Source organism: Candidatus Accumulibacter similis (assembly GCA_013347225.1).
In the GTDB taxonomy this organism is placed as follows: Bacteria; Pseudomonadota; Gammaproteobacteria; order Burkholderiales; family Rhodocyclaceae; genus Accumulibacter; species Accumulibacter similis.
The window spans coordinates 4,368,369-4,599,054 of record CP054595.1 but is presented as its reverse complement, the minus strand read 5'-3'; the positions used below and the strand labels follow the sequence as shown (position 1 = coordinate 4,599,054).

Genomic DNA, 230,686 nt, shown 5'->3' with positions numbered 1-230,686 from the left:
GCTGCGCGAGATTGCGCTCGGCAAGGTCGGACTGGAAGTGCTCAACCGCGGCCAGGCCTGAGCGTTCGCGTACCGTTTGCGAGGCGCAGGCATGGACGCGGGTGGTCGCGGTGTAGGGACCGCGGTCGCGGCGGCTGCCCTCGATGCGACCCGGCCGCCGGCAGGGCCTGTTGCCGGCGACCCTGGCGGGCCGGACTACGTTGTCGGGCCGCAGGCGCCAGCGGCTGCCCTGGAGCACGTGGCGGATGGCACCGTTGATGCGCCTGCTGCGACGGTCAATGGGCAGGTTGCCGTAAGCGACACGGAGGCGGTGGTGCCGGCTGCACCGGCGACCGCAGCCGCTGCTGCCGAGGCGGAACCCGCACCGCCGGACCCCCCCGAGCCGATCCCCTGTGCCGAGGACGATCCCGCCTACCAGGTCTTCATCGACAGCCTGATGTACCTGCCGCCGGAAGAGGTCGAACTCGTCCGTGAGGCCTATCGCTTCAGCGAGGCGGCGCATCGGGGTCAGATGCGGCAGTCGGGCGAGCCCTACATCACCCACCCGCTGGCTGTTGCCGGCGAGATTGCCGAATGGCAGATGGACGTCGAGGGGGTGATCGCTGCGTTGCTGCACGACGTGATGGAGGACACGCCGGTCAGCAAGAGCACCATCGCCGAGCGCTTCGGCAAGCCGGTTGCCGATCTCGTCGATGGCCTGTCCAAGCTCGACAAGCTCGAGTTCCAGTCGGTCGAGGAAGCGCAGGCGGAGAACTTCCGCAAGATGCTGATGGCGATGGCGCGTGATCTGCGCGTGGTCCTGATCAAGCTCGCCGATCGCCACCACAATCTGCAGACCATGGCTGCCATGCGGCCGGAGAAGCGCCGCCGCATCGCCCGCGAGACGCTCGAGATTTACGCGCCGATCGCCAACAGGCTGGGTCTCAACAAGCTCTACCACGAGTTGCAGGATCTCTCCTTCGAACTCATCTTCCCGATGCGCGCCCGCGTTCTTGCGCGTGCACTGAAGGCAGCTCGCGGCAACCGGCGCGAACTCCTGTCGCGGATTCTCGACGGCATCAACCGCCGGCTGCAGGACGCGGGCATCGAGGCACGCACGTTCGGCCGCGAGAAGAGCCTGTACTCGATCTACCGCAAGATGCTCGAGAAGCGGCTCTCGTTCTCGCAGGTGCTCGACGTCTACGGCTTTCGTGTGCTGGTCGCCGACCAGACGACCTGCTATGTCGCGCTCGGGGTCCTGCACGGCCTGTACAAACCGGTGCCGGGGAAATTCAAGGACTACATCGCCATCCCGAAGCCGAACGGTTACCAGTCGTTGCACACGACACTGATCGGACCGCATGGCACGCCGTTCGAGTTGCAGATCCGCACCGAAGCGATGGACAACCTGGCGCAGGAAGGCATCGCGTCGCACTGGTTGTACAAGGACAGCGAGCACTTTGGCGCCGACCTGCAACAGAAGACTTCCACCTGGTTTCACTCGCTGCTCGACCTGCAGAGTGCGACCGACGAGTCGGGCGATTTCCTCGAGCATGTCAAGGTGGACCTCTTTCCGCACGAGATCTACGTCTTCACACCGAAGGGCAAGATCATCGCCCTGCCGCGCGGTGCGACGGCGGTCGACCTGGCGTACGCGGTGCACTCGGACATCGGCAACCACTGTGTCGCCGCCAACATAAATTTCCAGCCGATGCCGCTGGTCACCGAGTTGACCAACGGCGACCGCGTCGAGATCGTCACCGCGGCCGATGCGCACCCGAGCCTGGCATGGCTGACCACGGTCAAGACCGGTCGGGCGCGCAGCAAGATTCGCCATTACCTGAAGAGCGTCCAGCATGACGAGTCCACGCTGCTGGGCGAGAAGATGCTCGATCAGGAACTGCGGGCGCTCGGTGTGGCCGCTTCGGAATTGCCGGTTTCGAGCTGGAAGAACGTCCTGCGCGATTCCGGCAACAAGCTGATCAAGGAGGTCTATACCGACATCGGTCTGGGTTTTCGTCTCGCTGGCGTCGTTGCCCGCCGTCTGCTGGCAAGAGAGGATGCGTCGCAGGCGCAGTCTCAGGCCAGGGCGCCTGCTTCGCTGGTCATCCGCGGCAGCGAAGGAATGGCCGTGCAGTTTGCTCCCTGTTGTCAGCCAATACCAGGTGACCCGATCATCGGCTCGATCTGGAAGGGCAAGGGGCTGGTGATCCATACGCACGATTGTCAGGCGATTCGCAAGCTGCGCAGTGCCAAGCCGGCGAAGTGGATCAATGTCGAGTGGGAGCCGGAGCCGGGCAAGCTGTTCAGCGTGCGCCTGCGACTGACGGTGCAGAACACCGTTGGTGCCTTGGGGCGAATCGCCACCGAGATCTCGCAGTCGGGAACCAACATTGTCCATGTCAATATGGACGAGAAACATCCCGGCCTCTACACGACGATCAATTTCACCGTCCAGGTGGCCGGCCGCACCGCTCTGGCAAGGCTGATGCGCAGCCTTCGCCGCCTGCCGGAGGTGGTCCGCATTGCCCGTGAGCAGGGGCAGGCGACTTGAAGCCGCGCCCTGCGGGCCGCTGGTCCAGGCCTGAGCAGCGGCGCTTGCCCGCTTGAAGGTCCTCGTCCTCGGCGCCGGCGTCGTCGGCGTCTGCACTGCGTGGTATCTCGCGCGAGCAGGGCACGAGGTCTGCGTCCTCGATCGCCAGCCGGCGGCCGGGCTGGAAACCAGTTTCGCCAACGGCGGCCAGATCTCGGTGTCGCACGCCGAACCGTGGGCCAATCCGCACACCCCTCTGCGGGCACTTGCCTGGATGCGGCGGGAGGACTCGCCACTGCTGTTCCGGCCGCGCTGCGATGCGGCGCTGTTCGGCTGGGTGCTGCGTTTCCTGCGCGAGTGCACGCCCGGGCGGACGCGGGCCAACGTGCGCCAGATCGTCAATCTGGCCCTCTACAGCCGCCGCCAGCTGCAGGCGCTGCGCGCCGAAGTGCCGCTGGCCTACGATCAGCTCGAGCGCGGTATCCTGCACCTGTATACCGACCGCCGCGAATTCGCGGCAGCGCTCGGGGCCGCGGCGCTGATGCGCGAGTATGGCTGTGAGCGGCGGCCACTGAGCATGGACGAGTGCGTTGCCATCGAACCGGCGCTGGCGTCGGCACGCCCCCTGCTCGTCGGTGCCGACTACACGGCGGCCGACGAGTCGGGTGACGCGCACCGCTTCACACAGCAGCTGGCGCATCATTGCGCGGCGGCCGGCGTGGTCTTTCGCTACGGTGTCGCGGTTTCTGCGCTGCGCGCGGCCGGCGGCAGGGTGCAGGCGGTGCGTGCCGACGGCGAGTGGCACCAGGCTGATGCCTACGTGGCTGCGCTCGGCAGTCACACGCCGCTGTTGTTGCGGCCGCTGGGCCTGCGCCTGCCGGTATACCCGGCAAAGGGTTACTCGGCCACCGTGCCGCTGGCGGCGGACAGCGTCGCGCCGACCGTCAGCCTGATCGACGACGCGCACAAGATCGTCTTTTCCCGCCTTGGGCAGCGGCTGCGAATCGCCGGCACGGCCGAGTTCAATGGCTACGACACAGAACTCAACCCGGTGCGCTGCCACGCCCTGATGGCACGCGCAAGGCAGCTCTTTCCCGACCTGCGGCCGGCTGGCGAGACTGAGTTCTGGGCCGGACTGCGGCCGGCGACGCCGTCCAACGTGCCGCTTGTGGGTCGCTCACCGATCGCCAATCTGTATCTCAATACGGGGCACGGGACGCTCGGCTGGACGATGGCCTGCGGGTCAGGGGCCGCCCTCGCCGACATCATCAGCGGCCGCCCACCCGAGCCGCCGTTCCCGTTCCTCTGAACGCATGGAGACAGCATGAGCACCGTCAGCTACGAAGTCAGCGACCACGTCGCCATCCTCACCCTCAACCGGCCGCAAGCGCTCAATGCGCTCGACCTGGCGATGATCGAAGACCTGCGCGAGGCGACCGCGCGCGCCGCCTTCGCGCCCGAGGTGCGCGCCGTACTGCTGCGCGCCGCCGGCGATCACTTCATGGCCGGCGGTGACCTCAGGTGGTTCCGCGAGCAGGTGGCGCAGCCTGGCGAGCAGCGGCAGATGCGCTTCGAGCGGGTGATCGCTGACGTGCACTTCGCGATCCTCAACCTGAAGAGCATGCCGAAGCCGGTCGTCGCCGCCGTGCAGGGCGCGGTCGCCGGTTTCGGCATGTCGCTGATGATGGCCTGCGATCTCGTCGTGGCGGCGGAAGACGCCTATTTCACGCTCGCCTACAGCAACATCGCGCTCTCTCCCGATGGCGGCGCCACCTGGTCGCTGCCGCGGCAGGTGGGTCTCAAGCAGGCGATGGAGATTGCTCTCCTGGGCGAACGTTTCGACGCTGCGCGCGCGCGCGAACTCGGCCTGCTCAACCGGGTCGTGCCGCTGCCGCAGTTGCCGTCGGCGGCACTGGCGCTGGCGCAGCGGCTGGCGAGCGGACCGACCGGCGCCCTGGCACGCACCAAAGCGCTGCTCAACCAGTCGCTGGCCACATCGCTGGCAGCACAGTTGCAGGCCGAGCAGCAGGCTTTTGCCGCCTGTGCCGCCGAAGCGGACTTTGGCGAAGGACTGGCCGCCTTCTTTGACCGTCGGCCGGCCGCCTACGCCCTTTCGTAGCGGCCGGTGGTGCTGATCGACACCCACTGCCACCTCGCCGCCGGCGACTTCGCTGCCGATCGTGCGGCGGTGGCAGCGGCGGCGCGTGCCGCCGGGGTGAGGGCGATCGTCGTGCCGGCGGTGGACCTGGCAAGCCTTGCAGCCGTCAGCGAATGTTGCGCGGCCATTCCGGGTTGCGCTGCCGCTTACGGCATCCATCCGCTGTACGTGCCACAGGCGGCGGAAGGCGACCTGCGGCAGCTGCGCGAGTGGCTCGAGCAGACGGCGTCGGCGCCACGAGCGGTGGTCGCGCTGGGGGAGATCGGTCTCGACTTTCATGTCGCCGGTGCCGATGTCGAGCGTCAGGAGCGCTTCTTCGTCGAGCAGTTGCGGATGGCGCGCGACTTCGGCCTGCCGGTGCTGCTGCATGTCCGCCGCGCCGTCGATCGGGTGCTCAAGTACCTGCGGCGCGTACCCGTGGCCGGGGGCATCGCGCATGCCTTCAACGGCAGCCGGCAGCAGGCGGACGAGTTCATCGCGCTCGGATTCAGGCTCGGCTTCGGCGGGACGCTGAGCTGCGACCGCGCGCGACGCATCCGGCATCTGGCGGCGACGCTGCCGTTGTCGTCGATCGTGCTCGAGACCGATGCGCCGGACATGCCGCCAGCTTGGCTCGCGGGAGGACGCAATACGCCCGGCGAGCTGCCGCGGATCGCCGCCCTGCTCGCCGAACTGCGCGGCAGCGACGTCGACGAGCTGGCGCGGGTGACCAGCGGCAACGCGCGTGCCGTGCTGCCTCGGTTGCTTTCGGACGATTGATCGGGTAGGGTACGGCCTCACGGCGTCGGGCTGCTTACCGTGTGCCTGTCCGGGTTGCCGGGCAAGGAACGAACTGGTGGCACGGGCAGCATTCCGGGATCGGCACAGTGCTTGCCATGGCGGTGCCGGCGGCGGTCTTGACGATCTCGAGGGACTCCTCTGCGAGCGCAAACGTTGGCACTCTCCATCATGAAAAACAGCTTCGATCGACCAGCCGCCACGAGCGTGGCGCTGAAGAAGGTTCTGCCTGCGATCCCGCAATACCTGCAGGCCCACTACTGGTGGGCCTACGTCCATCCCCGCGCCGTCCATGTCTTCGAACGGCAGTGGCTGGTGAATCTGATTCTCTGGGGTAACTACAAGCGCCTGTGCAATGCGCTGCTGCAGGGGTACGGGCAGCATCTGCCCGGCCGCACGCTGCAGATCGCCTGTGCCTACGGCGATCTGACGCCGCGTCTGGCGGCATGCGTGGCGCCCGGCGGCATGCTCGAGATCGTCGATATCCTGCCGATCCAGCTCGAGAACCTGTCCGGCAAGCTGGCTGCCGCGGCACCGGTGCGCATGCATTGCATGGATTCGGCGGCGCTGGGCTTTGCCGACGGCAGCTTTGACCGCGCACTGCTGTTCTTTCTCCTGCACGAGCAACCGCAGGCCGTCCGCGAGAGGACCCTGGCCGAGGCGCTGCGGGTGGTTCGACCGGGTGGCACGCTGACCATCGTCGACTATGCGCCGCCGAGCCGCCTGAATCCGCTGCGCTATTTCTGGAAGCCGGTCCTCGATCGCCTCGAACCGTTCGCACGTGACCTCTTCAGCGAGGAGGTGGCCGCCTGGCTGCCGCGCGACGGCCGCTCGATCATGGTCAGCAAGCAACGTTTCTTTGGTGGCATGTACCAGATGTTGACGCTCCAGGTTGTCGCGGGTGCAAGCGAGTAGCGGGCAACCGGACGCGCAATCGACTGGCCGTGGCGCACTTAGTGCCGCCGCGGCTTTCCGCAGGATGATCGTCACCGGACTCGGTCCGGTGCGAGAAAGGATCAAGCATGGAGATATACAAGGCTGATGTGGTGATCGTGGGTGGCGGAGGGGCAGGCCTGCGGGCGGCGATCGCCGTTGCCGAGGCAGACCCCTCGCTGCGGATTGCGCTGGTGTCGAAGGTCTATCCGATGCGCAGTCACACCGTCGCTGCCGAAGGAGGTTCGGCGGGGGTGAAGCAGGCGAGCGACAGCCTCGAGTACCACTTCAACGATACCGTGCATGGCGGTGACTGGCTCTGCGAGCAGGATGTGGTGGAGTACTTCGTTGCGCATTGCACCGAGGAGTTGACGCAACTCGAGCACTGGGGTTGCCCGTGGAGCCGGACGCCGGACGGGCACGTGAACGTGCGTGCGTTCGGCGGCATGAAGATCGAGCGGACGTGGTTCGCGGCCGACAAGACCGGGTTTCACATGCTGCATACGCTGTTCCAGACCTCGATCAAGTATCCCTCGATCAAGCGTTTGGACGAACATTTCTGCGTTGACCTGATCGTTGAGGACGGGCGTGTCCAGGGGGTCGTCGCGATCGAGATCGCTTCCGGCGAATTCACGCTGGTCGAGGCGCGCTCGGTGGTGATTGCCACCGGTGGTGCCGGCCGGGTGTTCCGCGAGAATACCAATGGAGGCGTCGTCACCGGCGACGGCATGGCGCTGGCCTATCGGCACGGCGTACCGCTGCGCGACATGGAGTTCGTCCAGTACCATCCGACCTGCATGCCGGGAACCGGCCTGCTGTTCACCGAGGCCTGCCGCGGTGAAGGTGGCTTCCTGGTCAACAAGGACGGTTATCGCTATCTGCAGGACTATGGGCTGGGGCCGGCCGAGCCGACGCCACGCAACAAGGCGATGGAACTCGGACCGCGCGACCGACTGAGCCAGGCGTTCTGGTACGAGCAGCAGAAGGGCCGCACGATCGAGGGGCCGCACGGCTCGGTGGTACACCTCGACCTGCGCCACCTCGGCGAGCAAAAGCTGCGCGAACGGCTGCCACAGATCTACGAACTGGCAGAACAGTTCATGGGTGTCGACCCGGCGCATGCGCCGATCCCGGTGCGCCCGGCGGTGCACTACACGATGGGTGGCATCCTCGTCGACGGCCGCTGCGCGGCACCACTGCCCGGGCTTTTTGCCGCCGGCGAATGCTCCAGCGTCGGCATCCACGGCGCCAACCGGCTGGGTTCCAACTCGCTGTCGGAACTGCTCGTCTTCGGCAAGGTTGCCGGCGTCGAAGCCGCGCGCCATGCGCGTTCGGTACCGGCCGGCGATTCCGCCCGGCTGTTGAAGCAGGCGCAGGCGGTCGAACAGCGCGTCCAGGGTCTGAAGACGAAGAGCGGCGGCAGCGAGCGCATCGCCACGCTGCGCAAGGAAATGGCGCAGACGATGGAGGACGGCTGCGGCATCTACCGTCTCGCCGACACCATGGAGAAGACCTGCGACAAGCTGGAAGAACTCAAGGATCGCTTCCGCAACGTCAATCTCGAAGACAAGTCGAGCGTCTGGAATACCGAGTGGCTGCTCGCCATCGAACTCGAGTACCAGCTCGATGTCGCGCAGTCGATGGCCTGTTCGGCGATCAACCGGCGCGAGTCGCGTGGTGCCCACCAGCGCCTGGACGGTTTCGAGCAGCGTGACGATGTCAACTTCCTGGCGCACTCGCAGGCGCACTACGTTGCCGGCGGTCCGCCGCGGATCGACTACGGACCGGTCAGGATCACCAAGTCGCAGCCGGGAACGCGGGCTTATGGGGCCGCAGGAGAAAAGGCCGAGCAGGAAAGGAAGGCGTCCAATGTCTGAAATGCAGAAGACGATCGAGATCGAGGTCCTTCGCTACCACCCGGAAAAGGACAGGGAGCCGCACCGCCAGGTATTCGAGGTGCCGTTCACCGACGACATGTCGGTACTGCAGGGTGTGCAGTACATCAAGGATTACCTCGATGGCTCACTGAGCTTTCGCTGGTCGTGCCGGATGGCCATCTGCGGCAGTTGCGGCATGATGATCAACGGCATCCCGAGCCTGTCGTGCCAGACGTTCCTGCGCGACTACTACCCGGCACGGGTGCGCGTCGAGGCGCTCGCCCACTTCCCGATCGAGCGCGATCTGGTGATCAACATGGAAGGCTTCATCGAGAAACTCGAGAGCATCCAGCCGTACATCATCCCGAAGGAGGAACGCGCGCTGGCACAGGGCGAGTATCTGCAGACGCCCGAGCAGCTCAATGCCTATGAGCAGTTCAGTTCGTGCATCAACTGTCTGTTGTGCTATGCCGCGTGCCCGCAGTTCGGTCTCAACCCGAGCTTCATCGGACCGGCAGCGACGGCGCTGCTGCATCGCTACAACGTCGATTCACGCGATGGCGGCAAGGCGGAACGGATGGAACTGATCAATTCCGAGGAAGGCGTGTTCAACTGCACGGCCGTCGGTTACTGCTCGGAGGTCTGTCCGAAGCATGTAGACCCGGCGAACGCGGTAAACCAGAACAAGACCAACAGCGCAGCCGACTATTTCCTGCGCTTCCTCGCTCCGAAAGGAGGTGCCAAGTGAGCAAGCGTCGTCCCTATGTGCGCCCGATGGACGGATGGTGGCGCAAGAACCCGTTCTTCGTCGAGTACATGATCCACGAGGGTACCGCCCTGTTCGTCGCAGCCTACGCCGGCGTCCTGCTCACCGGACTGTTTCGCCTGTCGCAGGGCGAGGCCGCCTGGAATGCCTGGCTGGCGGCGCTGCAGAACCCCTGGTACATCGCTTTTCACCTGGCGGCGCTGGTGGCGCTGAGCTATCACACGTACACCTGGTTCAAGATCATGCCGCGCACGATGCCACCGTTGGTCGTCGGGGGCGAGCGCCTGCCGGGTTGGGTGATCACCGCCGGCGGGCTCGGCGCCGCGGCTGCCGCCTGTCTCGGTCTGCTCGCTCTGGTATGGGGGATGACACGATGAAAGCTCCGCTGAAACGTTCCAACGCACCGATCTTCTGGGCTCTCTTCGGCGCTGGCGGCATGCTCTCGGCGCTTCTCGGGCCGATGCTGGTGTTCATCACCGGACTCGCTCTGCCGCTCGGCCTGCTGCTGCCGGCCGACACCATGAGCTACCCGAAGATGCTCGCCTTCGCCCAGAACATCATCGGCAAGGGGTTCATCTTCGCAATCATCGCGCTCTTTCTGTGGCATGCGGCGCACCGCATCTTTCACAGCCTGCACGATATCGGCATTCACGCCGGTACGGGCGCGAAGCTGCTGTGTTATGGCAGCGCAATGCTGGGGACGCTGATCGCCGCCTACGCGCTGCTGGCCATCGGCTTCTAGCGGCGCCAGCGGTGGGTGAGAGGCCGGGCGCTGCGCCCGGCCTCTCACCCACCGCCTTCTTCTTCAGGCCATGCCGCTGAGTCTGGCCTTGCGCTCGCGCTCGATGCGCGTGATGTAACGCTGCAGCATGTTCATCCGCGCCCCCGTGAGGCCGAGGAATTCGCAGCCGACGCGGAAATAGCGGGCGCCGCCGCGGGTTGCTTCCTCCCCCTTGTTGCAGACCAGCAGGTTGGCGGTCAGCAGACCTTCGTCGGGCAGGCTGATCCTGCCGTCGTTGAGACGCTGGCCGCGCGGCAGCAGCGCGGCGAGGCCGGGTGCCGCCATCAGGCCGACACCGCCGCCGCTGATGTCGAGGATCGAGGTGTCCACCGGCAGGGCACTGCCGTCGGTGCGCCTGAGCGTCGCGACCAGGCGCACGGGCCGGGTCACCGGCGTCGTCAGGCGGAAATACTCGCGTCGCTGCAGTCGCAGCAACTGGTCGGGCAGCGCCGCCGTGAACGCCGGCAGACCACCGCTGCGCGTCTCCGACAGTCGTCCAAGGCGGAACTGGATCTTCACCTTGTCCAGCGTGCTGACGAGATGCAGTTGCTCGGCGAGCAGCGCCGCCTGGTTGATCGCTTCGTCGCGACCGTTGTCGATGACGATCCGGCCGGCACCCGCATCGACCTCGACGACCGATGTCAGGAAGAACGAGCGGCCCTGCTCGAAGTAGGCACTGACCAGCGCCCGACGTTGCACCAGACTGCGCAGGATGGCCAGGACCTCGACCTTCGACTGCAGGAGAAAGCGGGCGTGCTCCTCTGGCCGCTCGATCTCGAGGCGAACGGGCCGCTCATCGGTCAGCATCCGGGAATCGGTTTCTTCCATGGCCATTCCTGGGATCATCTGCAGCCGGCAGTTTAACGCAGAAAGGGCTGCCGAGCCGGATCAGGCGCCATCGCGCCCTCGCCTGCGCGTGCAGAGAGCGTTCGCGTCCGTGCCGCCGATCAGGGTGGGCCACCGCCTGCTGCCGGCAAGGCGCTGAACAAAGGTGCGGGCGACACGGCCTGGCCACTCTCGAGCTGATAGAGCCAAGCCAGCAACTCGGCGACTGCGACGTAGAGGTTTGGCGGGATATGCTGGTCGAGATCGACCTGCATCAGCAGCGACACCAGTTCCGCCGATTCATGCACATAGACGCCGTGCTCATGGGCGCGGGCGATGATCTGCTCGGCGACCAGGCCACGCCCCTTGGCGAGCAGTCGCGGTGCCGCATCGGCCTGGTGGTAGGCGAGAGCGACGGCGGTCTTGCGCGGATCATCGGCTGGCAGGGGCATGCGTGCTCGCTTTGGTCCTGTGCCTTGCGGCAGGCCGCGCCGATCCGGGCGAGGGCCGTCGGCGGCGTCGGCAGGAGCGCATGATCTTAGCCGTCGGCCGTCAGCAGCGCAAGCTTGCGCTTCCTTGCCTGGTGACGCAGGCAGCGACCTGGAGTGCTGGTTGCCGACAGGCCATCGGCTTCCCGCGGCGCGGCCGCACGGCGCGGAATGGCAGTGCCGCAGCGCAGCGACTGGGGCATAATGTTGGCCACGACCTGCCGCCCACCACCCCTGGATCCCAATGGAAGACAACCGGACCTTCCTCACCCGGCCGTATCTGCCCCCGCTGGAGGAGTTCCTGCCCTATCTGTCCGAGATCTGGGAAAGCCGTCAACTGACCAACGGCGGGCCGTTTCATCAGCAGTTCGAGGAGAAGCTCCGGGACCATCTCGGCGTCGGGCATGTCTCGCTGTTTGCCAATGGCACGCTGGCGCTGATGACGGCGTTGCAGGCGCTGCGCATCACCGGTGAAGTGATCACCACTCCGTACACCTTTGCCGCCACCACGCATGCGCTGCTGTGGAACGGCATCAAGCCGGTGTTCGTCGATATCCGGCGCGATACCTGCAACCTGGACGAGGAACTCGTCGAGGCGGCGATCACGCCGAGAACGACCGCCATCCTGCCGGTGCATTGTTATGGGCAGCCCTGCGCCGGCGGGCGCCTGCAGGAGATCGCCGATACCTATGGGCTGAAGCTGATCTACGATGCGGCGCACGCTTTCGGCGTCACCGTCGACGGGCGCTCTCTCCTGGCGCAGGGCGATCTGGCGATGCTGAGTTTCCACGCCACCAAGGTGTTCAACACGTTCGAAGGCGGCGCCATCGTCTGCCACGATCTGAAGCTCAAGCAGCGAATCGACTACCTGAAGAACTTCGGCTTTGCCGACGAAGTCACAGTCGTCGCGCCGGGAATCAATGGCAAGATGAACGAGTTCCAGGCGGCACTCGGATTGCTGCAACTCGAGCACGTGGATCAGGCGATCGCCGCGCGAATGGCCATCGACCGGCGCTATCGGCAGGCGCTGGCCGAGGTTTCCGGCATGGAGTGCCTGCCGGCCATCGATGGGGTGAGGCGCAACGGCGGCTACTTCCCGGTGCTGGTCGGTCCCGACTACCCGCTGTCGCGTGACCAGCTCTACGACCGGCTGCGGCAGTGGCAGATCCATGTGCGTCGTTACTTCTTCCCCTTGATCAGCGATCTGCCCATGTACCGCGGAATCGCCTCGGCGGCGCCGGCCAACCTGCCGGTTGCGACGAGCATCGCGCGGCAGATCCTGTGCCTGCCGATCTATCCCGATCTCGACCCGCCGACGGTCGACCGCATCATCGACATCATTTCCTCGCCGTAGTGAACAACGTTCCCAGGGACACGCATGACTGAACTCCTCGCGCTGATTGCGGCAGCGCTCAAGCTGCCGCCGGTCTCCATCGAACCGGGCACGTCGATGAAGAACACGCCGGCCTGGGATTCGCTGGCGCACATGGAGCTGATCATCGGCATCGAGGAGCGCTATCGGGTGGTTCTCGATGCCGACGAGATCGCCGACATGACTTCGGTTGCCAGCATCATCGGGCAACTCGCCAAGCGGGGCCTGGTCGACGATGCGGCTTGAGGGAGCGGTGGCGATCGTCACCGGGGCGGCGCAGAACATCGGCCGCGGCATTGCCATTGCCCTGGCCGGGGCCGGCTGCCGGGTGGCGGCAATCGACCTCGATCGCGAACGGCTCGAGACGCTGGTGGACGAGCGCATCGACGTCCTCGCCGGTGACGCTGCCGACCCCGAGCAGGCGGCGCGGATCGTCGACACCGTCAACGGCCAGCACGGACGGATCGACATCCTGGTCAACGCAGCCGGCTGGATCTGCAGTGCGCCACTGTACAACCTGCTCGATCGCGCCGCCGGGCGTCACGACATCGGCCTGTGGGAGAAGGCCCTGCGCATGAACCTGACGACGACGCTGGTGATGGGTTCCTGCGTCGCCGAAAAGATGCTGCGCCAGCGCACGCGCGGTGTGATCATCAACATCAGTTCGGTCGCCGCCCGCGGCAACGCTGGCCAGAGTGCGTACGCCGCTGCCAAGGCGGGCGTCAACGCGCTCGCCCTGTCGTGGGCAAAGGAGCTTGGCGGCCTGGGGATTCGCTCCCTGGCGATTGCGCCGGGTTTCATCGACACCTCCTCGACGCATGCCGCGATGAGCGAGGAACGCCTGCGCGAATGGGTTGGCAGGATCCCGTTGCGCCGGCTCGGAACAGCCGATCAAGTGGCGCAGACCGTGCTCTTCGCCGTCGCCAACGACTACCTGACGGGAACGGTGATCGAACTCGACGGTGGCCTGAAACTCTGAAGCCCGCTGCGCCTCAGTCTCCGGTCAGGCGCTGCTGCAGTTGCTTGCGGTCGAGCTTGCCGTTGGCGTTCTTCGGCAGCTCGGCCAGGACCTCGATCTGCGCCGGGATCATGTAGGCTGGCAGGCGGTCGCGCAGCGCCTGCCGCATGGTCGCCTCGTCGACCGGTGACTGGGAACTGACGAAAGCAGCGATTCGCCCGTGCTGCTGCCGCAGCCGGTGATAGACGCAGACCGCCTGGCGGATCTGCGGCAGCGACTCGAGGGCGGCCTCGATCTCCTCGAGCTCGATGCGATAGCCGAGGTGCTTGATCTGGTTGTCGCTGCGCCCGACGAACCAGAAGACGCCGTCCTCGTCCTGTCGCACCAGATCGCCGGTCCGGTAGAAGCGTTCCTCGAAGCCGCTATTGTGCGGATTGCCGGCGAAACGCTTCCGGCTGTGCTCGGCATTGTGGTAATAGCCCAACGCCAGCTGCGGGCCGAGCAGACACAGTTCGCCGACTTCGCCATCCGGCACCAGCCGCTGCTCCTCGTCGAGGACCAGCGCCGAAAAGTTGGGCGCCAGTCTGCCGAGCGGGGGCAGACCATGCAGCTGCGCGAAGTCGCCCTCCGACAGCGTGTACGCAGAGCAGATGCAGGTGCATTCGGTCGGCCCGTAGACATTGACCAGACGCGCTCGCGGGTGGAAGAGGTCGAACAGTCTCTTCAGCTCGGCTTTCGGGTAACCCTCGCCGCCAAAGACGAGGCAGCGCATCGCCGGCCAGGTGTCGGCCCCAAGTTGGCGCATGGTCATCAGATAGATCAGCAGCGACGGCACCGAGAACCACAGCGTGCAGCCGCGTTCGCCGACGTGCCGCACGAGGTCGGCCGGCGAGCCGACGATCTCACGTCCGAGCGGCGCCAGCGCCGCACCCGCGAACAGCGATGCGTAGAAGTCGAAGACGGAATTGTCGAAGTGCAGCGGATTCGCCCCGCTCAGCCGGTCGCCGGCGCCGATGCCGAATTCCGCGCGCGCCCAGTGGACGAAGTTGAGGACGCTGGCGTGGGCGATGGCAACGCCCTTGGGTGCTCCCGTGGAGCCGGAGGTGAACATCAGGTACGCCGGGTCGCTGCCGGTGACGAGGCCGGTTGCCGCCAAGCGCGCAGCGGATAGCCGATCGACGACGGCGGGCTCCGGGAGCAGCAGCAGCGGTACGCCTGCCGACTGGCAGCAGTGAAGAATCGCCTCGGGCAGCGGGTGATCGCTGACCGCCAGTCGCGGCTGGCAGGTGGCGAGAATCATCGCCAGGCGCTGTGGTGGATTCTGGTCGTCGAGGTTGACGTAGGCCGCGCCAATCTTGAGAGCGGCGAGCATCAGGGCGTGTCCCTCGACCGTCTTCGCGTTGAACAGCGCCAGGACATCGCGGCGGCCGAGTCCGAGCGAGCTGATCCAGTGCGCGAGCTGGTTCGTCAACCGGTCGAGATCCGCGAAGGAAACCGAGCGCCCTTCGGCGAGAATCAGCGCCGGTCTCTCGGGGTAGCTCTCGGCGACGCCCTCGAAGGCCAGGCCGAGGTTGTAGCGGTAGCGCACCGGCGGGGGTCAGCGCAGTCTCGACATGCGCAGGAAGCGCTCGCTGTCGAGGCGGAACAGTTCGGTATCCTTTTCGACCAGGACGCTCTTGTCGGCAACCGATTTCGTCAGCAGCGTGCGTGCACCGAGAATGCTGTCGGCGCCGACGACCACTTCGTTGCCGATGGTCGCGTTCAGTGCCACGAAGCAGCGATCGCCGATGACCGTGCTGCCGCCGATCGCCGTTCCGGCAGCGATCCAGCAGTGGTTGCCGACTTGCGCGTGGTGGCCGACGACGACGTTGCTCCAGAGCGCGACGTTGTCGCCGATTCGCGCACCTGCCTCGAGCGATACACCGTCGGCGACGAAACAGTTCTCGCCGACGACCGCGTCGGGTCCCGGCCACGAACGCGAACTGACGTAGCTGGCGAGGCGATAGCCCCTGCCTCTGGCCGCGAGAAACAGTCTTTCCCGCACACGATTGAGTTCATGGTAGCCGACGGCGATGTGCAGCTCGTGGTGTGCAGGAGGAAACAGACGCGTCGCTTCGTCGAAGGGGAGCAGTGGCAGGTTGCGGTACGATTCGCCGCAGGCAAAGGCCGGGTCGCAGGTATAGGCGACGATCTCGTAGTCGCTGTCGCGGTTGAAGTAATCCGACAGCACGTCGGCAATCTTCCCGGCACCAAAGAGCAGCAGTTTCTTCATCGTTTTTCCCTCCTGGTGCAGGCTCAGGCGAGAAGTTCCGCCCAGCCGAACCCCTCGCGGCCGAATTCGTTGCCGCAGTAGAGCATCAGCGTCCGGCCGTTGAGGTCGAAGACGTGTGGATAGCAGATCATCTGCGAGTCCCAGTCGGCAGCCGAGGGGGCGATTCCGGCTGCGTCATCGTCGCGCTGCCAGCGCAGCAGGTCGTCCGACACGGCATGACCGATGCGGTAGCCGCGCTCGGAGTTGCGGAAATCCACGCCATGCCGGTAGGAGAACAGCATCCGCTGGCGGCCTTGCCAGGCAAAGGTCGAGGCGCTGGTCTGGCACTCGAAGTCGACGCGTGCCGGGATGACGGGTTGCGCGTCGCGAGCCCAATGGACGCCGTCCGATGAACTGGCGTGCATGATCACATACACCGACTCCGGGTGCCCCGCCACCTGCAGCCACGTGGTCCCGGAGAGATACCACATGTGCCAGTCTTCCTCGCCAAGGCGGCGGACGATCGGGCAGGCCTGCAGGTACGGCTCATCCAGCGATGGGCCGACGATCGGCCCGCGGCCACGGCGGCTGAAGCTGCGGCCGCCATCGCGACTGACGGCCAGCCCGATGGCCCAGTCATAGGGAACGGCGACCCGGCGTGACCAGCCGCAGTAGTAGAGCCAGAACTCGTCGCCAACCGCAAGGACGGTTCCCGCCATGACGCCGAACTGGTCGAAACAGCCGGCTTCGCCCAGCTCGAGTACCGGTTCCGGCGAAACCTCCAGCACGGTCATCGGGTCGCTGCGGTCGAGATCCACAAAGCCGCTGTAGCTCAGGCACGAGCCGTCGGCTGCCCGCTGCGGTCGGCAACTGAAATAGACGCGCAGGCGGTCGGGCAGCAGCAGGGTGGTCGGCACCTGCGCGAACTCGTGCATCCAGGGCAGCCGGCCGGCAGGTCGAAACAGCATTCCCAGCTTGCGCCAGTGCAACATCTTGCGACACCTCCCGCTAGGGTTTGACGAAGTAGGCGTTGGGATAGATCGAGAAGGCAAACTTCTGCATTCTCGGCACGGGCTGGCCGATCTCGGCGAAGTAACCTTCGATTGCCTGGCCTTCACCCTCCCAGGGCGGCGAACCATAGGCATTGAAGGCGACGACGCCACCGCTGAGGACCAGCGGATAGAGGTGGCGCAGGCCGGCGAGTGTCGGCGCGAAGAGATTGACATCGAAGTAGAGGAGGCTCAGGCGCGTGCCGAGCGCATTGCGGGCGAACTCCTCGACGGTGGCGCAGATGTCGCCCTTGATCAGCTTGCAGCGCTCGACTCCGCGCAGGAAGTTGTCGTTGTTGTGCAGGGTGACCATCCGCTGCAGGTATTCCTCGCCTGGTTGCATGCTGCCGATCAGGCGGTCGACCCACGGTCGGCAGGCACCATCCTGCGGTGCGAACGACTCGTAGCCGGCACAGCTCTCGAAGCCATAGACCTTGCGCCCGCGATCACCCGGGTTGAAGGTCTCGAGGAGCTTGCTCCAGGTGAAGAAGCCGGCGCCGAGGTACACCCCGAGTTCGGCGATCGATCCAGGCATCTCGGCGATCAGCCTGAACAGTTCATAGTGGGCGAGCAGGCGCGCCATTTCCCGCCGGCGGATGAACGCGGGTGCGTGCAGCATGACCTCCTGCAGACTCAGGTTGGCGAGGCTGACGCATTGCTCCAGTTCCCGCCAGTGTTCGCGCTCGTACGCTTCGTAGCGCGCGCGGCAGTCCTCGTCGATTTCCGGTCGGGCGTTGATCGCCTTCACCACTCATCTTCCTTCCAGGTCACGCGCTGCCGCCCGCCGGACTGCCTCGTCCAGCCAGCGGTGCAGGCTCTTGCCACTGCGCGCGCAGGCGGCCTGCGCCATCGACTTCGCTTCCTCGGTGACGCCTTCCAGCAGGCCATGGTAGCGCGTGCGATGGGTGCCGCCACGGATACCCGGAATCTCGAAATCGAGGTCGGCGAAGGGCTCGCCCTCGCCGACGCGATACTCGATGACGTAGAAGACGCCGCCGATGATCCACTCGAGCTTCACTTCCCGGCACGAGACGGGCAGGTGTTGCAGCGGCAGTTCGTAGCGGTAGAGGGGATTCGAGTTCATCAGCACGCGGCCGAACTCACTGTTGCGCAGCCAGACGGGCATGCTCTCGTCGCCAGCAACGACCTTGCCGCCGACCTTGGTCACGCGGTTGACCTCGCTGAAGAAGGCGCCGATGTCCGAGAAGGTGTTCAGACCACCGAAATGGAAGACCGCGTCGAAAACGCCATCGGCAAACGGTAGATGGCAGGCGTTGCCGACGTGGAACTCGGTCGGCACCTGCTTTGTCGCCATCTTCGGAAAGCTGTGGCGGAGGATGGCGAGCGACAGATCCTGCAGGTAGAGACGGCCCTCTGCCCCGAGGCGGTCGGCGATCAGGACCGAGTCGCGGCCCGATCCGGCACCGAGTTCGAGGACCCGCTGCGTTGGCAGCAGTTCCAGTCGGTCGACCAGTCGGCTTCGCACACGCTGCTCGTCTTCGCGAAAGGTGTCGAAGGTCAGGTGCAGATTCTCGTCGTAGACGTCGGCATTGGCGTCGTACCAGAGCTTCGCCTCGAGATCGCTGGCGGCGAGCTGACGCGGAAAGACGAGATCGGGAATTCCGTCGGCGATCGGGAACTCGGCGCCGCAGGGACATGCCAGCAGCCCTTCGAGCACTTCCTCGCCCCGCTGTTGCACGATTCGCACTTGCATCCGTTGCTTGCAGGCGGGGCAGACATACACTTCAGCTTCGCCAAGCCTCATCAGACCATTCCTCCCTGGCTGGATTCGGCACCCAGCCTGATGAACATCGCCTTGCCGCAGACGAACGCGCGCTCGATCCGCTGGCGGCAGGTCTCGAGCAGTTCGTCACCGACACGCCGCGGACCGTCTCCATGCGCCCACTGGTAGTCGTCGAGGATCAGCCAGCCGCCCGGCAGCAGGCGGCTGAGCCAGAGTTTGCAGTCCTCTTTGACGGCGGCGTGATCATGGTTGCCGTCGACGTGCAGAATCGCGATACGGCGCGAAAAGGGCACGGCGACCGATACGCGCGTCGCGATCGGCAACCCGTCCGCGTAGATGGCGAATGCCTGGTCGGACGGCAGGCGCAGATGCGCATGATCGTCGCCCGACCAAGGCGCCAGGTTGACGAAGAAGGCTTCGGCAAGAACCTCGTAGTCCCACTCGTCGACCAGCCGGCCAATGTTCGCCGGCGAGTCATGATGGATGGCGTGCGCTGCCTGCCAGGGATCGACGGTCAGCAGCGGACCAATCTGGTAGCGCCGCGCGAGGTACAGCAGAACCAGAGCTGTCCGCCCCATCAGTGCGCCGATCTCGACCAGGTCGCCGGCTGGAGCACTGGCGGCGATGGCGATCATGGCTGCCAGCTTCTCGTCGCTCGATTCACCATGGACCAGCCCCGCCTGCCGCAGCAGGCCGGCGACTTCGATCTCGGGCAGGACCTCGGCACCGGCGGCGCAGGTCGACATCCAGGATCGCAGGCAGCGGGCTTGCGCCATCAGTTCGCGGTGCTGGTCGACCTGCCGGCGAATGGGTGAATCCCCGAGCAGTTCGACGCCCGGGCCATGCTCGGGAATCCAGGTCAGCAGATGACTGTAAACACTGGCCACCGGACAGAAGATGCGGCTGATCGAGTGCTTCTCGATCAGGGTGCGGAAGCCGCTGTCGAAGCCGGCTTCATGAATCATCGGCAGACGCAGCACCGTCTGGCCATCGAACCGGGTCGCATCGCCGGCGACCGAGGCGGCGAGGACCAACGGTTCGCCAACCAGCCGAGCTGCTCGCCAGTAGTCGGTCGCCAGTCGATTGACGGCCGGGAAGATCAGCGTTTTCGGTGAGGCGGCACGGGTGTTCATGATCGTTGGTCCGCGAGCGGCGTCTCGATGTCGCAACGCGCCAGTTCGGCACGCGTCGCCTGCCGCCCGAGATGCATCAGCAGGTCGATGATCGACAGCCAGGGGCTCCAGCCGCCGCCGATCTGCGGATAGGGTCGTTCGCGGGGAACGAGGAAACGCAGTTCCGTCCCGCTCTGTCGAAACAGCACGGGATCGTACAGCGCGCGGCCGCCCGGCAGGTTGAGGTACTCCGCCGCACCGGCGTTTGCGCACAGGGCAAGGATGCGCTCCTGGCCGCGGCTGCGACGCTCGGGGTCGATCGCCGACGACGTCAGCACCGGTGTGTCAATCTCGAGATGGGTGGCAACTGTGCTGATGCTCCGCAGCAGGAAGGGCAGCAACGGGCCGCGACCGTTGCTGACGATCGGTTCGAGGAAGGCCTGCGTTTCCTCGTAGAACGGGGCACGGCGATAGCTTTGTGCGAGAGTCGAGCGAAAGCGCTGCCACCAGCTCGGGTCGCTGGCCAGCTCGATCTCGTTGATCGGGCGGTTCTGCGAAGCCTGCCGCACGGGAAGGCTGAACCGATGTGGCGCGCCGGCGACGAGAATGCGGTTGCGGTTGATCCAGCCACGCCGGATGAAGGCGACATCATCGAGCACGATCATCCTGTCGACTGCGGCGATGAGTTGCCAGTAACCGATGTAGGGCATGAAGTAGGGCTGCATTATCGCCAGTCGCACGCGGCGCTTCTCCGTTGCACGGCCCTGGTGCCGTGTCTCATGGCGCAGCTCGAAGCGATGGGTCCTGTGCGTCGATCTCGAAGGAGCACGGCGCGAGCCCCTGGCACCAGCGTTGCCAGATGATCCGCAAGGCCCGTTCGAGGCCCGCTGCAACCAGCCCGGGGCGACCGAGCGCCGATTGCTGCAGGCGTTCGCGCAGTCCGGCACGGAGATCCGCCAGTTGGTCGAGGTTGGCAGCCAAGTGGCGACCGCGGGCGACGAATTCACCCGCGTCGCCGGCGATGAAGGCAGTCAGCCCGACATGTCCGAGAGTCGAGGCTGCCGCTCGTCCGGGAACCGTCGTGCCGGCGAGAGTCAGCGTCGGAACGCCCATCCAGCAGGCGTGCAGGGTGGTGGTGCCGCCGGTGTAGGGGAAGGTGTCGAGACAGATGTCCACCTGCTGATGCAGCGCGAGATAGCCAGGCATGTCACAACGTGGCTGAAAGATCAGTCGTTCGCGCGCGACACCATTCCCGGCAAACTCGTCTGCCAGACGCTCGGCGTTCCTGTCCGGCCGCATCGCGCCGAGCAGCATCTTGGCCTCGGGAACGGCGAGCAGCAGCCGGCTCCATAGGGCGACGACCTGCGGGCTGATCTTGGTGGGCCGATTGAAGCTGCCGAAGGTGAGGTGGCCGCGGGCCAGCGCGGGCGGCGGCGCGATGTCCGGTGCGCCGGCGAAGGGGAGAAAGGGCGCGCTGGCCGGCAGGCGGATGATTCGCTCGGTGAACTGGTCGTCGAACGCGCCGGCCGGCAGAAAGAAGCGGTCGGCGAGGAAATAGTCGATCGACTGCAGGCCGGTGGTCCCGGGGTAGCCGATCCAGCTCGCCTGAATCGGTGCTGGCTTGTGGGCGAAGGTGGGCAGGCGATTGTGCGCGGTGTGCCCGCTGAGGTCGATCAGGATGTCGATGCCGTCGGCACGAATCCGCTCCGCCAGTTCGGCGTCGCTCAGCTCGGTCACCTGTCGCCAGTGCGCGAAGCACTGCCGCAGCCGCTGCGTGACGTGGTCTTCCTGCGCATGATTGTAGTAGGCATGCAGCACCAGGCTCCGGTGGCCGGATAGCTCCACCAGCACCGGCTCGATGAAGCTGGCGACGGCGTGGTTGCGGAAATCGGCGGAGACCAGACCGATGTGCAGGCGGCGTTCGGGATCCCGCCGGTTGTCATGCGGCCGGCGGGTGTCGCGCAGGGGTGCCTCGATCATCGCGCCGAAGCGCCGGTGCTCGGCGAACAGTGTTGCGGCGTCGATGGCCTGATGGTGACTGAGAGTGTAGAGCAGGTTGCTGTGTGCCAGGAGGTAATCGGGCTTCAGCCGAATGGCTTGCCGCAGCGCTGCATCGGCTTCAGGGTAGCGTCCGAGTGCGGTCAGGACGACGCCCAGGTTGAGATGCGCATTCTCGAGATCTGCTGCGTGGGCGATTGCCGCGCGATAGCTCGCTTCGGCTTCGTCGAGTCGATCGGCCTGATTGAGCACGTTGCCCAGGTTGTAGTGCGCGATGGCGAAGTCCGGGCGGCAGGCGATGGCCCGCCGCAGGCCGGCTTCGGCCTCGTCGAGCCGATTCCGTGCGCGCAGCGACGCCGCGAGGACGACCATCGCCTCGGCGAAATCCGGCTGGCTGTCGATCGCCGATTGCCAGGCGCTTTCCGCTTCCGCCGTGCGCTTCTGCTCGTCGAGGTTGTTGCCCAGGTTATAGTGGGCGGCGGCTAGATCCGGCTTGTGCAACAGAGCCTGCCGCAGCGCGGCTTCACCCTCTGCCAGCCGGCCTAGGGCGGTCAGCACTTCGCCGAGGTTGCTGGACGCCTCGGGATAGTCCGGCCGCAGTGCCAGCGCGCGCCGGTAGCTGGTTTCCGCCTCCGGCAGACGGCCCTGCGCCTTGAGGCTGCGACCGAGGTTGTTGTGCGCGTCGGCAAGACTCGCCTGCAGCGCCAGTGCACGCTGGTACGCAGCCTCGGCCTCCGGCAGGCGGTCGAGTTCCATCAACGCATTGCCCAGATTGCAGTGCGCGAGCGCGAAGTCGGGTCGCAAGTCCGTTGCCCGTCGGTAGCTGGTGGCGGCATCCTCGTGCCGCCGCTGTGCCAGGAGGGTATTGCCGAGGTTGTAGTGTGCCTCGGCGAAATCGTCCCGGATGGCCAGCGCGCGGCGATGGCAGCCTTCAGCTTCAGCCAGCTGACCGAGAGCGGCGAGGACGAGGCCGAGATTGCTGAGGGCCTGCTCGTCGTCCGGCAGCAGTTCCACGGCGTGCCGCATCGCGCGCAATGCCGCACCATCGCGGCCCTGCGCCTTGAGCAGGGCGCCGAGGATCTTCCAGGCGCGGCCATCCTGCGGATGACGTTCCGTCAGACGGCGTGCGGCAACTTCGCCGGCCGCGTACTCGCCGCGCTGGTAGAGAGCGATTGCCGCATCGATCTCGGTCGCGCTCGACCGGTCTGTGGTGTCCGCTCGTGCTGCCGGTTGAGCGGCAGCGCGAGCGGCCGGCCGTTCGCTGCGTCCGTGCAGCGCCTTGTTCCCCTTGCCGCCCGCGGTCGACGCCGGCGCCAGCGCACGCCTGAGCCGCTCGACCTCGGTGCCATCAAGTCCATGCCGCTCACCGAGGGCAAGCACTTCGCGCGCCACGGCGGCTTGACCGCTGCGCAGCAGTGCATCGATGTAACCCAGCCAGTGATGCGGCGACTGCGGGTCTGCTTCCAGCGCGGCGATGAAGTGCGGCAACCCGGCGGATGGTTGCGCACGCTCGACCTCTAGGACGCCGAGACCGTGGTTGGCAGCAGCATGACCGGGCTGCGCTTGCAGAATGGCGCGGTAGAGCTCCTCGGCCGCACGCAGCTGGCCCGCCTGGTGACATTGGCGTGCCTTCGCGAGGGCCTGCGCCAGCGCCCCATCAAGCGCGGCGACTGGCGGCTCGCTGGCGGCGGGTGCCGTTGTGTCGAGGTCAGACGGCAGGCTGCGCATGCTCGCTGGTCACCGTCCGCTCGGCGAAGGAAACCGCGCTCAGGACGACTCCAGCCTGCTCCAGTTGTTGCCGGAGTACGGCCGACCCGTTGCGCAGGAGGGCGATTGCCGCCGGTTTCGCGGCAGTGACTGCAACGCTGAGTTGCTCGCCGACGAGAGACAGCCGGGCTTCCACTTCGCCCAGTTGAGGCAGGGTCAGCAGCAGGCGGGTCTGCCAGCGCGCGTCATCGTCGGCAGCGGCGGCAGCCGTTCGTTCGGGCGGGCTCTCGATCTCCCAGCGGATTTCCTGTCCGGGCCAGACCTGGCCCTGCCACGAATAGAGCTGCGTGGCGAAGGCTTCGAGTTGCTGCTGCACGATCGCCTGCGCCTGTGGCGCCACCGGTGAAGGCGGCGGCGAGGCCTGGTTGGTCGCGGCACTGCTGCCACCTTCGCGAGTCTGCGCCGGCGGCAGGGTGCCGGTGCCGATGCGCACGGCATCGTCGTGGCCGGATGCGCTCGGCGCGGCGGCTGCCGGCGCGGGCTGCAGCGGGCTCAATCTGCCCTGTGGCTCGGCGAGCAACTGCGCCTTCGTCTGGCGACCGTCGACCCATTGCGCCTGGTGCGCTTCGTAGAACATTCCGCTGCGGCTGATCGCCTGCTGCAGCAGCGGCAGCAGTTCGTTGCCCTGCCGCGGGGGGGTGGCGGCAAGCGGCTGGTTCTCGTTGAGCGACAGAGCCTGCGGCCCGGTCCTGCCGGAGCGGGCGCCATCGAGCAGCAGGCTGCCGATCAGTTGTCCGGTGCGACTCAGGCTGGTCGCGGCCGAGTCCGCATCGGCGGCGGTCGACTTGCCGCCGGCAACGACCGCCAGCGTCAGCCGGCCATCGCTCTCCGTCACTTCGAGTTCGATCGCGTCGCCGGTCTGGGCGGCAAAGGGCAACGCGAGCGTCACGCTGCGCTGGTCGATCACGGCTCGGTAACTGCCGTTGGGCAGCAGGGCCTGAATCTCGGCCAGCAGTCGCTGGCCGACGACCAGCCCGGCGAGGCGGTCGGTGATCTCCTGTGCCGGCGGCGTCGGCCGCAGCGCCAGGTCGGCTGTCGGCTGCAGGCGGTTGGCGAAATCAGTGCGAATCATCGATACCGCAAGTCATGGTTCGGCGCGGACGGGCACGACGGGTGCGACGACGTGTTCTTCACCCGGCGTCTGGTCTGTGCCAGGCGGCCGGCGCCGGGTCACCGCTCGCGCCGGTCGCCGATTGGCGCAGCACGACGCGCAGCTCGCACTGCCGGCGGGCGACCAGTGCGCGGACGTCGGCGTCCAATCGCTGGCACGTTTCGATGAGCGCGCGGGCTTCGTCCCGGGCAGGTGCCGCCAGCGTGCGGGCGAGGTCGGCTGGCACCTGCTCGACCAGCGTTCGCCGCTGCGCTTCGTTCTCCAGCAGCGATTCCCAGTCGCTGCTGCGGGCAGCGTCCAGCATCGCCTCCGAGAGCGAGCGCAGGCGTTCGAGGGCGCCCAGGGCAGGGTTCATGTGACCGATTGCTGCAGGCGCCCGGGAGCGATCTCGCGCCAGGCTCCGTGGATCTCTTCCAGCAGGCCCGCTACCTCTTCGAGTGCCGGCAGGTCATTGTCCAGGTTGGCGCGCAGCAGTCGCAGGACCAGATAGTCGTACAGGGCGTCCAGCCGCTGCGCGATCTCGCCCCCCTGTTCCAGGTCGAGGCTGAGCTTGAGGCCGTTGCCTATGATGTCGATGGCTCTGGAGATGGCTTCGCCCTTGGCGGCGATCTGTTGCTGCTGCATTGCGGCGCGCGCATTGCCGATTGCTGCCTGGGCACCGGCAAAGAGCAGCAGGATCAGGCGGTGCGGATCAGCCACCTCGATGGCGGCGTCCACGCCGACCTTGCGGTAGGCTGAAATCGCATTGCGGGCATTGGCGAACATTCAGGACCCCTGATTGTAGGTGGGCAGGTTGGCGAGTTGCTGCTGCAGGAAGCTGCTGGTCTTGGTCATTCCGGCCATCAGCGTGTCGAGTGCGGTGAACTGCCTGCGGTAGCGGGCTTCGATCTGCGTCAGGCGGGCCGAGATGATCTCCGACTGCTGCCCGAGACCCTTGATCGAAGTGCTCAGTCCGTCGCTGCGCGCGGCGATCAGGCCGCCGCTGCCGGTCAGTCCTTCGGTAGCAGTCCGGAAGGCCTTGCCATAGGCAGCGACGAGGTTGGCAACGCCGGTCAGGTCGTCGCCGATCGCCTTGTTCAGCTTCGTCGCGTCGACGTTCAGCTTGCCGTCCTTCTGCAATGTGACGCCGATTTCGGTCAGGCGTTGCAGGCTGGCGTTCGCCAGTTCCGTCGGCACATTGCCGAGTGCCGCACGGACGTTCTCCTGCGCCGTGCGCAGCGTGCCGTCGCCGTTGAGCGCGCCAGCCCGCTTGCTTGCCGCGTCGTAGCTGCCGAGGCTGCTGGCGGTCGTGTGGAACTCGTTGAAGGCCTTGACGAGCGCGTTGACGCCATTGTTCAGGCTGCTGGTGTCGCGGCTGATCGTCAGCGTCGTGCTGACTGAGGTCGCAGGCAGTTCGGGGCCCTTGAGCAGGTTGAGCGTCACGCCGTCGATCGCCGTCGTCACGGTGTTGCTGCTCGCTTCGACGGCGATGCCGTTGAGCTTGAAGGCGGAACCCTGCGCGGCCTGCGTCTGGGCGAAAGGATCGGTGGCCGGTACCGGCGTCGCGTTCGGGTCGTAGGCGAGGCCAGGAATCCCTGCCAGCGTGATGACCTGGTTGCTGCCCGCCGCATCGCTGGTCAACACCAGTTGCTTGCCGGCCGTGCCGTTGATCACCACTGCCGAAACGCCGGCACTGGCAGAATTGATGGCATCACGGACATTCTCCGGCGTGGCTCCGTTGGCGATCGCGATCGTCGTGCTCTTGTGTGGGCTGCTGCCGCCCGCGCTGTCGAGCGATATCGTCAGCGTGCCGCCGGTTGGCAGTGTCGTGCCGGCGCCGGAGAACGGACTGGCGGTCCCGGTCGCGCTGGCGATGACGTGCTGGCTGGCGAGGCGAGTCACCTCCAGCAGGTAGCTGCCGGCGACGGCGCCCGACGACGCGCTCGCCGACGCGATCGTCGCATCGCTGATCGCCGTCCGGAAGACCGAGAACTTCTGCAGCGCCGTCGAACCGGTCGCCGGGACGAGGTTGCCGGCCGCCGTCTGCAGCGCCGAGACGGCACTCTGCAGCGATCCGAGCGCCGAGATCTTGGCCTGGAAGCCCGCTTCCTTCTTTGCCAGTGCGGTCAGCGGTCGCTGCTCGAGCGCCATCAGCTGGCTGACGATGCTGTTTACATCAAGATTCGAGCCCAGGCCCGGTGATGAAATCGCCATCGGTTTCTCCCGTGCTGTTCAGTTCGCGTCCGGACCGCCGTGTTCAGGCCGATTGCTTGACGAAAAGCCCCTTGATGCTGTCGAGCGTCCTGGCGATGGCGATCATCTCGTCCGAAGGCATCTGTCGAATCACTTCCTTGGTGTTGCGGTCGATGATCTTCACCACCAGTTGTCCGGTGTCTTCGTTGACGCTGAACTCGATGTTGTTGTTGATCGGCTGCACGAAGCTGCGCACGCTCTCGGTTGCCGTCTCGAGCTGCTCGCGTGTCGTCGCCTGCAGTCTCTCCGCCGGCAACTGCGCGCGGTCGGCGGCGATGCCGTCGCGCTCGACGGTCCTCCTCATTTCACGCTCTGCCAGGTTGACCATCGGCTGAGCCTGGGTGGGCAGCGAAGCGCCGGTAGGCTGGATGCTCATCTTTCACTCCTTCGGCAAGTGACTTCGGGGGCGTCGTCGTGTCACCACGTCCACGCCCCCGATCTTACCCCCAATTGGTGGTGGATGTTTAGCCGCGCAGCAGGGAGAGAACGTTCTGCGGCAGGGCATTTGCCTGTGCCAGCATCGCTGTGCCGGCCTGCTGCAGGATCTGCGCCCGCGACAGGTTGGCGGTCTCGACCGCGAAGTCGGCGTCGAGAATCCGGCTGCGCGAGGCCGACAGGTTCTCGGATGTCGCGGCCAGATTGCTGACGACGCTGCTGAAGCGGTTCTGCACCGCACCCAGGTTCGCGCGGCTCGAGTTGATGTTGGCCAATGCCGAGTCGATCGTCGAAATCGCGTTCTGGGCGCCGCTGGCGGTGCGCAGATCAACGCTCGCGATGCCGGCGCCGAAGGTCGCCGTCGCCGCCGTGTAGCCGGCTGTCAGGTTCGTCGAGGCGATGTTGGCGCCACCGAGGTTGATGCCGGCGCTGCTCGTCGAGCTCAGCTTGATGCCGCCGTAGGTGTTGCTGACCGTAGCGGTGGCGAAGCCGAAGTTGGTCGTGTCCGCCGTACCTGCCGCCTCGACGGTGATCGTGCGCCCGTCGGCAGCCGTCATGCTGACCTTCATGCTGCTGCTGTCGAAGGTGGCGGTGACACCGGTCTGGTTCGACACGGCATTGATCGCGGCGACGACGTTGTTTCCCTGCGCAGTGAAGTCGCCCGACGTGCCGGCTGCAATGGCACCGAGCTTGACGCCGTTGATCCTGATGTAGTCTGTTCCGTCGCCGGCGATTGCGGCGTTGGCAGTGATCGCGCCACCCGAGACGGTGCTGGCCGTAGCGACCGCGGAAACCCCGGTCTGTCCGGTGACGGTATTGAAGGCGGCCGCCTTGGCGATCGCGCTGTCGGAACCGACCTTGGTCGTCGCGGCGGTCAGGCCGGTTTCGGTGTCAGTTGCGGTGCCCGCCAGTTCGATCTTGATGTCGCGGCCATTGATCGAAGCGAGGGTGAGCACGCCGGCACTGGCCGTGGCGATGACGCCGGTCGTTCCCGACTGGCCGTTGATTGCAGTTGCCACGGCGGCGGCCTGCGCGGTGGCATCCGCACCAGCCGTCACGGAACCGACCGAGACGCCGTTGACCTTGAGGTCGCCGTCGGCCAGACCGCCGGTGGCAGTGACCGTTGCGCCCGTGATGCTCACCGAGCTCGACACACCGTCGGTCAACGATGGACCGACGCCGTAGCCGTTGACCGTTATGCCGCCGGTCGAGATGGCACCATTGCTGACCGTCGCCGAGAGCGATGTGACATAGGAAGAGTTCGTGCCGACACCCAACGAATCCGCCTTGGCGCTGGCGATGGTGTTGATCGAGATCTGCTCGCCGGTGTTGGCGCCGATCTGGAAGGACTGCGAATTGAAGGTGCCGTCGAGCAGCTTGACACCGTTGAACGCGGTCTGGCTGGCGACCGTGTTGATCTGCTGCACGAGCTGATCGACTTCCTGTTGCAGTGCGGCCCGGTCGGTCGCGGTGTTGGTGGCGTTCGACGCCTGCACGGCCAGTTCGCGCATCCGCTGCAGCGACTCGGTGACGCTCTGCAGGCCACCTTCGGCCGTCTGCGCCAGTGAAATGCCGTCGTTGGCATTGCGCGATGCCTGGTTGAGGCCGTTGATCTGCGAGGTCATGCGGGCCGAGATGGCGAGGCCGGCGGCGTCGTCCTTGGCGCTGTTGATGCGCAGGCCCGACGACAGGCGCTGCAGCGAGCTGGCCAGCGAGTTCTGCGAACTGTTGAGGCTGCGTTGCGAGTTGAGCGACGCGACGTTGGTGTTGATGATTTGCGGCATTTTCCTTCTCCTATCGAGATCAGATTGACTTCGGTTTCCGGCGACCTCTGCGTCTCCCGGTCCATCCCTGGTAGCGACTTTTGCTCGCTGACACTTCCTGTAACGACCTGCCGCGAAGGAACTTTAGGGATTTTCCAGCAGCCGGGCGTATGAGTTTCCTAGCGGCACGGCCTGGCGGAAGTTGAGGGCCTTGGCCCCGTTCGGCGAAGAGGGTGGGTTGGTGCGGGGGCGCAGCAAGCTGGCGTGCCGATGCAGGGTGCGGCGGCGATGCGGCCCCGTCGTCCGTCCCCCGCCGGTCGGCGGGGTGGAGGGGATCTGCCGCCGGATCGGGTCTCGCCGGCATGCCGCGGATGTTCCGCGACATGCCGGCGACGCGCCCTGGCCGGACGCTGATCAGGCGATCAGCGCAAAATCGGCGTGACTGAGCTGTTGCGGATGCGCGTCAACCCCGATCACCGCGATGGCGACCGCGGCGCCGCTGCCGTTGCCGTCGGCGTCGTAGTAGAGGTCGCCGGTCGTCGTGTTGTAGATGAGACGGTCGCTCGCGTCGTGTGCCCGCGTGACGCCAGCACCCGACCAGAACTGCTCCGCGTTCAGTCCGCCCGGGGCTCCGCCGAGGGTGCGAAAGACCGCCAGGCTCAGCTCGATCGTGTCGCTGCCCGGCAGGAAGTCGGTCAGCAGATCGCGGTTGCTGGTCGCGCTGAGCGCCTGGTCGAGGACGAACCGGTCCGCGCCGGCGCCGCCGGTCAGGCTGTCGCTGCCGGCGCCGCCGAGCAGCCGGTCAGTACCGTCACCGCCGAGCAGCCGGTCGGCGCCGCCGCCGCCGCTGATCGTGTCGGCGTGGGCGGTGCCGGTGAGGATGTTGGCGCCCGCATTGCCCAGTATCGACAGTGCGTTGTCGACCGCTGCGGCATCGACGTTCAGCGCCACCGTGCCGCTGCTGCTGGCGATTTCGCCCAGCCCGCCGCCAATGACCACCCGCTCGATGCCGCGGTCACCGGCGAACAGCGTCAGCGTGCTGGCGGCGGTCGCAGCGAAACGGACTTCGTCGCTGCCGCTCGTACCGTTGTCGGCGATCTCCGCCGCCGGATGATCGCTCGCCGCAGTGATCAGATAGAGGTCCGATCCCTCGCCGCCGTCGAGCGCGTCCAGGCCTGCCTTGCCGTCGAGCAGGTTGTTGCCGGTGTTGCCGCGCAGCGTGTTGGCGAGGGCGTTGCCGGTGGCGCCGAACTGGCCGCTGCCGACGAGCACGAGGTTCTCGACGAAGTTGCCGAGCGTCCAGCTGACGCTGCTGCGAACGGTGTCGTTGCCGCCGCTGTCGACCGGGCTGCTGGCTGTCGCCGATTCGAAGACCTTGTCGGCGAGGTTGTCGACGACGTAGGTGTCATCACCGGCACCACCGAACATCGTGTCTGCGCCTAGGGAGCCATCCAGGAGATTGGCGCCGCCGTTGCCGGCCAGCATGTTGTTCAGCGCGTTGCCGGTGCCAGCGAGGTCGGCGTATCCGAGCAGCCTGAGGTTTTCGAGGTTGGCTCCCAGCGTGCAGGAGGAACTCGTTTCGATGGTGTCGATCTCGCTCGCCAGCGTCGACGTCTCGCTGACCGAATCGCTGGCATCGGCGACGTAGACGTCGTTGCCTGCACCGCCGATCAGGGTGTCGCTGCCGCCGCCGCCGATCAGCCGGTCGACGCCGGCGCCGCCGTCGATGTGGTCGCCGTAGTCGGTGCCGGTGAGGACGTTGGCGCCGGCGTTGCCGACGATCGACAGCGCATTGCCGACCAGTGACGCGTCGACGTTCAGAGCGCCGCTGCCGCTGCCGTTCGCGACCTCGCCGACGCCGCTGCCGATCACCACGCGCTCGATGCCGCTGTCGTCGGCAAACAGGGTCAGCGTGCCTGCCGTTGCCGCGAAACGGACTTCATCAATGCCGCTCGTGCCGCTGTCGGCGATCTCCGCAGCCGGGTGATCGCTCGCCGCGGTGATCAGATAGATGTCCGAGCCGTCGCCACCGGCGAGCACGTCGATGCCAGTTTTGCCGTCAAGGACGTTGCTGCCGGTGTTGCCGCGCAGTGTGTTGGCGAGTGCGTTGCCGGTGCCGCTGAGGTTGCCTTCGCCGCCGAGCAGGAGGTTCTCGACGAAGTTGCCGAGTGTCCAGCTGACGCTGCTTTCGACCGTGTCGCTGCCGCCGGCATCGACACGGCTGCTGGCGCTGGCGGTTTCGAAGACCATGTCGGCGGCGTTGTCGACGACGTAGGTGTCGTTGCCGGCGCCACCGAACATCGTGTCGGCGCCAGCGCCGCCATCGAGGCGGTTGGCGCCGCTGTTGCCCGTCAGCACGTTGTTCAGTTCGTTGCCGCTGGCGACCAGGTCGGTGCTGCCGAGGAGCGAGAGATTTTCGAGTTTGGCGGCGAGCGTCCAGCTGACGCTGCTGATAACCGCGTCGATCTCGCTCGTCAGAGTCGAGGTCTCGATGATCGTGTCGGCGGCGTGGTCGACGACGTAGGTGTCGCCGCCGCCACCGCCGGACAGCGTGTCGATCCCGGCGCCGCCGTCGAGCCGGTTGGCGAGTGCATTGCCGATCAGCACGTTGGCCAGGTCGTTGCCGATCAGGTTGTTGGCGAAGCTACCGACGACGCTGGCGTTGTCGACGTCGGCGCCGAGAACGAAGCTGGCGCCGTTGGTGTTGATCGCCACGCGGACGCTGTCCGTGCCCGCGTTGGCTGCCTCGGTGACGACGTCGCCGATGTGATCGACGAGATAGACATCGTCACCCTCGCCACCGACGAGCTGATCGGCACCGCCCTGGCCGTCGAGGGTGTCGTTGCCGGCGGCGCCCTCGAGCCGGTTGCCCTGGGCGTTGCCGCGGAGCAGGTTGGCGGCGCCGTTGCCGACGACGCTGAACGGCCCGTTGCCCCGCAGTTCGACGTTCTCGAAGTGGGCGAGCGCGCCGGTCAGGCTGATGGCTTGCGGCGCCGAGCTGGAGTAGACGATGCGCAAGCTGTCGTTGCCTTCGTCGGCACCCTCGCTGACGTTGGCCAGTTCGGCTGCGGCGTCGAGTACATAGGTGTCGTCGCCGGCGCCGCCGCTGCAGGTGTCGATGCCGGCCTGGCCATCGAGGACGTTGTTGCCGCCGTTGCCGCTGAGGCGGTTGCCCAGCGCGTTGCCGGTGGCGTTGGTGGCAGCCTCGCCGGTCAGCAGCAGTTCCTCGAGGTGGTTGCCCAGCACGAAGCTTGCCGACGAGTAGACCCGGTCACTGCCGCCGGTGGCGCTGCTCTCGCTGACCACGTCGCCGGCGTTGTCGACCACGTAGCTGTCGTTGCCGGCGCCGCCGTACATCAGGTCGGTACCGGCGCCGCCATCGAGGTGGTCGCTGCCGGCACCGCCGGAAAGGGTGTCGGCACCGCCGAGCCCGTAGAGTTCGTCGTTGCCCGGCGTTCCGGTGAGCTGGCTGCCGCTGTCGTCGCCGGTCAGCGTCTGGCCGGCGAAGGTCGCGGCCTGCAGCGTATAGCTGCCGGTGCCGCCGCGGGCGTCGCGGGCGAGCAGGTAGTAGGTACCGCTGCTGCTGACGGCATGGATGATCTGCGCGTTGCCGCTGCCGGCAGCGGCGTTGTCGTTGCTGGCGATCGCCGACGACAGGCTGGTCGTGGTGGTCGGGCCATGCAGCGACAGGTACGCGTCCACCGCCGATGCCGGAGCCTGGAGATCGAAGACGTAGGTCGTTCCGGCGCTGAGGCTGACGGCGAACAGGTCGCTGTCGGAGGTACGCTCGAGCCAGCCGGTCAGCGGGCCGCCGCCGACGGTTAAGGCGCCGGCAGTCGCAGGCGTGGCGCCGTAGTCGTCGCTGTTCGCCGCGTCGTCGTTGAGGATGATGCCGGTGGCGCTCGATGTTCTGAAACCGAGGCCCGAAGACAGGTTGGACAGGGTCACGACGAAGGATTCGTTGGCTTCGACCACGCGGTCGCCCTGCACCGTGACCGAGATCGTCTTCTCGGTCTCGCCGATCGCGAAGGTGATGCTGCCCGAGGTCGCGCCGGAGAAGTCGGTCGCCGGACTGACCGGCGCGGTGCCCGTGCCCTGCAGGTTCCAGTTGAGTGTCTGCACCGACGAACTGGCGGTGTTCAACTCCACCCTGTAGGTGAAGACCGTCGTGCCGCTGTGGCCTTCAAGCTGTTGGGCGATGTCGGCGCTGATCGATACGAGTGAGCGCAGCGAGCCGCCGCCGAGGAGTTCGCTGACCGACTTGCTGCCGTCGGCAAAGACGAAGATCTCCATCTCGCGAATCGTATCCGAGCCGCTGACAGTGCTGTAGAAGTTGAAGCCGACGTTCTCCGTATAGGTGTAAGTGTAGCTGCCATAGCTGCCGCCGAAGACGACGCTGTCGTTGCCGTCGCCGCCGTCGAGCAGGTCGTCGCCGAGGCTGGCGACCAGGATGTCGTCGCCGTCGCCGCCGAACAGGCTGTCATTGCCGGCGCCACCATCGAGGCGGTTGGGCAGCGCATTGCCGCTGATCTGGTCTGCCGCCGAACCACCGACTGCGTTCTCGATGGAGCACGAGTAGGCGATGGTGATGTTGTTGGTCATGCTGTTGCCGGAGGAGAACGAGCCAGGCGCCAGGTTGATGGTGCAGTTCGTGTCCCAGCCACTGAGGTTGAGCGTATCGACGCCACCGGCGTCGTAGATGGTCAGGATCGGATTTGCATTTACTGTGAAGTCGAAGATCGCCGCCATCGAGCCGCCGACGTTGCTGCCGAAGCCATAAACCGTGTCGCCGCTGCGGGTGGTCGGGTCGGCGCCGTAGATCGTCTGGATGGCGAGAACGTCGTTGAGCATCGGCGTCTGCGGTGAGTAGGTGCGGCCGTCGCGACCGACCCAGTCGGCCCAGGCGATCTGGCTGCTGCTGCCGCGGCCGGTGTTCGGGCCAAAGTACGACATCACCGAGTACACCTGGCTGTCCTGGAACGATGACGGTGTCCAGTTGCCGGTGCCGTTGTACTCTCCCATGTGGTCGAGGCCGAGGGCATGTCCGAGTTCGTGAACGTAGACCTGGAAGGAGTACTGGCCGACCTGCGGCGACATCAGATCGGCGTAGGCGCGGTTGAACCAGACGCTGCCGATCGACGGATAGTAGGCATGCGCGTAGCTGACGCCGGTACTCGAGGTGCCGATCTCGATGTTCGAGTTGCCGGCGGTGGTGCGTACGAGGTTGGGTGCGATGAGGTCGTCCCACGTCTGCAACGCCCGCTCGGCGGCTGCCTGCTGCGTCGCATTGAGGCCGACGAAACCGGGCAGCTCGTTGTTGCCACCGTACATGCCGGAGGCAGCCGTCGGAAAAGCGTAGCTGATGCTTGACCCGCTCCAGCTGTATCCGGAAATCAACTGGTCCAGGATCTGCTGCTGGGTCCACGATGCGAGTGCCATACAGACTCCTACTGCCGCGTGGACGCAAAGCTGGAGGAGGCACTCGATCAGCGCAAAGGGCGCGCGCGATTCGGGCAACCCGGCCACCCTTCCGAGCCGATGAGACAACTCTGGGTAGGGTCCGTGGCTTTGCGTCCGGAGGTTTCCCTCCGTTTGCCATTGACAGGGTGCATATGCCGAGCCAACCGGCCCGAACAGCACCCACCGAAAACGTGCTGACTCTAATCCAGTGACGGGAAAAAGTAAAGAGGAATCCGAAACGCATCACGACACATCCGTGTCCGATTTCACGTTTGCGCTCGCGGCAGCCGCGGTCGCCGGCCAACAGCGACAAGTATCGCCCTGGCGCTGCTTCGCTGCCCGCTTTGAGCAAACGCCGCAGGTCGCTATAATGTTTGGCGGCTTGGCGGGTATTCGGGCATCCTCTCCGTCGCGGCCGGCGACGTGCCGGTTCCTGCATGCCTTGCCGGTGTTCGAGACCCTTCCTGAATCGAGATGCGGATCCTTCTTTGCAATGATGACGGCTATTTCGCGCCAGGAATCGAACACTTGGCGCGCGCGCTGGCCGACGTCGCCGAGATTACCGTGGTCGCGCCCGAGCGTGATCGCAGCGGAGCGAGCAACTCGCTGACGCTCGATCGCCCACTCTCGCTGAAGCAGGCGGCGAACGGCTTCTACTACGTCAACGGGACGCCGACCGACTGTGTCCACCTGGCGGTCACCGGCATGCTCGAAAAGCTGCCGGACATGGTGATCTCGGGCATCAACATCGGTGCCAACATGGGCGACGACACCATCTATTCCGGCACTGTCGCCGCCGCCACCGAGGGCTTCCTGCTCGGCGTGCCGGCGCTGGCGGTTTCGCTGTGCAGCAAGGCCGGCGGTCATTTCGCCACTGCTGCCCGTGTCACGCGCGACCTGGTCCTGCTGCTGCAGCGGCAGCCGCTGAGTGTACCGGTCCTGCTCAACGTCAACGTTCCCGACGTCAGCCATGAAGAGCTGGCGGGCATCGTCGTCACCCGCCTCGGCAAGCGTCACAAGGCGGAGCCGGTGGTGCGGACGATCTCGCCGCGCAACGAGACGGTCTTCTGGGTCGGTGCTGCCGGCGAGGCGCAGGACGCCGGCGAGGGCACCGACTTCTTCGCGGTGCAGAACAACCAGGTTTCGCTGACGCCGTTGCAGATAGACCTTACCCATACGGCGCAGTTGTCGCTGGTACGCTCGTGGCTGGCGCAATGAGCGGTGCCGTTGCCGGTTTCGGAATGACCTCGCAGCGGACGCGAACCCGCATGATCGAGCGCCTGCGCGAACAGGGAATTGCCGATGAGGAGGTGCTGGCTGCGCTTGCCGCGGTGCCGCGTCATGTGTTCGTCGAGGAGGCCCTGGCGTCGCGCGCCTACGAGGACACGGCACTGCCGCTTGGCTTTTCGCAGACGATTTCGCAGCCCTATGTGGTGGCGCGGATGATCGAGGCGCTGCGTGCCGGTCGCGACGAACTCGGCAGGACGCTCGAGATCGGCGCCGGCTGCGGCTACCAGGCGGCGGTTCTGGCGCAACTGACCGACGAGGTCTATGCCGTCGAACGGATCGGGCCGTTGCTCGCCAAGGCGAGGGCCAACCTGCGGGCCGTCGGCAAGCCCGAGGTTCGCCTCAAGCATGCGGATGGGCAGCTCGGTCTGCCGGAGGCGGCGCCCTTCGATACCATCATCGTCGCGGCGGCGGCGGCGCGGGTGCCGCGTGCGCTGCTGCAGCAACTGGCCGAGAATGGCCGCCTCATCCTGCCGCTCGGCGCGGCCGCGCAGCAGCTCGTGCTGATCGAACGATGCCGCGAGGGGCTGGTCGAAAAGCGTCTCGATGCCGTACGTTTCGTTCCGCTCTTGTCGGGAGTCCAATGAAGGACCAGGCGCCTCTTGCAGCTCTTTCAGCTCATCGAACAGCTCTCCTGCTGACGTTCCTGCTCGTGCTGGCGGGCTGCGCCGGCAAGGGAGCGGCGCCGACCGAAGAAGTCGCCAGGGTGCCCGCGAAGCAGTCTGGACCGCTGGTGCCCGGCAGCAAGGACGGTTATGTCGTCAAGCGCGGCGACACACTGCACTCGATCGCCCTTGATCACGGACTCGACTACCGCGAACTGGCGGCGTGGAACAACATCGAGAATCCGAACCGGATCCTCGTCGGGCAGGTGTTGCGGGTGCGTGCTCCCGGCGCTGCTGCCGCCGCCGAGGGCGTCATCGTGCGGCCGATTGCCGCCGGCGCGGCGGTTGAGCAGCGGCCGCTGGCGGCAGCGGTGTCGCCGGCTGGCGAACAGCGTTCGCCGGCAGCAGCGGTCGACGCGCTCAAGCGTTCGCCCTTGGCGGGCAAGGAGCCCTACTCGGAGCAGGCTCTGGCGCGCGCGCAGGCGCAGGCGGCGGAGCCGGTGGCGGCGGTCGCGCCCGTTGCAGTGAAGCCGGAAGCGCGACCTGAAGCGAAGCCGGAGGTCAGACCCGAGGTGAAGGCCGACAGCGAGGCGCGCACCGGCGACGCCTCCGGCAACGACGATGTCAACTGGATGTGGCCGGCGAGCGGCAAGCTGATCGGCACTTTCAGCGACGGCGGCAACAAGGGAATCGACATCGCTGGCAAGGCGGGCGACAGTGTCGTCGCTGCCGGCAGTGGCAAGGTCGTGTACAGCGGCACGGGCTTGCGCGGTTACGGCAAACTGGTGATCGTCAAGCACAACAACACTTACCTGACGGCGTATGCGCACAACCAGAACGTGCTGGTGAAGGAAGGGCAGTCGGTTGGCAAGGGGCAGAAGATCGCCGAAATGGGCAACAGCGACGCCGATCAGGTCAAGCTGCACTTCGAAATCCGGCGCCAGGGCAAGCCGGTGGACCCGCTGAAGCTCCTGCCCGGGCGCTGAGGATGTCGGCCTCCTACGACCCCGAGTTCGACCCCTTTGCCGACGAGGTCGAGCAGGTCGATTGGGCTGCCGGCGAACCGGGGCCGGTGGCCGAAGTCGTTGATTCGCTGCCGTCACCCGAGGCTGAACTGCTCAACGATGTGACCCAGCATTACCTCAACGAGATCGGCGCCAAGCCGCTTTTCTCGCCGGCCGAAGAGGCCGCGTGGGCGCGCCGGGCGCGCGCCGGGGACTTCCTGGCGCGGCAGAAGATGATCGAGCACAACCTGCGGTTGGTGGTCAACATCGCCAAGCATTACCTGAACCGTGGCCTGCCGTTGCTGGACATGATCGAGGAGGGGAATCTCGGCCTGATTCACGCCATCGAGAAGTTCGATCCCGAGCGCGGCTTTCGTTTCTCGACCTACGCAACCTGGTGGATCAGGCAGGGCATCGAACGCGCGATCATGAACCAGTCGCGGACGATCCGGCTGCCGGTGCATGTGGTCAAGGAGATCAACCTCGTCCTGCGGGCGATTCGCCACCTCGAGGTCGCCAACGGTCGTGACCTCTGCATCGAGCAGATCGCCCACCTGATCGACCGCAGCGGCGACGAGGTACGGCGGGTGATGGCGCTGAACGAGCGGATCGCGTCACTCGATGCGCCGCTGCAGGTCGATCCCAGCCGAACGATCGGCGACGTGATTCCCGACGAGCAGTTGCTCGAACCCGACGAGCTGCTGCAATCGAACGAGATCGGCGATCTCCTGCGGCGCTGGCTGGCGCAGCTCGGCGACAAGCAGCAGGAGGTTCTGCAGCGTCGCTACGGACTCTCGGGAATCGAGCCGTGCACGCTCGAGGAGATCGCCCTCGACATGAACCTGACGCGCGAGCGGGTGCGCCAGATCCAGATCGAAGCGCTCGATCAGTTGCGACGCATCATCCGGCGCGGCGGTGGCACGGTCGACAACCTGCTCTGACGGACCAATGCGGCGACCCTTTGGCACCTGCCATCGCCATCACGGGCCGCGTGTCGCTGCCGGCCGGCCCGAGCGGGCGGGGTAGCTGGCGGCGTCGAGAAGGGAATTCCAGCTTGCCGCATCGAAACCGCGCAGGTACTGACGGCCGATGCTGACGCTGGGAAAGGCCGCTTCCCTGCCGAGCAGACGGGTGAGTTCGGCAAATTCCTCATCACTTCTGAGGATTTTCTCCGCAAACGGAACGCCACGTTGCTGGAGCAGTTGACGCGCTTCCTGGCAGGGTGTTCCACAGCGTTCGTCGGCATAGAGGACGACGGGGAACTTCTCGCTTGCCTGGCGCACGGCATAGGGCTGCGGGCGCTCGTCGGCACTGCTGCCGGTCGTCGTGTAGCGGCTGACGTTGCGGGCGCCCGGCGGTGGCGGCATGTCCGAGATCACCGTGCCGCCGGTATTCGGGTCTACCCAGCGGTAGGTGGTTTCGGCCGTGGCGCCATAGCTGGCCAGCAGCAGCCCGAGCAGGGCCGGGGCAAGCAGGATGCGGCTGCGGTCGCGGTTTCTCGATGTGCGCATGGGTGCAGCTCCTCGCTTGATCAGGCGGCCACCATTCCGCAGTGGCGCAGCAGTGCGTCGACCTGTGGCTCACGGCCACGGAACGCACGAAAGCTGTCCATTGCCGACCGGCTGCCGCCAACCGCCAGAATCTCTCGCAGGAAGCGGTGGCCGGTGCTGCGGTCGAAGGGGTCTCCCGCCTCTTCGAAAGCGCCGTAACAGTCGGCCGACAGGACTTCGGCCCATTTGTAGCTGTAGTAGCCGGCAGGGTAGCCGCCGGCGAAGATGTGCGAGAAGCTGTTCGGGAAGCGGTGCCAGGCGGGCGGCACGAGGACGGCGACTTCGCGTCGCACCTCGGCAAGCAAGTCGAGCGCGCTGCGCTTGCCGGCCGGATCGAAGTCGCTGTGCAGCAGCAGGTCGAAGAGCGAGAACTCCACCTGCCGCAGCATCTGCATGCCGCTCTGGAAATTCCTTGCCGCCAGCATCTTGTCGAAGAGCGCGCGTGGCAGGCTTTCGCCACTGTCGATGTGGGCGGTCATTCCCTGCAGGACGCTCCACTCCCAGCAGTAGTTTTCCATGAACTGCGACGGCAGCTCGACGGCGTCCCATTCGACGCCATGAATTCCCGCGACGCCCGGCTCATCGATCTGCGTCAACAGATGGTGCAGGCCATGACCGGTCTCGTGGAAGAGGGTGCTGACGTCGTCGTGGGTGAAGATTGCCGGTCGCGGCCGCCCGTCCTTCTCGCCGACCGGTCGCGAGAAGTTGCAGTTGAGGTAGGCGACCGGTTTCTGGATGTCGTCGCTGCCACCGGCTGGCGATTGCCGATGGATGCGGCGGCGGCTGATCGCTTCGTCCATCCAGGCGCCGCCGCGTTTCGTGTCGCGCGCGTAGAGATCGAGGTAGAACTGGCCGATGAGTTCGCCGGCCGGGTTCTCGATGCGGAAGAAGCGAACGTCCTCGTGCCAGACCGGTGCCTCGTCGGCCCGCAGGCGGACGTCGAACAGGGTCTCGATGACCGAGAAGAGGCCGGCAAGCACCTTGTCCTCGGTGAAGTACTGTCGCACCTCCTGCTCGGAGAAGGCATACCGCGCCTGCAACAGCTTTTCCGAGACATAGGCCACATCCCAGGCCTCCATCGTCGGCAGGCCGAGTTCGCGGCTGGCGAAGTCGCGCAGGTCGGCGACGTCCTTTTCGGCGAAAGGCCGCGCCCTGGTCGCCAGATCGCGCAGGAACGCGAGTACCTGTGCGACCGAATCCGCCATCTTGGGCACCAGCGAGACCTCGGCAAAGCTCTGGTAGCCCAGCAGTCGGGCCTGTTCCCGGCGCAGCTCGAGCAGCCGCAGGATCAGCGGCGTATTGTCGAGCTCGGCTGGACCAAACTCGGCGGCGCGCGTGGCGTACGCACGGTACATCGCGGCGCGCAGGCGCCGGCTGTCGGCGTACTGCATCACTGGCAAGTACGAGGGCATGTGCAGGCTGAACTTCCAGCCGCTTGTGCCATGGCGCCCGGCTGCCTCGCGGGCGGCCTCGCGGACGTCGTCCGGCAGGCCCGAGAGCTCGCTGGCGTCGGTCACCAGTTCGCTGAAGGCGTTGGTCGCGTCGAGCAGGTTCTCCGAGAAGCGGGCCGCGAGCTGTGCCAGTTCCTCGCTGATCTCCTGGAAGCGCGGTTTGCTCGCCGCCGGCAGCTCGGCTCCCGCCAGGCGAAAGTCGCGCACCTCGTGCTCGACGACCCGCTGCTGCGCTGGCGACAGGGTGGCGAATTCGCTGCCCTCGGCGATGGCCTTGTACTTGGCGAACAGTTGCAGGTTCTGGCCGACTTCGGCATAGAAGCGCGATACTTCGGGCAGCATCTGGTTGTAGGCTTCCCGCCATGCCGGTATGTCGTTGACCGAATGCACATGGCCGACGATCCCCCAGGCGCGCGACAGCTGCTCGAAACCATCGGTGAGCGGAGCGGCGAAATCCGCCCAGGTGGCCGCGACGGCGTCGGACGCGAGTCGTTCGATCAGGCTTCGGCAGCGGGCGAGCAACTCGCCGATGGCCGGTTGCACATGGTCCGGTGACAGCAGATCGAAACGCGGCAGTCCGGACAGATCAAGCAGCGGGTTGTCCTGCAGGCTGTGGTGGTTCATGGTGTTTCCAGGCGGGAAGAGGGATGGCGCCGAAGCTCGGCGCCAGTGAGCCGGTTGCCTATTCTACTCGGTCGCGATGGCCGTGCCACGTTGCGTGGCCGAACGGCGCCCCGTGACTGCGAGTCTGCGCACGCCTGTCTGTGCGATGGCATGGAAGTTGCTGTCGGTCGGATGTCTTCACTCAGGGGTAGCGGGAGATGTTTCAGAAAATCAGCAGGCGGTCCGAGGGATTCACACTCATCGAGTTGATGATCGTCCTCGCGATCATAGGCATCTTGGTCGCCATCGCAGTTCCCCGGTTCTCCGAGTTCGTCGCGAAAGGGGAGGACAAGGCGGCGCAGACCGATGCGCGCAATCTCCTGATGGCAGCCACGATCGCGAGTTCGGCGCAGTAGGATCGGGTCGCCGTCGCGCGGGTTTCCAGAGTCGGCTGGTCGTTCCGGCAGTGGCTGTGGCGGGCATTTGCCTGTGATCGAACAGGTGCCGCTCGCCGCGTGCGGTGCGCGGTGCCGACGGGCTCCCGCTCGTTCAGGTGCTGGGGACCGTCCAGGTACTTGTTGACCCGGCGGTATCGCCCGAGTCAGCAAGGCGCGCAAGTTCGGTAACGCATCGGGGATTCGGGTTTCCCCGGAATGTGCGTGCGCAGCGACAGCTGCGGTCGGACAGGAAGCGTCAAGCTGACGATTCTTGGCAGTGGGGTGACGCGGATGGGCCACCTGGGTCGACTCTTCGTGGACAGCACCTTGTTCCCGATGCCCTGTTCCGCTTCGTCCATCCGCGTCTTCAAGGATCTCGAACCGCTAGAGGAACGTCCGGCAGGTTCACCCGGGCGGGAAGAGAGGGCATTGTTGGCGCCGCCGGCCGGCACCAGTGAGGCTGTTGCCTATTCCACCAGGTCGCGATAGGCGTGCCACGTTGCGTGCCCGAGCAGGGGCATGAGGACGACGAGCCCGAAGAACAGGGTGAGAAAGCCAAGCGCGGTCAGGGTGACGACGATCACGCCCCAGACGATCATCGGCAGCAGGTTGGCGTCGACCGCGCGCAGACTGGCGCGGATGGCAGTGCCGACAGTCGCCGGCCGGTCGAGCAGCAGGGGGACCGAGACCACGGTCAGTGAAAACACCAGCAGCGCCTGTACTCCCCCGGCGAGAATCCAGATCAGCAGCAGGTCGCGGTGCTCGACCGAGAGATGGATCTCGGCCAGCAGTGCGAGCAGGTCGGGAACGATTCCGGGCGCCAGGAAAGCGAACAGGAAGCTGGAGATGCGCTCCCAGGCGAGGCCGCAGAATCCCAGCAGCAGTCCCAGCTTGGCGAGTTCGATGGCGTTGCGGCGGCCGCCAGCCAGCGAGCCGATGAAGGTCGATTTCTGGCCGCGTTCCCAGCGCCTACTGATTTCGTAGAGGCCACCGGCGAGCAAGGGCGCGACGAGGAAAAAGCCCGAGGTGGCGACGATGAAGATCTGTCCGTTGCGCCAGGCGAAGATGGTGATCAGGTCGCCCGCGATGGCGAACAGCAAGCCATAGGCGAGGCTGGCAATCGGGTTGGCGCACATATCCCGCCAGCCCGCGGCCAGCCAGGCGAACGGCCGGCCAATGCCGACGCTGCGTACCGTGGGCAATGAAGCCAGGCGGTTGTTTGGGCTTGTCTCCACACTCATGCGCACTCCTTGTGAGAGAGGGACGAAGACCGCTGCCATGCGCGTTGCGCCGGGCGGTCGATCAGTCGACGAACTTCTCGCCGGTCAGCCGTTCACAGGCCTCGACGTACCTGGCGCGCGTGCCGGCGAGCACAGCGGCCGGCAGTCGTGGTCCGGGCGCCCGCTTGTTCCAGGCGAGGGTCTCGAGGTAATCCCGCACGTACTGCTTGTCGAAGGACGGTGGGCTGACGCCCTCGCGGTAGGCGTCGGCTGGCCAGAAGCGTGACGAGTCGGGAGTCAGCGCCTCGTCGATCAGGTGCAGGACGCCGCTGGCGTCGAGTCCGAACTCGAACTTGGTATCGGCGATGATGATGCCGCGGGCGGCCGCATGCGTCGCGGCAGCGGTGTACAGCGCGATGGCTGCCGCGCGTGCCTGGCTGGCCACCTCCTCGCCGTTTCGCCCGCTGGCCGGCAGCAGGTCGGCGAGTGCGCGCGTGCATTCGGCAGCGGCACGTTCGAAGTCGATGTTCTCGTCGTGATCGCCGATCGCCGCCTTGGTCGCCGGCGTGAAGATCGGTTGCGGCAGGCGGCTGGCGAGCTGCAGTCCGGCGGGCAGGGCGATGCCGCAGACGGCGCCGGTCGCTTGGTAGTCCTGCCAGCCGGAGCCGATCAGGTAGCCCCGCACCACCGCCTCGATCGGCAGCGGCCGCAGGCGCCGGACGACCAGAGCGCGCTTCCGCACCTGCCAGCGCTCGTCGGCCGCGACGACCGATTCCGGGTCGATTCCGGTGAGCTGGTTGGGGATGATCGCCGCGAGGCGGTCGAACCAGAAGCGGGCGAGGCGCGTCAGCACGCGGCCCTTGTCGGGCACCGGGTCGGGGAGGATGACGTCGAAAGCCGACAGGCGGTCGCTGGTGACGACCAGCAGCCGGTCGCTGCCGACGGCGTAGATGTCGCGCACCTTGCCGCGGCCGAGCAGCGGCAGGCTGGTGATGCTCGATTCGAACAGGGCTGCGCTCACGTGCTTGTTCCGGGGGCTGCGATGGCGGGTGAAGGGGCTCGAGCCCGCGATTATAGGGCAGAACGCGGGCGGCCCGGCGGTCGCCACGGCGGTGCCGCAACGGTGCCGGCGCACGACAGCGGCGGCGGCGTCGATGCGTGCCGCTGCAGTGCAGCTCAAGGCGCGGCGTTTTCCCGCTGCTGCAGCCGCTTGCGCAGGCGGCGGATGCCGAGCATGGCGCAGGCCGCGATCAGCGGAATCGACGCGGCGGTGGCGAGTTCGGGCGAGATCTGCGGCAGCAGATGCGCGCCCCCCTTGGCGAGATAGTGCACCAGTTGCGAGGCATAGTAGGTGATGGCGACCACCGACAGTCCCTCGACGGTCTCCTGCAGCCGCAGTTGCAGGTGGGCGCGGCGGTTCATCTGCGTCAGCAGTTCCTGGTTCTGCCTTTCCACCTCGACGTCCACGCGCGTGCGCAACAACTGGCTGGTGCGTGCCAGGCGATCCGACAACTCGTCCTGGCGGCCGGCCATTGCCTTGCAGGTCTGCATGGCCGGCAGCAAGCGGCGCTGCATGATCTCATGGAAGGTCGGGCAGCCGCTGACGCGCGTCTCACGCAGTTCGCTGATGCGCTGCATCACCAGTTCGTGATAGGCGCGGGCGGCGGCGAAGCGGAAGTTGGTGCGCGCCAGCGAGTGCTCGACCTTTGCCGCGAGTCGCGTCAGCTCACCGAGAACCCTGCTTTCGTCGGCCGGCGAGCTGGCCTCGCCGATGTGGTCGACCATCGTCGCGAGTTCTTCTTCGGCGTCGTGCATCCAGCCACCGATCTCCCTGGCAACCGGCAGCGCCAGCAGCGCCAGCAGGCGATAGGTTTCGATTTCCAGCAGGCGCTGTACCGTGCGCCCTGCCTGTCGCGGGGTCAGCGAGCGGTCGAGGACGAGAAACCTGGTCGCTCCCTGGTCGAGCATGAAATCGGTGAACACCCAGGCGGCCTGGTCGGCAACCTGTGCCGCGACCATCTGCCGTCCGGTCGGCGACAGGTTGGCGGTGACCGATTGCGGCGAGACCTCGGCAGCCGCTCGCAGCTCGACATGGGTGGCGACGATCAGTTGCCCGGGTATTCCCTGCAGGCACTCGCGCGGCAGCAGGTCGAGCGCACTGGCGGTCGCAGCCGTCGCGCCGGCAGTGGTCGGCGAGCAGGACACCGTGTAGCTGGAGAATTCCGTGTGCCGTTCCCAGCGCAGGATGAAGCCGGCGCCGGCGAACAGGATCGCGTTCGCCGAGCCGCTCAGCCGGCTCAGTCCGGTGCGACCGGCAGCGTCGTCGAGGCGCCGGCTTTCACCTGCGAGCGCGGCGGCGTCGTGCGTGAACACGAGCCGCGAGACGAGTGCCGGCGCCACCAGCGGCGGCGCCGGTCGGGAATGGAACTCGTCGTTGAGCAACTGGCGCAGCGGGTGCTGCGCGTGATCGGCTGGCGGTTGCTCAGGCTGCGTCTGCATCGGTCGGGAGGCGCCGTGGTGCCCGCGCACCGCGGCGGCCGGAGCATCGATCAGACGACGGTCTGCCCGAGCTCACCGCTGCGGTAGCGTTCGGCCATCCGTTCAAGCGGGATTACCTTGATCCGGCTCGCCTGGCCGGCGGTGCCGAAGGCCTCGTAACGCGCGCGGCAGATCTTCTTCGCCGCCTCACGGGCCGGCTTGAGGTAGTCGCGCGGGTCGAACTTGGCTGGGTTCTCGGCGAAATAGCGGCGAATCGCGCCGGTCATCGCCAGGCGGATGTCGGTGTCGATGTTGACCTTGCGGACACCGTGCTTGATGCCGGTGACGATCTCTTCGACCGGCACGCCGTAGGTCTCCTTCATGTCGCCGCCGAACTCGCGAATCTCCTCGAGCAGTTCCTGTGGCACCGACGACGAGCCGTGCATCACCAGGTGGCAGTTCGGGATGCGCTGGTTGATCTCACGGATGCGGTCGATCGCCAGGATGTCGCCGGTCGGCTTCTTGGTGAACTTGTAGGCGCCGTGCGAGGTGCCGATGGCGATCGCCAGCGCGTCGCACTGCGTCTGCCTGACGAAATCGGCTGCCTGCTCGACGTCGGTCAGCAGTTGCTCGCGGGTCATGGTGCCTTCGGCACCGTGACCGTCCTCCTTGTCGCCGCGCATCGTTTCGAGCGAGCCGAGGACACCCAGTTCACCCTCGACCGAGACGCCGATGGCATGAGCGAACTCGACCACCTTGCTGGTGACCTCGACGTTGTACTCGTAGGAAGCCACGCTCTTGCCGTCGGCCATCAGCGAGCCGTCCATCATCACCGACGAGAAGCCGGAGCGGATGGCGGCCATGCAGACGGCGGGCGACTGGCCATGGTCCTGGTGCATGACGATCGGGATGTGCGGATAGGCTTCGAGTGCCGCCAGAATCTGGTGGCGGAGGAAGGGCTCTCCGGCATACTTGCGGGCACCGGCCGAGGCCTGCATGATCACCGGCGCGTCGACCTCGGCGGCGGCCTCCATGATGGCCCACACCTGCTCCATGTTGTTGACGTTGAAAGCGGGCAGACCATAGCCGTTCTCGGCGGCGTGGTCGAGCAATTGACGCATCGATACGATTGGCATGATTGGTTTCTCCAGTTGTTGCCCGCGGGGGCGGGCAGGGCAGGCAGCCCGAACGGCTTGCCGGGAAGGACGGTCCGACCGGAGTGTTCAGGATTCGTCGAAGCTTCGCTGCCCCCGTCAGACCTGGTAAGCCTGGCGATCGCCGACGCGGACGATCTTCAGCGTATTGGTACTGCCGCTGCTGCCCATCGGGTCGCCGGCAGTGAGGACGATGAAGTCTCCCTTTTCGACGATGCCGGCGTTGGTCAGCAGTTCTTCGGCGTCGTGCAGGAGTTCATCGCGGGTGGTCGGTCGCTGCGTCATGAACAGCGGATAGACGGCCCGGTAAAGGCACATCTTGGTCAGCGCCTCCGGGCGCGGGGTCAGCGCGTAGACCGGGACGCCACAGTTGAGGCGGCTCATCCAGAGCGCCGTCGCCCCGGATTCGGTTAGGGCAGCGATCGCCTTGACCTTGAGGTGGTGCGCCGTCCAGATCGCGGCCAGCGAAATGGTCTGGTCGATGCGCGTGAAGACCTGATTGAGGAAGGCGCTGTCGAGAGTGACCTCGGCCGATTTTTCCGCCGCCTGGCAGATCCTGGTCATCGCTTCGACGGTTTCGACCGGATACCTGCCGGAAGCCGTTTCGGCCGACAGCATCACGGCATCGGTGCCATCGAGGACGGCGTTGGCGACGTCCGAAACCTCGGCCCGCGTCGGCGTCGGCGAGAGGATCATCGACTCCATCATCTGCGTCGCGGTGATCGCCAGCTTGTTCTTCTCACGCGCCATCTGGATCATGCGTTTCTGCAGTGCCGGCACCGCCGCATCGCCCACCTCGACCGCCAGATCGCCGCGCGCCACCATGATGCCGTCCGACGAGGCGATGATCTCCTCGAGCGCCGCCACCGCCTCCACCCGCTCGATCTTGGCGATGGTCAGCGCCTGACCACCGGCGGCGTGGATCAACTGCTTGGCCATGTACATGTCGGCGGCACTCTTGGGGAACGAGACGGCGACAAAATCGACGCCGATGCTCGCCGCAGTGCGGATGTCGTCCATGTCCTTGGCGGTCAGCGCCGGTGCCGAAAGGCCGCCGCCCTGGCGGTTGATTCCCTTGTTGTTGGAGAGTTCGCCGCCGTGGCGGACGACGGTGAAGATCTCGCTGCCGACGACCCGTTCGACGTCGAGGACGATGCGTCCATCGTCGAGCAGGAGTACACTGCCGGCCGAGACGTCTCGCGTCAGGTCCTTGTAATCGAGCCCCACGCGTTCGCCATCGCCCAGCTCGCAGCGCGAGTCGAGGATGAAGCGCGCACCCTGTTCGAGCCAGATCTTCCCTTCGGCGAACTTGCCGACGCGGATTTTCGGCCCCTGCAGGTCGGCGAGAATACCCACCGGCCGCTGCACGCGGGCCGCCACTTCGCGCACCAATTGCGCGCGCGCGATGTGGTCGTCGGCCGAACCGTGCGAGAAGTTGAGGCGCACGACATCGACGCCGGCACGAATCATCCGTTCGAGGACTTCGCTGCTCGACGATGCCGGACCAAGGGTGGCGACGATCTTGGTATCTCGTGACATGTCTCTTCTGTTGTCTGTTGGTGTCGGTTGCAGCAAGCGGGGCGCCCGCGGGCGCCCCTTTTCACTCGATCAGCGAGTCATCACCCGGACCATTTCGAGCACCTTGCACGAGTAGCCCCACTCGTTGTCGTACCACGAGACGATCTTGACGAAAGTCCCGTCGAGCGCCATGCCCGCTTCGGCATCGAAGACCGAGGTGCAGCTCTCGCCGCGGAAGTCGGTCGCCACGACCTTCTCGTTGGTGTAGCCGAGAACGCCCTTCATCGGACCCTCGGAAGCGGCCTTCATGGCGGCGCAGATCTGCTCGTAGGTGGCCTCGTTGCTCAATTCGCAGGTCAGGTCAACAACCGACACGTCCGAGGTCGGCACGCGGAAAGCCATGCCGGTGAGCTTCTTGTTGAGCTCGGGGATGACCTTGCCGACTGCCTTGGCGGCACCGGTCGAGGACGGGATGATGTTCTCGAGAATGCCGCGGCCGCCGCGCCAGTCCTTGTTCGACGGACCATCGACGGTCTTCTGGGTGGCGGTGGCAGCATGGACGGTAGTCATCAGGCCGCGCTTGATGCCCCAGTTGTCGTTGAGGACCTTGGCCACCGGTGCCAGGCAGTTGGTGGTGCACGAAGCATTCGAGATGATCGTCTGGCCGGCGTAGGTCTTGTCGTTGACGCCGAACACGAACATCGGCGTGTCATCCTTGCTCGGGGCGCTCTGGATCACCTTCCTGGCGCCGGCGGCGATGTGCTTCTGGCAGGTGTCGAGGGTCAGGAAGAGGCCGGTCGATTCGACGACGACGTCGGCGCCGACTTCATCCCACTTCAGCTCGGCGGGATCCTTGACGGCGGTCAGGCGGATTCTCTTGCCATTGACCACCAGCGTGTTGCCGTCGACGGAAATGTCACCGTCGAAGCGGCGGTGGACCGAATCGTACTTCAGCATGTACGCCAGATAGTCTGGCTCGAGCAGGTCGTTGATGCCGACCACCTCGATGTCCGGGAAGTGCTTGACGGCAGCGCGAAAAACCATGCGGCCGATACGGCCAAAGCCATTGATGCCCACCTTGATAGTCATTGAAACGGTCTCCTTGGAAAAATTACAGCAGTGATTTCACGATCCTGACCACATTGGCCACGGTGAAACCGAAAGAGTCAAACAACTGGTCGGCGGGTGCCGACTCTCCAAATCGATCGATGCCGAGCACGGCACCGTCGAGTCCAACGTACTTGTACCAGAAGCTGCTCACCCCGGCCTCGATCGCCAGCCGCGGTATGGCGCGTGTCAGAACGGCGTCGCGATAGGCTGTCTCCTGGCGGTCGAAAGCCTCAACGCAGGGCATCGACACCACGCGTGCGGCGATACCGTCGGTCGCCAGCGCCTGCTGCGCATCGAGCGCCAGGCGAACCTCGGAGCCGGTGGCGATCAGGATGACCCGCGGCGCCGGGCGGTCCGCCAGCACGTAGCCGCCACGGCGGATCGCGGAAGCGGCGGCGGCGCTGCTGACGACAGGCAGATTCTGCCGCGAGAGGGCGAGAATCGTCGGCCCGTCGCGGCGCTCGATGCCGGCCACCCAGGCGATCGCGGTCTCAACGGCGTCGGCTGGCCGCCAGAGGTCGACGTTCGGGATCAAACGCAGGCAGGCGAGATGCTCGATCGGCTGGTGTGTCGGTCCATCCTCGCCGAGGCCGATCGAGTCATGCGTGTAGACCATGATCTGCCGCAGCCTCATCAGCGCCGCCATGCGGATGGCGCTGCGCGCGTAATCGGAGAACACCAGGAAGGTGGCGGTGTAGGGAATCAGGCCGCCGTGCAGCGCCAGGCCGTTGGCGATCGCCGTCATGGCGAACTCGCGCACGCCATAGTAGATGTAGTTGCCGCCCTGTTGGCGAGCGATTGCCTGCGCGCCCGGCCACCAGGTCAGGTTGGATCCGGTCAGGTCTGCCGAGCCACCCACCAGCTCCGGCAGTTGCGGCGCCAAGGCAGCGATTGCGTTCTGCGAGGCCTTGCGCGTGGCGACGCCCCCGGCACTGACGGCGCCGGCCAGGCAACCGGCAACGGTATCCTGCCAGCCGGTCGGCAGTTCGCCCTGCATGCGGCGGCTGAACTCGGCAGCCTGCTCGGGGAAGGCCGCGGCATAGGCGGCGAAGCGCGTCTGCCAGTTGCTGTGCAAGAAACCGCCGCGGACGCGGCCGTCCCACTGTTCATAGACCTCGACGGGAATGTCGAAAGGGGCGTGCGGCCAGTCGATGTGCGCGCGCGTCGCGGCCACTTCGGCGGCGCCGAGCGGCGCGCCGTGCGCGTCGTGGCTGCCCGCCTTGTTCGGTGCGCCAAAGCCGATCTGTGTCCGGCAGCAGATCAGCGTCGGCCGCTCGCCAGTGGTCCGTGCGGCGAGCAGCGCTTCGTCGATCGCCTGTGCGTCGTGGCCGTCGACGCCGGCGATCACCTGCCAGCCATAGGCTTCGAAGCGCTGCCGGGTATCGTCGGTGAACCAGCCCGCGACCTGACCGTCGATCGAGATGCCGTTGTCGTCGTAGATGGCCACCAGCTTGCCGAGTCCGAGGGTGCCGGCGAGCGAGCAGGCCTCGTGCGAGATTCCCTCCATCAGGCAGCCGTCGCCGACGAAGACGTAGGTCATGTGGTTGACGACCTCGTGTCCGGGCCGGTTGAATTCGGCGGCGAGCAACCGTTCCGCGATCGCCATGCCGACGGCGTTGGCGAGTCCCTGCCCGAGCGGGCCGGTGGTCGTTTCGACGCCGGCAGTGTGGCCGACCTCGGGGTGGCCCGGAGTCCGCGAGCGGAACTGGCGGAACTTCTTCAGGTCGTCGAGCGAGACGTCGTAGCCGCTGAGATGCAGCAGGGCGTAAAGCAGCATCGAGCCGTGTCCGTTCGAGAGGACGAAGCGGTCACGGTCGGGCCAGCCGGGATCGGCCGGGTCATGGCGCAGGTGGCGGCGCCAGAGTACTTCCGCGATTTCGGCCATTCCCATCGGCATCCCTGGGTGACCGGAGTTGGCTTGCTGCACCGCGTCCATCGCGAGGGCGCGGATGACGCTGGTCAAGGGGGCAAATGGTGTGGGCACGATGCTTCGCGGATCCGGGAGGGGAGGTTGAATCGCATGCGCGGATTATCCGCCAAAAGCGGTACTTTTGCCACCTTCCTCGCCGCAGCCCTGACGGCCGCTTGCGACTCCGGCCGCCAGGTCGGCTGCTCGGCAGGCGGGGCCGGCTGCCGCGGCTCGTCGTCGACAACCTTCACGGTGGCATGGCCGGGGCGTCTCAAAAGAAAGTTATAGCTAACGATAATACGCAAAAAGTTTAACTTTAAATAATCTATTTTGCCGCCTAAACTGCTCGCACTCCGATCCGCAGACCATCACCCATGACCCCTGGTCCCGAGACGGCACTGAAGGATTCGCGGCCGGGCCTGCTTGCCGCTGCGGCCGCCGGGACGCCGACGCTGATCACCGTCGATTCGTGCCTGAAGGATCGCTCTTTTTCACATCCACGCAAGGGAGACCAACATGGACCAATCGAATCGTTACGCCGACCTCGGCCTCCGCGAAGAGGACCTGATCCAGGGTGGCCGGCACATCCTCGTCGCCTACAAGATGAAGCCGAAGGCCGGTCACGATTACCTGCCGGCAGCCGCCCACTTCGCTGCCGAATCGTCGACCGGCACCAACGTCGAGGTGAGCACGACGGACGACTTCACGCGTGGCGTCGACGCGCTGGTCTACCACATCGACGAAGCCAGCGAGGAGATGCGCATCGCCTATCCGCTCGAACTCTTCGACCGCAATGTCACCGACGGCCGCATGATGATCGTCTCCTTCCTGACGCTGTGCATCGGCAACAACCAGGGAATGGGCGACATCGAGCACGCCAAGATCTACGATTTCTACGTCCCGGAGCGCGCGCTGCAACTCTTCGACGGGCCGGCCAAGGACATCTCCGATCTCTGGCGCATCCTCGGACGGCCGATCCGCGACGGCGGCTACATCGCCGGCACGATCATCAAGCCGAAGCTTGGCCTGCGCCCGGAACCCTTCGCCGCCGCCGCCTACCAGTTCTGGCTCGGTGGCGACTTCATCAAGAACGACGAGCCGCAGGGCAACCAGGTGTTCGCGCCGATGAAGAAGGTCATGCCACTCGTCTACGATGCGATGAAGCGGGCGCAGGACGAAACCGGTCAGGCAAAGATCTTCTCCGCCAACATCACCGCCGACGACCATTACGAGATGTGTGCGCGTGCCGACTACATCCTCGAGACCTTCGGCCCGGATGCCGACAAGGTGGCCTTCCTCGTCGACGGCTATGTCGGCGGCCCCGGCATGGTCACCACCGCTCGCCGGCAATACCCCAACCAGTATCTGCACTACCACCGTGCCGGACATGGCGCCATCACCTCGCCGAGTTCGAAACGCGGCTACACCGCCTATGTCCTGGCCAAGATGGCGCGGCTGCAGGGGGCCTCGGGGATACACGTCGGCACCATGGGCTTCGGCAAGATGGAAGGCGACGCCGATGACCGGGCGATCGCCTACATCATCGAACGCGACGAGTACCAGGGTCCCGCCTACTACCAGAAATGGTACGGCATGAAGCCGACGACACCGATCATCTCGGGCGGCATGAACGCCCTGCGCCTGCCGGGTTTCTTCGCCAACCTCGGTCACGGCAACGTCATCAACACCGCGGGTGGCGGCTCTTACGGCCACATCGACAGCCCGGCCGCCGGCGCGATCTCGCTGCGCCAGGCCTACGAGTGCTGGAAGGCCGGCGCCGACCCGATCGAATGGGCGCGCCAGCACCGGGAGTTCGCCCGCGCCTTCGAATCGTTTCCCGGCGATGCCGACATGCTCCATCCGGGCTGGCGCGACCGGCTCGGCGTGCATCGTTGAATCGGGCGGCGGGCAGCCGCAGGGAGACGGACCGATGACAGGCAGCCGCGCGGCGGCGTTCGCCCGCCGGCTCGGCAGGAGCAGGCAATGACCGACAGCGAGCAGTACCGGGTGCGCCAGGAACCCTTCTACCGCCAGCAGGACAACGAGGTCGCGCTCTATGCCGCAGCCTACGCCGCCCGCCTGCCGGTGATGGTGAAGGGGCCGACGGGTTGCGGCAAGTCGCGCTTCATCGAATACATGGCCTGGAAGCTCGACCGGCCGCTGATCACGGTGGCCTGCAACGAGGACATGACCGCCTCGGATCTGGTCGGCCGCTACCTCCTCGAAGCCGGCGGCACGCGCTGGCTCGACGGTCCGCTGACCACCGCCGCACGCATCGGCGCCATCTGCTATCTCGACGAGATCGTCGAGGCACGCCAGGATACGACCGTCGTCATCCATCCGCTGACCGACCACCGGCGGACGCTGCCGCTCGACAAGAAGGGTGAACTGCTGCGCGCGCATGCGGACTTCCAGCTCGTCATCTCGTACAACCCCGGTTACCAGAGCCTGATGAAGGATCTCAAGCAGTCGACCAAGCAGCGTTTCACCGCTTTCGACTTCGACTACCCGGAGGCCGAGCTCGAAGCGACGATCCTCGCCAGCGAAAGCGGCATCGATCACGCGTTGGCGACGCAGCTCGTTGCCGTCGCCGCTGCCGCGCGCCGCCTCAAGGGCCATGGTCTCGACGAAGGCGTGTCGACGCGCCTGCTCGTCTATGCGGCGACGCTGATCCGGAACGGGGTCGCTGGCGGCGACGCCTGCCGCATGGCGCTCGTGCGTCCGATCACCGACGACCGCGACATCCGCGATACGCTCGAGCACGCGATCGACGCCATCTTCGCCTGTGGCTGATGGCCGGATGGCCGGCATGACCCGCAGCGAGGCACTCCCGGCGGAGCACCTGGCCGCCTGTCGTGCGCGGCTCGACTGCCGCCTGCCGCAGGTCGACGGCGTCTTCGCCGACTGCCTCGGCGAAGCCATCGCCGTCCTCACGCCTGCGGGCGTCGACGCCTACCTCGACTGCGCCCGCTTCCTCGGTCGCATCGGCCGTGGCGCCGAACCGCTGCTGGCCTTCCTCGAGGAATGGCCGGCAGTCGCCCGCAGCGTCGGCGAAGGGACGCTGCCGGTGGTGGTCGAGACGCTGCAGCGCTTGCACCGGTCGCCGAACGGCAAGGCCATCGCCCCGTTCCTGCAGAGCCTCGCGGCGGTGTCGCGGCGGCTTGCCGCCGGCGGGCAGTTGCAGCGCTACCTCGACCTCACGCTGCGCGTGATGGAGCAGACCTCGGGATCGATCCACGGCATCCACAAGACGTTCGCCAGCCCCTGCCTGCCGGACTTCCTCGTCCATGCACCGACGCTGCTCGCCAGTCTGAGCATTGCCGGCCTGACGAACTGGGTCGACTACGGGGTGCGCAACTACGCTGCCCACCCCGAACGCCAGCGCGACTACTTCCGCCTGCAGTCGGCCGACAGCCGCGCCGTTTTCCAGCGCGAGCGGCACGGCACCCTGCTGGTCGACCACGAGCGCCTGCTCGATCTCTATCTGCGCGGCCTCTGGGGTGAGCAGGCGCTGCTCGTCCCCTACGCCACGGCCAGCGAAGCCGCCAACCCGGCGTCGCCGATGCCGCCCGCGCAGCCCTACGACGACGCGGGCGGCATCCGCCTGCCCGACGTCCTCGACGACGCCTGCGGCGTCAGCGGCATCGACCGCTATCGCGCCGCACTGGCACACATCGCCGGCCACCGGCGCTGGAGCACTCCACTCGTCGCCGACAACCTCAGCCCGATGCAGCGCCTGGCGGTCGAGACCTTCGAGGACAGCCGCATCGACACGCTGATCGTCCGCCGCTACCCGGGCATGCGGCGCATCTTCGGCGCGCTGCATCCGCGCCCGGTCGCCGGTGCCTGCGACCCGCAACGCTTCTCCTGCCTGCGCCATCGCCTGGCCGTGCTGTCGCGTGCCCTGCTCGATGGCGAATACGGCCACGCCGACGGAGATCTGTGCGAATTCGTCGCCCGCTTCCGGCGTGTGCTTGCCGATGGCGAGGCGAGCAGCCAGGCGATGGCCGACCTGGCGCTCGCCTGCGTGGCTCGCACCCGCCGGCAGAGCGACCAGTTGCCCAACGTGTACTTCACCGATACGCTGGTCGACTACCGCGACGACAACCGCCATCTCTGGCGCTTCCACGAACTCTCCGACGACGAGGAGATGTTCGCCGAACACCGTCCGGCGAGCGCCAGCGCCGAAATCGACCGCCTGCCGCCGCGCCATTACCCGGAGTGGGACCATCACAGCCAGAGCTACCGCCCCGACTGGGTGAGCCTCTACGAATCGCTGCACCCGTCGGGTGACGCGGCGCTGATCGACCGGCTGCTCGACCGGCACGCCACCCTCGCCCGACGGCTCAAGCGCCTGCTCGAAATCCTCAAGCCGCAGGAACGGGTTCGCCTGCGCTTTCAGGAGGATGGCAGCGAACTCGACGTCGACGTCGCCGTCCGTTCGCTGATCGACTGCCGCTGCGGCGTCACGCCCGATCCGCGGATCAACATGAGCCACCGCAGCAACGGCCGCAACCTCGCCGTCCTGCTGCTCCTCGACCTCTCCGAGTCGCTGGCCGACAAGGTCGGCAGCGGCGATGGCGAGCAGACGGTGCTCGAACTGAGTCAGGAGGCCGTGTCGCTGCTCGCCTGGTCGATCGATCAGCTCGGCGACCCCTTCGCCATCGCCGGCTTCCATTCGGATACCCGGCACGACGTCCGCTACCTGCATCTCAAGGGCAGCAGCGAGCCCTGGGGCGACGCCGTCAAGCGCCGCCTGGCGGCGATGCAGGCTGGCTATTCGACGCGCATCGGTGCCGCTCTGCGGCACGCGGCGCATTACCTCGCGGCGAGCAGGGCGGAGAAGAAGCTGCTGCTGGTCCTTACCGACGGCCGGCCGTCGGACGTCGACGTGTCCGACGGCCGGCTGCTGATCGAGGACGCGCGCAAGGCGGTCGGCGAACTCGACCGACAGGGGATCTTCAGCTACTGCATCAGCCTCGACGCCAAGGCGGACGATTACGTCGGTCACATCTTCGGTCACCACTACTCGGTCATCGACCGCATCGAACGGCTGCCGCAGCGGCTGCCGGAATTGTTCATGGCGCTGACGCGCTGAGGGCCCGCGGCCGCGCACACGCGCCCAATCTCAAGTAGATTACGTGCTCGCGCTGTGGTCGCTGCCGCAGCGCCGCAACAATCGCCGGGAGCAGGGTACTCAAGCTGCGTAGCGGCGCCGGCCCGTTCCGCAGCTTCGGCAACATCGCCGTCGAGCCGCGCGCCTACCAGCTTGTGCCGCTGCTCATGGCGCTCAAGCAGGCGGTCGTGTGGCTGCTGGTCGCCGACGACGTCGGCATCGGCAAGACCATCGAGGTGGCGCTGATCGTCCGCGAGCTGATCGACCGCGGCGAGATCGCCCGCCTGTCCGTCCTCTGCCCGCCGCACCTGTGCGAACAATGGCAGCGCGAACTCAGGGATCGCTTCCACATCGACGCCGTCGTCGTGCGCAGCACCGCCGCCGCCCGCCTCGAGCGCGGCCTGCCGGCGAACCAGTCGGTCTTCGAGGCCTACCCGTACACGGTGGTCAGCCTCGACTACATCAAGTCCGACCGCCGGCGCGACGAATTCCAGCGCGCCTGTCCCGAGTGCGTCATCGTCGACGAGGCGCACACCTGCACGGTCAGCGGCCAGGGGCGCCAGCAGCGCTACACCCTGCTCCGCGGTCTCGCCGAAATCACCTACCAGCTCACCGGCGCCTGGGGTCGCCTGTTCGATGAAGTGCTCACCTATGCCCGCGCGCTGGTCGAACGCGCCGAGGGCCAGGGAGCATTGCGCCAGCGGATGAGCTGGTGGGCGGCGCTCGCCCTGCTGCGCTGCATCTCCTCGTCGCCCGCGGCGGCGGTCAACGCGCTGCGTACCCGGCTGGCCGACGGCGTGCTGGGCGAGGGCGCCGACGAAGCGCAGAGCCTCGACGAGGCCGAGGCGCAGGGTCGCGAGCGCATCCTCATCGCCACCGACTGCCTCTCCGAAGGCATCAACCTGCAGCACCTGTTCAGCGCCGCCGTCCATTACGAGCTGTCGTGGAACCCGACCCGTCACGAGCAGCGCGAAGGCCGCGTCGACCGCTTCGGCCAGAAGGTGCGCGAAGTCCGCACGACCATGCTCTTCGGCCGCGACAATCCGGTCGACGGCGCCGTGCTGCACGTCATCCTGCGCAAGGCCGAAAGCATCCGCAAGGAACTCGGGGTTCTGGTGCCGATGCCCGACGACGAGGGCAAGCTCACCCAGGCGTTGGTCGGCGCCGTGCTGCTCCGGAAGGGAAGCGTCGCCACGGCCTCCCGACAGCAGTCCCTCGACTTCGGCCAGCCGGCGGTCGCGATCGAGACCGCCTGGCAGTCAGCCCGCGAGCGGGCGGCGCGCAAGCGCACCCTGTTCGCCCAGCGCCGCCTCAAGCCCGAGGACGTCCTGCCCGAATGGCAGAAGACGCTCGCCGTGCTCGGTGGCGAAGACGACGTTGCCCGCTTCGTCCGCCGCGCCGCCGCCCGTCTTGGCGCCCCGCTGGAGGTCACGACCGGCGCCGCTCCGCCGGCCACTGGAAACTGCACGCCGGCAGCCTGAGCTCCGGCGCCCTGCGCGAACGGTTGGCCGGCGCAGGACTGGAAGGCACGCTGCGCATCGATTTCCATCAGCCGCCGGCGCCCGGCACGCTCTTCATCCACCGCACCCATCCGCTCGTCGCCTGCCTCGCCGACCACCTGCTCGAGAACCCGCTCGATGACGAGGCCGTCGCCGACGGCGCTGCCCACATCGCCCGTGCCGGGGCCATCTTCACCGTGGCCGTGTGTACGCGCACCGCCGTTCTGCTCCTGCGCCTGCGCCACCAGCTCACCGTCACCCACCGCGGGCACTCGCGCCTGCTGCTGTGCGAGGAAACCGTCACGGTGGCAGTCGCCGAACGGCAGGGTGACGGGCTGCTGGCCGGCGATGCCGTGCGCTCGTTGCTCGACGCCGAACCGGCGCGCAACATGCCGCCGCCCTTGCGCGACCATCACCTGCAGCAGCAGCTCGACCGCCTGCCCGCCCTGCAGCCTGCCCTCGAAAGGCTGGCCCACGAGCGCGCCCAGACGCTCCTCGAGGACCACCGCCGCGTCCGCGAAGCAGCGCGCGGCAGCGGCGAATACCGCGTCACCCCGAGTCTGCCGGTCTATGTGATGGGGGTCTTCGTGCTCGTGCCGGCGTAGCGCAATTGTCGTCCAACCATCTGTTTTATAGAACAATTCGATTGCCACATGCGATAGCGCAAGAAAAGTTGCACAACAGCCACGAATGCAATCGTTACCACCCAACGCTCTGTATTTGTTGAAATTGCTGGTCGTTGTCACATTAAGCAGTTACCATCATGCTTAATGTGACATCTTAGGGTTGCACTTGACTGCTTATGTCGTCAGCACTCGAAATCCCCCTGCAGGAGGTCCAGCGCCGTCTGAGCGTCGATAACCCGTGGTGGAAAGGGGGCGCCGGCATTGATGCCGACGAGGCGGGCTGGCCCCGGCGCGACTACTTTCCCCATTTCGCTCACCTGGTACAGGAAACCGGGGTGCGGCGGGCGGTCGTGCTCATCGGGCCGCGGCGGGTGGGCAAGACCCGCAAGACGAGGCTGGCGACCCCCTCCCGTTACCTCGCCACCGACATCCACAGCCTCAGCGATGAATTCTTCAAGGCTCATGATGGATTCCGGGTTGTTCGCTCAAGAGCCACCCCAAGAGGGATTCTTGTGGTCGTAGCCCCACGCAGGCCGGCGGCAGTAGATGTCTACTCGCCGGTCAGCACGAGGGTGCCCGGCGCGATGGTCGTCTGGATCAGGGGGTGTATTCTGAACGTCGTCCTTGTTCAGGTCCAGTTCTTTGCTGATTTGGCTGTTCGACAAGTTCAACCCCTTGAAATACAGACACAAGATCCAGGTGCGCAAGGGTAGGTGATGGCTTTCAAAGACCATACCCGTCAGGTCGTCAAAGCACCGCCCACAGGGCTTGCAGCGGTACCGCTGCCGATCTTCCTGGGTGTCATAGCGACCGAACTCGATGACGTGCTCGTTCTCGCAATGCGGACACAAAACACCCTCCGGCCAGCGCAGGCTCCGAACGACTTCGAAACACTTGGCATCGTTGATGAGATCGTGAATCTTCACCAGCCCAGCTCTGGCAGTGCTCGTCACCAGCACGCTTCCTTCTCCCAGGTGTTCTTTCCCAGGAGAGCATACGCAATGGCTTGCCCCTTGTTTAGTCCACGTGTCGCGCTACGTGCCATTGCACCAACCCGGAATCCAGAACGAGCCAAATGAAAAATATATGGCTCGCAAAATTGACGAAATTGGCGTTGTTGCCGTGGCATGTTTTGCAATTGGCAACGCATACCAAATCTTTCCAAGCAAACCCGGTTATCGGCAATTCAACGCTCAATAAGCTCGGTTTGCATTTGTGGCGGCGAGTATTGGCGGATAAAATGGCGCGCTATCGGCGCAGCAAACTCGATGCATTCATGACCGATTCAGAACGCGAATCCTATGCCACATACGGTTATTTCATTCGCCGCCAAGCATTGCCGGAAGCTGACTTTAATGGTTTGTTGCAGGAAATCGAGCAACTGCGCGAACTCGGCTGGGAAATGCGCCAAGGACGAGCGGTCACGCGCCGTATCAGTCTCGATGACGATGTGCTGGCAACCCATCCATATTGCCGGCAAGTGGTGAAGGATAAAGACATTAACCGCTTGATCGAATACGCCGCTTCTTACCAAGGTTCTCCGACATTTGAATTGCAATCGATCATCGTTGATCCCCAACAAAATGAAACCGATCCGCAAACCGTGTTTCATGCCGATACTTTCCATGCTACGTCAAAAGCCTGGCTGTTTTTACATGATATCAATGATGATGAGGGACCTTTCGCTTATGTTCCGCGTTCGCATATTTTAACGCCCGAGCGTTTGGCTTGGGAAAAGGAACAAAGCATCATGGCGAGCCAATGCAGCGAGCAAATGCACCGCGAAGGATCATTCCGCATCTCTGAAGAAGAAATGCAAGGCATGGGCTTGATGCCGCCGGTGCGTTTTGCTGTCAAAGCGAATACCTTAATTATCGCTGATACCTCAGGTTTTCATGCGCGCTGCCCCAGCCTGAAGCCCAGCCACAGAGTAGAGATCTACGCCTCGCTGCGGCGCAATCCTTTCATTCCATGGTGCGGAGGCCATCTTTATGCCTTGCCTTATATCGCCGGCCGCCATACAATGCTCGATATCAAAATCAAGCAGTTGACACAATCTGCCAAAGGTACTTGGAAAGCGTTTGATAAGGTCGGCGCTTACGATGCGGAGAATGTTTGATGGAAATTTAATTCCTAGGCACCTCTGCCGGGATCCCGACAAAGACTCGCGATGTTTCCGGTAATGCCGTCAAATGCGAAGACGGCAAATTCTCAATTACCTGAAGCAACATGCCCATATCGGCAAGCAGCGCCTGTCCGAATACCTCTAATACCTCGAAGCGGCTTTCCTCATTGGCCGCGTCCATCGCATCGACGAGAGCGCCTTGCGCCTGCAGCGCGCCCGCAGCGTCAAGGTCTACCTCACCAACCCCTCGGTGCGAGCCGCCCTTTTCGGGTGTGTCGGGGCGGAAGACCGCGCCATGGGCAATCTCGCCGAAACCGCCGCCTGGAGCCAGTCGCGGCACGACGCCTCGGCCAGCCTCTCGCTTCATTGCGCCCGCTGGAAGGCCCGTCGGCAGGACCTGGAAGTGGATATCGTCTCGCTCGACCCGCGAACCCAGAAGCCCCGCTGCGCCGTCGAAATCAAGTGGTCCGACCGCATTCCCCGCCAGTTGCAGGAACTGCGCGGCATCAAGGCCCTGGCCAGCCGGCATCCGCTCGCCCGCCGCCCCCTGGTCACTACCCGCACCTGGACCGGCACGGCCGACCTCGACGGCGTGCCGGTCGAGTCTGCGCCGGTTGCCCTGCACTGCTACACCATCGCCCGCAACCTGCTCCGTTTTCGCACCTGACCCGCCCATGGCCCGTCGCTCGAGCACCGAACTCGCGTTCACCGCCCTGACCATCGAAGGCGGCCTGCTGGCGCCCGACTTCCTCAACCGGATCGCCCACCTCGAAGCCGAGGAGCAGTCGGAGAGCGACTGCGACGTCCCGCGCGGCCTCAAGCTGCGCGACGAGATCGGCCGCTACTGGAAGATCGCGCAGAACCTCTGGCAGGACTTCGCCGCCCGCCGCGAACGCGCCGATCTCGACGCCGGCAAGGGGTGAGCGCCCACGACTTCCTCGAACCCTTCTGCCGCCGCGTGCTTGGCTTTGCGGACATCAGGCGGGTCGGCCCGGTGGTCATCGGCGAGCGCAGCTTCCCCATCGGCCATGCCGCGGTCGACGGCCGCGTGCCGCTTGTCTTCGCCGGTCACGGCCAGCCGCTCGACAAGCCGGGCAGCCGGCACGGCGACGGCACGCGCCGCCGTTCGCCCTTCCTGCTTGCCCAGGAGGTTCTCAATGCCAGCCACGCCTCGCTCTGGGCCATCGTCAGCAACGGCCTCAAGCTGCGCGTCCTGCGCGATAACGCCAGTCTGACCCGGCCCGCCTACATCGAGGCCGATCTCGAAGCCGTCTTCAGCGAAGGCCTCTACCGCGATTTCGCCGCTCTCTGGCTGCTCGCCCACGCCACGCGTTTCGGTCAGGCCGGCGCCGAGCCGGCTGACTGCCCGCTCGAACACTGGCGCTAAACCGCCCAGGAAGTCGGCATCCGCGTCCGCGACCGGCTGCGCGAAGGCGTCGCCGCTGCCCTGCGTGTGCTTGCTACCGGCTTTCTCTCCCACCCGGCCAACGGCGAGTTGCGCCGCCGCATCGAAAGCGGCGAGCTGGGCACCCAAACCTACTTCGAGCAACTGCTGCGCCTCGTCTACCGCTTCATCTTCCTCGCCACCATGGAGGATCGCGAACTCGTCTTCGCACCCGAGGCCAGCGGCGAGGCCCGGGCGCGCTACCTCGCCGGCCACAGCCTCGCCCGCCTGTGCCGGCTGGCCGCCCGGCGGCGCAGCTACTATCGCCATGCCGACCTCTGGCAGGCGCTGGCCATCACCTTCGCCGGCCTCGGTGGCGGCCAGCCGGCGCTTCGCCTGCCGGCGCTCGGTGGCCTCTTCGACGCCGCGCAATGCGCGGACCTCGACGCCGCCCAGCTCGACAACCAGTCGCTGTTCAGCGCGCTCTTCGGCCTCTGCTTCTTCCGCGACGGCGCCGCGCTGTCGCGCGTCAATTACTGCGACATGGATTCCGAGGAACTCGGCAGCGTCCACGAAAGCCTGCTCGAACTGGTGCCCGAACTGACCCTGAGCGCCAGCGTTCGCCGCTTCGGCTTCATCGGCGACGCAGCGGCACAGGCCGGGGGCAGCACCAAGGGCAATGCGCGCAAGCTCAGCGGCTCGTATTACACGCCCGACAGCCTGGTGCAGGAACTGATCAAGAGCGCGCTCGACCCGGTGATCGCGCAAACGCTGGCCGCCCACCCGCGGCAGCCGGTACAGGCGCTGCTCGAACTCTTCGTCTGCGACCCGGCCTGCGGTTCGGGCCACTTCCTCCTTGCAGCCGCCCGCCGCATCGCCGAGGAAGTCGCCCGGCTGTCCGCGACCGACGGTAGCCCGCTGCCCGCCGATTACCGCCACGCGCTGCGCGAGGTCGTCGCCCATTGCGTCTACGGTGTGGACAGGAATCCGCTCGCCGTCGAACTCGCGCCCCGCCTTGAACCTCGCCCTCGGCTTCGACGCTGCGCCCGAGGCCGCCGCGCGTGCCGCGCAGACGGCGCAGACCCTTCACTGGCGGCAGGCCTTCCCGCAGGTGCGGGCGAAGGGCGGCTTCGCGGTGCTGCTCGGCAACCCGCCGTGGGAACGGATCAAGCTGCAGGAGGAGGAGTTCTTCGCCAGCCGCAGCCCGCTGATCGCCGAGGCGCCGCACAAGGCCGAGCGCGGTCGGCGCATCGAACTGCTGCGCGAAGGCATGCTGCTGCATAGGCTCTATCCGGAAGTCGAAGCGGCGCAAGGTCTGGCGCCGCCCAACGTCGCCGAGCAGGTCCTGCACGCCGACTTCCTCGTCGCCCTCCGCATCGCCGAGGCGGCCAACCTGTTGGCCCACGATTCGGGGCGCTACCCGTTGACGGGCGTCGGGGATGTCAACACCTACGCGCTGTTTGCCGAGACCTTTGCGCAACTGGTCCGTGATGAAGGGCGGGCCGGTTTCATCGTACCGACCGGCATCGCCACCGACGACGGCACCGAGGCCTATTTCGGCGACCTGACCCAGAGCGGGCGGCTGGCCAGCCTCTACGACATCGAGAATCGAGAGCGCCTGTTTCCGGCAGTGGATAGACGCATGAAGTTCTGCCTGCTGACCCTCGGCCGCACCGTGGCCGCCGAGTTCGTCTGCTTCGCCACGCAGGCGGTGCAACTGGCGGAACCGCCCCGGAGGTTCCGGCTGACACCCGACGAATTCCGCCCGATCAACCCCAACACCCTGACCTGTCCTGTTTTTCCCAGCGAGCGCGATGCCGAGTTGACCAAGAAGGTCTACCGCGCCGCGCCGGTGCTGATCGCCGACGGCCCGCACGAGCGCAACCCGTGGGGCATCTCGTTCATGCGGCAACTGGACATGGCCAACGATAGGGGCCTGTTCCGCGACGCCCCGGCGCCCGGCCGACTGCCGCTTTACGAGGCCAAGGTGGTCCACCAGTTCGACCACCGCTGGGCGACCTGCGCTGCCGACGGATCGAGCAGCGATGTTGCAGTCGACGCCAAGCAGGACCCGAATTTTCGCGTCACGCCGCGCTACTGGGTCGATGCCACCGAAGTCGAATCCGGCCTGGCCGTTAAGGGCTGGTCGCGCGGCTGGCTGATGGGCTGGCGGGACATCTGCCGCGCAACCGACGAGCGCACGGTGATTGCGTCGGTGGTGCCGCGAGTAGGGGTAGGCAGCCAGATGCCGCTGATGCTGTTTGCGCCGCGGGAAGACATGCGTGCATTCGCCGCGTTGCTTGGCAATCTGTCTTCACTGACAGTGGATTTCGTGGCGCGCCACAAGACAGGCGGCACGCCCATGAAGTATTTCGTCTTCAAGCAGTTGCCGGTGCTCCCACCCGACCGTTAGACCGACGCAGACCTCGCCTTCATCGTCCCGCGCGTCCTTGAACTGACCTACACCGCCCACGACCTCGCGCCCCGGGCAGCTGACATCGGCCACGCCGGCCCGCCATTCGCCTGGAACCCGGAGCGCCGCGCCCTCCTACGCGCCGAACTCGACGCGACCTGCGCTCGCCTTTACGGCCTCACCCGTGACGAACTGCGCTACATTCTCGACCCCGCCGACGTCATGGGCGCCGACTACCCCTCCGAAACCTTCCGCGTCCTCAAGAACAACGAAGCGCGCCAGTTCGGCGAACCAGACCTGCGCCGTGCATTTTTCCGGCAACGCGGCGGGCAACGCGGTGGAAATCGGCCTTGCGCCGAAGGCGCTGGCGCCGCTGCTCGGCCGGACGGAACGTGAGCTGTCCCAATGGCTGGGCGGCCATGCTGCCACCCGGCGCGGGCGCACCGTTTCCGGCCAGCGCGGCAGCTACCTGGTCGGGCTCGCCTTCGGGTCGCACCGCGACCTGGCAGCCTTCCTCGGCGCCTGGCAGATGTTTCGGCGGGGTGACGGGGAGACGGCCAGCGCCGTTGCAGCCGCGCCCAGCGCGCTGGTCGCGGCCCGCATCGAGAAGGCGGCGCTGGACGGGGGTTTCGACCGCACGCCGGAGCGGCACGGCGGCTGGCTGGTGATCGATTATTGGCAAGGGCGCTGCGCCGTCACCGGGCTCGACGTTCTGCCGCTGCTGCGCGCCTCGCACATCAAGCCCTGGGCGCCGTGCGACAGCGACGCCGAGCGTCTCGGCGTGTTCAATGGCCTGTTGCTGGCGCCGCAGCTGGATGCGCTGTTCGATGGCGGCTGGATCAGCTTCGACGACGATGGCGGGCTGCTGGTGAGCCCTGAACTGTCGGGCAAGCAGCAGGTGCGGCTTGGGGTGCAGCCGGGCTGGCGGCCGGCGGAGTTGGCCGCGCCACACATCGGCTACCTTGCCTGGCATCGTCGGCAGTTCTTCCGTCGAAGAACGAAGCTTCTGCCCTCAGCCAGCGTTCTTGCGGTCGGCAAGCGCCGAAGCTGCTGTGCGTCCTCGACAGGAATGCAACCCGCGAACTCGGCGAATATCGCAACCGCTGCCCAATGCGGGCAGTGTGGGATGCGCTGCATATTGCTGCCCGCTGAACGAAATGAGTCGTCATGCTGACCCGGATGCAGATCCAGAACTTCAAGGCGTGGAAGGACACCGAGATGGTTCCGCTCGCGCCGTTGACCGTGATTTTCGGCACCAACAGTTCCGGCAAGTCCAGCCTCGGCCACCTTCTGTTGGCCCGGAATCAGAACGCCGACTTCCTGGCCGACTTTGCGTTGCAGGCCGAAGAAATGCTGGAGCGCATGTATTACCTCGGACCGCTGCGCCAGTCGGCACGCCCTGTCTACCAGTGGGCGGGCGAGACGCCGCCGCATGTCGGGGTGCTTGGTGAGCATGCGATCGCCGCGCTGCTGGCGGCGACCGGGCAGGGGCGCAAGCTGAACCGCGCTCCGAGGCAGTGGCTGCAGCCGTTTGACGTGTTCATCGCTGGCTGGTTGCGCGACCTGGGGGTCATCGACAGTTTCGAGGTCCACCCGCTGGCCGAGGGGCGAAAGGACTACGAAGTCCTGGTACGGACCCATGCCAGGTCGCCAGTGGTCAAGCTGACGGACGTCGGGGTGGGCGTCTCGCAGGTGCTCCCCGCGCTGGTCCAGGCTTTCCATTCACCGCCCAATTCGGTGGTCTGGATGGAGCAACCGGAAATCCATCGGCATCCTTCGGCCCAGGCCAACCTGGCGGATGCCTTCATCAGCGCGGTGCAGTCCAACGAGAGCGGCAGCGCCCGCGGCACCCAGTTGATCATCGAGACCCACTCCGAGCATTTCCTCACGCGTTGGCAGCGCCGGGTCGCGGAGCGCCGGATCGAGGCGACCGACGTCGCGGTGTATTTCGCCAAGCCAGAAGGTGCGAGCGCGGAGCTGGAGACATTGCGCCTCAATGTCTGCGGTGAGATCGAAAACTGGCCAGTCAACTTCTTTGGCGACGAAATGGGCGACATCGCGGCGCGCACTCTTGAGGCGATCAGGCGTCAGGCCGCGCGGGAGACGGCATGACGCCGGCGATGTTTGCGAGGTGCAAGCCGGCCGCTTCTGGGGCACCGAGCGGCGTGACCGATGGGCCGGGAGCCTGGGCCTGTGTACCGTTCCCTCGCTGCTGCGTGGCTGACGGGACCATCCGGCTCCCGGGACAGGCGATTCGCCAACGGATCCCGCACTCCCGGACCGTCGCCGGCGCCTGCGACCCGCAACTGCGCGATCGCCCGGCCGAGCGGTCGCGCGCGCTGCTCGATGGCGAACACGGCTGCGCTGACCGCGAGGTGCACGATTTCGGTCACCGCTACTCGGTGATCGACCGCAACGAACGGCTGCCGCAGCGGCTGCCGGAGCGGGTCATGGCGCTGACGCGTCAGGCCAACGGCAGCGATCATTGGCCGAGGCGGCGATTCCTTTCTGGCTGGCGCACCGGCCGGGCAGGCGGATGCGCTTCTCATGGGGCAGCAGCAGCCGATCGGCCTTGCGGCGTCGCTCAGATCGCCCTGCATGGTTCCTGCTGCAGCCGCCGGCTGTCGATATAACTTACATCGATGCGTTTCCGAGCGCTTCCCGTCAGACCATAAGTTTTCTGGATCAACAACATAAGTTTTATGGCACGGATCATGCTTCAGTGCTCGCAGGGAAAGGCGTCTTTCCCTGCCCACGTCAACCCAGACCGACCATTCGCCATTGCGGAGAGAGAACATGAAACCCATCAAACATGCAGTCAAGTCCATCCTGGCGACGGCCGTACTCGCCGTTGGCGTCAGCAGCGCGCAGGCGGCCCCGACCACCGCCCTCTACCTGACGATGGACGGCTCCGGGAGCATCTCGGGCGCCCAGTTCACCCAGCAGATCACCTCGTACGTCACGGCCCTCAACAACGTTTTCACCGCGACCCCGGCGCTCTTCGGCAAAGTGGCGATTGGCGGCGGCATCTTCGGCGCCAACTTCTCGCAGTTCTTCGCGACGCAGGAGATCACCGATGCGACGATTCTCGGGAATCTGACGAGCGCCCTGAGCGCCCTCGATCCCGGTCGCGGCGGCATCAACACCGGTGCGACGGCGATCGGCGATGCGATCACCCTGTCCGCAAACGCGCTGACCGCCTATGAGACGAGCCTCGGGGCCGACATCAAGCTGCTGATCGACGTCACCACCGACGGTGCGAACAACCTTGGCAGCAACCCCGCAACGGTCGCCGACGCCGTCACACCCCCCATCGACTCGGTCAACTGCCTCGGTATCGGTGGTGCTGCCAATTGCAGCTGGGTTGGCACCTCCGGAACCAATTTCGGCAACGCCGCGGATTTCGTCGCCTTCCAGGGTGCCCTCGAAGCGAAGCTGAAGCAGGAGTTCGACGTTCCCGAGCCGGGCACGCTGGCGGTCCTCGGTCTTGGCCTCCTCGGTATGGTGGCTTCGCGCCGCAAGCAGTAGGCGAACCTCTGCCGCTCCATCGAGCCCCGCCGCGGCGGGGTTTTTTAATGCGTCATTGCTTCGAGCGAAACCCCCCGGCCGGACCGGGAAGGATTGACAATACACGCACTTGACGACACGGAGCGGTTCGCATGCAACAAAGGGACAATCACAGCAAACTCATCGGCTACCTGCTCTGGCTCTTCGGCTTTCTCGGCGCCCACCGTTTCTATTACGGCAAGCCGGTGACCGGGACGATCTGGTTCTTCACGCTCGGCCTGCTGGGCATCGGCTGGCTGATCGACCTGTTCCTGATCCCGGGCATGGACCGCGACGCGGACCTGCGTTTCCATTCCGGCGCCATCGACTACAGCGTCGCCTGGCTGCTGCTCACCTTCCTCGGCATCTTCGGCGTGCACCGGATGTATCAGGGCAAGTGGCTGACGGGCCTCCTTTACCTGCTCACTGGCGGGCTTTTCCTGGTCGGCGTCCTGTATGACTTCTGGACGATGAACCAGCAGATATCCCTGCGCAACGCCAGCCGGCCGGGCTGAGCCCTCAGCCCGACGGCACCGGCCGGCAGGCGAGAGGAACGCTCGCTGCCCGGTGCGGCGATCCCTCGCGGCGGGCACGTCCGGCAGGCGAACTCATGCAGATCGAATTGCTCGGCTGGCACGAGTCAGGCGGTGTCGAGGCGACCGTCCGATCCTGAGGCATGGCCGCTCGCCATCCTCCGCCATGGTGTTCGGTTGCGACGCATGGACCGCCAGCCCGGGCGCCCCGGCCTTCCCTGTCGGTCCGCCGTGATTGCCGGTTCGCGCAATCGATGTCACGTCGACAAGCGATCTGCGCCTGCGGGCGCTGGCAATGGAGGCCTTCGACAAAGCGGACATTCGTGAAAGAGGCGCGGGCACTGCGCGCCGATCTGCCGATGGGCGCAGCGGTTGTCGCGGTCATGCGGCCAGGCGATCACTTCTGCTTCAGGGCTGCGGTCGCCTGCTGCGGGCGACGTCGAGCGCGGCGCACAGCTTCTCGGTGCCGTCGAGGATGCGCGGCGTGTGCCGCTGCATGATGTCCGGGTTGATGTGGAAGAGGTTGCCGCGCCGCACCGCCGTCATGCCGGTCCACCGGTCCCAGTCGTGCAGCCAGTCGGGGCGCGCGTCGCCCATGCCGGTGGCGACGATGGCCTCGGGGTTGGCCGCCAGAACGGCTTCGACGCTGACCGTCGGCGACATCCGGCGCAGGTGGCCGAAGACATTCTCGCCGCCACACAGGCTGATGGCGTCGCTGATGATCTGCGGACCGCCGACGGTGGTCAGCGGCGCCTTCCAGATCTGGTAGAAGACCCGCACCACGGGCTTGCCGGCGTGCGCGGTCCGCAGCGCCGCCAGACGCTCGCGGAAGGCCGCGGCAGCGGCGCGGGCACTCGCCTGCGTGCCGGCCAGTTCGCCCAGACGTTCGATCTGGTCGGGTATTTCCGGCAGGGCGTTCGGTTGCGACACGTAGACCGGCAGGCCGAGGGCCCGCAGTTTGTCGACCTGGCTCATGTCGTTGCCGCTTTCCCAGGCGATGACGAGATCGGGTCGCAGCGCGACGACAGCTTCCAGGTCGACTCGCGAGTAGCCGCCGACGCGGGCCAGCCGCCTGGCCGGCGGCGGATGGTCACTGTAGTCGACGGCGCCCACCAGATGGCCGCCGGCGCCGGCGGCGTAGAGCATCTCGACGATGTGCGGCGCGAGGGCGACGATGCGCGCCGCCGGTGCCTTGAGCCGGACCGTCGTGCCGACATCGTCGCGCACGACGGTCTCGCCGCGCGCCTGCGGCAGCAGGACGATGCCGGCGATGCAAACGAGGCAGTGGCTCAGGAAGCGCATGGCTTGCTCATTGTGGCACGAAGAAGCGGTGGCCGTCGTCGTCGAACTGGCGCAGGGGGTGGCCGTACAGTCCGGACAGGATCGCCGCCGTCAGGATGTCGTCGACCGGCCCGCTTTCGCTGCGCCCGTCGCCGAACAGAAGCAGCGCGCGGTCGCAGAAGCGGTGGGCGAGGGCCGGGTCGTGCAGAACCATGACGACGCCGGCGGTGCGGTCGCGCGTCGCGCCGGCGAACAGTTCGAGCACCGCCAACTGGTGGTTGAGGTCGAGGTGCGACAGCGGCTCGTCGAGCAGGTAGAGTGCCGGTGCCTGCGTCAGCACGGTGGCGATCGCCAGTCGCTGGCGTTCGCCGCCGGAAAGGGTGCCGACCTGACGCCGTTCGAACCCGCTCAAGCCGACGGCCCGCAGGGCGCTGCGCGCCAGTTCGGCATCGCGCCGGCTCTCCCAGTCCCAGCGCCCGAGGTGCGGATGGCGGCCGGTGAGGACCGTTTCCAGTACCGTCGAAGCGAATGGATCGTTTTGTGACTGGCCCAACCATGCTCGCTGCAGCGCGGCGCGGCGTGCCGGCATGCGCGCCAGATCCTCGCCGGCGAGCAGGACCGTGCCGCCGCTGGTCGGGCGCAATCCGGCCAGCGTCGCCAGCAGCGTCGACTTGCCACTGCCGTTGCGGCCGAGGATGGCGAGCCGCTCGCCTGCGGCCAGGCAGAGGTCGAGCCCGCGGGTGACCGTCATGCCACCGATTTCGACCAGCAGTTGCCGGGTGGCGAGCAGCGGCACGCTCATTTCGGCTGCCGCGACAGCAGGACAAGGAAGACCGGCACGCCGATCAATGCGGTCAGCACGCCGACCGGCAGTTGCTGCGGCGCGATCAGGGTGCGCGCCAGGGTGTCGGCCAGCAGCAGCAGCGAACCACCGGCGAGTGCCGCTGCCGGCAGCAGCAGCCGGTGGTCGTTGCCGCTGGCGAGTCGCAGCAGGTGCGGCACGACGAGGCCGACGAAACCGATCGCGCCGGCGCTGGTCACCGCCGCGGCGGTTGCCAGTGCTGCCAGCAGGTAGACGGTGTGGCGCAGGCGGTTGACTGCGACACCGAGCGCCTGCGCCTGCAGCAGGCCGCGCGCCAGCAGGTTGAGCTGGCGGGCAAAGGGCATCGTCAGGATGAGTGTCGCGGCGAGTATCGCCAACGGTGGCCACGGGCTGACGGTCTGGGCGAGATCGCCCATCAGCCAGAAGAGCATGCCGCGCAGGCGGTCCTCCGGGGCGATCGCCAGCATCAGGGTGACCAGCGCGCCGCCGCCGGCGGCGACGATGACGCCGGTCAACAGCAGGCGCGTCTGCGTCCAGCTGCCATCGCCGTGCGCCAGCCCGAAGACGAGGAGCATCGTGCCGAGGGCGCCGGCAAAGGCCAGTCCGTCGATCGCGAACGCCGGCAGCCCGAGCAGCATGGCGAACAGGGCGCCACTGCCGGCACCGCTCGAGATGCCGAGAATGTAGGGATCTGCGAGCGGGTTGCGCAGCAGCACCTGCATCAGCGCGCCGGCCAGTGCCAGCAGTCCACCGCAGGCAAAGCCGGCGAGGGCGCGCGGCAGGCGCAGTTGCAGGATGACGTCGGCGCCGGGTGGGTCGTTGCCGATGAGTGCGGCGAGCACCTCTGCCGTGCCGAAGCGGATGCTGCCCGTTGCCAGTGCCGTCCACAGACTCGCCAGCGCCAGCAGCACCAGCAGGACGAGGATCAGGATGGCGCGGCGACGGTTCGGCATCAGCGGATGGCGTAGCTGGCGGTCATCAGGAAGGTTCGTCCGTCGGCCGGGTAGTAGTAGTAACCCTGGAAGGCCGAGTAGCCGGCAAACGGCGCGTAGACCTGGTCGAAGGCGTTGAGCAGGCGGGCGGTGATCGACCACGGCTTGAGGTCCCAGGTTGCCGTCAGGTCGACCGTCGTATAGCCGTCCAGCTTGTCGAGCGTGTTGGCGAAATCGCCGCTGAAGTAGCGTTCGCCGACATAGGTGCCGACCAGCACGTAGCGGCCCATGCTGCCGCCGTCCCAGGCGACCTTCGCGGCAGCCGAGTTGCGGGGTACCAGCGGCAACTGGTTGCCGCTGTAGGCGCCGCTGCGGAACGTCGAGCGCGTGTAGCTGTAGCTCAGCAGCGCCGCCAGAGACGGGGCGATCTGCCAGTTCGTCTCGAGTTCGAAGCCTTGGCGGCGCGTCGGATCGAGGTTCACGTTGGCGAACAGCGTGCCGTCGAAGGCGATCTCGTCGTCGAGGTTCATGTGGTAGAAGGCGGCACGCGCACGCAGCGGACCGAAGCTGGCGTTGCCACCGATCTCCTGCACCGTCCCGGTCTGCGGCTTGAGGTTGCCGGCGAAGACCGGGACACCGTTGATCGGATCGTAGCCAAACAGTTCGTCGGTGGTCGGAAAGCGGAAGGTGCTGCCCGCCTTGGCGTAGGCACGCCAGCCGTTGCCGGCATGATTGACTCCGATGTCCCAGGCGGTTGCCGAGTTGCGCGCGCTGCCTTCGATGGCGGGCTGGAACCAGGCCGGGTAGGCTGCCTGCTCCGCCGACTGGTCCATGCTCTGGTAGCGCGCGCCGAGCAGGCCACTCCAGCCGCCGCCGAAGGTGGTGACGTTCTGGAAATAGACGCCGTTGCTGTCCTGGCGGGCGTTCTGTCGCGGCGCCGAGGAATAGCTGGCGTCGACCTTGCCGGAGTAGTGGTCGAAGCCGAATACCGTTTCGCTGGCCATCGCACCAAGTCCGTGCTGCCAGCGCAGGCGTGGCGTGAAGGACCAGCTCTCGCGCGTCCGGTCGGCCTCGCTGGCGAACGATACGTAGCGGAAGTGGCTGTCCTGGCGTTCGACCGAGACTTCGGCGTCGAGGCGCAGGCTGTCGCCGAGCGGCAGCGTGATGCCGGGACGCAGGCGGTAACCGTTGCTGCGCTGCGAGTCGTCGGGAAAGATCGACTTCTGTGGTCGCGACGGATAGTCGGCCGCGAGCAGGTAGCCGGGCAGCCCCGAACTGTCCCGGTAGACCGAGTAGTCGAGGAAGGCCTCGCCGTCGCCGCGGGCGAGGTAGATGCCGCCGCGCCCGCTCAGCGCGAGCTGGTCGGCCTGGTTGTTGGCGCGCCAGCCGTTGGTGTCGGCGTAGTGCGCGAAAGCGTTGATGTAGCCGCTGGCGTTGCCGGCGGCCGCATTGAGGTCGGCGGTCTGCGTGCCATAGGTGCCGACCCCGAGGGTCGCGCCGAAACGCGGGCGGCCGGCCTTGTCGGTGATGATGTTCACGACGCCGCCCGTCGCCTTGTCGCCATACTGGACACTGCCGGCGCCGCGCAGGATCTCGATGCGCTCGACGCTGTCGAGGGGGATCGCCGACCAGTTCACGCTGCCGAGGTCGATCGGGTTGAGTCGCTGGCCATCGAGCAGGATCAGCGTGTTGCTGCCGGCACTTTCGCCGAAACCGCGGATGTCGATCGTCGAGTCGATGCCGAGGCTGCCCGACAGCGCACGTACGACGACGCCGGCGTTCGACTTGAGGATTCCCGGCAGGTCACGCGCCGGACTGTTGCGGATGTCCTCGCGGCTGATGACGCTGATGTTGGCCGGCAGACGGGACTCGGTTTCGGCGAAGCGGGTGGCGGTGACGACCACCACATCGGCGTCGCGCGCGTCGTCGGCGCGCAGCGGTGCGTTACAGGTGACGAGCAGGGCCGCGGCGAGCCGCGGCAGGCGTGGATTCATGGCTTTCCCTTTCCCGGCAGGCGTCCCCGCAGGCCGGAATGACTGAAAAGGAAGCGACTGGAGGATGGCGACAAGCCTGGAACCGGCGCCACGCCCCGCGGCACTTCCGCTGCTTGTCACAGGCCGGTATCCGGGCTCGCAAGTCTTGACGCGCCGCCTTCCCGGATCAGGGTCCAGTGGCATGATGGCGCGTCCGCACTCGCTTACCGTTGCGGGGGCAGCAGCGGACTTGTCGTTTGGCGACGCACCGCTTTCCCGTTTGACCGCGGTCGGAGAATCCTTCCGCAGCACCTGCAACGCGGCGCATTGTACAGGCAGGCGTGCGGCGGCGCTGCGTCCATGCGTTGTCGCGGCGACGGGCCGTCGGCGCTGGCTGTCGGTGGAGGGGATGGCGGCGTGTCCGCCGGGTGGATGGGGTGCCGCCGGCGACGGGTGGGCGCGGGCGTCGTTTCGCCAACCACGGGCGCAACGGCAAGCGGCCGCAGGCGATGCGCTCGCCTGTGGGAGCTGCCGGGCGAGCGTCGTACAGCGAGCAGCACAGCGTCTGCTGCGCTGCGGAGCGCTGGCCGTGTTGCCCGTTTCGCGACGGCGATCAGCCGACCGCGGTCACGGAATGGGCTGCTGGAGTTGCCCTTGCGGCGGGCGCGTCAGGCATCCGGCCGCCGGCGGCGCAGCCAGTGCAGGCCGCCCAGCAGGCCGAGGCCGGCGAGTGCGAGACCGGATGGCTCCGGCACGGCGCGCCTGGGTTCGGCATAGAGGAAGTCGTCCATCACGACGACATCGTCGTTGGGGTTGCCGAGCGTGCCATTCGCGACGATGGTGTTGGCGCCGGAAGTCAGCCGGACGCGGCTGATCCGCTCGCCTGCACCGGCGACCGCACCGAGGAAGCTCAACCCCTGGTTGCCGCCGACGAGGACGTCGCGTGACAATATCGACGACCCGCTCTCGTCGAAGAACTCCATCGTCGTCAGGCCAGCGACCTCGACATCGACGAAGATGGCAGCGAAAGCGCTCGTCGTGGCAGCGATCGTCGTCCCGGGGACGAAGAAGCTGACGTCCGTGATGTTGCTGTTGACGGCGGTAAACAGTCGTTGCGGGCTGAAGGTCTGGAAGTCGTTCGGGAAGCCGAACAGGACCGGCGAGGCCTGGCCGGAGTTGGCACTGACCAGGAAACCTGTTCCCGGCGTCGTGAACACCGCTCCACGCGGCGAATTGACGTTGAAGAAGTCTGCCGGCAGGGGGTTGGGGTCGGCGCGGATGTCCGGCACGCCATCCCAGTTGATTTCGCGGCGAAGACCGCCGAAGGAACCATTGGCGCCGGCAGTGGTGCCGCCGCCGACGGCCGCGCGAAAGGCATCGCGCGTGGGTGTGATGGCTGCGGCATTGGCGCCGGCGGCCTCGAAGGTGAGCAGGGCGGCTCCCGCCGCGGGAGCCAGCAGCATGGCGGCAAGGGCGCCTGCGGACTTGCAGATCAGGTTCATGACTGTATTCCTTTCGCTGATGACACGGTGGTGAGACGGCACACGGTTCGCAGGCGATGCGAACGAGTACGATAAGCAAGAACTGGTCCCGGGACAGAAACATGTTCTGTAACAGGGTGTTGGGAAGAATCCCGGGTTGTGCGGGGCGACGGGTGTAAAGAAGGCCGACACCGCGGCGTTGGAGCTGGCCCGGTCGCCAGCCGGCCCATCGCCCGCCGGGCCGCGGCCCGTGGAGGTTGCCGCAGGCGGGCTGCGGCATCGCCGGCAGGCGGCCTGCTGCCGCGACGGCGGTGTTCGCCGTCCGGTCGCGGGTATCGGGGTGCCGGAGTCGCTAGCGCAGCGGCGGCGGGCCGGCTGCTGGCGGATCCGGGTCGAAGCGGCTGGCGCCGGTGTAGCAGAGAAAGCGCCGACCGGTGGCGCGTCCAACGAGGGTCATTCCGAGTCGCTCGGCAAGCGAATGCCCCATCGCGCTGATGCCGTTGCGCGAGACGACGATCGGCACGCGCATGCGCGCGGCCTTGATCACCATCTCGCTGGTCAGGCGGCCGGTGGTGAGCAGCAGCTTGTCGTCGCCGTCGATGCCGTGCATCGCCATCCAGCCGGCAACGGTGTCGACGGCATTGTGGCGGCCGACATCCTCGACGAAGAACAGCAGTTCGCTGCCGTGGAAAAGCGCCGTGCCGTGCACCGAGCCGGCGTCGCGGTGGACGCTGGGCTGCGTCCGCATCCGCTCGAGCGCCGCCAGCAGGGTCGACCGATCGATGCGCGCGCTGTCCGCGGCCGCCAGCCGCATCGTCCCGAGGTCGGCCATCTGCTCGGCGAACATCGTTCCCTGGGCACAACCGGTATTGAGCACCGGGCGTACGGCGCCTGTCCGCAGTGCCTTGCTGCCGCCACGGCCGTTGCGCGTCCGCACCGCAGCCGCGTCGACCGACCAGTCGACCGTCACGGAGTCCACCTGCCGTGGATCGTCGAGCAGCCGCTGGTTGAGCAGGTAGCCGAGCACCAGCCACTCCGGATACTGGCCGAGCGTCATCAGCGTCACCAGTTCGTGCCGGTCGACGTAGACCGTCAGCGGCCGCTCGTCCGGGATGCGGATCGTCCGCTCCTCGCCGGCCGCGTCGAGGACGCGTATCTCCTGCGTCAGGCACGCCGTCGCACGCGTCAGGCGCGGCAGAACGGGATCGCGCTCAGTCGGCATCGGCTGCCGGCGCTGGCCGGGCGTAGCCGGCAGCCGCTTCGATGCGGCCGCCGCGGTGCAGCCGCACGGCACAGTACTTCAGCTCGGGAATGCGGGCTGCCGGGTCGAGAGCGGCGTTGGTCAGCAGGTTGGCGGCCGCTTCGTGGTAGGCAAAGGGCATGAAGACCGTGCCGGCGGGAGTTCCCGCATCGGCGCGCGCATGCATGACGACCTCGCCCCGCCGCGACTGTACGGTGACGAGGTCGCCCGGGCGAAGCGACAGCGCGTCCATGTCGCTGCGGTTCATCGACACCGTCGCCAGCGGCTCGATGGCGTCGAGCACCCGTGTCCGCCGCGTCATGCTGCCGGTGTGCCAGTGCTCGAGCTGGCGGCCGGTGATGAGGACGAAGGGGTAATCGGCGTCGGGCGTCTCGTCGGCGCTGACCAGGCCTGCCGGCACCAGCCGCAGGCGCCCGCTGGCGGTCGGGAAGCGGTCGATGAAGACGATCGGCTGGCCGGGGTCGTCGGCGTCCAGGCAGGGGTAGGTGACGCTGCCGTGCTGCTGCAGCCGCTGCCACGAGATGCCGCCGATCAGCGACGGCATGGCCTGGCGCATCTCTTCGAAGACTGCCGCGACGCCGCATTCCTCGCCCGGGTAGCGCCAGTCGAGGCCGAGTCCGCGGCCCAGCCGTTGCACGATCCAGAGGTCCGCGCGGGCGTCGCCGGGTGGCTGCAGCACCCGCCGGCCGAGTTGCAGCATGCGGTCGGTGTTGGTGACGGTGCCGGTCTTCTCGAGCCAGGCCGACGCCGGCAGGACGACGTCGGCCAGCCAGGCGGTCTCGGTCATGAAGATGTCCTGGACCACGAGGTGCTGCAGAGCGGCCAGAGCCTGCCGCGCGTGGTTCAGGTCGGGGTCGCTCATCGCCGGGTTCTCGCCCATGATGTACATGCCGCGCACCTTGTGCGGATCGCTCTCGGCGGCCAGTGCCAGGTTCAGGATCTCGACCACGGTGTAGCCCGGCCGGTCGTCCAGCGGCAGCCGCCACAAAGCCTCGAAGCGGCGGCGCGCGGCGGGGTCGTCGACCCGCTGGTAGCCGGGGAGCATCATCGGGATCAGGCCGGCATCGCTGGCTCCCTGCACGTTGTTCTGCCCGCGCAGCGGGTGCAGGCCGGTTCCCGGTCTGCCGATCTGGCCGGTCACCGCGCACAGGGCGATCAGGCAGCGGGCGTTGTCGGTGCCATGCACGTGCTGGCTGACGCCCATGCCCCACAGGATCATCGCGCTGCGGGCACGGGCAAAGGCGCGCGCCACCTCGCGCAGCGTCGCCGCCGGGATGCCGCAGACCGGGGCCATCGCCTCGGGGCTGAAGCGTCGCACCTGCTCGCGCAGCGCTTCGAAGTTCTCGACCCGCAGGCGGATGAAGTCCTCGTCGGCCAGCCCCTCGTCGATGACGGTGTGGATCAGCGCGTTGAGCATGGCGACGTCGCTGTCGGCACGGAAGCGCAGCTCGCGCCAGGCGTGGCGACCGATGTCGATGCCGCGCGGGTCGGCGACGACGATCCGCGCGCCGCGTCTGGCAGCGTTCTTCATCCAGGTCGCGGCGACCGGGTGGTTGACCGTCGGATTGCAGCCGATGAGGAAGATCAACTCGGCATGCCGGACGTCGTTGACCGGGTTGCTGACCGCACCCGAGCCGACCGCCTCGAGCAATGCGGTGACGCTGGAGGCGTGGCAGAGGCGGGTGCAATGGTCGACGTTGTTGCTGCCGAAGCCGGTCCGCACCAGCTTCTGGAAGAGATAGGCCTCCTCGTTGCTGCCCTTGGCCGAGCCGAAGCCGGCCAGCGTCCGTCCGCCATGCTGCCGACGCAGCTCCCGGAAGGGGCGGCTGGCCAGGGCCAGCGCTTCCTCCCAACTCGCCTCGCGGAACAGCGCCCGCCACTCGTCGGGGCGGGTTGCCTGCGCGGCATCCTTGGCGGCGCCGGCGAGGCGGACCAGTGGCCGCGTCAGGCGTTGCGGGTGGTGCACGTAGTCGAGGCCGAAGCGGCCCTTGACGCACAGGCGAGCGCGGTTGGCCGGTCCGTCGCGTCCGTCGACGCTGACGATCCGTTCGTCGCGCACGTTGCAGCGGATCAGGCAGCCGACGCCGCAGTACGGGCATACCGTATCCACCTGGCGGTCGACCACCTGGCTGCCGTCGCGCGAGCGGGCGCTGAGGGCGCCGGTTGGGCAGGCCTGCACGCACTCGCCGCAGGCGACGCAACTGCTCTCGCCGAGCGGGTCATCGAGGTCGAAGACGATCCTCGCCGACTCGCCGCGCCATGCGTAGCCGATGACGTCGTTGACCTGCTCCTCGCGGCAGGCGCGAACGCAGCGCGTGCACTGGATGCAGGCATCCAGGTTGACGACCATCGCCGGGTGTGAATCGTCCGCCGGCGGCGGCCGGCGGCCGGACGACAACTGCGGGCGGACGCGCACGCCGGCACGGGCCGCCGCCGCAGACAACTCGCCATGCGCCTGTGTGCCGTCGGCGTCGAGCCACTTGTGGCCGATCTCGGGCATCTCGGCGAGCAGCAGTTCGAGTACCATGTCGCGGCTCCGGCGTGCGCGCCCGCTGCCCGCATGCACGCTCATCCCTGGCTCGGGTGCGCGGCAGCAACTGGCGGCCAGAGCCCGCTCGCCGTCGATCTCGACGACGCACGCGCGACAGTTGCCGGCCGGTCGCAGCCCCGGCTGGTGGCACAGATGCGGGATCTCGAAGCCGTGCCGCAGCGCGGCGTCGAGGATGCTCTCGCCGGCGCGTGCCGTCAGCTCGTGGCCGTCGAGGGTGAACGCGACGGATGCCGCGTGCTGTTCATCGACGGCGTGGCTCATCTCCGCTCGGCCGCCACTTCGCCGGGAAAATGCGTCTGCACGCTGCGCAGGACGTTCGGCGCCGCCTGCCCGAGGCCGCAGATTGACGCGTCCGCCATCACTTGCGCCAGGTCGTCGAGCAGCGCGTGCTCCCAGTCGGCGGCTGCCATCAGCGTTGCCGCGCGTGCCGTGCCGACGCGGCAGGGGGTGCACTGACCGCAGCTCTCGGCGGCGAAGAAGCGCATCATCGCCAGTGCGGCATCGCGTGCGCGGTCGTGCTGGCTGAGCACGATGACCCCGGCCGAGCCGATGAAACTGCCCCAGGGCTGCAGGGTATCGAAATCGAGCGGCAGGTCGGCGAGCCGTGCCGGCAGGATGCCGCCAGCGGCACCGCCCGGCAGGTAGGCGTAGAGGGTGTGGCCGTCGGCCATGCCGCCGCAGTATTCGTCCACCAGTTCACGCAGCGTGATTCCCGCCGGCGCCAGCTTGACGCCGGGTTGCCGGACGCGGCCGCTGACGCTGAAGCTGCGCAGGCCGTGGCGGCCGTGGCGGCCGAAGCCGGCAAACCAGGATGGCCCGCGCTCGACGATGTCGCGCACCCAGTACAGCGTCTCGAAGTTGTGCGCCAGCGTCGGCGCACCGAACAGCCCGCGCTGCGCGACGTACGGCGGGCGCAGACGTGGCTCGCCACGGCGGCCCTCGAGGCTTTCGATCATCGCCGACTCCTCGCCACAGATGTATGCGCCGGCGCCGCGGCGCAGTTCGATCGTCGGCAGGGGGCAGGGCGCTGCGGCGACGAGGTCCGCCAGCGCCGCGGCGAGCAGGGCGCGCGCCTCGTGGTACTCGTCGCGCAAGTAGACATAGACGGCGGCGATGCCGACGACCTGCGCGGCGATCAGGACTCCCTCGAGAAAGCGGTGCGGGTCGCGCTCGAGCCAGGTACGGTCCTTGAAGGTCCCCGGCTCGCCCTCGTCGATGTTGACTGCCAGCAGGCGCGGCGCTGGCTGGTCGCGCACCAGTTGCCACTTGCGGCCGGCCGGGAAGCCGGCGCCGCCGAGGCCACGCAGACCGGAATCATTCATCGCCTGCAGCACCCGCGCCGCCGGCAGGGTGCCGCTGGCGACCGCGGCCGCCAGCGCATAGCCGCCGGTCGCCCGGTAGGTCGCGTAGTCGGCGTGCGGCACCCGTGTCGGATCCTGTCCCGGTACCGGCGTCACCGCGTGCCCGGCGAGCGCCGCCGGGTCGAAGGCGGCGACCGCTCGCGGCAGCGAGCGGTTCGCGGCCGGCGACGACGCCTCCGTCGCCGGCCGCGAAATCACCTGCAGCAGGGTGGCCGGCGTTGCCTGCGGTACGGCGTGCTGGCCGAGCAGTACCGCCGGCGCCTGCTCGCAGCGACCGATGCAGGGGGCGGCGAGCAGCCTTGCGCCGGTCGCTGCGAGTTGCCTCTGCATATCCGCCAGCAGGTCGCCGGCACCGGCAAGCGAGCAACTGAGGCCGGTGCAGACGCGCAGCGTCAACCCGGGCAGTGGCGCGTCGTCGGCGACGATGTCGAAGTGGTGGTAGAAGCTGGCGACCTCATGGATCTCGGCCATCGGCAGTCGCATCGCCTGCGCGAGCGCCACCAGGTGACGCGCGCGCAGCGCGCCGTGGGCATCCTGCAAGCGGTGCAGGAACTCGATCAGCAGGTCACGCCGGTAGCCCTCCGGGCCTGCCTCGCCAATGCACCGGCGGACCTCGGCGGACGCCGCGGCATCGGCCTGTCGGCCCTTGGCGAGGTTGCGCCGGCGGTTGCGTCCGGCCGGCGCGTCGGCGTCGGCCACCGGCGGTGCCGCGCTCATAGCGCCCTCCCGGAACTGGTCACTCATGGCCGTCGGCGAAGCCGCTACTGCGTCGCCAGTCGCAGCGCGCGCTGCCTGCGCAGCCGGCCAATGACGTGCATCTCGCAGGGCTTGCAGTCGAAGCGCAGCGTCAGACGTTCGCTGCCGTTGATGAGGAGCATCGGCTCGGCGCGGATTCCCTTTACCTGCCTGGGGCAGAGGTTGAAGCTGTAGCGCAGGCAGTGTTTGGTGATCATCAGCGACACCTCGCCCTTCTGCTGGCCGCACTCGTAGGCCGGTTCGATGACCTCCACGCCATGCCGGGCGTAGAAGGCGCGCGCGCTGCGGTTGCTGACGCCCGCCAGGTAGTCGAGCGAGCGCTCGGGGAAGAGCGGCGGCGGAACCGCCGCCGCTCTGCGCGCGGGCCGCTCGTAGGCGGCGCGGCGGGCGGCGTCGAGCGCGGCGAGCGCATCGCGACGCAACTGGTTGAGTGTCGCTGTCGGCAGGAAGCAGTCGGTTGCCAGGGCGATGTCGATGCTGCGCGGGCTGTAGATCGTCCCGCCAAGCCGGCCGAGGCCGTCGCGCATCGTGGCCCGCGCCCGCTCGCCGTCGCGCGCGGGCTGTCGCGGCTGCGCCAGCGTCGCCTGCGCCGTCACGCCGCGGTCGTCGCTGATCGCCAGCACCAGGCCATGCGCATCCTCTCGCAGCACCAGATCGACGGCGATGCGACGGGTTGCCGATTTCCTCGCCAGGCAGCGGGCGAACTCCTGGTCGCGGTTGCGATGGATGCGGGTACCGGTCTGCAGCACGGTCGCCAGTTCGCCGGCAGCGAGCTGTGGAAACAGCCGGCAGCCGCTGCCGTTCCTTTCGACACGGTTGATCTGCAAGCCGTGCAGTTCACCGGCGGCGTCGAACCAGGCGATCCCGTCACCGTTGTGCACCGCCTGCGGGCCGTCAAGGTCGAAGTGATCGCTGCCGACGCGGGTGACCGTGCCGATCTCGTCACCGACGAACTTCGGCGTCGCGAAGGCGCCGATGTCGGCCTGGCGGCCTCGGACGAAGTAATCGGTGGCGCCTCGGTTGAAGGTCTTTTCGGGCTGCGGAACGAAGAGGAAGCTGCTCTCGCCCGACGAACTGCGCCGATAGCCCGGCCGCTCGGCGAGGATCTCGTCGAGCAACTGGCGGTAGTGGGCGGTGATGTTCTTGACGTAGGCGAGATCCTTCAGGCGCCCCTCGATCTTGAACGAGCTGACGCCGGCGTCCACCAGCGCCCGCAGGTTGCGGCTCTGGTCGTTGTCCTTCAGCGACAGCAGGTGCCGGTCGGCGGCGATCACCTGCCCGTCCCCGGCGGTCAGCGTATAGGGCAGGCGGCAGGACTGCGAACAGTCGCCGCGGTTGGCGCTGCGCCCGGTCTGCGCGTAGCTCAGGTTGCACTGGCCGCTGTAGCTGACGCAGAGGGCGCCGTGCACGAAGAACTCGAGAATAGCGTCGGTCTCGCTGGCGATGGCGCTGATCTGGTCGAGCGCCAGTTCGCGCGCCAGGACGATCTGCGAGAAGCCGACGGCGGCGAGGAATCTGGCCTTGTCGGGCGAGCGGACGTTGGTCTGCGTGCTGGCGTGCAGTTCGATCGGCGGCAGGTCGAGCTCGAGCAGACCCATGTCCTGGACGATCAGCGCGTCGGCGCCGACGTCGTGGAGCTGCCACGCCAGCCGCCGCGCCGCTTCGAGCTCGTCATCCCGCAGCAACGTGTTGAGCGCAACCAGCACCTGCGCGTTGTAGCGGTGCGCATGTTCGACGAGGCGGCCGATGTCGGCAACCGAATTGCCGGCACGGGCACGGGCGCCGAACGCCGGGCCGCCGATGTAGACGGCATCGGCGCCGTGGATGATGGCCTCGATCCCGAAATCGGCATTCTTCGCCGGTGCGAGGAGTTCGAGATGCTGGCGTGTCTTGTGCATGCGCTGGCGTCGGGTGGCAATGGCAGCATTCTATACGCTCCGGCCGCCGACGTTCGGCTGCGACTGGTGGCGTCGGCCCGGGCGCGACCCGAGCCGCCATTCACCGGCACGGCGACTGTCGCGCACGTCGTCACCGGAAGCTTGATCTTCCTTGTCAACCGCAACCCGCAGCGGGCGTTAGTCGGCGCATGCGCGGCACGATGACCAACAATATCTCAAGAGGAGAGCGAAATGGGTAGCCTGAGCAACGAGTCCTTCGAGCAGTTTCTCGATTCACTGAAGCAGGCGGGCGTGCAGATCAGCAACGAAGGCGAGCTGCGCGAGCGGCTGGCGGAGGCCCAACGTTGGCGCTTCGCCTTTGCCACCCTGGCCGCCAATGGCCGTCCCCTGGGGATCCGCTTCCAGGACAGCAGCAGCGGTGTCAACCAGGACGACATCCACCGCACCATGGCCCGCTTCCAGTTTCCGGAAGTCCTGCAGAGCACCTTTGCCGCCAGCCTGCGCGCTGACCACTGATCCTCGACCACCGCCGGCTTCGTCCCACAGCGGCTTCGTCACACCCTCTCTCCCTTGCAGACTGGCCGCGCCGGAAGACCGGCGCTGGTGGCGTCCTGCCGCACGTCCGGCGCGCGGCAGTGGCCAGCGCGCAGGGCGCCGGGCGTCTGGGGCCGTGTCGCGGCGCTTGCGGTGCCGTGGCAGCGGCTTTTCCGGGCGAACCGACGCGCGGCGCGCGCGTCTTTCGCTCTCGCCGCGCAGCGACGGACGTTCATGCCTGTTGAACGACGACTGCAGTGTGAGTCATAATGGAGGCATGAACGATTCCCCCCCCCAGGATCCGCGGCGGCGGCTGCGCGAGCTGCTCACCATCCCCGAGCGCGATCGCACCGACGAGCAGTGGGACGAGATCATCGAGATCGAGATCACGCTCGCCCCAGGAAACCGCGAGTCCGATCGCAACCCGGATCGACCCGGCGAGCGGCAGCCCGACAGGCGCCAGGGTGCCGCCGGCCCCGGCCGTCGTCCCGAGCAACGCAAGGCGGCAGCAAAACCGCCGGCACCAAGGCAGGAGCCCAGGCAGCAGGGGCCGCGGCCGGAAGCTGCGACCGACACCCCGGGCGAGGTGCGCCCACCGGATGCGCGACCGCCGAGGCGGCACATGCGGCGGCCACGGCGCCCATCGGAGACGCCCGGCGAGAGCTGACGCCGGCTTGCGTTTCCCGCGCTGATCACGGGTGCCGCGCGGCGCCCTGGTCGGCATGCCGCAGGCATCACGCTTGCACCCTGCCCTCAGGCTGCTGGGGCATCATGTCCGCCCGTCGCCCCTGAGCGGTCGCCGCGCAAGCGGCGCGGGATCACGCAGCAGCAGCGTCGGTGGCGCGAAGGGAGCGAAGCGCTCGAGAAAATCGAGCATCTCCAGCGCCGGCGAGTTGCGAAAGAATGCCGCCATCGGTGTCTCGATCCAGATTCGGTCGGCGTGTGCCCAGACCTCGTGCGGCGTATCGCCAATCCCGTCCTGGTCGAGGTCGAATCCCTGATAGCTGTCCCAGTAGTTCCCCCACCACTGATTCGCGTCCTCGCGATCACCCGCGCCGACGAGCGCCGACCACAGGTTGTGCTCGAAGCGATTGCGCAGGACGAGATGGCCGCCTCGTTCGCCGTAGAAGCTGACGCCGGTGACGTTGTGCGCGATGCGATTGCCGATCACCGCCATCCGGTTGACCGCGTGCCTGGGCGAGTCCGACAGGATGCCGACCGCGCAATGGATGATCTCGTTGTCGTGCAGCAGCGTCGTGCCGCTCTCCTTGAGCGCGACGCCGGCACCACTGGCGTCGATGGCGTGCAGGATCCGGTTGCGGCGGATGATCAGTCCCTCCGAGTTGAGCGCGGTGATTCCCGATGCGTTGTCGTGCAGATGGTTCGCCTCGACCAGCGTCCGGTGGGCGAAAAGCAGGTTCATGGCGCGGCGGCTGTCGCGTACGCTGTTGCCGACGAAGCGGTTGCGCAGCGAGTTGCTGACCGTGATGTCGCGAACGCGTTGCAGGTCGTTGTTCTCGACCCGATTGCCCATGCTGTACCAAAGCCGGATGCCGTCGCCGCGCTCCGCTGCAGCCAGCGCCAGCGAGCGGATACGGTTGCCGACGATGCGGTTCTCGTTCGCCTGTTGCAGGGTGATGCCGAACAGCACGTCATCGATCAGGTTGTCCGCTACCAGGTTGTTGTGCCCATCTGCGATCAGCACACCCGAGTCGATGCGGTCGTGCGAGTCGCCGGAGTTCCTCACATGCAGTCCGCGCAGGACCACACCGCTGGCGCGCACGGTGACCACCGTTCCGTGGCCGCCACCGTCGACGGTGATCTCTCCGCGCCCGTCGATCAGGATCGGGCGGCTGATCACGACCGGTCCGGAGTAGGTTCCGGCCGGAGCCTGCAGACGGCCGCCGCTCGGCGTGGCGTCGATCCAGGGTTGCAGCGATGGCGCCGGTGCGACGCGGCCTGCCCCTCCCGAGGCGGCTGGGAGGACGCCAGGCAGCGTCCCGACACAGGTGGCGGCGAACGCCAGCAACCAGCGGAGCAGTGGCGTCAGGTGGCGGACTCGCGCTGCAGCCACAGGCACTTGCCCTTGCTGGCGAGGTCGATCGCGGCCAGCAGCTTTTCGTGCGCGGCGATTTCCTCCGGGCTGGCGCGTCGGATCACCAGCTCGCGTGGCCCGCCGGCGGCAGCCGGGCGGCGGCTGGCCTCGCCGCGTTCCGTCCGCTCGTCGCCCAGATCGATGATCAGGCTTTCCTGCCCGCGGGTCATCGCCAGATAGACTTCGGCGAGGATTTCTGCGTCGAGCAGGGCGCCGTGCAGCGTGCGCTGCGAGTTGTCTACCCCGTAGCGTTCGCAGAGCGCGTTGAGGTTGTTCTTCTTGCCCGGGTGCAGTTCCTTGGCCATGCGCAGGGTATCGCAGACACCGTGGCAGACGGTTTCGATCGGCGCCATGTCGAGCAGGGCCAGTTCCGCGTTGAGGAAGCCGAGGTCGAAGGCGGCGTTGTGGATGACCAGTTCGGCGCCGCGGATGAAGTCGAGGAAGTCGGCGGCGACATCGGCAAAGCGCGGCTTGTCGAGCAGGAAATCGCGGCTGATTCCGTGCACCGACAGGGCGCCCGCGTCGATCTCGCGTTCCGGATTCAGGTAGCTGTGGAAATGCCGTTGCGTCAGGCGGCGGTTGCGCATCTCGACGCCGCCGATCTCGATGATGCGATGCCCGAGCTTGTGCTCGAGGCCGGTCGTTTCGGTGTCAAGGAAGATCGTTCGCATCGCTGGGGCTGTCCCTGTCTGCGTTCTAGCGGGCAGCCTGGCTACGCCGCAGCTCGTCCATGCCGCGATTGGCCAGCGCGTCGGCACGTTCGTTGCCGGCATTCCCCGCATGTCCCCTGACCCAGCACCACTTGATCTGATGCTGGCCGGCAAGCTCGGCGAGCCGCTGCCAGAGGTCGGCATTCTTCACCGGCTGCCGGCTGGCGGTGCGCCAGCCGTTGCGCTGCCAGTTGCGGATCCACTCGGTGATGCCCTTCTGCAGGTACTGTGAATCGCTGTGCAGGTGCACGGTCGCGGGTCGCCGGAGCGCCTCGAGGGCGCGGATCGCGGCCGTCAGCTCCATGCGGTTGTTGGTCGTTGCGGCTTCACCGCCCCACAGTTCCTTCTCGCGTTCGCCGCTCTGCAGCACGACGCCCCAGCCACCCGGTCCGGGGTTGCCGCGACAGCCGCCATCGGCGTAGATCGTCACGATGGATTCGTCACTCATGCCCGTTCGCTTCCTTCTTGCTCACCGCCGACAGCGCCTTGGACGCTGCTCGCTGCCGTTTCCAGCTGGGCAGGATCAGCCGCATGCCATGCACGCGCTTGATCGCCCGCAGCAGGTAAACCCCACCGGCAAAGCTCCACCAGCGATTGCCCGCCGCTTCGATGAGCTGCCAGCGGCGCAGCCAGCGCTCGCTCGAGCAGGGCGGCGCGTAACAGCCGAAGCTGCCGCGCTCGACCTCGAATCCCAGCAGCTGCAGCCAGTCCCGCAGGCGCCTCGGTGACAGGTAGTTGCCATTCCAGGGAAAACCGTCCGGGCAGTCTGGCAACTTCCGCCGCAGACCCCAGGTCGAGAAGGGATTGAAGCCGGCAATGATCACTTCTCCTTCCGGGATCAGGATGCGTTCGACTTCACGCAGAATCTGGTGCGGGTCGTCATGGAACTCGAGGACGTGCGGCATGACCACCAGATCTACGCTGTGGGCGGCAAACGGCAGTTGCCGCAGGTCGCAGAGGACGTCGACCAGGCCAGATTCGCCGGCCACCTGCCGCAACGGGATGCGGTTGTGCGCCAGCAGCCGGATCTCCGGCAGGCCGAGCTGGATGGCATTGTAGCCAAAGAGGTCGGCCACCGCGGCATCGATGCTCGCCTGCTCCCAGGCCATGACGTAGCGCCCTTGTGGACCTTGCAGCCAGTCGCCGAAAACAGGAATTGACATTTTCCGCAGTTCTTCCAAAATTCAGCGATGTTCGACGTCATCCGCATTCCAGCCTTCAAGGATAACTACATCTGGTTGTTGCGCAAAGGCGCCGCGGCAACGGTGGTTGATCCGGGAGATGCTCGGCCCGTGCTCGAGGTCCTCGAACGCGAGGGACTGAAGCTCGCCAGCATTCTCGTCACGCACCACCATGCCGACCACCAGGGTGGAGTCGCGGCGCTGCTGGCGCACTACCGGGCCGAGGTCTACGGGCCGGCAGCAGAGGCGATCAGCGGCATCAGCCGCCCCTTGCGCGGTGGCGAGACGATCCACCCTGCCGGCCTTGACAGTGGCTTCGCCGTCGTCGCGGTGCCCGGCCATACGCTTGGTCACCTCGCGTATTATGGCGCAGGCTGCCTGTTCTGTGGCGACACGCTGTTTGCCGGGGGCTGTGGTCGTCTCTTCGAGGGAACACCGGCGCAGATGGCGGTCTCGCTGGCGCGCCTGGCGGAGTTGCCCGACGAGACGGCCGTGTACTGCGCGCACGAGTACACGCAGTCCAACCTGCGCTTTGCGCTCGCGGTCGAACCGGGCAATCGCTACCTGCAGCGGCGCGCGGTCGAGGTCGCCGCGGCGCGTGCCAGCGGCCTGGCGACGGTGCCGTCGACGATCGCCTGCGAGAAGGCAAGCAACCCCTTCCTCCGCTGCGCCGAGCCGGAGGTCGTGGAATCGGCCCGGTGCCACGGTGCAGGCGCGGTTGACCAGGTCGCGGTGTTCGCCGCGTTGCGGGAGTGGAAGAACGGGTTTTGAGGCGGCGCCAACCGCGTCGGCACGGCCAGGCCGCTGTCGAGCGGGCCGCTGTCCTCCACGAAGTCGGCATCGCGCTTGAGTCGCAGGCTGTGAAGCGATCGGCTGCACGGTCGCCCCGCTGCGTTGCCCACTCGCTTCCACCCACGGTCCGCCTGCCACGGCCGGCCGGCGGTGCCGGCGCACTTGCCGGTCCCCTCTACCGATGCCGGCGCGCGCTCGCTGGCGACGACGCGGTGGCGACGTCTCAGGCGACCGGCTGGCTGCTGGCGGTCTGCTGTGCCGCTCGCCAGGCGCGATCGACCGTGTCCAGCATCTTGCCGGCGTGGAAGGGCTTGACGATGAAGCCGCTGGCTCCATTCTGGATCGATGCATGCACATCGGTCACGCTCGGGCTGCCGGTGAACATGATGACGACCATTTCGGGGTGTCGTGCCTTGATAGCCTGGAGCGCTTCGAGGCCATTCATCTCCGGCATTACCAAGTCCATGCAGACGATCTGTGGTCGCAGGCGCTCGGCGAGTTCGAGGGCCGCGACACCGTTGCGCGCCTCGCCGATGACTTCGTATTCGCTGTTGCGCAGCATGCTGCGCAGGAGGCTGCGCATCAGGTCGTTGTCGTCGACGATGAGGACGCTCGGGCGCGACATGCCAGTCACCTCTGCCAACGACGCCGCGCGTGTGCCACGGCGCCGCGGCAGCGTCCGCTTCGTGCTAAATTGGCGTTTTCCCCAGTCAGCCCAGGGGCTGCCGTCATGACCGAAAACACCCCTCCCACCACCGCGACTGCCTCCCTGCGCGTGAAGAAATACGGTTTGCGGATTGCCCTGGCTCTGCTGATCATCGGCGTGCTCGGTTTCCTCGTCATGCCGCCGCTCGTCAAATGGCTGCTGGTGGATGAGCTTGCCGCGGCGCTGCACAGACCGGTGAGGATAGAGGGGCTGAGCATAAACCCCTACACCTTGTCCTTGCAAGTCGACGGGCTGGTGGTACAGGAAAAGGGCGGCGGTGACCAGGTGGCGGGATTCGAACAGCTGTTCGTCAACCTGGAGGCGAGCTCGCTCTTTCGTGGCGGCCCGGTGGTCAGCGAACTGAAGCTGGTCGGACCGGCGCTGTCGCTGGTGCGGCTGCCGGACGGCCGTTTCAACTTCTCCGACCTGATCGACGAGTTCATGACCCGGCCGCCATCGACCGAGCCAACAGCGCGCTTTTCCGTGAACAACATCCAGATCGCCGGCGGCAGGGTGGACTTCGACGATCGGATGCTGGGCGAGAAGCAGCAGCTCAGCGCAGTCAACCTGGCCTTGCCCTTCATTTCCAGCCTGCCGAATTCGGTCGAAATCTTCGTCGAGCCGGCGTTCTCGGCTTCTCTCAACGGCGCGCCGCTGGTGGTCCAGGGCCGCAGCAAACCCTTCGCCGCGACGCAGGAGAGCGAGCTGGCGGTCGATCTGCGCGACGTGCAGATTGCTCCCTACCTCGACTACCTGCCATTGCGACTGCCGATCCAGCTCGTTTCCGGTGCCGTTGACAGCGAGCTGAAACTCGCCTTTCGCCGCGGTGAGGATGACCATCCGTCGCTCAGCCTGTCGGGAAACGTCACCGTCAGGGACCTCGTCGTCAAGGATACCGCCGGCGATCCGCTGCTGTCGCTGCAGCGCCTGCACGTTGTGCTGGCAACGGTCGATCCGCTGCAGCGCGTTTTCGTCGTCGAGCGGGTAGCGGTCGAGTCGCCCGAGATCCATGCGCGAGTCAGTCGCCAGGGGACGATCAACTGGGTCGAGTTCTTCAATCAGGAACTCGCTGCCCGCTCGCCGCCGGCAGCGGCCGACGGTCCGGCCAAGGAGTCGCCGGCCGCACCGGTGAGCTGGTCTCTGGGCGAAGCCAAGGTCAGCGGCGGTGCCCTGTCCTGGCTCGACGAATCGCATGGCAAGCCGTTCAACGCCAGTATCGAAGGCATCGATTTCGGCATCCGCAACCTCGACAGCAAGGGTGCGTCGCCAGCGAAGTTCGAACTGGCGATGCGCTTTCAGGGAGAACCCTGGATCAAGGCGGGCTCCCTGTCGGTCAGCGGCGGCCAGCTCGATCTCCCCGGAAGGCGGGTGCTCATCGGCGAACTCTCGCAGCGCGGCACGCGCGTGTTGCTGCGCCGCGCCGCCGACGGCAGCATCGACTTCGTCCAGCCGCCCGTCCTGCGCGCTGCGACGGCCGCACGGAAGGACCCTGGCGGTGCCTGGCAGATCACCGTTGCCAAGTACCACTCCGAGGACATCGGGCTGCGCTTCGAGGACGCCGCGGTGTCGCCGGCGGCGACGCACACCATCGAGGGACTGCGTTTAGATGGCGAGAACCTATCCACGGCAGCCGGCAGCACCGCCAAGGTGACGACCAGCTTCCGGCTCAATCGCAAGGGTGAAGTCGAGCTTGCCGGCAGTATCCGCCCATTGCCGCTCGACGCCGACCTCAAGCTGACCATGCGGACGGTCGAACTTCTGCCGCTGCAACCCTACGTCACCGAGCACCTCAACGTCGACGTGACGCGCGGCCTGGTGAGCCTTGACGGCGTGCTGCAACTTCGCCAGGGCGGCGGTGGCGGATTCGATCCGGCGGCGCTTGGCGGCGGCTTCAGCGGCGAAGCGACCGTCGGCGACTTCCAGGCCGTCGACAAGATCAACTCGGCGGACTTCGTGAAATGGAAGTCGCTTCATCTCGGCAAGCTGGACCTGCGTCTGCGCCCCGATTCGCTGGCGATCGGCGAGGTGGCGCTGAGTGAATTCTTTGCCCGTGTGATCATCAGTCGCGAGGGCAAGCTGAACCTGTTGCAGATCGTTCGCCACGATGCGAAGGCGCAGCCGCAGTCGTCGCCGGCGGCGCCGCCGGTCGTCGCCGGTGAGGGCAAGGCTTCGGCGCCGGTCACCGCCGTCGCGGCGAAGCCGGCGCTGCCGATCAACATCGCCCGCATCACCCTGCAGGGTGGCGATGTCCGCTTCAGCGACAATTTCATCAAGCCCAATTACTCGGCGAACCTGAAGAAGATCGGTGGCACGATCAGCGGTCTGTCGTCGGCGGCGGACAGTTCGGCGAAGGTCGATCTGCGAGGCAGTTACGACAACATCGCGCCGCTGACGGTCAGTGGACAGCTCAACCCGTTGTCGCCAATCCCCCGTCTCGACCTGCAGGCGGAGGTCAGGGGAATCGAGATGACCTCGCTCTCGCCGTACTCCGGCAAGTACGCCGGCTACGCGATCGATAAGGGCAAGATGTCGCTGTTCGTCAAGTACAGGATCGAGAACCGGCTGCTCACGGCCGAGAACCGGGTGTTTCTCGATCAGCTTACGTTCGGCGAGCAGGTCGCCAGCCCGGATGCGACGAAGCTGCCGGTGACGCTCGCGGTCGCCTTGCTGAAGAACCGCAGCGGCGAGATCGACATCAACCTGCCGATCTCGGGTTCGCTCGATGATCCCGAGTTCAGCATCGGCGGTCTCATCGTTCGGGTGATCGTCAATGTCCTGGTGAAAGCGCTCACCTCGCCCTTCGCACTCCTCGGATCGGTCTTTGGCGGCGGCGAGGAACTGTCCACGATCGACTTCGCAGTCGGTGAGGCGAGCCTGACCCCCGAGGCACAGAAGCGCCTCGAGACGCTCGCCAGGGCGCTGGTCGACAGGCCGGCGCTGAAGCTCGAGATCGAGGGGCACGCCGATCTGCAGAGCGACCCCGAGGGATTGAAGCGTTATCGCCTGCAGAGCAAGGTGCGTGCACTGAAACGTGAGGATCTGACGAAGAAGGGTGTTGAGAGCGGCTCGGTGGACAGCGTCGAGGTCGACGCCAGGGAGTATCCGGCACTCCTCGAACGCGTCTATCGAGCCGAGAAGTTCCCCAAGCCGCGCAATCTGATCGGCATGGTCAAGGGGTTGCCGGTCGATGAGATGGAGAAGCTGATCCTGGCCAACACCGTTGCCGACGACGAGGAACTGCGCGACCTGGCCGACCGCCGCGCGAAAGCCGTCCTCGACGCCCTGCTGGCGCGCGATGTTCCGAGCGAACGGATGTTCCTGCTGCCGGTCAAGCTCGTCGCATCGGACGGCAAGGCCGATGCCGCTGCCCAGGCGCGCGAGAGCCGGGTGGCGTTGTCGCTGAAGTAGGATCGGCGCATTGCGGCCGGCTGGCAAGTGAGCGAGGGCATCCTGCAGGCGCTGCTGGGGATCGGCGTTGCCCTTCTGGTGCTGCAGATCCTCGTCCTGGCACGTGCCGCGCACAGCCGCGAGACACTCGATGCCGGCCTGCGCGATGTGCAGCGGTCGATTGCGCAGGTCGAACGTGAGCTGCGCGAGGAACTGGCGCGCGGACGGCAGGAGGCCGTGGCGACCGCGCGTGGTGATCGCGAGGAACAGACGCTGTCGCTGGGCCGTCTGTCACAGGCGCTTGCCGGTGAACTGGGGCGGCTGGGCGAACTGCAGGCGCAGCAGCTCGAGTCCTTCGCGCAACAGTTGTCGCGGCTGACGAACAGCAACGAGCAGCGCTTCGAAAGCCTGCGCCTGGCGCTCGAGGCTCGTCTGTCGCTGCTGCAGGGCGACAACGCGAGGAAGCTCGACGAGATCCGCCAGACTGTGGACGAAAAGCTGCACGCGACCCTCGAGCAGCGGCTCGGGGATTCGTTCAGGCTGGTCAGCGATCGTCTCGAGCAGGTGCACCGCGGGCTTGGCGAGATGCAGACGCTGGCTACCGGCGTCGGTGACTTGAAGCGCGTCCTGAGCAACGTCAAGACCCGTGGCACCTGGGGTGAGGTGCAGCTGGACGCGCTTCTCGACCAACTGCTGACCGCCGACCAGTATGCGCGCAACGTGGCGACGCGGCCGCGTCGAAACGATCGCGTCGAGTTCGCCATCCGCCTGCCGGGTGCCGACGAGCAGCAGCCGGTATGGCTGCCGATCGATGCCAAGTTTCCCCTCGAGGATCATCAGCGGCTGCTCGATGCGCAGGAGCGCAACGATCCGGCGGCGCTCGAGCTGGCGACGCGGGCGCTCGAGGGCCGGCTGCGGGACGAGGCACGGAAGATCCGCGACAAGTACGTCGAGCCGCCGTACACGACGGACTTCGCCATCCTCTATCTGCCGACCGAGGGCCTGTACGCGGAGGTCCTGCGCCGGCCGGGACTGGTTGATGGCCTGCAGCGGGATCTGCGCATCTGCGTCGCTGGGCCGACGACGCTGGCGGCACTGCTCAACAGCCTGCAGATGGGTTTTCGGACACTGGCGATCGAGCGGCGTTCGTCGGAGGTGTGGGCGGTGCTCGGTGCGGTGAAGACCGAGTTCGGCAGGTTCGGCGAGGTTCTCGAGGCGACCCGCCGCAAGCTCGAGCAGGCGAGCCGGAGCATCGAGTCGGCGGGCGTGCGGACGCGGCAGATCGAGCGCAAATTGAAGGATGTCGAGGCGCTGCCGGTCGACGAGGCGCAGCGCCGGCTTGGCGATCTCGAGGAGGTGGCGGACGCCGATTCGCCGGAGGGAGGCGATTGAGCAGACAGGTCGGGCGTTTCGAGATCATGCGCGAACTCGGACGCGGCGCGCAGAGCATCGTCTATCTGGCACGTGATCCGCATCTGCAGCGGCAGGTGGCGATCAAGACGCTGCACTTCGCCCGTCCGGACGCGCAGCAGAACGGCGCGCTGCTGGCCGAGGCGCGAATGGTCAGCCAGTTGCGGCATCCGAACATCGTGCCGATCTTCGAGGCGGCGGAAGAGCAGGGCGACCTCTATCTGGTCTTTCAGCTCGTTCCGGGCCGGAACCTCGCCGAGCATCTGCAGATCACCGGTGCCTTGCCGCCGGCGCGGGCGATCCCGATCATGCTGGCGATCCTCGATGCGCTTGCCCACGCCCATGCGGCCGGCATCATCCATCGCGACCTCAAGCCGAGCAACATCCTGATCGACGACGACGGCGTTGCGCGCGTGATGGACTTCGGCATCGCAGCGCGCGCCGAGGCGCGGTCGACCGACGGCGGCCAGTTGACGGGAACGCCGGCGTACATGGCACCGGAGTACATCAGCGAGCGCCGCAGCAGCGAGCGGTCGGACATCTTCGCCGCTGGCCTCGTCCTCTACGAATTGCTCGCCGGCCGCCGCGCGCTGGCCGGCAGCGACGTGCCGCAGGTGATGCGGCGGATCGTCAGCGAGGACATCCGCCTGCCGGCGGAGACGATCAGTCTGCTCGACGAGCGGCTGGTGCACCTCGTGCATCGGGCCCTCGAACGTGATCCGGCGGATCGCTACGAATCCGCCGCGCAGATGCGCGAGGCGCTCGACGAGCATCTGCATCCACCCCCGGTTGGCGAAGCGAGCGACGCGCGCCAGAGCACGATCGACTTCCTGTTGCGGCGCATGCGCCACAAGAGCGACTTCCCTGCGCTCTCGGAGTCGGTCAGCGCCATCAACCGAATCACCGCAGCCGAGAATCAGAGCGTCTCGCAGTTCGCCAACACGATCCTGAAGGACTTTTCGCTGACCAACAAGCTCCTGCGCATGGTCAACTCGGCGTACTACCAGCAGGCGGGTGGCGGCAACATCAGTACCGTATCGCGTGCCGTCGTCGTCCTCGGCCTCGACGCCGTGCGCAGCATGGCGATCACGGTGCTGCTGCTCGAGCACCTGCAGAACCGGGACAACGCCGATCAGCTCAAGGATGAATTCCTGCGCGCCAACCTCGCCGGTGTTCTGGCACGCGACATCTGCAGCAGCGTTGCCGGCCGGCCGGAGAGCGAGGAGGCTTTCATCTGCTCGATGTTCCACAACCTGGGTCGCCTGCTGAGCCAGTATTACTTCCCGGAAGAAAGCGCCGAGATCCGGCGCGTCCTGCAGCAGCGGAACTGCGCCGAAGAAGCCGCCGCGCAGCAGGTGCTCGGAATTTCCTTTGCCGACCTGGGAATGGCCATCGCCCAGGCCTGGGGTTTCCCGCGGCAGATCGTCAACAGCATGCGGCGCCTGCCGGCGGGCAGCGTTCGCCGTCCCGTCGGCAGCGAGGACCGCCTGCGCGTCCTCGCCGCGCTGTCGAACGAACTGTGCGGGGTGATTGCGGAAAGCAGCGGCGAGCAACAGCCGAAGGAGCTGCGGCGCGTCGCCAGCCGCTTCGCGGACGCCATCGCGGTCGACGAGAAGGATCTGCGGCAGGCGGTCGACCGCGCGCTCCCGCAGGTGGCGGACTTTGCGCGCAGCATCCGCCTGAACCTGCAACAGACGCACTTCGGTCGCCAGCTCAAGGGCTGGGGTGCCTCGCAGGCCAGTCCGGTCGTGCCACTGCCGACAGTGGATGACGGACTGGGGGACAGCGTACTGCCCGAACCTGTCGTCGTGGCGGCGGTGGCCGGCGGTGCGGCCGAGCTGGCAGAGGCTGTTGCTGCTGGCACCGTCGGCGAGATTGTTGCCGGCAGCGCCGACGGCGTGGCGAGGACAGCCACGCTGCTGGCAGGGATCCAGGACGTGAGCAACGCCCTGGTCAGCGATTGCCGGCTCAACGACGTCCTGCGCATCACCCTCGAGACCATGTACCGCGCCATGGGTTTCCGGCGGGTGATCCTCTGCGTCCGGGACCAGCGCAGCAATTCGATGCTCGGTCGCTTTGGTTTCGGTCCCGACGTGCTGGAGGTGGCGAAGCGCTTTCGCTTCTCGCTCGTCTTTTCGCCTGACATCTTCCATGCCGCGCTGGCCAACGGGGTCGACATCCTGATCAGCGACACCAGCGACCCGAAGATTGCCGCGCGCATTCCGGAGTGGTTTCGCAGGGCGGTCGCGGCCGAGACCTTCGTCGTCCTGCCGCTGTGCATCAAGCGCAGCCCGGTGGCGATGATCTACGCCGACCGGCCGCGGGCGGGGGAAATCTCCATTTCGGGGCAGGAACTCTCGCTGCTGCGCACATTGCGCAATCAGGCGGTGCTGGCGATCAAGCAGTCGGGCTGAAGAAAGTCCCCTGCGGCCGGCCGGCTACCAGAGTTTCCACCACGGTTCCTTGCGCTCGAGACCGCGGACGTAGTACGCGCTGTTCGGGAAGTTGCGGCGCATGACGCGCTCGGCGTCGTCACGAAGGTCGGTCAGGCCAAGCGCGTCGTAGGCCTTGACCATGATGAACAGGGCCTCTTCGTTGGCCGGCGCTGCCGGATAGTTCAGGACGGCATACTGGGCGCGATTCGCAGCGGCGAGATAGGCGCCGCGCTTCATGTAGTAGCGTGCGACATGCAGTTCCAGCGACGCGAGGGCATTGACCAGGTACTTCATGCGCAGGATCGCGTCGGGGGTGTACTTGCTGTCCGGGAAGCGCGTCACCAGCTCGCGGAAGGCATCGAAGGACTCGCGTGCGCCCTTCGGATCACGTTCGGTCATGTCCTGGTTGCTGACGATACCAAGGATGCCGAGGTCCTCGTTGAAGTTGATCAGTCCCTTCAGGTAGTACACGTAATCGACATTCGGGTGGTTCGGGTGGAGCTTGATGAACCGGTCGCAGGCAGCGATCGCCGAGGCCGGTTCCTGGTCCTTCCAGTAGGCATAGGCGATGTCGATCTGCGCCTGCTGCGCGTAGCGGCCATAGGGATAGCGCGACTCGAGTTTCTCGAAGTACTTCACCGCCTTCGCGTAGGAGCCGTCGTTGAGTGCCTCCTTGGCTTCGGTGTAGAGCTTGTTGGCCGACCAGCCGATCGTTTCGTCCTTCGCATCCGGGAAGAGTCCACAGCCGGCAAGCAGCGATGCGAGGAAAAGGGATGCGATAATCGCTAAACTACGCATGATGAAGAACCCAGAGAAGAAGAAGGCCGCTGCCGGAGCGCCGGAGCAGCGCGCCGGGCCGGGCGATTATAGCGCAAACCCCCGAACCGCCCTGAACGTACCGGCCGAGTGTGGTGGACAGCGACTGGACCAGGTTCTTGCCCGGCTGTTGGCGCAGCATTCGCGCAGCCGCCTGCAAGGGTGGATCCGCGCCGGCCGGGTGACCGTCGCCGGCAAGGCCGTGCTCGAGCCACGGCGCAGGCTCTGGGCCGGCGAGACGATCGAGCTCGCCGAGGTGCCCGACGGGCGCGCCGAATCGTCGGCGCCCGAGGATATCCCCCTGCAGGTGGTGTACGAGGACGAGAGCCTGCTGGTGATCGACAAGCCGGCCGGCCTGGTGGTGCATCCGGGCAACGGCAACTGGAACGGTACCCTGCTCAATGCGCTGCTGCATCATGCGGAGGATCTCGACAGGTTGCCGCGGGCCGGCATCGTCCATCGGCTCGACAAGGATACCAGCGGCCTGATGGTGGTCGCCAGGACGCTCGAAGCGCAGACCGATCTCGTCCGGCAGTTGCAGGCGCGCAGCGTCCGGCGGCACTATCACGCGCTGGCACGCGGCCAGGTCGAATCGTCCGGCACCGTGGACGCGCCCATCGGCCGCCATCCGACGCAGCGTACGCGGATGGCGGTCGTCACTACGGGCAAGGCGGCACGGACGCATTACCGGGTACTCGAGCGTTTCGTGGACTGCACGCTCATCGAGTGCGCGCTGGAGAGCGGGCGCACGCACCAGATCCGGGTGCACATGACGGCCGTCGGGCATCCGCTGGTCGGTGATCCGACTTACGGCAGCGGCGTCAGTCGGCTGCCAAAGGGCCCTCCCTTTTCCCGGCAGGCGCTGCACGCGAGTCGTCTGGCATTCCTGCATCCACTGACCGGCGAAGCGATGCTCTGGCGATCCGCTCTGCCGGCGGACATGGCGCAGATGCTCGAGTCGCTGCGGCGGCAGGCGGCGCTGGCGTGGGCGGACCAGGTCGCCGGCGGCGACGGGGATGTCGATGCGGACGACGAAGACGGCTGGCAGGAGGAACCGGAAGAGATGCTTGCGGACGGTGACGACGAGGCGGACGATGACGACCTGCCCGGGTCCTAGGGTCGTCCTTGCCGGCAGCCGCATGGCGGGGTCTGCCGCGACGGCCCGCCGGCGATGACCGGGGCGACCTGGATCGTGCCCGACTGGCCGGCGCCGGCGTCGGTACGCAGTCTGGTGACGACTCGTCGCGGCGGCGTCAGCCTGCCGCCCTACGGCAGCCTCAACCTCGCGGATCACGTCGGCGACGATCCGCTGGCGGTCGCTGCCAATCGGCAGCGGCTCGGCCAGCGACTGCCGGCGTCCCCCTGCTGGTTGCAGCAGGTGCACGGAACGACCGTGGTCGACGCCGCGGCGGCCGTTGGCGCTGCTGCGCCTGCGGTTGCCGACGCTTCGTTCGCCCGCGCGTCCGGCGTCGTCTGCGTCGTCATGACCGCCGATTGTCTGCCGGTGCTGCTCTGCGACCGCGCCGGAACCGTCGTCGCCGCCGCGCATGCCGGCTGGCGGGGCCTGCAGGCCGGCATCATCGAGCGGACGGTGACCGCGATGAAAGTTCCGGCTGCCAGCCTGCTCGCGTATCTCGGACCGGCGATCGGAGCGCAGGCTTTCGAGGTGGGCGACGAGGTGCGGCAGGCGTTCGTTGCTGCCGATCCACAGGCGGCACATGCCTTCAGCAAGCTTGCGCGGGGTGCCGCCGCCGCTGATGCGCCTGCCGACTGCAGTCGCGGCCAGTCATCGGTTGTGCAGGCGGGCGGCGGCTGGCTGGCCGATCTCCACCTGTTGGCGCGGCAGCGGCTGCTGCGGCTCGGTGTCGGGTCGATTCACGGTGGCGACCACTGCACGCTGCGGCAGCACGAGCTTTTCTTTTCCTACCGGCGTGACCGCGTGACCGGCCGCATGGCATCGCTGATCTGGCTGGCCAACGACCAATAGCCCGTTCGGGCGAGCCGATCACCGCCTTCCGGTGCCGGGCAAGGCGCGCACCACAGCCCGCTCTGCTGACGACTTGCGTCGCCACCCGGCTCGCCATGGCGCGGCTCATGTCACTGGTCTGGCAGCGGAAACGGCCTTCACTGCGGCGGCTCCGGCTCATCGCCAGCGGCCGCAGGCGTCGTCCGTGCCGCCTTGCGGGCCGCCCGCCGCCGCCGCCCCGCGCCACCGAACAGCCAGAGCAGGAGAGCGAGCGGCAGGATGCCGTAGAACAGCAGCGTGAGGATGCCGGCGACGACGTTGCTCTCGGTCATGGCCATCAGCACGGTCACGTACAGCCAGGCGATGGCGACGATATGCATGCCGCGATTATAGGCGCCGCCGTGGCGCAGTCGAGACCCTGCCGCGACCCGAGCCGGCGGTACCGCGGCACGGAAACGAAAACTTTGCCCGCCGGCATTGACAGCGCGGATGCTGCAATGCAGAATCGCCGATGGCCTCATCGGTCAGAATAAGAGCGTTCAACCTTCAACAGGAAAGGAAACATCTATGACGCAACGTGTTGCATTGGTTACAGGTGCCATGGGGGGAATTGGTACCGCCATCTGCCAGGAACTGGCGAAGGCCGGTCACAAGGTGGTTGCTGCCTATCATCCGGAGTTCGACAAGCCGGAAGAGTGGACCAAGGCGATGGCCGAAGCCGGTTTCAACGACTTCATCTGTGTCGCCGGCGACGTTTCCGATTACGATTCATGCGTTGCGCTGGTCGCCGAGGCTGAAGCCAAGACCGGGCCGATCGACATTCTGGTCAACAACGCCGGCATCACCCGGGACAAGATGTTCGCGAGGATGGAGCCGGCGCAGTGGAACGCGGTGATTTCGACCAACCTCAACAGCCTCTTCAACATGACCAAGCAGGTCTCGACCAAGATGGCAGAGCGCGGCTGGGGCCGCATCATCAACATCTCGTCGGTCAACGGGCTGCGCGGCCAGGCTGGCCAGACCAACTACTCGGCGGCCAAGGCCGGCGTCATCGGTTTCACCAAGGCCCTGGCCGCCGAGGTGGCTGCCAAGGGCGTGACCGTGAACGCGATCACCCCGGGGTACGTGGCAACCCAGATGGTCATGGCGATCAAGCCGGAGATCCTGCAGGGGATCATCGACACGGTGCCGATGAAGCGTCTGGCGAAGCCCGAGGAGATCGGCGGCGCCTGTGTCTATCTCGCTTCGGACATCGCCGGTTTCATGACTGGCTCGACGCTGAACATCTGCGGCGGTCTGTACTACCAGTAAAAGAAATTTTTTCAGCCGTTCTGTCCAGACAGGCTCCAGACGGGGCCTGTTTTTTTTTGCTGGCGTATAATGGTGCTGCACCGCACCAAAAAGCCATGAGTTTCGCTTGGCTGCCCTGCTGGCAGCGGATCGCGCGCCTGGCTCGGCGACCACCGAGCGTGCCCGCGGCGGTTGACGGCAAAGGCCAGTTGGTGGGGTGACCATCACGGTCCGGGCGCCGATGAGCGCCCGCCGAGTCATCTCTAGAAGGAGGAAGGGTCGCCATGCCCGAGCAGCCGCGACTGATCAAGAAATACCCGAACCGTCGACTTTACGATACCAAGACCAGCGCCTACATCACCCTCAGTGATGTCAAGGATCTCGTGCTCGCCCGCGAGAGCTTCAACGTGCTGGATGCCAAGACCGGCGAGGACATCACGCGCAGCATCCTGCTGCAGATCATTCTCGAGGAGGAGGCGGCCGGCGTCCCGTTATTCACCACCGACCTGCTGGCGCAAATGATCCGTTTCTACGGGCACGCGATGCAGGGGGTCCTCGGCAAGTACCTGGAAACCAACATCAAGTCCTTCGTCGACTTCCAGAAGAAGCTGCAGGATCAATCACAGCAGCTCTACGGCGAAAGCAACAGCCAGATGCATGCCGACATGTGGTCCCAGTTCATGAACTTCCAGGGTCCGGCGATGCAGACCATGATGGCGACCTATATGGAACAGAGCCGCAAGATGTTGCACCAGATGCAGGATCAGTTGAAGACGCAGACCCGGACGCTGTTCACCAGCCTGCCGCTGCCCGGTTTTCCGGCGGACGCCGAGAGCAGGCGAGAGACCGATGTAGAGAAGTAGGCAGATCCGGCGCGGCCGGCCGGCTCGGCCGCGCCCTCCGGCTCGACGATCTGCCGCCCCTTTTCCCGGCCGACAGGGGCAGCGGCGGGTTGCCGCTTGTGCAGCATCCCGCATGCGGTGGTGGCCTTGCCACTGCGCTCCAGCCCTACTGCCGCAACAGCGCGATGAAGGTCGCAGCGATGATCGCCGAGGTGATGACGCCGCTGATGTTGGCGCCGAGAGCCTGCGGCATGATGATGGCGCGGGCGTTGGCGGCGCTGGCAACCTTCTGCACGATCTTCGCCGTCGTCGGCACACAACTGACGCCGGCAATGCCGATGATCGGGTTGAACTTGCGGCCCGACCAGTAGTACAGGATATAGCCGCCCAGCAGTCCGCCGAGGGCCGAGATCGTCAGCGCCAGCATGCCGAGCAGCAGCAGCTTGAGGACGGTCGGCTCGAGCAGCGTGTTGGCTTCGCAGAGGACGCCGAGCGTCAGGCCGAGAAAGAAGGTTGCGGCATACAGGAACACGTCGCTCAGCAGTTTGGTGAAGGCGTCGATACCGCTTTCGCGCACCGCGACGCCGAGGAAGAGCGAGAAGAACAGCGGCGCCGCCACCGGAAACAGCAGGCACAGCAGCGTGCAGGCGACGACCGCGAAGGTCAGCTTCTGCGCCCGGCTGATCTTCGGCCCGCGATCATCGGCCATGCTGATGCCGCGGATGTTCTCGGGTACCAGCCACTTGATCAGGTACGGGTAGGCACCATAGGTGAGGCCGAGATAGAGGTAGCCGACGACGGTGATCGGAACGAAGAGATCCTTGGCCAGCACGAGCGAGGTGAACAGCACCATCGGCCCGTCGGCGCCGCCGATCGTCGCCACCGCTGCCGCCTGTCCCTCGTTCAGCCCGAGCCCGACGGCGATCGGAAAGACGGCGATCGTTCCCAGCTCGGCGAAGAGGGCGATGATCATGCTCTGGAAGGGACGCGCCATGACGTAGCCGACGTCGAGCAGGACGCCGATTCCCATGAACACCAGGCAGGCGATCAGGCCGTTGCTGAAGGTCAGCGTGTAGATCGGCTGCAGCCAGTCGATCTGCATGATGTTCATCAGCTCGATCGGGTCGGACAACAGCGGATCGACGAACAGCGTTCCCATCCGGTGGCCGTCGAGGAACATCACGCCGGCGTTCACCGACGACATGCCGAGACCCATCGGAATCATCAGCAGCGGCTCGAGGATGTTTTTCGAACCCAGGTAGATGAGGAGGAAACCGAGCAGCATCAGGAAGATGCGCCCGAACATGATCTTCGGTTCGGAGGCCGCCAGAGTGGCGATTCCCTGGAACAGATCGAGAAAATTGATGCCTTCCATACGCGTCAGTCCTCACGCCGGGCGCCGGCATCGCAGCCGGCCGGCGCAGCGAGTTGCAGACGGCAGGAAACCGCTTCCTGCCTGTTGGCCAAGCTCAGCCGATGGTCACCAGCGGCTGCCCGCCCTCGACCGAATCGCCGGGGGCGACGAGAACGCGGGTCACCTGGCCGCCACGGCTGGCGATGACCGGTGTCTTCATCTTCATCGCTTCGAGCACCAGCAGACGGTCGCCGCTGGCCACCGTCTGGCCGACCTTGACGAGAACCTCGACGACGACACCACCCATGCCGGCGACCTCGTCACCGGCGCCGGCGGCTGCCGCGGCGGTCTGCGAGGGGGCGGCTGCAGGCGCCGCGGTCGTTGCGCTGCCGGCAGCCGCGACGGCACTCGTCGGAGCGGGAGCCGGCGCTGCCTGGCCGGACGTGAGTTCGAGGACGGTGACGTCATACTCGCGTCCGTTGACCGTCACCTTGAATTTTCTGGGCATGATCTTGCTCCTGTCCTGAGTGTCTGTTATCTGCTGCCGCGGCCCGCAGGCCCCGGCTGGTGTGAGTGATGATGGGCGGCACGACCTTCGGTCGCCCAGCCAGGGCTGGCGGGTGCAATGTGCAGGATGCGGTGCGGTCCCATGGCGGCGAAGATCGCTGCCGACAGGGCGGCGACATCCTCGTCGGGAACGCCGGGGCCGATCGGGCACACCGTACCGGTGGGCATTTCGACCGGTTTCGACTTGTCGACGCGCGTGCCCAGCACCACCATCAGCTTGATCACCACTGCAACGAGCAGCGAGATGACGATGGCGATGCCGTAGACCTGCAGGGCCTTGATGATTGCGGCAGTCAGCATGATGCGGGTTCCTTTGCTCGCCGGTTACATGGGGATGTTGCCGTGCTTCTTGGCCGGCCGCAACTCGCGCTTGTCCAGCGTCTTGCGCAGCGCAAGGGCGATCATCCAGCGCGTGTCCTGCGGCTCGATGACGTCGGTGATGTAGAAGTTGCTTGCCGAGACGTAGGGGGAGGCGAACTCGTCGCGGTACTCCTGTGCCAGTTCGGCGGCCCGTGCCGTCCGATCCTCTGCCTGCTCGAGTTCCTTGCGATAGAGGATCTTGACCGCGGCTTCCGCACCCATGACGGCAATCTCTGCCGTCGGCCAGGCATAGACCATGTCGGCCCCCATCTCCTGGCTGCACATCGCCAGATAGGAGCCGCCGTAGGCCTTGCGCAGGATGACGGTGATCTTCGGCGAGGTGCACGAGCCGTAGGCGGAGAGCATCTTGGCGCCATGCCGGATGATGCCGCCGCGTTCCTGCTCGACGCCGGGCAGGAAGCCCGGCACATCGACGAGGGTGACCACCGGCACGTTGAAGATGTTGCAGGTGCGGACGAAGCGCGCCACCTTGTCGGCGGCGTTGAGGTCGAGGGCGCCGGCCATGACCATCGGCTGGTTGGCGACGAGGCCGATGACGACGCCACTGATGCGCGCGAAGCCGACGATCACGTTGCGCGCGAAGCCCGCATGCACTTCCAGCAGTTCTCCGTTGTCCACCACGCGGCGGATGACCGAATACATGTCGAGCGGCTCGGAGGGGCTGTCCGGGATGCAGTCGTTGATTCCGGGATCCTCGAGTTCCTCGATCGGCACCGAGAGGTTGTGCGGCGGATCCTCGGTATTGTTCGCCGGCAGGTAGGAGAGAATCTGCTTCACCAGCGTGATCGCGTGGCGGTCGTCCTCGGCGACGAAGTGCGCGTTGCCGCTCACCGTCGAATGCATCTCGGCACCGCCGACCTCGGCCATCGTCGTCGCCCGGCCGGTCACCGCCTTGATGACTTCCGGTCCGGTGAGGAACATGTGCGCGTTGTTGCGGGTCATGATGACGAAGTCCATCAGCGCCGGCGAGTACGCCGCGCCGCCGGCACAGGGCCCGCAGATCACGGCGATCTGCGGCACCACGCCCGAGAGCAGGACGTTGGTGTAGAAGACGTCACCGTACCCGGAGAGGGCGTCGACCCCTTCCTGGATGCGGGCACCGCCGGAGTCCTTGAAGGCGACCAGCGGCACCCCGGTCTTCAGCGCGTGACGCATGATGCGCGTGATCTTGCGTGCCTGCATCTTGCCCAGCGTGCCGGCAACGACGTTGAAGTCCTGGCTGAAGGCCGCGATCTGCAGCGGTCCGACGTAGCCGTTGCCGGCAATGACGCCGTCGGCCGGCAGCGAGCGCCCGGCCATGCCAAAGGCGGTCGCGGCGTGTGCGGCATAGAGTCCGAGTTCCTGGAAGGTACCCTCGTCGAAGAGGGTCAGCAGGCGCTCGCGGGCGGACAGCAGTCCCTTCGCGTGCAGGGCTTCCAGTTTCTCGGGGCTGACATGGTCAATCAGCTTGTCGCGCTTGGCGCGCAGCTTGTCTATCAACTCCGGTCGTATGGTCATGTGGATTCCTATCGGTGTCTGAGCCTGAACTGATTCTCATTGTTGCTGCAGTGTTCTGGTGGCGAGCTTCCGGCAGCGTAGTATCCATACTTTCGCATGTGTTGGCTAGAGCCCTGAAAAATTTTCTTGCCGGTTCCAGGGCGCGTCGGGGATCGCGGCAGCACGGCCCTGGGGGGCGGCGGGCGGCAGGGCGCGTCGGTGGTGGGATCATGGCCGCGGCGGCGGCGCCGTCTTGGCGTACAATGCAGCGGCGCTGTGCGGGGAGGGGATGCCCGCTGCGCTGCCTGGCAAGGCGCGTGGGGCAGAAACGACAAAGCCCCGGGGAATCGGGGCTTTCGTTTGTTGGCTGGTGCCCAAGAGAGGAATCGAACCTCCACGGTGTTGCCACCACTAGGACCTGAACCTAGCGCGTCTACCAATTTCGCCACCTGGGCAATTCCAGCGAAGGCCGAATTCTATAGGAACATGAGCAGATGTCAATAATCAGCCTGTCGGCGATCCGCCGGCGCGATCCGCATCTCGAGCGCGAGCAGAAGCGCTACGAGCAGCCGCTGCCATCGCGCGAGTACGTTCTGCAGGTGCTGGCCGAGCAGGGCAGGCCGGTCGCCTTCGAGGTGCTGCGGAGCCTGCTCGACATCCACGAGGAAGAATCCGGCGCCTTCCAGCGTCGCCTGCGGGCGATGGAGCGGGAAGGACAGTTGTTGCGCAACCGCAAGGAGTGCTACCTGCTGCCGCAGCGTGCCAGCCTGATTGCCGGCCGGGTCGAGGGACATCCCGACGGCTACGGCTTCCTCGTCCCCGATGACGGCAGTGAGGATCTGTCGCTCGAAGCGCGGCAGATGTCGAAGGTGCTGCATCGTGACCGGGCTCTGGTGCGTGTCGTCGGCGTCGACCGGCGCGGGCGCCGCGAGGGCGTCATCGTCGAAGTGCTCGAGCGAGCCAACAGCCGCGTCGTCGGCCGTGTCCTCGTCGAGCACGGCATCACGCTGGTGGTGCCCGAAGACCGGCGCATCAACCAGGACATCCTGGTCGCACCGGAAGAGGTGGCTGGCGTCCGTGCCGGCGCGGTGGTGACGGTCGAGATCATCGAGCAGCCCGACCGCCACACCAAGCCGATGGGACGGATCGTCGAGGTGCTCGGCAACTACGCCGATCCGGGAATGGAGATCGAGATCGCGCTGCGCAAGCACGCGCTGCCCTTCGAGTTCTCGCCGGCGGCGCTGGCCGAAGCCGCCAGCCTGCCTGAAGCCGTGACGCCGGATTCCTGGCAGGGACGGGTCGACCTGCGTTCGCTGCCGCTGCTGACGATCGACGGTGCGACGGCGAAGGATTTCGATGACGCCGTCTTCGCCGAGAGGCAGCAGCATGGCTGGCGCCTGGTGGTGGCGATCGCCGACGTCAGTCACTACGTGCAACCCGCCTCGGCGCTCGATCGCGACGCGCACGAGCGCGGCAACTCGGTCTATTTCCCGCGGCGGGTGATTCCGATGTTGCCGGAGAAGCTGTCGAACGGCCTGTGTTCGCTGAACCCCGAGGTCGACCGGCTGGCGATGGTCTGCGACATGACGATCGACGACTCGGGAGAGATCAGCGGCTACCGTTTCGACGAAGCCGTCTTCCGTTCACATGCCCGCCTGACCTACGACCAGGTGTGGGGTTGGCTGTCGCAGGCCAGCGCACCGGAGAGCGCGGCGCATCGCCGCCTGCAGCCGCAACTGCAGGCGCTCCACGCGCTCTACCAGGTGCTCGCCAGGGCGCGTGGCAAGCGCGGTGCGATCGACTTCGAGACCATCGAGACGATGATGCTGTTCAACGACCAGGGCAAGATCGAGAACATCGTCCCGGTCTTCCGCAACGACGCGCACCGGCTGATCGAGGAGTGCATGCTCGCCGCCAACGTCTGCGCCTCGAACTTCCTGCAGGTGCGGAAGCAGGACTGCCTGTACCGGATTCACGAAGGCCCGACGGCGGAGAAGCTGGATGCGCTGCGCAAGTTCCTCGCCGAGTTCGGCCTCGCCCTCGGCGGCGGTGACGAGCCGTCGGCGCGTGACTACGCCGAACTGCTGGCGAGCATCCAGGGTCGTCCCGACGTCCAGTTGCTGCAGACGGTGATGCTGCGCTCGCTGCGGCAGGCGGTCTACAGCCCGGACAACGTCGGCCATTTCGGCCTCGCCTATGGGCACTACACCCATTTCACCTCGCCGATCCGCCGCTACCCCGATCTGCTGGTACACCGCTCGATCAAGGCGGCGCTTGCCGGCAGGTCGTACACGCCGGGCAAGTGGCAGGAAATCGGCGTGCACTGCTCGCTGACCGAGCGCCGCGCCGACGAGGCGACGCGCGACGTCGCCAACTGGCTCAAGTGCTACTACATGCGCGAGCGGATCGGCGAGACCTTCGCCGGAACGATCGCCGCCGTCGTCCCCTTCGGCATCTTCGTTGCCCTCGACGAGGTCTATGTCGAAGGTCTGGTGCACGTGTCGGAACTGGGCGACGAGTACTTCCAGTTCGACGCCACGCGTCACCAGATGCTGGGTGAACGCAGCGGCAAGCGCTATCGCCTCGGTGACCGCCTCGTCGTGCGGCTGGTGCGCGCCGATCTCGAGACCGGGCGCATCGATTTCGTCCCCGGCGACCCACCGCCGGCCGCTGCTCCTGCCGCTGGCGGTACGCCGTCCGGCAAGCCGGGCGGCAGAGCCTGACGATGAGCGGCGCGCTCAGCCGCCGCAACTTCCTGCGCGGCCGTTTCGCCGCTCGTCGGCCACTGCTGCGGCCGCCGTGGGCAGTTGCCGAGGCGGACTTCGCGCACTTGTGCAGCCGTTGCGGTGACTGCGGCGGCGCGTGTCCGACGCGCATCATCGTCGCTGGCGATGGTGGCTACCCGACGCTCGACTTTGGCCGTGGCGAGTGCAGCTTCTGCACCGCCTGCGTTGCCGCCTGTCCGAGCGGCGCGTTGCAGCGGCAGGCGGAGCAGCCGCCGTGGTCGCTGCAGGCGACGATCGGCGATTCCTGCCTTGCCCGGCAGAGGGTCGAATGCCGCGTCTGTGGCGATCTCTGCGCGGCGGCAGCGATCCGCTTCGTGCCGCAAAGGGGCGGCCCTTCGCTGCCGCTGCTCGACGCGGCGCGCTGTACCGGCTGCGGCGCCTGCGTTGCCCCTTGCCCGGTGCGGGCGATCGTCGTTGCCGAGGTTCGCGATGCCTGCTGAGCGGCACTGGCGCCTGCATGGCGGCTGCCGGTTGCCGAAACGCCGCCGGCTTGTCGCCGTACCGTCTCGCGGCCGCGTGCCGCCAGCCGCGGGGGCGTGCGTCGGCGCGGCGGCACGCCCGTCGTTGCAATGAGCCAGGACCGGCAGGAGGCGATGGCGACCGGGCCGGTCGACGCGGCGGCCGACGCCGCGACGCGTCTGTTGCGGGTGGTGAGCCTGCTGGTCGAAGAGACGCGCCCAGGGCGCGCCGGCCGCGTCGCGCTGCACAGCCACCTCGAACGGGATCTCGGGCTCGACAGCCTGGCGCGCGTCGAACTCCTGTTGCGCCTCGGCAGCGAATTCGGCCGCCCGCTGCCCGAGGCCGCACTCAGCGAAGCCGAGACGCCGGCGGATCTGCTGCGCCTGATGGATCGCGCCGGCACTGCGACGCTGCGCGCGACAGCCGTCGACCTGGCGCCGGCCGGCGGCCCGGTCAGTCTTCCCGAGCAGGCACGGACACTGGTCGAAGTCCTCGAGTGGCATGCCGAGCGGCAGCCGGAGCGGCGGCACGTGCTGTTGTACGGCGACATCGATGCCGCCACCGGCGAGCTGCGCTGCGAGCCACTTTCCTATGGCGAGTTGCTCGCCGCGGCGCGCTGCGTCGCGACCGCGCTGGTGGCGCGCGGTCTGCTGCCGCGGCAGGCGGTGGCGCTGATGCTGCCGACCGGTCGCGACTACCTGGTCACCTTCTTCGGCGTCATGATCGCCGGCGGCATCCCGGTGCCGATCTATCCGCCGGCGCGGCTGGCGCAGATCGAGGACCACCTGCAGCGGCACGCGCGCATCCTCGCCAATGCCGAAGCCGTCTTCATCATCACCGTGCCGCAGGCGAAGGGCGTCGCTGCCCTGCTGCGCGCCGCGGCGCCGACGTTGAGCGAAGTCCTGACGCCCGACGAACTGTCGGCGGTGGCGATGCCGCTGCTGCATCGGCCGGCTGCCACCGACACCGCCTTCCTGCAATACACCTCGGGCAGTACCGGCGACCCGAAGGGAGTCGTTCTCAGCCACGCCAACCTGCTCGCCAACCTGCGGGCGATGGGCGAGGCAGTCGCCGTCACCGCGGACGACGTCTTCGTCTCCTGGCTGCCGCTCTACCACGACATGGGCCTCATCGGTGCGTGGTTCGGCTCGCTCTACTTCGGCATGCTGCTCGTCCTGATGTCACCGCTGGCCTTCCTCTCGCGACCGGTGCGCTGGCTGCAGATGATCTCGCGGCATCGTGGCACGCTGTCGCCGGCGCCCAACTTCGCCTATGACCTGTGCGCGCGCAAGCTCGCCGACGCCGACCTCGCCGGTCTCGACCTCAGCTCGTGGCGGCTGGCGCTGAACGGCGCCGAACCGGTGAGTCCGGCGACGCTGCAGGCCTTTGCCGATCGCTTTGCCCCCTGCGGACTGCGGCGCACGGCGATCACGCCGGTGTACGGCCTCGCCGAGTGTTCGGTCGGTCTCGCCTTCCCGCCGCTCGGGCGCGGGCCGCGCATCGACGTCATCGAGCGTGCCGCACTGCTGCAGCGCAGGGTCGCCGTGCCGGCGGCTGCCGGCGCCACCGACGTCGTGCGCGTGCCGGCCTGTGGCCGCCCATTGCCGCGGCACGAGATCCGCATCGTCGGCGACGACGGCGGCGAGCTGCCCGATCGGCAGGTCGGCGGGCTGCAGTTTCGCGGTCCGTCGGCGACCTCCGGCTACCACCGCAATCCGGCGGCGACGCAGGCGCTGCTGCGTTCTGGCTGGCTCGACTCGGGCGATTTCGCCTATACCGTCGACGGCGAGATCTACCTCACCGGGCGCGTCAAGGACCTGATCATCCGCGGTGGCCGCAACCTCTATCCCTACGAACTCGAGCAGGCGGTCGGCAACCTGCCCGGAGTGCGTCGCGGCTGCGTCGCGGTGTTCGCCAGCAACGATCCGGTCAACGCCACCGAACGCCTGATCGTCGTCGCCGAGACGCGCGAGGAGGATCCGCAGCGGCGCGATGAGTTGCGGCAGCAGATCAACGAAGCGGCGGTGACGGCAATCGGCCTGCCGGCCGACGAAGTCGTGCTGGCGCCGCCGAACTCGGTGCTCAAGACCTCGAGCGGCAAGATCCGCCGCAATGCCTCGCGCGAGGCCTTTGAAAGCGGCCAGCTCGGTGTCGCCGGCGCCAGTCCCCGGCAGCAGCTCCTGCGCCTGGCGATCGCCACCGGGCAGGCACGGGCGGCCGACGCCGGGCGGCGATTCGCCAGGCGAGCCTACGGCGCCTGGTGCTGGACGGTCTTCCTGCTGCTCGGGCTGCCGGTGATGGCGATGGTGATCGCCCTGCGTTCGCCGGCAGCGGGTCGGCGCATCGTCCATTACGCCGCGCGCATCTTCCTGCGCCTCGCCGGCATGCCGGTGCCCGCGGTTGCCGCCGACACCCTGCCGGCAGGGCCGCACCTGCTGCTGGTCAACCACTGCAGCTATCTCGACTCGCTCATCCTCTTTGCCGCGCTGCCGCCGGCTGCCGCCTACGGTTTCGTCGCCAAGCGCGAGTTCGTCGCGCAGCCGCTGATCCACGCCTTCCTGCGCGCGCTCGGCACGCTCTTCGTCGAACGCTTCGACGCCGCAAAGAGCGTCGAGGACGTCGACGAGATCATCGCCGCGCTGGCGTGCGGGCAGCGGCTGCTCCTCTTTCCCGAAGGCACCTTCTCGCGCGAGGCCGGGCTCAAGCCGTTTCGCATGGGTGCCTTCATTGCCGCCGTGCGGGCCGGCGTGCCGGTCCTGGTCGGCGGCCTGCGCGGTACGCGCAGCGTCCTGCGCGACCGCAGCTGGATGCCGCGCCGTGGGCCGCTCGCCTTCGAAACCGGAGCATTGCTGCCGCCGGATGGCGACGACTGGGCGGCAGCGGTGCGGCTGCGCGACGCTAGCCGCCGGGCGATGCTGCCGCTGTGCGGCGAGCACGACCTCGAGGCCTGAGATTCTGCCGTTCGCCCGCCCTGCTGACGCCAGCAGCGGCGAGGCAGCCGCGGCCGCCGGCTGCCGTCCGGCCGCCGGCACGCCGCAGGCGATCAGTTCTTCCTGACGACCTTCTTGACCGCGTCGCCCTTGAAGGTGTTGTCGACCAGCGGCGGCGCATCCACCTGGGGCACGTGGCACTGCACGCAGTTGTAGCGACCACCCGTGGCTTCGGCATGCTTCCTGCCGTCACGATCGACGAAGTGGCTGACGCCGATCTGCGGCGCGTTCTTCTTCTTGTAGGTCGCCGCCGAGTGGCAGTCCATGCACTGGTTGCCTTCGAGGTTGATCTCGTCGAAGTTCTCGACGGCGTGCGGAATGACCGGCGGCTGCGTGCTGAAGGTGCGTGCCACCGGTGCTTCGGTGCCGGGCCGCTTGCCGACGTAGGTCTTCACCTCGGGCGCCTGGTCGGGAGCGGCGACATCGGCACCGCGCATCGAAGTGGCGCTGTCGGCGGCAAACGCCAGCGATGTCAGGCAGCTCGCGGCAAGGGCCAGGATGCGTTTCAGTGACTGGTTCATGGTTGGCGTTTCCTCCACTTCAAGGGATGGTTGCAGGCATTGCTACGGATGGGCATGCGGGCTCTCCTGGCGGTGATTCCCGGGCTTTCAGGGTGCGGCGGTCGACGACGGCACGGCCGGCTGCGCACCGTCGTCGGGGTGATTGTTGAAGCGCAGCCCGAAAGCGAAGACGTCCTTCGAGCAGACATCGATGCAGCGCCCGCAATTGGTGCAGTTGGCGGCCAGGATCACCGGCCCGATCCCATTGCCGGCGCCCTTCAGTGCCGGGCGGATGACCTGTGGCTCCGGGCAGACCTCGAAACAGTCCATGCAGTCATTGCACGCGGCGCGCTTCGCTGCCGTCACGCGCAGGGGACTCCACCGGCCGAGCAGGCTGTAGAAGGCGCCGACCGGACAGAGGTGGCCGCACCAGCCGCGGCTCATGACGAAGAGGTCGAAGACGAAGACCGCCAGCGTCAGCATCCAGGCGGCGCCGAGACCGAAGATCAGGCCGCGCTGCAGCATCGACACCGGATTGACCAGCTCCCAGGCGATGCTGCCGCCGAGCGCGGCGAGCAGCAGCGTCATCGCCAGGATCCAGTAGCGGGTGCCGCGCGCGACGTGCGCGCTGCCGCGGATGCCGAGGCGGTTGCGCAGCCAGCCGGCGAGGTCGGTGACGGGGTTCAGCGGGCAGACCCACGAGCAGTACACGCGGCCACCGACGACAAGGTAGAAGACGAGGACGATCGCCGCGCCGATCAGCGCGAGCCTTTCCGGCCGGTGGCCGGCAAGCAGTGACTGCAGCAGCACGTAGGGGTCGGTCAGTGGCAGCGTGTCGAGAGTCAGGCTGTACGCCAGATTGCCCTTGACGATCCAGATCGCCGCCAGCGGACCGAGGAGGAACAGCGCGAGGATCGCGAACTGGCAGAAACGCCGCGCCAGCAGCCATCGGTGCGCCGCCAGCCAGCCCTTTTCGGCGACCGCTTCGGCACCGGCGCGGCGGCTGTTCATCGTCCGCCCTCCAGTGGCAGCGACCTGCCGCCGGCACCCCTGGCCGCCGCGGTGGCGCCGCCGTTGCCCGTCGGCGCCGCGCCACCGAGGCCGGGCGGCAGGCTGGGGACGAGCTGCGCGTCGCCGCTGCCCGGCATTCCCGGCGGCAGTCGCTCGCTGCCGGGGTCGAAGTGCCCCTCGAGCTTCATCCCTTCCGGCAGACGGTCGGGCAGGTCGACGATGCCGCGTTCTTCGACCAGCGAGTGGCCGCCGGCCTTCTTCTTCTCCTCCCAGCCGAGGCGGTAGTGCTCGCCGAGCGATCCCTTGATCAGTGGCGCCGGCAGCACCTTGATCGACGCCTCCTCGGTGACGCAGGCGTTCTCGCACTTGCCGCAGCCGGTACAGTGTTCCGAGTGCACCGTCGGAATGAACATCGTGTGCCGCCCGGTGCGTGCATTCGGCCGCAGCTCGAGGGTGATCGCCTTGTCGATCACCGGGCAGACGCGGTAGCAGACGTCGCAGCGCAGGCCGAGGAAATTGAGGCAGGTCTCCTGGTCGGAGAGGATCGCCAGCCCCATTCGCGACTGGTTGATGTCGCTCAGCGAGTGGTCGAGGGCGCCGGTGGGACAGGCCTTGACGCACGGAATGTCCTCGCACATCTCGCAGGGCCCGCTGCGCGCGGTGAAATAGGGCGTGCCGCTGGCGACGGGCGACTCCGGCCTCGCCAGATCGAGAATGTCGTAGGGACAGTCGCGCACGCACATGCCGCAGCGGATGCAGGCACCGAGGAAGTCCTCCTCGCTGCCTGCGCCGGGCGGACGGAGCGCCAGCGGCGGCCGTGCCAGCGCGCTGCGCTGGTAGCCGGCGAGGCCGAGGCCGAGGATGCCGACACCGCACAGCAGCCGCGCCGTATCGAAGACGAACTGGCGGCGCGCCGGCGACCGGGCGCCGCCGCTGCCGGCTGCGCCTGCCGTGCGCTGACGGGAGGGTTCGGGGGCCTTGGACATGGACTGTGACGTGCCTAACCGTGGCGGCCGCGCCGGTGGTTCACGAAGTTCCGGCAGCCGTTGGACGGGCAATGTTCCGCCCGCCCCGGCACTCCCTGATTGTTCCGCTGTCGCCGTGGCTGCCCGCTGGCGCTCAGGCCTTCACCACCTTGCAGGCGCACTTCTTGAAGTCGGTTTCCTTGGAAATCGGGCAGGTCGCATCGAGCGTCAGCTTGTTGACCAGCCGGTGCTCGTCGAAGAAGGGCACGAAGACCAGCCCGAGCGGCGGCTTGTTGCGCCCGCGCGTTTCCACACGCACCTGGATCTCGCCGCGGCGCGTGCTCAGCTTGACGATGTCGCCACGCTGCAGATTGCGCTTCTTGGCGTCTTCCGGGTGCATGTACAGCCAGGCATCGGGCATTGCCTTGTACAGCTCGGGAATGCGGCGGGTCATCGACCCGGTGTGCCAGTGTTCGAGCACGCGGCCGGTGCACAGCCAGAGGTCGTAGTCCTTGTCGGGCATTTCGGCAGCCGGCTGGTAGGGCAGGGCGAAGATCACCGCCTTGCCGTCGGCATGGCCGTAGAACCTGACGCCCTCGCCCTTCTTGACGTAGGGATCATAGCCCTCGCGGAAGCGCCACAGCGTCTCCTTGTTGTCCACCACCGGCCAGCGCAGGCCGCGCGCCTTGTGGTAGACGTCGAAGGCGGCGAGGTCGTGCGCATGACCGCGCCCGAAGGCCGCGTACTCCTCGAACAACCCCTTCTGCACGTAGAAGCCGAGTGCCTTCGACTCGTCGTTGTCGAAGCCCTTGTAGGTCTGGTTGAGCGGGAACCTGTCGGCCTGGCCATTGGCGAACAGCACCTGGTACAGCGTCTTGCCCTTGTATTCCGGATTCTTCTCGAGCAGCGCAGCCGGCCAGACCTCGTCGGTCGTGAAACGCTTCGAGAACTCGATGTACTGCCAGAGGTCCGAGCGTGCCTGGCCGGGCGCCTTGACCTGCTGGCGCCAGAACTGCGTGCGGCGCTCGGCGTTGCCATAGGCGCCTTCCTTCTCCATCCACATCGCCGACGGCAGGATCAGGTCGGCCGACATCGCCGAGACCGTCGGGTACGCGTCGGAGACGACGATGAAGTTGTCGGCGTTGCGCCAGCCGGGGAAGATCTCGTCATTGACGTTCGGACCGGCCTGCATGTTGTTGGTCGTCGTCGTCCAGTAGAAGTTGATCTTGCCATCCTTCAGCAGGCGGCTCTGGGCGACGGCGTGGGCGCCGATCCAGTCGGGCAGTGTTCCTGCCGGCAGCTTCCACAGCTTCTCGGATGCTTCGCGATGCTTCGGATTCGTCACCACCATGTCGGCCGGCAGGCGGTGCGCGAACGTCCCGACCTCGCGCGCGGTGCCGCAGGCCGACGGCTGACCGGTGAGCGAGAAGGGGCTGTTGCCGGGTTCCGAGATCTTGCCGACCAGGAGGTGCACGTTGTACACCATGTTGTTGACCCAGGTGCCGCGCGTGTGCTGGTTGAAGCCCATCGTCCAGAACGAGGTGACCTTGATCTTCGGATCGGCGTAGGCCTTCGCCAGGGCCTCGAGCCGGTCCTTCGGCACGCCCGAGATCTCGTGCGCCCGGTCGAGCGTGTACTCGGCGACGAAGGCCTTGAATTCGTCGAAAGTCATCGGGCTGGCATTGTTCGGGTTGCCCTTCGGCTTGCCGTCGTCGCCGGGATAGCCGTTGTTCATCGCCACCTTCTCGAGCGGGTGGTTCGCCCGCAGCCCGTAGCCGATGTCGGTGACGCCCCTCTTGAAGTTGACGTTGCGGGTGACGAACTCCTGGTTGACCGCGTTGCTCTGGATGATGTGGTTGCAGATGTAATTGAGGATCGCGAGGTCGCTCTGCGGCTTGAAGATCAGTTCGTTGTCGGCGAGTTCGGTCGAGCGGTGGCCGAAGGTCGACAGGACGTGAATCTTGACATCCTTCCCGGTGAGACGGCGATCGGTGACGCGCGACCAGAGGATCGGGTGCATCTCCGCCATGTTCGAACCCCAGAGGACGAACGCGTCGGCATGCTCGATGTCGTCGTAGCAGCCCATCGGTTCGTCGATGCCGAAGGTGCGCATGAAACCGGCGACCGCCGACGCCATGCAGTGGCGCGCATTGGGGTCGATGTTGTTGCTCAGTAGGCCGGCCTTCATCAGCTTGGCGGCCGCGTAGCCCTCCCAGATCGTCCATTGGCCGGAGCCGAACATGGCGATGTTGCGCGGGCCGCCCTTCTTCAGTGCCGCCTTGCACTTCTCGGTCATGATGTCGAAGGCCTGATCCCACGAGATCGGCGCGAACTCGCCGCTCTTGTCGAACTTGCCGTCCTTCATGCGCAGCAGCGGTGTCGTCAGGCGATCCTTGCCGTACTGGACCTTCGACAGGAAGTAACCCTTGATGCAGTTCAGCCCCTTGTTGACCGGCGCATCCGGGTCGCCCTGGGTGGCGACGATGCGACCGTCCCTGGTGCCGACGAGGACGCCGCAGCCGGTGCCGCAGTAGCGGCAGGCGCCCTTGTCCCAGCGCACGCCGTCATCCGTCTTCGCCGCTGCCGCCTGCGCCAGACCGGGAACGCCGATGCCGGCGACGCTGGCAGCGGCGGCAACCGCCTGGCTCTTGATGAAGTCACGACGTGTCAGGGTCAGTTTCATTTCATGCTTCCTTATCAGGATCGGGTTCGAACTGGTGATAGACCATCGACGCCGAGAGCACGCCCGGCTGCTGGTTGATCAGGGTGAAGAGTTCGCTGCTGCCCTGCAGCGAGTCGGTCTCGATGGTGACGATCAGGCGGCCGTCATCGGTCGCGGCGTGCACCTCGACGCCGGCGAGCGCCGACAGCGCCGCCTGCACCTCGGACAGGGCCCGCGGGAGGGCGTGGACCAGCACGCTGGAGATGTTCATGAAGGCGAGTCGCTCCGCTGCGCAAGCGCTCCGGTCAGCGCGCGGCAGCCATGCCGCAGGCGGCTTTCCGATCTTGCGTCTGGCGCACACTCTATGCCTGCCGCGGTGGCTTTTTCTTGATCCGGATCAAGATCGAAAAAAGTTCCCACAGTGCAGCAGAATACCGCCGAGCGCCACTCGCCGCCGCCGGCGGCGCCGCTGCCGCCGGGATCAGATGGCCTGCAGCTCGCGCTGGTAGCGTTGCCAGTTGTCCACGTAATGCGCCGCGCTGAGGCGGATGCGGGCGACCTGGTCGGCGTCGAGCTGGCGTACCACCTTGCCCGGCGAGCCGACGATCAGCGAATGGTCGGGAAAGACCTTGCCTTCGGGAACCAGCGTGTTGGCGCCGACGATGCAGCCCTTGCCGATCACCGCCCGGTTGAGCAGCACCGAGCCGATGCCGATCAGCGAGCCATCGCCGATCGTGCAGCCATGCAGCATCACCAGGTGGCCGACGGTGACCTCGCGGCCGATCGTCAGCGGCACGCCCTCGTCGGTGTGCAGGACACACTGGTCCTGGATGTTGCTGTCCTCGCCGATGCTGATCGGATCGTTGTCGCCGCGTACCGTCGCGTTCCACCAGATCGACGCGTTCTTCGCCAGGCGCACGTCGCCGATGACGATCGCGTTGGGGGCGACCCAGCTTTGCGGGTCGAGCTGCGGGCGGCGGCTGCCGAGAAGGTAGATGGGCATGTCGATCGACTCACTGTGGTTGCGACGGGCAGATTGTAGCCTGCGTTGCGGTCGCCGCGGCTACTGGTGGCGCAGCGCCTCGATCGGGTCGAGGGCGGCGGCGCGGTGCGCCGGATAGTAGCCGAAGAAGATGCCGATGCCGGCGGCGACGGCAAAGGCGACGAGCACCGACGTGCCCGAGATGACGATCACCATGTCGGTCAGCGCGTTCGTCAGCAGCGCGCCGCCGATTCCCACGAGGAGTCCGATCAGGCAGCCGGCGACCGAGATCATCAGCGCCTCGAACAGGAACTGCGCCAGGATGTCGCGCTGGCGGGCGCCGATCGCCATGCGGATGCCGATCTCGCGCGTCCGTTCGGTGACCGAGACGAGCATGATGTTCATGATGCCGATGCCGCCGACGAGCAGCGACACGGAAGCGATCGCCCCCAGCAGCAGCGACATGACGCGCGTCGTCTCGGCCGCCGAGTCGGCGGCCGCCGCCAGGTTGCGCAGGAAGAAGTCATTGTCCTGCCCCTCGCGCAGCCGGTGACGCTGGCGCAGGAGCGCGACCATGCTCGCCTCGACCGCCGGCATCGCTTCGGCGGATGTCGCCTGCACCATGATCATCCGCACCGACCCCGGAAACGGGTTGCCGAAGACCTTGCGCTGCGCGGTGGTCAGCGGAATGATCAGCGTGTCGTCCTGGTCGCGGCCGTCGAGGTTCTGCCCCTTGCGGGCGAGCACGCCGATGATGACGAAGGGGCTCTGGCGGATGCGCACCGTCTTTCCCAGCGGGTCGTCGTTCGGAAACAGGTTGTCGGCGGCGGTCTGGCCGATCAGCGCCACGCGCGTCGCCGCGCGGACGTCGGAATCGCCGAAGGGATAGCCGCTCTGCAGCGTCCACGCGCGGGCATCGAGGTACGGCGGCGTCGTCCCGACGACCGTCGCGCTCCAGTTGTTCGGGCCGTGCACCAGTTGCTGCGTTCCCTGCTGCACCGGCGCCACGTTGGTGACGCCGTCGAGTTCGGCGATCGCCTCGGCGTCGGCGATCGTCAGCGTCGGGCCGCCGCCGCTGCCGCTGCGCAGCCCGCCGGCACTCGTCGAGCCGGAGATGAGGATGTACAGGTTGCTGCCCATCGTGCTGATCGTCTGCGCCACCGAGTACTGCGCACCCTGGCCGATGGCCAGCATCAGCACCACCGAGCCGACGCCGATCACCATGCCGAGCATCGTCAGGCCGCTGCGCAGACGGTTGGCACCCATCGCCTGCCAGGCTTCGCCGAGCATCGCCTTCAGCATGGCGTTCCCGGCCGCGTCGGCTCGTCGCTGACCAGCAGCCCGTCGCGAAAGCGCACCTGGCGCGCGGCATGCGCGGCGATGTCCGCTTCATGCGTGACGAGGACGATGCTGATCCCCTGCCGGTTGAGGTCGGCGAAGAGGCCCATGATCTCGGCGCTGGTGTGGCTGTCGAGGTTGCCCGTCGGTTCGTCGGCGAGGATCAGTTGTGGCGAATTGACCAGCGCGCGGGCGATCGCCACCCGCTGCTGCTGGCCACCCGAGATCTGGTTCGGCCGCGCGTCGGCATGGTCGGCGAGGCCGACCCGCGCCAGCTCGTGCCGCGCCCGCTGCCGCCGTTCGTCGCGCGGGCAGCCGGCGTAGACCAGCGGCAGGGCGACGTTGTCCGCGAGGCTCATGCGCGGCAACAGGTTGAAGCCCTGGAAGACGAAACCGATGCAGCGGTTGCGCAGGGCAGCGAGTTCATCGCGGGCGAGGTGGGCGACGTTGCGCCCGACGAGGAAGTAATCACCGCTGCTCGGCGTGTCGAGGCAGCCGAGCAGGTTCATGAAGGTCGACTTGCCAGATCCGGATGGCCCCATGATGGCGACGAATTCGCCGCTCGCGATGCACAGGTCGACGCCCTTCAATGCCGGGAATGAACCCGCAGCGGTCAGGTACGATTTGCCCAGCCCGACGGTCCGGATGACTGCCTCGGGCATCAGAACAGGCGCATCCCGACGCTGCTCGGCTTGCCGCTCGGCGCTGCGACATTCTCGCCGACGACCACGGTGTCGCCGGCCTTCAGCTCGCCGCCGACGACCTCGGTGTTGCGGTTGTCGGTGATTCCGAGCTGCACGCTGACCGGCTTCAGCTCGCCCTGCTCGACGCGATAGACGGTGCCGCTGCCGGTGGCATCGCGCTTGCGCCCGGGGCCCTCGCCGGCTGGCCGCTGGCCGCTGCCCGCCGCCGGCGGGCGGGCGCCGTTGCCGTCGGCCGGCCGGAAGCGCAGCGCGGCGTTCGGCACCAGCAGCACGTCGTGCCGGCTGGCGACGCCGATGCTGACGTAGGCGGTCATCCCCGGCAGCAGGATGTGCTCCGGATTCGACAGCGAGACGCGCACGTTGTAGGTGACGACATTCTGCTGCGTCGTCGGGTTGAGCCGGATCTGCTGCACTTCGCCCTGGAAGCTGCGATTGGGAAAGGCGTCGACGGTGAAGCGGACCTTCTGTCCCTCGCGAATCTTGCCGATGTCGGCCTCGGCGAAACTCGAGTCGATGCGCATCTCCGACAGATCCTGCGCGATCTTGATCAATGTCGGCGTCTGCAGGCTGGCGGCGACCGTCTGCCCGAGGTCGACGACGCGATCGACGACGACGCCCGAAACCGGCGAGCGGATCGTCGTGTAGCGCAGGTTGACCTCGTCCTTGTCGGCCGCCGCCCTCGCCTGCGCCAGTTGTGCCTCGCTCGAACGGCGCGCCTGGACGGCCTGCTCGAGTTCCTGCCGCGACACATACTCCTGCTTGAAGAGTTCCTGCATGCGGGCCTCGTTGGCCCGCGCCAGGTCCACCGCGGCGGCGACATTGACGACGTTCGCCGCCGACTGGCGGGCCTGCGCGGCGAGCAGGCGGTCGTCGAGTTCGAGCAGTGCCTGCCCCTTCTCGACCTTGTCGTTGAAGTCCACGTAGAGCCTGGTGACGGTGCCGGAAACCTGCGTCCCGACGTTGACCAGGACGATCGGATTCAGCGTGCCATTAGCCGAAACCGTCTGCGTGACGTCGCCACGCTCGACCGTCTGCAGCTTGTAGCGCTGCTCGAGCGATTCGCCACTGTTCTGGCGATACCACCAGAAGGCACCGGCGGCGAGCGCACCGGCGACGACGAACAACAGGGACTTGCGGGCGGAGATCTTCATCTGGGGTCCTGCCGGCTGCGGGTCGATGACAGCACTTGGCCGTCGAGGGCGCCGAGCGCGCGCGCCAGCGTGGCGCGCGAGACATGCCAGTCGAGCGCCGCCTGCACGCGCTGCAGGCGGGCGTTGGCGAGTGCGCTCTGCGCGTTGAGAACGTCGAGGATGTTGCCGACGCCGGCCTTGTAGCGGCCGAGGGCGACGCGCTCCGAGTGTTCGGCGCTGGCCAGCAGGTCGGCGCTGGTGCGCAGCGTCTGCGTCGCGGTGTTCAGGCTCTGCCAGGACTCCCACACTTCCAGCGCCACCTGCTGGCGCACGTTGTCGCGTCGCGCGGCGGCGACGTCGCTGCGGGCCTGCGCGGCGCGCACGTTGTAGGTGGTGTTGAAGCCGGAGAAGAGCGGCACGTCGAGCGTCAGGCCGATCGAGCTGGCGTTCGCCGAGACGCCGCCGATGCTCTCCCACTTCGGGCCGGCGCCGAGCGAGAGGGTCGGCAGGCCGCTGGCGCGGGCGTAGTCGATGCCGGCCTCGGCGGCGCGGTACTCGGCTTCGGCCGCCTTCAGCTCGGGTCGCCGCAGGCGCGCCTCGCCGATCAGCGCCGCGACGTCGTCGCTGAAACGCTCGTCCGCTCTCGCCGATGGCGGATCGTCGAGACGCAGCGGCTGGTTGGCGTCGAGTCCCATGACGTTGGCCAGGCGCCCGAGGCTGTTTTGTCGCACGCCCTCGGCGCGGATGCGGGTCAGCGTCGCCTGCGACCACGCCGTCTGCGCCTGCAGCCGGTCGGCCGGGGTGCCGGTGCCGACCCGGTAGCGGACCTCGGCGGCGTTGAGGCTCTCGCGGCTGGCCTTTTCCGACTCGACGGCCGCGGCCACTGCCGCCCGTGCCGCCTGCGCATTGAAGTAGGCCTGCATGGCGTTCAGGAAGACCGTCTGCACGCTGGCGTCGAGCGTCGATGTGGCGGCACTCATCAGTTGCCGCGCCACCTCGAGGTTGGCCGAGCGGGCGCCGAAGTCGAACAGCAGCCAGGACAGGGTCAGCGAGCCGTTGCGCTGGCTGGCGCTGCGCGAGTCGGCGCGGATGCGGCTGGCGCTGGCGCGGCCGTCGAGGGTCGGCAGGAACTCGGCCTGCGCCAGACCGACATCGGCCGCCTGTACGCGCGCCGCGGACCACACCTCGCGCGTCGTCGGGTTGCGGCACAGCGCCAGGTCGACCACCTCGACGATGCCGTACGGCGCATCGGCCGCCGGTACCTGGCACGGCACGATGCCGCCGTCGATGCGCAGCACCGGCCGCTCCGGCGTGATGTCGCGGGTGGCGAAGGGGTCGCCGAGGTCGAACGCCGGCAACTCGGCGCTGAGCAGGACGAGCATGCCGGCGACGACGAGGCGGCGGTGGGCGGTGGCAGAAGTGCGGGCGGTGCGGCGCGTGCAGGAGGGGAGGAGGTTCATTTTTCGCTAGTATAGCCAGCCCGGCGCCGATCCAGAACGCTCACCGGCCAGTGGCGAGGCCCGCAGGCGCGCTGCGGCGTTAGCAAATGTTTCACGCCTGGCCGATGCCACTGCGCCGGCAGGCGATTTGACGGGCGCAGCGGCTTCCGTCGATACTTGGGGTCCCCGCACAACCCTGCCGCCTGCCGGCAATTCTTCCGGTCCGCCCCGCTTGCCGCTCACCACACCCACCGCCAACCCATGGTATGTCTGCTTCTGCAAGCCCAGACGCGAGAGTTTCGCGCTGCGCAAGCTCGAGGAGCAGGGCTACGAAGTCTTCCTGCCGCTGCTGACACAGTGGGAGAAGGCCAGGGACGGCTGGCAGAAGAAGCAGCAGGTGATGTTTCCGCGCTACTGCTTCCTGCGCTGCGGCCGCCCCGGGCAGAGCGTCGCACCGATTCGCAGCACGCCCGGCGTCAGCGGCCTGGTCACCTTCGGCAACCTTCCGGCGACCCTCGACGAACCGATCGTCGAAGCGCTTCGTTCGCTGGTCGAGAAACAGGCGCGTGCCGTCGATGCGGGCAGCACGCCGTTTCGTGCCGGCGACCCGGTCGCCATCGCCGACGGGCCGCTGAAGGGAATGTCCGGCATCGTCTCGGCGGTTGCCGCCGAGCGCGTCACCGTCATGCTCAGCCTGCTCGGTCGCGAAAAACCGGTGGCGCTGCCGGCTGCCCACCTCACACTGGCGTGATATAGTCCCGCGCCGGATTTACCGGGCGAGGGCAGAATGGGCGCCCTGACAGATACCACTTTTAGTTCGAGGAGATGAACCGGCATGACCGCGCAGAAGAAGATCGCCCTGATCACCGGCGTCACCGGCCAGGATGGCGCCTACCTGGCCGAACTGCTCTTGGCCAAGGGCTACGAGGTCCATGGCATCAAGCGCCGCAGCTCGCTGTTCAACACCGACCGCATCGACCACCTGTATCAGGATCCGCACGTGGAGGACCGCCGCTTCATCCTCCACCACGGTGACCTGACCGACTCGACGAGCCTGATCCGCATCATCCAGCAGGTGCAGCCGGACGAAATTTACAATCTGGCGGCGCAGAGCCACGTCGCCGTCAGCTTCGAGGAACCGGAGTACACGGCCAACGCCGACGGCATCGGTGCCCTGCGCATGCTCGAGGCGATCCGCATCCTCGGCCTCGAGAAGAAGACCCGCTTCTACCAGGCGAGCACCTCGGAACTCTACGGCCTCGTCCAGGAAATACCGCAGAAGGAGACGACGCCCTTCTACCCGCGCAGCCCGTACGCGGTCGCCAAGCTCTACGCCTACTGGATCACCGTCAACTACCGCGAAGCCTATGGCATCTACGCCTGCAACGGCATCCTCTTCAATCATGAAAGCCCGGTGCGCGGCGAAACCTTCGTCACGCGCAAGATCACCCGTGCCATCGCCCGCATCGCGCTCGGCCTGCAGGACTGCCTGTACCTCGGCAACCTGAGTGCCCTGCGCGACTGGGGCCATGCCCGCGACTATGTCGAGATGCAGTGGCTGATGCTGCAGCAGGACCATCCGGAGGATTTCGTCATCGCCACCGGCGTGCAGTACAGCGTCCGCCAGTTCGTCGAGTTTGCCGCTGCCGAACTCGGAATCGGCGTCCGCTTCGAGGGCGAGGGCGTCGATGAGGTCGGCATCGTCAGCCGCGTCGAGGGGCCCCGCGCCAAGGTCAAGCCGGGCGACGTCGTCGTCCGCGTGGACCCGCGCTACTTCCGGCCGACCGAAGTCGAGACGCTGCTCGGCGATCCCTCGAAGGCGCGCGAGAAACTCGGCTGGACGCCGACCACCAGCGTCCAGGAACTGGTCCGGGAGATGGTTCTTGCCGACTACAGCTCGGCACGGCGCGACGCGATGGTCAAGCTCGCCGGTTTCCAGACCTTCGACCACCATGAATGACGGATGACGACGATGACTGAACCGCGCATCTACGTCGCCGGCCACCGCGGCATGGTCGGCTCGGCAATCGTCCGCATCCTGCAGGGCCAGGGACAATCGCATCTGATCACCCGCAGCCACGCCGAACTCGATCTCACCGACCAGGCTGCGGTGCGCCAGTTCTTCGCCAGCGAGAAGCCCGAGCAGGTCTATCTCGCCGCCGCCAGGGTCGGCGGCATCCACGCCAACAACACCTACCCGGCCGAGTTCATCTACCAGAACCTGATGATCGAGGCCAACACCATCCACCAGGCGTGGCGTGCCGGCGTCCGCAAGCTGCTCTTCCTCGGCAGCAGTTGCATCTACCCCAGGCTCGCGACGCAGCCGATGGCCGAGGACGCACTGCTCACCGGCACCCTCGAGCCGACCAACGAAGCCTACGCCATCGCCAAGATCGCCGGCATCAAGCTCTGCGAAAGCTACAACCGGCAGTACGGTACCGATTACCGCAGCGTCATGCCGACCAACCTCTACGGTCCGGGCGACAACTACGACCTGCAGAACAGCCACGTCATCCCGGCGATGATCCGCAAGCTGCACCTCGCCAAGCTTGCCGCGGCGCATGACTGGCCGGGAATCGCGCGTGACGAGGCGCGCAACGGTCCGATCCCCGATGAACTGCGGCAGCAGTTGCACGGCACCAGTAATGCCGGTCTGGCGCCGTGCCTGACGCTCTGGGGAACCGGCACGCCGAAGCGCGAGTTTCTCCACGTGGACGACATGGCAGCCGCCAGCGTACACGTGATGAACCTCGACCGGGCGAGCTACGATGCGCACACGCAGCCGATGCTCTCGCACATCAACGTCGGGACCGGCGCGGACCTCAGCATCCGGGAACTGGCCGAAATCGTGGCGCAGGTCGTCGGTTACGATGGCCGCATCGAGTTCGACGCGAGCAAGCCCGACGGCACCCCGCGCAAGCTGCTCGACGTCTCCCGCCTGCACGCGCTCGGCTGCCACGCCCGGGTCGGACTCGAGGAGGGCCTGCGGCAGGCCTATGCCGATTTCCTGCAGCGCTGAGCCGGTGGCTGGAGCCGTTTCCGGGCGTCGCCGCTGCGGTCCGGCAGGCCATGCGCCGTGGCCGGCGGGGCGTCGCCGCTGATGCCCGCCGGGCAGCAGCCGATGCCCGCCTGGCGCATCAGCCACCACGGCGCGGTCGACGGCGTCACCGGCTCGTGCCACCAGCTCAGCCTCGCCGATGGGCAGTCGCTGCTGATCGATTGCGGTCTCTTCCAGGGTGCCGAGACATCGCGCGAGGGCGCCAGTGCCGAACGGCTGGCGGTCAACTTTCCGATCGGCCGGGTGCGCGCCCTCGTCGTCACGCACGTCCATATCGACCATGTCGGACGCCTGCCGCACCTCCTCGCCGCCGGCTATCGCGGGCCGGTCATCTGCAGCGAGGCGTCGGCCAAGCTGCTGCCACTGGTCCTCGAGGATGCCATCAAGGTCGGCTTCACGCGCGAGCGTGCACTCGGCGAACGCTTCCTCGAGCAGATCCGCAGGCAGATCGTCCCCTTGCCCTACAAGGAGTGGCAGACCGTCATCGACGGCGAGGTCGTGCTGCGCATCAAGCTCTCGCCGGCCGGCCACATCCTCGGCTCGGCCTACGTCGAATGCGAACTGCGCCAGGGCAGCGAGCGGCAGCGGATCGTCTTCTCCGGCGATCTCGGCGCGCCGCACACGCCCCTCCTGCCGGCGCCGCAGTCGCCCTACGCGGCCGACGTCGTCGTCCTCGAGAGCACCTACGGCGACCGCTGCCACGAGAGCCGCCGCGACCGCCGGCAGCGGCTGCAGGCGGTCTGCGAGCACGCCTTCGGCAACAAGGGGGCACTGCTCATCCCGGCCTTCAGCATCGGTCGCACGCAGGAACTGCTCTACGAACTCGAAGAGATCATCCACGGCAACCGCCAGCGCGCCGCCGCTCCCGGTGTGCGTTGGGAGGACCTCGACATCATCGTCGATTCGCCCCTCGCTGCCGACTTCACCAATGGCTACATGCAACTGCGCCAGCACTGGGACGCCGAAGCCCGGCGCAAGCTCGCCGCCGGCCGCCATCCGCTCGACTTCGAGCAACTGACCACCATCGACGACCACGCCACCCACCTGCGCGCCGTCGAGTACCTGGCCCGGACCGCCCGGCCGGTGATCGTCATCGCCGCGAGTGGCATGTGCAGCGGCGGGCGCATCGTCAACTACCTCAAGGCGATGCTCGGCGACCCGCGCCACGACATCCTGTTCACCGGCTACCAGGCGGCGGGAACACCGGGCAGGGACATCCAGCGCTACGGCCCGAAGGGCGGCCATGTCGAACTCGATGGCCAGCGCTACCCGATCCGGGCAGCGGTGCACACCATCGGTGGCTACTCCGCGCACGCCGACCAGAAGGACCTCCTCAACTTCATCGGCCGCATGCGCCGGCCGCCGCGGCAGGTGCGCCTGGTGCATGGCGAGGAGGTCGCCAAGCGGACTCTGGCGGCGGCGATCCGCGAGCGACATCCGGGGATCGAGGTGCTGGTGCCGTGATCGCCCGTGAACGGCGAACATGACTCCGGCGGAACAGGCTCAACTGCGCATCCTCAGGATCGTCGATGCCGGGCCGGCGATCAGCCAGCGACAGTTTGCCGAACGACTCGTGGGAAACGGTGACAGGATACTTTTCAGACGATACAGATACTGCTCCCTCTTGACCGTTGGAGCAGTCTGAAGAAAGAAGTCTTCATGACGATGCATGCATCAGAATGAAACATCGTTCATTCGCGGACCCTGATCATGCCCTCCCTGCAAATTCGCAATCTGCCGGAAGACCTGTACGAAGCGCTGGCTTTTCGCGCTGAACAGTCGCACCGGAGCTTGGCGCAGGAGGCGCTGATCGCGCTTCGCAGGGCAACGGAGAGCACCGTTAGTGGGCGCCGGCAACAGATTCTGGAAGAAATCAGGCCCGACATCGCGACTGCCGGTATCCGGGTGCTTTCCTTCCCGCCCGAACGAATGCTTCGCGAAGACCGCGACCGTTAGCCCATGCGCATCGTCCTGGATGCTTCAGCCGCTGCCCACATCATCTTGCGGACTGATCTTGCGCCGGCCCTGATCGAAAAACCTGGACAAGGCCGACTGGTCATCGCGCCCTCCCTGTTGCGTCGGCACGGCTGCCGACTGCTGACCGTCGACAAGCGGCTCATCACCCTTGCCGGTCAGGTTGATGAAAGCATGCTTCCCTAGAAGATCGGCTGTCAGCCGGCGAGCAGGACTTCGATCCCGGACAGCCCGACCCGGCAACCAGCAGCGCTCCGTACCGCATCTTCGAAGCGGATGGCATCCCGATCCACGAACCCGGCCCGCAGGACATGGTCCGGCGAAGCGTCGCTGCCGGGCGGCTGCATTTCACGACCGACGTCGAGCGCGCGGTACAACACGGCACGATCCTGTTCATCGCCGTCGGCACGCCGCCTGACGAAGACGGCTCCGCCGGCCTGCAGTACGTCCTCGCCGCCGCACGCAGCATTGGCCGGGTGATGACCGACTACAAGGTCGTTGTCGACAAGAGCACCGTACCCGTCGGCACCGGCGACGCCGTCGATGCCGCACTCGCCGCAGAACTGCCGGAGCGCGGCGTTGACATCCCCGACAGCGTCGTCTCCAATCCCAACAGCGGGGGCCCGGCAGCTCGAAGACGGGAGGCCGCCGTGGTGGCGCGTGCGGGGCCGACGCCGACCCGCAGTGGCACTGAAACCGCCACAGCGAGTTGTCCGCGGGCACGGCGGAGCTTGTCCAGGCCTCGTGATGGCCTTATGATTCGCGTTCACCCATTGAACGGCGAACATGACTCCGGCGGAACAGGCTCAGCTGCGCATCCTCAAGATCGTCGACGCCGAGCCGGCGATCAGCCAGCCACAGCTTGCCGAACGACTCGGGGTCAGCCTCGGCAAGGTCAACTATCTGCTCAGGGCGCTGCTGGACAAGGGCCACATCAAGGCCGGCAATTTCCTGCGCGCCGAGGACAAGTCGAAGTATGCCTACCTGCTCACGCCGGAAGGCATCAGTGCCAAGCTGCAGCTCACGCGCAACTACCTGGCGCGCAAGGAGCAGGAGTACCTGGCCGTGAAGGCCGAGATCGACGCCATGCGCGCCGAACTGGGCGTTCACGAGGAGCGCCGCTGACCTGGTGGCCGGTTGCCGTTCCGCGACGTCGGGACAGGAGGCGAAGGCGACCGCTCCCGGGCGGATGAAAGGCAAAACGTGCTGAATGCTCTCGAGCATCCGGGCATGGCGGTAGCGTGCCTGCGGGCTACGGCGCAGGAAGACGTCGTCGCCTGACCAGGGACGTAGTTCCCATACCGTGTCCCCTGATCGACTTCCGGAATGCCGTGTTTGCTGGTGTTCGCAGGAGAATCGGGCATGCTGTCCCCTCGCCGCAGATGACAACGACCGAATGTGCCCGGAACGAACGACGAGCGGTCTGCTGAATGCCAGCGCGTTCCGGCATGGCTGTAGCGTGCCCGCGCGCGCGCCGTCGGACGCCGGGTACGAGCACCGTCGGGCCCAGCCGGGAGACCCGTTGCCAATGGCCGGACTGCAACCCGCGGACCGGATCCAGCACGCGGTAGACGCGATGCGCGCGACGCGGGTCAGCACCATCAACGAACGCGCCAAACTCGCCGACGCGACGCCCAGTGGGTGCCATCGTGCTATCCAAGAACAGGCTTTCAGGCCGAACACCGAGGGCATGCGCGAAGCGCCGGGTCGGACGCTGCTCAACGAACTCTTCGCTGCCGGAGCGACCGCCACGACCGCCACCGCCGCGGCCCGGTCGCCATGGAAGCGGCCCCGGCGGGTCTTCCGCGACGAGGCGTGACCGATCTGCGTGACCCATCCGCAGACTGCGCTCGGAACGCTTGGTGCGCGGGCTGGTCTTCGGAATCAATTCAATATACTGTCCCTTTGATTGCGCATTGTGGGGAGGTCGATATGAGCACCAGGTACGAAGCCGATGTCGTGGCATGGGCAAACGAGCAGGCCAGCCTTCTTCGTGCCGGACGGTTCGAACTGCTCGACCGCGACCACCTCGCCGAGGAAATCGAAGACGTGGGCAAGAGTGAACAGCGCGAACTTGCGAGCCGGATGTCGGTTCTCATGGCTCATCTGCTCAAGTGGCGATATCAGCCGGAGCGGCGGGGAGCCAGTTGGGAAAAGACCATCCTCGCACAGCGCAAGGAGATTGCCTATGGACTGAGTGACACCCCAAGCCTCACCCCCAAGCTCCAGGAAACCCGATGGCTTGAGATGGTGTGGGCCAAGGCTGTTGCTCAGGCGGTTGGGGAAAGCGGCCTCGACTGCTTTCCCGACGCTTGTCCCTGGGCGATGGAGGAGGAAGTCCTCAACGAGGGCTGGTTACCGGACGCCTGAAGACATTCATCGCGACCAGCCGACCCCGGCGCCGTCACGTCACCAGGCGGACAGAGGCTTGCGCGGCGCCACATACCCGTCGCCCATGGCTACCGACTCCACTCCGGATACCGGCTACAAGCTGATCTTCTCGCACGCCGTCGTCGTTGAAGACCTGCTGCGCGGCTTCGTCGGCGAAGACTGGGTCGAAGAACTCGACTTCTCGACGCTCGAGAAGTCGGGGGGCAGTTACGTCACGGACGACCTGCGTGAACGCGAAGACGATGTGATCTGGCGGATTCGGCGGCGCGACGGCTGGCTGTACATCTACCTGCTGCTCGAATTCCAGAGTGCCGTCGACCCCTGGATGGCCCTGCGGATACTCGTCTATACCGGCCTGCTGTATCAGGACCTGATCCGCAAGGGCGAAGTGGGCCGCGGGGAGAAACTGCCGGCGGTTTTCCCGTTGGTCATCTACAATGGCCGTGATCCGTGGGGCGCCGCCCGCGACGTCGGCGAGCTGATCGAGGAACTCCCCGGCAGCCTGAAGTGCTATCGACCGATGAACCGCTACTTTCTGCTCGAAGAAGCGAGCGTCGACGAAGCGCAACTGGCCGACGAGTCGAACACGGTCGGCGGCATCATCCGGATCGAGCAGAGTGGCGCGCCCGCCGACATCCGTCGAGCTGTTGCGCGGCTTCACCTGCGGCTGCAGGGTCCGCAGTACGACAGCCTGCGCCGGGCGCTGGTCGTATGGATCAACCGGGTCGTACTTCGCCGGCTGATGCCCGGCCAGATGATCGCGGAAGTTAATGAACTACAGGAGATCGACACCATGCTGGCGGAAACGGTAGACAGCTGGGCACGACAGTGGAAAGAAGACGGGTTGCGCGAGGGTCGCCTCGAAGGCCGCCTCGAAGGCGAGAGTACGCTGCTGCAGAAGCTGTTCGAGCGCCGTTTCGGGCCGCTACCGGACTGGGCGCGCCAACGGCTCCTGGATGCGACGACCGAGCAACTGGAGGCGTGGGCGCTCGAAATCCTCGACGCCACGACGCTCGAGGACGTGTTCAGGGAAGATTGAGCGGCGGGCCAGCCAGCAGCGAGCTGCCTTGCGTCTCCAGCGACCCGGCGTGACTGCTCTACCTGAGCAATCCGCGGACTGCTCTCGGAGGGCTGGGTGAGTCGGCAAGGTTCTGGAAAGTATTCCATATACTGTCACTTTTATGGGACCCTACCCAGCGACGACTACGACACCCCGTGGAAAGACGCGCTGACGCGCTACTTCCCGGAGTTCATGGCCTTCTACTTCCCGCGAGCCCACGGCGAGATCGACTGGCAGCAGCCGCACATTTTCCTCGAACGGGAACTCGCCCAGGTGGTGCAGGACGCGCAGCTCGGCAAGCGCCTGGTTGACTGCCTGGTACAGATCGCGACGCGGGACGGAGGTGAGCAATGGGTCTACATCCACGTCGAAGTCCAGGGCCAGCCGGATGCCGACTTTCCCGAGCGCCTGTTCACCTACAACTACCGCCTCTACGACCGCTACCGTCGTCCGGTTGCCAGTCTGGCCGTGCTGGCCGACGAACGCGAAAACTGGAAGCCGGACGGGTTTGGCTATCACCTCTTCGGCTGCGAGGTCGGCATCCGCTTTCCCGTGGTCAAGCTCCTGGACTACGCCAACCAGACCGAGTCCCTGCTCGAAGACCCCAACCCCTTCGCACTGGTCACCGCAGCTCACCTTCTCACCCGGCGCACCAAGGGTGACCCGGAACAGCGCTACGAGGCAAAATGGCGGCTGGCCAAGCTGCTCTACGAGCGCAATTGGGACAAGCAGCGCATCATCGATCTGTTCGGGGTCATTGACTGGCTGATGCGGCTGCCGAGAGACCTTGAGCAAAGGCTGCTGCAGGAAGTCTACACACTGGAAAGGAAGGTCATCATGCCTTACGTCACCTCTGCAGAACGCTTCGGAGTCGAGAAAGGCCGACAGGAAGGCCGCCAGGAAGGCCGGCAGGAAGGCGAGGCGGCCCTCCTGAAGCGCCTGCTCGCGCGTCGCTTTGGCGCGCTCCCCGATGCGCTCCAGGTTCGGCTGACCACCGCCGATGTTGATCAGCTGGAAGAATGGGCGATCAAGGTGCTCGATGCCGCGTCCCTGGACGAAGTCTTCGATCAGCGCCCACAGTAGCAAGTGGGCAACACACCTCAACCGGTTGCGATGTCGCAGGACCACCCTCACGACTTCGTCGTTGCCACTGGCGCGCCACACAGCGGTCGGCGGTTCGTCAACCAGTTCGTCAAGTTTGCCGCCGTATAACCGGGGCGTGCCCGCGTACTTTGCCGGTGAGGACCGGGAGCGTGTGAATTCCTGGCTGGCGAGGGTGCCACTGAGGCATGGCGGTATGGAAACGGGTCATACGAAGTGCGTTAGCGCTTGCGCGGGAATGAGGGCTTCCGAGCACCGCGCCAGTTCTAGACAGCCCCCGACACCTCGCGCCATGAGCGAGGTCAGCAGAGGTTATTGAGTGGGCCCTGCGCTCGAAGGTATTTCGTATACTGTCCCCTTTTATTGCGTTGCCCCTGTTCGGGGACGCAGTTCCCATACCGTGCCCCCTGATCGACTTGCGGAATGCCGTGTTTGATGGTGTTCACAGGAGAATCGAGCATGCAGTCCCCTTGCCGCAGATGACAACGACCGAATTGATTGGCTCAGTTCTGCTCCGCCACCCTCATGTCAAGCTGGCGGTACTGTTTGGCTCACTGGCAGGGGGTGCGGCTCGACCGGACAGCGACCTCGACCTGGCGGTGGCGGATGACAGGCCGTTGAGCGCCGATGCCAGGATGGCGTTGATCGCCGATCTTGCGGAGCATGTAGGCCGGCCGGTTGATCTGATTGACCTGACTCGCACCGGCGAGCCGCTGCTCGGCCAAATCCTTGCGCATGGGCGCCGCATCCTGGGAAGCGATGAACGCTACGCCGACCTGTTGCGCCGGCACCTTTTCGATGAGGCGGATTTCGCGCCCTATCGTAGCCGCATATTGGCTGAACGGAGGCGGGCATGGATCGGCAGGTAGTCGAGCAGAAGCTCGAGTCCCTCCGCCGCTGTCTGCTCAGAGTGACGGAAAAATGCCCGGTTGATGCGGCAAGCCTGGAGCGCGATGTTGACGCCCAGGACATCATCACGCTGAATCTGACCCGAGCCGTGCAAGTCTCCGTCGATCTGGCGGCCCACCTGATCGCCAGCCGCGACGTCCCCGCGCCAAACACCATGGGGCAAAGCTTTGAAGCTCTCGCAAGCCTTGGCCTGATCAGCCCGCTCCTGGCCATCCGCATGAAGAAGGCGGTCGGATTCCGCAAGATCGCCATCCACAATTACGACGCCATTGACTGGCACATCGTGCACAGCATTTGTCAGCGGAACCTGAATGACTTCCGGGATTTCGCCGCCTGCATCGTGAATCTGGAACAACTCTGATCCGTGCCGCGTGGCCATGCTTGCGTCACCACGCGCGGCAGTGAGATCGTCAGGCAGCAGCGGGAGACGTTCCTGCGCCAGGCACTCACCGACCGAAGGTATTTCATATACTGTCACTTTTATTTCTTGCAAACTTGAGTCGCGTTCCTCTCGAAGCCAGGAAACCCAGCAGATTTTCTTCCGGAGCACCGTGGAATGGTTCATTGTCGCATCAAACGGATAAGTGACGAGGACTATTGTGAACGGAGAATTCTGGCATTCCCAATTTTCGAGCAATGGCCAGCATTCGGATACGCCCGATCACGCCTCGGTAATGATGAAACGCCACTTAATCTGGCTGAATACTACGCCCTCATGCAAGTCAGGTTCGGTAGGTCCGGACGGCTGTACGACGACTGGAAAGGGATATTCTCTTTTCCCTTCGAAGTCGAGTTGCTCAAGGATGGGTGCTGCCATCAATACATTCTGAACATCGTCAATTGGCGAAGCACCGTGGAGCTGCGGTTCTGCAAGACGTTCACGGATGATGTACCGTGCGATCCTCGGGTCTACAGACGGGCCATCGAGAACGAGTTCTCCGAACAGGAAATGCAGTTCGTCGATGGTTTTTTGTACGGCAGCCTTCTTGCCTTTCGTAAACGCTGTGACTACAGTCAGGTCCCCGATTTTGTCCGCAAGATCGAGATGCAGTCCGTGATACTCGGCTACACCGGCGGCCACTTTTTTGAGCATTTCTACGAGGACAATGACGAGTTTTGGAGAGCTGCCACGAGCGAACCACAGCTTGCACCAACGGCTATCCGCAACGAGAAATGGCCAGATGCGCTTGAGCAGGACTGGTTCGTCGTGCGGTCTCTGCAATGAATGCGGTTGGCGTCGTACGCCCAGACTCGTGGGAAACAAGATGTCTTAAGGACTACTGATCGGTTGACGAACCGGACGCGAAAACCGGTGACGGTATAATTTTTTACCTTCGGAAGGTATGTCACGTACTGTTCCCGTTGTCTCGCGCTTCCTTTTGCATGACGCCTTCACCTTGACCCACCTGCCGAACCCGCCGTCGCCAACGAGACTACGACACTCCCTGGAAAGACGCCGTCACGCGCTACTTTCCCGAGTTCATCGCGTTCTACTTTCCAGACGCGCATCGGCAGATCGACTGGAACCGCGGCTACACCTTCCTTGATCAGGAACTCGCCCAGATCGTCAGAGATGCCGAACTCGGCAAGCGGCTCCTCGACAAACTCGTCCAGGTCGGCACCCACGACGGCGGCGAACACTGGGTGTACGTGCACATCGAAGTGCAAGGTGGCCAGGAGGGTGACTTCGCCGAACGCCTCTTCACCTACAACTACCGTCTCTACGACAGATACCGGCGCCCCATCGCCAGCCTCGCCGTTCTCGCTGACGACCGTCCACACTGGAAACCGCAAACCTATGGATATGAACTCTTCGGTTACCGGCACTACGTCGAGTTTCCCACGGTAAAGCCATACCTTTATACACAAGTCTCGGTCGCCACAGCCGCCGGACGTTTGTAAGTGATGGACTAGGCACGCAGGGTTGCGTATAAGGAAATGCCCATAGGGTAGCCTCTGGTGTTGATGATCCAATTCAGCAGGAGTTTTTCCCGTGACACGGCGAATGAAGTTGCTTTTCATCTCGATATGGTCCCTCGCACAACGTGCAGGGCTCATGCTGATTGCGATCTCGGGGTCGGCTGGTGCGGACGATCTGACCTTTAAAGAACGCGCCCTAAAGCAGGTCATCGACGGCGTACCCTCCATCCTCAAGACCTACAATCCCGCCACCGGACGTTTCGGAAGTGGACCATTCGTCGTCAGGGACCAGCACCCTCTCCTCCCACTGGCAGTCGCCTACAGCACACCATCGCCAAGAAATCCTTACTACAAGAACCCCAGCCTGCTGGACGTACTGATGAGTGCTGGAGACGCGCTCATCGCAGCCCAGGATCGTCAAGGTCGCTGGCGTTACGACAAGAAGGACGGCAGCTACTGGGGGCAGGTATACATGCCTTGGACCTATTCCCGGTGGGTGCGGTCCTTCGTCTTGATCAAGGACGACATGCCTGCTGACCGTCGACAGCGCTGGCACTCTGCGCTCAGCCGGGGCTTCCAGGGGATTAGTCTGACTGGATTGGCAAAGACCGATAACATGGCTGTCCATAACGCGATGGCGCTATACGTCGGTGGCAAGGTATTGGCGCGACAAGACTGGCAGCAGGAGGCGGCAAACTTCATGGCGGAGGTAGTGGCACGGCAGCGCGAACCTGGCTATTGGAGCGAGCACTCCGGCCCAGTTGTGCGCTACAACCACGTTTACGTGGAGGCAATCGGGATCTACTATGCTGAGTCACGCGACCCGCGAGTCTTACCAGCTCTCGAAAAGGCGGCGAAATATCACCTTCAGTTTACGTATCCGGACGGCAGAGATGTCGAGACTATTGACGAACGTAGCGTTTACCAGGATTCCGTGACACCTGGCGCGGGTAACGTAGGCTTTACCATGACACAGGAAGGTCGCGCCTATCTCGCTAAGCAATGGCGCCATAATGGAGCCAGACTCGGTACAGACGCTGCAGCATCCTTTGTCCTGCACGGCGAGGAAGGACCTCTCCGGAGTCCGACGCCGAATGAACTGACGGTTACCGTCGAGGAAGGGATGCCGCGAGCAGCCGTCTTGGCCAGTGGGCCTTGGTTCATCGTCTTGTCAGCCTACACCGCCCAGCCATCGGGTAGTCGATGGATTCAGGATCGGCAAAACGTGCTCAGCATCTGGCGGGCCGGCCATGGTTTGATCGCGGGCGGTGGCAACACGAAGCTGCAGCCCCGATGGAGTACGTTCACGGTTGGCGACCTGCGATCACTCGCACACTCGCCCGGAGATGAAAGCCCAAGTTTCACTCCCTCTGGAGAGCTTTACCACACCCCTAGCTCGGCGATCCTATTGCCGGGCGACTCGCCGCAACTCCTACTTACGTACGGGACGGCGACCGCCCACTTGAAGGTGCGCCCGGCAAGTTCCTCTAGTCTTGGGATTACCTACTCGCTCAAAACTTCTACGGCGCTTCCCACTGCAGCTCACCTCCAACTATTGCCGCAGCACGGGGCGGCGTTTAGGACCGCAGAAGGTTATGAGGGCGAGCTAGGTGACCAGCCTATCGAGCTCGACCCGACGAGACTCGGAAGCTGGCTGTCGTATCGTGGCATTTGCTTCGCGTTGCCCGCGGGCACAACATTTCACTGGCCCGTCCTTCCGTACAATCCGTATCGTAAGGATGGTCGTGCCCTGAGCGAGGAAGGCAGAATCGAGCTACGGATACCCCTGAAGCCTGACGGCACGCCAGCAACCGTTCTAATGGAGGCCACATCCGCTGAGCCTCCGCTGAAAAACTCGGGGCCTAGCAGCCTGTCGCCCTCACGGCCCGCACCCTGCGGCAGATCCTATGATCAGGGCGGCTCAACATCTTCGAGGCGGTCGATTGTCTGCGCTCCGACGATGTGCTCGTGATGGACCGCGGCCTTCCGTGTCGATTGCTGGTGTCGGCGCTGACGGCACGTCGCATCCCCTTCTGCATCCGATGCGATTTGTCGCGAGGATTCTTGTTGGCACGCGAGTTCCTGCAGTCCAGTCGAATCCTGCAGGTCGTTGTCTTGCGCGCGCCCAATGCCCGTGATGCCAAGGACTAGGAATGCACGGCCACACCGACCACGGTTCGCTTGATGCGGGTAGCGACACCGAACGGACGGGTGCATGTGTTGATGACATCGCTTCTCAATCCAGTGACCTTTCCGGCCGCCGCGTTTGCCGAGCTGTACCACGGCCGCTGGCGAATCGAGGAGGCATTTAAACGGATCAAGAGCCGGCTTGGTCTGGAGCATACCTCGGGCTTGTCCTGGCACGCCGCGCATCAGGATTTCGGGGCGAAGGTGGTCTTCGACAACCTCAATGCACTGGCCGCCTATGTCGCCACCGATGCCCTCCTCGATCCCGGTTCGTCCTACAAGATCAACCGCACCTTCGAACTCGAGAAGATCAAGCGACGGGTCGGCCGTTGGTTCCTGGCTGCAACCGCCACCACTCGCCGCCTCAAGCCCATCCTCCAGGAAATCGCGTTGAACCTCCAGAAGTTCCTCCCCGATCGCTCCCAACCTCGAAAACCGCAGCCGAAACCGCACCTGTCGCATGCCTACAAGTAACAATGACAATTAGCTAACTTTCGAGGATTGAGCCCGGACCCCCGGGGTCATGCCAATATACTACACCAACGCCAAAGAAAGTATGTCATCCAAGTGCGGAAGAGCTGGATTTCCCTCCTACAACATGAACCGCACATGTTTAGTTCTTGGTAGTATAGACTACCGCCTTTTTTGTGCTATAAATGGCTAAGAGTTCCGCTCACCTCCGTCGCCTCTACCTGCTTTCCCACTTGCCGCACATGCTTATCGGGATTCTGGTAGTGCTCTATTTTTCTCGGTTGTTAGTGCCGGCGGAGTTTGGCAAATTTGCACGGAGCTACGCCTACATCAACGTAAGCGGAGCCCTGATGTATGGTTGGCTTCAGATGTCTTTGGTCAGGCTCGCGTCGGGTCATGGCGACATGGTTGGGCCGCGCATCACCACGGTCATCAGGGCCATGTTGTGGCCTGTTCTCCCGTGCTTTTCGCTCGCGTACATATTGAGCTATGTCGGCGCAATCTTCTACCCTTTTGCCACAGCTATGGCATCTGTCTTCCTTGCATGCTCAGTATGCTTGGCTCAGATGGCGCGCGGCAAGAACAACCCGTACCTGTATGCAACTATTGGCGCCGTACGTTTACTTGGTGTCTTGGTCGGTGCGTGGATTGTAGGCAGTGTTTCACCACAAGCCGACTCTCTGCTTTATGCTTTGGGCGGCGGAGCCCTGCTCTCCTGCTTGCTGCCGGTTCTCTCCGAGTGCTGTCGAGCGAGAACTGCCCGTCTGCTCTCCAAAACTCCCTCTTCGGAGGTCAGTGCAAAAGAATTGTTCCGTTATGGGTATGTGGCCTCCATCTCCATCGGGGCTGTTATGCTAATGATCCACGGAGACCGCTTTGTGGTCGGTATGATGCTAGGGAATGAAGCTGCCGCCTCCTATACCGCTCAGTCTGAGCTGGCACGCCAATTGATCTATCCAGTTGTTTCCGCGCTGAGCGTCTCAATTGTTCCAACCGCCTTGATGATCGACAGGCAATCAGGCAGCCGAGTGGCGAAGCTATTTATCGCCAGAAGTTCGGCGAACACCCTTCTGTGCGTTGCTCCAATTTTATTGAATCTGGTCTTTTTTCCCACCAGCATCCTGAGCGCCTTGCTACCGGAACAGTATGCCTATTCCAATGCGTGGGTTTCCCCCCTCGCAGCGACCGGCGCCTATCTGCTTGGTTGTCGTCTAGCGCGCTGCGACCCCGTGTTGCATCTGGACTTACGCGCCAGCCATATTGGCTACTCAGCTCTACTAGGCTTGGTGGCATGGGCGGTGTTGGTTTATCCGCTAACCTTCGTCTTGGGCGTTGAAGGCTGCGCCCTTGCGGGAATGCTAGGCTCCGCGATTTCCCTAAGCTATTCCGCGCTAATTTCAAGAAGCAACGGTCCAGGATCAATTAACATAGTTGGATGCGGCACGTTTTGTCTGATGTTCCTGATTGCGTTATGCGCAAAGTATATTGCCAGTTTGCGACCCCAGCTCGCGTTGGTCATCGCGATGGTATCAGCAATCGTCATGTACTTGGCGCTTTCTTTCTATCTCTGGGCAACTCGCAATGGTGACCATAGCTAAGCCGATGGGCTTGCACGTAACATCCGACTACCCTGGACCATTTTCCCCTGCGGGGGTCACAGTGGCCGTCAAAGATCTGATTGAGGCCGCACGCGAAGACTTGGACGCACTTGTTCTGGTTCCCCGACGGGATATACGGAGCGTAAAGGGTCGCATCATCTGCAAGGAAAGCTGCCTCTACGTTTCGAAGTTTGACCCTCTGAGCACCGCCTCCCCATCTTCCGCTGGAGGTTCCTTTTGGCCAGAGTTGGTGGAACGATATCTTTGCTCCACCCGTCGCCCGTCCTTTGTGCACTCTCACAAACTCTCGTATGAGGCACGAATTGGAAACGCTATCGCAAAGCAATTTGGAGTTCCCCACCTGATCACTGTTCGGGGTAGCTCCGATACCAATTCCAGAAATCATTGGCCTTGGACCGATAGGGCCTATCGGGACCTGCTATGCGGAAGCCAAAAGAATTTCTGGCTATCAGTCTGGGCGCAGGCCTTCTTCGCGTCACGTATAGGTTACCGCATCAGTCCAGGAAAAGACATAGACTTTCCGAACGCGGTTCCTGCTGCCTTATCAACTAGAATGGGCGGTAGGTCGTCAGCATACAATCCCGCATCGCTAGTCTGCGTCTGCCGGCTTGACGACTATCAACAGAAGGGGATCCCGTGTCTACTCGAAAGCATTGCTGCCGAGCGACAAATCAGACCCGAACTGTCGTTGGACCTGATAGGGCCCTGCAGTCCACGGAATGCCACCGCCATTACCAGAATTGTTGCGTCCCTTGGTCTTGCAGGAGCAATTGCTCTACTCGGCCCAATGACACGGCAGCAAGTTATGGAGCGACTTCACGGCTATGCTGGGCTAGTCATGCTCGGAGAGCGCGAAACGTTCGGGCTAGTTTATGCGGAGGCAGCGGTATGCGGTGTGCCATTTGTCTTCCTTCGAAACAGTGGGGTGGACGGCCACCACTTTGCTAACGTTTGCGGCATCGGCTGTGACCGAATGGATGTTCCCACGGTCCGGGCGGCGGTTCGGGAGCTGCTCGAGCAAGCGCCCGAGATCCGCCGCCGAATTGTAGCAGCGCGGGGGGCCGGATTGCTACACACTCTTACCGCCGCAGGGCAGTCCAAAAGCTACGTACAAGCAGTGCTTTCTACACTCAATCTACCATGAAAGAAACTCGGCTTTCTCTCAAAAGACGGTTGTTGTATCTACTGTATATCACCGTATTGCGCCATACTCCAGACAGCTGGCGTCCGTATGCGTTCGCTTTCCCGAAGCTACGCGCTGCAGTAGTGAGAGGCTTCGCCGAAAGGGCTGCGCAAAGCATAATAGTGAAGTCGAATGCGCGGGTTTCACCCCATATCTCGATCGGCTTATTCAGCGAACTGGGCCAAAACTGTCTAATTTATGGTGGGGTTTCCATCGGAGATAACGTCCTGATGGGGCCTGACGTTAAGATAATTACCCGCAATCACGGAGTCCCCGCGGCTGGACTTCTCATACGCGAGCAGGAGAGCATTTATTCACCGGTGTCAATTGGGAACGACGTTTGGATCGGCGCCAACGTCGTGATTCTTCCAGGTGTTACCGTTGGGGACGGTGCCGTAATAGCCGCCGGGGCGGTTGTGACGAAGAACGTTATGCCTGCAACAATCGTTGGAGGTGTGCCAGCAAAACTTATTGGAGTTCGGCCAACGTGAGACTGACGTTAGTAGCGGCTGGATACGCGGCCATGTCTTGCGTGTTTCTTGTGAGTGGCGTCGACCTTTCGGAGTACGGCGCGGTTGGATTGGCGGCTAAGGCAGTTGGAGCAGCTGTGCCGCTGACGCTGGCGGCACTGTTCCATCCGATAATCCGACTTCAGAAGGTAAGTCGGGTCGGCCTTAAATGGGTAGCAAGTTTCCTGATTGTTGGCGCCGTGTCTAGCCTTTGGACTATCGACGTAGTGGCAACTACGACGGCAGTATTGGCGTGGGGATACACTGTCGCCTGCTGCTATATCCTCTGCGGCCTGGGCTGGATACGGGCTACCAATATTCTCGTAATTTCCGTAGGGGCTTTGTGCGCGGTTTGTCTAGCTTACGGGGCAGCTTCTGGGGCTGCCTTTGTCGAGTATCAAGGCGTACAAAGACTGCAGGGAGTTCTCTATGGCCCACATGCGCTTGCACAGCCCGCGGCGGTGGGGCTATGTTTGCTGGCATCAGGACAGGTGAAGCTGAGCTACCGCCTGAGGGGCGTATTAACAATCATTATCGCGTCCGCGCTTTGGATGACGGCTAGCCGACAAGCAATCGCTGCAGGTGTCCTTGGGATAGCGATCGCGCTAGCGTTGCGGGCAAATGGCGCCATGCTGCGATTGATCGGCGCGACAATCGCTCTCGCCGCTACAGCTGTTTGGGCATTTCTGTTTCCCGACGCGGGTCTTTTCAGTCTGCTTGCACGTGGTGAGGGTGATGACATCAGCACCTTAACTGGACGGACAAGCATTTGGAACGCTGCGGTTGATTTGATTGCGATGGAACCGTATTTAGGCTACGGATTCGGCGCAGGCGGGGTTGCGTTGCAGGGCTACTATCGGAGTGGCTTAGCCGACTGGACAACATATAACGCCCACAATGGGTTTTTACAGTGCTTGCTGGATTTGGGTTTTGTTGGCTTGCTGGTCTTCGGATCCCTATTCGCGTTTGCGTTGCGCCGCTGCATGCATTTACCTCGCACGATTGCTGTCCCGGTGTTTGCGTGCACTCTGGCCTTGACGATGGTCGAGAGGGGATTCTACGGGGTTGGCGGATTCGCACCGCTCTTCTTGTGTATCTTTGCTCTATTTCCGCGAGCTGCAGTCGTACCAGACAATAAGTTGCGGAAGAGCTAAATGGACCGCGGGGTCGTGATCTGATAGGACTCTTGACGAGCCCGATGGAAGAGCCGGTCTGATTTTCCACAGAGATAGAGCTCTGCCTATCGGCATATCCCTAGCTATACACCACCTACGGCGTCGCTGGTAAGGTAACGCATTTGCTCAAAAGGGTGATGCGATAATCGCGACCGCGGTCCCCACCGCACCCCCCCCGCCTTCAGTTACTAGCAATTTGATGTGGTGAAGCGCTTCTTGAGGTAGCTTGATGACGATATGGATTGATTTGGCGAACAGTCCCCATGTAACCTTTATGCGGCCATTCATAAAGCGCTTTGAGAAGGATGGTGTACCCGTGGTCATAACCGCAAGAGATTACGGCAACACAATCGAACTGCTGCAGCAGGAGCGATGGATATTTAGAGAGGTTGGGGGGCACGGGGGAAAGAAAACTCTGAGTAAGATGCTTTCCTTTGTCGATCGCCTACGGCTTCTACAGCGTGTCCTTAGAGAGGTGGGGCCAAAAGTAAGCTTCTCGCAAAGTTCATTCTACTCTCCCATGGTTGCATCGTCTCTGAGGATTCCGTTTGTCTACACCAACGACAACGAACACGCCAAAGGTAATCTAACGGCGAGATTACCCGGGGGGGTGGCAATATATCCAGACGCGTTCCGTGACTCCAAACAGGCTCGGTTCTTTGTCGGTGACAATTCAGCATTTTACCAAGGTGTTAAAGAAGCTATCTATCTTTCGCAGTCAAGTAGGGTTTCCCCTTCGTCGTCCGGAGAAAAGGTCTATTTCTATCGGCCGGAGCCTTGGCTCGCACAGTACCATGAGCCTCGCCCAGAATTTTCTCTTACTATTATTGCGGCGCTTCGCGAAATTGGGGAGGTAAAAGTCATCGCGCGTGACGCCGCGCAACGAAAATATTACTCTTCAGCACTGGAGGGGCAGCGTAACGTTGAGATCCTTCAGACGGTTGTGAGTTTGGATGACATTGTTTCTACTGGCGCGGCCTTTATCGGTTCTGGCGGAACGATGTGCAGGGAGTTGGCGCTTTTAGGTGTTCCCACGGTGTCGTTGTATTCTGGAAAGCTCCTTGCAGTGGATCTTGAGCTCATCAAGAGGGGGTTGTTGTTGCACACGCAGGATGCGGCAGAACTCCAAATGTTCTTGGAGGACCCTTCTGTGAAAAGACGGAACCGTGAAGTGGCGCAAGAGCTTCTTGGATACGGAGCGACGACATTTGAAATGTTCTGTGAGAGGATCTACGGATTCCTATAGAGCAACATCTGGACTAGGTTAATTCACTAATCTCGCGCGAGGTTGCTGTGACGAAGAAAGTGTTGGTGGTAGGCTTTGGGCGAATGGGACTGTCGCATTCCGTGATTATATCCGGTATTCTTGGGGCGGAGAATGTTGAGTTTGACGTCTGTGACCCAAGTTTTGCTGCGAAACGAATGGCTTCGGGTTTGGTTCGTGGGGTTAAGTGCGTAACTCTTAAGCAGTTGCGGGGGGATAAGGCTTTGGTAAGATCTTATCATTTTATATTGTTGACGGCGCCGCCGTTCCTTCGAGCAGAATTCCTTGCTTTGCTTGAGGGGTTTAAAGGGCGAGTTTTTGTTGAGAAGCCCGTACTTGTTGAGCTCAGTCAAAATCAAATGTCGGGCTACGTTAATCAGCACGCGCCTTTGAACGCGGTCTTGAGGGAACGGTTGGTTTCCGAGAGGCTGAGAAAAGTGACTGCACGCCTGATTACCAATGTTTCTTTTGAGAGAATAAAGAGTGGCTGGCGCTCAAAGTCTTACGGCTGTGTTCTGCACGAATTCGGCGGGCATGTGCTTTCACTGGTAGGAGCGGTTTTGCCAGAGCGGAAGATTTTCCAGAAGCCAGTGGAAGACCTTTGCCTTCAGGTATCTGCGCATTCAAGGGATATCGCGACATTTTCTTTTGTTGATGGCGGTGTGGTTTATTCGATTGAGCTGATCGCGAATAGCTCCGACGTCAGGAAGGCAACATATGATCTGGTGGTTGAGACGTCTGATGACACAATCCATTATGATCTATACTCGATTTCTTCGGAGGCTGGGAAGTTCGATCCAGTGTTTTTGCCGGAGGTTGGCGTTAGCGTATCTTTTTATCTTAGAGGTTTTGATTTTACTCGGCAGATGGAGGCCTTCTTGGTAGGGGACATGGATGTTTTATCCAGCTCGCAGATTTCGGCGCTGGAAAGAATCGTGCTGGCTGTTGAGGGAACAAAATGAGGGTCATTCTTGGGGACAATCCTTTTTTTGGCGTGAATCATCGTACGGGTTCTAAGGTGCTGGCTAGTGCTGAGCAACGATTCAATTCCGCAGCTGAGGTGATGGTCGCGGCGGAAAGATGTGGCGTCAGAACGTTGATGCTTTCAACGCATCCGGACTACGAAAATTTGCTCGTGGCGGCGGGGCGTGTGTTGCCGCTAGGACACGGACTGGAGATTGCGCCTGTGATTCCTTATCCTCACACGCTGAACAATTCAGTCGCGCAGGATGGGTATTTTGGTGTCATTAAGAAGCTCGGGGTACGAAATCTTACTTCGGTCGGGCTTGACATCGTCCGTTTTATGGGGTGTTTGGGCGATCGGGAGGGCGCAAAGCTCGAGAAGGCATTTAGGCTAGTCATTAGCATGGAGCTTGAGAAGATTCGAGATTTGGGGTTCGTGGTGAAGCATGTCTGCCTGCACAATATCATTACGGATTTGTTGTTGGCGCTTAATCGTTTTGATATTTTGCAGGGTTTTATCGATGCTAGCAGAAGAGATAACTTGCAGCCGGTTCTGATCACGCAGAATGCAGTGGCCTTGCTGGCAGCTAACCTGGAAGGTGAATTTGCTTCTTGTTTTAGTTTTAACGCCTTCGGCTACATGGTTAACCCGTCTCTAGAGAAAGTCGTGAGTGCGATTAGAGTGGCAAGGAAGCCAGGATGTGAATTGTGGGCAATGCAAATTTTGGCTAGCGGTGCTGTCAGGTTGGAGGTAGCCTTGCGCGATGAGAATTTGCGTTTCTTTGATGCAATACTTTATGCGACTACTAAACCTCATCGCGTAGAAGAGTTTCTACGCGCCTTGGAGCAGCGCAATATCGTTGCAGAAGTTTCAGTCTGACCCTGTCGGGCAGGGCCTCCGCACGCGGGCAGCAGGTTCTGGATCGTCATACACGGTAGGGCAAGATCGCCTAGATTCAGTAAGTTGTGGAATGGCTTGTAGGCGCTTCCGGAATCACGTCTGCTCTCGTCTGTTGGGCCACGTAAGAGATGATTACGAAAGGGCGCATCGTGGCCGCGGCGCGCGCCGTACGGTGCCCTTGGCATGAGCCGATGGCCGGAACGGGGGCAGCAGGACGGTCGACGTGGTCGTGGCCAAAGTCGCGTCGAGCGAGCCGCGTCGTGAACTTTGCTCTTTCAAGAGCGTCATGAGATGCAGACGGCTCAAGTTGTGACTGTTCAAAGCCGTTTACGAATGGTGATTTGCCAAGCGGAGTCACAGCGATGAACAGACTGAAGCTTCCCGTGCCGGACAACGGCGCTTCCAGGCAGGGGGTGGCCGGCCAGGCGACGTACAACGACCCGCTGCTCGCGAGCCACTACTGGTACCTCGGCGACGCCAGCGGGGCCGTCAAGGGCGCGAACGTCCAGCGCGTCTGGGACGACTACCGGGGCGCCGGCGTCATCGTCGCGGTGATCGACGACGGCGTCGAGTATACGCACCCGGACCTCGCCGCCAATTACCGGAGCGGGCTCGACTACGACACGCTCGACCTGGATGCGGACCCGTTCCCCGGCAACTCCAGCGACCGGCATGGTACGGCCGTGTCCGGCGTCATCGCGGCGGCGCTGAACAACGGCACCGGTGGTGCCGGTGTTGCTCCAGAGGCGGGTCTGGTCGGCTACCGCATCGGCTTCGGCGCCAACGGCACGCTCCAACAGGTTCTCGATGCCTTCGAGCTGCTCATGGCGGTCGATGTGGCCAACAACAGTTGGGGCTTCGACGGCTACTTCGGCGACAACTTCCTCGATCCGGACTTTGCACCGATCGGCGATGCGCTGGCGACGGCGCTGGCGGCGGGGCGCGGCGGGCTGGGGACGATCGTCGTCATGGCGGCCGGGAATGGGCGGACCTCGGGCCAGGACGTGAACTACCACGGCTTCCAGAACCACCGCGGCACCATCGCCGTCGCCGCGACCGACAGCGGCGGCAACGTCACCTACTATTCGACGCCGGGCGCGGCGCTGCTCGTCGCGGCGCCCGGCCACGGCATCACGACCACCGACCGGGTGGGTGGTGAGGGTTACGCGAGCGGCGACTACGCGACGGTGAATGGGACCTCGTTCGCGGCGCCGGTGGTCAGCGGGATCGCCGCGCTCATGCTCGACGCCAATCCCGGCCTCGGCTGGCGCGACGTGCAGGAGATCCTGGCGGCGACCGCGGTGCGCACGGGCAGCCCGGCGAGTTGGTCGTTCAACGCGGCCGACAACTGGAACGGCGGCGCGATGCACGTCAGCCACGACTACGGCTTCGGTCTGGTCGATGCCCTTGCGGCGGTGCGCGTCGCCGAGAGCTGGCGCAGCGTCGCCACTTCGGGCAACGAGTGGGTCGCCGAGGGCATGCACTACCCCGTGTCGCCGATCGCCATCCCCGATGGCGGCAGCGTCTCGAGCACGATCACGCTCGCTGCCGGTCTGCGCATCGATCGCGTCGAGGTCGACCTCGCGCTGGCGCATCCGTACCTCTCGCAGGTGCGCGTGACGCTGACGGCGCCGGACGGGACCGAGAGCGTGCTGGTTAACAACCCGTCGACATCGGGGAACATCTACTTCACCTTCTCGACGACGCGCGACTGGGGCGAGTTCTCGGGTGGCGACTGGACTCTGGCCGTCACCGATACGCAGGTGGGCGCGACCGGCGTGGTGTACGCCTGGGGCATCCGCGCGTACGGCGATCTCGCCGGCGACGACACCTACCTCTACACCGCTGAGTTCGCGACGCTGGCCGCTGCCGATGCCTCGCGACGCACGCTGTCCGACGCGGGCGGGATGGACGCGATCAACACCGCGGCGATTGCCGGGGACACGCTGCTCGACCTGCGGCCCGGCCATGTTTCGCTGCTCGCCGGACAGGCGGTGACGATTGCCGCCGGGACGATCATCGAGAACTCCGACAGCGGCGACGGCAACGACACGCTGATCGGCAACGACGCGGCGAACTCGCTGCGTGGGTGGCGGGGCAACGACTTTCTCGATGGTGGGACGGGTGTCGACACGCTCGACGGCGGGGCGGGTGACGATGTCTATGTCGTGGACGTGGCCGCGGACGTCATCGTCGAACGCCCAGGCGGCGGCACGGATACGGTGCGCACGACGCTGGCCAGCTACCTTCTCGGGCTCGAACTGGAGAACCTGGCTTTCATTGGCACCGGCAACTTCAAGGGAACAGGCAACGCAGCGGCCAACGTCATGGACGGCGGAGCGGGCAACGACAGCCTGAACGGGGGGCTGGGTGCCGACCTGCTGCGCGGCGGTCCGGGCGACGACACCTACACGGTGGACGATGCGGGTGACAGCGTCGTCGAACAGCTTGGTGAGGGTAACGATTGGGTGTACAGCTCGTTGAGCTGGACGCTGGGTGCGAATCTGGAGAGGTTGGTATTGTCTGGGAGTTCGCCGATCAGCGCCACCGGCAACGAACTGGCCAACGTCCTGTATGGCCAGAACAACGGTGCGGCGAACGCGCTGTCGGGTGGTCTGGGCGACGACGCCTATTACGTCGGTGTGAACGACGTGGTCGTCGAGGCTGCCGGGGAAGGCACCGACATTCTTTACAGCACATTTAACTGGGCGTTGGGCGCGAACGTCGAGCGGCTGTACCTCTACGGGAGCGCGCCGGTCGCGGGCACGGGCAACGACCTGGCCAACGTGCTCTACGGCAATCAGAACCCTGCGGCGAACGTGTTGACTGGAGGGCTTGGGGGCGATGCGTATTACGTCGGGAGCAACGATGGCATTGTCGAGGTGGCCGGACAGGGCACCGACAGTGCTTACTGCTACGGCGACTACACGCTCGCGACGGGCGTGTCGGTCGAGTACCTCTACCTCAACGTGACGACCGGGCAGACGCTGACCGGCAACGAACTGGCCAACAACCTGCGCGGCAACAACGGCAACGACACGCTGATCGGACTCGAAGGCAACGACACTCTCGATGGGAAGCTCGGCGCGGATCTGCTGCGTGGTGGAGCGGGCGACGACACTTACACGGTGGACGATGCGGGTGACAGCGTCGTCGAGCTGTTCGGTGAAGGGAACGATTGCGTATACAGCTCGTTGAGCTGGACGCTGGGTGCAAATCTCGAACGGTTGGTACTGTCTGGGAGTTCCGCGATCAGCGCTACGGGCAACGAACTGGCCAACGTCCTGTATGGCCAAAACAATGGTGCGGCGAATGTGTTGTCGGGTGGTCTGGGTGACGACGCTTATTACGTCGGCGTGAACGACGTGGTCGTCGAGGCTGCCGGGGAAGGCACCGACATTCTTTACAGCACGTTCAACTGGGCGTTGGGCGCGAACGTCGAGCGGCTGTACCTCTACGGGAGCGCGCCGGTCGCGGGCACGGGCAACGACCTGGCCAACGTGCTCTACGGCAATCAGAACCCTGCGGCGAACGTGTTGACTGGAGGGCTTGGGGGCGATGCGTATTACGTCGGGAGCAACGATGGCATTGTCGAGGTGGCCGGACAGGGCACCGACAGTGCTTACTGCTACGGCGACTACACGCTCGCGACGGGCGTGTCGGTCGAGTACCTCTACCTCAACGTGACGACCGGGCAGACGCTGACCGGCAACGAACTGGCCAACAACCTGCGCGGCAACAACGGCAACGACACGCTGACCGGACTCGACGGCAACGACACTCTCAGCGGCGCGCTCGGTGCCGACGTGCTCGACGGGGGGCAGGGGAACGACACGCTGGCCGGCGGTCTCGGCAACGACACCCTGACCGGTGGCAACGGCGCCGACATCTTCCGCTTCGACACGGCGCTCGACGCCACCATCAACCTCGACGCGGTGATCGGCTTCAGCAGCGTCGATGACAGCTTCCAGCTCGAGAACGGCATCTTCACTTCGCTGACCCAGACGGGCACGCTCGCCGCCGGCTCCCTCGTCATCGGCACCGCTGCACTCGACGCCAACGACTACCTGATCTACGACAGCACCACCGGTGCGCTCTTCTACGACCCAGACGGCAACGGCGCCGGCGGCGCTGTACAGTTCGCGGTCCTCAGCACCAACCTCGCCCTCACCAACCTCGACTTCGTCGTCACCTGATCATGATGCAAGACCCAAGACCGTCGCAAGATCGGCGACCGTCAGCGTAACTCGCGCCAGTGCCACGCATTCCGCGCGCGAGCATGGCATGGCTGCGTCCCAGGGAGCCGGTGGTCATGCCTGTTCATCAGGCAGCGGATCTGGAGCGTCCGGTTCAAGGGATTCCTGGCCTTGGCGAGAATTGGCTCCCGGTAATGCGGCGTGCTGGTGTCGGCGATGAGGATGCCTTGCTGGCGATTGCGCGGCAGCGGCGTCGTGCGGGCAAGCAACAGCGTCGTCGAGAAGACGAGGTGTGGTCACGTCGCGTCGCGCGCCATACGCTGCCCTTGGCAAGAGGCGAGGCGGACCTGGCCGTCTCCGCGGTGACTGATGTGCACCGACCGCAGCAAGGATCAGGATCGCCTTTCAGAGCGCGATCCGTTACCCGGATCGTTCGGCGAACACGGTGTCGAGGTCGGGTGCATCGAGCACGCGCTTCGCCCACGTCTCCAGGCGCTCGGGTTCGGCGCCTGCGAGCTGGCTCTCGACCCAGGGCGGCAAGGCTCCGAAGCGCCAGCTCAACAACTGCTTCAGCAGCCGCGCCTCGCCTTGCTCGATTCCTTTTGCAATTCCTCTCTCGATCCCTCTTTCGATTCCTTTTTCGATTCCTTTTTCGATCCCCCTCTCCATCGCCTGTTGTTCCCATTGCTCGGCAATCGTCAGCATCAGTTCACCTCCACCACTCAAAGTTTCCGTCACGACCTGGCGCAACTGGTCACCGGTCAAGCGATCGATGCTCGCCGCCTGCGCCAGGTACCGCAAGAGCGTACGGACATAGTCCAAGCCCATTGAGCTCTGCGCGAGGTCGCGCAGCAGTCCCAGAATTTCCGGCAGCCGCTGGCTCAACTCGTTCCGGAAGATGTACTTCAGGGTAAGCAGCGCCGTATGCAGCATGACCGCGCCCTGCAGCTCGTCGTCCCGGTATTCGCTCAAGTCGATCAGGTGATACACACACGCCGGCACATAGGCTCCCAGCGCCGGAACGTCTTCCACCTCATCGGCGAATTGCCGGCTTACGCGCCAGGTTGCCGTGCCGTGATGGACCACGACCGGCACGATGACCGGCAAGCGGCCGGAATTCCCGGCATTCAGCCATTGTTCCCAGATCCGCACACGGTAACGCAGGAGGTCCAGGCCGATACGCGACTCGACGTAGCTCTTGTGTTCGAACAGTACGTGCACATAGCCGGTTCCGCCGCCGCGGAGATCGACGGTGTACAGCAGGTCTGCGGGATGCAGCGCCAGTTCCGGATCGAGAAACGAATCCTTGGCGGCTCGCAAGGTCTTCCAGTCCAGTGCCTGTACGGCTGGCGCCGGCAGATAACGTTCGAGGAACTCCGCCGCCACCTCGGTCCGCCCGAACACCGCCTTGAAAAAGCGGTCGTGAGGGCTGTTCAACGCCGTCATGTGCGATCTCCGCCAACTCGCTGAGGGTTCATCGTATCACTGTCGGTCGGCATGTGAACCGGGGCAGGCTCGCGATCCTCACATGGCGAACGTTGACCAGAGGCGGGCCCTGGTCGACAAGGTCGTCGCCAGCTTCGGCGACGGTCTGCCGGAACGTCACTTCGCCCTCAGCGGCGTGGTCTTCCGGCCGGGCGCCGACGATCCGCGCCATGCGCCGAATCGGGCGAGCATGCACGAACTGCTGCGCCGCGGCGCGGCGATACGGGTGTGCGACATGGTGGAGCCGTCGAGGTCGGGCGCGTCGAGCGCGCGCTTCGCCCATGTTTCCACGCGGGTCGGGTCAGCGCCCGTGAAATGGCCCTGGACCCAGACCGGCAAGGTTCCGCAGGCCTGCATACACCAGACTTGACAACAGCTCCCTGCAAGGTTCCGGAACGTCAGCTCAGCAACTGTTCCAGCAGCGGTGCCTCGCTTGGCTCGATCCCTTTCTGGATGTCTCGTTCCATCGCCTCAAATCAGGTTCCACGGTATTGCCAATACGTTTTCACTGACCCAGCGTGTTTTTTCCACGGGGCAGAGGAGTACGCCCGGGGCACAGTTGAGATGGGCATGTGCGGCCTGGAAGGCTTCGATACCGCTTGCCATGCGCCGGTTGGGGTTGGCGGTGAGTTTGATCTCAATGGGATAGAGCATGCCGTCACGTTCCAGGAGGATGTCGATCTCGGCCCCGCCGGCGGCGCGCCAGTGGTGAAACGTTGGGCGGGTGGGGAGCCGGGACGCTTGTTTGATCAGTTCACCGACCATGGCCGTTTCGAACAAGGCGCCGAACAGGGGGTGGGCGGTCAAGGCCCGGGGAGAGGAAACCTGCGCTTGGTGACAGGCCAGGCCAGTGTCCGCGAGGTGTCCCTTGGGGCGTAAGGAGACTCGCTTGGCGGGGTTTCCCGAGAAGGCGGGGAGGGAAAACCACTGATACGTGCCTTCCATGATGCCCAGCCAACGCCGGGCGGTTTGCGGGGTCATCCCGATTTCCCGGCCCAACTGGCTGTAGTTGATTTCCTGGGCGGTCAGCGCGCCCATCAGACGAACGAAGCGGCCAAAGTCCTGCCAGTCTTCGATGCCACCGGCGAGTCTGGCATCTCGCTCGACATAGGTGCGGTGGTAGCCGGCCCAGAAGTCCGGTATCAGGTCTTCGTCGATTTCAATGGCGCGGGGCAGGCTTCCCCGCCAGAGCCACAACGGCAGATGGGCTTCGTGAAGTGCAGCCTGGCGGCTCCAGTCGAAGAAGGTATGCGGCGCTTCCAGCCAGCGGCTTAGCCAGCCGGTACCTGAATTGGCGATTTCCTGCAGGGAGAAGCCGTAGAGCTCCAGGAAGGCTGCACGTCCGGCCAGGCTTTCCGAAACGGAACGCAGAACCTGCCACTGCTGCGATCCGGTCACCAGATATTGACCCATACGATGGGGGTCCCGGTCGACGTGACGCTTGATGGCTGCTACCACCTCGGGCGCGTACTGGATTTCATCCAGGATGACCGGTGCGGGATGGTTGCGCAGAAAAAGATCGGGCTCCCGCCGCGCGTTTTCGACATCCAGGCTGGCGTCGAATACCACGTAGTCCACCTTGGGAAAAAGGTGGCGGAGCAGCGTGGTCTTGCCCACTTGGCGGGCACCACTGAGGACGACGACCGGAAAGGCTTCCACGAGCCTTTGCAGCCGTTCGGATAGGGCTCTGTGACGATACATGCTGTCACATTATCAACCGCATCAGCGATTTGCAAGCTGATTGCGGTGAAGAATGGGGACGACCGCAATTCGGGGGGCGCATGTTTGTCTCTGGGTGCTCTTGGCCGGCAGCAGGCAGACTGTTGCGCGCGGGCGAACTCTGCGCCAGATCGCGCAGCAATTCGAGGATTTCCGGTACCCGCTGGTGCACCTCATCCCGGAGGCTGTGCTCCAGGGTGAGCAGCGCCGTGTGCAGCACGACGGGGCCGCGCCGGTTCGTCGTCGCGGTATGTGCCCAGGCTTCCGCTGGCGCATTGAACTGCCTCCCTTCGGCCCCATATTGCATGCATCGACCGATTTTCAGCAAGGAGTGCAGCATGCGTTTGGACAAATTGACGACGAAGTTCCAGCAGGCGCTGGCGGACGCGCAGAGCCTGGCGATAGGCCATGACAACCAGATCATCGAGCCGCAGCATCTGCTGCTCGCGCTGTTGCAGCAGGAAGACGGGTCGACCGCGTCGCTGCTGGCGCGCGCCGGCGTCAATGTGCAGGCACTGAAGGCGGCGCTGGTGCAGGCGATCGGTCGTCTGCCGAAGGTGCAGGGGCACGGCGGCGAGGTCCAGGTCGGTCGCGATCTGGGGAATCTGCTCAACCTCACCGACAAGGAGGCGCAGAAGCGGGGCGACCAGTTCATCGCCTCGGAACTGTTCCTGCTCGCGCTCGCCGACGACAAGGGCGAGTGCGGCCGGTTGGCGAAACAGCACGGCCTGGTCAAGGCGTCGCTCGAGCAGGCGGTGGCGTCGGTGCGTGGCGGACAGGCGGTCGACAGCCAGGAGGCCGAAGGACAGCGGCAGTCGCTTGCCAGGTACTGCATCGACCTGACCGAGCGTGCCCGTCTCGGCAAGCTCGACCCGGTGATCGGTCGCGACGACGAGATCCGCCGCGCGATCCAGATCCTGCAGCGCCGGACGAAGAACAACCCGGTGCTGATCGGCGAACCGGGCGTCGGCAAGACGGCGATCGTCGAGGGGCTGGCGCAGCGGATCGTCAACGGCGAGGTACCGGAAACGCTCAAGGGCAAGAAGGTGCTCAGCCTCGACATGGCGGCACTGCTCGCCGGCGCCAAGTATCGCGGCGAGTTCGAGGAACGGCTGAAGGCGGTGCTGAAGGAGATCGCGCAGGAAGAGGGGCGGATCATCGTCTTCATCGACGAGCTGCACACGATGGTCGGCGCCGGCAAGGCCGAAGGCGCGATCGACGCCGGCAACATGCTGAAGCCGGCGCTGGCACGCGGCGACCTGCACTGCGTCGGCGCGACGACGCTCGACGAGTATCGCAAGTACATCGAGAAGGATGCCGCGCTCGAGCGCCGCTTCCAGAAAGTGCTGGTCGACGAGCCGACGGTCGATTCGACGATCGCCATCCTGCGCGGCCTGCGCGAGAAGTACGAACTGCACCATGGCGTCGACATCACCGACCCGGCGATCGTCGCCGCGGCCGAGCTGTCGCATCGCTACATCACCGACCGTTTCCTGCCCGACAAGGCGATCGACCTGATCGACGAGGCGGCGGCCCGGATCAAGATGGAGATCGACTCCAAGCCGGAGGTGATGGACAGGCTCGACCGGCGGATGATCCAGCTCAAGATCGAGCGCGAGGCCGTGCGCAAGGAGCGCGATGAAGCGTCGAAGAAGCGCATGCACCTGATCGAGGAGGAACTGCTCAAGCTCGAACGCGAGTACAACGACCTCGACGAGATCTGGAAGGCGGAGAAGTCGCAGGTGCAGGGGAGCGCGCAGATCAAGGAGGAGATCGACAAGCTGAAGCTCGAACTCGCCCATCTGCAGCGCGAGAACAAGTGGGACAAGGTGGCCGAGATCCAGTATGGCCGGCTGCCGCAGCTCGAGGCGCAACTCAGCGCGGCCGAGAAGTCGGGCGATGGTGGCGGCCAGAAGCGCCTGCTGCGGACCGAGGTCGGCAGCGAGGAGATTGCCGAGGTGGTGTCGCGGGCGACCGGCATTCCGGTGTCGAAGATGATGCAGGGTGAACGCGAGAAGCTGCTGCAGATGGAGGATCGCCTGCATCAGCGCGTCGTCGGTCAGGATGAGGCGGTGCGCCTGGTGGCCAACGCCATCCGCCGTTCGCGCGCCGGCCTCGCCGATCCCAACCGGCCCTACGGCTCGTTCCTTTTCCTCGGCCCGACCGGTGTCGGCAAGACCGAACTGTGCAAGGCTCTGGCCGGTTTTCTCTTCGACTCCGAAGAGCACCTGATTCGCGTCGACATGAGCGAGTTCATGGAGAAGCATTCGGTATCGCGCCTGATCGGCGCACCGCCGGGCTATGTCGGTTACGAGGAAGGCGGCTACCTGACCGAGGCCGTACGCCGCAAGCCGTATTCGGTGATCCTGCTCGACGAGGTCGAGAAGGCCCATGCCGACGTCTTCAACGTGCTGTTGCAGGTGCTCGACGACGGCCGCATGACCGACGGCCATGGCCGCACGGTGGATTTCAAGAACACGGTGGTGGTGATGACCTCCAACCTCGGCAGCCAGATGATCCAGCAGATGGCGGGTGACGACTACCAGCTGATCAAGCTGGCGGTGATGGGCGAGGTGAAGACCTACTTCCGGCCGGAGTTCATCAACCGCATCGACGAAGTGGTCGTCTTCCACGCCCTCGACGAGCAGCACATCCGCTCGATCGCGAAGATCCAGCTCGGCTATCTCGAGCGGCGGCTGGCGCAGATGGAGTTGCGCCTCGAGGTTACCGACAGCGCACTGGCGGAGATCGCCACCGCCGGTTTCGACGCGGTTTACGGCGCGCGGCCTCTGAAGCGCGCGATCCAGTCGCAGCTCGAGGATCCGCTGGCGAAGGCGATCCTCGAAGGTCGTTTCGCTGCCGGCGACGGCATCCGCGTCGCCTGCGACGGCGGCATCATGCGTTTCGAAAAGGCGCAAGGGGGAGGCGATCGATGATCAGCGTGGTCTACAACAGCCGGAAGTACGCGATCGTCGCCTACCCGGCGCATGAGGCATTCGAATTGGTCGACAAGGCCTGCAGCCACAGCCTGTTCGTGCAGGGAGCGGTTGCCGGCGAGTTGCGCCGCGCGATCGAGAGCATTCCCGACGAGCAGCGCTGCGAGGAGTCGGTCGACGCGCTGCTCGACGAATACTGTGCCGGCGCGGCGCGGCCGATCGTGCTGCACTGAGAGGTGCCGGCCCGGCGACGCGCGCCGCGCAGGCCCGGCGGGCGTATAATCGGCGGCAGTTTCCCGCAGGGGCGGGAGTTCTTACCGGGAGCAGGCGAGATGGCGCTGTACGAATCCGATCACACCAAGTTCATGCGCGAGATGCTGGCGCAGCACCCCGAGTGGGCCGAGGATCAGCAGCGTGGCAGGGCGATCTGGTGGGACAGGAAGGTCGACCTCGACGAGCAGGACGCGCAGCGGCGGGCCAGCGAGCCGCACCGGCCGTATCCCTACGACGTCAATTTCGAACAGCGCTGAGCGCCCGCCGGGCGGCGATGGCGTCGCCGCGGCCGGGCAGCCGGGGCGGGGTCGGAGGACGCAGCATGGCGGAGCTGGACGGCTTGCCTGGGCTGGCCGCGGGGCTCGTTCTCCGACCCCTGAAAGTGCCGCTGCAATCGCGGTCAGTTGTTGAGCGGCTTGATGACGCGTTTCACCGCCGGATCGTCGGGGTGCGGGTGGGTGGTGAAGCCGAGCTTGGTCATCAGACTGAACATCTTGGTATTCATCGACAGCACGTCGCCAACGATGCTGCGGTAGCCCTTGGCGCGCGCGCAGTCGATCAGCGCACTCATCAGCTTGCGCCCGACGCCGTGCCGCTGCCAGTCGTCTGCCACCGCCAGCGCGAATTCGACCGACTCGCCGTCCGGGTTGGTGACATAGCGCGAGACGCCGATCTGCACTTCCTTGCCCTCGGCATCGGGTAGGGTCGCGACCAATGCCATCTCGCGGTCGTAGTCGATCTGCGTGAAACGCACCAGCATCGTCTGCGTCAGCTCGCGGATGGTGTCCATGAAGCGGTAGTACTTGCTCTCCTCGGACATGCCGATGACGAACTGCTGCTCGCGCTCGGCGTCCTCCGGCCGGATCGGCCTGATCGTCACCGTGCGACCGTCCGGCAGTTCCCACTCCTGGATCAGGTGTACGGGGTAGGGGTGGATCGCCATGTGCGCATAGCGGTCACCCGAGGGCGCCGCGTAATCGATGACGATGCGGGCATCGGCGGCGATGCCGCCGACGTCGTCAACGATCAGCGGGTTGAGGTCGAGTTCCTGCAGCCACGGCAGTTCGCAGATCATCTGCGAGACGTGCAGGAGGATCTCCTCGAGCGCTTCGTGGTTGACTGGCGGCATGTTGCGAAACTCGCCGAGCAGCTTCGAGGCGCGCGTCGACTGGATCAGGTCGCGCGCCAGGAAGCGATTGAGCGGCGGCAGCGCCACCGCGCGGTCGCTGAACACCTCGACTTCGGTGCCGCCGGCGCCAAAGGTGATGATTGGTCCGAAGATCGGGTCGCGCGAGACGCCGATCATCAGCTCGCGGCCGTTCGGCCGCGCCAGGAAGGGCTCGATCGACAGGCCGTTGATGCGCGCCGTCGGGTGCCGTTTCCTTACCGTCTCGACGATGTCGTGATAGGCGTTGCGGGCTGCCGGGGCGTTGGTGATGTTCAGGCGCACGCCGCCAACCTCGCTCTTGTGGAGAATGTCCGGCGAGTCGATCTTCATCGCGATCGGGAAACCGATCTGCTCGGCGAGGAGCAGCGCCTCGGTCGGGGTGTGTGCGACCATCGTCTGCGCCACCGGAATCCGGAAGGCGCGCAGGATGGCCTTCGACTCCATCTCGGAGAGCAGCTTGCGACGCTCGTGCAGTACCGCCTCGATCAGCATCTTCGCCCCTTCGGTCTCGGGGCGCGCGTGCTTCGACGAAGGAGCCGGCGTCTGCAGCAGCAGCTTCTGGTTCCAGTAGTAGGTCGAGATGTGGTAGTACAGCTCGATCGCCGTTTCCGGCATGCGGAACGAGGGAATCCCGGCGTCTTCGAGCAGGCTGCGTGCTTCGTGTACCTGTTCCTCGCCCATCCAGCAGGTGAGGATCGGCTTGGCGGTCTGCAGGTCGACCTCGATCACCGCCTTGGCGACTTCCATCGGCTGCGTCATCGCCTGCGGCGAGAGCATGACCAGGACACCGTCGACGGCGTCATCCTCGGCCACCGCCAGGGTCGCGTCGTGGTAGCGCTTCGGGGTCGCGTCGCCCTCGATGTCCACCGGGTTGCTTTGCGACCAGGTCGGCGGCATCGTCGCGTTGAGCTTCTGCATCGTGCTCACGGAGAGCTTCGCCAGCGGAATTTCCAGATCGCCGGCGCGGTCGGCAGCCATGGCGCCGGGTCCGCCGCCGTTGGTGATGATCGCCAGCCGCTTGCCCTGCGGGCGGAACTTCGACGCCAGGGCCTTGGCAGCGTAGAACAGCTGGCCGATGTTCTTGACGCGGACGACGCCGGCGCGCCGCACGGCGGCCTCGAACACGATGTCGGAGCCGGCAGCCATTCCCGAGTGTGTCTCCACTGCCGCCAGACCGCCGGCGTGGCGGCCTGCCTTGAGCAGGACGATCGGCTTGATGCGCGCCGCCGAGCGCAGCGCGCTCATGAAGCGGCGGGCATCGCGGATGCCCTCGACGTAGAGCAGGATGTAGTGCGTGCGGTTGTCGTAGATCAGGTAATCGAGGATCTCGCCGAAATCGACGTCTGCCGTGCCCCCGAGCGAGATGACGCTGGAGAAGCCGATGCGGTTGCTCGTCGCCCAGTCGAGAACCGCCGAGCAGATCGCGCCGGACTGCGAGACCAGCGCCAGATGGCCGGTATGGGCGTGAACACGGGCAAAGGTGGCGTTGAGGCCGAGACTCGGACGGATGATCCCGAGGCAGTTCGGGCCGAGCAGGCGCACACCGTAGCTGCGCGCGATTTCCATCATCTTGCGCTCGAGCGCGGCACCCGAGTGGCCCGCCTCGGCAAAGCCGGAGGTGATGACGATCGCGTTCCTGACGCCACTGCGGCCGCACTGCTCGATGACCCCGGGCACCGTCTGCGGCCGGGTGACGATCACCGCCATTTCGACACGGGCGCTGATCTCTTCGATCGACTTGTGGGCCTGCACGCCTTGAATGCTTTCGTGGGCCGGGTTGATCGGGTAGAGCCGGCCGCGGTAGCCGGAATCGAGGATGTTCCTGAAAAGTACGTTGCCGACCGAGTTTTCCCGGTCGGAGGCGCCGATCACGGCGACGGATTTCGGCTCAAAAAGGGTCGTGAGGTAGTGGTGTTCTAGCATGATCGAGAATCGCCCGCCGTTCGGGAGGCGTCACTGGGGTGTATGGTGCACTGCATCAATGTACCACACTCGTCTAGCGAAGTCTGTAGGGAACTCACTCCAATCTATCGCCGCTGCGACATAGCGCACACTGGTGCCCAGTTCGTACGGCGAGGCCGGCAGGCGCTCCAACCGAACGCCGCGGTGGCGCAGGGTGCGGGTGGCCGCCTCGACATGCTGCCTCATCCGACGATCAGGCTGTCGATCTGCAGGTCGGAACGTAGCGTCCGGTACATCGGGCACTTGTTGGCGATCGCCAGCAGGGCGTCGCGCTGCTCTGCGCTCAGGTCGCCTTCGAGGCTGATGCGGCGAACGATGTGGTCGCTCCTGCCGCCACCCGCGGCCGCGATGCGGTCGTGCTGCAGTTCGACACTCACCCGCGTCAGCGGCATCCGCTTGCGTTCGGCGTACATGCGCAGGGTGATCGAGGTGCACGCGCCGAGGCTGGCGAGCAGCAGGTCGAAGGGCGCCGGACCTGCGTCCTCGCCACCCAGGGCGGGGGGCTCGTCGGCGAGCAGCAGGTGCTTGCCGATCTCGATCGTCTGCTGGTAAGGTCCGCGTCCGTTCTCGCCGACGACCACCCGATCATGCTGCCTGTCCTCTGCCATTCTGCTTCTCCGACGCGACTGGTCGGATGATAATCGAAAGGAGTCCGATGCCCACATTTTCTTCGCCAGAATCTCGGCCATCGGCCTGGGTGGAGCGCTTTGCACCGCTGCTGCCGGTGGCCGGCGAGGTGCTCGACCTCGCCTGCGGCTGGGGTCGCCATGCGCGCCTGCTCGCCGCGCAAGGGTTGCGTGTGGAGGCGGTCGATCGCGATGCGCAGGCGCTGGCATCGTTGCGCGGCGTGGCCGGCGTGTCGCTTTGCCAGGCGGACCTCGAGGGCGGTGGCTGGCCCTATCCCGGCCGCGCATTCGCGGGCATCGTCGTCACCAATTACCTCTTTCGCCCCGGCGTCGAACGGTTGCTGGCGTCGCTGGCCGACCCGGGCGTACTGATCTATGAGACGTTCATGGTCGGCAACGAGCGTTTGGGCCGGCCGGCGAGTCCGCAGTACCTGTTGCAGTCGCAGGAGATGCTTGCCTGGGCAAGACGGCCGGGCTGGCGGGTCGTGGCGTTCGAGGAGGGAGTCGTCGACAGTCCGCGACCGGCGATGGTGCAGCGCCTCTGTGCCGTGCGCGGCGCTCTCGTCGCGCGGCTTTGACTAGGCGGCGCAGATGCGGCTGGTCAGCGCGTCGATTCCGCTTGAGCTCAGGTCGGTGGTCGTCAGGGTCTTCGGCGCGGCGAAGCCGGCGTAGTTCTGCTTCTGCGAACGGCAGTAGAGCGGGTCATAGTGCAGCTGCAACAACTCCCGCACCAGTTCGCGCCAGCAGGCGTTGCGCGTGTACTCGGCCCAGCGCCGGATGGTTTCGTTGCCCTGCAGATTGCGCAGGGCGTGCAGGCGGGCGAGCAGCCAGCCGGGGTCGCTCAGGAAATAATCGTAATCCCGCAGCAGGAAGTCGACGCGCGATTCGATCGGCGCCTCGATGGTGATGCAAGCACCGGCGCGCATGGTTTCGATCAGTGCTTCCGGTACCTGCAGCAAGCCGATCCTGCGGCTTTCAGCTTCGACGAACACCCGCCGCCTCGGGTCGAGTGCGGCCAGCGAGGTCAGCAGGCGGGACTCGAACATCTTCTGCGACGGCTGCGGGCAGTTGGGCAGGACGCCGAGCACCGAACCCTTGTGGCAGGCCAGTTCCTCGAGATCCAGGATCTGCTCGCCGCGGGCAGCGATGGCCTGCAGGATGCGGCTCTTGCCGCTGCCGGTGGCGCCGCAGATGACGGTCAGCGACAGCCGTCGGGGAATCTCGGAGAGGCTGGCGATGACCAGTCGGCGATAGGTCTTGTAGCCGCCTTCGAGCTGTTGCGCATCCCAGCCGATGCGCCGCAGGATGTGCGTCAGCGAGCCGCTGCGCTGGCCGCCCCGCCAGCAGACGACGAGCGGGCGCCAGTTGCGGTCGCGCTGGCAGAAGCGTGTGCGCAGATGATCGGCAATGTTCTCGGCCACGTATGCGGCACCGATCCGGCGGGCGGCGAAGGGTGAAACCTGCTTGTAGAGCGTGCCGACCTCGCTGCGCTGCCGGTCGTCGAGAACCGGGCAGTTCACCGACCGCGGAATGTGGTCCTCGGCGAACTCGGCCGGGGAGCGAACGTCGATGATCTCGTCGTAGGCGGACAGGTCGGCAAGTTCGCCGATCGTCGCGATGTCATGTTTCATGCTGCCAGCGTCTCCGGCTTGCGGGTCGCTATTTTAGCAGTGGTGCCAGTCCCCGCCAGATGTTGTCGAGCAGCAGCGGCTGCGCTTCGGCGGTCGGGTGCAGGTTGTCGGCCTGGAACAGTTGCGCCTGCGTCGCCACGCCATCGAGCAGGAAGTCCACCAGCGCCGTCTTGCGGGCCTTTGCCACTTCGCCGAAGGTGGCGTGGAACTGGTCCGCATAGGCTCCGTAGTTCGGCGGGATGCGCTGGCCGACGAGGAGCACCCGCGCATTCCTCTTCTGCGCGCTGGCGACGATCGCCGTCAGGTTGTCGCGCAGTTGCGGCAGCGGCAGTCCGCGCAGGCCGTCGTTGGCGCCGAGGGCGACGATGACGACCCGCGGCGAGTGCCTGTCGAGGGCCGCGTCGATGCGTGCCCGACCGCCGCTGGTGGTTTCTCCCGAGATGCTGAGGTTGACGACCTTATAATCGAGGTTCCTTTCCTGCAGCCGCCTGCCGAGCAGGGCGGGCCAGGCGGCGTCCTGGCGAATGCCGTAGCCCGCCGACAGCGAGTCACCGAAGACGAGGATGTTCCTGGTCGCCGCGGCGGCGCTGCTGGCGAGCAACATCAGGCCGGCAAGGAGCAGGCGGCGACAGTAGGGGAAAGCGGGCATGGCTGGAGAAACATCGATGGTCGTTGAGGTCAGGGATCTCGCCAAACGCGTGCACAACGGTGGCGAGCCGTTGACCATTCTGCACGATATTTCGTTCGTCGTCGCTGCCGCGGAGACGGTGGCGATCGTCGGCGCGTCGGGCTCCGGCAAGTCGACGCTGCTCGGTTTGCTGGCCGGGCTCGATCTGCCGAGCAGCGGTTCGGTACGGCTGGCGGGCGAGGAACTCGACGGCCTCGACGAGGACGCGCGTGCGACGCTGCGCGGGCGCCTGCTGGGTTTCGTCTTTCAGAGCTTCCAGTTGCTGCCGTCGCTGACTGCACTGGAGAACGTGATGTTGCCACTCGAACTGGCGGGCGCCGCCAATGCCCGCAGTCAGGCCGAATTCTGGCTGCAGCGGGTCGGCCTCGGGCAGCGCCTGCGGCATTATCCGAAACACCTCTCCGGCGGCGAGCAGCAGCGCGTTGCCCTGGCGCGCGCTTTCGCTCCGGGGCCGCGGCTGGTGCTGGCCGATGAGCCGACAGGCAACCTGGATGCCGCGACCGGCCACCAGGTGATCGAGCTGATGTTCGCGCTCAACGCCGAGCGCGGGACGACGCTGATCCTCGTCACCCACGACGAGGAGATTGCGGCCCGCTGCTCGCGCCGCTTGCGCATGCATGCCGGCCAGCTGGAAGAGATGCCCTGATCGCGCGGGCGGCGGCGACGCCACTGCGGACCGCTGCCTCGAGCGTCGCCGGATACTCGGCGCAGGCATGATCGCCCGCCAGCCACCAGCCGGCAAGCCCGGTGCATGCGCCCGGGCGGGGAAGGCCGGGGCGGCAGGAGAAGGTCGCCCGCTGTTCGCGGATGACCTGCTGCCAAAGAACAGGCGGCAGGCGGCGCCGCAGCGTGACGGCGAGCTGGTCGGCGAGCCGCGCCGCCAGCGTGGCGTTGTCGAGTTCTTCCCAGGGCCCGTGCGCACTGAGGACGAACGCCAGGACGCCGGCCGTGCCACACAGGGCACCGCGATCGAATACCCACTGGCCGACGTCCGTCGGCGAGTGGCCGGCAAGGCCGAGCATCGGCAGCGGCAGCGAGATCTGCGGCGGAAAGCCGAGATAGACGGTGGCTATCGGTTCGAAGCGGTAGCCGGCGAGGGTCTGCGCCAGCGCCGCCGTCGCCGGATGGCCGGCGAGCAGCGCTGGCGCATGCTGCGCGCCGACGGCGAGGACGGCGCAGTCGAAAGCTTCCCCGAGAACGGCCGGTCCGGCTTCGATGCGGCGAATCCGGCAGCCGTGGCGGATTTCGCCGCCGTGCCTGCGGATGAAGGCGGCGGCGGCTGCCGGCAGCAGCCGATCGAGATCGGTCGCCGGCAGCAGCAGGTCGGTTGCCGCGCGTCCGCCGCCGAGGCTGTCGCGCAGCGTGTTGGCGAAGATCTGGGCGGAGGCGTTCGCCGGCGGCGTGTTCAGCGCGGCGAGGCAGAGTGCTTCCCAGAGATGGCTGCGGAGCGAGCCGCGCTGACCGTGGCGATCGAGGAGTTCGGCGACGCTGTCGCTTTCCCGCACGTGATAGCCGTCGCGCTGCAGGGCGCCGAGAAAACGCACCGCCGCGAGCTTCTCGGCGACTGGCGGGCCGGCCGCAGCGAGCAGTCCGACGGCGAGATGCAGGGGTGGCGGCAGCCGTGGCAGCCGCAGGCGGAAGGGCCGCGGCAGGCTGCCGGGAAAGTACAGCTCGAGCGGCAGTCGCCGCAGCAGCCGGTCGGGGTCGGTGCCGACCGTGCGCAGCAGGCGCAGCGTCTCGCGGTAGGCGCCGACCAGTATGTGCTGCCCGTTGTCGAGGCAATGTCCGCGCAGCTCGACGCTGCGTGCGCGGCCGCCGAGTTGCCTGGCGGCCTCGAAGACGGTGACCCGGAAGCCCGCTTGCGCCAGTTCGACTGCTGCCGTCAGTCCTGCCCAGCCGCCACCGACGACGGCGGCCTTCATCCGCGCACCCAGGTTCGCCAGGCGATCCAGAGCTTGCGCAGCGGCGTCAGCGAGGTCCGCTGGCGGAGGACCTGGCAGCCGTCGCGCCTGATCTCGTCGAGCAGGGTGCGATAGATCGCCGCCATCACCAGCCCGGGACGTTGCTGCCGCCGGTCCACGGCTGGCAATTGCGCGATCGCCTGCGCGTAGTAGCCCTCGGCGCGCTGGATCTGGAAATCCATCAGGCGGCGGAAGTTGTCCGAATGGCGGGCGTTGAGGATGTCGGCAGCGGTCACCTCGAAACGCTGCAGTTCGTCGATCGGCAGATAGATGCGGCCACGCCGGGCATCCTCGCCGACATCGCGGATGATGTTGGTGAGCTGGAAGGCCAGCCCGAGGTCGTGTGCGTACTTGCGCGTCCGGCGATCCTGGTAGCCGAAGATCTCCGCCGCGAGCAGACCGACGACGCCGGCGACGCGGTGACAGTACAGCGACAGCGCGCGAAAGTCGAGATAGCGCGATTGCTGCAGGTCCATCTCCATGCCGTCGATGATTTCCTGCAACTGTTCCTGCGGCAGGGTGTACTCGTTGCTCACCGCCTGCAACGCCTGCGATACCGGGTGCTGCGGCTGGCCGCTGGCGATCCGCGCCACTTCCTGGCGCCACCAGGCGAGTTTGGTCGCGGCCAGCTGCACGTCCTGGCATTCATCGACCACGTCATCGACCTCGCGGCAGAAGGCATACAGCGCCGTGATCGCGCGCCGCTGCGGCGCTGGCAGGAAGAGGAAGCTGTAATAGAAGCTCGAACCGCTGCGGGCGGCCTTCTGTTGGCAGTATTCGTCAGGAGTCATCGGCAGTCTCAGGGTGGCCACCAGGTGGTCATTCTCCCACGACTTGCGGCCGCAGCGGGTGCGGCAAGGTCGCCACGCCGGTGGGCGGCCGCCGCTGGCGGGCAGCAACCGATCGCGTCGACGGCTGCCTGGCCCCGCCCACGGCACCGCCGAAAGGCGGTAGACTCCGGCTGGTCGCCGGCGGCCCTCGCTCCCGGCAGCGCTGTGGCGAACCCGATGACCCTTCACGTGGCAGGTGACGATGCGCGTCCTTCTGGTTGAAGATGACCCGATGATCGGCAAGAGCGTCCAGCAGGGGCTGCGGCAGGATGGCTGCGCGGTCGACTGGGTGCGCGATGCGCGTGCCGGCGAACTGGCGCTGGCGACGGTGCCCTACGAACTGCTGCTGCTCGACCTCGGTTTGCCAGGGGCCTCCGGCCTCGACCTGCTGGCCAGTCTGCGGCGGGCCGGCAACCCGATCCCGGTGCTCGTCATCACCGCCCGCGACGCGGTCGCCGACCGCATCAAGGGGCTCGACAGCGGCGCCGACGACTACCTGGTCAAGCCCTTCGATCTCGACGAACTGTCGGCGCGAATGCGCGCCGTGCTGCGTCGGCATGCCGGGCGAGCGGCGCCATTGCTCGTCGCCGGTGACCTGCAGCTCAATCCGGCGACCCACGAGCTGACGCAGAACGGCCAGCCAGTGGCGGTTTCGGCGCGCGAGTTCGCGCTGCTGCAGGCGCTGCTGGAACGGCCGGGAACACCGCTGTCGCGCGCCGACCTCGAGGAACGTCTCTACGGCTGGGGCGAGGAGATCGGCAGCAACGCCGTCGAGGTGCATATCCACTCGCTGCGCCGCAAGCTGGGCGCCGAACGGATCAGGAACATTCGCGGCGTCGGCTACCTGGTGCCGCCGGCGGCATGATGTCGATCCGCCGCCAGTTGCTGCTGGCGCTGCTGTCCGTCAGCACGCTCGCCACCCTGGTGGGGGCGCTGGCCACCTATCGCACGGCACGTGAAGAAGCCAGCGCGTTGCTCGATTACCAGTTGCGGCAACTGGCGCTGTCGTTTCGCGATCAGGCGCGACACGGCACGTTGCGGCACGAGTACGGCGGCGCAGACGATGTCGAGGAGTTCGCGGTGCAGATCTGGGCGGCCGATGGCACCCGCATCTACCTGTCGCACCCGCGGCAGGAGTTACCGGATCAGGTGTCGCTGGGCTACGCGACGGTCGACAGCGGCCACGGCCAGTGGCGGGTCTTCGGTCTGCAGCAGGCGGGACAGGTGATCCAGGTGGCGCAGCCGATGCATCTGCGCGACCGGCTGGCGCTCGCCGCCGCACTGCGCATCGTCGCGCCGTTCCTGCTCCTGCTGCCGGTGCTCGGGGTCCTGCTGTGGCTGGTCATCGGCCGCGGTCTGCGGCCGCTGGTCGACGTCGCGCGGGCGGTGAGCGCCCGCAACGCCATCGCCCTCGATCCACTGCCGGCGCGGCAGGTGCCCGTCGAGGTCATGCCCCTCGTCGTGGCGCTGAACGACCTCCTGCTGCGGCTGCGGCGAGCCCTTGAGCAGCAGCGCGACTTCGTTGCCGACGCCGCGCACGAGTTGCGCACGCCGTTGGCGGCCCTGACGCTGCAGGTGCAACTGGCCGAGCGCGCCGCCGACGGCGCGGCTCGTGCCGAAGCCTTTGCCGATCTCAAGGGTGGCCTGCAGCGTGCCACCCATTCGGTGCAGCAACTGCTGACGCTGGCGCGGCTCGAGCCCGGCGCCAGCGAGCCGGCCTCACAGACGGTGGACCTGCGGCAACTCGCGGCACAGGTCATTGCCGACCACCTGCCGCTGGCGGAGGCGCGGCGGATCGATCTCGGGGCCTCGCCGCAGCAGCAGCCGTGCATCGTCAGCGGCGACCCCGATGCGCTGCGCATCCTGCTCGCCAACCTGGTCAGCAATGCCCTGCGCTACACGCCTGCCGGTGGCCGGGTGGATGTGGTCACCGGCAGCGCCGACGCGGCGCCCTTCGTCGAAGTCTGCGACTCTGGCGAAGGCATCCCGCCCGCCGAACGCGAGCGGGTCTTCGACCGCTTCTACCGCCGGGCGCCGGCGGGGGAGGCGGGCAGCGGGCTCGGGCTGGCGATCGTCAGGAGCATCGCCGAGCGTCATCGGGCGCGCGTGCTGCTCGAGCAGGCAGACCTCGGTGGCCTGCGGGCGCGCGTCGAGTTTCCGCCGCCACTGCCCGCTTGAGCAAGGTTCACGTCGCCCTCTCTTGCTGGTCGAAAATGCCAGCGGCCCGGCGGCGCGTGCCGGCATCCGTCGCGGTGACATCGTCCTCGCGCTCAACGGTCAGCCCGTCCGCGACGTCGCGCAGCTGCGCGCACTGCTCGACAAGTCGGGCAGGAGCGTGGCGCTGCTGATCGAACGCGACAATGCGCGCATCTTCGTGCCGGTCGATCGATATCGCTTGATGCTTGCGCAAGGCTGCTGCGATTGTTGTGCTAAAGTCCGCCTTGACGTCATGCCACGCTCGCAGTGTGGGTGAAGTGGCATGGCACCAGGAAAGAACTGAACCACCGGGGGGGCCCGGTCTTCGCCAGCACGAGGTTGTCGATGGCCACGGAAACGGAAATCAAGCTGTCCCTGTCGGCAACTGCCGCCCGACAACTGCCACAGTTGCCGCTGCTGGCAGGCAGCGAGCGCAGCAGCAAACTGCTCGTCAATACCTACTACGACACGCCGGACCGCCGCCTGCGCCGCGAGCGGATCGTCGTCCGCTACCGGCGGCAAGGACGCCAGTGGTTGCTCGGGGTCAAGACGGCATCACCGATCGCTGCCGGGCTGGCGCAGCGTGGCGAATGGGAGGCACCTGGTCGGCCAGGTGAGTTCGACTTCGGGCACGTGGACAGCGTCGCGGTCCGCGAACTCCTCGAGACGCTGCGCGCGGAACTGCAACCGGTGTTCACCACGCGCTTCCGGCGCGACGCGCATGTCGTCGCGCCACGCCCGGGTGTGCGCATCGAAGTCGCACTCGACCGTGGCCGGATCGACGCCGGCGCAGTCCGCCAGACCATCCGCGAGGTCGAGCTTGAACTGCTGTCGGGCTCGCTGAACGACCTCTTCGCCATCGCACTGGATCTCCAGGCCAGCTTGCCGATGCACCCCGAGGCGAGCAGCAAGTCCGAGCGTGCCTACCGTCTCCTTGATGGCGCACCCCTGCTGGCGGTCAAGGCGCAGCCCGTCGCCGTGCTCGCCGAGATGCCGACCATGGCCGCCTTCCGCCTGATCGCCCTGGCGTGCATCGGCCATCTGCAGAGCAACGAGCAGGGGGTCTGTCACAGCGACGAAGCGGAGTTCGTCCATCAGGCGCGGGTCGCCATCCGGCGCCTTCGATCGGCGATCCGCCTCTGGGAACCGCTGCTGCCCGAGCCCTTCGTCGCCCGCTTCGATCCGCGGTGGCAGGCGTTGGCGAAACAGCTTGGCGACAACCGCAACTGGGATGTCTTTCGCGCCGAGACCCTGCCTTTGCTCGTCGAGGCCTTCGCCGGGCGGGTCGATGGCGCGCTTCTGGAAGGCCGTGTGCACCGCCGTTGTGTCAGCAGCCGCCGGGTCAGCCGCAGAGCCATGCAGTCTGAGGACTATTCGCGCCTGTTGCTCGATTTCACCGCCGCGCTCGTGGCGCTGCCTGCTTCGCCGGCCGGCCTGCTGGCCGATTTCGTTCCACGCTGCCTGAGCAAGCGTGCGCGGCGCGTCAATGAGCGCGCAGCGGCACCGCTGCAAGCCGACGTTGCCGCCCGTCACCGCCTGCGCGTAGCGTTCAAGCAGCTTCGCTACGGGCTCGAGTTCTTCGCTCCGCTGCTGGTCGATCCGCTGCGGGCCGAGTACCTCCAGTCAGCCACCGCGCTGCAAGAGATGCTCGGGCGCCTCAACGACCTTGCCGTGGCGACGCAACTGGTGGCCGCAGTCCTGCCGGCAGGAAACCGTGCCGAGGTTCAGGCCTGGCTGGCGGCACAGACCGAATCGCTGCTGCCGGAGTTTGCGCAGTTGCTCGACGATTTCCAGCAACGATCAGCGCCGTGGAAGTCGCCGGATCGGTCGGGCGGCGACCGCTCGCGCTCGCAACAGTTCGCTCACAGCTTGTAGATCCAGGTGGCAATGACGAAATAGTTGAGGACGCCGAGGATGTCGATGGCGGTGGTGACGAAGGGACCGGTTGCCACCGCCGGGTCGACCTTCAGGCGCTGAAAGATCATCGGCAGCAGCACGGCCAGCAGGGCGGCGCCGGTCATGTTGCCGAGAATCGTCAGCCCGACCACCTGCCCGAGCTGCAGGCTGTGGTGCATGAAGTAGCCATAGATGCCGAGGATGATGCCATAGAAGCCGCCGAGCGCGAGGCCGACGCGCAGTTCCTTGAGGACCAGCGGCACGGTGTCCTTGACGTCGATGGCGCCAGTCGCCAGGCCGCGCACGGCAACGGTTGCGGACTGTACGCCGACATTGCCGGCCATTCCCATGATCACCGGCAGGAAGGCGCTGAGGACCAGCACCTGACCGAGGATCTCTTCGTAGCGCCCGATCACCGCGGTCGCTGCGAGGCCGCCGATGAAGGCCGCCAGCAGCCACGGCAGGCGGATGGTCGCGATCTTCAGGGCGGAATGAGTGAGCGTCTCCGACTCGCTGGTACCTGCCATCTTCAGCATGTCGCGCGTCGTCTCTTCCTCGATGACGTCGATCACGTCATCGACGGTGATCATGCCGACGAGGACGTTTTCCTCGTCGACCACCGGAATGGCGAGCAGCCGATACTTGTCGACCAGCATGGCGACGGTGGTCTGGTCGGTATCCGTGGTCACCTTCATCACCCGCCGGTTCATCACCTTGTACAGCGGCGTGCCCGCGCGGGTGAGCAGCAACTGCCGCAGCGAGACGACACCCACCAGGCGACCCATCTCGTCGGTGAGGTAGAGATAGAACACCATCTCGACATCCTCGCGACTGCGGATGTTCTCGATCGCCTCCTCGACGCTGAGGCTGTGCGGCAGCGAGAAGAAGTCGGTGGTCATGATGCCGCCGGCACTGTTCGGGTCGTACTGCAGGAGGCTTTCGACCTCGTTCTTGCTGTCGCGGCCGAGCAGCGCCATCAGTTGCTCGCGCTGGTCTTCCGGCAGGTCGCCGATGAGGTCGGCAAGGTCGTCCGGCGGCAGATGCTCAAGGACGCGCGCGAGTTTCTCGATCGACGATTCGGTCAGCAACTGGGTGCGCCGGTCGACCGGCAACCGATTGAATACGTCGGCTGCCATCGCGGTGTCGGCAATGGCATGAAAGATGTCGACTACATGGGCAGGTGGCAACTCGTCGAGGATCGCCGCCATATCGGCCGGGTGGATACGGGCAATCATCTTCTGCAGCGGGGCCTTGGCGTCACGCAGGTACAGCCGGTCGATCGTTTCCACCAGACGCTTCTTGCGCGCGTCGTAGGCGGCGGATCCGACTGGCTTGGTTTCAACGTTGATCTGCATGACGAAATTCTCCTCTCGGCGTGGCCCGGGTGGCATCGGGCGGCTAGTTTACCCGCTACGGCGATGGCGGTCCATCGCTTATCTGCCGGCGCTGCAGTGGACGTGGCACAGCCATCGCCACAGTCCGCTGCAGTGGCGGTCCACAAGTCCCTTGCGGCGCACGCCGACCGAGGGTTTCGTGAGTCGCTTGCCTTGCCGCGGAGTTTTGGTGCATGCTTTGACTGGTTTGAAGACTTCGTCATGATTCGCCAGGGGGCACGGGAGATATCCGGGAGCTGTGCGATGCCCTGACGGCGGGGTGACAGAGCGGAGCCGATCGTCGGAGCACATTCTTACGGAGCCATGCGCATGGACGCTTCCATCCTCTCCAGATTCCTGAATGCGGGCCTGCCGTTGCTTGCCACGCTGCGCGAGTACCGGCTGGCCTGGCTGAGCAAGGATTCGATCGCCGGCATTTCGGCTTGCATCGTCTCGATCCCGTCGGTGATCGCCTACGCCGAGCTCGTCCACCTGCCGCCGATCGCCGGCCTCTACGCGGCGCTGGCGGCGGCCATCGGCTATGCGCTGTTCTCCAGTTCGCGGCATGTCATCGCCGGGCCGGACGCGGCGATCGGCCTGCTCGCCGGCTCGGCAATCCTGCCGCTCTCCGGTGGCGATCCGGCACGCATCGTCGTCCTGGCGGCGATCCTCAGCGTGCTTTCCGGCTGCGTCCTGCTGCTTGCCGCACGCCTCAAGCTCGGCGTCATCGCCGACCTGCTGTCGAGGCCGGTCCTCATCGGCTACCTGAACGGGGCGTCGCTGGTCCTCATCGCCACCCAACTGGGCAAGATGTTCGGAATCAAGACCGAGGGCGAGGAGTTCTTCGAGATCGTCTTCACGGTCGTCGAGAAGTTGCCGCAGACGCAGGTCCCGACCTTCATCCTCGGCGTGCTGCTCGTTCTCCTGCTCGTCGCGCTGGCGCGCTGGGCGCCGCGAATTCCCGGGGCGCTGGCGGTCTGCGCGGTGGCGATCGTCGCCACCTTTCTGCTCGACCTTGGCAGCTACGGCATCGCGCTGGTCGGTGCCGTGCCTTCGGGGGTACCGAGCCTGACGATTCCCGGCGTGCGCTGGGCAGACCTGGCGGCGCTGGCGCCGGCAGCGGTGGCGATTGCCTTCCTCGCCTTTTCCGACGGCATCCTGCTGGCGCAGACCTTCGCCGAGAAGAACGGCTACGAGGTACGGCCGAATCGCGAACTCGTCGCTCTCGGCTCGGCAAACATCCTCGCCGGCCTCTGGCAGGGCTTTCCCGTCTCCGCCAGCCAGTCGCGCACGTCGATCGTCGATTCGAGCGGCGGCCGGACGCAGGTGGCACAACTGATCCTGGCGGTGGGGCTGCTGCTCTTCCTGTTCTTCCTCACCGGGCTGATCGCCCTGCTGCCGAAGGTCGCGCTGGGGGCGATCCTGATCGTCACCGCCATCGGCATGCTCGAGCTGGCGTCGCTGCGCGGCCTGTACAAGGTCGACCGGGTCGAGTTCGGCATTGCGACGGGCGTGACGGTGGCGATCCTGGTCGCCGGCGTCGTGCCGGGAATCATCCTCGGCCTGCTGCTGTCGCTGATTTCGGTGCTCGTCGAGATCTCGCGGCCGGACGACGCGGTGCTGCGCCGGCGTCGCATCGACGGCAAGTTCCATGATTGCCGCGACGACGAGGAGGGGGTTGAAACCGTACCCGGCCTGCTGGTCTACCGGCTGTACGCGCCGCTGATGTTCGCCAACGCCAGGCACGTCATGAACCGCATCCGGACGCTGGTCGACGCGGCCGATTCGCCGGTGCGCTGGCTGGTCATCGACGCGCAGGCGATCCATGACATGGACGTGACCGCCGCCCAACGCTTCGCCGAGCTGCACCGTGAACTGGCCGACGAGGGGGTTGACGTCAAGATCGCCGACGCGCCGCGTCCCTTCCTCGAGGAACTGGCCAAGGTCGGCCTGTCGGAGGAGATCGGCCGGATGGACTTCTTCGTTTCGGTCAGGAAGGCCGTCGCCGCGTTCGAGGAACAGCACGGGGGAGCAAGCGCGCCGGCAGGGCGGCACTGAGAGTCCGCGCGGAGACCCTGGCGGCCGGCCGGGAAGGGTGGGCGCGCCACGGCGAGCTGACGACGAGCCACATCGTGTCGATGCGCGGCGGGCTGTGCACAGCCCGCCGCCGGCAGCCTGCCGGTTGCCCGGCGGCGCGCGATCCTACCGGACGCGGCCCGGCAGCACCTCGCGCAGCAGGCCGGCGGCGTTGCGGATCATCTGCTCGGTGGTCTGCCAGTCGACGCAGGCGTCGGTGACCGAGCAGCCATACCTGAGCTGCGAGAGGTTCTCGGGAATCGCCTGGTTGCCCTCGACGAGGTTCGACTCGATCATCATTCCGACCAGCGACCGGTTGCCGAGACGGACCTGGTTGACGACGTCTGCCATCACCAGCGGCTGCCATTCGTGCTTCTTGTAGCTGTTTGCGTGCGAGCAGTCGATGACGATGTTGGCCGGCAACCCGGCCTTGTGCAGGGCCTGCTCGGCGATCTGCACGCTGACCGTGTCGTAGTTCGGTCGCCCGTCGCCGCCGCGCAGGACCAGATGGCCATAACGGTTGCCGCGCGTGCGCACGATCGCCGTGCGCCCCTGGCCGTTGATGCCGAGGAAACTGTGCGGTCGCGACGCCGAGACGATGGCGTTGACGGCAATGCCGACGTCGCCACTGGTGCCGTTCTTGAAGCCGACCGGGGTCGACAGGCCGGAGGATATCTCGCGGTGCGTCTGCGACTCGGTGGTGCGGGCGCCGATTGCCGTCCATGAGATGAGATCGCCAAGATACTGCGGCGCGATCGGGTCGAGGGCCTCGGTGCCGGCGGGCAGCCCGAGTTCGGCCAGCTCGAGGAGGAAGCGGCGCGCCTTGGTCATTCCCTCGTCGACATGGAACGAGTCATCCATGTCGGGATCGTTGATGTAACCCTTCCAGCCGGTCGTCGTCCGCGGCTTCTCGAAGTACACGCGCATCACCAGGTAGAGCGTGTCGCCGACTTCGTCGGCGAGCGCTCGCAGGCGCCTGGCGTAGTCGAGGCCGGCCACCGGGTCGTGGATCGAGCACGGGCCGACGACGACGAACAGCCGGCGATCGCTGCCGTCGAGTATCCGGCGCAGGACGTCGCGGCTGTTCCTGACGAGTTCGGCGGCGCACGTCGAGAGTGGCAGGAGCGCGAGGATTTCGTCGGGCGAGGGCATCGGGTCGAAGGCGGTGACGTTGATGTTGTCGATGTCGTGGGTGGTCATGGTTGGCGCTCGGCAGTGAGTTGATGAATGATGTCCCTGACCGCGGCGACGCGGTCGGCAAGCGTCAGGCTCTGGCGCCTGACGACCAGCCGGTCCTGTCCCGCCAGGCGATAGTTGCGGTCCTTCTGCACCAGCCCGATGATCCGCAGCGGGTCGATCGGCGGATTGGCTGCGAACTGCAGGACGATCTGTTCGGCACCCGCGTCGAGCCTGCTGACGCCGATCGGCTTGCACAGCAGGCGCAACCGGTGACTGTCGAGCAGCGCGCGCGCCTGCGGCGGCAGTTCGCCGAAGCGATCGACCAGTTCCTCGTGCAGTTGGCCCAGTTCGTCTTCGTGCGTGCAGTCGGCCAGCCGCTTGTAGAGGGTCAACCGCTGGTGCACGTCGGGTGCGTAGTCGTCGGGGAGCAGGGCCGGCGCGTGCAGCCTGATCTCGGTGGTGACCGCCAGCGGCTGCGACGGGTCGGCATCCTGTCCCTGCTGCAGTGCCGCGACGGCGCGGCCGAGCATCTCGCTGTACATGTGGAAGCCGACTTCGTGCATCTCGCCCGACTGGCTGGCGCCGAGCACCTCGCCGGCACCACGGATCTCGAGGTCGTGCATCGCCAGGTAGAACCCGGCGCCGAGCTCGTCCATCATCTGGATCGCTTCGAGGCGCTGCCGGGCCTGCTTGTTGAGCGCTGCCTCGTCGTGCGTCAGCAGGTAGGCATAGGCCTGGTGGTGCGAGCGTCCGACACGACCGCGAAGCTGGTGCAGTTGCGCCAGGCCGAACTTCTCGGCGCGGTTGATGAGGATCGTGTTGGCGTGCGGATTGTCGATGCCGGTCTCGATGATCGTCGTGCACAGCAGCAGGTTGGCCCTCTGCTGCGTGAACTCGCGCATCACGCGCTCGAGATCGCGCTCCTTCATCTGCCCGTGGCCGACGACGATGCGTGCCTCGGGCAGCAGTTTGCCGAGGCGCTCGCGCATGTTCTCGATCGTCTCGACTTCGTTGTGCAGGAAGTAGACCTGGCCGCCGCGCTTGAACTCGCGCAGCAGCGCCTCGCGGATGATGCCGTCGGAAAAACGGCAGACGAAAGTCCGGATGGCCAGCCGCTTCTGCGGCGCCGTGGCGATGACCGAGAAGTCGCGCAGTCCCTCGAGCGACATGGCGAGCGTACGCGGGATCGGCGTCGCGGTCAGCGTCAGGACATCGACCTCGGCGCGCAGCGCCTTCAGTGCCTCCTTCTGCCGGACGCCGAAGCGGTGCTCCTCGTCGATCACCACCAGTCCGAGGCGCTTGAAGTGCACGTCCTTCTGCAGCAGGCGGTGGGTGCCGATGACGATGTCCAGTCTGCCGTCGGCCAATTCCTGCAGCGCCTGCGCGGCCTCGCGCGCCGTCCGGAAGCGGGACAGCTCGGCGATGCGCACCGGCCAGTCGGCAAAGCGGTCGCAGAAGGTCTGGAAGTGCTGTTCGCAGAGCAGCGTCGTCGGGCAGAGCACGGCCACCTGCCGGCCACCGGCGACGGCGCAGAACGCGGCGCGCAGCGCCACCTCTGTCTTGCCGAAGCCGACGTCGCCGCAGACCAGGCGATCCATCGGTCGTCCGGATCGCATGTCGGCGATCACGGCGGCGATCGCACCGGACTGGTCGGGCGTTTCCTCGAAGCCGAAGCCGTCGGCAAAGGCGTCGTAGTCGTGCGCCTTGAAGTCGCAGGCGTGCCCCTGCCGCGCGGCGCGCAGGGCGTAGAGGGCAAGCAGTTCGGCCGCGGTGTCGCGCGCCTGCAATGCGGCGCGGCGTTTCGCCTTTTCCCATTGCTGCGTGCCGAGGGCATGCAGCGGCGCGCTGTCGGGATCGGCTCCCGAATAGCGGGCGATGACGTGCAGTTGCGAGACCGGGACATAGAGCCGGGCATCGTTGGCGTAATGCAGCTCGAGGAACTCGGTGTCGCCTTCACCGAGATCGAGATGGACGAGCCCCTGGTAACGTCCGATGCCGTGCTGCTCATGCACCACCGGCGAGCCGACCTTGAGCTCGGTCAGGTCGCGCAGCCAGTTGTCGATCGAGGTCCGTCGCGGCGCGACATGGCGGCTGCGCCGCGACGGGCTGTCGGCGTAGAGTTCGGCCTCGGTGATGATCGCCAGGTGGTCGAGCACGAAGCCGTCGTGCAGCGGTCCGACGCCCAGCGAGAGCGCCGTCTCGCCCGCCCGGAATTCGTCGAAGCCAGCGCAGGCGCGGGTCTGCAGGCCGTATTCGGCAAGCAGCGCGGCGAGCGTCTCGCGTCTTCCGGCGGTCTCGGCGAGCAGCAGCGAGCGGCCAGGGAAACCGTCGAGGAAGGTCTTCAGGCGCCGCAGGGGATCATCGGCGCGGCGGTCGATGGCCAGGGCGGGCAGGTTTCGTGCCGGCCCGTCGCTGCCAGCCGTGAGGTTGACGCGGGCGTAGGCACGGGCGGCGACGAAGAAGGGTTCCTCTGCAAGGAACAGGTCGGCCGGAGGCAGCAGCGGCCGGCTGCGTTCGCCAGCGAGCATCGTGTAGCGCGACTGCGCTTCGCGCCAGAAGTCGCGCACGGCTTCGGCAACGTTGTTGTGCAGGCAGAGCAGCGAACTGGCCGGCAGATAGTCGAACAGGGTGGCGGTCTCCTCGAAGAACAGCGGCAGCCAGTACTCGATGCCGGCGCTGGCGATACCATTCGACACGTCGCGGTAGATCGGCGAGCGAGCGGGATCGCCTTCGAAGACTTCGCGGAAGCGTTGCCGGAAGCGGCTGCGTGCGGCGCTGTCGAGCGGAAACTCGCGTGCCGGCAGCAGGCGGACCTCCGCTACGGGATACAGCGTGCGCTGGCTGTCGACGTCGAAGGTCTTGATGTGCTCGATCTCGTCGTCGAAAAGATCGAGGCGGAAGGGCAACGGCGAACCCATCGGGAAAAGGTCGACCAGGCCGCCGCGGATCGAGTACTCACCGGGTGCCACCACCTGCGTCACGTGGGCGTAGCCGGCAACGGTCATCTGGGCGCGGAACTGCTCGCCGTCGAAGCGCTCGCCCTGCTTGAGGAAGAAGGTGTACGCCGCGAGGTAGGCGGGCGGCGGCAGACGGCAGACGGCAGTGCTTGCCGGCAGCAGCAGCACGTCGCATTCACCCCGTGTGACGGCGTGCAGCGTCGCCAGTCGCTCGGAAACGAGGTCGAGATGCGGCGAGAAGCCGTCGTAGGGCAGCGTTTCCCAGTCGGGCAGCAGGCGCACCCGCAACCCGCTGGCGAACCAGGTAATCTCTTGCAGGAGTCGCTGCGCGTCGCTCGCGCTGCCGGTGACGACGGCCAGCAGGCCTCGCCCGGTCTTGCGGCGGAAGACATCCGCCGCGTGCGCGATGAGCAGCGCGTCGGCCGAGCCAGCGAACGACGGCCACTGCAAGCGCTCGCCCGTGGCAGGCAAGGGCAGTGGGGGAAGCGGTGAGGACAAGGACGGCGGCTCTGGACTCGGGTGGCGACTGGCGCTTTTCCTCCCGGCACAGCGAACCGGGTCGGGGCAGCGAAAGGGGCGCATTATAGACGATGCCCCGCCGTCGCCGGCATGGCTGCCGGCCGACGGTGCTGCGCGTCGTTCTTCCTTCAGGGGCTGGCGAGTCTGCTGCAGAGCGCCGAGAAGAACTGCGAGGCGCCGCTGCGGATCGAGTAATCGGCGGCCTCGCTGAGCGGCGTCGGGTGCGGGTTGACTTCAACCACCGTGGCGCCGGAGTACTTGGCCCAGACCGGCAGGCGAGCGGCGGGCTGGACGGTGAACGAGGTACCGACACAGAAGAAGACGTCGGCATTGAGGCTGCGCGTCTGGGCCGCGGCGAAGACCTCCTCGTCGAGCATTTCGCCGAACATCACCAGGTCGGGCCGTACCGGCGCACCGCAGTCGGGGCAGGCAAACGGTTCGTTGATGGTCTGGTCCCAGCCGGCGACGTAGCCGCAATGTCGATGGCAACGGACGCGGTGGATGGTGCCGTGTACCTCGAGCACCTCCTGGTTGCCGGCGAGCGCGTGATAGCCGTCGATGTTCTGCGTGATGACCGTGAACCGGTTCGCCGGGCAGAGCTCTTCCAGCCGGGCGATCGCCAGATGTCCCGGGTTCGGGCGCCGGTCATCGACCAGCGCCTTCAGTTGCAGCAGCCAGCTCCAGACCCGCCGGGGATTGCGCAGGAAGCCCTGGATGCTCGCCACCTCGTCGGGGTCGACGTTGTTCCAGAGGCCGGTGGCGCCGTCGCGGAAGGTCGGAATGCCGCTGTCGGCGGACAGGCCCGCACCGGAAAAGACGACGACCTGGCGCGCCGTCCGGATCATCGATGCGAGCGAATCGAGGTTGGCTGCCTGCATGTTCTTCTCCTGCGCCTGAACTCCCGGTGACCGGCTGGCAGCCCCGTACTGCCTCCCGACACCCGGTTTCGTTGCATAAATACTACACAATTCCGGGGCGGTGCTTGAAGAAAATCAAGTTTGTATGCTTAAATTTCCTGACTGCGCAAAAATCGCATCGCGTTTCACGCATTCGGACGTAACAGAGATTAATCGAGGAGGAATATCTTGAAATCGAAAACCATCATTACCCTGCTGGCCTCAATCGGCCTCTTCGCGGCGGCTGGCGCTGTGCAGGCGCAAACCGCCGGTGATCGCGTTTACGTGATCGATCAACGCGGTGAAGTCGTGCTGAGTGGCACCGGCCTCTGCTGGCGGACGGGGTTCTGGACCCCAGCCGCTGCGGCCAAGGATCCGGCCGGCTGCAAGTGCGACAAGGATCTGCTGCCGAAGGAAGTCTGCGAGCCGCCGGCACCGAGGGCTGCCGCCGCTCCGACGGCGAAGCCGGCGGGTGACAAGATCACCGTTGCTGCCGACGCACTGTTCGACTTCGACAAGGCGACGCTGCGTCCGGAAGGCAAGGCGAAGCTCGATGAGGTGGTCGCCAAGTCGAAGCAGATCAAGCTCGAGGTGATCATCGCCGTTGGTCATACCGACCACTTCGGCTCCGACGCGTACAACCAGAAGCTGTCGGAGCGTCGTGCCGCAGCGGTGAAGACCTATCTGGTGAGCAAGGGAATCGATGCCAACCGGATCTACACCGAAGGCAAGGGCGAGAAGAACCCGGTGACCAAGCCGGGTCAGTGCCCGGGTCCGAAGAGCAAGAAGGTCATCGAGTGCCTGCAGCCTGACCGTCGTGTCGATATCGAACTCATCGGCACCAAGTAAGGCCGGCGCTCTGCGCAGAAAACCCCGCGAAAGCGGGGTTTTTTTTGGCTCCGTAGCGGTTCTGCGTCCATGAACGCGCACCTGCCGGTCGTCGACCTGGTGATCGAGGCGCGCTGGGTCGTTCCCGTCGAGCCAGCGGGTGCGGTGCTCGACCAGCACGCCGTCGTCGTCGATGCGGGACGCATCGTTGCCGTGGTGCCGCAGGCAGAGGTCGACGGGCGTTTCGTGGCGCGCAAGCGCAAGCATCTGCCGCAACACGTGCTGTTGCCGGGGCTGGTCAATCTGCACACGCACGCGGCGATGACGCTGCTGCGCGGTCTCGCCGACGATCTGCCGCTGATGCAGTGGCTGCAGGATCATGTCTGGCCGGCCGAGGCACGGCATGCGTCGGCGCAGTTCGTCCATGATGGCACGCTGCTCGCCTGCGCCGAGATGTTGCGCGGTGGCATCACCTGTTTCAACGACATGTACTTCTTCCCGGCGGCGGCGGCGGAGGCGGCGCTGGCGTCGGGAATCCGTGCCGCCATCGGCCTGATCACCGTCGACTTTCCGAGCAACTATGCAGCCGATGCGGATGACTACCTGGCCAAGGGAGTTGCCGTGCGCGACCGCTTCCTCGGCCAGCCGCTGCTGTCGTTCTGCCTCGCCCCGCATGCTCCCTATACGGTTGCGGATCGCAGCTTCTTGCAGGTTCTGACGTTGGCCGAGCAGATCGAGGTGCCGCTGCACCTGCACCTGCACGAGACCGTGGACGAGATCGAGGACAGCCGGCAACGCTTCGCCATGCGCCCGATCGAACGTTTGCACCGGCTTGGCCTGCTGGGCCCGGGGCTGATCGCCGTGCACGCGGTGCACCTGGAGGCGCAGGAGATCGAACTGCTCGCCGCTCATGGCTGCTCGGTGGCCCATTGCCCGAGTTCCAACCTCAAGCTTGCCAGCGGCATCGCGCCGATCGCGCAGCTCGCCGCGCGCGGGGTCAACCTCGGTCTCGGCACCGATGGCGCGGCCAGCAACAATCGCCTCGACCTGTTTCAGGAAATGCGTCTGGCGGCGTTGCTCGCCAAGCAGCGGGACGGACGCGCCGACGCCGTCGATGCGCATCAGGTGTTGCGCATGGCGACCCTCGGTGGTGCCTGCGCGCTCGGGCTCGACGCCGAGATCGGCTCGATCGCCGTCGGCAAGTGGGCAGACCTGTGTGCGGTCAGCTTCGACGACGTGGCGCTCGTCCCCTGCTACGACCCGGTCTCGCACCTGGCCTACGCCGTCGGCCGCGAGCGTGTGTCCGACGTCTGGGTTGCGGGAAGGATCCGCGTCGATGACGGACGACTGGTCGAAAACGACGAAAGCGGATTGATCAGATTGGCGCTGTTGTGGCAGAATAAAATCCGTCCGTGATCAATTCGGTCAAGAAACGAGGCATAACAGGCCTTGCGGGTTTCTGCCGCAGGCTTCAACCAATGAGGGAAACCTAGATGAACAGAACCGCAAGAAATTCGCTGCTGGCCGCGCTCGCCGCTGCAAGCCTTGGCCTTGGGGCGTCGATCGCCCAGGCGCAGACGTCGATTCCCCTGAATCGTGTCTATGTCATCGACCAGCGTGGTGAAGTGGTGATGAGCGGCACCGGGCTCTGTTGGCGGACCGGTTTCTGGACGCCGGCCGCGGCCGCGAATGACCCTGCTGGTTGCAAGTGCGACAAGGATCTGCTGCCGAAGGAGGTTTGCGAGCCGCCGGCACCGAAGGCTGCCGCCGCTCCGACGGTGAAGCCGGCGGGTGACAAGATCACCGTTGCTGCCGACGCACTGTTCGACTTCGACAAGGCGACGCTGCGTCCGGAAGGCAAGAAGAAGCTCGACGAAGTGGCCGCCAAGTCGAAGCAGATCAAGCTCGAGGTGATCATCGCCGTTGGTCATACCGACCACTTCGGCTCCGACGCGTACAACCAGAAGCTGTCGGAGCGTCGTGCCGCAGCGGTGAAGACCTATCTGGTGAGCAAGGGAATCGATGCCAACCGGATCTACACCGAAGGCAAGGGCGAGAAGAACCCGGTGACCAAGCCGGGTCAGTGCCCGGGTCCGAAGAGCAAGAAGGTCATCGAGTGCCTGCAGCCTGACCGTCGTGTCGATATCGAACTCATCGGCACCAAGTGATCGGTGTGCAGTACGGAAAGCCCTGCTTCGGCAGGGCTTTTTCTTTTCGCGTGACGAAATGACCGATCTGTCCGCGAGCAGCCGTCCCTGGCTGCCGCCAGTCGAGCAAGGGCGCCAAGATGACGATCAACGCCGACCCGAGTGAACTCGAGAAATTCAGTCAACTGGCGCACCGCTGGTGGGATCCCGGGAGCGATTTCAAGCCGCTGCACGAGATCAACCCCTTGCGCCTCGACTGGATCGACAGTCGCTGCAGCCTGTCGGGCAGGAAAGTCCTCGATGTCGGCTGCGGCGGCGGCCTGCTGGCGGAGGGCATGTGCGAACGCGGGGCCCTGGTGACCGGTATCGACCTCTCCGCCAGGGCGCTCGGCGTCGCCCGCCTGCACCTGCTGGAAAGCGGCCGCAGCGTCGATTACCGCGAGGTGGCGGCGGAACAACTGGCGGCCAGCGAAGCCGGGTGCTACGACGTCGTTACGTGCATGGAGATGCTCGAGCATGTTCCCGATCCGGCGAGCACCGTTGCCGCCTGTGCGGCTCTCGTCAGGGAGGGCGGCAGCGTCTTCCTCTCGACGATCAACCGCAACCCGAAGGCCTATCTGCTGGCGGTCATCGGCGCCGAGTACGTGCTGCGGATGCTGCCGCGCGGCACGCACGACTACGCGCGCTTCATCCGGCCGTCGGAACTCCTGCGCTGGGGGCGGCAGGTCGGTCTCGAGTCGCGCGAGCTGCGTGGCATGAGCTATGATCCGCTCAGTGGCCGCTACGCGCTGGGAAGCGACTGCGACGTAAACTACATGGTTCATCTGGTGAAAGGTGTTTGACGCCGTCCTCTTCGATCTCGATGGCACCTTCGCCGATACCGCTCCGGATCTGGCGGCGGCCCTCAACCGTCTGCGTGCGGATCTCGGTCTGGCGCCGGTTCCACCCGCCCGCTTGCGCCCGCATACCTCGCACGGCGTGCGCGGCATGCTCGCCGCCGGACTCGACATGCGGCCGGGCGATCCGCTCTATGGCGAGTTCCATGAGCGCTTCCTGTGTTACTACAGCGCCGACATCTGTGTGCACACGACGATCTTCGCCGGCATCGACGAAGTCCTCGATGCCTGCGAGCAGCGGGGCGCGGCGTGGGGCATCGTCACCAACAAGGCGCAGCGTTTCACGCTGCCGCTGCTGCACCAGCTCGGTTATGCGCGGCGTGCCGCCTGCGTCGTCAGCGGCGATTCTGCGCGCCGCGCCAAGCCGGCACCGCAGCCGATGCAACTGGCGTGCCGGCTCCTCGCCGCGGATGCGGCGCGCTGCCTCTACGTCGGCGACGATGTGCGCGACATCCAGGCCGGCCGGGCGGCCGGCATGGCGACCGTGGCAGTGCGCTACGGTTACCTGGGTGACGGTGAGCCGATCGAGGCCTGGGGCGCCGATCATCTGGTGGCGCGGGCGCAGGAAATCGCCGCCGTCGCCGGTTTCGGCTGATCGCCGCCAGCCGCCCGCCGATGCGCTAGACTGTCGCCATGACGGAAACCGCCCTCATCCTCTTTGCGCATGGTGCCCGCGACCCCGAGTGGGCGCGACCGATGCAGCGCGTGCGCCTGCTGCTTCGCCAGCGGGCGCCCGCGCTGCGTGTCGAACTGGCGTTCCTCGAGTTCATGTCGCCGGACCTGCGCGGCTGTGCCGAGTCACTGGTTGCCGAAGGTGTCGAGCGAATCCTGGTCCTGCCGATGTTCATCGCCCGTGGTGGACATCTGAAACGTGATGTGCCGCTGCTGCTCGCCGAGTTGCGACAGCGGCACCCGGGAACCGTCTTCGACCTTGCCGATGCCATTGGCGAGGCGGAGACGGTCGCCCAGGCGATGGCCAGTCATGCCCTGTCGCTGCTCGCCGGCTGAGCGCCTCACGGCGAGCGTGCGCCGTGGCGGCGAGGGCCGCCGCACCAGTGCGCGCTAGCGGTGTCGGACTTCGTCCTGTCGCCGATCGGTTACCTCGAGACGCCGTTTCCGGACCGCTTCGGCATTCCGCGCCAAGCGCGACTGGCGCCGCATGCCGTCGGTCGCCTGCGCCTGCTGCGACCCTATGATCGCGCCGAAGCGGTGCGTGGCCTGGAAGGTTTCTCGCACCTCTGGCTGAGCTTCATCTTCCATCGCAGTGCCGGCGGGTGGAGTCCGACGGTCCGCCCGCCGCGCCTCGGAGGCAACCGGCGGGTGGGCGTCTTTGCCAGTCGCAGCCCCTTTCGTCCCAACCCGATCGGCTTGTCGCTCGTCGAACTGACCGCCATCGACACGCGCACCGGCGTGGTCCTCGACCTGGCCGGGGTCGATCTGCTCGACGGCACGCCGGTCATCGACATCAAGCCCTACCTGCCTTTCGTCGACAGCGTGGCGCAGGCGCGCTCCGGTTTCGTGCCCGGGCCACCGCCACGACTGGCTGTCGAGTTCCGTTCGTCGGCGATGGCGCAGTTGCGCCAGCAGTCGTTGCGCTGGCCGCATCTGGAGGAACTCCTGACCGAGGTGCTGGCACAGGACCCGCGGCCGGCATATGCTGATGACCACGAGCGGGTTTATGGCTTCCGCCTCTTCGACCTCGAGATCAGATGGCGCTGCACCGCCTTGCAGGCGATCGTCGAGGAGATCGTTGCACCGACCGCGGCGGACGGCGGTCGCGCCGAGCGGCAAGAGCCCTGGGGAGTGTGAGTCGCCGTCCGCCCTTCGCCGCCTGTCGGCGGGAAACGGCGTTGCTGCGTTGTCTCAGGATCAGGCCGGATGCTGTCGGTTGTGATGTGGCTGTCGACCTCCCGCACCCGGGGCTGTGCCCCGGTCAGCAAGGCGACTCGGAAACCATCACGCCGGCGCATGTGGCAGCGGAGAGTTGATGATGATGAAGAAGACGATCGGAGCGTTGCTTCTGGTGCTGGCCTGGCAACCCGTCACCACTCTGGCAGACGGGCGTGGCAGCGGTGCTGCTGCGGTCTCCGGCGGTGCCGTCGTCGTTGGCGGGCGCGGCGGCTACTATGGTCCGCGCGGTGGCTATTACGGCCCGCGCGGCGGTTATTATGGCCCGCCCGGTGGCTACTATGGTCCGCGCTGGAGACCCTACGGGCCGAGCGTCGGTTTCTACTTCGGTGCCGCACCGGGCTGGGGCTGGCCGTGGGGCCCGCCAGTGTACTACCCGCCGCCAGTCCTCTATCCGCCGGTGGTGACGGTGCCGCCGCCAGTCGTCTATGTCGAAAGGGGCGCCGACGCGGCTGCCCAGGAGCAGGACGCCGGCCAGGCACTGGAGCCCGGATACTGGTACTACTGCCGTGCCAACGGCGGCTACTACCCGGCGGTGATGCAGTGCCCCGGGCCTTGGGAGAAGGTCGCGCCACGCGGCGACTAGGTGGCGCCGGCAGCCCGGACACCGGCAGACCCATGCGCCCGCACCGCGGATGACTTCGAGCGCGGGATACGGGTACCGAAAGCGTCGCCGGCCGTGTTCGGAAGGCCCATGAGCATTGCACCAGAAGTCGTGGCCAACCCCTGCGGATGCTCGACGACTGACTGTCTCCATACGGCCGAGCCATCGCGTGCCCGCCATCGCATCGGGCAACCGATTGTCGAAGCCGACGTGCAGGTTGCGGCGAGCCCCTTGCAACAGGATGCGGCTCCGATCACGAACGACACCAGTCGTTCCCTGGGTCGGTGTCTGGGTCTGCGGCTGCAGGACCGGCGGCAGCAGTGATCACCTTCTTGCGTTCGCTGCGGCGAGCCGGACCTGGTGGTGCGCCTGTTCCGGGCGCGATGCCTGTTGTCGGCTCAGGGCGCCAGCCGCTCGCGCAGCCATTGCCCGTCGTCATCGAGCCGGTAGCGCAGGCGGTCATGCAGGCGGCTCCTGCGGCCCTGCCAGAACTCCCAGCGATCCGGTTGCAGGCGGTAACCGCCCCAGTGCGGCGGGCGCGGCGGCTGCAGCAGGAAGCGCGCGCCATAGTGCGCGGCATTGGCGACGAGGACCGCGCGACTGGCGATCACCTCGCTCTGTGGGCTGGCCCAGGCGCCGATGCGTGAATCGAGTGGCCGGCTGGCGAAATAGGTGTCACTCTCCGTCGCGCTCACTTTGTCGACGCGACCCTCGATGCGCACCACCCTTTCGAGTTCCACCCAGTGGAACTGCAGCGCGGCCCAGGGGTTGGCCGCGAGTTCGCGGCCCTTGCGGCTGTGGTAGTTGGTATACCAGGTGATGCCGTTCTCGCCGTAACCCTTGATCAGCACGACCCGGGTGGAGGGGCGCAGCGACTGATCGACGGTGGCCAGCGTCATCGCGTTCGGTTCCGGCAACTGCGCATGGATCGCTTCAGCAAGCCACTGCGCGAATTGTGCGAGCGGATCGGCGTGTGAAGCCTCCTCGCTCAGTTCGGCCTTCTCGTAGCTCTTGCGCAGTGCCGCCAGATTCGTCATTGCAGCCACTCCTCGCGCAGCCGGCTGGGCTGTCGCAGCAATCGCAGATGGTGGCGGTCGCGGGCCGGCTCGCCGAGCCGGAGTGAACACTCGATCAGTTCGTCGCGGCGAAAGAGGTGCAGCCGCAGGACATCGCCGGCCCGGTGCCGACCGAGCAGGCGCTCGATGGTGGCCGGTGTCACCCGCAGGCCGTCGATCGCCAGCAGCAGGTCGCCGGCAGCCAGCCCCGCCGCCTGTGCCGGACCGCCGTCGTAGACCGTCGTCAGGCGCAGCCCGTCTCCTTCGCTGGCCGTCTTCGCCCCGAACGAAGGGGTGCGCGAGGCCGGTACGCGCTGCAACCGGATGGCGAAGGGCCGCAGCAGTCGAGCCAGGTCGACGTCGCTCGTGCCATGCACGGCTTCGGCAAAGAAGCCGCGCAGGTCGAGTCCGGAAAGTTCTTCGGCGAGCAGCCGGATGTCGTCGTCGTCGACGCCGCTGGCACCGCCGCCGTGACGCTGCCAGAGCGCGCGCATCAGCTCGTCGAGCGTTACCCTGCCGGCGGTCTCGGCGCGCAGCTTCAGGTCGAGCGCCAGCGCCACCAGCGCTCCCTTGGCGTAGTAGCTGACGACGGCGTTCGGCGTGTTCTCGTCCGGTCGGTAGTACTTGGTCCAGGCGTCGAAGCTGGACTCGGCGAGCGTCTGGCGCAACCGTCCGGGCTCGTTGCAGACCTTGTCGAGCGTGCGGCCGATGATGTCGAGCCACTCCTGTCGCCGGATCAGTCCGCAGCGCAGCAACGTCAGGTCATCGTAGTAGGAGGTGAAACCCTCGAAGGCCCACAGCAGGGTCGTGTAGTTCTCGGCATCGAGGTTGTAGGGGACGAAGGCGGCGGGCTTGATCCGCTTGACGTTCCACGTGTGGAAGTACTCGTGGCTGCAGAGGCCGAGAAATCCCCGGTAGGCTTCGGGCAGAGCGCGCATTCCCGGCCACGGCAGGGCGTCGCGGGCGCACAGCAGGGCGGTCGACGATCGGTGTTCGAGCCCGCCATAGCCGTCGCCGACGGCGGTGACGAGAAAAAGGTAGTAGGCCATCGGTGCCGGCTCGCCGAACAGGCGGATCTGCCATTCACAGATGCGCCGCAGGTCGGTCGTCAGCCGCTCGAGGTCACAGTCGTGGCGGCCGCTGATCGCCACTTCGTGCTTGACACCGCAGGCGCTGAAGGCGGCCAGGGCAAAACAGCCCATTTCGACCGGATGATCGATCAGCTCATCGTAGTTGCCCGCACGATAGAGGCCAAAGCCGTGCCGCCTGGCGGCCCCCGGCTCGGCCGTCGCCAGCGGCAGCGCGGTGGCGACTCGCCAGCCGGACGAAGCATGGCCGGCTGGCCGCCGGATGTCGACCAGGCACGGCCGGTCCTCGTGTCCGAGAGCGCGCAGGAAGACGTTGCTGCCGTTGAAGAAGGCATGGCTCTGGTCGACGTGGGCACCGCGGACCGAGAGGTCCCAGGCATAGACCTCGTAGACGACGCACAGCTCGTCGCCGCCGGCGACCGGCGCCGCCTGCCAGGTGTGTTTGTCGAGCTTGCGCAACGCGACCGGCTGGCCGGCGCTCTCGGCACGGATGGCGACGATGTGGCGGGCAAAGTCGCGGATCAGGTAACTGCCCGGGATCCAGGCCGGCAGCGCGAAGCGCTGGCCGTCGGCGACGGGTTCGGGCAGCGTGCAGCGCACTTCCAGCAGGTGTGCCGCGGGATCGCTGGGGACAATGCTGTAACGGATCGGTGCCGGCTGCATCGGTGGATTCGCGCTCCTGTCGCGTGCGATGGGCAGGAATTGTAAGCCCTGAATCCGGTCTCACGAGGGTCGAGTGAGCAAAGCGGCGGCGCCGGACGGCTTCCATTAGCGAAACATGGCTTGGCGCGTGCCGCAACTCATGCCACAATCGCGGCGCTCGGGATAGCCCGATGAGCCTGTACACCATTCCACGAAGAAGGAAGGAGACGCGATGTTGAAACATTCTCTGCGCGGCGCGCTTGTCGCCGGCCTCGTTGCCAGTCTGCTGTCAGCACCGGTCGCGGCCCAGGAACTCACCGGGACCCTGAAGAAGATCAAGGAGACGGGGTCGATCTCGCTCGGTCATCGCGAGTCGTCGATCCCGTTTTCTTATTACGATGACAAGCAGCAGGTCATCGGCTACTCGCACGAGTTGATGCTGAAGGTGGTCGATGCCATCAAGGCCGAGCTGAAGCTGGCCAAGCTCGACATCCGGCTGCTGCCGGTGACCTCCGCCAACCGCATCACGCTGGTCCAGAATGGCTCGGTTGACCTCGAGTGCGGTTCGACGACCAACAATACAGAGCGTCAGAAGCAGGTCAGCTTCTCGAACTCGATCTTCGTCATCGGCACCCGCCTGATGACCAAGACCAATTCCGGGATCAACGATTTTCCCGACCTCGCCGGCAAGAACGTCGTGACGACCGCCGGTACCACTTCCGAGCGTCTGCTGCGCAAGATGAACGAAGACAAGCAGATGAAGATGAACATCATCAGCGCCAAGGATCATGGCGAGTCGTTCCTGACTCTCGAGACCGGTCGCGCGGTGGCCTTCATGATGGACGATGCGCTGCTCTACGGAGAGATGGCCAAGGCCAAGCGGCCGAGCGACTGGGTGGTGGTCGGCACGCCGCAGTCGTACGAGGCCTACGGCTGCATGCTGCGCAAGGATGACCCGGCATTCAAGAAGGTGGTCGACAACGCTCTGGCGAAGGTGATGACCTCCGGCGAAGCGGAGAAGATCTACGCCAAGTGGTTCCTGCAGCCGATTCCGCCGAAGGGGTTGAACCTCAACTTCCCGTTGTCGACGGCCGTGCAGAACATCTACAGGTCGCCGAACGACAAGGCGTTCGACTAGGCAGCCGGCGAGTCCCGGGGGCCGTCCGGCTTCCGGGACCGCGACGCGGGAGGAGCGACATGGCCTACAACTGGAATTGGGGAGTTTTCCTGCAGCCGACGGCGACCGGTGACGACTCGACCTATCTCGACTGGATGTTGCACGGGCTGCAGATGACCGTCGGCCTGTCGTTGTCCGCCTGGCTGATCGCGCTGCTGCTCGGCGCCGTCGTCGGCGTTCTGCGGACCGTCCCAAACAGATGGTTGTCCGGGCTGGCGACCGCCTACGTCGAGGTCTTCCGCAACATTCCCCTGCTCGTGCAGCTCTTCCTGTGGTACTTCGTCATGCCCGAGCTGTTGCCCGAGAAGCTGGGAAACGCCTTCAAGCAGACCAACCCGATCATGCAGCAGTTTCTGTCGTCGATGATCTGCCTGGCGCTGTTTACCAGTGCGCGCGTCGCCGAACAGGTGCGCTCTGGAATCAACTCGCTGCCGCCCGGGCAGAAGAACGCAGGCCTGGCGCTGGGTTTCACGCTGCCGCAGACCTACCGCCACGTCATGCTGCCGATGGCGGTGCGCCTGATCGTGCCGCCGCTGACCTCGGAGTTCCTCAACATCTTCAAGAACTCGGCCGTCTGCTCGACGATCGGTCTGCTCGAACTGGCTGCACAGGGCCGGCAACTGGTCGACTACACGGCGCAGCCTTACGAGTCGTTCATCGCCGTCACCGTGGCCTACCTGCTGCTCAACATCGTCGTCATGTCCGGCATGCGCTGGGTCGAGGCACACGTGCGCGTTCCTGGCTATATCGGAGGGAAATGAGATGCATGAGTTCGACTGGTCGTCGATTCCCAATGCGCTGCCCTTCCTCTGGGACGGGATGAAGATCTCGCTCGAGATCACGCTCAGCGCCGTCACCTTCGGCATCGTCTGGGGCACGCTGCTGGCACTGATGCGGCTGTCGTCGATCACGCCGCTGTCGTGGTTCGCTGCCGGCTATGTCAACCTTTTTCGCGCCGTACCGCTGGTGATGGTGCTGCTGTGGTTCTTCCTGATCGTGCCGCACCTCCTCGAAAGCCTGTTCGGCCTGCCGCGCGGCACCGACATGCGACTGACCTCGGCGATCGCCGGCTTCGCGCTGTTCGAAGCCGCCTATTACTCGGAGATCATTCGCGCTGGCATCCAGTCGGTACCCAGGGGGCAGATGGCGGCGGCGAGTGCGCTCGGCATGACCTACAGTCAGGCGATGCGGCTGGTGGTGCTGCCGCAGGCGTTCCGCAACATGGTGCCGCTGCTGCTGACGCAGGGCATCATCCTCTTCCAGGACACGTCGCTGGTCTATGTCTCGGCGCTTGCCGATTTCTTCGGCGCCGCCTACAAGGTCGGTGACCGCGACGGCCGGCTGGTCGAACTGCTGCTCTTTGCCGGTGCGGTGTACTTCGTTCTCTGCTTCACGGCATCGCGGATCGTCCGCCATTACCAGAACAAGCTGAAGACGGCCTGAGAGCGTGTCAGGAATTCGTCGCGAGCAGGCCGAGATGCGAGGCGCGAGCGAGTGGGCAACGCCGCGGATCGGTCGCGCAATGGATCTATTCATAACCTCTGAGGACGCTCGGGACACTGCAGCGAGGAGATTTCGATGATTTCGATGAACAGGGTCAGCAAGCATTACGGAGCCTTCCAGGTGCTCACCGACTGCACGACGCAGGTCCACAAGGGTGAGGTGATCGTCGTCTGCGGTCCTTCCGGATCGGGCAAGTCAACGCTGATCAAGTGCGTCAATGGACTCGAGCCCTTCCAGAGCGGTGAGATCATCGTCAATGGCGTATCGGTCGGCGATCCGAAGACCAACCTGTCGAGGCTGCGCTCCACGGTCGGCATGGTTTTCCAGAATTTCGAGCTTTTCCCACACATGCGCATCATCGACAACCTGACCATCGCCCAGGTCAAGGTGCTCGGTCGCAATCCCGAGCAGGCGCGCGAGAAGGGCTTGAAGCTGCTTGACCGTGTCGGCCTGCGGGTGCAGGCGGAAAAATATCCTGGCCAGCTCTCGGGTGGACAGCAGCAGCGCGTGGCGATTGCCCGCGCGCTGTCGATGGACCCGATCTGCATGCTCTTCGACGAACCGACATCGGCGCTCGATCCCGAAATGATCAACGAGGTGCTCGACGTCATGACCGAACTGGCGCAGGAAGGAATGACCATGATGTGCGTGACGCACGAGATGGGTTTTGCCCGCCGCGTCGCCAGCCGCGTGATCTTCATGGACCAGGGCCGGATCGTCGAGGACGACAGCAAGGAGGCCTTCTTCGGCAATCCGCGTTCGGAGCGGGCGCAGCAGTTTCTGGCCAAGATTCTGCATCACTGAGAGCTTGTGAAGAGGCGGGTGGCGCGCCGGACGCGCCGCCGTGTCGTTGCGAACCACCCGGCCAGTTGCCGGATCTGACGCGCCGCTGCGTTCGGCGGCCGTCCATTGCGCTGCCCTTGCCCCGGCGGCGATCCGCTGCCGATCGAAGGGCTGCCGTCGCCGTCCGTGTGTAGAAGGAGAGCGCCATGGCAACGATGCCCGAAACAGAGTGCAACCTGCGCCGCAACCTGCACGAAATTGCCGGACAACTGAGGCTGTCGGCTGCGGTGGTCGAGTTTCTCGATTGCTACTACGCCGACTTCGATTTCGCCGGCGGTAGCGACGCCAGTCCGGAAGAACTCGTCGGTGCTGCGATCCAGCATTTTCGCCTCGGCGAGCAGCGGTCGCTGCGGCAACCGGTGCTCGCCCTCTATACGCCGGACTTCGATCGCCACGGCTGGCACTCGCCGCATACGGTCATCGACGTCGTTACCGACGACATGCCTTTCCTCGTCGATTCGATCACCATGCTCGTCTATCGCCGCGGGCTCGCCATCCACCGTCTGCTGCACCCGTTGCTCGGCGCCGAACGCGGGCCTGACGGCGGCTTGCAGCGGATCACTCCGCATGGCGGGCAGGGCAGCCGGACCGAGTCCTGGATTCATCTCGAGATCGATCGCATCGGCGACGGCGGCGAGGTCGAAGAACTGCAGCAGGAGATCGCCGGCGTGCTCGCCGATGTGCGGTCGGCCGTCGAGGATGGTGCCGCCATCCAGCAGAACATGCGTGCAGCCGCTGCCGAACTCGCCGCGGACGCCGAGGAGGCGGCCTACCTGAGCTGGATCGCTGCCAACAATTTCGTCTTTCTTGGTGGCGCCGAGTACTTCGTCGCCGCCGGTGAGCAGCGCCTGACCCGTGCGCGCGACAGCGGGCTCGGCATCCTGCGGCACAGCGATCACCCGCGCTTCGGCCGTAGTCTTGCCGCCATTCCGGGCGAGGTCGCCGAATTGGGCAGGGATCCGTCGCCACTGATCCTGGTCAAGGCAGATGCCCGCTCATCCGTTCACCGTCCGGCCTATCTGGACTTCATCGGCGTCAAGCGTCTCGATGGCAGCGGCCGCATCGTCGGTCTGCGCGCCTTCGTCGGCCTGTACACCGCGCACGTCTATCATGTGTCGGCGACCGACATTCCGCTGCTGCGACAGAAGGTGGCCGCCGTGCGCCAGGAGATCGGTTTCGTCGCGCGCAGTCATCGCGACAAGACGCTGCTCAACGTCCTCGAAACCTATCCGCGTGACGAACTGATCGAGATCGCGCACGCCGACCTGGTGCGGATTGCGCGTGGCATCGTCGCCCTGCATGAGCGCGAGCAGGTGCGGGTCTTCATGCGTGACGACCGCTGGGGGCGCTACGTTTCGGTCATCGCCTACATGCCGCGTGACCGCTTCGACACAACGGTCCGCAAACGGATCTCGGCGCTGCTCTACGAGGCGCTGGCAGCGGAACGGGTGGACTACTTCGTCATGATCGGCGAGTCGCGCCTCGCCCGCCTGCACTTCATCGCGCGCACGCCGGTCGGCACGCAGTATGCTTACGATGCCGTCGCGATCGAGCGTCAGGCGGCGCGCATAGTCCGCGGCTGGAGCGACGAGCTGAAGCAGAATCTCGTCGGCCACTATGGCGAGGAGCATGGCAACCGCCTGCTGCGCCGCTACGCAGCGGAACTGCCACTGTCGTACCAGGAGCGGGTGACAGCGGCCGCTGCGGTATCGGATCTCGACCGCCTGCAGGCCGCCGAAGTGAGTGGCCTCGTCGAAGTCAAGCTGAGCGCCGCGCAGGGTGACGACGACGCGCACCAGCACCTGAAGCTGTTTCGCCGCGGCCGCCCACGACCGCTGTCGGCGATCCTGCCGGTGCTCGAGAATCTCGGCCTGACGGTGCTTTCCGAGCAGCCGTTCAGTCTGCCGGCGAGTGACCTGCACATTGCCGATTTCGCCGTCCGCCTGCCGCAGGCCCGGGCGCTCGACGACGAAGCGACGCGCGCGGCCTTCGTCGACCTGCTTGAGCGCCTGCTGCGTGACCAGGCGGAGAACGACGGCTTCAACCGCCTGGTGCTGCTGGCGGGTCTCGATGGACGGCAGATCGGCATCCTGCGTGCCTACAGCCGCTACCTGCGGCAGGCCGGACTGCCGTTCAGTCAGGCCTACGTCGAGCGCTGCCTGGCGACCCACTTCGAGATCACCCACCGGTTGGTCGACCTCTTTGCCGCGCTGTTCGCACCGACCGCCGACGATGCGCGCGCCGCCGCGCTGGGTGACGAACTGGCGATGGCGCTGATGCAGGTCAGCAATCCCGACGACGACCGGATTCTCTCGGCACTGCAGACGGCCATCGCGGCGACGCTGCGCACCAACGCCTACCAGACGACAAAGGATGGCGCCGCGAAGGGCTACCTGTCGTTCAAGCTTGCCTCGCGAGAGATTCCCTTCCTGCCGGCGCCAACCCCGTTGTACGAGATCTTCGTCTACAGCGAGCGGGTCGAGGGCGTGCACCTGCGTGGCGCCCGCGTCGCCCGTGGCGGTCTGCGCTGGTCGGATCGCATGGAAGACTTCCGCACCGAGGTGCTGGGCCTGGTCAAGGCGCAGATGGTCAAGAACGCGCTGATCGTGCCGCTCGGTTCGAAGGGCGGCTTCGTCTGCAAGCGGTTGCCGCCGCCGGGTGACCGGGAGGCCTGGCAGGCCGAGGGAATCGCCTGCTATTCGACCTTCATCCGGGGCCTGCTCGACCTGACGGACAACCGGGTCGACGGCCGGGTACTGCCGCCCGCCGGCGTCCGCCGGCGTGATGGCGACGATCCCTACCTGGTGGTTGCCGCCGACAAGGGGACGGCGAGCTTCTCGGACATCGCCAACTCCATCGCCATCGAGTACGGCTTCTGGCTTGGCGATGCCTTCGCCTCTGGCGGCTCGGTCGGCTATGACCACAAGAAGATGGGCATCACCGCACGCGGCGCCTGGGAAGCCGTCAAGAGGCACTTCCGCGAGTTGGGTCTCGATATCCAGACGCAAGCCTTCACCGTCGTCGGCATCGGCGACATGTCAGGCGACGTCTTTGGCAACGGCATGCTGCTGTCGCGCGAAATCCGGCTCCTCGCCGCCTTCGATCACCGCCACATCTTCATCGATCCAGACCCGGACGCGGTGCGCAGCCATGCCGAGCGACAGCGCCTCTTCGACCTGCCGCGCTCGTCGTGGGCCGACTATGATCCGACGCTGATCTCGGCCGGTGGTGGCGTCTGGCCACGCACCGCCAAGGCCATTCCGCTGTCACCACAGGTGCAGGCCTGGCTGGCGACCGACGCCAGCCAGATGTCGCCGCCCGAGCTGATCCACAACCTGCTGCAGGCGCCGGTCGATCTGCTCTACAACGGCGGCATCGGTACCTATGTCAAGGCCGGCAGCCAGAGCCACCAGGAAGCGAACGACCGCGGCAACGACATCCTGCGCGTCGATGCCGGCCAGTTGCGGGCACGGGTCGTCGGCGAGGGTGGCAACCTCGGGCTGACGCAGAAGGGGCGCATCGAGTTCGCCCTCAACGGTGGCCGCATCTACACCGACGCGATCGACAATTCGGCCGGCGTCGACTGCTCGGACCACGAGGTCAACATCAAGATCCTGCTCGCCGGGCTGGTCGCCAGCGGGGAAATGACCGGCCGGCAGCGCGACGCCCTGCTGGCGTCGATGACCGACGAGGTGGCGACCCTGGTGCTGGCCGACAACTACCAGCAGACGCAGGCGATCGCGCTCGAAGTGGCAACCGCAACCGAGTTCCTGGCGGCACACGCACGGCTGATGCGCAGTCTCGAAGCGCGCGGCGCCCTGCATCGCGCAGTCGAGTTCCTGCCCGACGACAAGGGCCTTGCCGAGCGCGGCCAGCAGAAGCGCGGTCTCACGGCCCCGGAAATCGCCGTCCTTATGGCCTACGCCAAGATCACCCTCAAGGAGGCCGTCCTGGCCTCCGACCTGCCCGACAGCGGCGATGTTCGTGACCTGCTGGAAAGCTACTTTCCGAGCGTCCTGCGCAGCTCGTGTCGTGCCCTGATGGCGGCTCATCCGCTGCAGCGGGACATCATCACCACGCAGTTGGTGAATCGACTGGTGAACCGGATGGGGACGACCTTTGTTCTGCAGTTGGGCGAGGAGACGGGCGCCGCGCCGGCACAGGTGGCAGCCGCCTGGTATGCAGCCAGCCAGATACTGGACGCGGAGGCGCTGTGGCGCGAGATCGAGGCACTCGACCTGCAGCTCGATGCCGCAAGGCAGATCGAGCTGATGCTCGCCCTGCGGGCGATGACGGCGGCGGCGACCGAACTGATCCTGGTGCAGCACCTCGGTGGGATGACGATCGGTGAACTGGTCGACGAGTACCGGCCGGCGGTCGTCGCGGCGATAGCCCGGGTGCGTCAGGGCAGGAGTGGCGAACAGGCGGCAACGGCGCTGACCGCGGACGCGGCAGCTATCGTCGGCGCCATCGACCGGGTCAACCTGGCTCGCGCTTGCGCGCACTCGCTCGACGAGGTCGCGCATGGACTGACCGAACTTGTCAGCCATCTCGATCTCGACTGGCTCGCCACCGCCGTCGCACGGCTTCCGGCAGGCAACCGTTGGCAGGCGCGGGCGCGGGCGCGGTTGGCGGCGGAGCTGGCGGAGTTGCGGCAGAACCTGCTGCGGCAGGTGCTTGGCGGACGTTTGCCGGCAACTGCCACCGCCCGCGATGTGCTCGACGAGATGAAGGTGAACGAGCCGCAGGATCTGGCGATGCTGTCCGCCGGGCTGGCCGAGCTCAGGCGCGTGATGGGCTGCTGAAGGCGGTCGCCGATGGCAGCAATTCCGGCGCCGGGCGTGGGTCCGGCGCCGGCGGGCTCAGCATCCATAATTATGAATTCCGCCGCGAAAGCGAGGGTTTTTTGCTGTAGAATCTGCTGCCAGCCGCGAAATCCTGCAGTCTGCGCAAAATCCTCCTCGACGATCGATGCCGCTGCCCCCCACCACTGCCCAACGGACTCGCAAGCACCTTCGCAGCGTCCAGCTCGAAGGTTACCGGCGTGACGATGGCTTTTGGGACATCGAGGCGCGTCTGACCGATGTCAAGGATCACGACTATCCACTTTCGTCCGGATTGCGCAAGCGCGGTGAGCCGGTGCACGACATGTGGGTGCGGGTGACGATCGACCACCAGATGACCATCCGCGACGCCGTCGCATGCGCCGATGGCATGCCCTACGTTGGCTACTGTGACCGGATCACCCCCGCCTATGCGCAACTGGTCGGCCTGAACCTGTTTCACGGCTTTCGCACGGCGATCAAGAACCTCTTTCGCGGCACGCGTGGCTGCTCGCATCTCAGCGAACTGCTGATGTTCCTGCCAACTGCTGCACTGCAGACCTTTGCCAGCGAAGTACCGGACAGCGACGATAGCGGCCACAAGCCCTATCAGCTCGACCGGTGCCACGCGCTGGAGTCGCATTCGGACGCAGTACGGCGCTATTACCCGCGCTGGTACCGTGCCCAGAAGCCTGGGTAGGGCGTTCCTGCCCGTGGTTCATTACGTTTCGCAACCTTAACTCAAGCAAGGAAAGCGCATGAAAATTCACGAATATCAGGGCAAGGAACTCCTGAAGAAATTCGGCGTCGTCGTTCCGCGCGGGGTGTTCTGTCCGACCGTCGATGATGCGGTCAAGGCAGCCGAATCCCTCGGAGGCAAGGTCTGGGTGGTCAAGGCCCAGATCCATGCGGGTGGCCGCGGCAAGGGCGGTGGCGTCAAGGTCGCCAAGTCGCTCGACGAGGTTCGCCAGTACGCCAGCGAGATCCTCGGCATGCAGCTCGTCACCCACCAGACAGGTCCGGCAGGGCAGAAGGTGCGCCGGCTTCTGATCGAAGAGGGAGCCGACATCCGCAAGGAGTATTACGTCGCGGCGCTGACCGACCGGACGACGCAGAAGGTGGCGATGATGGCCTCTTCCGAAGGCGGCATGGACATCGAAAAGGTTGCCCACGACACGCCGGAGAAGATCCTGAAGGTCTTCATCGACCCGGTTGACGGGCTCAGTGACGCGCAGGCGACGGAACTCGCCGTCGGCATCGGCGTTCCCGCCGAATCGGTTGCACAGGCGGTGGCGACGTTCCAGGGACTGTATCGCTGCTACATGGAAACCGACGCCTCTCTGGCCGAGATCAATCCGCTGATTCTCGAGGGTAACGGCAACATCAAGGCCATCGATGCCAAGTTCAACTTCGATTCCAACTCGCTCTACCGGCAGCCCGAGATCATGGCGTTCCGCGACCTTGACGAGGAAGACCCGGACGAACTCGAGGCCTCGAAACACGACCTGTCGTACATCTCGCTCGACGGCAACATCGGCTGCCTGGTCAATGGCGCCGGCCTGGCGATGGCGACGATGGACACGATCAAGCTGTTTGGCGCCGAGCCGGCCAACTTCCTCGACGTCGGCGGTGGCGCGACGACCGAGAAGGTCACCGAAGCGTTCAAGATCATGCTCAAGAATCCGAAGGTCAAGGGCATTCTCGTGAACATCTTTGGCGGCATCATGCGTTGCGACACGATCGCCACCGGCGTCGTCGCCGCGGCGCGAGAAACCCACCTCTCGGTACCGCTGGTCGTCCGCATGAAGGGCACCAACGAAGACATCGGCAAGAAGATCCTCAGCGAGTCGGGCCTGCCGATCATCACTGCCGATTCAATGGCCGAAGCCGCCACCAAGATCGTTGCTGCGGTCAGTTAAGGAGCCCACCATGTCTATTCTGATCAACAAAGACACCAAGATCATCACCCAGGGCATCACCGGCAAGACCGGCCAGTTCCACACCGAGAAGTGCCAGGAATACGCCAACGGCAAGAACTGCTTCGTCGCCGGCGTCAACCCCAAGAAGGCTGGCGAGAGCATTTTCGGCATACCGATCTATGGTTCGGTCAAGGAAGCCGCGGCCGAGACCGGCGCCACCGTTTCGGTCATCTACGTGCCGCCACCCGGTGCAGCGGCAGCGATCTGGGAAGCGGTCGAGGCCGACCTTGATCTGGTCGTCTGCATCACCGAGGGCATCCCGGTGCGCGACATGCTGGTGGTGCGCAACAAGATGCTGCGCAAGGAAGCCGCTGGCGGCAAGAAGACCCTGTTGCTCGGCCCGAACTGCCCCGGCCTGATCACGCCGGATGAGGTCAAGATCGGCATCATGCCGGGCCACATTCACCGCAAGGGCCGCATCGGCGTCGTCTCGCGTTCGGGCACGCTGACCTACGAGGCGGTTGGCCAGTTGACCGAAATCGGCCTGGGCCAGTCGTCGGCGGTGGGCACCGGCGGCGATCCGATCAACGGCCTCAAGCATATCGACATCATGCGCCTGTTCAACGACGACCCGGAAACCGATGCGGTGATCATGATCGGCGAGATCGGTGGTCCTGACGAGGCCGATGCCGCGCTGTGGTGCAAGGCCAACATGAAGAAGCCGATCGTCGGTTTCATCGCCGGTGTCACGGCTCCGGCGGGCAAGCGGATGGGTCACGCCGGGGCACTGATTTCCGGTGGTGCGGATACCGCCGATGCCAAGCTCGCGATCATGGAGGAGTGTGGCTTCAAGGTGACGCGCGATCCGTCCGAGATGGGCAAGCTGATCAAGGCGATGCTGTAGGGCGAAAGCGGTCTGCCGGTTGCAGAGGAAGGGCAGGCCGCGGTCTGCCCTTCTTGTTTGTCTTTGCCGTTGGTGATTTGCAAGTAGAATCGAGGATGGCGTCACGCCGGCTGGCGGCGGGGCGCCGCCAGCCATCGACTGCAGCGCCGGAGCGAGGAAGAAATGGCATTGTTTCTGAGTGAACAAGACGTTACGGCAATGCTGACGATGCCGCTGGCACTGGCGGAGGTCGAGGCGGCGCATCGTGCGCTGTCGACGCGGCAGGCGCACGATGTGCCGCGGCAGCGCACGCGGCTGCCCCAGACGACCCTGCACATCCTGCAGGGGGCGTTGCCGCAACTTGACGTCATCGGCTACAAGGCCTACACCAGCAACCGCTCGGGCGTTCGCTTCCTCGTTCATCTCTACCGGGCGTCGACCGGCTGCCTGCTCGCGGTGATCGAGGCCGACCGCTTGGGAATGATCCGCACGGCCGCCGCGTCTGGTGTGGCGACGCGCTGGCTGGCGCGGCCCGATGCCACGGTGGCGGGCGTCTTCGGTGCTGGCTGGCAGGCTGAAGGGCACATCGAGGCGATCGCTGCGGTCCGCCCGCTGCAGCGGGTCAAGGTGCACGCGCGCCGTGCCGATCGCCTGGCATCGTTCTGTGCCAGGCTTTCGCAACGCCTCGGTATCGAGGTGAGCGTGGCTGCCTCGCCCGAGGAGGTGGTGCGTGGCAGCGATATCGTCAGTACCGTGACGACCGCGGCGACCCCCCTCTTCGATGCCGGCTGGCTGGCACCAGGCACGCACGTCAACGCTGCCGGTTCGAACTCGCTGATCCGGCGGGAACTCGGCGAAGATGTCATCAAGCGCTGCGCGCCGATCGTCGTCGACAGCGTCGAATCCGCCCTGCGCGAGGCGGGCGATCTCCTGCCGCTGCTCGAGAAGGGGCGCCTGCACGCGCGGGAGCTGGTCGAACTGGGCGACGTGATCTGCGGTATGCAGCCCGGGCGCTCGACTGCTGACGCGATCACCCTCTTCGAGTCGCAGGGGATGGCCATCCAGGATCTGGCGGTCGCCGCACGTCTCGTCGAGATGGCCCGGGCGCGTGGGATCGGCGTCGAGTTGCCTTATGGCGCCTAGTCTGGGCACAATGCGGGCTGTCGTCGGATTGCCGGCGGCCAGCTGGCGGATGAGCCGCCGTCGTCACCACGTCTGGCGGCTGTTGCCGCCGCTCGCGGGCGCATGCCGACAGCCGGTACTGCTCCCTGCGGCCAGCCGCGTTGACTGCTTGTCGGGAACGTAGGTGACGAACAGACTCTCCTCTGCCCTGGAAATTGTCGAGCGCAGTGACCCCGGGCTGGTGCGCGGGCAGAACGAGGATTCGGTCCTTACCGATGCGCGGCACGGCCTGGCGATCCTCGCCGACGGGATGGGCGGCTACAATGCCGGAGAAGTCGCCAGCCGGATGGCGACGACATTGCTGGCCAGCGGGCTCAAAGCCGCCTTTGCAACGACCGCTGCCCACCACATCGACAGCTCGACCGGGCAGCCTTTCGGCGTTCGTTGCCTGGTCGAACAGATCGAAGACGTCAACTCGGCAATCTACCGCGCTTCCGGCAAGGAGGAGCGTTTCGGCGGCATGGGTACGACGCTGGTGGCCAGCGTCTTCTGCGATGACCAGGTGATCGTCGCGCATGTCGGTGACTCGCGCCTCTATCGCCTGCGCGGTGACGAGTTCGTCGCCCTGACGCGCGACCACTCGCTTTTGCAGGAGCAACTCGACAGTGGTCTGATCACGGCCGAGGAGGCTCGCCATTCGACGAACCGGAACCTGGTGACACGGGCCGTCGGTGTCGATGCCGAGGTCGATGTCGAGATTCACCTGCATCAGGTCAGGCCGGGTGATCTCTATCTCCTCTGCTCGGACGGCCTCTACGACATGGTTGATGAGGCCGATATCCGGCAGGCGCTGCTGACTCTCGGCGACAGTCTCGTGGCGCTGGCGAACCATCTGGTGCAGATGGCCAACGACAATGGCGGCGAGGACAATGTCTCGGTGGTGCTGGTCAGGGTCCTGCGCGAGTTTCCAGCGGCCGGCGGTGGCTGGTCCAGGTTCTGGTCCTGGCATGTTTGAAGACGGGAAAGGTGATGGCAAAGCTGATACTTAGCATGGACGGTCTGGTTCTCAAGGAAATCCCGCTGCGCAAGGAACGCATGAGCATCGGCCGCAAGGCGCACAACGACATTCAGATCGACAACATGGCGATCAGCGGCGAGCACGCGGCCGTCGTCACCATCCTCAACGATTCCTTTCTCGAGGACCTCAACAGCACGAACGGAACACTGGTCAATGGGCAGTCAGTGCGCAAGCACTTCCTCAAGGACGGCGATGTCATCGAACTCGGCAAGTACAAGATGAAGTATCTGGTCGAAGCCGTCCCACTGGCTGAGGAAGCCGATGCGGAGCGGTCGGCACCGTTCCGTTTCGAGTCCGTCTCCGTCGTCGGAACCGGCGGCGCCGCTACGCCCGGGACCGCGTCGCTGACCGGCGTGGAGACGGCGAATCTGCCTGCTGCCGCCATCCGCCTGCTCAGCGGCAGCAACGCCGGGCACCAGTTGCAACTGACCAAGACCCTGACCTCTCTCGGCCGACCGGGGCAGGTGGCGGTGATCGCCAGGCGCCCGCAAGGCTACTTCCTCAGTCATGTAGAAGGCACGGGCTTCCCGCTGCTGAACGGGCAGCCGATCGATTCGCCGGCGAGGCGCCTCGACGACCATGACCTGATCGAGATTGCCGGCGTGAAAATGGAGTTCGTCCTCAAGACCTGATGGCACATCGCGTTCTCTCACGGCAGGATGGAGAAATGGCTGCGGCGTGGTCGGCGACGCGTCGGCGTGAAGACCGCGGCAGACCGTGGGAGGCGGCATGAAAGTCAGAATCCTGGGTTGCAGCGGCGGCATCGGTGGGCGCCATCTGGGAACGACGGCGATCCTCGTCGACGACGACATCCTGATCGACGCCGGGACGGGCGTGACGCATCTGCCATTGGCCGAGCTGGCGCGAATCGACCATGTCTTTCTGACCCACTCGCACCTCGACCACATCGGCTCGTTGCCCCTGCTGATCGATTCCGTTGCCGATCTGCGGACGGAGCCGGTGATCGTGCATGCGATCCCCGAAACCCTCGATATCATTGGTCGACACATCTTCAACTGGGAGATCTGGCCCGACTTCAGGACCATCCCGAGCCATGACCGGCCAGCGATGCAGTACCGTCCGCTTGCCGTCGGCGAGTCGGTTGGCCTGGGAACGAGGACGATCACCGCCCTGCCGGCGCGGCATACGGTACCAGCCGTCGGCTATCAGCTCGATTCGGGAGCAGGCAGCCTGGTCTTCACCGGTGACACGACGGTCAACCCCGCTTTCTGGCCGCTGGTCAACCGCATCGCCAACCTGCGCTACCTGCTGATCGAAACCGCCTTTCCCAATCGCGAGCAGCGGTTGGCGGAGATGTCGATGCACCTCTGTCCACGCCTGCTCGCTGCCGAGTTGCAGAATCTGTCGACCCGGGCGGGCGTCTTCATCAGTCATCTCAAGCCCAGCCAGATCGAACTGACGATGGCCGAGATCGAGTCCTGCTCGGGTGAGCACAAGCCGCAGATGCTGTACAACAATCAGATCTTCGAGTTCTAGCGTGCCGGCAGCCAACTGGCCGCTCGACGGCAACCTCGGCGACATGAGCCGGCGCCTGAGTTTCTTCAAGAACCTGCAGCGCGTCACCAACCGGATTCACGGCGCGAGCAACATCGACGAGATCCTTCTCGAGATGTCGGACGACGTCTGCGAGCTGTTCCACGCCGACCGGCTGACGATCTACCTCGTCAGCGAAGACCGCCACAGCGTCGTCTCGAAAGTGAAGACCGGCCTCAACACGCACAAGGACATCCGTCTGCCGATCTCCGAGCAGAGTGTCGCCGGCTACGTTGCGGTGTCCGGCCAGTCCCTCAACATCCGCGACGTCTACGACCAGGACGAACTGGCGAAACACAGTCCGCGACTCGGTTTCCTCAAGGCGGTCGACGAGCGTACCGGTTACCGGTCGAAGCAGATGCTGGTGGCGCCGATCAGCAACGCTCAGACCAGCGAGTTGCTCGGCGTCGTGCAACTGATCAACAATCGCTCCGACACCCCTTTCCCGGCCGTCGCCGAGGAGGGCATCCTGGCGCTGGCGCAGACTCTCGCCGTCGCTTTCGCGCAGCGACGCCATCCGCCACCAGCGGTGCCGAAGACCCGCTACGATGCGCTGGTCAGCGACGCCGTCATCTCGGCTGCCGAACTCGATCTGGCGCAGAAGGCGGCGCGCCGCAAGCAGCTCGACCTCGAGCAGGTGTTGACCGCCGATTTCCAGGTGCCACTGGCGGCCATCGGCGCCGCGTTGTCGAAGTTCTGCGGCGTCCCCTACGAGCCGTTCAGGCCGGACCGATTGCGGCCGACCGAGCTGCTGCGCAACCTCAAGCGGGATTACGTCGAGGCCAACCAGTGGCTGCCGCTAGAGGAGACGCAGGAAGGGGTGGTGGTGATCGCCTGCGATCCGGAACGGATTCGCGGTTCGCGCATGGCGAACAACGTCTTCCCGAAGAGGCGGATCGTCTACCGGGTCAGCACGCGTCAGGAGTTCGAGCAGCTCGTCGGCCACTTCTTCGCCGCTGCGGTCGAGGGTGATTCAGTCGGCGAGATGCTGTCAGGCCTCGACGAGGATGCGGCTCTCGATACGGCCGACCGAAGCGCCGAGGTGCTCAGCGCCGCCGCCGACAACGACCTCGTGCGTCTGGTGAACCGGATCATCGTCGAGGCGCACCAGAAGGGCGCTTCCGACATCCACATCGAACCGCGCCCGGGCAAGGAAAAGACCGTCGTCCGTTTCCGCCGCGATGGCGCCCTGTCGCCCTACATAGAGATCCCCGCGTCATACCGGAGCGCGCTGGTGACGCGTCTCAAGATCATGGCCGACCTCGACATCTCGGACAAGCGGCGACCCCAGGACGGCAAGATCCGGTTCCGGCGCTGGGGGCCGCTCGACATCGAGTTGCGGGTGGCGACGGTGCCCACCGCCGGCGGGCTCGAGGACGTCGTCCTGCGCATCCTCAGCGCCGGCGAACCGATCCCGATTGACCAGCTCGGCGTGACACCACACAACCTCGACCGCCTGCGGAGCCTGATCGCCAAGCCCTACGGGCTGTTCTTCGTCTGTGGGCCGACCGGTTCCGGCAAGACGACGACGCTGCACTCGATCCTGAGCCATCTGAACCGGCCGGAGACCAAAATCTGGACGGCCGAGGATCCGGTCGAGATCACCCAGAAAGGCTTGCGGCAGGTACAGGTCAACAAGAAGGCAGGACTCGATTTCGCGACGGTGATGCGGGCTTTCCTGCGTGCCGACCCGGATGTCATCATGGTCGGCGAGATGCGTGACCGCGAGACCGTCGCCATTGGCATCGAGGCCTCGCTCACCGGCCACCTGGTGCTGGCCACCCTGCATACCAACAGCGCGCCCGAGTCGATCAACCGCCTGCTGGACATGGGAATGGACCCGTTCAACTTCGCCGACGCACTGCTCGGCATCCTGGCGCAGCGTCTCGCCAGGCGCCTGTGCCCGGCGTGCCGCGACCCCTACCAGCCGCAGGCGGATGAAATCGAGCGAATGCTCGACGAGTACTGCAGCGAGCTGGCGAACACCGGCGCCTGGCAGTCCGACCCACGCGCTGCAATGGATCGCGTGCATCAGGAATGGCGGGCACAGCATGCCAGGAATGGTGTGTTCACCCTCTATCGGGCGCGCGGTTGCGAGGCCTGCGCGGGCAGCGGCTACAAGGGGCGCGTCGGCCTGCACGAACTGCTCGCCGGCAGCGACCGGATCAAGATGCAGATCCAGGAGCGCGCGCGCGCCGCCGAACTGCTCGCGACGGCGCTCAACGACGGCATGCGGACGCTGAAGATGGACGGCATCGAGAAGGTCCTGGCGGGGATCACCGATCTGAAGCAGGTGCGCGCGGTCTGCGTCAAGTAGGCCGCTGGCCGTGCGGCTGCCCGGCAGCCGCACGGCGCCGGTCGGTAGCCGATTGGTGTGTTAAATCCGTCATCAACATCTCCTTTTCGGGTGAAAGTGTGACATTTTTCGTCATCCGGTTGCCGTCAACTGGCAGCACGCGGCGCTCCGGATGCCCGGAATCGGCGCTTTTCGGCCTTTTCCGGCCTGGCACGAAAATTGATAGTGTCGACTCGACGGAACGTCCGTTGCACTCACCGTGAAGGAGTCCAATCTCATGAAAAAGCTGCAAAAGGGTTTTACCCTGATCGAGCTGATGATCGTCGTCGCGATCATCGGCATCCTGGCGGCGATCGCCATTCCGCAATTCTCCGAGTACACCAAGAAGGGTGAGGACAAGGCTGCGCAGTCGGATGCCAAGAACCTCCTGACAGCCGCCATCGCCAACTCCACCCAGTAACCACCTTAGTTGATTGGAGATATACCATGAAAAGCATCATTCTCGGTTCAGTGTTGGCCGTGGTGGCCGTCGCAAGTCTCGACGCCAATGCGGCCGGTACGTCGACGTTCTGCAATGCGCCCAACGTGGCCGGCAACGCGACGGCGACGGCTGCCGCAGGCACCGATTTCGTCAAGGTCGCTTTTACTCCGAAGTGCTCGGCAAACGTGTTCCTTGTTGGTGCCGACGAGAGCCCGTTGCTATTTCGCGTTGGTGCGGCATCATCGAAGGGCAAGTCCTTCTTTGGCGGTTCGAGCGCCGGCGGTGCCGTTTCCAGGGGTGGTGACTGTACGGGGACAGGTGGCGTCTGCAGTGCAACCGACGCCACATCCGGCCAGACCGGCGCATCTTCCTCCTGACCGCGCGGACAGCGCAACACAGCGGCGGGTGCAACAGATGTTGCGCCCGCTTCTTCGCTCTCCCTGCCACGGTTGATCATGTCTCAGTTCGCGCTATCCGGGCTGCGCTCCGGATTGCGGGGCAAGAGTTTCCAGGCGGTATTCATCCTCGGCGTGCTGATGATCGGCATCGCCTACCTGTCGGGTTTTTTCTCGCCGCGACATCCGAAGACCGTCGCGCTCGACGTCGGGTTTTCGGCGGTTCGCTTTTCGCTCGTTCTCCTCAACCTCTTCTGGGTGCAGGAACTCGTCGCACGCGAGATTGATCGGCGGGTGATCCTGTTCTCGCTCGCCTATCCGGTTTCACGCTCCAGCTTTCTCGCGGGCCGATTCCTGGCCGTCCTCGTCCTCACCGTTCTGGCGGCGGCGGTCCTCGGGTTTCTCCTGCTGTTGGCGGTCCTGCTGGTGGGTGGCGGCTACGTTCAGGAGTTCGACGTGTCACTCGGCCCCCCTTTCTGGATCGCCATCGCCGGGTTCGCGCTCGACGCCGCAGTCGTCGGGGCTTTTTCGCTGTGCATCGCGGCCCTGTCTACCGTCTCCGTGCTGCCGCTGGCCCTTGGCGCCGCCTTCGCCGTTGCCGGCAAGTCGCTCGGCGCGACGATCGACTATCTGGCGCGAGGTGCCGACGGCGACGTCGAACTGCTCGCCAGTTACGACCCTGTGCTTGGTTTCGTCCGCTGGCTGCTCCCGGACCTGTCCCGCCTCGACTGGCGCGAGTGGGCGATGTATCAGCTCGCGCCGGGCGCCGAGACGGTGTTCTGGTCGGTGACGATGGCCGTTGGCTACATCGGCCTGCTGCTGGCAGCAGCCAGCCTGCTTTTCGCCCGCCGGGAGTTTTCCTGATGCGGCGTTCGCTGCAGCCGTTGCCCGTCGCGGTGCTGCTCCTGTCGGTGCTGCTCTTTGGCTCGTCACAGCAGCGCCTGGCCGCGCTGCCGCACGAGTCGGCCGACCCCGAACTGCTGATAGCGCTGCCCCGCTTCGCGCAGGTCCTGCTGGCAGGCGGTGACCGCTACCTGGCAGCGAACCTTGCCGGCTTTCGCGTGCTGGTCGCCGAGACGCAGCACATGAAGGCCAGCGACTACGCCGTCCAGGCGAAACTGCAGCGCGACATCGCCTGGTTCAATCCGCTGCACGAGGACAACTACTACATCGCCGCAGCGCTGCTGCCCTGGAATGGCGAGCTTGATGCGGCACAGTACGTGCTGCGCAAGGCGTCGGCGGCGCGGACCTTCGACTGGTATCCGCTGTTCCACTACGGATTTCTCTTCTACCATTTTCACCGCGACCCGGCGACCGGCGCGAAGCATCTGCTCGAGGCGGTCCCCCGGGTCAACAACGTGCAGGACCAGTGGGCGCTGCAGAATCTGGTGGCGATCTGGATCGAGAAGGGCTACCAGACCGGCGACGCAGCGGCCATGGTCGAGGCGATGGCCGCGGATTCGCCTGCCGGGAACTTCCGCAACTACCTGCAAGTGCGCGCCCGGCGCCTGCGGGATTTGGAGCAGCTGCAGAACGCAGCCGGAGCGTACCGCGAACGTTTCGGACGGCGGCCCGAAAGGGTCGACGATCTCGTCACCGCCGGCTTGCTGCGGGAGATTCCGAAGGATCAGCTTGGTTACGGCTTCGGCCTCGACGCATCCGGCGTCCCGGTCCTCAACGCCAATCGCCCCCCGGATCCGGCCCGATGAGTGCAGCGATCGTCATCGACGGACTGCACAAGTCGTACCGGCGGAAGCTCAGGTCGCCGGCGGTGCCGGCCCTGCGCGGCGTCACGCTGACGGTCGAGGCCGGTGAAGCCTTTGGCTTCATTGGTGCCAACGGCGCGGGCAAGAGCACGGCGATCAAGGTCCTGATGGGGCTGATCGCCGCAAGTGCAGGTAGTGCGCACATTTTCGGCGTGGCGGTCGACGATCCGCGCGCCCGTCTCGGTCTCGGCTACGTTCCCGAGAACCCCTACCTGTACGACTACCTGACGCCGAGCGAAATCCTCCAGATGGGCGTTCGCCTGCATCGTTTGCGGCTCGAGCGGCCGGCCGAGCACTGCCGGCAGTGGCTGGATCGTCTCGGCCTCGCGGCCGTGGCCGACAAGCCGATCCGTTCTTTCTCGAAGGGGATGACGCAGCGCGTGGCGATTGCCCAGGCGCTGTGCATCAGGCCGCGCCTGCTGATCCTCGACGAACCGCTGTCGGGGCTCGACCCGATCGGTCGCCGCGACGTCGTCGAGATCCTCTCCGAGTACAAGCGTTCCGGTGGCACCCTGTTCTTCACGTCGCACGTGTTGCACGATGTCGAGCGACTGGCCGATCGCTTCGGACTGATTCATCAGGGCGTGTTGCGTGCGGTACGGGCGCCGGCCGAACTCACCGGTGATGAGGAGATGGTACAGGTCCGCTCGTACGGGCGGCTGCCGGTGGACGGGATGCGCGAGGACTTTGCCGGTCGCTGGATCGGCGAGGTGCCGCGGCCGCAGCTCTGGCTGCGCCTCGAAGCTCTGCGGCAGGCCGAGCACGTGCTGCTCGAGGTGCGGCCGACACTGTCGCTCGAGGTGGCTTTCATGCACGCTGTCGGCGAGTCCTGAGCCGATGGCCAGGGCCAGCCGTAATTCGCAGCGCAGATCGTCGGCTGCATCGGGCCGTGGCGCGGCAATGACGCCGGACAGCATCGCGCTGCTGCGGCTCGTCGAGGCCTCCCTCTACCCCGAAGTCGAGGCTGCCGCACGGCGGATGCTCGCCGGCCAGCCGCGACATCCGCTGGCGCTGAAGGCGCTCGGGTTCGCCCTGATTGGCCAGGGGCGTTACGACGACGCGCTGCCGGTGGTCCGCTTCTCGCTCGAGCGGAATGCGCACGATCCGGAAGCGCACAACAACCTCGGCATCGTTCTGTCGGCACTGATGCGCTGGGACGAGTCGCTCGCATCGTTCAGACGGTCGATCGAACTGAAGCCGGATGATCCCGAAGTCCTGAAGAATTTCGGCGTCGCGCTCGTGCGCATGCACAAGTGGAACGAGGCGGTGCCCCATCTGCTGCGCGCGATCGAGTGCCACCCGGGGGATTACGTCGAGGCGATCGAGCAACTCGCCGGTGCCCTGTTGTGCAGCAACCGCAACGACGAAGCGGCGGTCTGTCTCAACGAGTTGGCGAAGAACGACCCGGACAACGCGGCGATCCTGTCGCAACTGCTGTGCGCCAGTCTCAAGCGCTGCGACTGGGACGAACTGCAGCCGCGGTTGTCGCGCCTGCGGGCGTTGAGCAACGATTATCTTGAGCTCTGCGATAACCCATTCGTCGTTTTGTCCTTTACGGGTGCAAGCGCCGAGGAACAGCGTCACGTTGCAGCCAACTATGCACGTCGCAGCATTCCGGCGAGCGTACTCGATGCGGCCGATTGCGCGGCGGTTGGCAGCGCCGGTCCGCGGCCGCCAACGGCACGTCTGCGCATCGGCTACCTCTCCGCCGACTACCGGAACCATCCCGTCGGACTGATCATGCCGCAGGTGATCGAGCTGCACGATCGGTCGGGGGTCGAGGTCTTCGGCTATTCGATGGGGGTGGACGACGGCAGCGAGATACGCCGGCGGCTGCAGGCAGCGTTCGACCACTTCGTTGATATCGCCGACTGCAGCGTCCGGGAAACCGCCGACCGCATGCGGAGTGACGGTATCGACATCTTGGTGGACCTCAATGGCTGGACATCCGACGGGCGACCTGAGGCGCTCGCCCTGCGCTGCGCTCCGGTACAGGTCAACTGGCTGGGTTACGCGGGAACGATGGGGCACGCGCGGATCGCCGACTATCTGCTTGGCGATCCGGTGGTGACGCCGCTGCAGGACGCTCCCTGCTACAGCGAGCGGATCGTTCACCTGCCGCACTGCTATCTGCCGGCGGATACGACGATCGAACTCAGCGCATCGCCGTCACGGCTGGAGGCCGGCTTGCCGGAAGACGGCTTCGTCTTCTGTTCGTTCAACAACAGCTACAAGTTCAATCCGCAGGTCTTCGACCTCTGGTGTCGCCTGCTGCGCGAGATCGACGGGAGTTGCCTGTGGCTCAGCCAGCCTGCAGACACGGCTGCCGACCGCCTGCGGAGCGAGGCCCGGTATCGTGGTGTCGATCCGGCGCGGCTCATCTTCGCCACCAGGGTCGAGTCCCGGCGTGAGCACCTGTCGCGGCTGCAACTGGCGGATCTGGCCCTCGACCCGTTTCCCTACAACTCGCATTCGACGGGGATTGATGTCCTGTGGGCCGGGGTGCCGATGGTCGCTCTCCTCGGCGACACCTTTCCTGGTCGCGTTGGCGCCAGTCTGCTGCGCGCAGCGGGCTTGCCGGAACTGATCGGCAGTTCGCCGGATGAGTACTACGGGATCGCCCGGGCGCTGGCCAGAGACCCGCAGCGCCTGCTGCAGTTGCGCAGCCGGCTGGCTGTCGACCGAACCGCTTGCCCACTGTTCAACATGCCCGGCTTCGTTCGCGCGCTGGAGGAGGCCTACTGTCGTATGTGGGAGGAGCAATTACAGCTGAGCGCAGCCAAGTGGCCTCAACGATGATTGCGACCGTGAGCCCTCTCCGGATACCCAGGCCGAGTGCGGTGACGCTAGCGCTCCTGGTGGCTATTGCGTGGATGTCCACCCATCGTTACCAGGGTCTAGCGCACGACGGCATGTTCTACGCGGGGCAGGCCATCTTCCGGCTGGATTCGATAGCATTCGCAAGAGACCTGTTTTTCGCGTACGGCTCGCAGGATAACTTTACCGTCTTTAGCGGGCTTTATGCTTGGGCGGTTTTCAAGTTTGGCCTGCCGACGGCTTCTGCGGTCATGCTCGCGACCGCACACGTGTTCTGGCTTTCCGCCTTAGTGTGGCTGCTGCAAGGAATCTTTCGCGGGCCGAGCCTCTGGCTTGCGGTGATTCTGGTGGTCACGCTGCCGGCCAGTTACGGCTCCTACGGTCTGCTCTCGTATGGAGAATCGTTTCTGACTGCGCGCATTTGGGCGGAAGCGCCGTCCCTGCTCGCAGTGGCCTGCGTGCTTCGCGGTTACCGGGTGTGGGCTGTTGTTGCCGTCGCAGTTGCCGCCAGCATCCATCCAGTCATTGCCTTTGCACCGGCTTTGTTCGTGTTTTACTATGGGTTCAGCTGGCCCCAGCAGTTGTTGCTCGCTCTCTTGGCTTTGGGCGCCATCGCTGGGCTTAACCTCGCGGCAATCCCGCCATTTGCGAAACTCGCCGAGGTCATGGACCCAACCTGGTTGGGCCTTGCCACAGTTCGCAGTCCGTTTGTGTTTCTCGATCAGTGGCGCCCCGAAGAGTATCACGCACCTCTGTTCCTCCTTTTGCTGCTCAGTACGACTGCGGTATGCGATGTGACTCGTCGGCGCCTCTGGCGGGCTGCACTCGCAGTGCTCGCGAGTGGTATGGGATTGGCGCTGTTGGCTGTCTTCTGGCCTGGAGTGATGCTGATTCAGATGCAGCCTTGGCGGGTTCTGTGGTTGGGTAAGGTGCTGGCCGTTGCCGCGACTGTCGCTTTATGGCGGACTACATGGGGTGGCTCGCCTTACAGCCGGCTCCTGCTCGGCGCGTTGCTTGCCTGCGGCCTCACTGTGGAGAGCACCGGACTGTTCTGTGCCGTACCAGTGGCAGTACTGATCATCTGTTGGCACACACTGCACTTGGAACCACGGCTACCCTCATGGTTCTGGGCGCTGGCTTGGGGTGCCATTGCTGTCGTGGTTGCTGAGAACCTGTTCTGGCGGATAGCGCTGTCTGCGCTGACGCTGGATTCCGATGATGCCGCCCTTCTTCAGGTGACGCTGGCGGACAGGCTATTCATTCTCGCCAAGGAGACGGGCTGGCTTGGTTTTCCAGCAGTGCTAGTTGGAATCTATTGGCTGCTGCGACGAAGAATGGCAAGTGCCAAATGGATGTCTGCCGTCTTTGGGCTCACCCTCGTCTACTTCGCTTACCACTGGCAACGCACAAACGACTGGCAGACCGCGGAAGAACGCCTACAGGAAGCCGGGATCCCTGAGTTGGCGGCACTGATTCAACCACAGCATCTCACCTATTGGCCGGAAGGCCATCATTACCTGTGGTTCGTTCTGCATCGTGGCAGTTACGCATCATTTCATCAGGCTGCTGGCCTGATTTTTTCCCGACAGACAGCAATCGAAGCGGAGCGAAGGCTCGCAAGGCTGAAGACGCTGGGCTTCCCTGACTCACGTTTTGCGTGGGTGCCTATTAGAAGCAACAGGGAAAGCAGCGCCTCCGCCAACCTCGATAGCCTGATTCATGTTTGTCACGATCCGATCCTAGACTATGTGATCTTGTCCCAGCCGATCCAGGGCGCGGATTCAGTTGCCGCTTTCAGCCTGCATCGCCCGGATGAGCAATACCAGTTGTACGCGTGCGCGCCGCTCCGCGCATTCCCAGATCCCTACTCTGCTTCCTGAAAAAACGATGACCACAGCCAACGTAATGCATCAGTTCGTCCGCTACGGAATGGTCGGCGGACTTGCTTTCGTCGTCGATTTTGCGTCGCTCTGGGTGCTCACCGAGGGTGTCGGCCTGCATTATCTGGTGTCCGCGTCGCTTGCTTTTCTGCTCGGGCTGATCACCAATTATGTCTTGTGTATCGCCTGGATCTTCGCATTTCGTGCCCTGCGAAGCCGCGCGCAGGAGTTCACCATCTTTGGCCTGATTGGCGTCGCCGGGCTGCTCCTCAGCAACTTCTTGCTTCTGCTTTTTACCGAGCTTGCCGGCTTCCATTATCTGGTTTCCAAGGGGGCGGCCGCCGCGATCATCTTGGTGTTCAACTTCTCGCTGCGCAGGGTGCTGCTGTTCTCCGAACGAGCAAGGGCGCTCGTGCAGGTGCGATGAACGGTCCATCGGGATCACTACGTCGATCGGCCGCCCTCTTGCCGCTGCCCAGTCGGCTCTGGGTCGGGTGGCGCAGATGGCCACTAAGCGCCGATGAGTCAGGGCCTCGTTCGCAGATGAGACGACGGAACCGCTTCGCTGATTGGCTCTTGCTGCGGGGGAATGGTGGCGTAAGAGCCATCTGAACAACGAACTACGAGGTTGTCTGAGAATGGGCAGAACTGTTGTCATCATCGGTGCAGGTCCGGCCGGGCTAACCGCGGCTCTCGAGTTGCTCCGAGGTTCGGGGATGCAGCCGGTCGTCCTGGAATCGCTCGACGAGGTCGGCGGTATCTCGCGAACGATCAACCACCGCGGCAACCGAATGGATATCGGTGGCCACCGCTTCTTCTCCAAGTCGGACTGGGTGATGGATTGGTGGCGAAGCATTCTTCCGCTGGCGCCGGAAAGCACAGCCGATGGTATGAGCGTTATGCCGGACGGCGATCGCCACTTCCTCGTTCGCCCGCGCCTGTCGCGAATCTACTTTCTGCGCAAGTTCTTCGATTACCCGATTTCGTTGAGCGTCGGAACGATGCGCAATCTCGGTGTGCGCAGGTTGGCCCGGATTGGCTTCAGCTATCTGTACGCGTCGGTTTTCCAGCGGAAGCCCGAGCGCAACCTGGAAGACTTTTTCGTCAATCGCTTCGGCGGCGAACTGTATCGCACCTTCTTCAGGGATTACACGGAAAAGGTGTGGGGCGTTCCCTGCGGGGAGATCAGCCCGGAGTGGGGGGCGCAGCGCATCAAGGGGCTGTCGATCAGCAAGGCAATGGTCCACGCGCTGCGCAAGATCCTTCGTGGATCAGGTGATGGATTGGCGCAGAAGCGTATCAACACCAGTCTGATTGAGCGCTTCCTCTACCCGAAATACGGTCCCGGCCAGATGTGGCAGTTGGTCGCGGAAATGGTGCGCCAGGCTGGCGGAGAGATCCGGCACGGCCTGACGGTCACGAAACTGCGCCACGACACAGGACGGGTCGTGGCTGTCGTCGCCGAGGATCGCGAAGGCAGGGCGATCGAGTTGGCGTGTGATTTCGTGATTTCCACGATGCCCCTGCGTGACCTGATCCTCGGATTGTCACCGCCAGCTCCGGAGCAGGTCAGAAGGGTTGCCGCAGGTCTCTGCTACCGCGACTTCATCACCGTCGGCGTCCTCGTACGCAGGCTGCGACCGAGCCGCGGCAGCCTCGCTGGTCATCCCGCCAACCTCATTCCGGATACCTGGGTCTACATTCAGGAGCCCGACGTCCGACTGGGTCGGCTGCAGATCTTCAACAACTGGAGCCCGGCAATGGTCAGCGACTCCGCCACCGTCTGGCTTGGGCTCGAGTACTTCTGTCAGGAGGGCGACGACTTGTGGCGGCTCCCGGACGGGGAGATGGGCCGCTTTGCGATTGCCGAACTCGCGCGAATCGAGCTCATCGATGCGGCCGACGCTCTCGACTTCCACGTCGTCCGCGTGCCGAAGGCTTACCCGGCGTACTTTGGCACCTACGACCACTTCGACGTGCTGCGACGGTACACCGACGGGATTGCCAACCTGTTCCTTGTCGGTCGCAACGGCATGCACCGCTACAATAATCAGGATCACTCGATGCTGACAGCACGTTTGGCTGTCGAGGCGATCGTTTCGGAATCGTCGTCCAAGGAGGGGATTTGGGCGGTCAATGTCGACGACGAGTACCACGAAGAGAAGTCCACGAGCGACGGCAGGAGCACAGGGCCGGGTGTCTGATGTGCCGTGGCGATTGGATGGAGAAGAGGTTGCGGGCGAGGGCCGGCGCGCATACGAGATCTGCTGCACAGAGCGTGTCATTGCGACACATCGCACTACTCCCCTATGAAAGGGGGGAGCCGGGCGATGGCGTGGCCTTCCTTGGGCGACGTCTGACGCGCGAGGTGTTCGGGCAGCCGCACCGAGGTTGACCGCTTGGCGTGAGCGGACTCGCGAGTCTCTCGGCGGGGATCCCGATCGCTTCTGCAGCGGGTACGGCAACGCTGTAACGAGCTAACCGATGGTCGATCACTGGGTGGCCATTGTCCGCAATTGCGCGGCACCCCATGATGCTCCAGGCGACGGTTTCACTCGTCCATGACGACGCTCGTGTAAACCTCCTGCACGTCATCGAGGCCCTCGAGCACGTCGATCAGCTTCTGCATGCGCAGCGCCTCGTCACCCGCAAGCTGGGTCTCGTTCTCCGCCTTCATCGTGACGCTGCCATACTCGGCGGTGAAACCGGCGGCGGCGAGGGCTTCCTTGACCGCCATGTAGTCATTGGCGGGCGTGATCACCTCGACCGAACCGTCATCGTTGCTCAGGACGTCGTCGGCGCCGGCGTCGATGGCCGCCTCCATCAAGGCCCCCTCGTCGGTTCCGGGGGCGAAGAGGAGCTGGCCGCAGTGCCTGAACTGGAAGGCGACACAGCCATCGGTGCCGAGGTTGCCGCCATATTTGTTGAAGGCGTGACGCACCTCGGCGACGGTGCGCGTGCGGTTGTCGGTCAGGCAATCGACGATCACGGCTGCGCCACCGATTCCGTAGCCTTCGTAGCGGACCTCGATGTAGTCGACGCCTTCGAGCTCGCCGGTTCCCTTCTTGATCGCGTTGTCGATCTTGTCCCTCGGCATGTTGACCTGCTTGCCCTTGTCGATTGCCAGCCGCAGGCGCGGATTGAACGAGGGATCGCCACCGCCGGCCTTTGCCGCAACGGTGATTTCCCGTGCGATCTTGGAGAATGATGCGCTGCGCTTCTCATCCTGCTTGCCCTTGCGGTGCTGGATGTTGGCCCATTTCGAATGTCCTGCCATGCTGCCCTCTGAAGAATTCGGCTAGGCTGCGGCCACACCCCGAGCAACAAAACGGGCCGCAAATGGTCGATAATCAAGGCCGGCATTCTAGCACTTCCGCCGCACCAACCTTTTCCGTCATCGCTTTCCGGAGTCGTTCATGGTCTCACCACTTCTCGTCGCCAGGCACGAAGGCACCGAACTGGCGCTGCTGCCGGCACTCGCCAACCGTCACGGCCTGATCACCGGCGCCACCGGAACCGGCAAGACGATCACCCTGCAACTGCTCGCCGAGCGCTTTTCCGCCATTGGCGTGCCGGTCTTCATGGCCGACGTTAAAGGGGATCTGTCGGGGCTGGCCGCTGCCGGCAGCCTGACGCCGAAGCTGCAGGAACGGCTCGACGCGCTCGGCGTCAAGGAGCACGTGCCGGCGGGCTGTCCAGTCGTCTACTGGGACGTTTTCGGCGAGCAGGGACATCCGGTGCGGGCGACGATCTCGGACATGGGGCCGGTGCTGCTTGCGCGACTGCTGAACCTCAATGAAACGCAGTCCGGGGTCCTGCAACTGGTATTCCGCATCGCCGACGACAACGGCCTGCTGCTCCTCGACCTCAAGGACCTGCGGGCGATGGTGCAGCATGTCGGCGAGAACGCGAAGAACTTCACCACCGAGTACGGCAACGTCTCGGCGGCGTCGATCGGTGCCATCCAGCGCGGGCTGCTGAACCTCGGCGAACACGGTGGCGACCTCTTCTTTGGCGAGCCGATGCTCGACATCGGCGACCTGATGCAGACCGATGACGGCCGTGGCGTCGTCAACATCCTTGCCGGCGACAAGCTGATGGCCTCGCCGCGACTGTATTCGACCTTCCTGCTGTGGCTGCTCGCCGAGTTGTTCGAACAGTTGCCGGAAGTCGGTGACGTCGACAAGCCGAAACTGGTCTTCTTCTTCGACGAGGCGCATCTGCTCTTCAACGAGGCGCCGGCAGCGCTGCTGGAGAAGATCGAGCAGGTGGTGCGGCTGATCCGCTCGAAGGGAGTCGGCGTCTATTTCGTCAGCCAGAACCCGCTCGACATCCCCGACACGGTCCTCGGTCAGCTCGGCAACAGGGTGCAGCACGCCTTGCGCGCCTTCACGCCGCGCGACCAGAAGGCAGTCAAGGCTGCTGCCCAGACCCTGCGTGCCAATCCGAAGTTCAACGCCGAGGAGGTGATCACCGAGTTGGGCGTTGGCGAGGCACTGGTTTCCTTTCTCGACGAGAAGGGCAGGCCGAACATCGTCGAGCGTGCCTTCATCCTGCCGCCGGCTTCGCGGATTGGCCCGCAATCCGCCGAAGAGCGGCAGGCGGTGATCAAGGCTTCCGCCATTTACGGACACTACGAGAATGCCGTCGACCGCGAGTCGGCGTACGAGAAGCTGAAGGGCGCCGCGGCGCAGCAACCCACGGCCGGGGGGCAGGCGCCGGCGGCCGGCGGTGGTGGCTGGCTCGGCAGTCTCGGCGATCTGTTCGGCGGCGGGGGAGGCGGTCGCGGGCGTGGCGATTCGGTGATCGAGACGGCGGCCAAGAGCGCGGCGCGGGCGATCGGCTCGCAGGTTGGCCGCGAGATCATTCGCGGTGTCCTCGGCTCGATTCTCGGTGGCGGGTCGCGCCGGCGCTGATCGCGCGCAGCGTGCTCACACCGGCTGCGTGCCGACCCTCACAGCGTCAGTTGCAGGCGAACGCCGGCGACGGTCGAATCGGGCAACTGGAAGCCCGGGTTGAAGATGCGCTGAAGCACGGGCTGGACGACCAGCCCGCGAAGCAGTGGCGCCTGGTAGGTAAGCTCGACCACCGTCTCGTTGCTTGAGGTCAGCGGTGACCCGGACTCGTCGGCCAGCAGGGCACGCCCCTGCGGATCGGCGTGCGCGCGCGTTGCCGCAATGCCGAAGACATCGTCTTCGCGGCCAGGGAACGGGCCACGGAAGCTCATGCCGGCACTCAGCGAGTGGCCGAGGGTGCTGGTGCGGCCGTCGGTGAAGCCGTAGCGGGCGAAGAGGCTCGCGTCGCGCTTCGTTCCGGGGACGCGATGGACGGTCTGCTCGGCCAGCAGGTAGGCACCCCAGTGCCGCGAGTCGAGTGGCTCGTCGTTGGCATCGACCGCAGTCAGTTGCTCGAAGCGTGGCGCGTAGCGCCAGGCGCCGAGGGCCACCTTGCTGATCGGCGTGTAGTCGTCGTCATCGCCGGCCGGGCCGAAGCAATCGCCCAGAAGGCCCGCCTGCACTGGACTGAAGCCGATTTCGCCGATCAGCAGGCTGCCGGTGCTCTTGCGCCAACTGATGTTGGGGCCGGCGGTGTCGATGCGCTCGCTGGGAATGCCGCGGCTGATGGCGAGCATCGCGTACCAGGCCGGGTCGGGGTCGATCCGCAGGCGGGCACCATAACTGCTCGTGACGTAGATCGACGGGCCGGCCAGACTGCCGAAATCTGCCATCTCGGGGGCCGGGCCGAAGGACGGGTGGAGGAACACGCCAGACGAGTCGGTGACGTAGAATTCGCTGTCGAGCGGATAGAGACCGGCGCGCAACGACGCCTTGCCGTCGAGGAACGACTGCTGCAGCCAGGCCTCGAAGATGCCGGTCCGGTTGACTGGCGCCTCGATATTGTCGACGCCCATGAAGCTGCCGACCTCGTTGCGGTTCACGCGCCCGCCACTGTTGCTGATCAGGGCGAGATGGGCCGAGCCGCCCCGCCAGCCGAGCAGTTTCTCGCCGTCGAGCGCGATGGCGAGGTTGATGTTGCCCATGTAGCCGCCGCCGCGCTTGAGGCCGCCGCTGTTGTTGCGCAGGTAGTCGGCGGTGTAGACGAGGTCGACCTGGACACCGGCGTCGAAAAGCCGCTGTCGGGTGCCGCCCCAGTCACCGCTGAGCGTACTCGCCTGCCACTCCGGCGCCTTGCCTTCGTTGTCGTCGTTGCCGGCGCTCTGCCCTGGCGCGGACGGCTGATCGTCGCTGGCCGACGCCGCGGCCGCGGTCGCTGCCTCGCCGGTGGCCAGCCCGGGAGCTCCGGACAGCAGCAGGCAGGCGAGCAGGGCTGCCAGTCCCCTGATGGCAAACGATTTCTCCCGCAATGACATTCCCGGCCTCCTCTCTCGGCCGGCCTCCTCTCTCGGTGAAAATGGGTCCAACCCGGTCTGCGCCGCTGCCGATCGTCGATTGACCGACGCCGTGCAGATTGCGTCAGTGTTGCCTGTGGCATCCGCTGGTCACCAGCCGCGAATCGCGATTTGAACACGGTTATGTTGCAGATGCAACCCAGTATACTTCAGGGCCGTCACTGCAATTGCTGTGGCTCAGCCAATTGGCCGGTGTCGGTGTCGACGAGACGAGAGACGTGTGCCCTCAGGTGCCGCCTGCTGCTCTGCGACCAAGGCGAACGGGCGTGGCCCGGCAGCGGAAGCGAGCACCGTGTCGTGGTGAGCGTCGTCGCGCCGGCCAGACGTTCAGCGGTTCGCTGTGCCGCTGCTGCCGATGACCACCACCTGACTCTGCGGCCGCTGACCGCCAGCACACCCGGAGCAGCCGCTGCAGGGACTCCCGCCCAGCGGGCGGTCGCCAGCGCTGCTGGCGGCCAGTCCTCGACGCCGCAGCAGCATCGGCCAGCGCCGGCTCATGGCCGGCAGGAGGGCGGTGGCAAGAATCCCCCGGCCGAGATGGGTGATGGCGGCGACCACCGCGCCGTAGGTGGCGATTTCCTCGAACATGTCAGCCTCCGGTGAGGACGAGGGCGATGCGGTAGGTGACGAAAGCGGCGCCATAGGCCAGCGCAAACAGATAGCCAGCCATCAGCAAGGGGTAACGCCATGAATTGGTTTCGCGGCGGACGACCGCCAGCGTAGACAGGCATTGCGGCGAGAAGACGTACCACGCGAGCAGTGCGAAAGCCGTCGGCAGCGACCAGCCCGCCGCCAGCATGGGCAGCAGCTGATCGGCCACATCATCGCCGGCAGCCGACAGCGAATAGACCGTGCCGAGGGCGCCGACGGCCACTTCCCGCGCCGCCATGCCGGGGACCAGAGCGATCGAGATCTGCCAGTTGAAACCGATCGGTGCCAGAACGACCTCGAGCGCGCGACCCAGCATGCCGGCGTAGGAGTACTGGATGGCCGGGCCGCTGGCGCCTTCGGGAGCGGCCGGGAACGACGACAGGAACCACAGCACGACCATCAGCGACAGGATGATGCCGCCGACGCGTCTGATGAATATGAGCGCCCGTTCGAGCAGTCCGAGCAGCAGACTGCGGCCATGCGGCCAGCGGTAGGAAGGCAGTTCGAGCATCAGTGGCGACGGCATCCCCTTGCCGGCAGCCAGCCTGAGGACGCCGGCCACCGCCATCGCACTGGCCACGCCGCCGACGTAAAGACCGAAGAGCACCAGTCCCTGCAGATTGAAGACGCCGGCGACCGTCGTCTCGGGAATGAACGCGGCGATGATCAGTGCGTACACCGGCAGGCGCGCCGAACAGGTCATCAGCGGTGCGATCATGATCGTCGTCAGACGGTCGCGCCAGTTCGAGATGGTGCGCGCCGCCATGATGCCGGGAATGGCACAGGCAAAGCTCGACAGCAGCGGAATGAACGATCGCCCGGAGAGGCCGACGGTGCCCATCAGGCGATCGAGCAGGAAAGCTGCGCGCGGCAGATAGCCCGAATCCTCGAGGGCCAGGATGAACAGGAAGAGGATCAGGATTTGCGGCAGGAAGACGAGGACGCTGCCGACGCCGGCGATGATGCCGTCGACCAGGAGGCTGCGCAGGATGGTGTCCGGCATCCGTTCGCCGAGCGACTCGCCGACTGCTGCCACACCTTCCTTGATCAGCTCCATCGGCAGGCTGGCCCAACTGAATACCGCCTGGAACATCAGGAACAGCGTTGCCGCCAGGATGAGCATTCCCCAGACCGGGTGCAGGACGACACGGTCGATGCGGTCGTCGAGGCGCGTGTCGACGGCAGGCTGGCTGACTGTCGCGGCCAGGATGCGTCGCACCTCGTGCTGCGTCGCGCTGACGTCGGCGACATCGGGCGGCAACCAGGCAGACGCCGGGGCCACCGACTCGGCGAGCGAGGTTTCGAGCTGGCGGATCAACTCGTCGGCGCCCCGGGCCTTGATGGCGACCGTGCTGACGACCGGCATTGCCAGCTCGCGGGCGAGCGCCGGCACGTCGATGACGATGCTGCGCCGCTTCGCCAGGTCGGTCATGTTCAACGCGAGAATCATTGGCACGCCGAGGCGCCTGACTTCGAGAACGAGGCGCAGGTTGAGCCTGAGGTTGGTGGCGTCGCTGACGCAGACGATCAGGTCGGGACGCGGCTCGTCGTCGACCCTGCCGAGGACGACGTCACGGGTGATCTCCTCGTCGATGCTGAGCGCGTTGAGACTGTAGGCGCCCGGCAGATCGAGCACGCGAAACTTCCGGCCGGCTGGCGTCGTGAACTGTCCTTCCTTGCGGTCGACCGTGACGCCGGGATAGTTGGCGACTTTCTGCCGGCTGCCGGTGAGGAGATTGAACAGTGCCGTCTTGCCACAGTTCGGGTTGCCGAGCAGGGCGAGGCGCAGGGCTGGCGTGGCGGCGCTCATGGCGCTGCCTCGCACGGCGGCGTGACCAGAACCCTCTCGGCTTCGAAGCGGCGCAGGGCGAACATGGTGTCGCCGACCCGCACGGCCAGCGGGTCGCCGCCGGGGTAGCCGCGAGCGACGACGCGCACGCGCTCGCCATCGACGAAGCCGATCTCGAAGAGCCGCAGGGCGATCTCCTGCTCCGCCGTCCCGCCATCAGCAGCGACGGGGCCGCCGCGTACCGTTCCTTCCTGACCCATCGGAAGCTCAGACAGGGTCATCGATCGCTTGGCCGTCATGGTGCCGGGCTCCTTTCTTCAGATCTTCAGATTCATCGGCTTGGTGGGCGTGCGCCGCAGCCCGCAGCTCCGACCACGGTCGTCGGCCCGGTCCGGCAGCAACAGCACTGCGGGGCTGTGCCCGTCCGGGCAAGCCGTCGATCGGGAAGTGGCGACATTGTATGCGAATCATTCGCATTTGTCACGCGACTCGCACGAGTCCGTTCCCGCACCGGTGGGATCGCCAGCGGGTACGGAGGCGGTCACGTACGTGCAGGCATGGCGGCTCCGCCGCAACGGTCGTCGGCCGCAGGGCTCCCGGCTGGCCGGCACGTCTCCGGCAGACGATCAGGCGACGATGAGGCGGGCGGCGCCGCGCAGGCCATGACGCAGCCAGCCCAGGCCGAGTGCCGGCAGCGCGGCCTGCAGACGTTCGGGGTGGGCCGTGGCGAGCAAGGTCAGGTTGCCGCCTCCGAGGGCTTCCGTGCCGGCGAGGCGGACGCATTGGCGGGCGACCGCGTCGGCCACATCGACGAGGCCCGCCCGCTTGTCGATGATTGGCTGCAGTACGGGTGCGAGAAATGTGTAGTGCGTGCAACCGAGGACGATCTGGTCGACCCCTGAATCGAGCAGCGGGGTCAGATGCTGGCGGGCTTCGGCGGCAAAATGGGGGTCGTCGAGCTGCAGCGTTTCGACACGCGTGGCCCAGCCCGGGCACGCCTCGACATGTACCTGTACCGAACCGGCGTGTTGCCGGATCAGGTCTGCCAGCCGCTCGCTGCGGGCTGTCGACTCCGTCGCCAGGACCGCGATGCGGCCGCTGCGCGACAGCGCGGCGGCCGGTTTGACGCCGGGTTCGACGCCGACCACCGCCAGTTCGGGAAAGTGCTCGCGAACGGCTGCCACTGCGGCCGCGGTCGCCGTGTTGCAGGCGACGACGATGACGCCGCAACCCGCGTCGACCAGTCTGCCGCCGATCCGCAGGACACGGCTGCGGATGTAGTGGTCCTCCTTGTCGCCATAGGGCAGGTGGGCGGTGTCGGCGAAGTAGATCAGGTCTGCTGCCGGCAGTTCGCGGGCAATCGCCGCGAGAACCGACAGCCCACCAAGACCACTGTCGAAAACGCCGATCATCGAGCGCCGCGAGAGCGCGAGGCCACTCGTGTCACGGCCCGGGAGCCGGCTTGGCGGGGCGATTGCTCCGTCGCCGGCGGTCGCACCTGCGCCATCATCGCGCCTCGCCGGCCACCGTCGGCAGCAGGTGGGCGGCAATCGCCGTCGCGCCTGCCAGTGGCGGCGGTTGCCTCGCCGGGACGGTCGGGTCTGCCTGTGCGCAAGCGTTCGGCAGCCGACTAGCGGGCGGCAACGATCGCCACTTCGACGAGGAAATCGTGGTGCGCCATCTTGGCTTCGACGCAGACCCTCGCCGGTGCCGTGCCACGCGGAACCCAGCGATCCCAGATCGCATTGACGGCGATGCTGTCCTCGATGTGGCGCAGGTAGATCGTGGCCATCAGCAGGCGGGACTTGTCGCTGCCAGCCTGCTGCAGAAGCTTCTCGATTCCGGCGAGGACCTCGTGCGTCTGGGTGGCGACATTGCTGTCGAGAGTCTGCGGTGTTTCGACGAGATAGATGGTATTGCCATAAGCACAAATGTCCGAATAACGCTGCGTCGTGCCGTGCCGTTCGATCGCCATGCCTCCTCCTCCGTTAGCCGACGGTCATCCTTCCTTCTTCTCCGTTGCAGCCGGGTCTGCGAGCATCGACGGCACCTCCCAGGGCGGTCGATCCGGCAATTGCCGGCGGGGCAGGATCCCGCGACGGCGCTGCCGCCGTTGCGGGTCGGGAGTGGCCGCAGTGCCTATCCGGCACGTCCTGCTGGCGCTGCTTCAGGCGGCGACGACGGCAATCTTGCCGATCTTCGTCTGCCATTCCCGCGGCCCGGTTTCATGTACCGACGTACCCGTCGAATCGACCGCCACGGTTACCGGCATGTCCCTGACGTCGAACTCGTAGATCGCCTCCATGCCGAGATCGGCAAAGCCCACGACCTTGGCCGTCCGGATCGCCTTGGCGACCAGGTAGGCGGCGCCGCCGACCGCCATCAGGTAGGCCGAGCGGTGCTTGCGTATCGCCGCGATCGCCGTCGGCCCACGCTCGGCCTTGCCGACCATCGCGATCAGGCCGGTTTCGGCGAGCATCATCTCGGTGAACTTGTCCATGCGCGTCGCGGTCGTCGGACCAGCCGGGCCGACCGCCTCGTCACGCACCGGATCGACCGGGCCGACGTAATAGATCACCCGGTTGGTGAAGTCCACCGGCAGCTTCTCGCCGCGGGCCAGCATGTCCTGGATGCGCTTGTGGGCGGCGTCGCGGCCGGTCAGCATGCGGCCGTTGAGCAGCAGGGTCTGGCCCGGCTTCCAGGCAGCGACTTCGGCCGGTGTCAGGGTGTCGAGGTCGACCCGGGTCGAGGTCTCGGTATTCGGTGTCCAGTTGACCTTCGGCCATTCGTCGAGATCAGGCGGCGTCAGCACCGCCGGTCCGGAGCCGTCGAGGTGGAAGTGGGCGTGGCGGGTCGCCGCGCAGTTCGGGATCATGGCCACCGGCAGGCTGGCAGCGTGCGTCGGATAGTCGAGGATCTTGACGTCGAGGACGGTGGTCAGGCCGCCCAGGCCCTGGGCGCCGATGCCGAGCGCGTTGACCTTCTCGTACAGCTCCAGGCGCAGTTCCTCGACACGATTGCCGGCCCCGCGGGCGATCAGTTCGTGCATGTCGACCGGTGCCATCAGCGATTCCTTGGCCAGCAGCATCGCCTTCTCGGGGGTGCCGCCGATGCCGATGCCGAGAATGCCCGGCGGACACCAGCCGGCGCCCATCGTTGGCACCGTCTTCAGAACCCAGTCGACGATCGAATCGGACGGGTTGAGCGCATAGAACTTCGATTTGTTCTCCGAGCCGCCGCCCTTGGCTGCGCAGATGACTTCGACGTGGTGGCCGGGGACGATCTCGTAGTGGACGACTGCCGGCGTGTTGTCGCGCGAATTCCGGCGCGCTCCGGCCGGGTCGAGCAGGACCGAGGCGCGCAGCTTGTTGTCCGGGTGGTTGTAGGCGCGGCGGACTCCCTCGTCACACATTTCCTGCAGCGACAGGGTGGCATCCCAGCGGACATCCATGCCGACCTTGAGAAAGATCACCGCAATGCCGGTATCCTGGCAGATCGGCCGGTGGCCTTCGGCGCACAGGCGACTGTTGGTGAGGATCTGGGCGATCGCATCACGGGCCGCCGGGCTCTGCTCGCGCTCGTAGGCGGCGCCAAGCGCCTTGATATAGTCGAGCGGATGATAATAGCTGATGTACTGGAACGCGTCGGCGACGCTCTGGATGAAGTCTTCCTGCTTGATGGTGGTCATTTCAGGCTCTCTCTCGGTGAAGGGCGGCGTGCTGTCCGTGGCCGTGGATGTCGGTTCACTCTCAGTGACGTGCCCCATGTGAAGGCTTGGCCAGCGCCACGGTCGTCGTCATGAGGCGGTCGACCCAGGCCATCGCCAGCGCCGAGAGCAGGAACACGACATGGATCATGACCTGCCACTTGATCGTGTGCTCGCTCATGTTGTCGGCGTTGATGAAGGTCTTCAGGAGGTGGATCGACGATATGCCTATGATCGCCGTCGACAGCTTGATCTTCAGTACGCCCGCGTTGACGTGCGACAGCCATTCGGGTTGGTCCGGATGGCCTTCCAGATCGAGTCGGGAGACGAAGGTCTCGTAGCCGCCGATGATGACCATGATCAGCAGGTTGGCGATCATCACGACGTCGATCAGGCCGAGCACGACGAGCATGACCTCGGTTTCGGTGATGCGCGTGCTGCTGAAGAAGAGATTGTGGATCAGATGCCAGAGTTCGAGCATGAACAGGTAGACGTAGGCACACTGGGCGATGATCAGTCCCAGGTAGAGCGGTGCCTGCAGCCAGCGGCTCCAGAAGATGAACGTTTCCAGGCGGTCTATGGTGGGTTTGAAGGGACTCATCGGCTTTTCGGAGCATGATCGGGATGCGCGATTCTAGCACCAAAGATTGACCCTTTTCTGGCGTGTGGGGAATCGCCACCGTGTAAGTGGCGTGTAAGATTTGCGGCGTCTAATCGGTTGCCATTGGCGTCCCTGCAGGCAGCCTTGGGGGGTGCAGTCGTACGCGGCGGGTGATGCCGCGTCGGGCTCCGGTGACGCCACTTGTTGCATCCGGGTCGTCTGTCGATCACCAATAATCAGAGGAGATGGGATATGTCACTGAACGAGGCCGTAAACTTCTTCGAGCCCTCAGCCGAGTTTGTCAAACAGGCGACCATTTCGGGGATGGATGCCTACCGGGCGCTCTGTGCCGAGGCTGACAAGGACTACACCGGTTACTGGGGGCGGCTGGCGCGCGAACATGTCTCCTGGAAGAAGCCATTCACGCAGGTTCTCGACGAGTCCAACGCTCCCTTCTTCAAGTGGTTTGCCGATGGCACGCTGAACGCCTCGTACAATTGCCTCGACCGCAACGTCGAGGCCGGCCTCGGCGACAAGGTGGCGATCGTCTTCGAGGCCGACGACGGGGCGGTGACGAGGGTGACCTACAGGCAGTTGCTGGCGCAGGTCAGCCAGTTCGCCAACGGTCTGCGCGCACGTGGCATCAAGAAGGGCGATCGTGTTCTGATCTACATGTCGATGGGCGTCGAGGGCATCGTCGCCATGCAGGCCTGTGCGCGTATCGGCGCCATTCACTCGGTCGTCTTTGGCGGCTTTTCCGCGCAGTCCGTCCGGGACCGCATCAACGATGCCGGCGCGGTGGCGGTGATCACCGCCGACGAGCAGTGTCGCGGTGGCAAGAATCCGCCGCTCAAGCCGGCGGTCGATGAAGCCATCGCGCTGGGTGGCTGCGACTCGGTCAGGGACGTGATCGTCTTTCGCCGTACCGGTGGCGCGTGCAACATGGTCGCCGGGCGTGACATCTGGTGGCACGACGTCATCGCCGGCCAGTCCGACGTCTGTGAGCCGGAGTGGGTCGAGGCCGAGCATCCGCTGTTCCTGCTCTATACCTCAGGTTCCACCGGCAAGCCAAAGGGCGTGCAGCATTCGACGGGCGGCTATCTGCTGCACGCGATCGTTACCATGAAGTGGACCTTCGACCTGAAGCCCGGCGATCTGTTCTGGTGCACGGCCGACATCGGCTGGGTCACGGGTCACACCTACATCGCCTATGGTCCGCTCGCCTGCGGCGCGACGGAAATGGTTTTCGAGGGAATCCCGACCTATCCCGATGCCGGCCGTTTCTGGAAGATGATCCAGGAACACAGGGTGACCATCTTCTACACCGCGCCGACCGCCATCCGTTCGCTGGTCAAGGCTGCCGATACCAATCCGGCGGTTGCTCCGACGCAGTACGACCTGTCGTCGCTGCGTCTGCTGGGCACGGTTGGCGAGCCGATCAACCCGGCGGCGTGGCAGTGGTACTACGACAGCGTCGGCGGCGGTCGTTGCCCGATCGTCGACACCTTCTGGCAGACCGAGACCGGCGGTCACATGATCACCCCGCTGCCGGGCGTCACGCCGCTGGTACCCGGTTCATGCACCCTGCCGTTCCCCGGCATTCAGGCGGCAGTCGTTGATGAGACCGGCACCGAACTCGACTGGGGCAAGGGCGGTCAGCTGGTCGTCAAGCGCCCGTGGCCATCGATGATCCGCACCATCTGGGGCGATCCCGAGCGCTTCAAGAAATCCTACTATCCGGATGATTTCGCCGGCAAGCTCTACCTCGCCGGCGACGGCTCGATCCGCGACCTCAACACCGGCTATTTCACCATCACCGGCCGCATCGACGATGTGCTGAACGTCTCCGGCCACCGCATGGGGACGATGGAGATCGAGTCGGCTCTGGTGTCGCATCCGATGGTTGCCGAAGCCGCAGTGGTTGGTCGTCCGGACGATCTCACCGGCGAGGCCATCTGTGCCTTCGTCGTCCTCAAGGGTCCGCGCCCGACGGGTGAAGCGGCGAAGAAGATGGTCAAGGAATTGCAGGACCACGTCGGACGAGAGATCGGACCGATCGCCAAGCCGAAGGATCTGCGCTTTGGCGAGAACCTGCCGAAGACCCGTTCGGGCAAGATCATGCGGCGCCTGCTGCGCTCGCTCGCCAAGGGTGAAACGGTTGCACAGGACGTGTCGACCCTCGAGAATCCGGCAATCCTAGAGCAGTTGCGGGGCTGAGCGAGCGGGGCTGCGAAGGGCGGCTTCCGGCGGTGGCGCCGAGTGGCGGTTGCCGCTCGCGCACCGCAACCTGAACGTGCCCGGCGCTGCGCGGGGCATCGACCCGAAGTGGCGGGAGCCAGGCAGGCGTAGCGGGCCGGCGGTGCCAGCGCTGCCGGCCCGTCAGTTTTTGCCGGTCGAGGAGCAGCATGAGCAACAGTGCGATGGAGACGCTGGTTTCGGCGTGCATCCGGTTCCTGCAGGCTTACCCGCCCTTCGATCGGATGGAGGCGGCTGCGCTGCGCTTCCTTGCGGAGCGTGTCCGGCTGCTGCATTATCCGAAGGACGCGCGCATCCTGTCGACCGAGATGGGCGTCGCGCCTGCCCTGTACATCATCCACCGCGGGCGTGTACGGGCGAAGTCCACCGTTGGCCTCGGCAGCGGCGAAGCGACTTCGTCCACCCTCGGGCCGGGCCAGGCCTTCGCCATCGGTGCCCTGATGGCCCAGAGACCGACGTTTGGCTCCTACGTGGCGCTCGACGAGGTCTTCTGCTATGAGCTGGCTGCCGACGATTTCTTTGCCCTGACGCAGAAGAGCTCGGCGTTCAACCTGTTCTGTACGCAGCACATCGCGGGTCTGCTCAAGCAGTCGCAGCAGCAACTGCAGTTGCAGTTCGCGCAGCGCGCGAGCGAGCAGAGGACGATGAATTCCCCACTCGCTGCAGTGGTCAAGCGGGAAGCGGTTTCGCTTGCGGCGACGGCATCGATTCGCGAGGTCGTCGAACTGATGGCCGCCCGGCACCTCGGTTCGATGGTCGTTGTTGACGAGCAGGAGGTGCCGGTCGGCATCTTCACCCTGTCCGACGTCCTCAAGCGCATCGTCCTTCCCGGCACGTCGCTGGCGCAGCCGATCGCCAGCGTGATGTCGCCGGCGCCGGCCACTCTGCCGTTGGCAGCCAATGCCCACGACGCGGCATTGCTGATGGCGATGCGGGGGATCCGGCACGTGCTCGCGGTCGATGAAGGCGGTCGCTTGCGTGGCGTGGTTTCGGAGCGCGATCTCTTCAAGCTGCAGGGGGCCGGTTTGCGTCAGATTCGGCATGCGATCGATGCTGCGAGCAGTATCGAGGTGTTGCAGCATGCTCGCAGCGACGTGCGGCAACTGTCGCTGACGATGCTGGCCGAGGGCGTCGGCGCGGCAGAGATCACGCAGTTCATCTCGACCCTCAACGACACCGTGACGCGCCGCATCATCGAGCTCAATCTCGAGCGGCACGACCTCTACGGCATCGACTGGGCCTGGTTGTCCTTCGGTTCCGAAGGGCGGGATGAGCAGACCTTCACCACCGATCAGGACAACGGGATCGTCTTCATCTGCACCGACATCATGGATCGTGAGTTGACGCAGTTGCGCTTTCTCGATTTCGCGCGCGATGTGAACGGCGATCTGGATCGCTGCGGATTTCCGCTGTGCAAGGGCAACATCATGGCAAGCAACCCGGAACTCTGCCTGACACTCGATGAGTGGGAGGAGCGGTTCGCGCGCTGGGTGCGCACCCCGGAGCCGCAGGCCTTGCTCAACGCGACGATCTTCTTCGATTTCCGGCCGCTCTTCGGCCGCTTCAATCTCGCCCACCGGCTGCGCCTGGCGCTGTTCAGGCAGACCCGCGGCAATCCGCTGTTCCTGCGCATGCTGGCCGAGAACGCGCTGAGCGTCGCACCGCCCCTCGGACGAATCCGCGACTTCATCACCGACGCCGACCCCGAGCATCCAGGCACGATCGACCTGAAGAAGTATGGGGTCCGCCTGTTCACCGACGCGGCGCGCGTCTTCGCTCTGGCGAATTCGGTCGAGGCGACCAATACAGTCCAACGACTCAGGCGTGCCGGTGCGGTCATGAACATCGCCGCCGACGATCTGGCGGCGAGCATCGAGGGCTTCAACTTCGTCCAGCTCCTGCGGCTGCGCCATCAGCATTTCGAGCAGGAACAGGGGCGCCCGGGTGACAACCTGATCCGGCCGGACGACCTCAACGAGATCGAGCGCCGCGTCCTGAAGGAGGCTTTCCGCCAGGCACGCAAGTTGCAGGCCCGCCTCAAGCTCGATTACCAGATCTGAGCATGAACTGGTTCGCGCGCTTCCTCCGTCCCGTGCAAGATGCCGCTGCCGTGCTGGACGCCCGGCAGGAGCAACTGCTCGCCGACTGGCGGCAGTCGTCCGATGTCGACCTGCGGCGTTCGCACTATCGCAGCCGCTATGTGGTGATCGACGTCGAGGCGAGCAGCGGCGATGCGCACACCGCTCGACTGCTTGCGGTTGCCGCAGTGGCGGTGATTGACGGCCAGATCGCTTTCCGCGATGCCTGGCAACTGCTGCTGCCGGAGGTGGAGCCGGGTGCGGCGTCGCCCTCGGTCGGCGTCACCGAGGCGCCGGCCGAGGTGCCGGCCGAGGTGCCGATGGTCGAGGGGTTGCTCTCCTTCCTCGGCTTTGTCGGCAAGGCGCCAGTGGTGGCCTACAACGCCCGTTTCGTCCGACGGGTGCTGAAGCGGGCTCTCGCCGAGTACCTCGGCGTGCGGCTGCGACTGCCGTGGCTGGACATGGCATGGATCCTGCCTGATCTTTTCCGCGAGGTTGACGCTGGCCCGGAACGCCTCGACGCCTGGCTCGAGCATTTCGGCATTGCCAGCATCAAACGCCATGATGCTCTATCGGACGCCTTTGCCACCGCACAGTTGCTGCAGATCGCAGTCGCCCATGCCGCCAGCAAGGGTTTTGAAACGCCGGCCAGCCTCCGCGAACTGGAAAAGGCACGTCGGCACCTGCATCAAAGCGCCTAGCGAGCGCCGGCGATGTCCGACTACATGGTGAGGCTGCGGCGCTACTACGCTTCCTACACGGTCGGGTTCTTCGCTTTCGTCCTGATGCTGGCCGTGCTCGAGCGGTACGGCATGCCGCCACGCTGGATCGGCTACTCCTTCCTGCTGCTGACCATCTTCCTTTACGCGACGATCGGCGTCCTGGCGCGCACCGCCAGCGTGGCCGAATACTACGTCGCCGGGCGGCGCGTGCCGGCGGTGTTCAACGGCATGGCGACAGGCGCCGACTGGATGAGTTCCGCCTCGTTCATGGGGCTGGCGGGAACCCTGTACCTGTCTGGCCACCAGGGCTTGGCCTACGTCATGGGCTGGACCGGCGGCTATGTCCTGGTGGCGCTGCTGCTTGCACCGTACCTGCGTCGCTTTGGCCGATACACGATCCCGGACTTTCTCGCTGCCCGCTATGGCGGCAATGTTGCAAGGCTCGTGGGTGTGCTGGCGACCGTCCTCGCATCCTTCGTCTATGTGGTCGCGCAGATCTACGGCGTCGGCCTGATCACCAGCCGATTCGTCGGCCTGCAGTTCGAGATCGGCGTCTTCGTCGGCCTCGCGGGCATCCTCGTCTGCTCTTTTCTTGGCGGCATGCGTGCGGTGACCTGGACGCAGGTGGCGCAGTACGCGATCCTGATCGTTGCCTATCTGGTGCCGGTGACCATTCTCTCCTACGAGGTGACCGGCGTTCCGCTGGCGCAGCTGACCTATGGCCGCGTGCTGCAGCAGGTGCAACAGCTGGAGGAGAAGATCTTCGACGACCCGGGCGAGTTCGAGGCGCGCCGCCTCTTCCGTGAGCGTGCCGATGCCTACCACGATCGCATCCTGACTCTCCCCGAATCGCTGGCAGAGGAGCGGCGCGAACTGGCGGTACGGATCAACGCGCTGAAGAACGACAACGCACAGATGCGCGAGGTGGTGGCGCTCGAGCGGGAGCGCAGGGATCTGCCGCGAAACAGCGAAGACGCACGCAACTACTGGGAGACACAGATGCGCCAGGCGGCGCAGCGGGGGGCTGAACCCGATCACCACATGACCGCTTACCCTGGACAGGGTGGGGCGGTGAACGAGTCGGCGCGCACGAACTTTCTCAGCCTGGTTTTCTGTCTGATGATCGGCACGGCCGCGCTGCCGCACGTCCTGACGCGCTACTACACCACCCCCAGCGTGCGCGATGCACGTCGTTCGGTGTTCTGGTCGCTGCTGTTCATCCTGGCGCTGTACCTGACCGCCCCGGCCTATGCCGCCTTCGTCAAGCATGAAATCTACTCGCATCTGGTTGGCTCGCCGATCGCGCAACTGCCGTTGTGGGTGAGCTCGTGGGGGAAGATCGGCATGGTGTCGATCGAGGACATCAACGGCGATGGCATCGTGCAACTGGCGGAACTGGTGCTCAACCCGGATGTGATCCTGCTGGCGACACCGGAGATCGCCGGTTTGCCCTACGTCATCTCCGGCCTGGTCGCGGCCGGTGCGCTGGCGGCCGCGCTGTCCACCGCCGACGGGTTGCTGCTGACGATCGCCAGCGCCCTCTCGCATGACCTCTACTACAAGATCTTTCGCCCGCAGGCGACGACGCAGTGGCGGCTCGTCGTCTCCAAGTCGTTGCTGCTCGTCGTGGCGGTGCTGGCTGCCACTGTCGCGTCGCAGAAGCCGGCGACGATCCTGTTCATGGTGGCCTGGGCATTCTCGCTCGCCGGGGCAGCCCTGTTTCCGGCGCTGATCGTCGGCGTCTTCTGGAAGAGGGCAACGCATGCCGGGGCAGTCAGCGGCATGCTGGTCGGCCTGCTGCTGACGCTCTACTACATGGTTCGTGTGCACTTCCACTCGATGCCCTGGCTGGGCATCCCGGACATCGGCATGGAACCCTGGCTCGGCATCCAGTCGACCTCGGCGGGAGTCTGGGGCGTCGCCGCCGGGTTCGCGACGATCATCGTCGTCAGTCTGCTCGGCAAGCCGCCGAGCAAGGACACGCAGGACTTCGTCGAAAGCGTTCGTTACCCGGAGTTCGATCGCTGATGCCTTGTTCGCCGATGTCCGTCGGTGCGGCGGCCGAGCGCAGGCATGGCGGCTGGCTGCCGTGGAGCGATCATGCAGCTCGATGAACGGCAGCGCGCGTACTGGCGGCGCAACCTTCGCCTGACGGCGTCGCTTCTCGGGGTCTGGTTCTTCGTCTCGTTCGTCCTCAGCTACTTCGCACGCGAAGTCGAACACATCCTCATCCTCGATATCCCGCTGGGCTTCTACATGGGAGCCCAGGGGGCGCCGCTCATCTATCTGCTGATCGTCTGGTGGTACGGGCGGCGGATGGACGGGCTCGACCACGATTACGGCGTGCAGGACGCC

At 65.8% G+C, this 230,686-nt stretch carries 193 protein-coding genes, 1 tRNA gene, 4 pseudogenes and 2 riboswitches (2 of these 200 only partly in view); of the genes and pseudogenes, 114 read left to right on the top strand and 84 right to left on the bottom strand.

Translation table 11 applies throughout. The features are described from left to right. From HT579_20300 to frdD, 10 genes are all read left to right on the top strand, one after another. Positions 1-61: the 3' end of a DNA-directed RNA polymerase subunit omega gene (locus HT579_20300; protein ID QKS31055.1), read on the top strand. 146 nt of this gene lie to the left of the window's left edge; the window shows 61 of its 207 coding nt (coding positions 147-207); the start codon falls outside the window, past its left edge; the stop codon is at positions 59-61. 375 nt (positions 62-436) lie between these two features. Further along, positions 437-2,533, top strand: a complete 2,097-nt coding sequence (locus HT579_20295) for a bifunctional (p)ppGpp synthetase/guanosine-3',5'-bis(diphosphate) 3'-pyrophosphohydrolase (protein ID QKS31739.1) — start codon at positions 437-439, stop codon at positions 2,531-2,533. A gap of 52 nt (positions 2,534-2,585) precedes the next feature. After that, positions 2,586-3,821, top strand: coding sequence for a D-amino acid dehydrogenase (locus HT579_20290; GenBank protein ID QKS31054.1), 1,236 nt, complete (start codon positions 2,586-2,588; stop codon positions 3,819-3,821). 15 nt (positions 3,822-3,836) lie between these two features. Then, positions 3,837-4,631: an enoyl-CoA hydratase/isomerase family protein gene (locus HT579_20285; protein ID QKS31053.1), complete on the top strand. Its 795-nt coding sequence runs from the start codon at positions 3,837-3,839 to the stop codon at positions 4,629-4,631. A 9-nt stretch (positions 4,632-4,640) separates the two neighbouring features. Next, complete coding sequence (locus HT579_20280) at positions 4,641-5,429, top strand: TatD family hydrolase (protein QKS31052.1); 789 nt, start codon at positions 4,641-4,643, stop codon at positions 5,427-5,429. Positions 5,430-5,618: 189 nt separating this feature from the next. Then, positions 5,619-6,362 carry a class I SAM-dependent methyltransferase gene (locus tag HT579_20275; GenBank protein ID QKS31051.1) on the top strand — a complete coding sequence of 248 codons (744 nt, stop codon included), beginning with the start codon at positions 5,619-5,621 and terminating at the stop codon, positions 6,360-6,362. Between the two features lie 107 nt (positions 6,363-6,469). Further along, the gene (gene frdA / locus HT579_20270; GenBank protein QKS31050.1) at positions 6,470-8,257 is read left to right on the top strand and encodes a fumarate reductase (quinol) flavoprotein subunit; all 1,788 of its coding nucleotides are present in this window, start codon (positions 6,470-6,472) and stop codon (positions 8,255-8,257) included. Beyond that, positions 8,250-9,005: a succinate dehydrogenase/fumarate reductase iron-sulfur subunit gene (locus tag HT579_20265; GenBank protein QKS31049.1), complete on the top strand. Its 756-nt coding sequence runs from the start codon at positions 8,250-8,252 to the stop codon at positions 9,003-9,005. The genes frdA and HT579_20265 overlap by 8 nt, the downstream gene beginning before the upstream one ends. Beyond that, positions 9,002-9,400 carry a fumarate reductase subunit C gene (locus tag HT579_20260; GenBank protein ID QKS31048.1) on the top strand — a complete coding sequence of 133 codons (399 nt, stop codon included), beginning with the start codon at positions 9,002-9,004 and terminating at the stop codon, positions 9,398-9,400. The genes HT579_20265 and HT579_20260 overlap by 4 nt, the downstream gene beginning before the upstream one ends. Beyond that, complete coding sequence (gene frdD, locus HT579_20255; protein ID QKS31047.1) at positions 9,397-9,765, top strand: fumarate reductase subunit FrdD; 369 nt, start codon at positions 9,397-9,399, stop codon at positions 9,763-9,765. The genes HT579_20260 and frdD overlap by 4 nt, the downstream gene beginning before the upstream one ends. Positions 9,766-9,828: 63 nt before the next feature. Here frdD and HT579_20250 read toward each other — a convergent pair whose 3' ends face one another. Beyond that, positions 9,829-10,632 (bottom strand): flagellar brake protein, encoded by an 804-nt coding sequence (locus HT579_20250; protein ID QKS31046.1) that lies wholly within the window; start codon positions 10,630-10,632, stop codon positions 9,829-9,831. 119 nt (positions 10,633-10,751) lie between these two features. Further along, the gene (locus HT579_20245) at positions 10,752-11,081 is read right to left on the bottom strand and encodes an EscU/YscU/HrcU family type III secretion system export apparatus switch protein (GenBank protein ID QKS31045.1); all 330 of its coding nucleotides are present in this window, start codon (positions 11,079-11,081) and stop codon (positions 10,752-10,754) included. Positions 11,082-11,361: 280 nt separating this feature from the next. Between HT579_20245 and HT579_20240 the strand changes: the two genes are divergently transcribed. Genes HT579_20240 through HT579_20230 form a run of 3 tightly spaced genes read left to right on the top strand, consistent with a single transcriptional unit; the run spans position 11,362 to position 13,468 of the window. Further along, the gene (locus HT579_20240) at positions 11,362-12,471 is read left to right on the top strand and encodes a DegT/DnrJ/EryC1/StrS family aminotransferase (protein QKS31044.1); all 1,110 of its coding nucleotides are present in this window, start codon (positions 11,362-11,364) and stop codon (positions 12,469-12,471) included. A gap of 24 nt (positions 12,472-12,495) precedes the next feature. Then, a complete protein-coding gene (locus HT579_20235; protein QKS31043.1) occupies positions 12,496-12,735 on the top strand; it encodes an acyl carrier protein in 240 nt (79 codons plus the stop codon). Next, positions 12,725-13,468, top strand: coding sequence for an SDR family oxidoreductase (locus HT579_20230; protein QKS31042.1), 744 nt, complete (start codon positions 12,725-12,727; stop codon positions 13,466-13,468). The genes HT579_20235 and HT579_20230 overlap by 11 nt, the downstream gene beginning before the upstream one ends. 13 nt (positions 13,469-13,481) lie before the next feature. On the opposite strand, the gene HT579_20225 is transcribed toward HT579_20230, so the two are convergent. The 15 genes from HT579_20225 to HT579_20155 all read right to left on the bottom strand — a co-directional run bounded on the left by HT579_20225 (position 13,482) and on the right by HT579_20155 (position 34,348). Beyond that, entirely contained in the window at positions 13,482-15,035 is a 1,554-nt protein-coding gene (locus tag HT579_20225) for an amino acid adenylation domain-containing protein (protein ID QKS31041.1), read from the bottom strand. Between the two features lie 9 nt (positions 15,036-15,044). Then, positions 15,045-15,719 carry an acetyltransferase gene (locus HT579_20220; GenBank protein QKS31040.1) on the bottom strand — a complete coding sequence of 225 codons (675 nt, stop codon included), beginning with the start codon at positions 15,717-15,719 and terminating at the stop codon, positions 15,045-15,047. Between the two features lie 23 nt (positions 15,720-15,742). Next, positions 15,743-16,690, bottom strand: coding sequence for a hypothetical protein (locus tag HT579_20215; GenBank protein ID QKS31039.1), 948 nt, complete (start codon positions 16,688-16,690; stop codon positions 15,743-15,745). 16 nt (positions 16,691-16,706) lie between these two features. Next, entirely contained in the window at positions 16,707-17,495 is a 789-nt protein-coding gene (locus HT579_20210) for a hypothetical protein (GenBank protein QKS31038.1), read from the bottom strand. Between the two features lie 3 nt (positions 17,496-17,498). Continuing rightward, positions 17,499-18,512, bottom strand: coding sequence for a methyltransferase domain-containing protein (locus HT579_20205; GenBank protein QKS31037.1), 1,014 nt, complete (start codon positions 18,510-18,512; stop codon positions 17,499-17,501). Beyond that, positions 18,512-19,624, bottom strand: coding sequence for a class I SAM-dependent methyltransferase (locus HT579_20200; GenBank protein QKS31036.1), 1,113 nt, complete (start codon positions 19,622-19,624; stop codon positions 18,512-18,514). The genes HT579_20205 and HT579_20200 overlap by 1 nt, the downstream gene beginning before the upstream one ends. Next, on the bottom strand, positions 19,621-20,343 hold the full coding sequence (locus HT579_20195) for a WbqC family protein (protein ID QKS31035.1): 723 nt from the start codon (positions 20,341-20,343) through the stop codon (positions 19,621-19,623). Before HT579_20195 ends, HT579_20200 begins: the two co-directional genes overlap by 4 nt. A gap of 37 nt (positions 20,344-20,380) precedes the next feature. Beyond that, positions 20,381-23,329 (bottom strand): tetratricopeptide repeat protein, encoded by a 2,949-nt coding sequence (locus HT579_20190; protein ID QKS31034.1) that lies wholly within the window; start codon positions 23,327-23,329, stop codon positions 20,381-20,383. Beyond that, on the bottom strand, positions 23,310-24,440 hold the full coding sequence (locus HT579_20185; GenBank protein ID QKS31033.1) for a flagellar hook-length control protein FliK: 1,131 nt from the start codon (positions 24,438-24,440) through the stop codon (positions 23,310-23,312). The genes HT579_20190 and HT579_20185 overlap by 20 nt, the downstream gene beginning before the upstream one ends. Positions 24,441-24,498: 58 nt before the next feature. Continuing rightward, positions 24,499-24,834, bottom strand: a complete 336-nt coding sequence (locus HT579_20180) for a flagellar protein FliT (GenBank protein ID QKS31032.1) — start codon at positions 24,832-24,834, stop codon at positions 24,499-24,501. Beyond that, positions 24,831-25,244: a flagellar export chaperone FliS gene (fliS, locus tag HT579_20175; GenBank protein QKS31031.1), complete on the bottom strand. Its 414-nt coding sequence runs from the start codon at positions 25,242-25,244 to the stop codon at positions 24,831-24,833. The genes HT579_20180 and fliS overlap by 4 nt, the downstream gene beginning before the upstream one ends. Further along, a complete protein-coding gene (fliD, locus tag HT579_20170; GenBank protein ID QKS31030.1) occupies positions 25,245-26,672 on the bottom strand; it encodes a flagellar filament capping protein FliD in 1,428 nt (475 codons plus the stop codon). It lies immediately after the preceding gene. A gap of 43 nt (positions 26,673-26,715) precedes the next feature. Continuing rightward, positions 26,716-27,087 carry a flagellar protein FlaG gene (locus tag HT579_20165; protein ID QKS31029.1) on the bottom strand — a complete coding sequence of 124 codons (372 nt, stop codon included), beginning with the start codon at positions 27,085-27,087 and terminating at the stop codon, positions 26,716-26,718. A gap of 88 nt (positions 27,088-27,175) precedes the next feature. Continuing rightward, entirely contained in the window at positions 27,176-28,930 is a 1,755-nt protein-coding gene (locus HT579_20160; protein ID QKS31028.1) for a flagellin, read from the bottom strand. Positions 28,931-29,323: 393 nt separating this feature from the next. Then, positions 29,324-34,348 carry a M10 family metallopeptidase C-terminal domain-containing protein gene (locus HT579_20155; protein ID QKS31027.1) on the bottom strand — a complete coding sequence of 1,675 codons (5,025 nt, stop codon included), beginning with the start codon at positions 34,346-34,348 and terminating at the stop codon, positions 29,324-29,326. A gap of 70 nt (positions 34,349-34,418) precedes the next feature. After that, positions 34,419-34,516, bottom strand: a riboswitch (cyclic di-GMP riboswitch). 327 nt (positions 34,517-34,843) lie between these two features. Between HT579_20155 and surE the strand changes: the two genes are divergently transcribed. The 4 genes from surE to rpoS are packed head-to-tail and all read left to right on the top strand — an operon-like array spanning position 34,844 to position 38,206. Next, complete coding sequence (surE, locus tag HT579_20150; protein QKS31026.1) at positions 34,844-35,587, top strand: 5'/3'-nucleotidase SurE; 744 nt, start codon at positions 34,844-34,846, stop codon at positions 35,585-35,587. Beyond that, on the top strand, positions 35,584-36,243 hold the full coding sequence (locus tag HT579_20145; protein QKS31025.1) for a protein-L-isoaspartate(D-aspartate) O-methyltransferase: 660 nt from the start codon (positions 35,584-35,586) through the stop codon (positions 36,241-36,243). Before surE ends, HT579_20145 begins: the two co-directional genes overlap by 4 nt. After that, positions 36,240-37,247, top strand: a complete 1,008-nt coding sequence (locus HT579_20140; GenBank protein QKS31024.1) for a peptidoglycan DD-metalloendopeptidase family protein — start codon at positions 36,240-36,242, stop codon at positions 37,245-37,247. The genes HT579_20145 and HT579_20140 overlap by 4 nt, the downstream gene beginning before the upstream one ends. A gap of 2 nt (positions 37,248-37,249) precedes the next feature. After that, positions 37,250-38,206 (top strand): RNA polymerase sigma factor RpoS, encoded by a 957-nt coding sequence (gene rpoS, locus HT579_20135; protein ID QKS31023.1) that lies wholly within the window; start codon positions 37,250-37,252, stop codon positions 38,204-38,206. A 39-nt stretch (positions 38,207-38,245) separates the two neighbouring features. On the opposite strand, the gene HT579_20130 is transcribed toward rpoS, so the two are convergent. Both HT579_20130 and HT579_20125 read right to left on the bottom strand, forming a co-directional pair. After that, positions 38,246-38,776, bottom strand: a complete 531-nt coding sequence (locus tag HT579_20130) for a glutaredoxin family protein (protein ID QKS31022.1) — start codon at positions 38,774-38,776, stop codon at positions 38,246-38,248. Positions 38,777-38,796: 20 nt separating this feature from the next. Further along, positions 38,797-40,890, bottom strand: a complete 2,094-nt coding sequence (locus HT579_20125) for a M3 family metallopeptidase (protein QKS31021.1) — start codon at positions 40,888-40,890, stop codon at positions 38,797-38,799. A gap of 197 nt (positions 40,891-41,087) precedes the next feature. Here HT579_20125 and HT579_20120 point away from each other — a divergent pair, with 197 nt between their 5' ends. Beyond that, a complete protein-coding gene (locus HT579_20120) occupies positions 41,088-41,285 on the top strand; it encodes a prepilin-type N-terminal cleavage/methylation domain-containing protein (protein ID QKS31020.1) in 198 nt (65 codons plus the stop codon). 488 nt (positions 41,286-41,773) lie between these two features. Here HT579_20120 and HT579_20115 read toward each other — a convergent pair whose 3' ends face one another. The 7 genes from HT579_20115 to tkt form a co-directional block, all read right to left on the bottom strand. Then, entirely contained in the window at positions 41,774-42,547 is a 774-nt protein-coding gene (locus HT579_20115) for a DUF2189 domain-containing protein (protein QKS31019.1), read from the bottom strand. Positions 42,548-42,608: 61 nt separating this feature from the next. Continuing rightward, positions 42,609-43,547: a phosphoribosylaminoimidazolesuccinocarboxamide synthase gene (locus HT579_20110; protein QKS31018.1), complete on the bottom strand. Its 939-nt coding sequence runs from the start codon at positions 43,545-43,547 to the stop codon at positions 42,609-42,611. Positions 43,548-43,702: 155 nt separating this feature from the next. After that, positions 43,703-45,025 (bottom strand): DUF3422 domain-containing protein, encoded by a 1,323-nt coding sequence (locus tag HT579_20105; protein ID QKS31017.1) that lies wholly within the window; start codon positions 45,023-45,025, stop codon positions 43,703-43,705. Positions 45,026-45,075: 50 nt separating this feature from the next. Next, positions 45,076-46,140, bottom strand: a complete 1,065-nt coding sequence (locus HT579_20100; GenBank protein QKS31016.1) for a fructose-bisphosphate aldolase class II — start codon at positions 46,138-46,140, stop codon at positions 45,076-45,078. 117 nt (positions 46,141-46,257) lie between these two features. Further along, the gene (pyk, locus tag HT579_20095) at positions 46,258-47,697 is read right to left on the bottom strand and encodes a pyruvate kinase (GenBank protein QKS31015.1); all 1,440 of its coding nucleotides are present in this window, start codon (positions 47,695-47,697) and stop codon (positions 46,258-46,260) included. A gap of 69 nt (positions 47,698-47,766) precedes the next feature. After that, positions 47,767-48,765 carry a type I glyceraldehyde-3-phosphate dehydrogenase gene (gene gap / locus HT579_20090; GenBank protein ID QKS31014.1) on the bottom strand — a complete coding sequence of 333 codons (999 nt, stop codon included), beginning with the start codon at positions 48,763-48,765 and terminating at the stop codon, positions 47,767-47,769. Positions 48,766-48,787: 22 nt separating this feature from the next. Then, positions 48,788-50,803, bottom strand: a complete 2,016-nt coding sequence (tkt, locus tag HT579_20085; protein QKS31738.1) for a transketolase — start codon at positions 50,801-50,803, stop codon at positions 48,788-48,790. Positions 50,804-51,211: 408 nt separating this feature from the next. On the opposite strand from tkt, the gene HT579_20080 reads away from it, so the two are divergent. The 4 genes and pseudogenes from HT579_20080 (at position 51,212) to HT579_20065 (ending at position 57,915) form a co-directional block, all read left to right on the top strand. Beyond that, positions 51,212-52,591: a ribulose-bisphosphate carboxylase gene (locus tag HT579_20080; protein ID QKS31013.1), complete on the top strand. Its 1,380-nt coding sequence runs from the start codon at positions 51,212-51,214 to the stop codon at positions 52,589-52,591. An 87-nt stretch (positions 52,592-52,678) separates the two neighbouring features. Continuing rightward, complete coding sequence (locus HT579_20075) at positions 52,679-53,488, top strand: CbbQ/NirQ/NorQ/GpvN family protein (protein QKS31012.1); 810 nt, start codon at positions 52,679-52,681, stop codon at positions 53,486-53,488. Positions 53,489-53,504: 16 nt separating this feature from the next. Continuing rightward, entirely contained in the window at positions 53,505-55,793 is a 2,289-nt protein-coding gene (locus tag HT579_20070) for a VWA domain-containing protein (protein QKS31011.1), read from the top strand. A 38-nt stretch (positions 55,794-55,831) separates the two neighbouring features. Further along, positions 55,832-57,915, top strand: a pseudogene (locus HT579_20065) (DEAD/DEAH box helicase). Positions 57,916-58,118: 203 nt separating this feature from the next. Here HT579_20065 and HT579_20060 read toward each other — a convergent pair. Both HT579_20060 and HT579_20055 read right to left on the bottom strand, forming a co-directional pair. Then, entirely contained in the window at positions 58,119-58,400 is a 282-nt protein-coding gene (locus HT579_20060) for a hypothetical protein (protein ID QKS31010.1), read from the bottom strand. A gap of 147 nt (positions 58,401-58,547) precedes the next feature. Next, positions 58,548-58,865, bottom strand: a pseudogene (locus tag HT579_20055) (transposase). 146 nt (positions 58,866-59,011) lie between these two features. Here HT579_20055 and HT579_20050 point away from each other — a divergent pair. The 7 genes and pseudogenes from HT579_20050 (at position 59,012) to HT579_20020 (ending at position 67,919) form a co-directional block, all read left to right on the top strand. Further along, the gene (locus tag HT579_20050; GenBank protein QKS31009.1) at positions 59,012-60,055 is read left to right on the top strand and encodes a phytanoyl-CoA dioxygenase family protein; all 1,044 of its coding nucleotides are present in this window, start codon (positions 59,012-59,014) and stop codon (positions 60,053-60,055) included. A 205-nt stretch (positions 60,056-60,260) separates the two neighbouring features. Continuing rightward, a complete protein-coding gene (locus tag HT579_20045; GenBank protein QKS31008.1) occupies positions 60,261-60,728 on the top strand; it encodes a hypothetical protein in 468 nt (155 codons plus the stop codon). 7 nt (positions 60,729-60,735) lie between these two features. Next, positions 60,736-64,254, top strand: a pseudogene (locus HT579_20040) (N-6 DNA methylase). 133 nt (positions 64,255-64,387) lie between these two features. Continuing rightward, positions 64,388-65,032, top strand: coding sequence for an HNH endonuclease (locus HT579_20035; protein ID QKS31737.1), 645 nt, complete (start codon positions 64,388-64,390; stop codon positions 65,030-65,032). Continuing rightward, on the top strand, positions 65,026-65,970 hold the full coding sequence (locus HT579_20030) for a DUF3696 domain-containing protein (GenBank protein ID QKS31007.1): 945 nt from the start codon (positions 65,026-65,028) through the stop codon (positions 65,968-65,970). The genes HT579_20035 and HT579_20030 overlap by 7 nt, the downstream gene beginning before the upstream one ends. Positions 65,971-66,654: 684 nt before the next feature. Continuing rightward, on the top strand, positions 66,655-67,386 hold the full coding sequence (locus HT579_20025) for a DUF1194 domain-containing protein (GenBank protein QKS31006.1): 732 nt from the start codon (positions 66,655-66,657) through the stop codon (positions 67,384-67,386). Between the two features lie 131 nt (positions 67,387-67,517). After that, a complete protein-coding gene (locus tag HT579_20020; protein ID QKS31005.1) occupies positions 67,518-67,919 on the top strand; it encodes a TM2 domain-containing protein in 402 nt (133 codons plus the stop codon). A gap of 426 nt (positions 67,920-68,345) precedes the next feature. Here the strand turns inward: HT579_20020 and HT579_20015 are convergent, their stop codons facing one another. The 9 genes from HT579_20015 to HT579_19975 all read right to left on the bottom strand — a co-directional run bounded on the left by HT579_20015 (position 68,346) and on the right by HT579_19975 (position 82,254). After that, the gene (locus HT579_20015; protein QKS31004.1) at positions 68,346-69,239 is read right to left on the bottom strand and encodes a cobalamin-binding protein; all 894 of its coding nucleotides are present in this window, start codon (positions 69,237-69,239) and stop codon (positions 68,346-68,348) included. A gap of 7 nt (positions 69,240-69,246) precedes the next feature. After that, entirely contained in the window at positions 69,247-70,020 is a 774-nt protein-coding gene (locus tag HT579_20010) for an ABC transporter ATP-binding protein (GenBank protein ID QKS31003.1), read from the bottom strand. Continuing rightward, the gene (locus HT579_20005; GenBank protein ID QKS31002.1) at positions 70,017-70,994 is read right to left on the bottom strand and encodes an iron ABC transporter permease; all 978 of its coding nucleotides are present in this window, start codon (positions 70,992-70,994) and stop codon (positions 70,017-70,019) included. The genes HT579_20010 and HT579_20005 overlap by 4 nt, the downstream gene beginning before the upstream one ends. Next, positions 70,994-72,967 carry a TonB-dependent receptor gene (locus HT579_20000; GenBank protein QKS31001.1) on the bottom strand — a complete coding sequence of 658 codons (1,974 nt, stop codon included), beginning with the start codon at positions 72,965-72,967 and terminating at the stop codon, positions 70,994-70,996. Before HT579_20000 ends, HT579_20005 begins: the two co-directional genes overlap by 1 nt. Before the next feature lie 103 nt (positions 72,968-73,070). Then, a riboswitch (cobalamin riboswitch) is annotated at positions 73,071-73,277 on the bottom strand. Between the two features lie 337 nt (positions 73,278-73,614). Then, the gene (locus HT579_19995) at positions 73,615-74,448 is read right to left on the bottom strand and encodes a PEP-CTERM sorting domain-containing protein (protein ID QKS31000.1); all 834 of its coding nucleotides are present in this window, start codon (positions 74,446-74,448) and stop codon (positions 73,615-73,617) included. Positions 74,449-74,779: 331 nt separating this feature from the next. Beyond that, a complete protein-coding gene (locus tag HT579_19990) occupies positions 74,780-75,649 on the bottom strand; it encodes a formate dehydrogenase accessory sulfurtransferase FdhD (protein QKS30999.1) in 870 nt (289 codons plus the stop codon). Then, a complete protein-coding gene (gene fdhF, locus HT579_19985) occupies positions 75,639-78,500 on the bottom strand; it encodes a formate dehydrogenase subunit alpha (protein ID QKS30998.1) in 2,862 nt (953 codons plus the stop codon). The genes HT579_19990 and fdhF overlap by 11 nt, the downstream gene beginning before the upstream one ends. After that, positions 78,497-80,317, bottom strand: coding sequence for an NAD(P)H-dependent oxidoreductase subunit E (locus HT579_19980; GenBank protein QKS30997.1), 1,821 nt, complete (start codon positions 80,315-80,317; stop codon positions 78,497-78,499). The genes fdhF and HT579_19980 overlap by 4 nt, the downstream gene beginning before the upstream one ends. Positions 80,318-80,361: 44 nt before the next feature. Continuing rightward, entirely contained in the window at positions 80,362-82,254 is a 1,893-nt protein-coding gene (locus HT579_19975; GenBank protein QKS30996.1) for a U32 family peptidase, read from the bottom strand. A gap of 231 nt (positions 82,255-82,485) precedes the next feature. Here HT579_19975 and HT579_19970 point away from each other — a divergent pair, with 231 nt between their 5' ends. Further along, on the top strand, positions 82,486-82,770 hold the full coding sequence (locus tag HT579_19970; protein ID QKS30995.1) for a hypothetical protein: 285 nt from the start codon (positions 82,486-82,488) through the stop codon (positions 82,768-82,770). A 295-nt stretch (positions 82,771-83,065) separates the two neighbouring features. Beyond that, positions 83,066-83,455: a hypothetical protein gene (locus HT579_19965; GenBank protein ID QKS30994.1), complete on the top strand. Its 390-nt coding sequence runs from the start codon at positions 83,066-83,068 to the stop codon at positions 83,453-83,455. A gap of 102 nt (positions 83,456-83,557) precedes the next feature. On the opposite strand, the gene nosD is transcribed toward HT579_19965, so the two are convergent. The 4 genes from nosD to HT579_19945 are packed head-to-tail and all read right to left on the bottom strand — an operon-like array spanning position 83,558 to position 86,756. Next, positions 83,558-84,868, bottom strand: a complete 1,311-nt coding sequence (nosD, locus tag HT579_19960; protein ID QKS30993.1) for a nitrous oxide reductase family maturation protein NosD — start codon at positions 84,866-84,868, stop codon at positions 83,558-83,560. Next, a complete protein-coding gene (gene dnaQ, locus HT579_19955; GenBank protein ID QKS30992.1) occupies positions 84,835-85,554 on the bottom strand; it encodes a DNA polymerase III subunit epsilon in 720 nt (239 codons plus the stop codon). Before dnaQ ends, nosD begins: the two co-directional genes overlap by 34 nt. A 25-nt stretch (positions 85,555-85,579) precedes the next feature. Continuing rightward, positions 85,580-86,041, bottom strand: a complete 462-nt coding sequence (gene rnhA / locus HT579_19950) for a ribonuclease HI (GenBank protein QKS30991.1) — start codon at positions 86,039-86,041, stop codon at positions 85,580-85,582. After that, positions 86,034-86,756 carry a class I SAM-dependent methyltransferase gene (locus HT579_19945; protein QKS30990.1) on the bottom strand — a complete coding sequence of 241 codons (723 nt, stop codon included), beginning with the start codon at positions 86,754-86,756 and terminating at the stop codon, positions 86,034-86,036. The genes rnhA and HT579_19945 overlap by 8 nt, the downstream gene beginning before the upstream one ends. Before the next feature lie 27 nt (positions 86,757-86,783). Here HT579_19945 and gloB point away from each other — a divergent pair, with 27 nt between their 5' ends. Further along, entirely contained in the window at positions 86,784-87,545 is a 762-nt protein-coding gene (gene gloB, locus HT579_19940) for a hydroxyacylglutathione hydrolase (protein QKS30989.1), read from the top strand. Positions 87,546-87,789: 244 nt separating this feature from the next. On the opposite strand, the gene HT579_19935 is transcribed toward gloB, so the two are convergent. Next, positions 87,790-88,191, bottom strand: coding sequence for a response regulator (locus tag HT579_19935; protein QKS30988.1), 402 nt, complete (start codon positions 88,189-88,191; stop codon positions 87,790-87,792). A gap of 105 nt (positions 88,192-88,296) precedes the next feature. On the opposite strand from HT579_19935, the gene HT579_19930 reads away from it, so the two are divergent. The 3 genes from HT579_19930 to HT579_19920 are packed head-to-tail and all read left to right on the top strand — an operon-like array spanning position 88,297 to position 95,483. Further along, positions 88,297-91,680 carry a DUF748 domain-containing protein gene (locus tag HT579_19930; protein ID QKS30987.1) on the top strand — a complete coding sequence of 1,128 codons (3,384 nt, stop codon included), beginning with the start codon at positions 88,297-88,299 and terminating at the stop codon, positions 91,678-91,680. A 27-nt stretch (positions 91,681-91,707) separates the two neighbouring features. Continuing rightward, positions 91,708-93,051, top strand: a complete 1,344-nt coding sequence (gene rmuC / locus HT579_19925) for a DNA recombination protein RmuC (protein ID QKS30986.1) — start codon at positions 91,708-91,710, stop codon at positions 93,049-93,051. Then, positions 93,048-95,483, top strand: a complete 2,436-nt coding sequence (locus HT579_19920) for an HDOD domain-containing protein (protein ID QKS30985.1) — start codon at positions 93,048-93,050, stop codon at positions 95,481-95,483. Before rmuC ends, HT579_19920 begins: the two co-directional genes overlap by 4 nt. Positions 95,484-95,507: 24 nt before the next feature. Here HT579_19920 and HT579_19915 read toward each other — a convergent pair whose 3' ends face one another. Continuing rightward, positions 95,508-96,302 carry an outer membrane protein assembly factor BamD gene (locus HT579_19915; GenBank protein ID QKS30984.1) on the bottom strand — a complete coding sequence of 265 codons (795 nt, stop codon included), beginning with the start codon at positions 96,300-96,302 and terminating at the stop codon, positions 95,508-95,510. A 1-nt stretch (position 96,303) separates the two neighbouring features. Between HT579_19915 and rluD the strand changes: the two genes are divergently transcribed. Next, positions 96,304-97,437: a 23S rRNA pseudouridine(1911/1915/1917) synthase RluD gene (gene rluD / locus HT579_19910; protein ID QKS31736.1), complete on the top strand. Its 1,134-nt coding sequence runs from the start codon at positions 96,304-96,306 to the stop codon at positions 97,435-97,437. 54 nt (positions 97,438-97,491) lie between these two features. After that, the gene (gene pgeF / locus HT579_19905) at positions 97,492-98,307 is read left to right on the top strand and encodes a peptidoglycan editing factor PgeF (GenBank protein ID QKS30983.1); all 816 of its coding nucleotides are present in this window, start codon (positions 97,492-97,494) and stop codon (positions 98,305-98,307) included. Between the two features lie 137 nt (positions 98,308-98,444). Here the strand turns inward: pgeF and HT579_19900 are convergent, their stop codons facing one another. Then, on the bottom strand, positions 98,445-98,666 hold the full coding sequence (locus HT579_19900) for a hypothetical protein (protein ID QKS30982.1): 222 nt from the start codon (positions 98,664-98,666) through the stop codon (positions 98,445-98,447). A gap of 187 nt (positions 98,667-98,853) precedes the next feature. Between HT579_19900 and HT579_19895 the strand changes: the two genes are divergently transcribed. Further along, positions 98,854-99,597 carry a beta-ketoacyl-ACP reductase gene (locus HT579_19895; GenBank protein QKS30981.1) on the top strand — a complete coding sequence of 248 codons (744 nt, stop codon included), beginning with the start codon at positions 98,854-98,856 and terminating at the stop codon, positions 99,595-99,597. Between the two features lie 263 nt (positions 99,598-99,860). Further along, positions 99,861-100,439 carry a polyhydroxyalkanoate synthesis repressor PhaR gene (phaR, locus tag HT579_19890; protein QKS30980.1) on the top strand — a complete coding sequence of 193 codons (579 nt, stop codon included), beginning with the start codon at positions 99,861-99,863 and terminating at the stop codon, positions 100,437-100,439. 145 nt (positions 100,440-100,584) lie between these two features. Here the strand turns inward: phaR and HT579_19885 are convergent, their stop codons facing one another. From HT579_19885 to HT579_19865, 5 genes are all read right to left on the bottom strand, one after another. Further along, positions 100,585-101,793, bottom strand: coding sequence for a sodium ion-translocating decarboxylase subunit beta (locus HT579_19885; GenBank protein ID QKS30979.1), 1,209 nt, complete (start codon positions 101,791-101,793; stop codon positions 100,585-100,587). Between the two features lie 94 nt (positions 101,794-101,887). Next, positions 101,888-102,280: an acetyl-CoA carboxylase biotin carboxyl carrier protein subunit gene (locus HT579_19880; protein ID QKS30978.1), complete on the bottom strand. Its 393-nt coding sequence runs from the start codon at positions 102,278-102,280 to the stop codon at positions 101,888-101,890. A 26-nt stretch (positions 102,281-102,306) separates the two neighbouring features. Then, positions 102,307-102,639: a hypothetical protein gene (locus tag HT579_19875; protein ID QKS30977.1), complete on the bottom strand. Its 333-nt coding sequence runs from the start codon at positions 102,637-102,639 to the stop codon at positions 102,307-102,309. 24 nt (positions 102,640-102,663) lie between these two features. Next, a complete protein-coding gene (locus HT579_19870) occupies positions 102,664-104,217 on the bottom strand; it encodes an acyl-CoA carboxylase subunit beta (protein QKS30976.1) in 1,554 nt (517 codons plus the stop codon). A 347-nt stretch (positions 104,218-104,564) separates the two neighbouring features. Beyond that, a tRNA-Leu gene (locus HT579_19865) sits at positions 104,565-104,651 on the bottom strand. Positions 104,652-104,690: 39 nt separating this feature from the next. On the opposite strand from HT579_19865, the gene rnr reads away from it, so the two are divergent. The 3 genes from rnr to HT579_19850 all read left to right on the top strand — a co-directional run bounded on the left by rnr (position 104,691) and on the right by HT579_19850 (position 110,392). Further along, positions 104,691-106,919, top strand: coding sequence for a ribonuclease R (gene rnr, locus HT579_19860; GenBank protein ID QKS30975.1), 2,229 nt, complete (start codon positions 104,691-104,693; stop codon positions 106,917-106,919). A gap of 2 nt (positions 106,920-106,921) precedes the next feature. After that, a complete protein-coding gene (gene napF, locus HT579_19855; protein ID QKS30974.1) occupies positions 106,922-107,422 on the top strand; it encodes a ferredoxin-type protein NapF in 501 nt (166 codons plus the stop codon). Positions 107,423-107,575: 153 nt separating this feature from the next. Then, a complete protein-coding gene (locus HT579_19850) occupies positions 107,576-110,392 on the top strand; it encodes an AMP-binding protein (protein QKS30973.1) in 2,817 nt (938 codons plus the stop codon). A gap of 92 nt (positions 110,393-110,484) precedes the next feature. Here the strand turns inward: HT579_19850 and HT579_19845 are convergent, their stop codons facing one another. The 10 genes from HT579_19845 to HT579_19800 form a co-directional block, all read right to left on the bottom strand. After that, the gene (locus HT579_19845; GenBank protein QKS30972.1) at positions 110,485-110,952 is read right to left on the bottom strand and encodes a nitrate reductase cytochrome c-type subunit; all 468 of its coding nucleotides are present in this window, start codon (positions 110,950-110,952) and stop codon (positions 110,485-110,487) included. Positions 110,953-111,039: 87 nt separating this feature from the next. Then, a complete protein-coding gene (napH, locus tag HT579_19840; GenBank protein ID QKS30971.1) occupies positions 111,040-111,942 on the bottom strand; it encodes a quinol dehydrogenase ferredoxin subunit NapH in 903 nt (300 codons plus the stop codon). After that, complete coding sequence (gene napG / locus HT579_19835) at positions 111,939-112,928, bottom strand: ferredoxin-type protein NapG (protein ID QKS30970.1); 990 nt, start codon at positions 112,926-112,928, stop codon at positions 111,939-111,941. Before napG ends, napH begins: the two co-directional genes overlap by 4 nt. Before the next feature lie 133 nt (positions 112,929-113,061). Then, positions 113,062-115,584, bottom strand: a complete 2,523-nt coding sequence (gene napA / locus HT579_19830) for a nitrate reductase catalytic subunit NapA (GenBank protein ID QKS31735.1) — start codon at positions 115,582-115,584, stop codon at positions 113,062-113,064. 7 nt (positions 115,585-115,591) lie between these two features. Next, complete coding sequence (locus HT579_19825) at positions 115,592-115,840, bottom strand: chaperone NapD (GenBank protein ID QKS30969.1); 249 nt, start codon at positions 115,838-115,840, stop codon at positions 115,592-115,594. A gap of 210 nt (positions 115,841-116,050) precedes the next feature. Further along, positions 116,051-116,572: a gamma carbonic anhydrase family protein gene (locus HT579_19820; protein ID QKS30968.1), complete on the bottom strand. Its 522-nt coding sequence runs from the start codon at positions 116,570-116,572 to the stop codon at positions 116,051-116,053. Positions 116,573-116,632: 60 nt separating this feature from the next. Further along, entirely contained in the window at positions 116,633-117,853 is a 1,221-nt protein-coding gene (locus tag HT579_19815; GenBank protein QKS30967.1) for an ABC transporter permease, read from the bottom strand. Beyond that, on the bottom strand, positions 117,847-118,551 hold the full coding sequence (locus HT579_19810) for an ABC transporter ATP-binding protein (protein QKS30966.1): 705 nt from the start codon (positions 118,549-118,551) through the stop codon (positions 117,847-117,849). Before HT579_19810 ends, HT579_19815 begins: the two co-directional genes overlap by 7 nt. After that, entirely contained in the window at positions 118,551-119,744 is a 1,194-nt protein-coding gene (locus tag HT579_19805) for an efflux RND transporter periplasmic adaptor subunit (protein QKS30965.1), read from the bottom strand. Before HT579_19805 ends, HT579_19810 begins: the two co-directional genes overlap by 1 nt. Next, positions 119,741-121,105: a TolC family protein gene (locus HT579_19800; protein ID QKS31734.1), complete on the bottom strand. Its 1,365-nt coding sequence runs from the start codon at positions 121,103-121,105 to the stop codon at positions 119,741-119,743. The genes HT579_19805 and HT579_19800 overlap by 4 nt, the downstream gene beginning before the upstream one ends. Before the next feature lie 289 nt (positions 121,106-121,394). On the opposite strand from HT579_19800, the gene HT579_19795 reads away from it, so the two are divergent. The 15 genes and pseudogenes from HT579_19795 to HT579_19725 all read left to right on the top strand — a co-directional run bounded on the left by HT579_19795 (position 121,395) and on the right by HT579_19725 (position 132,880). Next, entirely contained in the window at positions 121,395-121,913 is a 519-nt protein-coding gene (locus HT579_19795) for a transcriptional activator RfaH (protein ID QKS30964.1), read from the top strand. 84 nt (positions 121,914-121,997) lie between these two features. Then, on the top strand, positions 121,998-123,122 hold the full coding sequence (gene gmd, locus HT579_19790; protein ID QKS30963.1) for a GDP-mannose 4,6-dehydratase: 1,125 nt from the start codon (positions 121,998-122,000) through the stop codon (positions 123,120-123,122). A 12-nt stretch (positions 123,123-123,134) separates the two neighbouring features. Continuing rightward, positions 123,135-124,181 (top strand): GDP-L-fucose synthase, encoded by a 1,047-nt coding sequence (locus HT579_19785; GenBank protein ID QKS30962.1) that lies wholly within the window; start codon positions 123,135-123,137, stop codon positions 124,179-124,181. 102 nt (positions 124,182-124,283) lie between these two features. Continuing rightward, the gene (locus HT579_19780) at positions 124,284-125,684 is read left to right on the top strand and encodes an MBL fold metallo-hydrolase (protein QKS30961.1); all 1,401 of its coding nucleotides are present in this window, start codon (positions 124,284-124,286) and stop codon (positions 125,682-125,684) included. A gap of 246 nt (positions 125,685-125,930) precedes the next feature. Continuing rightward, entirely contained in the window at positions 125,931-126,176 is a 246-nt protein-coding gene (locus HT579_19775; protein ID QKS30960.1) for a hypothetical protein, read from the top strand. Positions 126,177-126,179: 3 nt separating this feature from the next. Then, on the top strand, positions 126,180-126,380 hold the full coding sequence (locus HT579_19770; GenBank protein QKS30959.1) for a hypothetical protein: 201 nt from the start codon (positions 126,180-126,182) through the stop codon (positions 126,378-126,380). Between the two features lie 8 nt (positions 126,381-126,388). Then, positions 126,389-126,805 (top strand): annotated as a pseudogene (locus HT579_19765) (hypothetical protein). Positions 126,806-126,980: 175 nt separating this feature from the next. Further along, complete coding sequence (locus HT579_19760; protein ID QKS30958.1) at positions 126,981-127,319, top strand: MarR family EPS-associated transcriptional regulator; 339 nt, start codon at positions 126,981-126,983, stop codon at positions 127,317-127,319. A gap of 403 nt (positions 127,320-127,722) precedes the next feature. After that, the gene (locus HT579_19755; protein ID QKS30957.1) at positions 127,723-128,013 is read left to right on the top strand and encodes a hypothetical protein; all 291 of its coding nucleotides are present in this window, start codon (positions 127,723-127,725) and stop codon (positions 128,011-128,013) included. 113 nt (positions 128,014-128,126) lie between these two features. Further along, positions 128,127-128,564: a DUF29 domain-containing protein gene (locus HT579_19750; protein ID QKS30956.1), complete on the top strand. Its 438-nt coding sequence runs from the start codon at positions 128,127-128,129 to the stop codon at positions 128,562-128,564. Between the two features lie 85 nt (positions 128,565-128,649). Continuing rightward, positions 128,650-129,624 carry an Rpn family recombination-promoting nuclease/putative transposase gene (locus HT579_19745; protein QKS30955.1) on the top strand — a complete coding sequence of 325 codons (975 nt, stop codon included), beginning with the start codon at positions 128,650-128,652 and terminating at the stop codon, positions 129,622-129,624. Positions 129,625-129,750: 126 nt separating this feature from the next. Next, entirely contained in the window at positions 129,751-130,728 is a 978-nt protein-coding gene (locus HT579_19740; protein QKS31733.1) for a DUF4351 domain-containing protein, read from the top strand. Positions 130,729-131,225: 497 nt separating this feature from the next. Next, complete coding sequence (locus HT579_19735; protein ID QKS31732.1) at positions 131,226-131,615, top strand: nucleotidyltransferase domain-containing protein; 390 nt, start codon at positions 131,226-131,228, stop codon at positions 131,613-131,615. Continuing rightward, the gene (locus HT579_19730) at positions 131,600-132,016 is read left to right on the top strand and encodes a DUF86 domain-containing protein (GenBank protein QKS30954.1); all 417 of its coding nucleotides are present in this window, start codon (positions 131,600-131,602) and stop codon (positions 132,014-132,016) included. Before HT579_19735 ends, HT579_19730 begins: the two co-directional genes overlap by 16 nt. A 195-nt stretch (positions 132,017-132,211) precedes the next feature. Then, complete coding sequence (locus tag HT579_19725) at positions 132,212-132,880, top strand: hypothetical protein (GenBank protein ID QKS30953.1); 669 nt, start codon at positions 132,212-132,214, stop codon at positions 132,878-132,880. A 167-nt stretch (positions 132,881-133,047) separates the two neighbouring features. Here HT579_19725 and HT579_19720 read toward each other — a convergent pair whose 3' ends face one another. Further along, a complete protein-coding gene (locus HT579_19720) occupies positions 133,048-133,677 on the bottom strand; it encodes a hypothetical protein (protein QKS30952.1) in 630 nt (209 codons plus the stop codon). Positions 133,678-133,711: 34 nt separating this feature from the next. Here HT579_19720 and HT579_19715 point away from each other — a divergent pair, with 34 nt between their 5' ends. From HT579_19715 to HT579_19670, 10 genes are all read left to right on the top strand, one after another. Continuing rightward, positions 133,712-135,547 (top strand): hypothetical protein, encoded by a 1,836-nt coding sequence (locus tag HT579_19715; GenBank protein ID QKS30951.1) that lies wholly within the window; start codon positions 133,712-133,714, stop codon positions 135,545-135,547. 248 nt (positions 135,548-135,795) lie between these two features. After that, the gene (locus HT579_19710; GenBank protein QKS30950.1) at positions 135,796-136,236 is read left to right on the top strand and encodes a transposase; all 441 of its coding nucleotides are present in this window, start codon (positions 135,796-135,798) and stop codon (positions 136,234-136,236) included. A gap of 182 nt (positions 136,237-136,418) precedes the next feature. Next, positions 136,419-137,831: an oligosaccharide flippase family protein gene (locus HT579_19705; GenBank protein QKS30949.1), complete on the top strand. Its 1,413-nt coding sequence runs from the start codon at positions 136,419-136,421 to the stop codon at positions 137,829-137,831. Between the two features lie 574 nt (positions 137,832-138,405). Next, positions 138,406-138,996, top strand: coding sequence for a glycosyltransferase (locus tag HT579_19700; GenBank protein QKS30948.1), 591 nt, complete (start codon positions 138,406-138,408; stop codon positions 138,994-138,996). Further along, positions 138,993-139,526 carry an acyltransferase gene (locus tag HT579_19695; protein QKS30947.1) on the top strand — a complete coding sequence of 178 codons (534 nt, stop codon included), beginning with the start codon at positions 138,993-138,995 and terminating at the stop codon, positions 139,524-139,526. The genes HT579_19700 and HT579_19695 overlap by 4 nt, the downstream gene beginning before the upstream one ends. A 116-nt stretch (positions 139,527-139,642) precedes the next feature. Next, positions 139,643-140,698 carry an O-antigen ligase family protein gene (locus HT579_19690; GenBank protein ID QKS30946.1) on the top strand — a complete coding sequence of 352 codons (1,056 nt, stop codon included), beginning with the start codon at positions 139,643-139,645 and terminating at the stop codon, positions 140,696-140,698. Positions 140,699-140,948: 250 nt separating this feature from the next. Next, positions 140,949-141,965 (top strand): DUF354 domain-containing protein, encoded by a 1,017-nt coding sequence (locus HT579_19685; GenBank protein QKS30945.1) that lies wholly within the window; start codon positions 140,949-140,951, stop codon positions 141,963-141,965. 47 nt (positions 141,966-142,012) lie between these two features. After that, positions 142,013-142,945, top strand: a complete 933-nt coding sequence (locus HT579_19680; GenBank protein QKS30944.1) for a hypothetical protein — start codon at positions 142,013-142,015, stop codon at positions 142,943-142,945. After that, positions 142,942-143,826, top strand: a complete 885-nt coding sequence (locus HT579_19675) for a hypothetical protein (GenBank protein QKS30943.1) — start codon at positions 142,942-142,944, stop codon at positions 143,824-143,826. Before HT579_19680 ends, HT579_19675 begins: the two co-directional genes overlap by 4 nt. A gap of 383 nt (positions 143,827-144,209) precedes the next feature. Next, the gene (locus tag HT579_19670; GenBank protein QKS30942.1) at positions 144,210-148,043 is read left to right on the top strand and encodes a S8 family serine peptidase; all 3,834 of its coding nucleotides are present in this window, start codon (positions 144,210-144,212) and stop codon (positions 148,041-148,043) included. A gap of 420 nt (positions 148,044-148,463) precedes the next feature. Here the strand turns inward: HT579_19670 and HT579_19665 are convergent, their stop codons facing one another. Continuing rightward, the gene (locus HT579_19665; protein QKS30941.1) at positions 148,464-149,489 is read right to left on the bottom strand and encodes an Rpn family recombination-promoting nuclease/putative transposase; all 1,026 of its coding nucleotides are present in this window, start codon (positions 149,487-149,489) and stop codon (positions 148,464-148,466) included. 82 nt (positions 149,490-149,571) lie between these two features. Between HT579_19665 and HT579_19660 the strand changes: the two genes are divergently transcribed. Beyond that, a complete protein-coding gene (locus HT579_19660; protein QKS30940.1) occupies positions 149,572-149,898 on the top strand; it encodes a hypothetical protein in 327 nt (108 codons plus the stop codon). Positions 149,899-149,999: 101 nt separating this feature from the next. Here HT579_19660 and HT579_19655 read toward each other — a convergent pair whose 3' ends face one another. Both HT579_19655 and HT579_19650 read right to left on the bottom strand, forming a co-directional pair. Continuing rightward, positions 150,000-151,229 (bottom strand): ATP-binding protein, encoded by a 1,230-nt coding sequence (locus HT579_19655; protein ID QKS30939.1) that lies wholly within the window; start codon positions 151,227-151,229, stop codon positions 150,000-150,002. Positions 151,230-151,233: 4 nt separating this feature from the next. Next, positions 151,234-151,575, bottom strand: a complete 342-nt coding sequence (locus tag HT579_19650; protein QKS30938.1) for a hypothetical protein — start codon at positions 151,573-151,575, stop codon at positions 151,234-151,236. A 10-nt stretch (positions 151,576-151,585) separates the two neighbouring features. On the opposite strand from HT579_19650, the gene clpB reads away from it, so the two are divergent. From clpB to HT579_19635, 3 genes are all read left to right on the top strand, one after another. Further along, the gene (clpB, locus tag HT579_19645; protein ID QKS30937.1) at positions 151,586-154,183 is read left to right on the top strand and encodes an ATP-dependent chaperone ClpB; all 2,598 of its coding nucleotides are present in this window, start codon (positions 151,586-151,588) and stop codon (positions 154,181-154,183) included. Further along, the gene (locus tag HT579_19640) at positions 154,183-154,416 is read left to right on the top strand and encodes a DUF3567 family protein (protein ID QKS31731.1); all 234 of its coding nucleotides are present in this window, start codon (positions 154,183-154,185) and stop codon (positions 154,414-154,416) included. The genes clpB and HT579_19640 overlap by 1 nt, the downstream gene beginning before the upstream one ends. 99 nt (positions 154,417-154,515) lie before the next feature. Next, positions 154,516-154,713 (top strand): DUF3460 family protein, encoded by a 198-nt coding sequence (locus HT579_19635; GenBank protein ID QKS30936.1) that lies wholly within the window; start codon positions 154,516-154,518, stop codon positions 154,711-154,713. 143 nt (positions 154,714-154,856) lie between these two features. Here the strand turns inward: HT579_19635 and HT579_19630 are convergent, their stop codons facing one another. Both HT579_19630 and HT579_19625 read right to left on the bottom strand, forming a co-directional pair. Beyond that, positions 154,857-157,547 carry a bifunctional acetate--CoA ligase family protein/GNAT family N-acetyltransferase gene (locus tag HT579_19630; protein ID QKS30935.1) on the bottom strand — a complete coding sequence of 897 codons (2,691 nt, stop codon included), beginning with the start codon at positions 157,545-157,547 and terminating at the stop codon, positions 154,857-154,859. A gap of 221 nt (positions 157,548-157,768) precedes the next feature. Continuing rightward, entirely contained in the window at positions 157,769-158,194 is a 426-nt protein-coding gene (locus HT579_19625) for an OsmC family protein (GenBank protein ID QKS30934.1), read from the bottom strand. Positions 158,195-158,220: 26 nt separating this feature from the next. Between HT579_19625 and HT579_19620 the strand changes: the two genes are divergently transcribed. Then, a complete protein-coding gene (locus HT579_19620; protein QKS30933.1) occupies positions 158,221-158,790 on the top strand; it encodes a class I SAM-dependent methyltransferase in 570 nt (189 codons plus the stop codon). Here HT579_19620 and mnmH read toward each other — a convergent pair whose 3' ends face one another. After that, a complete protein-coding gene (mnmH, locus tag HT579_19615; GenBank protein QKS30932.1) occupies positions 158,791-159,843 on the bottom strand; it encodes a tRNA 2-selenouridine(34) synthase MnmH in 1,053 nt (350 codons plus the stop codon). Between the two features lie 28 nt (positions 159,844-159,871). Next, positions 159,872-160,492 carry an arylesterase gene (locus tag HT579_19610; GenBank protein QKS30931.1) on the bottom strand — a complete coding sequence of 207 codons (621 nt, stop codon included), beginning with the start codon at positions 160,490-160,492 and terminating at the stop codon, positions 159,872-159,874. Between HT579_19610 and HT579_19605 the strand changes: the two genes are divergently transcribed. Next, positions 160,491-161,177, top strand: a complete 687-nt coding sequence (locus HT579_19605; protein ID QKS30930.1) for an ABC transporter ATP-binding protein — start codon at positions 160,491-160,493, stop codon at positions 161,175-161,177. The two genes, HT579_19610 and HT579_19605, sit on opposite strands and share 2 nt — an antisense overlap. On the opposite strand, the gene HT579_19600 is transcribed toward HT579_19605, so the two are convergent. Together HT579_19600 and hpnD are read right to left on the bottom strand one after the other, a co-directional pair. After that, entirely contained in the window at positions 161,098-162,453 is a 1,356-nt protein-coding gene (locus HT579_19600; protein QKS30929.1) for an FAD-dependent oxidoreductase, read from the bottom strand. The genes HT579_19605 and HT579_19600 overlap by 80 nt on opposite strands. Beyond that, complete coding sequence (gene hpnD / locus HT579_19595; protein ID QKS30928.1) at positions 162,450-163,283, bottom strand: presqualene diphosphate synthase HpnD; 834 nt, start codon at positions 163,281-163,283, stop codon at positions 162,450-162,452. Before hpnD ends, HT579_19600 begins: the two co-directional genes overlap by 4 nt. Before the next feature lie 241 nt (positions 163,284-163,524). Here hpnD and HT579_19590 point away from each other — a divergent pair, with 241 nt between their 5' ends. From HT579_19590 to HT579_19575, 4 genes are all read left to right on the top strand, one after another. Continuing rightward, positions 163,525-164,187: a response regulator gene (locus tag HT579_19590; protein QKS30927.1), complete on the top strand. Its 663-nt coding sequence runs from the start codon at positions 163,525-163,527 to the stop codon at positions 164,185-164,187. Continuing rightward, positions 164,184-165,500 carry a two-component sensor histidine kinase gene (locus tag HT579_19585; GenBank protein ID QKS30926.1) on the top strand — a complete coding sequence of 439 codons (1,317 nt, stop codon included), beginning with the start codon at positions 164,184-164,186 and terminating at the stop codon, positions 165,498-165,500. Before HT579_19590 ends, HT579_19585 begins: the two co-directional genes overlap by 4 nt. Next, positions 165,418-165,795 (top strand): PDZ domain-containing protein, encoded by a 378-nt coding sequence (locus HT579_19580; GenBank protein ID QKS31730.1) that lies wholly within the window; start codon positions 165,418-165,420, stop codon positions 165,793-165,795. The genes HT579_19585 and HT579_19580 overlap by 83 nt, the downstream gene beginning before the upstream one ends. A 68-nt stretch (positions 165,796-165,863) precedes the next feature. After that, complete coding sequence (locus tag HT579_19575; protein ID QKS30925.1) at positions 165,864-167,393, top strand: CHAD domain-containing protein; 1,530 nt, start codon at positions 165,864-165,866, stop codon at positions 167,391-167,393. Here HT579_19575 and mgtE read toward each other — a convergent pair. After that, entirely contained in the window at positions 167,381-168,769 is a 1,389-nt protein-coding gene (gene mgtE, locus HT579_19570) for a magnesium transporter (protein ID QKS30924.1), read from the bottom strand. The genes HT579_19575 and mgtE overlap by 13 nt on opposite strands. Positions 168,770-169,117: 348 nt before the next feature. On the opposite strand from mgtE, the gene HT579_19565 reads away from it, so the two are divergent. Continuing rightward, the gene (locus HT579_19565) at positions 169,118-170,845 is read left to right on the top strand and encodes an STAS domain-containing protein (protein ID QKS30923.1); all 1,728 of its coding nucleotides are present in this window, start codon (positions 169,118-169,120) and stop codon (positions 170,843-170,845) included. Positions 170,846-170,989: 144 nt separating this feature from the next. On the opposite strand, the gene HT579_19560 is transcribed toward HT579_19565, so the two are convergent. The 3 genes from HT579_19560 to HT579_19550 form a co-directional block, all read right to left on the bottom strand. After that, positions 170,990-172,063 (bottom strand): 3-deoxy-7-phosphoheptulonate synthase, encoded by a 1,074-nt coding sequence (locus HT579_19560; GenBank protein ID QKS30922.1) that lies wholly within the window; start codon positions 172,061-172,063, stop codon positions 170,990-170,992. Then, positions 172,060-175,581, bottom strand: coding sequence for a transcription-repair coupling factor (gene mfd, locus HT579_19555; GenBank protein QKS30921.1), 3,522 nt, complete (start codon positions 175,579-175,581; stop codon positions 172,060-172,062). The genes HT579_19560 and mfd overlap by 4 nt, the downstream gene beginning before the upstream one ends. 65 nt (positions 175,582-175,646) lie before the next feature. Then, positions 175,647-176,396, bottom strand: a complete 750-nt coding sequence (locus tag HT579_19550; protein QKS30920.1) for an NAD-dependent deacylase — start codon at positions 176,394-176,396, stop codon at positions 175,647-175,649. Between the two features lie 207 nt (positions 176,397-176,603). Between HT579_19550 and HT579_19545 the strand changes: the two genes are divergently transcribed. From HT579_19545 to HT579_19510, 8 genes are all read left to right on the top strand, one after another. Further along, positions 176,604-177,263: an OmpA family protein gene (locus tag HT579_19545; GenBank protein ID QKS30919.1), complete on the top strand. Its 660-nt coding sequence runs from the start codon at positions 176,604-176,606 to the stop codon at positions 177,261-177,263. Positions 177,264-177,332: 69 nt separating this feature from the next. After that, positions 177,333-178,658: a TRZ/ATZ family hydrolase gene (locus tag HT579_19540; GenBank protein ID QKS30918.1), complete on the top strand. Its 1,326-nt coding sequence runs from the start codon at positions 177,333-177,335 to the stop codon at positions 178,656-178,658. A 77-nt stretch (positions 178,659-178,735) separates the two neighbouring features. Next, on the top strand, positions 178,736-179,410 hold the full coding sequence (locus HT579_19535) for an OmpA family protein (protein ID QKS30917.1): 675 nt from the start codon (positions 178,736-178,738) through the stop codon (positions 179,408-179,410). Between the two features lie 119 nt (positions 179,411-179,529). Then, on the top strand, positions 179,530-180,231 hold the full coding sequence (ubiG, locus tag HT579_19530) for a bifunctional 2-polyprenyl-6-hydroxyphenol methylase/3-demethylubiquinol 3-O-methyltransferase UbiG (protein QKS30916.1): 702 nt from the start codon (positions 179,530-179,532) through the stop codon (positions 180,229-180,231). Beyond that, entirely contained in the window at positions 180,224-180,880 is a 657-nt protein-coding gene (locus tag HT579_19525) for an HAD-IA family hydrolase (protein ID QKS30915.1), read from the top strand. The genes ubiG and HT579_19525 overlap by 8 nt, the downstream gene beginning before the upstream one ends. 38 nt (positions 180,881-180,918) lie before the next feature. Then, on the top strand, positions 180,919-181,293 hold the full coding sequence (locus tag HT579_19520) for a CbiX/SirB N-terminal domain-containing protein (GenBank protein ID QKS30914.1): 375 nt from the start codon (positions 180,919-180,921) through the stop codon (positions 181,291-181,293). A gap of 60 nt (positions 181,294-181,353) precedes the next feature. Further along, positions 181,354-182,094, top strand: a complete 741-nt coding sequence (tsaA, locus tag HT579_19515; GenBank protein ID QKS30913.1) for a tRNA (N6-threonylcarbamoyladenosine(37)-N6)-methyltransferase TrmO — start codon at positions 181,354-181,356, stop codon at positions 182,092-182,094. 178 nt (positions 182,095-182,272) lie between these two features. Continuing rightward, positions 182,273-182,779, top strand: a complete 507-nt coding sequence (locus HT579_19510) for a hypothetical protein (protein ID QKS30912.1) — start codon at positions 182,273-182,275, stop codon at positions 182,777-182,779. Between the two features lie 416 nt (positions 182,780-183,195). Here the strand turns inward: HT579_19510 and pdxH are convergent, their stop codons facing one another. Both pdxH and HT579_19500 read right to left on the bottom strand, forming a co-directional pair. Beyond that, entirely contained in the window at positions 183,196-183,834 is a 639-nt protein-coding gene (gene pdxH, locus HT579_19505) for a pyridoxamine 5'-phosphate oxidase (protein QKS30911.1), read from the bottom strand. Continuing rightward, positions 183,831-185,603: a M61 family metallopeptidase gene (locus HT579_19500; GenBank protein ID QKS30910.1), complete on the bottom strand. Its 1,773-nt coding sequence runs from the start codon at positions 185,601-185,603 to the stop codon at positions 183,831-183,833. The genes pdxH and HT579_19500 overlap by 4 nt, the downstream gene beginning before the upstream one ends. A 211-nt stretch (positions 185,604-185,814) precedes the next feature. On the opposite strand from HT579_19500, the gene HT579_19495 reads away from it, so the two are divergent. The 22 genes from HT579_19495 (at position 185,815) to HT579_19390 (ending at position 212,323) form a co-directional block, all read left to right on the top strand. Further along, the gene (locus HT579_19495) at positions 185,815-186,720 is read left to right on the top strand and encodes a glutamate/aspartate ABC transporter substrate-binding protein (GenBank protein QKS30909.1); all 906 of its coding nucleotides are present in this window, start codon (positions 185,815-185,817) and stop codon (positions 186,718-186,720) included. Between the two features lie 59 nt (positions 186,721-186,779). Continuing rightward, positions 186,780-187,520 (top strand): amino acid ABC transporter permease, encoded by a 741-nt coding sequence (locus tag HT579_19490; protein ID QKS30908.1) that lies wholly within the window; start codon positions 186,780-186,782, stop codon positions 187,518-187,520. Position 187,521: 1 nt separating this feature from the next. Continuing rightward, positions 187,522-188,202, top strand: coding sequence for a glutamate/aspartate ABC transporter permease GltK (gltK, locus tag HT579_19485; GenBank protein ID QKS30907.1), 681 nt, complete (start codon positions 187,522-187,524; stop codon positions 188,200-188,202). Positions 188,203-188,337: 135 nt separating this feature from the next. Next, positions 188,338-189,066: an amino acid ABC transporter ATP-binding protein gene (locus HT579_19480; protein QKS30906.1), complete on the top strand. Its 729-nt coding sequence runs from the start codon at positions 188,338-188,340 to the stop codon at positions 189,064-189,066. Positions 189,067-189,260: 194 nt separating this feature from the next. Further along, complete coding sequence (locus HT579_19475) at positions 189,261-193,910, top strand: NAD-glutamate dehydrogenase (GenBank protein QKS31729.1); 4,650 nt, start codon at positions 189,261-189,263, stop codon at positions 193,908-193,910. Between the two features lie 166 nt (positions 193,911-194,076). Beyond that, positions 194,077-194,628, top strand: a complete 552-nt coding sequence (locus tag HT579_19470) for a DUF2889 domain-containing protein (GenBank protein ID QKS30905.1) — start codon at positions 194,077-194,079, stop codon at positions 194,626-194,628. 58 nt (positions 194,629-194,686) lie between these two features. Further along, on the top strand, positions 194,687-195,847 hold the full coding sequence (gene sucC, locus HT579_19465) for an ADP-forming succinate--CoA ligase subunit beta (protein ID QKS30904.1): 1,161 nt from the start codon (positions 194,687-194,689) through the stop codon (positions 195,845-195,847). 10 nt (positions 195,848-195,857) lie between these two features. Further along, positions 195,858-196,751, top strand: coding sequence for a succinate--CoA ligase subunit alpha (gene sucD / locus HT579_19460; protein ID QKS30903.1), 894 nt, complete (start codon positions 195,858-195,860; stop codon positions 196,749-196,751). A gap of 162 nt (positions 196,752-196,913) precedes the next feature. After that, complete coding sequence (locus HT579_19455; GenBank protein QKS30902.1) at positions 196,914-197,873, top strand: ornithine cyclodeaminase family protein; 960 nt, start codon at positions 196,914-196,916, stop codon at positions 197,871-197,873. Between the two features lie 193 nt (positions 197,874-198,066). Beyond that, positions 198,067-198,867: a Stp1/IreP family PP2C-type Ser/Thr phosphatase gene (locus HT579_19450; GenBank protein QKS31728.1), complete on the top strand. Its 801-nt coding sequence runs from the start codon at positions 198,067-198,069 to the stop codon at positions 198,865-198,867. A 14-nt stretch (positions 198,868-198,881) separates the two neighbouring features. After that, the gene (locus tag HT579_19445) at positions 198,882-199,562 is read left to right on the top strand and encodes an FHA domain-containing protein (protein QKS30901.1); all 681 of its coding nucleotides are present in this window, start codon (positions 198,882-198,884) and stop codon (positions 199,560-199,562) included. Between the two features lie 97 nt (positions 199,563-199,659). Then, positions 199,660-200,427, top strand: coding sequence for a 3',5'-cyclic-nucleotide phosphodiesterase (locus HT579_19440; protein QKS30900.1), 768 nt, complete (start codon positions 199,660-199,662; stop codon positions 200,425-200,427). A 43-nt stretch (positions 200,428-200,470) separates the two neighbouring features. After that, a complete protein-coding gene (locus HT579_19435) occupies positions 200,471-202,801 on the top strand; it encodes a GspE/PulE family protein (GenBank protein QKS31727.1) in 2,331 nt (776 codons plus the stop codon). Between the two features lie 256 nt (positions 202,802-203,057). Then, entirely contained in the window at positions 203,058-203,240 is a 183-nt protein-coding gene (locus HT579_19430; GenBank protein ID QKS30899.1) for a prepilin-type N-terminal cleavage/methylation domain-containing protein, read from the top strand. Between the two features lie 26 nt (positions 203,241-203,266). Further along, a complete protein-coding gene (locus HT579_19425) occupies positions 203,267-203,638 on the top strand; it encodes a hypothetical protein (protein QKS30898.1) in 372 nt (123 codons plus the stop codon). A gap of 78 nt (positions 203,639-203,716) precedes the next feature. Then, entirely contained in the window at positions 203,717-204,520 is an 804-nt protein-coding gene (locus HT579_19420) for a hypothetical protein (protein QKS30897.1), read from the top strand. Next, positions 204,520-205,365: a hypothetical protein gene (locus tag HT579_19415; protein ID QKS30896.1), complete on the top strand. Its 846-nt coding sequence runs from the start codon at positions 204,520-204,522 to the stop codon at positions 205,363-205,365. The genes HT579_19420 and HT579_19415 overlap by 1 nt, the downstream gene beginning before the upstream one ends. Further along, entirely contained in the window at positions 205,362-206,255 is an 894-nt protein-coding gene (locus HT579_19410; protein ID QKS30895.1) for an ABC transporter ATP-binding protein, read from the top strand. The genes HT579_19415 and HT579_19410 overlap by 4 nt, the downstream gene beginning before the upstream one ends. A gap of 67 nt (positions 206,256-206,322) precedes the next feature. Then, a complete protein-coding gene (locus HT579_19405; GenBank protein ID QKS30894.1) occupies positions 206,323-208,221 on the top strand; it encodes a tetratricopeptide repeat protein in 1,899 nt (632 codons plus the stop codon). A 74-nt stretch (positions 208,222-208,295) separates the two neighbouring features. Beyond that, a complete protein-coding gene (locus tag HT579_19400; GenBank protein QKS30893.1) occupies positions 208,296-210,119 on the top strand; it encodes a hypothetical protein in 1,824 nt (607 codons plus the stop codon). A gap of 7 nt (positions 210,120-210,126) precedes the next feature. Then, positions 210,127-210,546 (top strand): GtrA family protein, encoded by a 420-nt coding sequence (locus HT579_19395; protein QKS30892.1) that lies wholly within the window; start codon positions 210,127-210,129, stop codon positions 210,544-210,546. Positions 210,547-210,757: 211 nt separating this feature from the next. Beyond that, positions 210,758-212,323 (top strand): NAD(P)/FAD-dependent oxidoreductase, encoded by a 1,566-nt coding sequence (locus tag HT579_19390; GenBank protein QKS30891.1) that lies wholly within the window; start codon positions 210,758-210,760, stop codon positions 212,321-212,323. A 347-nt stretch (positions 212,324-212,670) separates the two neighbouring features. On the opposite strand, the gene HT579_19385 is transcribed toward HT579_19390, so the two are convergent. Next, positions 212,671-213,396: a YebC/PmpR family DNA-binding transcriptional regulator gene (locus HT579_19385; GenBank protein ID QKS30890.1), complete on the bottom strand. Its 726-nt coding sequence runs from the start codon at positions 213,394-213,396 to the stop codon at positions 212,671-212,673. Positions 213,397-213,535: 139 nt separating this feature from the next. Here HT579_19385 and HT579_19380 point away from each other — a divergent pair, with 139 nt between their 5' ends. Then, on the top strand, positions 213,536-215,035 hold the full coding sequence (locus HT579_19380; GenBank protein ID QKS30889.1) for a DUF853 family protein: 1,500 nt from the start codon (positions 213,536-213,538) through the stop codon (positions 215,033-215,035). Between the two features lie 38 nt (positions 215,036-215,073). Here HT579_19380 and HT579_19375 read toward each other — a convergent pair whose 3' ends face one another. From HT579_19375 to HT579_19340, 8 genes are all read right to left on the bottom strand, one after another. After that, positions 215,074-216,489, bottom strand: a complete 1,416-nt coding sequence (locus HT579_19375; GenBank protein ID QKS30888.1) for a carbohydrate porin — start codon at positions 216,487-216,489, stop codon at positions 215,074-215,076. Between the two features lie 366 nt (positions 216,490-216,855). Then, positions 216,856-217,116, bottom strand: coding sequence for a hypothetical protein (locus HT579_19370; GenBank protein ID QKS30887.1), 261 nt, complete (start codon positions 217,114-217,116; stop codon positions 216,856-216,858). A gap of 1 nt (position 217,117) precedes the next feature. After that, complete coding sequence (locus HT579_19365) at positions 217,118-218,989, bottom strand: ferrous iron transporter B (GenBank protein QKS30886.1); 1,872 nt, start codon at positions 218,987-218,989, stop codon at positions 217,118-217,120. Next, positions 218,986-219,267 carry a ferrous iron transport protein A gene (locus HT579_19360; protein ID QKS30885.1) on the bottom strand — a complete coding sequence of 94 codons (282 nt, stop codon included), beginning with the start codon at positions 219,265-219,267 and terminating at the stop codon, positions 218,986-218,988. Before HT579_19360 ends, HT579_19365 begins: the two co-directional genes overlap by 4 nt. A gap of 327 nt (positions 219,268-219,594) precedes the next feature. Beyond that, the gene (murI, locus tag HT579_19355) at positions 219,595-220,380 is read right to left on the bottom strand and encodes a glutamate racemase (GenBank protein QKS30884.1); all 786 of its coding nucleotides are present in this window, start codon (positions 220,378-220,380) and stop codon (positions 219,595-219,597) included. A 218-nt stretch (positions 220,381-220,598) separates the two neighbouring features. Further along, entirely contained in the window at positions 220,599-220,943 is a 345-nt protein-coding gene (locus HT579_19350; protein ID QKS30883.1) for a RidA family protein, read from the bottom strand. A gap of 192 nt (positions 220,944-221,135) precedes the next feature. Then, positions 221,136-222,656: a fumarate hydratase gene (locus HT579_19345; GenBank protein QKS30882.1), complete on the bottom strand. Its 1,521-nt coding sequence runs from the start codon at positions 222,654-222,656 to the stop codon at positions 221,136-221,138. A 61-nt stretch (positions 222,657-222,717) separates the two neighbouring features. Next, positions 222,718-223,275 carry a TIGR00645 family protein gene (locus tag HT579_19340; GenBank protein QKS30881.1) on the bottom strand — a complete coding sequence of 186 codons (558 nt, stop codon included), beginning with the start codon at positions 223,273-223,275 and terminating at the stop codon, positions 222,718-222,720. Positions 223,276-223,527: 252 nt separating this feature from the next. Here HT579_19340 and acs point away from each other — a divergent pair, with 252 nt between their 5' ends. The 5 genes from acs to HT579_19315 form a co-directional block, all read left to right on the top strand. Then, entirely contained in the window at positions 223,528-225,492 is a 1,965-nt protein-coding gene (gene acs / locus HT579_19335) for an acetate--CoA ligase (protein ID QKS30880.1), read from the top strand. A 188-nt stretch (positions 225,493-225,680) separates the two neighbouring features. Beyond that, positions 225,681-227,591, top strand: coding sequence for a CBS domain-containing protein (locus HT579_19330; GenBank protein ID QKS30879.1), 1,911 nt, complete (start codon positions 225,681-225,683; stop codon positions 227,589-227,591). Between the two features lie 2 nt (positions 227,592-227,593). After that, complete coding sequence (locus HT579_19325; protein ID QKS30878.1) at positions 227,594-228,310, top strand: 3'-5' exonuclease; 717 nt, start codon at positions 227,594-227,596, stop codon at positions 228,308-228,310. Between the two features lie 12 nt (positions 228,311-228,322). Then, positions 228,323-230,359 (top strand): VC_2705 family sodium/solute symporter, encoded by a 2,037-nt coding sequence (locus HT579_19320; protein ID QKS30877.1) that lies wholly within the window; start codon positions 228,323-228,325, stop codon positions 230,357-230,359. Positions 230,360-230,431: 72 nt separating this feature from the next. Next, a protein-coding gene (locus tag HT579_19315) for a DUF4212 domain-containing protein (protein ID QKS30876.1) crosses the window boundary here: on the top strand, positions 230,432-230,686 show its 5' portion. It continues 15 nt past the right edge of the window; 255 of the gene's 270 nt are visible here — the first part of the coding sequence; the start codon lies at positions 230,432-230,434; its stop codon lies off the right edge, out of view.

What these genes read in the sequence shown, in the direction of transcription:
- HT579_20295 (QKS31739.1), top strand. Translation starts at nt 437, where the DNA reads ATGTACCTGCCGCCGGAAGAGGTCGAACTCGTCCGTGAGGCCTATCGC.
- HT579_20285 (QKS31053.1), top strand. Translation starts at nt 3,837, where the DNA reads ATGAGCACCGTCAGCTACGAAGTCAGCGACCACGTCGCCATCCTCACC.
- HT579_20275 (QKS31051.1), top strand. Translation starts at nt 5,619, where the DNA reads ATGAAAAACAGCTTCGATCGACCAGCCGCCACGAGCGTGGCGCTGAAG.
- frdA (QKS31050.1), top strand. Translation starts at nt 6,470, where the DNA reads ATGGAGATATACAAGGCTGATGTGGTGATCGTGGGTGGCGGAGGGGCA.
- HT579_20265 (QKS31049.1), top strand. Translation starts at nt 8,250, where the DNA reads ATGTCTGAAATGCAGAAGACGATCGAGATCGAGGTCCTTCGCTACCAC.
- frdD (QKS31047.1), top strand. Translation starts at nt 9,397, where the DNA reads ATGAAAGCTCCGCTGAAACGTTCCAACGCACCGATCTTCTGGGCTCTC.
- HT579_20250 (QKS31046.1), bottom strand. Translation starts at nt 10,632, where the DNA reads ATGGAAGAAACCGATTCCCGGATGCTGACCGATGAGCGGCCCGTTCGC.
- HT579_20245 (QKS31045.1), bottom strand. Translation starts at nt 11,081, where the DNA reads ATGCCCCTGCCAGCCGATGATCCGCGCAAGACCGCCGTCGCTCTCGCC.
- HT579_20240 (QKS31044.1), top strand. Translation starts at nt 11,362, where the DNA reads ATGGAAGACAACCGGACCTTCCTCACCCGGCCGTATCTGCCCCCGCTG.
- HT579_20235 (QKS31043.1), top strand. Translation starts at nt 12,496, where the DNA reads ATGACTGAACTCCTCGCGCTGATTGCGGCAGCGCTCAAGCTGCCGCCG.
- HT579_20230 (QKS31042.1), top strand. Translation starts at nt 12,725, where the DNA reads ATGCGGCTTGAGGGAGCGGTGGCGATCGTCACCGGGGCGGCGCAGAAC.
- HT579_20220 (QKS31040.1), bottom strand. Translation starts at nt 15,719, where the DNA reads ATGAAGAAACTGCTGCTCTTTGGTGCCGGGAAGATTGCCGACGTGCTG.
- HT579_20215 (QKS31039.1), bottom strand. Translation starts at nt 16,690, where the DNA reads ATGTTGCACTGGCGCAAGCTGGGAATGCTGTTTCGACCTGCCGGCCGG.
- HT579_20205 (QKS31037.1), bottom strand. Translation starts at nt 18,512, where the DNA reads ATGAGGCTTGGCGAAGCTGAAGTGTATGTCTGCCCCGCCTGCAAGCAA.
- HT579_20200 (QKS31036.1), bottom strand. Translation starts at nt 19,624, where the DNA reads ATGAACACCCGTGCCGCCTCACCGAAAACGCTGATCTTCCCGGCCGTC.
- HT579_20190 (QKS31034.1), bottom strand. Translation starts at nt 23,329, where the DNA reads ATGCGCAGCCTGCCGTCTGACCTCGACACAACGGCACCCGCCGCCAGC.
- HT579_20185 (QKS31033.1), bottom strand. Translation starts at nt 24,440, where the DNA reads ATGATTCGCACTGATTTCGCCAACCGCCTGCAGCCGACAGCCGACCTG.
- HT579_20180 (QKS31032.1), bottom strand. Translation starts at nt 24,834, where the DNA reads ATGAACCCTGCCCTGGGCGCCCTCGAACGCCTGCGCTCGCTCTCGGAG.
- fliS (QKS31031.1), bottom strand. Translation starts at nt 25,244, where the DNA reads ATGTTCGCCAATGCCCGCAATGCGATTTCAGCCTACCGCAAGGTCGGC.
- fliD (QKS31030.1), bottom strand. Translation starts at nt 26,672, where the DNA reads ATGGCGATTTCATCACCGGGCCTGGGCTCGAATCTTGATGTAAACAGC.
- HT579_20165 (QKS31029.1), bottom strand. Translation starts at nt 27,087, where the DNA reads ATGAGCATCCAGCCTACCGGCGCTTCGCTGCCCACCCAGGCTCAGCCG.
- HT579_20160 (QKS31028.1), bottom strand. Translation starts at nt 28,930, where the DNA reads ATGCCGCAAATCATCAACACCAACGTCGCGTCGCTCAACTCGCAACGC.
- HT579_20155 (QKS31027.1), bottom strand. Translation starts at nt 34,348, where the DNA reads ATGGCACTCGCATCGTGGACCCAGCAGCAGATCCTGGACCAGTTGATT.
- surE (QKS31026.1), top strand. Translation starts at nt 34,844, where the DNA reads ATGCGGATCCTTCTTTGCAATGATGACGGCTATTTCGCGCCAGGAATC.
- HT579_20145 (QKS31025.1), top strand. Translation starts at nt 35,584, where the DNA reads ATGAGCGGTGCCGTTGCCGGTTTCGGAATGACCTCGCAGCGGACGCGA.
- HT579_20140 (QKS31024.1), top strand. Translation starts at nt 36,240, where the DNA reads ATGAAGGACCAGGCGCCTCTTGCAGCTCTTTCAGCTCATCGAACAGCT.
- rpoS (QKS31023.1), top strand. Translation starts at nt 37,250, where the DNA reads ATGTCGGCCTCCTACGACCCCGAGTTCGACCCCTTTGCCGACGAGGTC.
- HT579_20130 (QKS31022.1), bottom strand. Translation starts at nt 38,776, where the DNA reads ATGCGCACATCGAGAAACCGCGACCGCAGCCGCATCCTGCTTGCCCCG.
- HT579_20125 (QKS31021.1), bottom strand. Translation starts at nt 40,890, where the DNA reads ATGAACCACCACAGCCTGCAGGACAACCCGCTGCTTGATCTGTCCGGA.
- HT579_20120 (QKS31020.1), top strand. Translation starts at nt 41,088, where the DNA reads ATGTTTCAGAAAATCAGCAGGCGGTCCGAGGGATTCACACTCATCGAG.
- HT579_20115 (QKS31019.1), bottom strand. Translation starts at nt 42,547, where the DNA reads ATGAGTGTGGAGACAAGCCCAAACAACCGCCTGGCTTCATTGCCCACG.
- HT579_20105 (QKS31017.1), bottom strand. Translation starts at nt 45,025, where the DNA reads ATGCAGACGCAGCCTGAGCAACCGCCAGCCGATCACGCGCAGCACCCG.
- HT579_20100 (QKS31016.1), bottom strand. Translation starts at nt 46,140, where the DNA reads ATGCCAATCGTATCGATGCGTCAATTGCTCGACCACGCCGCCGAGAAC.
- pyk (QKS31015.1), bottom strand. Translation starts at nt 47,697, where the DNA reads ATGTCACGAGATACCAAGATCGTCGCCACCCTTGGTCCGGCATCGTCG.
- gap (QKS31014.1), bottom strand. Translation starts at nt 48,765, where the DNA reads ATGACTATCAAGGTGGGCATCAATGGCTTTGGCCGTATCGGCCGCATG.
- HT579_20080 (QKS31013.1), top strand. Translation starts at nt 51,212, where the DNA reads ATGGACCAATCGAATCGTTACGCCGACCTCGGCCTCCGCGAAGAGGAC.
- HT579_20075 (QKS31012.1), top strand. Translation starts at nt 52,679, where the DNA reads ATGACCGACAGCGAGCAGTACCGGGTGCGCCAGGAACCCTTCTACCGC.
- HT579_20070 (QKS31011.1), top strand. Translation starts at nt 53,505, where the DNA reads ATGACCCGCAGCGAGGCACTCCCGGCGGAGCACCTGGCCGCCTGTCGT.
- HT579_20060 (QKS31010.1), bottom strand. Translation starts at nt 58,400, where the DNA reads ATGAGCCTTGAAGAATTCATCGCTGAGGCTGTGGATGTCGGTGGCGAG.
- HT579_20050 (QKS31009.1), top strand. Translation starts at nt 59,012, where the DNA reads ATGAAAAATATATGGCTCGCAAAATTGACGAAATTGGCGTTGTTGCCG.
- HT579_20035 (QKS31737.1), top strand. Translation starts at nt 64,388, where the DNA reads ATGTTTCGGCGGGGTGACGGGGAGACGGCCAGCGCCGTTGCAGCCGCG.
- HT579_20030 (QKS31007.1), top strand. Translation starts at nt 65,026, where the DNA reads ATGCTGACCCGGATGCAGATCCAGAACTTCAAGGCGTGGAAGGACACC.
- HT579_20025 (QKS31006.1), top strand. Translation starts at nt 66,655, where the DNA reads ATGAAACCCATCAAACATGCAGTCAAGTCCATCCTGGCGACGGCCGTA.
- HT579_20020 (QKS31005.1), top strand. Translation starts at nt 67,518, where the DNA reads ATGCAACAAAGGGACAATCACAGCAAACTCATCGGCTACCTGCTCTGG.
- HT579_20015 (QKS31004.1), bottom strand. Translation starts at nt 69,239, where the DNA reads ATGCGCTTCCTGAGCCACTGCCTCGTTTGCATCGCCGGCATCGTCCTG.
- HT579_20010 (QKS31003.1), bottom strand. Translation starts at nt 70,020, where the DNA reads ATGAGCGTGCCGCTGCTCGCCACCCGGCAACTGCTGGTCGAAATCGGT.
- HT579_20005 (QKS31002.1), bottom strand. Translation starts at nt 70,994, where the DNA reads ATGCCGAACCGTCGCCGCGCCATCCTGATCCTCGTCCTGCTGGTGCTG.
- HT579_20000 (QKS31001.1), bottom strand. Translation starts at nt 72,967, where the DNA reads ATGAATCCACGCCTGCCGCGGCTCGCCGCGGCCCTGCTCGTCACCTGT.
- HT579_19995 (QKS31000.1), bottom strand. Translation starts at nt 74,448, where the DNA reads ATGAACCTGATCTGCAAGTCCGCAGGCGCCCTTGCCGCCATGCTGCTG.
- HT579_19990 (QKS30999.1), bottom strand. Translation starts at nt 75,649, where the DNA reads ATGCCGACTGAGCGCGATCCCGTTCTGCCGCGCCTGACGCGTGCGACG.
- fdhF (QKS30998.1), bottom strand. Translation starts at nt 78,500, where the DNA reads ATGAGCCACGCCGTCGATGAACAGCACGCGGCATCCGTCGCGTTCACC.
- HT579_19980 (QKS30997.1), bottom strand. Translation starts at nt 80,317, where the DNA reads ATGAGCGCGGCACCGCCGGTGGCCGACGCCGACGCGCCGGCCGGACGC.
- HT579_19975 (QKS30996.1), bottom strand. Translation starts at nt 82,254, where the DNA reads ATGCACAAGACACGCCAGCATCTCGAACTCCTCGCACCGGCGAAGAAT.
- HT579_19970 (QKS30995.1), top strand. Translation starts at nt 82,486, where the DNA reads ATGGGTAGCCTGAGCAACGAGTCCTTCGAGCAGTTTCTCGATTCACTG.
- HT579_19965 (QKS30994.1), top strand. Translation starts at nt 83,066, where the DNA reads ATGAACGATTCCCCCCCCCAGGATCCGCGGCGGCGGCTGCGCGAGCTG.
- dnaQ (QKS30992.1), bottom strand. Translation starts at nt 85,554, where the DNA reads ATGCGAACGATCTTCCTTGACACCGAAACGACCGGCCTCGAGCACAAG.
- rnhA (QKS30991.1), bottom strand. Translation starts at nt 86,041, where the DNA reads ATGAGTGACGAATCCATCGTGACGATCTACGCCGATGGCGGCTGTCGC.
- HT579_19945 (QKS30990.1), bottom strand. Translation starts at nt 86,756, where the DNA reads ATGTCAATTCCTGTTTTCGGCGACTGGCTGCAAGGTCCACAAGGGCGC.
- gloB (QKS30989.1), top strand. Translation starts at nt 86,784, where the DNA reads ATGTTCGACGTCATCCGCATTCCAGCCTTCAAGGATAACTACATCTGG.
- HT579_19935 (QKS30988.1), bottom strand. Translation starts at nt 88,191, where the DNA reads ATGTCGCGCCCGAGCGTCCTCATCGTCGACGACAACGACCTGATGCGC.
- HT579_19930 (QKS30987.1), top strand. Translation starts at nt 88,297, where the DNA reads ATGACCGAAAACACCCCTCCCACCACCGCGACTGCCTCCCTGCGCGTG.
- HT579_19915 (QKS30984.1), bottom strand. Translation starts at nt 96,302, where the DNA reads ATGCGTAGTTTAGCGATTATCGCATCCCTTTTCCTCGCATCGCTGCTT.
- rluD (QKS31736.1), top strand. Translation starts at nt 96,304, where the DNA reads ATGAAGAACCCAGAGAAGAAGAAGGCCGCTGCCGGAGCGCCGGAGCAG.
- pgeF (QKS30983.1), top strand. Translation starts at nt 97,492, where the DNA reads ATGACCGGGGCGACCTGGATCGTGCCCGACTGGCCGGCGCCGGCGTCG.
- HT579_19900 (QKS30982.1), bottom strand. Translation starts at nt 98,666, where the DNA reads ATGCATATCGTCGCCATCGCCTGGCTGTACGTGACCGTGCTGATGGCC.
- HT579_19895 (QKS30981.1), top strand. Translation starts at nt 98,854, where the DNA reads ATGACGCAACGTGTTGCATTGGTTACAGGTGCCATGGGGGGAATTGGT.
- phaR (QKS30980.1), top strand. Translation starts at nt 99,861, where the DNA reads ATGCCCGAGCAGCCGCGACTGATCAAGAAATACCCGAACCGTCGACTT.
- HT579_19885 (QKS30979.1), bottom strand. Translation starts at nt 101,793, where the DNA reads ATGGAAGGCATCAATTTTCTCGATCTGTTCCAGGGAATCGCCACTCTG.
- HT579_19880 (QKS30978.1), bottom strand. Translation starts at nt 102,280, where the DNA reads ATGCCCAGAAAATTCAAGGTGACGGTCAACGGACGCGAGTATGACGTC.
- HT579_19875 (QKS30977.1), bottom strand. Translation starts at nt 102,639, where the DNA reads ATGCTGACTGCCGCAATCATCAAGGCCCTGCAGGTCTACGGCATCGCC.
- HT579_19870 (QKS30976.1), bottom strand. Translation starts at nt 104,217, where the DNA reads ATGACCATACGACCGGAGTTGATAGACAAGCTGCGCGCCAAGCGCGAC.
- rnr (QKS30975.1), top strand. Translation starts at nt 104,691, where the DNA reads ATGTCAATAATCAGCCTGTCGGCGATCCGCCGGCGCGATCCGCATCTC.
- napF (QKS30974.1), top strand. Translation starts at nt 106,922, where the DNA reads ATGAGCGGCGCGCTCAGCCGCCGCAACTTCCTGCGCGGCCGTTTCGCC.
- HT579_19850 (QKS30973.1), top strand. Translation starts at nt 107,576, where the DNA reads ATGGCGACCGGGCCGGTCGACGCGGCGGCCGACGCCGCGACGCGTCTG.
- HT579_19845 (QKS30972.1), bottom strand. Translation starts at nt 110,952, where the DNA reads ATGAACCAGTCACTGAAACGCATCCTGGCCCTTGCCGCGAGCTGCCTG.
- napH (QKS30971.1), bottom strand. Translation starts at nt 111,942, where the DNA reads ATGAACAGCCGCCGCGCCGGTGCCGAAGCGGTCGCCGAAAAGGGCTGG.
- napG (QKS30970.1), bottom strand. Translation starts at nt 112,928, where the DNA reads ATGTCCAAGGCCCCCGAACCCTCCCGTCAGCGCACGGCAGGCGCAGCC.
- HT579_19825 (QKS30969.1), bottom strand. Translation starts at nt 115,840, where the DNA reads ATGAACATCTCCAGCGTGCTGGTCCACGCCCTCCCGCGGGCCCTGTCC.
- HT579_19820 (QKS30968.1), bottom strand. Translation starts at nt 116,572, where the DNA reads ATGCCCATCTACCTTCTCGGCAGCCGCCGCCCGCAGCTCGACCCGCAA.
- HT579_19815 (QKS30967.1), bottom strand. Translation starts at nt 117,853, where the DNA reads ATGCTGAAGGCGATGCTCGGCGAAGCCTGGCAGGCGATGGGTGCCAAC.
- HT579_19810 (QKS30966.1), bottom strand. Translation starts at nt 118,551, where the DNA reads ATGCCCGAGGCAGTCATCCGGACCGTCGGGCTGGGCAAATCGTACCTG.
- HT579_19805 (QKS30965.1), bottom strand. Translation starts at nt 119,744, where the DNA reads ATGAAGATCTCCGCCCGCAAGTCCCTGTTGTTCGTCGTCGCCGGTGCG.
- HT579_19800 (QKS31734.1), bottom strand. Translation starts at nt 121,105, where the DNA reads ATGCTCGTCCTGCTCAGCGCCGAGTTGCCGGCGTTCGACCTCGGCGAC.
- gmd (QKS30963.1), top strand. Translation starts at nt 121,998, where the DNA reads ATGACCGCGCAGAAGAAGATCGCCCTGATCACCGGCGTCACCGGCCAG.
- HT579_19785 (QKS30962.1), top strand. Translation starts at nt 123,135, where the DNA reads ATGACTGAACCGCGCATCTACGTCGCCGGCCACCGCGGCATGGTCGGC.
- HT579_19780 (QKS30961.1), top strand. Translation starts at nt 124,284, where the DNA reads ATGCCCGCCTGGCGCATCAGCCACCACGGCGCGGTCGACGGCGTCACC.
- HT579_19775 (QKS30960.1), top strand. Translation starts at nt 125,931, where the DNA reads ATGCCCTCCCTGCAAATTCGCAATCTGCCGGAAGACCTGTACGAAGCG.
- HT579_19770 (QKS30959.1), top strand. Translation starts at nt 126,180, where the DNA reads ATGCGCATCGTCCTGGATGCTTCAGCCGCTGCCCACATCATCTTGCGG.
- HT579_19760 (QKS30958.1), top strand. Translation starts at nt 126,981, where the DNA reads ATGACTCCGGCGGAACAGGCTCAGCTGCGCATCCTCAAGATCGTCGAC.
- HT579_19755 (QKS30957.1), top strand. Translation starts at nt 127,723, where the DNA reads ATGGCCGGACTGCAACCCGCGGACCGGATCCAGCACGCGGTAGACGCG.
- HT579_19750 (QKS30956.1), top strand. Translation starts at nt 128,127, where the DNA reads ATGAGCACCAGGTACGAAGCCGATGTCGTGGCATGGGCAAACGAGCAG.
- HT579_19745 (QKS30955.1), top strand. Translation starts at nt 128,650, where the DNA reads ATGGCTACCGACTCCACTCCGGATACCGGCTACAAGCTGATCTTCTCG.
- HT579_19735 (QKS31732.1), top strand. Translation starts at nt 131,226, where the DNA reads ATGACAACGACCGAATTGATTGGCTCAGTTCTGCTCCGCCACCCTCAT.
- HT579_19730 (QKS30954.1), top strand. Translation starts at nt 131,600, where the DNA reads ATGGATCGGCAGGTAGTCGAGCAGAAGCTCGAGTCCCTCCGCCGCTGT.
- HT579_19725 (QKS30953.1), top strand. Translation starts at nt 132,212, where the DNA reads ATGGTTCATTGTCGCATCAAACGGATAAGTGACGAGGACTATTGTGAA.
- HT579_19720 (QKS30952.1), bottom strand. Translation starts at nt 133,677, where the DNA reads ATGAAAAGCAACTTCATTCGCCGTGTCACGGGAAAAACTCCTGCTGAA.
- HT579_19715 (QKS30951.1), top strand. Translation starts at nt 133,712, where the DNA reads ATGCTGATTGCGATCTCGGGGTCGGCTGGTGCGGACGATCTGACCTTT.
- HT579_19705 (QKS30949.1), top strand. Translation starts at nt 136,419, where the DNA reads ATGGCTAAGAGTTCCGCTCACCTCCGTCGCCTCTACCTGCTTTCCCAC.
- HT579_19700 (QKS30948.1), top strand. Translation starts at nt 138,406, where the DNA reads ATGGGCGGTAGGTCGTCAGCATACAATCCCGCATCGCTAGTCTGCGTC.
- HT579_19695 (QKS30947.1), top strand. Translation starts at nt 138,993, where the DNA reads ATGAAAGAAACTCGGCTTTCTCTCAAAAGACGGTTGTTGTATCTACTG.
- HT579_19685 (QKS30945.1), top strand. Translation starts at nt 140,949, where the DNA reads ATGACGATATGGATTGATTTGGCGAACAGTCCCCATGTAACCTTTATG.
- HT579_19675 (QKS30943.1), top strand. Translation starts at nt 142,942, where the DNA reads ATGAGGGTCATTCTTGGGGACAATCCTTTTTTTGGCGTGAATCATCGT.
- HT579_19670 (QKS30942.1), top strand. Translation starts at nt 144,210, where the DNA reads ATGAACAGACTGAAGCTTCCCGTGCCGGACAACGGCGCTTCCAGGCAG.
- HT579_19665 (QKS30941.1), bottom strand. Translation starts at nt 149,489, where the DNA reads ATGACGGCGTTGAACAGCCCTCACGACCGCTTTTTCAAGGCGGTGTTC.
- HT579_19660 (QKS30940.1), top strand. Translation starts at nt 149,572, where the DNA reads ATGGCGAACGTTGACCAGAGGCGGGCCCTGGTCGACAAGGTCGTCGCC.
- HT579_19655 (QKS30939.1), bottom strand. Translation starts at nt 151,229, where the DNA reads ATGTATCGTCACAGAGCCCTATCCGAACGGCTGCAAAGGCTCGTGGAA.
- clpB (QKS30937.1), top strand. Translation starts at nt 151,586, where the DNA reads ATGCGTTTGGACAAATTGACGACGAAGTTCCAGCAGGCGCTGGCGGAC.
- HT579_19635 (QKS30936.1), top strand. Translation starts at nt 154,516, where the DNA reads ATGGCGCTGTACGAATCCGATCACACCAAGTTCATGCGCGAGATGCTG.
- HT579_19630 (QKS30935.1), bottom strand. Translation starts at nt 157,547, where the DNA reads ATGCTAGAACACCACTACCTCACGACCCTTTTTGAGCCGAAATCCGTC.
- HT579_19625 (QKS30934.1), bottom strand. Translation starts at nt 158,194, where the DNA reads ATGGCAGAGGACAGGCAGCATGATCGGGTGGTCGTCGGCGAGAACGGA.
- HT579_19620 (QKS30933.1), top strand. Translation starts at nt 158,221, where the DNA reads ATGATAATCGAAAGGAGTCCGATGCCCACATTTTCTTCGCCAGAATCT.
- mnmH (QKS30932.1), bottom strand. Translation starts at nt 159,843, where the DNA reads ATGAAACATGACATCGCGACGATCGGCGAACTTGCCGACCTGTCCGCC.
- HT579_19605 (QKS30930.1), top strand. Translation starts at nt 160,491, where the DNA reads ATGGCTGGAGAAACATCGATGGTCGTTGAGGTCAGGGATCTCGCCAAA.
- HT579_19610 (QKS30931.1), bottom strand. Translation starts at nt 160,492, where the DNA reads ATGCCCGCTTTCCCCTACTGTCGCCGCCTGCTCCTTGCCGGCCTGATG.
- HT579_19600 (QKS30929.1), bottom strand. Translation starts at nt 162,453, where the DNA reads ATGAAGGCCGCCGTCGTCGGTGGCGGCTGGGCAGGACTGACGGCAGCA.
- hpnD (QKS30928.1), bottom strand. Translation starts at nt 163,283, where the DNA reads ATGACTCCTGACGAATACTGCCAACAGAAGGCCGCCCGCAGCGGTTCG.
- HT579_19590 (QKS30927.1), top strand. Translation starts at nt 163,525, where the DNA reads ATGCGCGTCCTTCTGGTTGAAGATGACCCGATGATCGGCAAGAGCGTC.
- HT579_19585 (QKS30926.1), top strand. Translation starts at nt 164,184, where the DNA reads ATGATGTCGATCCGCCGCCAGTTGCTGCTGGCGCTGCTGTCCGTCAGC.
- HT579_19575 (QKS30925.1), top strand. Translation starts at nt 165,864, where the DNA reads ATGGCCACGGAAACGGAAATCAAGCTGTCCCTGTCGGCAACTGCCGCC.
- mgtE (QKS30924.1), bottom strand. Translation starts at nt 168,769, where the DNA reads ATGCAGATCAACGTTGAAACCAAGCCAGTCGGATCCGCCGCCTACGAC.
- HT579_19565 (QKS30923.1), top strand. Translation starts at nt 169,118, where the DNA reads ATGGACGCTTCCATCCTCTCCAGATTCCTGAATGCGGGCCTGCCGTTG.
- HT579_19560 (QKS30922.1), bottom strand. Translation starts at nt 172,063, where the DNA reads ATGACCACCCACGACATCGACAACATCAACGTCACCGCCTTCGACCCG.
- mfd (QKS30921.1), bottom strand. Translation starts at nt 175,581, where the DNA reads ATGCGCCCCTTTCGCTGCCCCGACCCGGTTCGCTGTGCCGGGAGGAAA.
- HT579_19550 (QKS30920.1), bottom strand. Translation starts at nt 176,396, where the DNA reads ATGCAGGCAGCCAACCTCGATTCGCTCGCATCGATGATCCGGACGGCG.
- HT579_19540 (QKS30918.1), top strand. Translation starts at nt 177,333, where the DNA reads ATGAACGCGCACCTGCCGGTCGTCGACCTGGTGATCGAGGCGCGCTGG.
- HT579_19535 (QKS30917.1), top strand. Translation starts at nt 178,736, where the DNA reads ATGAACAGAACCGCAAGAAATTCGCTGCTGGCCGCGCTCGCCGCTGCA.
- ubiG (QKS30916.1), top strand. Translation starts at nt 179,530, where the DNA reads ATGACGATCAACGCCGACCCGAGTGAACTCGAGAAATTCAGTCAACTG.
- HT579_19520 (QKS30914.1), top strand. Translation starts at nt 180,919, where the DNA reads ATGACGGAAACCGCCCTCATCCTCTTTGCGCATGGTGCCCGCGACCCC.
- HT579_19510 (QKS30912.1), top strand. Translation starts at nt 182,273, where the DNA reads ATGATGATGAAGAAGACGATCGGAGCGTTGCTTCTGGTGCTGGCCTGG.
- pdxH (QKS30911.1), bottom strand. Translation starts at nt 183,834, where the DNA reads ATGACGAATCTGGCGGCACTGCGCAAGAGCTACGAGAAGGCCGAACTG.
- HT579_19500 (QKS30910.1), bottom strand. Translation starts at nt 185,603, where the DNA reads ATGCAGCCGGCACCGATCCGTTACAGCATTGTCCCCAGCGATCCCGCG.
- HT579_19495 (QKS30909.1), top strand. Translation starts at nt 185,815, where the DNA reads ATGTTGAAACATTCTCTGCGCGGCGCGCTTGTCGCCGGCCTCGTTGCC.
- HT579_19490 (QKS30908.1), top strand. Translation starts at nt 186,780, where the DNA reads ATGGCCTACAACTGGAATTGGGGAGTTTTCCTGCAGCCGACGGCGACC.
- gltK (QKS30907.1), top strand. Translation starts at nt 187,522, where the DNA reads ATGCATGAGTTCGACTGGTCGTCGATTCCCAATGCGCTGCCCTTCCTC.
- HT579_19480 (QKS30906.1), top strand. Translation starts at nt 188,338, where the DNA reads ATGATTTCGATGAACAGGGTCAGCAAGCATTACGGAGCCTTCCAGGTG.
- HT579_19475 (QKS31729.1), top strand. Translation starts at nt 189,261, where the DNA reads ATGCCCGAAACAGAGTGCAACCTGCGCCGCAACCTGCACGAAATTGCC.
- HT579_19470 (QKS30905.1), top strand. Translation starts at nt 194,077, where the DNA reads ATGCCGCTGCCCCCCACCACTGCCCAACGGACTCGCAAGCACCTTCGC.
- sucC (QKS30904.1), top strand. Translation starts at nt 194,687, where the DNA reads ATGAAAATTCACGAATATCAGGGCAAGGAACTCCTGAAGAAATTCGGC.
- sucD (QKS30903.1), top strand. Translation starts at nt 195,858, where the DNA reads ATGTCTATTCTGATCAACAAAGACACCAAGATCATCACCCAGGGCATC.
- HT579_19455 (QKS30902.1), top strand. Translation starts at nt 196,914, where the DNA reads ATGGCATTGTTTCTGAGTGAACAAGACGTTACGGCAATGCTGACGATG.
- HT579_19445 (QKS30901.1), top strand. Translation starts at nt 198,882, where the DNA reads ATGGCAAAGCTGATACTTAGCATGGACGGTCTGGTTCTCAAGGAAATC.
- HT579_19440 (QKS30900.1), top strand. Translation starts at nt 199,660, where the DNA reads ATGAAAGTCAGAATCCTGGGTTGCAGCGGCGGCATCGGTGGGCGCCAT.
- HT579_19435 (QKS31727.1), top strand. Translation starts at nt 200,471, where the DNA reads ATGAGCCGGCGCCTGAGTTTCTTCAAGAACCTGCAGCGCGTCACCAAC.
- HT579_19430 (QKS30899.1), top strand. Translation starts at nt 203,058, where the DNA reads ATGAAAAAGCTGCAAAAGGGTTTTACCCTGATCGAGCTGATGATCGTC.
- HT579_19425 (QKS30898.1), top strand. Translation starts at nt 203,267, where the DNA reads ATGAAAAGCATCATTCTCGGTTCAGTGTTGGCCGTGGTGGCCGTCGCA.
- HT579_19420 (QKS30897.1), top strand. Translation starts at nt 203,717, where the DNA reads ATGTCTCAGTTCGCGCTATCCGGGCTGCGCTCCGGATTGCGGGGCAAG.
- HT579_19415 (QKS30896.1), top strand. Translation starts at nt 204,520, where the DNA reads ATGCGGCGTTCGCTGCAGCCGTTGCCCGTCGCGGTGCTGCTCCTGTCG.
- HT579_19410 (QKS30895.1), top strand. Translation starts at nt 205,362, where the DNA reads ATGAGTGCAGCGATCGTCATCGACGGACTGCACAAGTCGTACCGGCGG.
- HT579_19405 (QKS30894.1), top strand. Translation starts at nt 206,323, where the DNA reads ATGACGCCGGACAGCATCGCGCTGCTGCGGCTCGTCGAGGCCTCCCTC.
- HT579_19400 (QKS30893.1), top strand. Translation starts at nt 208,296, where the DNA reads ATGTCCACCCATCGTTACCAGGGTCTAGCGCACGACGGCATGTTCTAC.
- HT579_19395 (QKS30892.1), top strand. Translation starts at nt 210,127, where the DNA reads ATGACCACAGCCAACGTAATGCATCAGTTCGTCCGCTACGGAATGGTC.
- HT579_19390 (QKS30891.1), top strand. Translation starts at nt 210,758, where the DNA reads ATGGGCAGAACTGTTGTCATCATCGGTGCAGGTCCGGCCGGGCTAACC.
- HT579_19385 (QKS30890.1), bottom strand. Translation starts at nt 213,396, where the DNA reads ATGGCAGGACATTCGAAATGGGCCAACATCCAGCACCGCAAGGGCAAG.
- HT579_19380 (QKS30889.1), top strand. Translation starts at nt 213,536, where the DNA reads ATGGTCTCACCACTTCTCGTCGCCAGGCACGAAGGCACCGAACTGGCG.
- HT579_19375 (QKS30888.1), bottom strand. Translation starts at nt 216,489, where the DNA reads ATGTCATTGCGGGAGAAATCGTTTGCCATCAGGGGACTGGCAGCCCTG.
- HT579_19370 (QKS30887.1), bottom strand. Translation starts at nt 217,116, where the DNA reads ATGTTCGAGGAAATCGCCACCTACGGCGCGGTGGTCGCCGCCATCACC.
- HT579_19365 (QKS30886.1), bottom strand. Translation starts at nt 218,989, where the DNA reads ATGAGCGCCGCCACGCCAGCCCTGCGCCTCGCCCTGCTCGGCAACCCG.
- HT579_19360 (QKS30885.1), bottom strand. Translation starts at nt 219,267, where the DNA reads ATGACGGCCAAGCGATCGATGACCCTGTCTGAGCTTCCGATGGGTCAG.
- murI (QKS30884.1), bottom strand. Translation starts at nt 220,380, where the DNA reads ATGATCGGCGTTTTCGACAGTGGTCTTGGTGGGCTGTCGGTTCTCGCG.
- HT579_19350 (QKS30883.1), bottom strand. Translation starts at nt 220,943, where the DNA reads ATGGCGATCGAACGGCACGGCACGACGCAGCGTTATTCGGACATTTGT.
- HT579_19345 (QKS30882.1), bottom strand. Translation starts at nt 222,656, where the DNA reads ATGACCACCATCAAGCAGGAAGACTTCATCCAGAGCGTCGCCGACGCG.
- HT579_19340 (QKS30881.1), bottom strand. Translation starts at nt 223,275, where the DNA reads ATGAGTCCCTTCAAACCCACCATAGACCGCCTGGAAACGTTCATCTTC.
- acs (QKS30880.1), top strand. Translation starts at nt 223,528, where the DNA reads ATGTCACTGAACGAGGCCGTAAACTTCTTCGAGCCCTCAGCCGAGTTT.
- HT579_19330 (QKS30879.1), top strand. Translation starts at nt 225,681, where the DNA reads ATGAGCAACAGTGCGATGGAGACGCTGGTTTCGGCGTGCATCCGGTTC.
- HT579_19325 (QKS30878.1), top strand. Translation starts at nt 227,594, where the DNA reads ATGAACTGGTTCGCGCGCTTCCTCCGTCCCGTGCAAGATGCCGCTGCC.
- HT579_19320 (QKS30877.1), top strand. Translation starts at nt 228,323, where the DNA reads ATGTCCGACTACATGGTGAGGCTGCGGCGCTACTACGCTTCCTACACG.